Here is a 230,686-nt window from a genome sequence, read left to right on the forward strand (position 1 = left end):
ACACCCCGCGTGACCGGCGCCAGCTGCTGCCGCTCTCGCCCGTGGAGCGCCAGGAGGCCGCCGCCACGGTGGCCCTCCCGGGCCACGGCGTCGTGGAGGCCCCCGCCCCCGCCGTCGCGCCCGAGGGCGTGCCGAGCGACCTGCCCGACGGTCTCGCGCCCGCCTCCGGGCCGCGCGCCCCGCTCCGCCGGCGCCTGGACACCAGCCCCGTCGCCTCCGTGAAGCTGGCCTCCGGCTGCGACCGCCGCTGCTCCTTCTGCGCCATCCCCTCCTTCCGCGGCTCCTTCGTCTCCCGCCGTCCCTCGGACGTGCTCAACGAGACGCGCTGGCTCGCCGAGCAGGGGGTGAAGGAGGTCATGCTGGTCTCCGAGAACAACACCTCCTACGGCAAGGACCTCGGCGACATCCGGCTCCTGGAGAGCCTGCTGCCCGAGCTCGCTGCGGTCGACGGCATCGAGCGCGTCCGCGTCAGCTACCTCCAGCCCGCCGAGATGCGCCCCGGCCTGATCGACGTCCTGACGTCGACCGAGAAGGTCGTGCCGTACTTCGACCTTTCCTTCCAGCACAGCGCCCCCGACGTGCTGCGGGCGATGCGCCGCTTCGGCGACACCGACCGCTTCCTGGAGCTCCTGGAGACCATCCGGGCCAAGGCCCCGACGGCCGGCGCCCGCTCCAACTTCATCGTCGGCTTCCCCGGCGAGACCGAGGCCGACTTCGCCGAGCTGGAACGCTTCGTCACCCACGCCCGGCTCGACGCCATCGGCGTCTTCGGCTACTCCGACGAGGACGGCACCGAGGCCGCCACGTACGAGCACAAGCTCGACCAGGACGTCGTCGACGCGCGCCTCGCCCACCTCTCCCGGCTCGCCGAGGAGCTCACCGCCCAGCGCGCGGAGGAGCGGATCGGAGAGACCCTTGAAGTACTGGTCGAGTCCGTGGACGACGAGGACGGCGTGATCGGCCGCGCCGCCCACCAGGCGCCCGAGACCGACGGCCAGGTCGTCCTCACCACGGCCGGCGGTGCGAGCCCCGACCTGGCTCCGGGCCGTATGGTCATGGCGAAGGTCGTCGGCACGGAGGGCGTCGACCTGGTGGCCGAGTGTCTTTTCGAGGAGGCAGGCAGATGACCGGAGTCCCGGCATCCGCGACGGGCGGGACCGGTAGGCCGGCGCCCCGCGGCAAGCTGGGCACGGCGGCCGTCAACCAGGCCAGCCTGTGGAACATCGCCAACATCCTGACCATGATCCGGCTCGTGCTCGTGCCGGCCTTCGTGCTGCTGCTCTTCCAGGACGGCGGTCACGACCCCGCATGGCGGGCCTGGGCCTGGGCGGCGTTCGCCGTCGCCATGATCACGGATGTCTTCGACGGGCACCTCGCCCGTGCGTACAACCTGGTCACGGACTTCGGGAAGATCGCCGACCCGATCGCCGACAAGGCGATCATGGCGGCCGGACTCATCTCGCTGTCCGCGCTCGGCGACCTGCCCTGGTGGGTCACCGGAGTCATCCTGGCCCGTGAGCTGGGGATCACCCTGATGCGGTTCTGGGTGATCAGGCACGGGGTCATCCCGGCCAGCCGCGGCGGCAAGATGAAGACGCTGGCCCAGGGCACGGCGGTCGGCATGTACGTGCTGATGCTCACCGGGCCGCTGGCCACCCTGCGCTTCTGGGTGATGGCGGTGGCCGTCGTGCTGACGGTCGTCACCGGTCTGGACTACGTACGCCAGGCGGTCGTACTGCGTCGCAAGGGGCTCGCCGCCGAGCGGGCGGCCGCGCAGTCGGAGGCGGCGACGCGATGAACGGGGCCGCCCGGGTGCTGGCACTGCTTGCGGAGCGTGGTCACACGCTGGCCGCCGCGGAGTCGCTCACGGGTGGTCTGGTGGCCGCGGAGCTCACCGGAGTGCCCGGCGCCTCGGCCTCCTTCCGGGGGTCCGTCACGGCCTACGCCACGGCCCTCAAGCAGGAGCTGCTGGGTGTCGACGCGGCCCTGCTCGCCGAGCGCGGAGCGGTGGATCCCGAGGTCGCGCTGCAGATGGCGGCCGGTGTACGGGCCCGGCTCGGCGCCGACTGGGGGATCTCGACGACCGGGGTCGCGGGGCCCGATCCGCAGGACGGACAGCCGGTCGGAACCGTCTACGTGGCGGTCGCGGGACCTGCCGCGACCGGCGCCCGCGCCGGGAAAGTGGTCTCGTTGAGGTTGAACGGCGACCGCGCGGACATCCGTAGAGAGAGCGTACGGAGCGTACTGGAACTGCTCCATGAGGAACTCTCGGGAAATGCGCGGGCACAGGATACGGAACACAACGGGGGGAATTGATGTTTGCAGCCCTGAGTGAACACGACATCGCTCCCCGCACGGCCGCAGCGCGAGGCGGTACGGTGGGGCGTGAAGGATGCGGCTACGCGGTCCGAGGAGGGAGCCACCGATGATTCTGCTCCGTCGCCTGTTGGGTGACGTGCTGCGTCGGCAGCGCCAGCGCCAAGGCCGTACTCTGCGCGAAGTCTCCTCGTCCGCCCGAGTCTCGCTCGGCTATCTCTCCGAGGTGGAGCGGGGGCAGAAGGAGGCTTCCTCCGAGCTGCTCTCCGCGATCTGCGACGCGCTGGACGTACGGATGTCCGAGCTCATGCGTGAAGTGAGCGACGAGCTGTCACTGGCCGAACTGGCCGAGTCGGCAGCGGCGAGCGAACCGGTGCCGACGCCGGTACGCCCGATGCTCAATTCGGTGTCGGTGACGTCGGTGGCCGGTGTGTCCACCGGGCGGGTGACCATCAAGGCGCCCGCGGAAGCGGTCGACGTCGTCGCCGCCTGAGTCGTCGCCCGGCGGCCGAATGTGTCGCTGTGTGAAACGAAGTGGGGTCAAGCCCCGGTCGGTGCCTCCTTGAGGGGCGCCGACCGGGGCTTTTCCCTTGATGAGGGGTGGTTTCCTCGGTATTGGCCCCATTGCTGGAGATGCCGGGTTCATGTGTCGCGTGCCATGGTGGGGGGACGTACGACTGGGCCGTGTGCGCCGGGTTTGCCTCCGGTGCGCCCTCCCGCAGGGTGATCCTGCCGGTCTAGCGTCGACGGCAGGAGGCGGCCATGGTACGGCGACGTGTGCCGCCGGCGACGCTCGCGCTGGTCGCGATCGGGCTGGTGGCCGGGGGGCTCTGGTGGTGGGCTGTGCTGCGCCTGCTCCTGGCGCCGGGCGATGCCGGGCCGGTCGAGGGGGCGGTGGCCGCGGGCGGCTGGGGGCTGAGCCTGCTGCCGGTCCACGTGGCGGCCTCGTCGGGGCGGCCGGGGGCGCTCGTCCGACAGGTCACCAGGGCATCGCGACGCCGCCGTTGGGGCGCAGGATCTGGCCTGTCGTGAACGCGGAGGCGTCCGACGCGAGGTGCAGGACGGCGTGGGCGATGTCCTGGGCCTCCCCGACCCGGCCCAGCGGTGAGTGACGGATCATCGCGGCCTCCGCCTGCTGTTGGGCGGCCGGCTCGTGGCGGTCCGTCATGGGGGTGCGGATCCAGCCCGGGGCGACCGCGTTGACCCGGATGCCGTGCCGGCCGGCCTCCGTCGCCAGGGTCTTCGTCAGCTGGACGACGGCCGCCTTGGTGACGCTGTAGCAGAGCAGCCCGGGGCTCGCGGTGTCCATGGCGCCCGAGGCCATCGTGACGATCGAACCGGGCACGCCGGCGGCGATCATCGAACGGGCAGCCTCCTGGCACGCGTAGAGAACGCCCTTGAAATTGACGGCGAGGACGCGGTCGAGGTCCTCCTCGCGGGTCTCCAGGACCGAGCTGGTGTGCATGATCCCGGCGACCGCGGCCATGACGTGGAGGGGGCCGGCCGTGCGGACGGCGGCGGCGAGGGCCGCTCGGTCGGTGACGTCCAGGGTGTGCGGGTGTGCGGTGCCTCCCTCGCGGGCGATGAGGGTGACCGTCTCCTTGAGGCCGTGCTCGTCGCGGTCCGCGCAGTGCACGGTGGCGCCGGCCTGGGCGAGGAGGACGGCGGTCGCGCGGCCGATGCCGCTGGCGGCGCCGGTGACGAAGGCGGTGCGGTCGGTCAGGTCGTAGGCGGGGAGGGGTGGCCTGTTCGCCGTGTTCGCCTTGCTCGCTCTGTCCGCCTTGATCGGCTTGCTCGTTGTGCTTGTCGCGCTCGATTCGTTCGCCGTGTCCGTCATGGTCGGACCGTACGACTGGATCTGACGGATCGTCAATTGTCGGGTGGGGGTGGGGTGGTCTTGTCGTCGGGGCCTCGTTGGCAGCCTGGGCACCAGTACGTGATCCGGTCGCCGAGTTCCGCCTTGCGGATCGGGGCGCCGCAGCGGAGGCAGGGGTGTCCGGCGCGGCCGTAGACGTGCAGCGGAGTTCCGGGGCGGCGTGTGGTGGTGGTGCGCCGGTCGGGGCGGTCCTTGTTCGCGTCCAGGAGGCGGTGTGCGGTAGCCACCAGGCGGGCGGGGACGCCGGGGTCCAGGTCGCCCACCGGGAGCCAGGGCGTGACGCCGGCCAGGAACGCCAGCTCCGACTTGTACACGTTGCCGATGCCGGCCAGGTTCCGCTGGTCGAGCAGTGCCTCGCCGAGCGGCCGGGCGAGGTCGGTGGTCAGCCGACGGGCGGCCTCCTCGGCGTCCCAGTCGGGGCCCAGCAGGTCCGGGCCCAGGTGTCCCACCGCGTCCGACTCGTCCGCGGTGCGGATCAGCTCCAGGACCGGGAGGCGGTAGCCGTACGCGGTGGACTCGTCGTTTCCCAGGATCGCCCGGATCTGGTGGTCGGGGCCGCCGCGCGGGCGCTCCCCGGTGGCGTACACCCGCCATGCGCCGTCCATCCGCAGATGGGAGTGGAGGGTCAGACCGCCCTCGACGCGGGCGAGGAGGTGCTTGCCGCGTGGCGTGACATCGAGGAGCGTCCGGCCGGTGAGGTCGGCGGTGGCGAAGCGGGGCACCCGGAGGTCCGAGCGGGTCAGGACCCGGCCGGCGAGTGCGGTGTGCAGGCGGTGGGCGGCCTGCCAGATGGTGTCTCCTTCGGGCACCGTTCCATTGTGGGGGTGGGTGGGGTGAGGGTCATGCGCGGAGGCGGAGGCCTCTTGGGGTGGCCACGAAGCCTGCTTTTTCCAGGGGGGCGGCCAGGGGGGAGGTCAGGGACGTCGTTCCGTTGATTCGTTCCACCGTCACCGTGCCCAGCGTGCCCGACTTCGCCGAGGTGGCCAGGGCTTCCGCCGCCGCCGTCAGTGTCGGGTCGTCCGGGTCCGTCGGCCAGGACAGGAGTGTCTTGCCGCCGCGCTCCATGTAGAGCGTGAGGTCGCCGTCGACCAGGACCACCAGGGCGCCCGCCTTGCGGCCCGGTTTGTGCCCGGCGTCCGTCGGCGGTTCCGGCCAGGACAGGGCCGCCCCGTAGGCGTTCGCCGGGTCCGCCGCGGCGAGGACCAGCGCGCGGGGGCCGGCCGCGGCCTCCGCGCCCCGGTCGCGGGCGGTCGCGGCGGCCCGGAGGCGGTCCACCGCCCCGTCCATCGCGAACTGGGCCGCGCCGAGGCCCTCCACCACATAGCCGCGCCGGGCCTGCCCGCTGTCCTCGAAGGCGGCCAGGATCCGGTACGTGGCGGAGAACCCGCCCTCCACACCCTCGGCGGCCACCGCGCCCCGGGTGACCACGCCGTGCCGGTCCAGGAGGGTGCGGGCCAGGGCGTGTGCCCGGTGGGTCGGCTCGGGTTCCGGCGGGGGCAGCAGCGACCAGCGCCCGGAGACGGTGGGCGGGCCCGTGCGGGAGGCGGGGCGGGCGGCCGCGGTCAGCGTGCCGTAGCGGCCGCGCGGGACCGTGCGCCGCGCGCGGTGGGCGGTGGATCCGGCCGTACGGCCCGAGCCGAGGAGCGAGCGCAGCGGGGCCAGGGTGTCGTTGGTCAGTCGGCCGGACCACGCCAGGTCCCAGAGGGCGTCCGCCAGCTGCGGGTCGGTGGCGTCCGGGTGGGTGGTGGCCCGGACCTGGTCGGCGATCTGGCGGAAGAACAGGCCGTACCCGCCGGAGAGGATCGTGAGCACCGACTCGTGCAGCGCGGACAGCTCCAGCGGATGCGGCGGCGGGAGGAGCAGTGGCGCCGCGTCCGCGAGGTACAGCGAGACCCAGCCGTCCTTGCCGGGCAGCGACCCGGCTCCCGCCCAGACCACTTCGCCGGTGGTCGTCAGCTCGTCGAGGAGCGCCGGAGAGTAGTCCCTGACGCGGGACGGCAGGATCAGCTTCTCCAGGGCCGAGGCGGGCACGGGCGCGCACTGGAGCTGCTCGATCGCGCGGGCGAGGCCGTCGATGCCGCGCAGGCTGTTGCTCCCCAGGTGCTGCCACTGCGGCAGGAAGGTGGCGAGCGCCGCCGGGGGCACCGGCTCCAGCTCGTGGCGCAGGGCGGCGAGGGAGCGGCGTCGCAGCCGGCGCAGGACGGTGGCGTCGCACCACTCCTGGCCGATGCCGGAGGGGTGGAACTCGCCCTGGACGACCCGGCCCGAGGCCGCGAGGCGCTGGAGGGCGCCGTCGGTGACGGCCGCTCCGAGACCGAAGCGGGTCGCGGCCTGGGAGGAGGTGAACGGGCCGTGCGTGCGCGCGTACCGGGCGAGGAGGTCGCCCAGCGGGTCCTTGACCGGCTCGGTGAAGGCCTCGGGTACGCCGACGGGCAGGGCGGTGCCCAGGGCGTCCCGGAGCCGTCCGGCGTCCTCGATGGCCGCCCAGTGCTCCCGGCCTCCGATCCGCACCCGGATCGCACGGCGGGCGGCGGCGAGCTCGGGTGCCCACGCGGTTTCGGCGCCGCGCTCGGCCAGCTCGGTGTCGGTGAGCGGGCCGAGGACCCGCAGCAGGTCGGCGACGCCCTCCACGTCCTTGATCCGCCGGTCGTCCGTAAGCCACTGGAGCTCCCGCTCCAGCTCGGTCAGGACCTCCGGGTCGAGCAGCTCGCGCAGCTCCGCCTGGCCGAGCAGCTCGGCGAGCAGCCGGGAGTCCAGGGAGAGCGCGGCCGCCCGCCGCTCGGCGAGCGGGGAGTCGCCCTCGTACAGGAACTGCGCCACGTAGCCGAAGAGCAGCGAGCGGGCGAAGGGGGACGGCTCGGGGGTGGTGACCTCGACCAGGCGGACCCGGCGGGCCTCGATGTCCCCCATCAGCTCCGTCAGGCCGGGGAGGTCGAAGACGTCCTGGAGGCACTCGCGGACGGCCTCCAGGACGATCGGGAACGAGCCGAACTCGCTCGCCACCTGGAGGAGCTGGGCCGCACGCTGCCGCTGCTGCCAGAGCGGGGTCCGCTTGCCGGGGTTGCGCTTGGGGAGCAGCAGGGCGCGCGCGGCGCACTCGCGGAAGCGGGACGCGAAGAGCGCGGAACCGCCCACCTGGTCGGTGACGATCTGCCCGATCTCGCCCTTGTCGAAGAGGGCGTCGGCCGCGCCGACGGGCGCCTTGTCGGCGTCGTACGTCGTGTCGAGGTGCCGGCCGGGGTCGACCGGTTCGTGGTCGAGGAGGTCCAGGCCCATGTCCAGGCCCATCAGGTCGGCGTCCGGCAGGCGCAGCACGATGCCGTCGTCCGCGTGCATCACCTGCGCGTCCATGCCGTACCGCTCGGCGAGCCGCGCGCCGAGGGCCAGCGCCCACGGGGCGTGCACCTGGGCACCGAACGGGGAGTGGATGACGACCCGCCAGTCCCCGAGCTCGTCCCGGAAACGCTCGACCAGGATCGTCCGGTCGTCCGGCACGTGACCGCAGGCCTCACGCTGCTCCTTGAGGTACGCCAGGACGTTCTCGGCGGCCCAGGCGTCCAGGCCGGCGGCGAGCAGCCGCAGGCGTGCGTCGTCGTCCGCGAGGGCGCCGACCTCGCGGAGGAACGCGCCCACCGCCCGGCCCAGTTCGAGCGGACGGCCCAGCTGGTCGCCCTTCCAGAACGGCAGCCTGCCCGGCACCCCCGGCGCCGGGGTGACGAGCACCCGGTCGCGGGTGATGTCCTGGATCCGCCAGGAGGTGGTGCCCAGGGTGAACACGTCGCCGACCCGCGACTCGTACACCATCTCCTCGTCGAGCTCGCCGACCCTGCCCCCGCCCTTCTTGGGGTCCGAGCCCACGAGGAACACCCCGAACAGGCCCCGGTCGGGGATGGTGCCGCCCGAGGTGACGGCGAGCCGCTGCGCGCCCGGCCGTCCCGTGACCGTCCCGGCGACCCGGTCCCAGACCACGCGCGGGCGCAGCTCGGCGAAGGCGTCCGACGGGTAGCGGCCCGCCAGCATGTCGAGCACGCCCGTGAAGGCCGATTCGGGCAGTGACGCGAACGGCGCCGCCCGGCGGACCAGGGCGAGGAGATCATCGACCTGCCAGGTGTCGAGCGCGACGATGGCGACCAGCTGCTGGGCGAGGACGTCCAACGGGTTGGCGGGGATCCGCATCGACTCGATCGAGCCCGAACGCATCCGCTCGGTGACCACGGCAGCCTGCACCAGGTCGCCCCGGTACTTGGGGAAGACCACGCCCGTCGACACCGCACCCACCTGGTGCCCGGCGCGGCCCACGCGCTGGAGCCCGGAGGCCACCGAGGGCGGCGACTCGACCTGCACGACCAGGTCGACCGCGCCCATGTCGATGCCCAGCTCCAGGCTGGAGGTGGCCACCACGGCGGGCAGTCGGCCCGCCTTCAGGTCCTCCTCCACCTGGGCGCGCTGCTCCTTCGACACCGAGCCGTGGTGGGCGCGGGCGAGCAGCGGCGGGGCACCTTGCGCCGCCCCGGACTGGGCCATGATCTCGGCCGGGGGAGCGCCGTCGGGGAGGGGCTCGCCCGTCGCGCGCTCGTACGCGATCTCGTTGAGCCGGTTGCACAGGCGCTCCGCGAGACGGCGGGAGTTGGCGAAGACGATCGTCGAGCGGTGGGCCTGGACGAGGTCGGCGATCCGCTCCTCGACGTGCGGCCAGATCGACGGCTTGTCGCCGCCGTCCTTGCCCTCGGAGGCGGGGGAGCCTCCCAGCTCGCCCATGTCCTCGACGGGGACGACCACGGAGAGGTCGAACTCCTTGCCCGACGGCGGTTGCACGATCTCCACCGCGCGCCCCGGTGACAGATAGCGGGCCACCTCGTCCACCGGGCGGACGGTCGCCGACAGACCGATCCGGCGGGCGGGGCGGGGCAGCAGCTCGTCGAGCCGCTCCAGGGAGAGGGCCAGGTGCGCGCCCCGCTTCGTGCCCGCGACCGCGTGCACCTCGTCCAGGATGACCGTCTCCACGCCCGCGAGGGCCTCGCGGGCGGCGGAGGTCAGCATCAGGAACAGCGACTCGGGGGTGGTGATCAGGATGTCCGGCGGCCGGGTCGCGAGCGACCGGCGCTCGGCCGGCGGGGTGTCACCGGAACGGATGCCGACCCGGATGTCCGGCTCGGGCAGCCCGAGCCGCACCGACTCCTGCCGGATACCGGTCAGCGGTGAGCGCAGGTTCCGCTCGACGTCCACGGCGAGGGCCTTCAGCGGCGACACGTACAGCACGCGGCAGCGCTTCTTCGGCTCGGCCGGCGGGGGTGCGGAGGCCAGCCCGTCCAGGGAGGCGAGGAACGCGGCCAGCGTCTTGCCCGAGCCGGTCGGAGCGACGACGAGCACGTCGGAGCCCGCGCCGATGGCGGTCCAGGCGCCCTCCTGCGCCGCCGTGGGCGCGGTGAAGGCCCCGGTGAACCAGCTGCGGGTCGCGGGGGAGAACGAGTCGAGCGCGGACCTGACCATGTCCCCCATCGTGCACCTCGGCACTGACAACCGCCCGGACCTGGGGATATTCGGACCGTGATGTTCGTACGCGGCACGGCGACGCTCCGGGCCCTGTCGCAGAATGGAGGCATGGTGAGCGGGGAGCGGGCACGGTACTGGCAGTACTCCGAGCTGCCCGGGGTCGACCTGCTGCACGCCCACTACATCCGGAAGGCCTTCGCCCGGCACACCCACGAGACCTTCGTCTTCGCCGCGATCACCGAGGGCGTCGAGGCCTTCCACTACCGCGACGATCTCGTTCACGCGGGCCCCGGACAGATCGCTCTGGTGAACCCCGACACCCCGCACACCGGGCACGCGGGCGTGCCCGAGGGCTGGACGTACCGGACGATCTACCCCGACGCGGAGATCGTCCGGTCCATCGCCGCCGACACCCTCGCCCTGCGCGGCTCGGTCGGCTTCACCTCGCCCGTCGTGGACGACCCGTACGCCGCCCGGCTCGTCGTCGGCGTCCACCGGGCCGCCGAGGAGGGCAACGCGCTCGCGGCCGACAGCCTGCTCCGGCTGGTCACGGCCCGCATGCTGCGCAGCCACGGCGGGATCGTCACCCCGCTGCCGCCCCGCTCGGCCGGCACCCGGAACGCGGTACGCGCGCGTGCCGTCCTGGAGGACCGCATGATCGAGCCGCCCACGCTGGAGCGGCTCGCCACCGACCTCGGCACCAGCCCCTTCGCCCTCCTCCGGGCCTTCCGGGACACGTACGGGATGCCGCCGCACACCTGGCTCACCGACGCGCGCGTACGGCGGGCCAGACAGCTGCTCGACGCGGGGACGCCGCCGGCGGAGGCGGCCGCGGCGGTCGGCTTCACCGACCAGTCACACCTCAACCGGCACTTCACGCGCAGCGTCGGTGTGCCGCCGGGGGCGTACCAGCGCGCCCGGGGCACGGGGAAGCAGCCCTCGGAGGGGCGCGGACGTTTCTCCGGCTCCGCCGCAAGAACGTACAAGACCGGGCCGCCGGCGCTGCCGTAACGTCCCTGACGTGGCAGAACAGACAGCATCCCCCGTCATACGCGACGGCACACCGGCCCCGGCCAAGCCCGACGCGGCCGTCGTCCGCGATGCCCTCGGCGTCGGCGTCGCCGTCGGGCTCTCCGGCTTCGCCTTCGGCGTGACCTCGGCGGGCTCCGGCCTCAGCGTCCTCCAGACCTGTGTCCTCAGCCTGCTCGTCTTCACCGGCGCCTCGCAGTTCGCCCTGGTCGGAGCGCTCGCCGCGGGCGGCAATCCGTTCACGGCCGCCGCCGGGGCCTTCTTCCTGGGCACCCGCAATGCCTTCTACGGGCTGCGGCTCTCCCAGCTCCTCGCCGTACCGAAGGCCGTCAGGCCGTTCGCCGCGCACTGGGTGATCGACGAGACCACGGCCGTCTCCCTCGCGCAGCCGACCCGCCGGGCCGCCAGGATCGGCTTCACCGTCACCGGACTCACGCTGTACGTCCTGTGGAACGCCACCACCCTGCTCGGGGCGCTCGGCGCCGAGGCCATCGGCGACACCGCGGCCTGGGGGCTCGACGCGGCCGGCCCGGCCGTCTTCCTCGCGCTGCTCGCCCCCATGCTGAAGTCCACGACCGAGCGGGCCACCGCCGGGATCGCCGTCCTGCTGGGCCTCGGGCTGCTGCCCGTCCTGCCCGCAGGCGTCCCGGTCCTCGCGGCGGCCCTCGCCGCACCCCTGGTGCTCTGGTTCCAGGGCCGCCGGATGGGCCCCGCCGGACGAGAGAAGGACTCCCGATGAACGTGTGGATCGCGATCGCCCTGACCGCCGTCGGGTGCTACCTGGTGAAACTGGTCGGCCTGCTCGTACCCGCCGGAGCGTTGGAGCGGCCGCTCGTGCAGCGGCTCGCCGCCCTGCTCCCCGTCGCGCTGCTCGCCGCGCTCACCGCGCAGCAGACCTTCAGCTCGGGCGGCGCCGTCGTCCTGGACGCGCGCGCCGCCGGGCTCGCCGCGGCGGCGGTCGCGCTCGTCCTGCGGGCACCGTTCCTGGTCGTCGTGGGTGCGGCCGTCGCCGTCACGGCGGGGGTACGCGCGCTGGGCTGGTGAACCGCGGGACCGTGTGGACCCCGACCCCGACCCCGGTCGCGTGAGCCGGTCCCCGGTGCCGAGTGCCGTACGGGTCCGGCCGACGCCCGTCCACGCCCACCTCGTCCTCTGGATCAGTCGACCGGGCGGCCGTGGGCGCGCAGGGTGCGCAGGGCCTCGACCGTGACGATCGGGCGCCACTCCAGGGCCGACCCGGGGGCCCAGGCGCGCCAGCGGATCGGCCAGCCGCCGTCCTCCTGCTGGTCGGCCCGGAGCCGGTCGAGCGACCGTGTCATCTCCTCCTCGGTGAACCAGCGGGTGGCCAGCGAGTCCGGCACGCGCGCGTAGTCGTGCGGGAAGTGAAGTTCCCCGGGCGCGTACCCGTCCGCCACCGGGTAGTCCTTCTCCCGGTCCGGGTCCAGGACGGCGAGCCGCTGCTCGCGGACCATGCGGCCGAGCCGGTCGGCGGCGGCCTCGGCACGCGCGCGGTCCGGGGCCCCGTCCAGGAAGGCGACGGCGGCCTGCACCTCGTACGGATGGGACTTCTCCAGCGCCTCCACCGCGGACCAGCAGAACTCGGTGGCCCGGAACAGCCACGCGTGCCAGACCTGGTTGCGGTGCAGCACCCCGACCACCGGGCCGGTCGTGAGCAGTGCGCTCGGCGGGGAGTCGACGACCGGGACGAACGGTGCGGACGGGTAGGCGCGCTGCGACGGGTGGATCGCCGGGAGCGCGCCGTCGTGGGTGGACACGTCCGTGAGGTAGCGGCAGATCCGCTCCACGCGCAGCCCGCCGCAGCGGCCGATGGAGTCCAGGACCCGCAGCGCGTGCGCGGTGTGCAGGGGCTGGCTGATCGGTCCGCGGAGATCGGGTTCGAGCGCGTGGCCGAAGCCGCCGTCCTCGTTGAGGTACGCCGAGAGGGCCGTCTCCACCTGATCCGCGCCACCGCGCAGGAAGTGGTAGGCGAACCGGCGCTGTTCGAGGACACGGGCCGTCAGCCAGACGAAACGCTCGGCGCGGGCCAGGGGGGTCGCGGGCGGGGAGGAGAGGGGTTTTTCGGCCATGCTCCGACCGTAGGGCGGAAAGTCGCGGTGACAAGGCCTACGGAGCGGGCTGCACTCTTGGGAGCGGGATACTGGGGTCATGCGGTTGACGATTTTCTGGGAACGGATGGCGGACCACTTCGGTGCGTCCTACGCCGAGTCCTTCGCGCGTGACCATGTGATGTCCGAGCTCGGGGGGCGGACGGTACGCGAGGCGCTGGACTCCGGCTGGGAGGCGAAGGACGTGTGGCGGGCTGTCTGCGCGGCCGTCGACGTACCCGCCGACAAGCGGTGACGTCGGACCACCGAAGGCGATGTGCGGGGTCCCGGGTGGAATGTCCGTGCGGTGCGCGAGACTGGCGGGGTGGCTCCGACTGACGACACCGACTCGACCGACCTGACCGCATCGACAGATTCGACCGGATCGACCGGATCGACGACCCCGGCTGGATCGACTGCCCCGGCTGGATCGACCGGCCCGGCCGGATCGATCGGCCCGGCCAGGTCGACCCCTTCCGTGGCGCCGGCCGGTGGCGGCGACGGTGGCAGCCCGGCGACCGTGCCCGCCGCTCAGGCCGCCCATATGCCGCGGTGGCTGCCCCGTGCGCTCGTCCTGGCCCTCGCGCTCTACGCCGTCTTCCTCCTCGGCAACTGGGCCTTCCACCAGCTCGTCGGCCTCCTCGTCAACATCCTGCTGGCCTTCTTCCTCGCCCTCGCCATCGAACCGGCGGTCGGGCGCATGGCGGCGCGCGGGATGCGCCGGGGCCTCGCCACCTTCCTCGTCTTCTTCGCCGTCCTGATCTTCGGCGTCGGCTTCGTCGTCCTCCTCGGGTCGATGCTCGCCGGCCAGATCGTGGACATGGTCGAGAACTTCCCCAAGTACCTCGATTCGCTGATCAACTGGATCAACCAGAACTTCCACACGGACCTGTCGCGGGTCGAGGTCCAGGACAGCGTCCTGAGCTCCGACTGGCTGCAGAAGTACGTGCAGAACAGCGCGTCCGGCGTGCTCGACGTCTCCGCCACCGTCCTCGGCGGCCTGTTCCGGCTCCTGACGATCTTCCTGTTCTCGTTCTACTTCGCGGCCGACGGGCCCCGGCTGCGGCGCGCGCTCTGCTCCGTCCTGCCGCCCGCCCGGCAGACCGAGGTGCTGCGGGCCTGGGAGATCGCGGTCGACAAGACCGGCGGCTACCTCTACTCGCGCGGTCTCATGGCCCTCATCTCGGGCATCGCGCACTTCGTGCTCTTCGAGATCCTCGGCGTGCCGTACGCGCCCGCGCTCGCCGTGTGGGTCGGTCTGGTCTCGCAGTTCATCCCGACCATCGGCACCTACCTGGCCGGCGCGCTGCCGATGCTGATCGCCTTCACGGTGAACCCCTGGTACGCGCTGTGGGTGCTCGGCTTCGTCGTGATCTACCAACAGTTCGAGAACTACCTGCTCCAGCCGAAGCTCACGTCGAAGACGGTGGACATCCACCCGGCGGTCGCCTTCGGCTCGGTCATCGCGGGGACGGCGCTGCTCGGCGTCGTCGGCGCGCTGATCGCCATTCCCGCCGTCGCCACCCTCCAGGCCTTCCTCGGTGCCTATGTGAAGCGGTACGACGTGACGGACGACCCGCGCGTGCACGGGCACCGGCGGTACGGCGAGGCCGTGGTGGCCCGGTTGCAGAAGGCTCTTCACCACAAGAAGGAGGCCGCTGCGGAGGTGGAGTCGGGGTCGGGGCCTGCGTCGGAGTCGGGGTCGGCGTCGGGGTCGAGGTCGGAGAAGTCAACGCCGTCGGAGGGGCCGTCGCAGGCGGAGGGGCCCTCGCCGGCGGGCGGGCCGTCGCAGTCGGAGGAGACCGAGCGCCGGCCCGAGGATTCCTGACTGGCCTGCTCAGAGGTACGACGGCCCGGTGACCCGGTGCCGGAAGGTGTGCCAGATCCACGCCTGGACGGCCACGAGGAACGGGGTGACGACCAGCAGGGCGGGTACGAGCAGACCGAGCGTGGTGGGCGAGGCCGCCCGCTCGGCCAGCGGGAGCGCGGTCCCCGCCCAGAGCGGCAGCCCGGCCATCAGGACCGCGGTGAACGCGAACGACTGCCAGGGGCGCCCGGCGCGTCCGACGAGCCGGCGGGCCCGCCCGTACGGCAGTCCCGTGAGCCGGAGCGTGGCGAAGCCGAGCCCGTGCGCGGCGAACAGCGCGGCCACCGCGAGCGCGGTGAGGACGGCCGTGGGGCCGGTCGCCGGTGCGTACGGCCGCCCGGTGAGCAGGGCCGCGAGCAGCCATCCCCAGGAGAGCGCCACGGTCCAGCTCCCGCAGGTCACGGCAGCGTCGCAGGCCGCGCGCCAGCGCGGACCCGGGCCGCGGCCGCGCGACCAGAGGCCCGCGTCCCGGACGATCCAGCCTGTCAGCAGGGCCACGAGAACCAGGAGCCGACCGCTCAGGAGCTCCCCTTCGAGGGCGGGGAAGCAGCCGACCAGTACCCCTGCGGTGGCGACGAGCCAGACCTCGTTGCCGAGGAAGAAGGGGGCGAAGGAGGCGAGGACGAGACGCCGCTCGTGGTCGCTCCGGCCGAGCCAGGGCATGAGCATGCCGGTGCCGATGTCCGCCCCGGCGAGGACGAACCAGCCTGCCGCGAAGAAGGCGAGCAGGGCGATGGCCAGGGTCTCCACGGGGGCTCCTCGGGCTTTCCTCGGTGGTTTGGTCAGGAGTCAGGAGTCAGGAGTCAAAGGAGTCAGGAGTCGGGGAACAGGGAGCAGGGGTCAGTAGTGGGGCGCGGGGAGGGCGTCGGCCGGGTCCGGCGCTTCGTCCTCGCCCGCCCCGTCCCCTCCCCGAGAAGGCCGTTCGTCGTGGCCGAGGCCGGAGTCGACCGGGCCCCGGCGGGCGTGCCGGGTGAGGAGCCAGGCGTTGAGGACGGCGAGCAGGAAGAAGACCGTGGTGAAGACGATGAGGGAGAGACGCATGGTGCCGGGGGAGAGGTTCGAGACCGCGTCCTCCGTCTTCAGCAGCCCGTAGACCACCCAGGGCTGGCGGCCGGACTCCCGGAAGACCCAGCCGCTGATCATCGCGATGTACGGCAGCGGGACGGCCGCCATCAGGACGAGATGCCACAGCCGGAACCGGAAGACGACCTTCTTGAAGGCGGCCAGGATCACCCCGGCGAAGCACAGGTACATCATCAGGGCGAAGCTGATCAGCATCAGCAGCGCGCCGCCCCGGGTCCATGCTTCGGAGGGCACGTAGTCGCCGGGCCCGAAGCGCTCCGTCAGCTCCGCCTGGACCCGCGCGATCTCCGCCGTCTTTCCGCTGAACACGGCCGACTTCATCGGCTGGAAGGTGTCGAGGACGGCGAACTGCACCCCGCCGAAGACGGCGGTCACCATCAGCGCGGGCGCCGACAGGAACACCCCGATCCGCAGGCTGCGGCCGAAGAACTCCCACTCCGGGCTGCGCCGGAACAGGTGGTACGCGCTCACCCCGGCCATGAAGAAGCCGGCCGTGAGGAGCGCCCCCGCCACGATGTGCCCGAAGGCGAGCAGCGCGGAGGGGTTCGTCAGTACCGCGAGCGGGTCGTCGAGGACGAGCTCGCCGCCCTCGGAGCCGTACCCCACGGGGTGGTTGAGGAAGCCGTTGGAGACGAGGATCCAGTACGCCGAGACGTAGGCGGTCAGGACGACGATCCAGATCGCGGCCAGGTGGGCCCAGCGGTTGAGCCGGTTCCAGCCGAAGATCCACAGGCCGAGGAAGGTCGACTCGACGAAGAACGCGACGATCGTCTCGACGGCGAGTGAGGCCCCGAGGATGTTGCCCGCCTCGTGGGTGAGCCCGCTCCAGGCCATGCCGAACTGGAACTCCATCACCAGGCCGGTGACGATGCCGACCGCGTAGTTGATCACGTACAGCTGGCCCCAGAACCGCACCATGCGCGCGTGCAGCGGCTTCCGGCTGAAGGTGGCCCGCGTCTGGAGCACGGCCACGACGGTCGCGAGCCCCAGGGTGAGGGCGACGAAGAGGAAGTGCCCCCCGGCCGTGAGGGCGAACTGCAGCCGCGCGAGATCGAGTACGTCCTGATTCACCCGTTCAGCGTCGGCGTACGGTCAGGGGCCCGGCATCACCCCAGGGTGGACAACGGCCGTACCCCAGGGGTTGTGCCCGGCCACGCGCGCGTACCCCGTGAGTTGCGCCGTCCGGTCCCCGACCCCTAGGAGTGTCCTGTTCCACGAGGTCGGCGGTCCGGTCGATGGGGTCCCGTCGAAGGGGTCCGGTCGATGGGGTCCGGCCTCGGCAGATGGGTCCGGCCTTGGCCGATGGGGTCAGGCCAGCCAGCCCGGCGTGATCATTCCGGACTCGTACGCCAGGATCACCAGCTGCGCCCTGTCCCGTACGGCCAGCTTGGTCATGATCCGGCTGACGTGCGTCTTCGCGGTGGCGGGGGAGAGGACGAGGCGGCCCGCGATCTCGTCGTTGGAGAGTCCGGCGCCCACCAGGCCGAGAACCTCGCGCTCGCGCTCGGTGAGGGCATTGAGCCGGGGGCTCGGGTCCGGCTGCCGGTCGGCCCGGCCCGCGAATTCGGCGATCAGACGGCGGGTCACGGCCGGGGCGATCAGGGCGTCGCCGCGTGCCACGACCCGTACCGCGTGCAGGAGTTCCATCGGCTCGGTGTCCTTCACGAGGAAGCCCGACGCGCCCGCGCGCAGCGCCCCGTACACGTGGTCGTCCGCGTCGAAGGTGGTCAGGATGACCACCCGTACCCCTTCGAGCCGCTGGTCGGCGGTGATGCGGCGGGTGGCCTCCAGGCCGTCGAGCACCGGCATGCGGATGTCCATCAGGACCACATCCGGGCGCAGTTCACGGGCGAGCGCGATCGCCTGCTCGCCGTCCCCCGCCTCGCCGACGACCTCGATGTCCTCCTCGTCGGAGAGGATCGACCGGAAGCCGGCCCGGACCAGGGTCTGGTCGTCGGCCAGCACGACACGGATCATCGGGGGTCCCCCTCGGACGTGGTGGGTTCTGTGAGCGGGAGGTGGGCGTCCACCAGGAAACCGCCGGCGGCCCCATTCTCGGCGGTCAGCTCGCCGCCGTACGCACGGGCCCGCTCGGCCATGCCCCGGATGCCGCTGCCGAGAGGCCGGCCCTCCGGCGCGCCCTCTCCGTCGTCCGCGATCCGCAGCCGTACCGCGTCCGCGCCCCAGTCGAGGGTGATGTGGACGGTCCTCGCGCCCGCGTGGCGCGTGATGTTCGTCAGCGACTCCTGCACGATCCGGTACGCGGCGAGGTCGACCGGCGGCGGCAGGGGTACGGGCGTGCCCGTGACGTCCGTACGGACATCCAGACCGGCACTACGCGCGCGTGCGACGAGGTCGCCGAGGAGCGCCAGGCCCGAGGAGGACGGGACGGTCGGGGTGGGTTCGTCGGCGCGGCGCAGCACCCCGAGGGTCGCCCGCAGCTCGCGCAGCGCGTCCTTGCTGGTGGCCTTCACCGCCTCCAGGGCCTCGGTGGCGGTGACGAGCCCCGCTTCCGGTGCCGGTCCTTTGCCGAGGCGGTGCAGGGCGGCACCGGACTGGACGTTGATCAGCGAGATGCTGTGGCCGAGCACGTCGTGCACCTCGCGGGCGATCCGCAGCCGCTCCTCGGTCGCGCTCTGCCGGGCCCGGGCCTCCTGCTCCCGCTCGGCGGCGAGCGCCCGCTGCTCCACCTCGTGGAGATAGGCGATCCGGGTGCGCTGGGCCCGTCCCACGGCGACGAGGCTGATCAGCCAGCCGGCCAGCATCACGAGCGAGGTGTCGTCGATCTGCCGGTGCCCCGGCCGCTGCCGGATCTCGCCGAGCCCGACCGCGAGCAGGGTGACGGCGGCGAGCGCGACGGAGGCGGAGAAGCGGCCCTCGGCGGCGGTCGTGTAGAGCGCGAGCGCGAAGGCGATCATGAGCGGGCCGTCCTGCGCGGACAGCGGGTAGTAGACGACGCAGGCGAGCAGCGTCACGACCGCGACGGTGACCGGCTGCCGCCGCCGGAAGTACAGCGCCCCGCACCCGACCAGGATGAGCGCCCAGCCGAGCACCGTACGGACGGCTGGCTCGCTCGCGTACTGCGCGGAGACGAGCGTCCATACGGCGACGACGACCAGGACGACACCCGCCACGAGGGCATCGGCGGCCCGCGGCGAAAGACGCCCGCCGCCCGGGGAACGGAGGGGGAGGGCCATGCGTCGAAGGATAGGCGGGGGGCGGCGGCGGGGCGGGAACGTGGGAGCGGGCGGGAGTGGGACCGCGCGGAGCGTGGGACCAGGCGGCCTTGGGGGGCTTCGATGATGTACGGGTACTCGGACGAGTGGTGGGCGTTGCTGTTCGTGCCGGTGGTGCTGTGGGTGCCGTTCGGGCCCTTCGTCATGGGGGCCATGGGGGTGTGGTGCGCCCGGCGGCCCGGACGGTGGCCGCGGCTCTGGTCCGTGCTGCTGCCGCTGGTGCCGGTCGTGGTCTCGGCGACCGCCATTCTCATGCCCGTGATCACCTGGGAGGAAGTCCTCCATGACGACGACTTCCGGGGCTACTTCCTCGTGTACGTCCTCGGCATCACGGTGCTGCCGTGGCTGCTGGGGTACGGGATCACGCGCACGGTGCGGGGGGTGCGGGCCCGTTCGGAGCGGGCTCGCGGGGAGCAGGGCCGTACGGAGGCGTAGAGCGTGGCGCGATGTGCCTCGGTCACGCGCGCGTGCCGCCGACGGCGCTGTGCTGAGCGCTCGTGAGGGGGTTGGGGACGGGGAGGTAGTGGGGCGCGGTGCCCTCCGCGCGGAGCCAGCGGGAGAGCAGGTTGGCTTTGCCGGGGACGGTGGGGGAGTCGAGCAGGGCCTTGATGCCGGGGAGCGCCGGCAGTCGGCCTCCGCGCTCGAACTCGGCACGGGCCATGGCCCACAGCCCGGGGGTGGAGCCCGGGAAGCGGTGGGTGAGGGCGCCGGCGATCTCGGAGAGGTTGTTGACGACGAGGCAGTACACGAGCCTGCGCCAGGCCGCCGCGCGGGGCATCTCGGGGATGGTCTTGGCGCCCTCCGCGTCGCGGAAGACGGACTGGACGGGTGTGCCGTGGGTGTCCACGGCGATCAGGGTGTTCTGCAGGTGGCACTCCACGACGACCCCGAAGCGGGCGAACGCCTCCAGGACGGGCGCCACGACACACCGCAGATAGGCCGCCCACCAGGGCCCGGGGTCGGTGATCCGGTCGAGGGGGTTGCCGGGGAAGCCCTCGGCGAGCGCGGCGGACAGCACCGCGGTCGAGCCCGGGACCAGATGCCGGTCGAGGCCGTCCCGGACGAGGACGGCGCAGGTCTCGACGAGACCGTCCACCGTGCGGTAGCCGCGGTCGCTGAGCCAGGACGCGGGGCCGCCCATGGCGGCGAAGGCGGCGGCCACGACCGGGTCGGTGCGGCGCACATGGAGCAGCTCGTGCCGCCGCATGCGGCGGATGTCGTTGGTGATCCGGACGTCGAGACTGAACTTGAGGAACAGGTCCTCGGCGCCGTCCTGGGGCCCGTTGAGGGAGTCGTGCCCGGCGCCGACCCGGGAGCTCTGCCCGGCGCCGACCCGGTGGCCGTGCCCGGAGCCGGCCTGGTGCCCGTGCCCGGTGCCGTCTCCTGGAATGTGCAGCGTGCGGACCGAGGCGGTCGGCCGAGCCGGCCGGGGTGTGACGCCCAGTCGGATGAGCTTGCCCTCGGCGAAGGCGGCACGCACGCGCGTAGTGCGATCGGAGAGCGCCAGCTGCCAGGGGTGGGCCGGGAGCAGGCGGTAGCCGGGGGGTGCCTCGCCGAGTCTGTCGAGGGCTCGGGTGTCGCCGTCCTCGACCACCGCGTCCTCGCGTACACCGAGCAGCACGAGCGGGAACTGGGCGTACGCCTCAGGCGCGTAGCGCAGCCAGTCGGCAGGGGGGCCGTCGAAGACGCGTGCCTTGGGGGCTGGGTGGTACGGGTGGCCCATGACCAGCGCCTGTTCGGAGCGCAGCCAGGGGTCCTCGGGCGGCGCCACGCGGGCGCGTGCGGCGAGCACGGCCTGTACGGCGGCGCGGCTTGCGGTCATCTCGGCGGCTAGGGCGGGATTGCCCAGGCCGGTGGAGGCGTACATCTCCTGGACCGCGAGGTCGACGAGCTCGGCGTGACGGAGGATCCGCCACATGTGCCCCGTCCACAGTTCGGGGGCGGAGGGGCGGTGGCCGGGACGGACCCGCAGGAGCCGGCCGCTGACGCGCAGGCGGTGGACGGCGTACGGGGTGGTTTCGTTGGTGCTGGTGCTGGTGCTGGTGCTGGTGCTGGTGCTGGTGCTGGTGCTGGTGCTGGTGCTGGCGTGGTTGTGGCTGACCTGGTTGCTCTGGCCGGGGTCGTGGCCGGTGCGGGGTGGGGCCGTGGACAGGTCCGTCGTCGGGTCCGCCGGGTCCGTCGTCGGGTCCGCCGCCTCGCGGAGCAGGCAGTTGAGCAGGGGCGTCACCGCCAGTGCGTCGGCGGCCCGCGCGAGTGAGTTCATCGACCTCAGTATGTGTGGATCGCGTTCGACCGCGATAGAACATCCGCATGGGCCGAACCGTCGCGGAGCGGACGCTCGCCGCCGAGCTGGACACCGTACGACCGGCGCTGACGGCCGCGTACGCCGCCGGACTTCCGGGCGCGAGGGCCGCCGTGCTGACCCGGCTGTGGCGCGGGCTCGTCCATGAGCCGCTGCCCTGGGTCGCCGCGCGCACGGTCGGCCGAGAAGGCGTCACCCTCCGCCTGGAGGACGGGCGGCGCCTGTGGGGTCCGCACTCGGATCCCTGGGCGACGGCGGTGTCCGTGACCGGGCTGGACCTGGACGGGGTCCGGTACGACCATCCGGCTGAGCTGGTGGTGGCCCTGGCCGTTCCGCAGGGCGCGCGACTGGCAGCCGAGCTCGACCACAGCGTCGCGTCACTGGCCCTTTCCCGCACGGCCCCTCGGCGGGAGGCGCCGCCCGTGCACCCGTGGGAGTGGGAGCAGGGGGAGACCGACGGGCATCCGTACCATCCGGGCTGCCGCTCCCGGCCCGGCTTCTCCGCCGCCGAGCAGCTCGCGTACGCGCCGGAGCACCGGCCCGTGGTGGGCCTGCGGCTGGCCGCGGTCGAGGGTGCGACGCTGTCGGGGGAGTGGCCGAGCGAGCTTCGCGACGGATCCGCCGTGCTGATCCCCGTCCACCCCTGGCAGGCCAGGCACGTCCTGTCCGGCCCTTCCGGCCTGTCCGGCTTCGCGTTGCGGCCCGGTCCGGACGCCCACCCCCTGCTGTCGCTGCGGACGCTCGACATGGGAGGCGACACCCACGTCAAGACGTCGCTGACCACCCGGCTCACCTCGACCGTGCGGGACATCTCGGCGTACACCGTCACTCATGCCGTCGCGACGTCCGAGTTCGTCGAGCGGCTCGCCCGCCGGCTCGACGGCCGGCTGCACATCGCACGGACGTCGGCGGCGGCCGGGGCGGGAACGGCCGATCTCGCGGCGCTCCTGCGGGAGTCGCCGCATGTCCACGCGGACGCGGCGGCCGGGGAGAGGGTCGTTCCGGTGGCGGCCCTTCCAACGCTCCTCGCGTACCGTGCGCCGGGTGAACGGCTCGACCGGGTCGTCGAGTTCGCGCGCCTCGCCCTCGGCGTCTGCCTGGAACTGCTCGACCTCGGGGTGGCCCTGGAGGCGCACGGCCAGAACCTGCTCGCCGTCGTCGACGTCGAAGACCGGACCCGGCGCCTCGTCTACCGGGACCTCGCCGACATCCGCATCAGCCCCGCCCGGCTGGCGCGGCACGGCATCGCGGCCCCGCCCGTCAGCGGCCGCCTCCTGAACGACGATCCGGTCACGCTCCGCCGCAAGGTCCTCGGCGGCCTGGTCACCGGCGCGCTCGGCCCGCTGGCCGGCGACGCGCCGACCCTCGGCACGATCCTGGAGACGGCCACCCGGGACCTCGCCCCGACCCCGGACCTCCACGCCCTGCGGACGCAACCGCTCCCGGCGAAGGCGCTCACGCTGATGCGGCTGGCCACGGGCGGCGGGGACCTGTGGACGGTGCTCCCGCACCCTTCGGCGGACGGGTAGGGCCGTCTGCTGAGCGGCCGACCGCCACGCGAGCCTCGCGGGAGCCCGTACGAGAGCGTTTCCGCCGCTGCCCAGCCGGGTCGAGCAGCCCTGCGTCAGGGTGTTGCCGGGTCCGCGGCCGGTGTTGGGCTCGGTGCCGGTGCCGGTGCCGGTGCCGGTGCCGGTGCCGGTGTCGGCGTTGGCGTTGGCCTCGGTGTCGGCGTTGGTCTCGGGGTCCGGACGGGCTGGTGGAGCTGGTCGGACCGGGTGGGCCGGTCGAGTTACGCCGGCGGTACGGCTGCCTGGACGTGCTCGGCGGCCTCGGCGGCGCTGTAGGAGGAGGCGAAGGTGAACGCGCGCGGGGACGGGCCGTGTGCCTGCAGGTCCGCGAGCCGTTCCAGGGCCTCGCCGACGGTCGGGAGGTGGCCGACGGGGACCCACCAGAGCACCATGTGCGCCTCGACGTGCCGTTGGAACCAGTCGCGCCGCCGCCGCATCACCTCCAGGTGCCCACTGCGGTAGGCGAAGTCCCACAGCGCGTCCTGGTTCTCCCACACCGACAGGTTGACGATCACGCCCTCGCCCGCCGGGCGCAGGCCGGTGGCGTCGGCCGCGCCTTCCTCCACCAGCCGCCACACGAAGCCGGGCGCGCCGTCGGCGGCGGTGTTGACCGGATCGAGCATCTCGATGAACGGCGCCACGCGCGGGTCGTCGAAGGGGTGGAGGAGCGTGGCGATGTTGAGTTGGGCGAGGTGAGCGGCATGCGCGGATGCGGTCATGGCCTCATCCCAGCACGGCTCGCTTTTCTATGTCAATCAACATTGTTTTTAGAAGGTTCGACCACCACGCAGCACTCCCCGGGCCGTGCGTCCATGCGGGCGCGGACGGGGCCGTCCGTGCCGAGCAGCCCCTCGAGGAGTGCGAGGTTCATGCCGCAGACGAGTGGCGGGAAGCGTTCGGCGACGGCGTGGAACGGGCAGTTGCGCATACGGACGACGGGCCCGGGCTCGGGACTTTCGGCACCCCCGGCGTCTTCCAGGTGCGGTTCGTATCCGCGGGCGGTCAGCGTCTTCATGGCTTCTTCGAGGTCTCCGCAGGGTGCGGCCGAGCCGCGCATGGCCTCGCCGCGGTGGCGTGCGGCCGCGCAGAGTCCGGCGTCGAGCCCGGCGTGCTCGGCGGCCTCGGCGAGCAGCTCGGCGGCGGTGCGGTAGTCGCGGACGGGCAGCGACACCGACCGTTCGACCGGTGCCCGCGTGTACACCTTGGCGGGGCGGCCCGCCCCCGGTCCCGAGCGGCCCGTCAGGCGGCGGCTGCCGCTTTCCAGGAGCCCGGCCTCGGTCAGCTTGTCCAGATGGTGCGCGGCGAGCGTGCGCGCCACCCCGAGGGCCTCGGAGGCCTCGTTGCGGCCCACCTCGCGGCCCTGTGCCACCACGTACTCGTACAGGCGGCGCCGCACCGGATCCTGCAGCATGGCGATTGCTTCGATGTCCTCCACCTGGCCATTCTAGGAACAATGCAGGTTGGAGATAGAGACGCCTGCTCGCGCTCGCGTCCTGCTCACCGGTCGTTCGAGTGCTCGGCGGAGCGGGCGCGCCGGTGGGCCGCGACCCGTTCGCGCGTGGCGCATCGGCGGGAGCAGTAGCGGCGCTCCGGACCGGCGCCCTGGGTGATGAAGACGTAGGGGCAGCGGGGGGATGCGCAGATCCTCCCGGGCGGGCGTTGGTGGTCCCAGAGGAGGACCGTCAGGGCCATGCAGGACGAGGCGAGGAGCCACGCGTCCCAGGGGGCGTCGTCGTCATGGTCGAGGTGGGGGTGCCAGGGGGTGCTGCCGCCGTGGGCGGTCAGGCGGAGCGGGCCGGTGTGCTCCTGCAGGAGGCGGTTGAGGGTCGTGGCCGCGGCCTCGGTGTGCTCGGCGGCGAAGACCTCGCGCAGCAGGGTGGCGGCGGCGCCCATCCTGGCGACGTCGCGGTCGGTGAGATCGATGGGGTCCGGCTCGCCGTACGCGCGCAGTACGTCGGTGACGTCGGCGATGACGGCCGGGTCGGGGCGGTCGTCCGCGAGAGCGTTGACCAGGGCGGCGGTTCGCCGCGCCGTGGTCAGGACGGAGGGGCGGGGGGACCTGTCGTCGAAGGTGGAGGGCACCGGCGGAATGTAACGCATATTGCCGAGTTTTGAGTTACCTCCGTAACGTCCGCCCGATGAGAAAGCGTTACTCGCTCCACCTGTATCTGGCCGGAGCGGTGGCCGCTCGCGCCGGGGACGAGATGTCAGGGCCGGCGCTGATGCTCGCAGGATTCTCCCTGGCCGGATCCGCCACGGACGCGGCGTCCCTGCTCGCGGGCGTCACGATCTCCGCGGCGGTCGGGGGCCCGGTGTTGGGGGCGCTCCTCGACAGAGCACGGCGGCCCGGCCGCCTGCTGGGCGGAGCCCTCGTCCTGTACGCGGCGGGCCTGGGGGCGATACTCGTGGGGCTCGGCCACTGGCCGTTCTCCGTCACCGTCCTCATCGCCGTGCTGACGGGGTTGCTGGGGCCGGCCCTGTCGGGCGGCTGGACGGCGCAACTGCCGCAGGTGGTGGCAGCCGCCCGCCTGCCCCGGGCGAACGCGCTCGACGCGATGACCTTCAGCGTGGCGAGTCTGGCGGGTTCGGCCCTGGCCGGTGGCGTGGCGGAGGCCATGGGTGCGCCGACGGCGGTGGTGGTCGCGGCGGTGCTCATCGGCGTGGCCCTGCCTGCCGCGTGGGCGCTGCCCGCCCGTCCTGGCCGGGTGCAAGGGGCTCGTGCTGCCTTGGTGGTTGGGGCGGGTCGTACATCGGGTCGTACGTCGGGTGCAGCCGCGGGCGCCACGCTGGGTGCCACGTCGGATGCCGCGTCGGGCACCGCCGAGGGTGCGAGTACGGGTGGCACCTGGGGTGCCGCTCCGAGTGCCAGATCGAGTATCGGATCGAGTGTCAGATCGGTGATCGGCGACCTCGCTGCCGGCCTGCGGACCATCGTCGAGAGGCCGCCGCTGGCCCGGGCGACCCTCACCTCGGTCGTCTCCTGTGCCGCTCAGGGCATGCTGATGGCCTGTATGGCGATGCTGGGCGAGCGGGTGCTGGGCGGAGCCGACCGGAGCGCGGTACTGCTCTCCTGTGTGGCGATCTCCGGCCTCGCGGCCAATGCCGCACTCGCCCGGTCTCCGCACTCCATGGCTCCCGACACGATCATCTGGGCCGCTGCCCTCGTCCAGGCCGCCGGATTGGCCTTGGCCGCCGTAGGTCATCAAGTCACGCTGATCGTGGCCGTGTTCATCGTAGGAGTCGGTGAAGGGCCGCAGTTGGCCGCCTTGTTCGCGGTGCGCCACCGGGAGGCCCCGGAGCGTCTGCGTGGCCAGATCTTCACCACCGGCGCCAGTTTGAAGATCACGGGATTCGCGCTGGGCGCGGCGGTCGCCGGCCCGGTCGCGGCCCGCAGCCTCACGGGCGCTCTGGCGCTCGCGGCGAGTGTGGCGGTTGTGGCGGCACTGGCCTTCCTCGTCGTCCCGTCGCCGAACACCACTGGTCGGTCGGGTGGTTCGCCGAACTGCCGGAAGGGGAGGGCGGGGAAAGCGGGGAGGAGCTAGGCATCGGGTGTGGCGCGGCGCCGGGTCTCCGTCAGATGGATTGCGACGTATCGGGCGAAGGCGACGGCGTCCTGAGGAACGTCGGCCTGGAAGGTGACATGGCGGAGCAGGCCCACGCCTTCGAGCGCCACTCCCTCGCGGGCGAGGACGAAGATCAGGGCGAGGAAGGCGGAACGGGCGTTGCCGTCGGGGAAAGGGTGGAAGAAGCAGGTGTCCAGGTGGGCGCCTGCGGCGCGCGCCGCCAGGGCGCCTTCCTGGCGCTTTCTCCGCGCGCGGACGGTCAGCGGGCGGACGGTCAGCGCGTGGCAGCCCGCACCCGGTGGGCAGGCGGCAAGGAGCTCGGCACCTCGTCGCCGAACCAGGCGTACTCCAGGCCGGCCAGGGTGGCGCCCTTGTCGGTCCACACCAGCAGCACACCGCTGTAGTCGCCGGACTCGTCATGGACGTGAGCGTCGACGGGCACCAGTTCGTCGGGCATGGCGGCATGCCGTGCCGGAGGCAGGACCCGCAGATCCACGCTGACCGACCCGGGCGCCCAGAGGGCCACGACCTCCGTCCGGTCCAGCTGACTGCGGAGCTCGGACGCCCCTGTGAAGTCGGCCGAGAGGATGTGCTCCAGCACTGCTCGCTCGGAGACGTTCAACGGGCGAGGCTCGATGGGCAGGCGGGACATACGCCCATCATCCCGGGTCCGTGTCCCCGCGGAGGGCCGCGGAGGCGCGGTCGGTGTCGCCGCTGCGACGCTCGGTGGCCAACGGGAACGCTCGGTCACATCAGGTCGGCGTGTCACCCCGGAGTGTGCTTGACACTGAAATCGAACATCCATTCTCATGGAAGCCCGGCCCTTGGAATCTCGGGCTTGTCGCCGAGTTGTCCACAGGCCGGAGGGGACGTCGGGGCCCATTGTCAGTGGCAGGGGTTAGCGTCTTTCACATGAAGCGATCGACTCAAGCAAACCGGGTGGAACCCATGGCAGGAACCGACCGCGAGAAGGCGCTCGACGCCGCGCTCGCACAGATTGAACGCCAATTCGGCAAGGGCGCCGTGATGCGCATGGGTGACCGCGTCCAGGAGCCGATCGAGGTGATCTCCACCGGATCGACCGCCCTCGACATCGCCCTCGGCGTCGGTGGCTTGCCGCGCGGCCGTGTCGTGGAGGTCTACGGACCGGAGTCCTCCGGTAAGACGACCCTGACCCTGCACGCCGTGGCCAACGCCCAGAAGGCCGGCGGCCAGGTGGCCTTCGTGGACGCCGAGCACGCCCTCGACCCCGAGTACGCCAAGAAGCTCGGCGTCGACATCGACAACCTCATCCTGTCCCAGCCGGACAGTGGTGAGCAGGCCCTCGAGATCGTCGACATGCTGGTCCGCTCCGGCGCCCTCGACCTGATCGTCATCGACTCCGTCGCCGCGCTCGTCCCGCGTGCGGAGATCGAGGGCGAGATGGGCGACTCGCACGTCGGTCTCCAGGCCCGGCTGATGAGCCAGGCGCTCCGGAAGATCACCGGTGCGCTCAACCAGTCCAAGACCACCGCGATCTTCATCAACCAGCTCCGCGAGAAGATCGGCGTGATGTTCGGCTCGCCGGAGACCACGACCGGTGGCCGCGCCCTGAAGTTCTACGCCTCGGTGCGTCTCGACATCCGCCGTATCGAGACCCTCAAGGACGGCACGGACGCGGTCGGCAACCGCACCCGCGTCAAGGTGGTCAAGAACAAGGTCGCGCCCCCCTTCAAGCAGGCCGAGTTCGACATCCTCTACGGCCAGGGCATCAGCCGCGAGGGCGGCCTGATCGACATGGGCGTGGAGCACGGCTTCGTGCGCAAGGCCGGTGCCTGGTACACGTACGAGGGCGACCAGCTCGGCCAGGGCAAGGAGAACGCCCGTAACTTCCTGAAGGACAACCCCGACCTCGCCGACGAGATCGAGAAGAAGATCAAGGAGAAGCTGGGCGTCGGTGTCCGGCCCGAGGCCGCGAAGGCCGAACCGGCGACGGACGCGGCTGCCGCCGCGGACGCGGCCGGCACGGACGACGCCGCCAAGAGCGTCCCGGCACCCGCGAGCAAGACCGCGAAGGCGACCAAGGCCACCGCGGTCAAGAGCTGAACCAGTGACCGGTCGCACCGAATGGCCGGGTGACAGCCCCGACTCGTCGAGGGCCGAGAAGGAGCTGTCACCCCAGGATCCGGCTGAGCGGGCGCGGGCGATCTGCCTGCGCCTGCTCACCGGGACCCCCCGCACGCGCAAGCAGCTCGCCGACGCGCTGCGCAAGCGGGAGATCCCCGACGACGTGGCCGAGGAGGTCCTCTCCCGCTTCGAGGACGTCGGGCTCATCGACGACGCCGCCTTCGCGGGGGCCTGGGTGGAGTCCCGCCACCACGGACGGGGCCTCGCCCGCCGGGCCCTCGCCCGTGAGCTGCGGACCAAGGGCATCGAGCCGACCCTCATCCAGGAGGCGGTGGAGCAGCTCGACTCCGACCAGGAGGAGGCCACCGCGCGGGAGCTCGTCGCCCGCAAGCTGCGCGCCACCCGCGGTCTCGACCGTGACCGGCGCCTGAGACGGCTCGCCGGGATGCTCGCCCGCAAGGGCTATCCCGAGGGCATGGCCCTTCGTGTCGTCCGCCAGGCCCTGGAGGCCGAGGGCGAGGACACGGACGGGCTCGACGAGTCCTTCTGATCCCCGGGGGAGATCAGAAGGACTCGGTCGAGGCCGTGGCGGTGGCCGTGCCGGCAGCCGAGCTCATGGTCGCGCTCACGGCCCGAGCTCATGGTCGCGCTCGTGCTCACGGCCCGAGCCCATGGTCATGCTCACGGTCGTGCTCACGACTGTGCTCCGTCAGCCGGTCCTTGTCGGGAGCAGCACCGGGAGGCCCTCCGCCTTCCAGGCCTGGAAGCCGCCGATCAGGTCGGTCGCGCGGTGCAGGCCCAGGCGGCGCAGGGACTCGGCCGCGAGGGAGGAGGCGTAGCCCTCGTTGCAGAGCACCACCACCAACAGGTCGTGACTGTCCGCCTCCGGCGCGCGGTGGCTGCCCTGGGGGTCGAGCCGCCACTCCAGCTCATTGCGTTCCACCACCAGTGCGCCCGGGATCAGACCGTCCCGTTCGCGCAGGGCCGCGTAGCGCGTGTCCACCAGGAGTGCTTCACCCGCCTCGTGCGCCTCGTGGGCGGCCCGGGGCTCGATCCGGTCGAGGCCGGACCTGACCCGCTCCAGGAGTTCGTCGATGCCGACGCGGTCGTCGCTCACTGCCAGTCCTCCGGGCGTTCGACCTGCTCAAGGCGGAGTACCGCGCCCGTCCGGCTGAAGCGTCGGATCAGCGGGAGCGGCGGGTAGTAGGCGTGTACCGACACCGCGTGGGTGTCCCGGGACTCGTTGAGGACCTCGTGCACATGGTGGCGGCCGAAGGCGCGGCCGACGCCGTCGCCGAGACGGCGGGAGCGGTCGAGGCCGTCGGCCAGTTCCAGGGTCTTCCAGCCGCCCGCCGGCAGCCGGACCGCCAGCGCGTTCTCGGTGAGCGTGCCGCGCGCGGTGGCGAAGGCGCCCAGCGACTCGGCATGGTCGTGCCAGCCGGTGCCGGTGCCGGGCGGCCAGCCGATGAGCCAGGCCTCACTGCCGCCGGGGCCGTCGAGCCGTACCCAGGTACGGCCCTCGGGGTCCAGCGGCAGGGAGTCGACCAGCTCCCGGTCCGCCGCCGTGCGCCGGACGAAGTCGAGGAGATCGGCCGCCGTCGGGGCGCCGGAGGAGCCACCGGAACGGCCGGGGGCGCCGGAGCTGCCGGTCCGTGCGGCGGAGGAGTCGTCGGTGGGGGCCTTCGGGGGGCGTGCGGGAGCGGGGTGTGACACGGGTGACCGTCCTGGGTTCGCTGAAGGCGCGCGGCGGCAGCACGGCACACGGAGATACGAGGGACGTACGTCGGTGGCGGGGCGCGCGCGGGGAAGGGAGCGAGATCAGCAGGACGGGCGACACACGCAGCCCGCATAGCGGACGAGGTCCATATGGACCCTCCGCCACAGGCGCACATCGGTGTCGGTCACGCTCCGGAGTACACCATGTGTGCCTGGGGGAATCAATGCATGTCCGCTGTGCGGTCACTCCCCGCGGTCGCCTGGGCGCTCGATCGGGGGCCCGATTCGGCGTCCGACCCGGCGTTCGTTCCCGCGTCCGACCCGATGTCCGACCCGGCATCCGTCCGAGCGTTCTTCCCGGTCTTCGTCCCGGCCTTCGTCCCCGTCTTCGCGCCCTGCGGCCCGGTCGCCGGCTCCTCCGTCGCGGAACCGCCCCGGGCCGCGTCCGCCGCCGCGTACAGCTCCTCCGGGTGGACCCCGGCGAAGGCCGCGACGAGATGCCCGTCGGGCCGTACCAGCAGGACGGCGTGGGCCGGGGCACCCGGGTAGGCCTCCGTCACCAGGACCTCGGCCTTCGCCGGGAGGGCGGCGACCGCTTCTTCGAGCCGGGGCATCACCCCGGCGCCGCGCCAGTGCCGCCGGTCCCACACCCCGGTGCCGGGGGCGACCAGGAGGACCAGGAGGCGGCCCTGACCGAGCCGGTCCCGGAGCCGTACGGTCGTGCCGTCGGGGGCGGTCACGCGGACGTCCTCGACCGGGGCGCCCTCCGGGGTGCCGACCGGGGTCCGGCCCTCGGTGTACGGAGGTGCGAGGGGGGAGTGGGGGTACGCCGGGGGCGCGCCCAGCGGGCCGCGCCCCACATGGCCGTCGGTGAGGAGGGCGTCGTGGCCGCGCGTGGCCCCCGGGAGGTACGTGCGCAGGCCGCCGCCGCCCCGTAGGACCGGCAGCGACTGGTCGGCGCCGCGCAGCCGGTGGGCGACGGCCGAGCGACGCTCGCTCTGGTAGCTGTCGAGCAGTCGCTCGGAGGCGCCGTGGTGCCAGGTGTGGGCGAGTTTCCAGGCGAGGTTGTCCACGTCCCGGAACCCCTCGTCGAGACCCTGGGTGCCGACCGCGCCCAGCAGATGGGCCGCGTCCCCGGCGAGGAGGACCCGGTCGACCCGCCAGCGCCGGGCGAGCCGGTGGTGCAGGGTGTGGACGCCGGTGTCGATGAGCTCGTACGGGGGTGTCACCCCGTCGCACCAGCCGGCCAGGGTCTCGCGGATCCGGGCGACCAGCGCGTCCGGGGTGACGAGGTCGCCCCGGGGCGGCAGCAGCCAGTCGATCCGCCACACCCCGTCGGGCAGCGGGCGGGCGGTGATCTCGTCGGCGGCGCCGCGCCACGGCGGCTGCCGGTGCAGCAGGGCCTCGCCGGGCCAGGGGAGTTCGGTGCGGAGCGCGGCGACCGCGTGCCGCTCCACCGCCGTGCGGCCGGGGAAGCGGATCCCGAGCAGCTTGCGTACGGTCGAGCGGGCGCCGTCGCAGCCGACGAGGTGGCTGCCGCGCCACCAGGTGCCCGCCGGGCCCCGGGTGTGGGCGACGACCCCGTCGCGGTCCTGCTCGATGGTGTCGAGGCGGGCCTCGGTGACGAGCCGGATCAGCTTCTGGTGGGCGATGGCGTCGCGCAGCCCGCGCGCGAGGGCGTGCTGGGGGATGTGCAGCGGTGCGGCCGGGGCGGAGGGCGCGTCGGGGTCCTCGGACCACTCCTCCGTACCGCCGAGTCCCAGGTCGAGCGCGAGGTGGCGGACCACCTGGCGGCGACGCATCCCGCGCCAGCCGACCCAGCGGACTCCCTCGTCACGGAGGGTGGTGCAGCCGAGCCGCTCGACCATCGCGGCCATGTCGGCGCGCAGCACGACGCTCCGGGCAGGGCGGGGTTCGTCCTTGCCCGAGCTCTCGTCGAGGACGACGCTGGGCACGCCCTGCGCGGCGAGCGCGAGGGAGAGCGCGAGGCCGACAGGCCCAGCGCCCACGATGATCACCGGGTCCACGGCGCGGCTCCTGAAGGCCGGACGGTCATGGGGGCAGCACATCTGAGTGTGGCACGAGCCCGGTGCTTGATCACAGACCGTATGCAACCCACTGAGGGTGCTTGCGTCAAGCGACGGGGTGGGCGCGGTGCGGCTGACCTGAAGTCAGTACCGCTCCGGCCCACCCCTGTTGCCCCACGGACCCCGTCGGGCCCCACCGCTCACTGCCGGTGGGGCTGCCTCGGAGTCAGGCGCCGCTGACGGCGTCGCTCTTCACCTCGGTCGCTCCGGGCTGGGCCGGAATGTTCACCGCGGCGGACTTCTTGCCCCGGCGCAGGCGCTTCTCCAGGCGTCCGGCGAGGGAGGTGAGGATCGCGTTGATGACGATGTAGATCAGCGCGATGACCGTGAAGGTGGCGATCGTGTTGGCGCCGTAGTTGGCCGTGATCTGCCGGTTCTGGCTGAGGAGCTCCGCGAATCCGAGCAGCGCGCCGCCGAGCGCCGTGTCCTTGACGATCACGACGAGCTGGCTGACGAGGGCGGGGAGCATGACGGTGACGGCCTGCGGCAGCAGGACGTACAGCATGGTCTGGCCCTTGCGCATGCCGAGCGCCTCGGCCGCGTCGCCCTGGCCGCGGGGCAGGGAGAGCACACCGGCGCGGACGACCTCGGCGATCACGGAGGCGTTGTAGAGCACGAGACCGGTGACGACCGCGTACAGCGGGCGGAAGTCGGAGCTGATCGTCGTGAACTCCCGGTACAGGGCGGCCGCGAACATCATCAGCAGCAGTACGGGGATGGCGCGGAAGAACTCCACGGCGGTGCCGACGGGAACCCGCACCCAGCGGTGGTCGGAGAGCCGGCCGATGCCGAGGAGGGCGCCGAGCGGCAGCGCGATCAGGATCGACAGCGCGGCGGCCTTCAGGGTCTCCGTCAGACCGGGCAGCAGATACGTCGTCCAGACCCGGGAGTCGGTGACGAACGGACTCCACTTGTCCGCGTCCAGCTGGTTCTTGTCGGCCAGGGCCGCCAGGACCCACCACGCGACCAGGCCGAAGACGGCCAGGAAGACGATGGTGTAGATCACGTTCCGCCGCTTGGCGCGGGGGCCGGGAGTGTCGTACAGGACGGAACTCATCGCTTCACCGCCAGACGCTTGGCCGCCCAGCCCAGGATCAGGCCGGTGGGGAGGGTGAGGAGGATGAAGCCGAACGCGAAGACGCCGAAGACGGCGAAGAGCGCATCGGCCTCGTTCTCGATCATCTCCTTCATCAGGAGAGCCGCCTCGGCGGCGCTGATGGCCGCCGCCACGGTGGTGTTCTTGGTGAGGGCGATGAGCACGTTGGCGAGCGGGGTCACCACCGTGCGGAAGGCCTGCGGGAGCACCACCAGGGTGAGGACCTGGGTGAAGCCGAGGCCGAGGGCGCGGGCGGCCTCGGCCTGGCCGGCCGGGACGGTGTTGATGCCCGAGCGCAGTGCCTCACAGACGAAGGTGCCGGTGTACGCGATGAGCCCGAGGATCGCCAGCCGGAAGCCGATGTCCTCCGAGCGTCCGCCGCCGAGCGTGATGCCCAGGGTCTGGTCGAGACCGAAGGAGCAGGCCACGATGACCACGGTCAGCGGCGTGTTCCGGACGATGTTGACGTACCCGGTGGCGAAGGCCCGCATGACGGGCACCGGGCTGACCCGCATCGCTACCAGGGCGGTGCCCCAGATCAGCGAGCCGATCGCCGAGTAGAGGGCGAGCTGCGCCGTCACCCAGAAGGCGCCGAGCAGGTCGTACTGCCCGGAATCAAGAAAGTCGAACACGATGCCCGCGCTCTCCCCTGGTGGTCGGTCGGTGTGGAGGCCGGTGCGTGGGCAGCGGCCGGTGCCGGTGCGACGGCCGCCCCGGGTGGGGGGCGGCCGTCACGGCCGGAGCGGGTCAGGTCAGTTCTGGACCTTCGGCGCGGACTCGTACTTGTAGCCGGAGGGGCCGAAGTGCTCCTTGACGAGCTTCTCCCAGGTGCCGTCGGAGACCATCTTCTCCAGCGCCTTGTTGATCTTGCCGCGGAGGTCGTCGTCGCCCTTCTTGACGCCGATGCCGTAGTTCTCGTCGCTCATCTTCAGACCGGCGAGCTTGAACTTGCCCTGGTGCTCCTTCTGCGAGGCGTAGCCCGCGAGGATGGAGTCGTCCGTGGTCAGGGCGTCGACGCGCTTGTTCTCCAGGCCGGTGAGGCACTCGGAGTAGCCGCCGAGCTGCTGGAGGTCGGCCTTCGGGGCCAGCTTCTCCTTGACGTTCTGCGCGGAGGTCGAGCCGGTGACCGAGCAGAGCTTCTTGGAGTTGAGGTCCTCGACCTTGGTGATCGAGCTGTCGTCGGCGCGCACGAGCAGGTCCTGGTGGGCCAGGAAGTACGGACCGGCGAAGTCGACCTCCTTCTTGCGCTTGTCGTTGATCGAGTAGCTGGCGACGACGAACTTGACGTCACCGTTCTTGATCAGGTTCTCGCGCTCGGCGCTGGGCGCCTGCTTGAAGTTGATCTTGTCCTCGGCGTAGCCGAGCTCCTTGGCGACGTAGCGGGCCACGTCCACGTCGAAGCCGGCGTACTTGCCGTCCGGGGTCTTCAGGCCCAGGCCGGGCTGGTCGAACTTGATGCCGACGTTGATCTTGTCACCGTTGCTGCCCGAGTCGGAGCCGGTGCCGCAGGCGGTGGCGGTCAGCGCGAGGACGACGGCGGCCGCGGCGGCGGCGGGGGTGCGACGAAGCTTCATCGAGGAATGTCCCTTGGTCTAGAAGTGAGTTGGGAAGAATAGGCCCGAACTCGCTCAGTGGTGAAGGATCTTGGAGAGGAAGTCCTTGGCCCGGTCGCTGCGCGGGTTGCTGAAGAACTCCTCGGGCGTCGCCTGCTCGACGATGCGACCGTCCGCCATGAAGACGACACGGTTGGCGGCGGAGCGTGCGAAGCCCATCTCGTGGGTCACGACCACCATCGTCATGCCGTCCCGCGCCAGTTGCTGCATGACCTCGAGGACCTCGTTGATCATCTCGGGGTCGAGCGCGGAGGTCGGCTCGTCGAACAGCATGACCTTCGGGCCCATCGCGAGCGCGCGGGCGATCGCCACGCGCTGCTGCTGGCCACCGGAGAGCTGCGCCGGGTACTTGTCCGCCTGGGTGCCGACCCCGACCCTGTCGAGCAGGGCGCGGGCCTTCTCCTCGGCGGCCTTCTTCTCCGTCTTCCGGACCTTGATCTGGCCCAGCATCACGTTCTCGAGCACCGTCTTGTGCGCGAAGAGGTTGAACGACTGGAAGACCATGCCGACGTCGGAACGCAGGCGAGCGAGCTCCTTGCCCTCCGCCGGCAGCGGCTTGCCGTCGATCGTGATGGTGCCGGAGTCGACGCTCTCCAGCCGGTTGATCGTGCGGCACAGCGTCGACTTGCCGGACCCGGAGGGTCCGATGACGACCACGACCTCGCCGCGGCTGATCGTCAGATCGATGTCCTGGAGGACATGCAGTGCGCCGAAGTGCTTGTTCACGCCGGACAGTACGACCAGGTCGTCGGCGGCGCGCGGGGTGTCCTCGGGCCCCCTGGGCACGGACTTGGACACTGACTCTCCGCTCATCGGGCTCTAGCTCCGTCCTCCTCGGTTGGGGAGGACACTAGAGACCCGATGTGATGACCGTCATCACATCTGAGCGGAAATTGAGGATAACGATCCGGCCGCAACCGGACACAGTGTGTGAACGGGACACCCCGGGCCGTACCGGCTGCATAACAGAAACACCGGCGTCACCAGGTGACACTTGACTGAGACAGCGGTCGGCACCGATGTTCGGTGTTCATGCCCTGGTACCACCTGGTACACAGAGAGCCGTCATCAGCACATCACCACGGAGGAGGTACGTATGCGACTGCTGCTCGTCGAGGACGACGATCATGTCGCCGCCGCCCTCTCCGCGATCCTCGCCAAGCACGGCTTCACGGTCACCCATGCCCGCAACGGCGAGGAGGCGCTCCAGGCCGTCCTGCCCACCGCGCAGGGCGAGCGCCCCTCCTACGGCGTGATCCTGCTCGACCTCGGTCTGCCCGACCAGGACGGCTACCAGGTCTGCGGACGCATCCGGAAGCTCACTACCACCCCGGTGATCATGGTGACCGCGCGCGGCGACGTACGCTCCCGGATCCACGGCCTCAACCTCGGCGCCGACGACTACGTCGTCAAGCCCTACGATCCCGGCGAGCTCCTCGCCCGCATCCACGCCGTCAGTCGGCGCCACGCGGGAACCGAGGAGTCGGCGAGCGGCGGCACGGCCACCGACGGAAGCCAACTGAGGCTCGGCTCCGTCACCATCGAGCTGCCCACCCGCCGGGTCAGCGTCGACGGCGAGAGCGTGCCCCTCACCCGCAAGGAGTTCGACCTGCTCGCCCTCCTCGCCCAGCGTCCCGGAGTCGTCTTCCGCCGCGAGCAGATCATCAGCGAGGTCTGGCGCACCAGTTGGGAGGGGACCGGCCGCACCCTGGAGGTGCACGTCGCCTCCCTGCGCTCCAAGCTCCGGATGCCCGCCCTGATCGAGACCGTGCGGGGCGTCGGCTACCGCCTGGTCGCCCCCGCCGCCTGACCGCCGGACGGCCCCTTCGTGCGCACCCGCCTTCTTCCGCTGCTCATCATCCTGATGGCCGGCGTCCTGCTCGCCCTCGGCTTCCCGCTCGCCGCCAGCCTTGCCGCCTCCGAACAGCAGCGGGTCGTCGTCGACCGGCTCGACGACGGCGCGCGCTTCGCCGCGCTCGCCCAGTTCGTCAGCGAGACGAACCCCGGCGCCGACGAGCGGCGCACCACCCTGGGCGGCGAACTCGCCAGCTACTACGACGTGTACGGCATCCGGGCCGGCGTCTTCTACCGCGACAACCGGTCCATGGCCGCCGCACCCGAGGACTGGGTCGTCCCGTACGAGGGGGAGGGCCGCCGTGCCTTCCGCGAGGCACTCCTCGGCCGGCGCAGCCACGATCCGCCGCAGGTGTGGCCCTGGCAGGGCCATGCACGGCTCACCATCGCCTCCCCGGTCGTCAGTGACGGGGACGTCGTCGCCGTCGTCGTCACCGATTCGCCCACCGGGCAGCTCCGCCTCCGCATCCTGCGCGGCTGGCTGTTGATCTTCGCGGGCGAGTCCCTGGCCATGCTCGTCGCCGTCGGTGCCGCGTTCCGGCTCACCGGCTGGGTCCTGCGGCCCGTACGCGTGCTCGACTCCGTCACCCACGACATCGCGACCGGGCGCATGAACTCCCGTGTCGCCGCGACCGGCGGACCGCCCGAACTCCGGCGCCTCGCGCTCTCGTTCAACGAGATGGCGGACAACGTCGAGGAGGCGCTCGAACAGCAGCGGGCGTTCGTCGCCGACGCCTCCCACCAGCTGCGCAACCCGCTGGCCGCGCTGCTCCTGCGCATCGAGCTCCTCGCCATGGAGCTCCCCGAGGGCAACGAGGAGATCGCCTCCGTACGGACCGAGGGCAAGCGCCTCTCCCAGGTCCTCGACGACCTCCTCGACCTGGCCCTCGCCGAGCACGCGGCGGCCGAGCTGCGGCTCATCGACGTCGGGGCGCTCACCGCCGAGCGGGTCGCGTCCTGGCGGCCGGTCGCCGACGACAAGGGCGTCGTGCTCACCGGGGAGTGCGGGGCGGTCACCGCCTGGGCGGACCCGGTGGCGCTCTCCAGCGCGCTGGACGCGGTGATCGACAACGCGCTGAAGTTCACCCCGGCCGGGGAGGAGGTCAGCGTCACGGCCAAGGCCCTGTCCGGCGGGGAGAGCGTCGCCGTCGTCGTCGCCGACCAGGGCCCCGGACTCACCGAGGAGGAGCTGGGGCGGGTCGGCGACCGCTTCTGGCGCTCGGGCCGACACCAGAACATCAAGGGATCGGGCCTCGGCCTCTCGATCACCCGCGTCCTGCTCACGGCGGGCGGCGGCGGCATCGCCTTCGCACCGAACGAGCCGCACGGGCTGCGGGTCACGGTCACCGTGCCCCGTAACCCTCCGGCGGCGAAGGGCGACCGCGAGGCCGAGGGCTTCACCGGGCGGTAGGGACCCGGGAGCGCCGGGCCATCAGAGCCGGGCGGGCAGGGCCGGAAGGCGGTTCCGGGCCGATCGGGACCAGGCCGTCAGAGCAGGAAGCTCAGGGCTTCACCGAGCGGTAGTAGCGGCGGGCGCCCTCGTGGAGGGGCAGGGGTTCGGTGTAGACGGCGGTCCGCAGGTCCACCAGCTGGGCCGGGTGGACCTGGCTGCCGATCCGGTCCCGGCTCCTGATCACCGTCCTGGTGAAGCCCTCCACCAGGTCCGCGTCCGCCTCCACCGTGGTGACCAGGAGGTTCGCCACGGCCAGGGTCTCTATCGGCCGGCCGTCCTGTGCCTTGGCGTACGCGTCGGCCGGGATCACCGCCGACCGGTAGTGGCGGGTCGACCCGCCGACGTCGTGGAGCCGGTCGACCAGCGGCGCGTCCAGGGGGAGCAGCCGGATCTCGAAGCGCTCGGACAGCGTCTGCACCGCCAGGGTGGGGAGGCCGCCCGACCAGAAGAAGGCGTCGAGCTCGCCGCGCTCCAGGAGCTCGGGCATCGTGTCGATGCCCGCCGAGACCGCCTCGACGTCCCGTACGGGGGTGAGGCCTGCCGCCGCGAGGACCCGGTCGGCGATCAGTCGTACGCCGGAGCCGTCCTGGCCGACGCCGACCTTGAGACCGCGCAGGTCCCGCACCCTCCGCAGCGTGGAGCCCTTGCGCACCACGAGCTGTACGTAGTCGTCGTAGAGGCGGGCGCAGCCGCGCAGCCGCTCGAAGCCGGGCCTGCGCTCGCGCTGGTACTGGGCCACCGCGTCGGCCGTCGCGATGGTGAAGTCGGCCTTGCCCGAGGCCACCCGGGCCAGGTTCTGCTGGGAGCCCTCACTGCGGGTGAGCTCTATCGAGACCTCGGGCAGGTCCTGCGCGAGGGCCTGCTTGAGCAGTTTTCCGTACTGCTGGTAGACGCCGGTGGGGACTCCCGTACTGAAAGTGACGGAACCGCTCGGTACGGGGGTGCCCAAGGGCACCAGCCACCACACCAGCACCCCGCACACCGCGAGCAGCGCGGCCGCGCCCGCCAGGACACGGCGGCGGGCGGCACGGGAGAGGGAGGCGAACATGCTCGCGATCCTGCCAGGCCACCGGTGTTTCTGGCCAGGATCGGAGGTGTGGGCCCGCTCTCCCGTGCCGCCGGGAGGGCCGCGCGGGCCCGGCGAGGGGTCCGCGCGGCCGTGCCGGGTCAGTAGGCGAACGCGGACTTGCCCGTCACGGTGGTGGCGACGTGAGTGATGCCACTGCCCGGCGGCAGCGCCGTCACCGTCGAGGTCCCGGTCGTCCCGGTCGTGGAGCCGTCGCCGAGCTGGGCGGCCGCGTTGGCACCCCAGCCGATCACCGAGCCGTCGTCCAGCGCGGCCACCGTGAAGTCGGCGCCGCCCGCGATGCTCTGGACGCCCCTGAGGGTGTCCAGGACGACCGGGGTGGTGCGGTTGGCGTTCGTGCCGTCGCCGAGCTGCCGGTCGGTGTTCTTGCCCCAGCCGGTCAGGCTGCCGTCGTCGAGGACGGCGAAGCCGGACGCGGAGGTGGCGAAGATCCTGGCCACGGCGTCGAGGTAGGCGACGTCCACCGGCTTGTTGCTGTCGGCGGTGGCGTCGTTCCCGAGCTGGCCCTCCGCGCCCTTGCCCCAGGCCTTGACGGTGCCGTCGGCGGTGAGCGCGAGGACGTGGTCGCAGCCCACGGCGACGGACTCGACGTCGACGAGCTCGGGGACCTTCTGCGGGGTCTCGCGCGTGGTGTTGTTGCCTGTGCCGAGCCGCCCGTTGTCGCCCTTGCCCCAGGTCCAGACGGTGCCGTCCTGCCGCAGCGCCACGCTGAAGTCGCAGCCGGCGCCGACGTCCTTGACCTGGTCCAGGCTCTGCACGGAGATCGGGGTCCGGTACGGGTTGGTGGTGTCCTGGCCGGTGCCCAGCTGCTTCGAGGCGTTGCTGCCCCAGGCGAGGACCCGGCCGCCCTTGACGGCGAGGGCGTGGTTGAGACCGGCGGAGACCTCGCTCACCCCGGAGAGGCCCGCGACGGTGGCGGGGAAGCTCTGGGCGGTCGTGGTGCCGTTGCCGAGCTGGCCGGTGGTGTTGGCGCCCCAGCTCTTGACCGTGCCGTCCTTGAGGAGGGCGACGGCGAAGGGGTTGGCGGCCGCGGCGGCGCCGCCACCGCCCCCGGAGAGCTCGCGGACGTCGTCGCGGGTGATGCCGGTGACGGCGGCGGGGGTCTGCTGGGCGAGGACGCTGCCGTTGCCGAGCTGGCCCTGGGCGTTCTCGCCCCAGGCGCGGACCCAGGGGTCGGTGCCGGCGGCGTGGGCGGAGAGGGACGGGACGGTGAGGGCGGTGGCCGCCGTGACGGCGGCGAGCAGGGTGATGCGCTTGCTGTGGTGCATGGGGACCTTTCGGGACCTTCCGGGTCAGTAGGCGTAGCTCGACTTGCCGCCGACGGGCGTCGAGACGCGGGTCGCGCCGCTGCCCGTGGGCAGCGCGGTGACCGGAGCGGGGGAGTTGGTGGTGGTGGCGTCGCCGAGCTGGCCGACCGTGTTCTCGCCCCAGGCGAGGACGGAGCCGTCGGAGAGGACGGCGATGCTGTGCGCCCAGCCGCCGGCGATGCCGGTGACCTCGTCCAGACCGGGTACCGGGACCGGGGTGGTGCGGGCGACGGTTGAGCCGTCGCCGAGCTGGCCGAAACCGTTCCAACCCCAGGCGCGGACCGAGCCGTCGTCGAGCACGGCGAAGCTGTGGTAGCCGCAGGCGAAGACCCGGGCCGTGCCGCTGAGGTGGTGCACCTCGACCGGCGAGGTCGCAACCGCCGTGCTGTCGACGCCGAGCTGGCCGTTGGTGTTGTAGCCCCAGGCCCGCACGGTGCCGTCGGCGAGCCGGGCGAGCGTGTGGTGGCAGCCGGCCGAGACCTCGACGACGTCCGTGAGGTCGGGGACCCGCTGCGGAGTGTTCCGGTCGGTGGTGTTGCCGAGACCGAGCTGGCCGCTGTGGGCGCGGCCCCAGGTCCAGACGGTGCCGTCCTCCCGGAGGGCGACGGCGTGTTCGCAGCCGGCGGCGACGTCCTTCACCCTGTTCAGGCTCTGCACCTGCACGGGGCGGGGGGCCGCCACCGTGCCGCCGTCGCCGAGCTGGCCGTAGGCGTTGTCGCCCCAGGCGAGGACCCGCCCGCCGCGGACGGCGTAGGCGGACCGGGTGCCGGCGGCGAGCTCGGTGACTCCGGAGAGTCCGGCCACGGCGGCGGGGAACGGCCGGCTCACGAGGGTGCCGTCGCCGAGCTGGCCCGCGGTGTTTCCGCCCCAGGACTGGACCGTGCCGTCGGTGAGAACCGCCACGGCGAAGGCGGTGGTGCTGGCGTTTCCGCCGCCGGCCAGCTCGCGCACGGAGGCGCGGGCGAGCCCTTGGACGCTGCCCGGGGTCTGCTGGCCGGCCGTGGTGCCGTTGCCGAGCTGGCCGGCCGCGTTCGCACCCCAGGCCCGTACCCACGGGTCCCGGGGTTCGGCGGCGACGGCGGTTTCGGGGCGGGGCACGGTGAGTGCCGCGAGGGCGAGGAGCGCGGCGACACCGCGCACGTACGTGTACGTCATGGGAGCACGCTCCCGCTCAGTACGCGTACGTCGTGTTGCCGCCCAGGGAGACGGCCACCGCCTTGATCGCCGAGCCCTCGTTGAGGATCTTCACCGACTCGTAGCGTGCCACCGTCGTGCCGTTGCCGAGCTGGCCCTCGCCGTTGTGGCCCCAGGCGAACACGTCGTCCGCGGTGACCGCGACGCCGTGCCGGGCGCCGGCCGCGAGGTGCTGGACGCCTTCCAGCCGCGGGATCTCGACGGGGGCGGTGCGGTTGGTGCGGGAGACGTTGGCGTCGAAGGACTCGTCGGCCTCCAGGAGCTGGCCGTACTGGTTGTTGCCCCAGCCCCAGACGTGGCTGTCGCTCGTCTTCACGTAGTTGTGGTGGGCGCCCGCCTCGATGTCGGAGACGCCCTCCACCCAGTCGACGTCGACGGGGACGGTGGAGGACTTGGTGGAGGAGTTGCCCAGCTGGCCGTAGAGGTTGTAGCCCCAGGACTTGACGGTGTCGTCGGCGGTCAGCGCGAGGGCGTGGTGGCAGCCGGCGTCGACCTCCACGATGTTCTCCAGGCCCTCGACCTGCCGGGGCACGGAGCTGGTGGCGCGGTTGCCGGTGCCGAGCTGGCCGTGGATGCCGCGGCCCCAGGCGTACACCTTGCCGTTCTCCAGGAGGGCGAGGCTGAAGTCGCAGCCGGCCGAGATCTGCTTGACCTTGGGCATGCCCTGGACGCGGTCGGGGACGGTACGGCTGTCGCCGGTGCGGTTGTTGCCGAGCTGGCCGTAGGAGTTGTCCCCCCAGGAGTAGACCTGGCCGGAGGTGTTGAGGGCGAGCCCGTGCCGCCCGCCCGCCGCGATGTCCTTGATGTTGTCGAGGCGGGGGACGGTGGTGGGCACGGTCTGGTTGGCGTTGCCGCCGTTGCCGAGCTGGCCCGAGGAGTTGTGGCCCCAGGACTTGACCGTCTTGTCCGTCCGGGCGAGGACGAACGAGTCGGACGAGGAGGTGCCGCCCGCCGAGACCTGGTCGACGTCGCCGCGGAAGAGGCTGGTGACCGAGGCCGGGCTGAGGCTGTCGGCGAGGGTGCCGTTGCCGAGCTGGCCGGTGCGGCCGGCGCCCCAGCTCAGCACGGTCGGATTGCCCTCGTTGGCGGTCGCCACCGGGGCGAGGGCGGGTACGGCGGTGAGGGCGGCGGCCGTGAGGACGGCGGCGGCGAACGGCCGGGCGCGCAGTCTCGTGCGCGGGGGTACGGGTCGTGAACGGGACATGGCTCTGCTCTCCTTCGACGGGGACATACGGGAGCGCGGCGTCCGGCGGGTGCCGTCCGCGTCCGCGGGGGTGGGCGGAGGCGTACGGGGGCCGGGCGCGGGTCATGCGAACACGGTGTGCCGGGCCCGTGGGCATGGCACGCCCGCGGCCGGTGCGACGACCGGGACGGGCCGTCGGGCACATGAGCAGACTGTCCGAGAATGATCACCACGGCGAGCCGGAGCGGCTGAAACACCCGTCTGACGGACGTCCGTTCGGGGTGGGGTTCAGGGGGCGCATTCGCCCTCGTCACGAGCCCCGAGGGGGCTCCGGCGGCCGGCTCCGGCGGGCCGCCGAACGGCGGCGTCCGGGGGAGTGAGGGTCCCGGCCGCGTACGGCCGTCGGGCCTCTCGTGAACGCCCCCGATTCCCTACGAACGGGTGGCCCGCCGGATCCGGGTGGTGGCCCGCGAACTGCCCGCCGCCGCCCCGTCCGAGGGTCATCGAGTGCGCTCCGCCGAAGCGGTGAGCGGGCCCGGACGAGCGCGCCGCGCCGTGTGTCCTGCCGTGGCGCCGGGGCCCCGACGGTTAGCGTCTGGAAGCGCTCGGTGATCTTGAGGGCAGTCCCCTGTCCGCCCCTGGCGTCCCCTTCCGAGCCGACCAACTCACCCCTGTCTCAAGGGAGTTCCCATGCCCGAACTGAAGGCTGCGGCGCGCCGTGCGCTGACCGTCGCCGTCCTCGCCGCCGCTCTCGCCCTGCCCCTGGCCCCCACCGCGTACGCCGAGGAGTGCCAGCCCGAGGACCAGGCCTGCCTGGACAAGGAGGCCAACGCCAAAGAGGCCAAGGAGATCGAGGAGCAGCAGAAGAAGACCCAGGAGGCGGCCGGCCAGGCCGACAAGGACATCAAGGCGGCCGGGGAGAAGCTCAAGGAGTGCCCGCCCGGCTCGTCCTCCTGCATGAGCAGTCTGACCGGCGGCAAGGACGCCGCCGCGGAGAAGGGCGTCGAGGACATGACCGACACCATCTCCACGAACGAGCCCGAGCCGACGAACAACGCGTCCGAGGCCGTGTCCTCGACCTGCGCGTCCTTCCCCGGATCGCTGCCGCAGGGGTCCACCGACCCGGGACAGTCCCCCTTCCCGGTCGACCAGCTCTGCAGCCTCCTCGGCGGCTGAGCCGCTCCCCGCGCACGTCCCCTGCTCCTTTCTCCTCTCCTCCCCTCCGTCCCGAAGGGATTCCCCGTCATGCCCGCGATCCATCGCCGCGCCGTCCTGCTGCCCGCCCTCTCCGTCCTCCTCGTGCTCGCCGCCGCCTCCCTCGCGCCGCCCGCCGGTGCCGCCGAGGAGGGACCGGGCGAGACCCCCGTACCCCGTGCCCTCACCGCCGACGGACGCCCGGCCAAGGTCGCCGACGTCCTGAAGCACTGCGGCACCAAGCGCAACGCCTGCACCTTCGAGATCGACCGCAAGCTGGGCCGTGAGTACGCCACCGCCGTGAAGTCCCTCGGCAACGCGGTGATCAACTGCACGCAGAGCGACATGGCCGTCGAGCGGACCGTCACCCTGAAGACCGGCACCACCGACAACATCGGCGGTGAGATCTCCGGGCAGATCACCGCCGAGGGCACGGTCAGCGCCACCGGCGCGGTCAGCACCAACCTCACCGGCGAGATCTCCAGCGAGAACAAGACGCCCGACCTCGACAAGGGCCCCACGTCGGCGAACACCGCCAAGACCACGGTCGCGGGCGGCGCCACGGCCTCGGGTTCGCTGAGCGCGCGCCTCGCCTTCGAGGCCGCCTTCAAGGCCACGTACTCCAAGTCGTGGACGGTCGAGAACACCGAGGAGACCGTGTACAAGACCACGGTCAAACCGCACGACATGCTCGTCTTCGGTGCGAGCGCCGCCATGCGGCGCGTGGCCGGCAGCCTCGTCGCCGACACCGGGGCGCGGATCATCGGCATCGTCGTGGACAGCCCTTCGATGGTCACCAGCAGTAACTTCATCGCCCAGACGTACGCTGCACCCGCCGGCGTCTGCGGCGGCATGCGGCCCACCGGAAACACCGCCCCCACCCCGGCTCCCGGCCCCGGCCGTGCGCTCGCCCCGGCTTCCGCCGCCGAAGTCCCCGCCGCGCGGGCGGTGCCCCCGGGTGCCGAGCCGAAGCACGTCGTCGTCCTGCCTGCCGCCAACTGACCGGGAGAAGCGCCACCATGAACCGCACCACGCTCCCGGCCCTCGTCGTCCTCGGGGCCGCCGGTCTGCTGCTGCCCGTCGTCCCCCTCTCCCCGCTCGCCTCGGCCGCCGCCGCCGAGCAGCCCGTCCCCGTCCTCAACGGCGACTTCGCCGACCCCGTCATGAGGGGCGACGGCCCCACCACCGTCGGAATCGACCACTGGACCGGCCTCAACCAGCGCTACTCGCCCACCGCTTCGGGCCGCACCGACGCCTCCCACGGCGTCGCCCTCCAGAAGGACGGCAACACCCTCCAGCAGCGGCTGCGCGGAGTCCGCGCGGGCGCCAGGGTCACCGTGCGGTACGAGGACAGCCCCGCCGTCTCCAAGGAGTGCACGGGGGAGCAGGTCGTCTCAGGTCAGCCCTATGCCGTCGTCGGCTCCGGCGGCCCGGTGCAGGAGCTCACCACCGCCGGTGACCCCGACCGCGTGAAGGGCACGCCCGGCAAGGGGCGTTGGACCGGTCGCGCCTACGTCTTCACCGCGAGCGAGAACGAGCCGCTGCTCACCTTCACCTCACGCGTCACCGACTCCCGTACGCATGTGACCTGTTCACCGATGATCGCCCGGATCCGCGCGGTCGAGGTACCGCAGGAGCTCGACAAGACCGTGAGCAAGACCGCGCTCGGGACCTCGGAGGCGTTCAAGGGCAACGACCGCGAGAGCACCCTCCAGAACGCGGCCGCCGCCTGCAACGGAGAGAACGCCTGCACCTTCCGGCCGGACACCCGGATGTCCTTCCGCTACTACGACCGGGCGCGGGTCGTCGGCGAGGCCTTCGTCAACTGCACCCGCAACGCGCTGGAGCACTCCCGCCTCCTCGCGTACTCCGAGCGCAGCCACGACAGCATCTCCCAGACCTACGCCGACGCGGGCCTCGCGCTCAACGAGGTGGCCAGGCTGCCCACGTCGGGAGACCGGACGGAGGACGAGAAGCGCGTCAAGGAGCGGCCGATGGCCACCCAGTTCGCCCTCGCCCACGAGAAGGGCTGGCAGCGGCCCTGGCAGTGGTTCAGCAGCGACCAGCGCACGGTCGTGGAGAAGATCCAGCCCGGCGAGGTGAGCTGGGTCGAGATGCAGCCGAGCCGCGAGCGGGTCGAGGGCTGGTTCGTCAGCAAGAAGGACGACTACCGACTGCACGCCGTCATCGACGGCCCCTCGCGGGCCGTGCCCGACCGGCTGCTCCAGCGGACCGGTCCCATGTCTGAGGCCGAGAAGCAGCGTTGTGCGGCCGCCCGGCCCATGACCACCACTCCGGTCGGCGCGGACGCGCCGGCGAGCTCCAGCGACAAGGGTCTCCTCAAGACCCCGGCGCCGACGGCTCCGGGAGTGAGGTCCTCGGAACGGAGCATGCCGCTGAACTGACCCCGCCTCCGGTGCCGGGCCGCCGCCTCACCCCGCCACGGCGGTGAGGCGGCGCCGTACGCCGTCCGGGCCGAGGGCGCGGGCCACGGCGAACAGGTCGGGGCCGCCAAGGAGGTCATCGACGTGGACGCCGGCTGCGTACGATGACCGGACGGCGGCGGTGGCGGGAAGGGGTGCCGGGCGTGACCGACCTTCCGGACCTGAGGAAGCTGCGGGTGCTGAGGGAACTCAGCGAGCGCGGCACCGTCAGCGCGGCCGCCCAAGCGCTCCACCTCACCCCGCAGGCCGTCTCGCAGCAGATCAGTGCCCTGGGGCGAGAGTTGGGCGTCCCGCTCACCGAACCGTCCGGGCGCCGGCTGCGGCTCACGGGAGCCGCCCGGATCGTGCTCAGGCACGCCGACGCCGTCTTCACCCAGGTCGAGCAGATGCGCGCGGAACTCGCCGCCCACCAGAGCGGAGAGCGCGGGGAAGTGGCGGTCGCCGGCTTCTCCACCACCCTGTCGGCGCTCATCCTGCCCGCCGTGGCCCGACTGCGGGAGACCCGGCCGCTGTTGCGGACCTCGCTGGCCGAGGTCGACCCGCCGGAGAGCTTCTCCCTGCTCCAGCGCGGGGAGACGGACGTCGTGATCTCCGCGGACACGACCCGGCCGTCGCCCGGTGCGCCGAGTGACAAGCGCCCTTCCGCCGGGCCCCCCGACGGACGCACCGACAGGCGCACCGACGGACGCACCGACGGGCGGTTCCACCGGGTCGCGCTCTGCGACGACCCCTTCGACATCGCCCTGCCGGCCGGCCACCGGCTGCTCGACAGCGAGCGGCTGCTGCTCGCCGACCTCGCCGACGAAGCCTGGATCTTCGCCACGACGGGCCTCTGTCACGACATCGGCGTCGCCGCGTGCACGGCCGCCGGGTTCACCCCGCGGGCCTCCCACGCCATCGGCGACTGGGACGCCACGCTCGCGGCGGTGCGGCTCGGCCTCGGGGTCGCGCTGGTGCCTCGCCTCGCCAAGCCGGTCCCGCGGCCGGAGGTGACGATCCGCGCGTTCAGCGAGCGGGCCCCTTCGCGTACGGTCTTCGCGGCCGTGCGAGAGGGCAGCCAGACGTCGCCCGAGATCGCCGCGGTCCTCGACGCACTGCGTACGGCAGCCAGGGCGGCCGTCGCCGGCTGAGCCGGCGAAGCCTGCCCCTCTACGGCTCCGACCTGTCGGGACGCGATTCGCCACGGCTGCTGGACGGTACCTTCCACCAGCCGTTGCTGGACCCGTCCGACGGCCGCTGCGAGGCTCGGTCCCGTACCGCGGAGAGCTCCGCGCGTCCCTTTGCCTCCTCTTCCTCTTCATCCTCTTCCAACTCCTTACCGAGCCTTGAGCTTCGGAGAGCGGGAAACACCCATGTCCAAAGCCACCTGCACACGGCTGGCCGCCCTGAGTCTCATCTGGGGCTCCGTCTTCCTGTGGATCAAGATCGCCGGGTACGGCTTCTCACCGGTGCAGATGGTGCTGATCCGGCTCGCGCTCGGTGCCGTCGTCATCCTCGCCATCGGTTACGCGAAGGGGCTCCGACTCCCCAGGGAAGCCGCCACCTGGGGCCATCTGACCGTCGCCGCCCTGCTCGGCAACGCCGTCCCGTGGACCCTCTACGCCGAGGGGGAGATCGACGGATCGAGCAGCGTCGCCGCCGTGGTCAACGGCAGCGCGCCGATCTGGACCCTGGGCGCCGCCCTGCTGCTCGGCCAGGAGAAGCGGGTCTCCGGCCTCAAGACCGGCGGCGTACTGCTCGGTCTCGGCGGCACCGCGCTCATCGCCTCGCCGTGGAACTCGACCTCGGCTGGCACCGGTTGGAGCATCCTCTGCTTCGTCCTCGGCTCGATCAGCTTCGGCGCCAGCTTCGCCTACATGGGCAAGTTCCTGGCGGGCAAGGGCATTCCCCCTCTGGTGCTCGCCGGAGGGCAGCTCGGTGTGGCCACCGTACTGCTCCTGGTCGCCTTCCCCTTCCTGGGGCTCCAGACCATCACCTGGCGCGCCGACTCGGTGATCTCCGTCCTGATCCTCGGCGTCGTCTGCACCGGCTTCGCCGCGCTGCTCAACTTCGAGCTGATCATCAAGGACGGGCCCACGGTGGCCTCCACCGTCACCTATCTGATGACCGCCGTGGCCGTCGTCCTGGGCGCCGTGGTGCTGCGCGAACCCCTCGGCTGGACCGTGTGGCTCGGGGCGGTCGCGGTGCTCGCGGCCACCGGCCTGCTCCGGCGCAAGCCGCGCCCGGCGCCCGAACCGGCGCCCGGGACCGCCCCCGTACGGACGACGGCGGCGGCTGAATAGCGCGCTCCATTCCCCTGAGGAAATACCGGTACCACCGCGCGAGTTGCGGGTCCAGCGCCCGTTCCTCGGGCCGTTCCGTGGGCCGTTCGCCCGGCCCGTCCGCCCCGCTCTCCCGCATCGACCGCACCCACCGCCCCGGGTCTACCGCTCGTGCTCGCTCCGATGCCTCGTCCCCTGGCCGTACCCCTGCTTCTCGGGGTTCCGCCCCGCACCCACCGGCACAGGCCCCGGCTGCGGCAGCCGCAGCTGCCGGGTGTCGTCGTCCGCGTCGGCCGCGTGCCGGCCGCGTCGTCGTGTGGCGGCGAGGCCGCCCGGCCACCAGTTCCACCGGCCGAGTGCCGTCATCAGGGCCGGCAGGACGAACACGCGAATCACCACGGCGTCCAGCAGGATGGCCGCCGCCAGGCCGACGCCCAGCTGCTTGAACTCCACCATGCTGAGCGTGCCGAAGATCGCGAACACGGCCACCATCACGATCGCCGCGCTGGTCACGACGCCGGCGGAGCGGGTGATGCCGTCCCGGACGGCGTCGCGGACGTTCGCCCCGCTCAGGGCGGCCTCACGGATCCGGCTCACGACGAACACGTGGTAGTCCATCGAGAGGCCGAACAGGACCACGAAGAGGAAGAGCGGGAGCCAGGAGACGACCGCCCCCGAGCTGTGGAAGTCGAGCACGCCCTCCGCCCAGGTGTTCTGGAAGACCGCGACGAGGACGCCGAAGGCGGCGGCCGCCGACAGCAGGTTCAGGAGGATCGCGGAGAGCGCCACGGCCAGGGAGCGGAAGATGATGGCCATGGTGGCGAAGGTCAGCAGCAGGATGAAGCCGACCACCCACGGCATCCGGTCCTCCAGGTGGCCGGTGAAGTCGACCCCCTGGGCGACCTTGCCGCCGACCGCGCCCTCGGCGTCCTGGACGGGCGCGATCGCCTCGGGCACCCAGGCCCGCAGCAGTTCGAGGGATTCCCGCGCCCCGTCGCTCTTCGGCGAGTGCGGTGTGCCGACGGCGACGGTGTGCACGCGCTTGTCGGCCGACGCGCGGATCGTGGGCTTCTGGTCGTGGGCGAACAGCTCCTGTCCCTCGGTGCGGCTCAGCAGCGTCTTGATCGCGGCCTCGACCTCACCGGCCCGCTCGGCGGGGGCCCGCACGGCCACCTGGTGCACGGTGCCCTTGCTGGGGAAGGCGGCGGTCAGCCGGTCCATGGCCCGGACGACCGGGATGTCACGGGACAGGTCGTCCGAGCCGGGCTGCTTCAGCTTCATGTCGAGGGCCGGCAGGGCGAGGGCGAGCAGGGCGCCGACGGAGACGACCAGGGTGAGCGCGGGCCGTACGAGGGCGGGGCGCAGCAGCACGGGCCAGAGCCGGGACTCGTTGGAGCGCATCGTGAGCCGCCACAGGAGCGGGACCTTCGGCCGGTCCACCCAGCGGCCGAGCTTGGCGAGGAGCGCGGGGAGCACGGTCAGCGAGGCGAGGACGGCGACGGCCACGACGATGATCGACCCGGTGGCCAGGGAGGCGAAGGTGGCCTCCTGAGCGAGGTAGAGGCCGGCCATGGAGACGATGACGGTGGTGCCGGAGACGACGACGGTGTGTCCGGAGGTCTCGGCGGCGATCTCGATGGCGTCGAGGTGCGAGGCGCCCTTGTGGCGTTCCTCCCGCTCCCGCTTGAGGTAGAAGAGCGAGTAGTCGACGCCGACGGCCATGCCCATGAGCAGGATGACGTTGCTCACCGCGCTGGTCTCGGGGAGGACGTGCGAGGCCAGGGTCGACAGGCCGATCGCGGCGCCGACGCAGGACATGGCGAGGAGGACCGGCACACCGGCGGCGATGATCGCGCCGAAGACGACGAGCAGGATCAGCAGGGTCAGCGGAAGGCTGATCAGCTCGGCCTTCTTGAAATCCTCGCCCAGGGTCTCGCCGAGTCCCTTGGCGGTGGATCCGGTGCCGATCTGGTCGATCCGGATGCCCTCGTGGGCCTTCTCGGTCGCCGCGCTCGCGTCGAGGAGCGGCTGGACCCGGGTGTCGGCGTTCTCGGTGTCGCCCCTCATGGTCACCGGGAGCAGCAGGGCCGTGCCGTCGGGGGAGGGGAAGGCGGTGCCGACGCTCTCCACCTCGGGCAGGGCCCTCAACTTCCCGGTGAGTTCCGCGGCCGCCTGCCGCGCGGTGGCGACGTCCACCTTCCCGTCGTCGGCGGCGGTGATGAGGACGTTCTCCTCGGGCTTCTCGGTGAAACGCCCCGAGGCGGTGATCCGGCCGACGCGGCCGGACTCGCCGACCCCGGACTCCTCGTCGCCGATCTTGTTCGTGCCGGCGGCTCCGCCCAGGAAGAGACAGAGCGCGACGAAGACCACCCAGAGCCCGATGGCGGTCCACGGATGAGTGGCGCTCCATCGTGCGATCCGTACCGTCGCCGGTTTCCTTCGCATTTTCCGTTCCTCCCGTTGTGCTTCCGTTTCGCGACGGGAGAAACGCTATTCACGGGAGAATGACGGGAGTACGAGGTAAACCGGTGCGGTTTCCCGTAACGCCCTGCAGGGAATTCCAGGAGCTACGACTCCAGATAGCGGAGCACCGCCAGGATCCGTCGGCTGTAGCCGGTCGTATGGGTCAGTTCCAGCTTGTCGAAGACGGTGTTGAGGTTCTTCTCCACCGAACTCAGCGAGATGTGCAGCTTCTGCGCGATGGCCGCGTTCGTGTGCCCCTCCGCGAGCGCCTCCAGGACCGTCCGCTCCCGGGGCGTCAGCCGCGCCAGCGGGTCCCCGTGCGTGGTCCGGATGACCAACTGCCGTACGACCTCCGGGTCGATCGCCGCACCGCCGGCGTGGATCCGTTCGAGCGCGTCGAGGAACTCCTCGACCTGCGCCACCCGGTCCTTGAGGAGATAGCCGACCCGCTCGGCATTGGATGCGAGGAGCTTGGCCGCGTAATTGCGCTCGATGTGCTGCGAAAGGACGAGCACACTGACCTCGGGCCAGCGCTCCCGGATCTCGACGGCCGCCCGCAGCCCCTCGTCCGTATGGGTCGGGGGCATCCGGATGTCGGCGACGACGATGTCCGGCCGCTGCTCCTCGACCTCCTTGAGCAGCGTCACCGCGTCACCCAGCGCCGCGAGGACCTCATGGCCCTCCTCGACGAGCAGCCTGACCAGGCCCTCTCGCAGCAGGGTCGAGTCCTCGGCCAGGATTACGCGCATGGCAGCTCCGCGGTGATGGTGGTCGGTCCCCCGAGGGGGCTGTGGATGTGCAGCACGCCGTCGAGCGCGGCCACCCGGCTGCGCAGTCCGGTCAGCCCGCTGCCGGTCTCCCTCGCGCCGCCCGTGCCGTCGTCCTCGACCCGTACGGTGAGCCGCGCCCCTTCGAGTGCCACCGCGACCGAGATCGCCGAGGCCGAGGAGTGCTTGGCCGCGTTCGTCACGGACTCCGACACCACGAAGTAGGCGGCCGTCTCGACCGGCCGGGGCAGCGGGGCGCCGACCTCGAAACGGGTCCGCAGCGGAATGCCGCACCGCTCGGCGACCCCGCCGATCGCCTCTTCGAGCCCGAGGCTGTCGAGCGCGGACGGGTACACCCGCCAGGCCACCTCGCGCAGTTCGGTCAGGACGCCCTGGGACTCCTGGTGTGCCTGGAGCAGCAGCGCGTCGGCCTGCTCGGGGTCGCGGCCCCGACGCGCCCGGCCGATCAGCATGGCGAGCGCCACCAGGCGCTGCTGGACACCGTCGTGCAGATCGCGCTCGATGCGCCGCCGCTCGGCGTCCACGGCCTCGACGACCGCGGCCCGGCTGGTGGCGAGTTCGTCGATGCGGTGCTGGAGCAGTTCCCGCTCGGAAGGACCGAAGCACTCCCGGGCGGTACGGGCGTCGAGCGCGGCCAGCGAGTACAGGCCCTGGACGTCGAGGAAGAGCAGCACGCCGCCGAGCAGGACCTGGGTGAGCAGTTCGTCCCAGCCGAGGGTGCCCCGGACCGCGCCGTGGGCGAGGAGCCCGGCCAGGACGGCGCCGAACACGAGCAGCGCGATCACCACCCCGCAGAGCAGCCCCGTGTAGCTGCGGATCGCGAGGTAGCGCAGGATCTTCCGGTCCGAGGCCTGGTAGTGCTCGGGGAAGAGATCGGCGAAGAAGGCGGAGCGCCGGGCCCGTTCGACGGTGACCAGGCGCCGGGCGCCGGCCATCAGGATCTCCAGAGCACTGGACCGGGTGCGCGGCCAGAGCAGGAACGGGCCGAGGGCCGCGCCGACGACGAGGAAGTGGAGGGCGCCGACCAGAGCGGTCGCGCAGCCGATGAGGGTCCCCAGTCCGCGCCGGGGCCAGGACGGGGTGGTGGTGCGGGTGACGGTCCCGTGTACGCCCGCGCCGTTCCCGGTGTCTGCTAAATCCCCGTCCCCGTGCACGGGGCCCGAGACTAATGCGCCCGCACAGCCCGGGCAAGATCGCCAGGGCGGTGCGGGAAGCGGTGCCGTACCGGTGGGGCGGGAGCCGAGGGTCACGAGGCGCGCCGGTGCTGGGCGGACCGGCCGAGACCGCGCAGCCGGACCGCGACGTAGGCCACGACGGCGATGACGACGCCCACCAGGACGGCCTTCGACAGGACACCGACGTAGGTCTCCACGACGTCCCACCGGTCGCCCAGCCAGTAGCCGGCCATCACGAGGACGCTGTTCCAGACGAGGCTGCCGAGGGTGGTGAGCATGATGAACAGCGGCATCGGCATCCGCTCGACACCGGCGGGCACCGAGACGAGGCTCCGGAAGATCGGCACCATCCTGCCGAGGAAGACGGCCTTGGTGCCGTGCTTGGCGAACCACTCCTCGGTACGGACCAGGTCCGAGGACTTCACCAGGGGCAGCTTCCGCCAGATCGCGTGCACCCGGTCCCGGCCGAAGAGCACCCCGATCCAGTAGAGCGCCACCGCGCCGACCACCGAGCCGAGCGTCGTCCAGAACAGCGCCGAGGCCAGGCTCAGCACGCCCTGCCCGGCGGCGAAGCCGGTCAGCGGCAGGATGACCTCGCTGGGCAGCGGCGGGAAGAGGTTCTCCAGGGCGATGGCGAGACCGGCGCCCGGGCCGCCCATGGTGTCGACGAGGCCGGCGGCCCAGCCGGCGACGCCGTCGGCGGGCTGCTGGGACTGCTGGGCGATCACCGTCGTCGTGAGGTTCATGAGCGACTCCAAGCGGGCGGGGAGGTCGGGGGCGGGCGCCCCGTTCTTCTCCGTCAAACCTAGAAATCCCTGATCAGCGCCGGTATGAGGGTTGCCGTTCAACCCGGTGGTGTTCTCCGTACCCCCGACCCTGCGGTTTTCCGCAGGGTCGGGGGTACGGTGCCCCGCCGCCGGGCTCCCCGGTGCGGGCGGAGGCTCTCCACGGACCGCCTACCCTTGGACGCATGACGAGCAGCAGCGACCGGAGCACCGCAGTGAGCGTTGACGGCACCAAGACCTATGAGATCCGCACCTACGGGTGCCAGATGAACGTCCACGACTCCGAGCGGCTCTCCGGTCTGCTGGAAGAGGCGGGTTACGTCAAGGCCCCCAAGGGCTCCGACGGAGACGCCGACGTCGTCGTCTTCAACACCTGCGCGGTCCGCGAGAACGCCGACAACAAGCTGTACGGCAACCTCGGCCGGCTCGCCCCCATGAAGACCACGCGCCCCGGCATGCAGATCGCCGTCGGCGGCTGTCTCGCCCAGAAGGACCGCGACACCATCGTCTCCAAGGCCCCCTGGGTCGACGTGGTCTTCGGCACGCACAACATCGGCAAGCTGCCCGTCCTCCTGGAGCGTGCCCGCGTGCAGGAGGAGGCGCAGATCGAGATCGCCGAGTCCCTTGAGGCGTTCCCCTCGACCCTGCCGACGCGCCGCGAGTCCGCGTACGCCGCCTGGGTCTCGATCTCCGTCGGCTGCAACAACACCTGCACCTTCTGCATCGTCCCCGCCCTGCGCGGCAAGGAGGAGGACCGTCGCCCCGGCGACATCCTCGCCGAGATCGAGGCGCTGGTCGCCGAGGGCGTCTCCGAGATCACCCTGCTCGGCCAGAACGTGAACGCGTACGGCTCCGACCTCGGTGACCGTGAGGCCTTCTCCAAGCTGCTGCGCGCCTGCGGACAGATCGACGGCCTGGAGCGGGTCCGCTTCACCTCCCCACACCCCCGCGACTTCACCGACGACGTGATCGCGGCGATGGCCGAGACGCCGAACGTCATGCCGCAGCTGCACATGCCGCTCCAGTCCGGCTCGGACTCGATCCTCCGGGCGATGCGCCGCTCCTACCGGCAGGAGCGTTTCCTCGGCATCATCGAGAAGGTCCGCGCGGCCATCCCGCACGCCGCCATCTCCACCGACATCATCGTGGGCTTCCCCGGCGAGACCGAGGAGGACTTCGAGCAGACCATGCACACGGTCCGCGAGGCCCGCTTCGCCAACGCCTTCACCTTCCAGTACTCCAAGCGTCCCGGGACCCCGGCGGCCGACATGGACGACCAGATCCCCAAGGCGGTCGTGCAGGAGCGCTACATGCGGCTCGTCGCCCTCCAGGAGGAGATCTCCTGGGAGGAGAACAAGAAGCAGGTCGGCCGCACCCTGGAGGTCATGGTCGCCGAGGGCGAGGGCCGCAAGGACGGCGCCACGGACCGCCTCTCGGGCCGCGCCCCCGACAACCGGCTCGTCCACTTCACGAAGCCGGACGAGGACGTCCGTCCCGGCGACGTCGTGACCGTCGAGATCACGTACGCCGCCCCGCACCACCTGCTCGCCGAGGGCCCCGTGGCGTCGGTGCGCCGCACCCGCGCCGGTGACGCCTGGGAGAAGCGCACCACCGCGGCCGCCGCGAAGCCGGCGGGCGTGCTGCTCGGGCTGCCGAAGATCGGGGTCCCGGAGCCGCTCCCGGCGGCCGAGGTCCCGGCCTGCGGGAGCCACTGACACCGTTCGTACCTGTGGGGGGAACGCATGGAAAGCACGGAGAAGTGGATCGTCTTCGCGCAGTACAAGTCGGGTGACTCCTGCTTCACCGAGGTGGTCTCCCGGGTGACCGGCACCCGGGAGGACGCCCGGGAACAGCTGCTCGCCGCCACCCGGGCGTACCGCGAGCCCATGCGGGAGAAGTGGCGCGAGGTGTACCGCATGCCGGGCGGCGACAGCTATCTGGTGATCGTCAAGGGCGCGGTGACGCTCTCCGAGATCACGATGGGCATCGCGGAACTGGTCCACGACTCGAAGGACGGGAAGACCGAGTAGACGCCCGGTCGGACCGGTCGGACCGGGACGCCGGAGCTGATGCCCGGTCACGCGGGGACAGCCCCGACAGATGCCCCCTCCCGGCGGAGGCGCCCGGTCGACGCTCCGGCCGACGCCCGGCCGGGCGGACGGGCCACCAGATCGCCGGGCCACCAGGTCACCGGTGTGTCAGGGAACCCGGCTGTGTGAGCCCCGCGCAGTAGGCTGCGGATCATGCTTGTCGCCGCAGCCGTCTGTCCCTGCCCGCCGCTCCTCGTGCCCGAGGTCGCGACCGGTGCCGCCCCCGAACTGGATGCCGCGCGGGTGGCCTGTACGGACGCCGTCGGGCTGCTCGCCGCCGCGCGCCCCGAACGGCTGTACGTCGTCGGTCCCGCCGCCGAGGGCGCCCACGGCGTCTTCCCGGCCGGCTCGACGGGCTCCTTCGCGGGCTTCGGAGTCGACCTCTCCGTACGGCTGGGAGGCTCCGTGACGCCGGGCGACCCCGCCGGGCACGGCGACTCCGTACCGTCGGCCGAGGGGTCGGCCGCGGGCCGGCCCCTGCCCGCCTCCCTCGCCGTCGGCGCCTGGCTCCTCGGCCGGGCGGGCTGGGCGGACGCGCCGATCGAGGGCCTGGGCGTCGACCCGACGGCCACACCCGACGTCTGCGCAGGGATCGGCCGCGGGCTCGCCGACTCGGCCGACCGGGTCGCCCTCCTCGTGCTGGGCGACGGCAGCGCCTGCCGGACGGTGAAGGCCCCCGGCTATCTCGACGAGCGGGCCGCCGGCTTCGACGCCGAGGTTGCCCGCGCGCTGGGCACCGCCGACGCGGCCGCGCTGCTCGCCCTGGAACCGGAGCTCGCATACGAGTTGAAGGCGGCCGGACGCGCCCCCTGGCAGGTTCTCGCGGGCGCCGCCGGGGGCGCGGGCCTCGACGGCCGGCTGCTCTTCGAGGACGCCCCGTACGGCGTGGGGTACTTCGTGGCCGCCTGGTCCTGAGCCCGGGAGGAGTCCCGGCTTCGGGAGGAATCCGGAACGGATCCGGAACGGATCCGGAAGGAAGCCGTAAGAGAACGGCGGACGGCCGCGGAGCGAGGTGCTCCGCGGCCGTCCGCCGTGCGGAGGGGCTGTCGGGTGACGCCGGACGTCAGGCGGTCGGCGGCGGGGTCGCGCCGCCGCTGCCGGGGGTGCCGTCGTCCTTGTGACCCATCCGGTCCAGTGCGCCCTTGGCCTTGTCCGTACCGGAATGGATCTTGTCGCTGTACTTGCCCTTGGTCTTCTCGTCGACCAGCTTCGCGGCCTTCTCGATGCCGTGGTCGATCTTGCCCCCGTGCTGCTGCGCGAGGTCGGCCACCTTGTCCTTGGCCGGGGCGAGCTTTGCCTTCAGCGAATCCAGGAGACCCATGGGGCACCTTCCCTCCGCGGACTCCCCAGGAGTCCGTGTTCCGAGTCCTGCCTACTTACGGGCGCCTTCGCCGGCCTCGTTGTCCGCGGCGGCCTCGGCCGACTGCTGCTTCGGGATCTCCACGACCTCCGCGGCGACCGCACCGGTCGCCGCCTCGCCCGCGTCGACATCGTCCACGTCGCCGCTCGCGGTCTCGACCTCGCTGCCCGCCTTCGCGGCGTCGGCCACGGCCTCCGGGGCGTCCGTCCCGGCCTCCGTGTCGCCGGCCTCCTCCGGAGCGACGGCCCCGGCCTCCTCCGGTGAGGCCGCGGCCGCATCCTTCTTCTTACGGCTAAACAATGCAAAAACGCCCATATTCACTCCATAGCGTACTCGGATGGGAGGGATTCCGTGGCGATCGACGGCCGGAACCTCGCAACAGGCAACGAAGCCGGACGAGGGCCCGTCACGTAACTCATTCGGGGACGGGCCGGGAGGTTTGCGAGACTGGGGTGGTGAGAAGCGCAGCTCCCGCCCCGCGGGTCATCGCCGTCGTCGGCCCCACAGCGGCCGGAAAGTCCGATCTGGGTGTATTCCTGGCCCAGCAGCTCGGGGGCGAGGTCGTCAACGCAGACTCGATGCAGCTCTACCGGGGGATGGACATCGGCACCGCCAAACTGACGCAGGAGGAGCGCGGTGGCGTTCCGCACCACCTCCTCGACATCTGGGAGGTGACCGAGGCCGCCAGCGTCGCCGAGTACCAGCGCCTCGCCCGCGCCGAGATCGACCGGCTGCTCGCCGCCGGCCGCACCCCCGTCCTCGTCGGCGGTTCCGGTCTGTACGTACGGGGGGCCGTCGACGCGCTCGAGTTCCCCGGCACCGACCCCGCCGTCCGGGCCCGTCTGGAGGCCGAACTGGAGGAGCGCGGCTCCGGCGTCCTGCACGCCCGGCTCACCGAAGCGGACCCCGAGGCGGCTCGCGCGATCCTGCCCAGCAACGGGCGCCGGATCGTCCGCGCCCTTGAGGTGATCGAGATCACCGGCAAGCCCTTCACCGCCAATCTGCCGGGCCCCGACTCGGTCTACGACACCGTCCAGATCGGCGTCGACGTGGCCCGCCCCGAGCTGGACGAGAGGATCACCACGCGCGTGGACCGGATGTGGGAGGCCGGTCTCGTCGAGGAGGTGCGCACCCTGGAGGCCCAGGGCCTGCGCGAGGGGCGCACCGCGGCCCGCGCCCTCGGCTACCAGCAGGTCCTCGCCGCGCTCGCCGGGGAGTGCACCGAGGACGAGGCGCGCGCCGAGACCGTGCGGGCCACCAAGCGCTTCGCCCGCCGTCAGGACTCGTGGTTCCGCCGTGACCCGCGCGTCCACTGGCTCAGCGGAGCCGCGGATCACCGGGGGGAACTCCCGGGGCAGGCGCTGTCGTTGGTCGAACGAGCGGTTACAGCCTGATCACGTGATGGCATCGGGACGCCCTGCCCGTCATTTCGGCGGTCAGGAGCGTGCCATCATCGAGCATCGATCGACCAAGTGGAGTCCGAGTGGGGAGGGCGCGTGGCGATGGAGGCCGGCCCTCGCGACAGAGAACAGCACGAATCGGCGCTCGGTGACCCGACGGGTGACACACCGGGCAGACCGACCGACGGCGACCTTCCGGTCGGCGCCTCCGGGCTGACCCCGGACGGCCCCGACGACGCGGTGGGCACCGCCGTCGAGGTGGACGCCGACGAGGTCGAGGTCGAGCTCCGTCCCCAGCGCCGGCTGAGGATCTGGCAGCTCGCCCCGATCGTGGGCCTGGCCGCCGTCGGCTCGCTGATGTTCGCGTTCCCGCTCGCCTTCGGGTCGGGGGACGGCGGCGCCGTCCTCGCCATGCTCGGACTGCTGATCAGCTTCTGCGCGGCCGGCTGGGGCATGATGGCCGCCCGCAAGGTGGGCTACACCTGGCCCGGCCTCCCGCCGCGCGGCTCGGGCGAGCGCCCGAACTGGCGTTACCTCGCGCTGTACGTGACGACGATCGCGGCCCTGGTCGCCCTCGCGGTCTGGCGCGTCGCCCGCCTGCGCTGAGCCCCGCCTGCGCTGAGCCTCGGCCGGCAGAGCGTGGCCGATCCGTGCCCGCACGGGCGGCCCCCGTACCGGCGGCCCCGTACCGGCCCCTCTGGGGGCGACCGACCGTCCCGTGGACGATCGGGCGGCCGGTCAGGGGCACCCCGTACAGTTGATCGCGTGACCAGCACGCAGACCTCACCGCTCCCCTCCCTCAGGTTCCTCAAGGGCCACGGCACCGAGAACGACTTCGTGATCGTCCCGGACGCGGAGAACGCCGTCGACCTGCCGCCGGCCTCCGTCGCGCGCCTCTGCGACCGAAGGGCCGGCATCGGCGGCGACGGCCTGCTGCACGTCGTGCGCAGCGCCGCCCACCCCGAGGCCCGGCACCTGGCCGACGAGGCCGAATGGTTCATGGACTACCGCAACGCCGACGGCTCGGTCGCCGAGATGTGCGGGAACGGGGTCCGGGTCTTCGCCCGCTACCTGGAGCACGCCGGGCACGTCACCACGGGCGAGGTCGCCATCGCCACCCGCGGCGGGATCAAGCGCGTCCACCTCGACAAGGACGGCTCCGTCACCGTCGCCATGGGGCGCGCGGTCCTTCCCGACGCCGGTGTCACCGTCACCGTCGACGGCCGCAGCTGGCCCGCGCGGAACGTGAACATGGGCAACCCGCACGCGGTCGCCTTCGTCGAGGACCTCGACCACGCGGGCAACCTGTTCACCGAGCCGCCGTACGCGCCGGCCGCGGTCTACCCGGACGGTGTGAACATCGAGTTCGTCGTCGACCGCGGCCCCCGCCACGTCGCCATGCGGGTCCACGAGCGCGGCGCCGCCGAGACGCGCTCCTGCGGCACGGGCGCGTGCGCCGTGGCCGTCGCCACCGCCCGCCGGGACGGCGCCGACCCCGCCGAGAGCGGCACCCCCGTCACGTACACCGTCGACGTGCTCGGCGGGACGCTGGTCATCACCGAGCACCCCGACGGCCGGATCGACATGACGGGCCCTGCCGTGATCGTCGCCGAGGGCACCGTCGACCCGTCCTGGCTCGGCTGAAGCCGGCCTCGGGGAACATCGGTACAGCGGTTATCGGTGAGGACGATCATGGTCGTCCAGCACAGTGATCCACTTCGCTGCTGAGGTTCGGTGAGACGCCTCCGGGCCTGGTCCGGGCCTGGCTACGGTCCGGCTCGTGCCGGTGGAATTTCTGAGTGATGAGCAGGCCGAGGCGTACGGGACGTTCGCTGAGGAGCCGACGAGGCCCGAGCTGGAGCGGTTCTTCTTCCTGGACGACGTGGACCGGGACCTGATCGCCCTGCGGCGGACGGAGCATCACCGGCTCGGGTTCGCGCTCCAGATGTGGTGTGTTAACTGCACCAGTGTCTCCGATCATGGAGCGAGATGATCTCCGCCTGCAAGGAAGAGTCTGTTGCAGGACCTGCATCGCCAGCTGATCGAGGGACGGGCCGATGTGCCGCGCGTCGGTTCGGTCGTCGAGCTGGAGTCCATACCTCGGTACACCGTTCTCGACGCTGACGGGTCTGCCGTCGCCCCCGTCGTTCCGTACCTCCGCGGCCTGATCCTGGACGACAACCGGCCGCTGACCGCCAAGAGTTACGCGTACGACCTGTTGCGCTGGTACCGGCTGCTGTGGTTCCTCGGCGTCCCCTGGGACCGGGCGACCGAGGCAGAAGCGTCCGCGTTGGTCGGATGGCTCCGGGTCGCCCCGAATCCGCAGCGCCGCTGAGGGAACCCGAACGCACCGCTGCCCGGCTCGGTGAACCCCCGCACGGGCAAGCCGTACCTGAAGGCCGGCTACGCCCCCAGCACGATCAATCACTGTCTGACCGTGGTCAGCAGCTTCTACGCCTACCACCGGCATTACGGCCGGGGCCCGCTCGTCAACCCGGTTCCGGAATCACGGGCACAGCGCCGGGCCCTCGCTCACCGGGCCCCGGACAGCGGGGTCCCTCCGGCGGGCCAGACTCCGCCAGCGGGTTCGGCGGACCGATCCCCGCTCGATTCCCGACTCGATGTGGGACGAGTTCTTCGGGGCGATGACCTGCGACCGTGACCGGGCTGCGGTCCTGCTCTACGTCTCCAGTGGCTCCCGCGCCAGCGAACTCCTCGGGGTCACCCCGGGAGACATCGACTGGGCCAAGCAACTGTTCTGGGTGATCACCAAGGGGACCGACGACCGTGAGCCGGTCCCGGCCAGCCCGCAGGCGCTGACGATCCTGGCCGCGTACCTCGACCACATCGGGCCTCAATGCCCGAGTGGAGGACCTTTTCGACGCCTTGCAGGCTCACTACAACCGCCCGCGGGTGCAACGGACCTTCGCCGCTGGTTACGACCCCGACGACGTCAAGGCGGTGTTCGGTGCCTAACCGCACGACGGTCGAGACCTATACGGTCCGCAACCGGCGCCAGAACTACGACTCGGCGCCCAATCAGACGGAGCCGAGAAGGTTCACCAGTGCCTCGCTGAAGGCGGCCCCGGCTCCCCGGCCCGCGAAGCATCCGGCCCCGTTCGGGGACCTGTCGCAGGCCAGCATCGACGACCTGTGTGAGCTGGCTCGTCACGCGTGGCCGAACCAGGGCCGCTCCCTGGTGGAGAAACGCACGGCCGGCATCCGGATGCTCTTCGGGCACCTGGAGTCGCTGTCGGGGCAGACCTGGCAGGAGCGCTGGGAGGCCAGCAGGTTCAACGCGGAGAACGCCCTCGCGGTCAATGTCCTGGGACGGCCAGGGATCGGCTACGACGGCAGCAACATGGTCTCGGCGCTGAAGATGGCGTTCGCCGCCCGGATCATTCAGATCTGACCCCGCCGGCCCTGCTGCACTACTCGCTGGAGAACAAACGTCTGGGGCTGACGCCCGGCGCAACCAAGAGAACCACGCGTTTCGCGGCCCTGGGCGCCTGGGAGATCCTGCACAGGATGGGGCACTTCCCTCCTGGAACGGCCCCGACCCTGAGGACGTTCATCTATGACGGTCAGCGAAGCGTCGAGGAACTCGTCGACCGCTACAACATCAAGAACGCCGCAGTCCGGCAGTTCCTGATCGACTACCTCGCCCGGCGCAAGGCCGACACCGACTACATCACCCTCGAAGGTCTCGCCCGTCAACTGGCCAGCCTGTTCTGGGCCGTCATCGAGGAACTCAACCCCGATCAGAAGGACCTGAACCTCAGCCAGGAGCTCTACGACCAGTGGCGGGCCGAGATCCAGTACTGGCGGAAGAACGGCAAGGCCGACCGGACCCGGCTGCGAAAAGACGCTGCCTCTGTGCTGCTGGCCGTCCGCTGCCTCTACGTCGACCTTCACAGTTGGGCCGTCGCCGAACCGGAGCGGTGGGCTCGATGGGTGGCTCCCTGCCCGATCCTGCCGCGAGATCTCAAGGGGTTCGGCAAGAGGCGTCGCGAGATCAACCGGCGGATGGCCGACCGCACCCGCGCTCGCCAGCCTCTGTTGCCAGTCCTTGTACGACACGTTGAGGACCGTTACGAGCACCTGGCGGACCTGCTGGAGGCTGCCCGTCCCGTCCCCCTTGGGCAAGCCCTTCGAGCATCAGGGGCGTCGCTACAGCCGCACAGATTCCCGCGAGGACCGCCGCCGGGCCAAGACCCTGGCCGAGCCGTCCGTCCGGATCATCGACCACAGCACCGGCGAGATGATCAACGTGACCATGGCGGAGGAATCCGCGTTCTGGGAGTGGGTGGCCGTTGAGATCCTGCGGCACAGCGGCATCCGGGTCGAAGAGCTCGTTGAACTCACCCACCTCAGCATCCGCCAATACGAACGGCCCAACGGCGAGGTCATCGCTCTCCTGGTCGTCGCCCCGTCGAAGAGTGAACGCGAGCGGGTCATCCCGATGTCCGCCGAGCTGTTCCATGCCATCGCGCAGATCATCCGCCGCCAGACCCGCAACGGCCAGGCCATTCCCCTCGTGACCCGCTACGACTCGCACGAGAAGCTCTGGTCAGAACCCATGCCGGTTCTGTTCCAGCGTCAGCTGGGGACGGTCCGCAACGTCATCGCCCCGCACACGATCCTCAACATGCTCGCGCGCAGCTGCGAGGAGATAGCCGAGAGCACCCCGGCATTCGCCGGCACCAAGTTCACACCGCACGACTTCCGCAGGCTCTTCGCGACCGAGATCGTCAACGGCGGCCTCGCCATCCACATCGGTGCCGCCCTCCTCGGACACCTGAATCTCCAAACGACACAGGGTTACGTCGCGGTCTTCGCCGAGGACATCGTCAAGCACTACCAGGAGTTCCTGAACCACCGCCGAGACCTGCGTCCCGAGCACGAGTACGGCGATGTCACCCCTGAGGAGTGGGCGGAGTTCGAGGAGCACTTCGACAAACGCAAGGTCGAACTCGGCAACTGCGCTCGTCCCTATGGATCACCCTGTCAGCATGAACACGCTTGCGTACGATGCCCGATGCTGCAGGTCAGCCCGAAGATGCTGCCGAGGCTCGCAGAGATCGAGAAGGACCTGATCCTCCGTCGCAAGCGAGCCGAGGAGGAGCAGTGGCTCGGTGAGATCGAGGGCATCGACCTGACCCTGACCTTCGTCCGCACCAAGCAGACCGACGCGGCCCGCCTCACGCGCCGAACCCCCGTCGCCCTCGGCATCCCAACCGTCCCATCCCCGAACAGATGACGCCCAGGGGCGGACGCCGGCTGTGACACTTCCGAAAGACGGAGGCCACGTCGTGAGTGAATAGGGGGCATGCTCTTCGACTTCACGCACGACCACGACGGTGAACGGCTCAGCGGTGTGTACGGCGGTGATCCTTCCGGGGTCACCGCCGTGGTGCTGCATGGCGCGGGCAACAGCAGCATGGAGCGCCTGCTCCCGCTGGTACAGGAGTTCGTGGCCCACGGCTGCCGAGGGCTCGCCTTCGACTTCTCCGGGCACGGCGAAAGCACAGGAAAGCTCAGTGAGTTAAGCCTGCGGCGACGGTGCGAGCAGGCCGTCTCGGTGATCGACGCGTATGGCGGGGCAGAGGGGCCGCTGGTCCTGGTGGGTTTCAGCATGAGCGGGCAGACGGTGGCGGATCTCGTCGCCCACTACGGGGATCGGGTGACGGCGCTGGGGCTGTGCGCGCCCGCCGTGTATACCGCCGAGGCGTGGGACGTGCCCTTCGAGGACGGGGACGGCCGGTTCAGCGGGATCATCCGGCGGCCGGACAGCTGGCGTGAGGCGCCCGCGCTTCAGGTGCTGCGGGCGTACGAGGGCCGGGCGGTGCTCGCCGTGCCGGGCACGGACGCGGTGATCCCGGCCGCGGTGACCGAGGCTGTACAGGACGCGCTGGCCGCCCGCGCCCAGTACACGCGGTTCGACCTTCCGGACGCACAGCACCAGCTGGGAATGTGGTTCCGCGATCACGGCGACGACCGGCGGGAGTTCGTTGAGGCGGTCCTGACGGGCCTCGACGACCACGGCTGGACGGCCACGCGAGCGTGGGTGGCCAAGCAGCTCGGCAACGGCCGCAAGGTCACCCGCTTGCGCCTTCTGTCGGGTGGTTGGAGCTCCCAGATGCGCCGACTCACGCTCGACGACGGCACGGCCCTGGTGCAACGGACTTTCGTAAAGCCGTTCTTCCGCCACCACGGGCCCGGGCTGCTGGCCCGCGAGGCGTCCGTCCTGACGCTGCTCACCGGGCAGGAGAGCATCTCGGCGCCCGATTTCGTCGCCGTGGACGCCACGGCCGAACACTGCGACCACCCGACCCTGTTGATGTCCGCGCTGCCCGGCCGCGTCCGCGTGGACGAGGACGACCTCGACCGGCGCCTGGACCTGCTCGCGGCCCAGCTCGTCAGCATCCACAGCGTCGTACCGGACGAAAGACCGCGCACGTACCAGGCGTGGACGTCCCCGGAACGCGTCCGCACCCCGGACGGCCCCCTGTGGGAGCGGGCAGTCGACGTGATCCGCCGCGACCCGCCTCCGTACGACGGGTGCTTCCTGCACCGCGATTTCCACCCCGGGAACGTGCTCTTCACGGGAGCCGGTCCCAAGCTGCGGATCACCGGTGTCGTGGACTGGGTCGAGACCTCGTGGGGCCCCGCCGACCTCGACGTGGCGCACTGCTCGACCGCGCTCGCGCTGCTGCACGGGCCGGTGTACGGGCTGGACTTCCGCGAGCGGTACGAGGCACACGGCGGCCGCAGCCTCGCCGACAACCCCGACCACCTGTACTGGCGGCTGCTCGACGCCCTGCACTACTGCCCCGACGCGGCGAAACTGGCCGGACCGTGGCGTGAACTGGGTCGGGACGATCTGACGACCGAGGTGCTGGCAGAACGGCTGGAGGCGTATGTGGACGGACTGCTCCAGCGATACGGCTGACCGACCGTGGATCACTCGTCCGACACCGACCTGAGGAGACGTGCGCATTGGCCGCCGTGGTGCTCGTTCATGGCCTGTATCACCGTCCCGCACACTTCGCCCTGGTGGCAGAACCCTTGCGGACCGCAGGAACCGAGGTCGTCGTTCCCGAACTCCACAAGGGCTCATTGTCGGCTGACACAGCCGTGGTCCAGGCCGTCATCGACTCGCTACCGGAGCCTCCGATTGTGCTTGGTCACTCCTACGGCGGGTCAGTGATCACTGGGCTGCGCGGGGCGGGACACCTGGTCTATCTGGCGGCCTTCGTGCCGGATGTCGGCGAGAGCGCGGCCACTCTGGGTGGCGCGTCCCCGCAGCTCCAAGACGCGATCAACCCTGAGCCCGACGGCTCGACCAGCCTGTACCCCGACCGGGCTGCCGACACTCTCTACAGCGACTGTCCCGAACCTCTCGCCGCCTGTGCGGTTGGCCTCCTGCGTACGCAAGCCTCCGGCTGCGGGCGAGGCATCCCAGAGCGCCACAGCTGGAAGCACGCTCCCTCCACCTACATCGTCTGCACGCAGGACCGGGCCATCGACCCGGTCCTGCAGCGGAAGATGGCCTTGCGCTGCACCTACGTGCGCGAGTGGCAGACGGGCCACTCCCCATTCGTAGGACAGCCCGATCTCATCGTCGAACTCCTGCAGGAACTGCTCGCCGCCAACACCTCGCGCCAGCCAGATGATGGAGTCACGACCGCTCGTTGATATCTCAGGTGCAGACAGCTGCGCGATCAAGCGGTGGACTTGGCCGCGATCCCTCGCCTGCCAGGCCTCCGCCTTCAAAACTCGCCCGGCTTGACTTAGTGCAGAGAAGCACGGTGCGGTACGTAGGCCTGTTCCTGGAGGACCCGCTCGCGGTGCCGTGGCCAGTGATCGAGCACCTGGCCGTGCAGCTCGGCATCGAGGACCCGTCGGTGGTCAAGCGGTACACCGAGCGGCGCCAGACGCTGTACGACCACGCGTGGGAGATCCGGGACGCCTACGGCTACCACCCCTACGGGGACGCTGAGTGGGGCCGGCGGTTCCGTACGTTCCTGCACGGGCGGGCATGGACGCACGCTGAGGGCCCGAAGGCGCTTTTCGACCACGCGGTGGGCTGGCTGCGCCGTCACCGGGTCCTGCTGCCCGGGGTGTCCGTGCCGGCCCGGCAGGTGTCGGAGGCGCGGACGGTCGTGGAGAAGCGGTTGCACGCCACCGTCGCGGGCGCTGCCCGCCGCGCGGACCCGGCGCTGCCCGGGGATCTGGTGGCGACGCTGAAGGCGCCGGAGGGCTCGCGGTTCTCGGAGCTGGAGCGGCTGCGCCGGCCGCCGACGCGGACGACGGGCACGGCGTTCGCCCGCGCGCTGGAGCGGATGGACGAGATCGGCGCGTACCGGCTCGGCAGGCTGAGGCTGTCGCAGATCCCGCCGAACCGGATGGCGGCGCTGGCCCGGTACGCGCTGGGGTCGAAGGCGCCGCTGCTGGAGCGGGCGGCGGAACCGAAGCGCACGGCGATGCTCACCGCGGTGATGCGGCACCTGGAGGCGAAGGCAATCGATGAGGCCCTGGACCTGTTCCAGGTCCTGATGGCCACCCGCCTGCTGAACACGGCGAAGCGCAAGACGGAGAAGGAGCGGCTGTCGACGCTGCTGCAGTTGGAGAAGGCGTCACGGGTGCTCGCGCGGGCGGCGAAGGTGCCGTTCGAGGAGCTGGAGCTGTCCGAGGAGCAGGAGGCGGACCTGGACGTGGCCGCGCTGTGGGCGGCGGTGGAGGAAGTCGCCCCGCGCGCCGCCGTGATGACCGCAGCGGCCACGGTGGTCTCGCTGGTGCCCGAGGACGAGAACTCGGCCGAGGTCGCCATGCGGGCCGCGCTCGCGACCCGTACGCCACGGTGCGCCCGTTCCTCGCGTTGCTGGGTGAGTCGAAGGCGCTGGACGCGGCGAGCGCGGGCAAGCGGGTCCTGGCCGGGGTGCGCGGCCTGTCGGCGTTGGCGCGGCGGAAGGTGGGGGTCAAGCCGCTGCTGCCGCGCGAGGTGGACGACAAGTTCGTGCCGCCCGCGTGGCGCAAGGCGGTGTATGCCAACCCCGGTCTGCCGCAGGGCGCGGTGGACCGGGACGCGTACGTGGTGTGCGTGCTGGAGCAGCTGCACCGGGCCCTGAACAACCGCGACGTCTTCGCCTCGCCCTCGCACCGCTGGTCCAACCCGCGGGCCCGCCTGCTGGACGGGCCCGACTGGGACGCGGTCGACAAGACACCCCCTAGCGGCCCTGAGCCTGGACATGCCCGTGGAGGAGCACCTGGCGGAGCTGGTGCGCGGCCTGGACGCCGGGTGGAAGCAGCTCGCCGAACGCCTTCAGGAGGCGGGACCGGCGGCGAAGGTCTCCATCGAGGTGCAGGACGACGGGCGGGTGAAGCTGAATGTCGACAAGCTCGGCGCGCTCGGCGAGCCGAAGTCCCTGACCTGGCTGCGCCAGCGGGTCGAGAAGATGCTCCCGAAGATCGACCTGCCGGACCTTTTGTTCGAGGTGAACGCCTGGACCGGGTTCCTCGACTCCTTCGTCCACCTCGGCGACGGCACCACCCGGATGAAGGACCTGCCCACCTCGGTGGTCGCGCTGCTGGTGTCGGAGGCGTGCAACATCGGCCTGGCCCCGGTGGTGAACCCCGGCTACGAGGCCCTGACCCGGGCCCGGCTCGTGCACGTCGACCAGTACTACCTGCGCGCCGACACGGTCACCGCGGCGAACGCGCGGCTGATCGCCGCCCAGGCCGGCATCCCGATCGTGCGTTACTGGGGCGACGGGCTGCTCGCCTCCGTGGACGGGCTGCGCTTCCAGGTGCCGGTGCGCACCATCAACGCCGCCCCGTCGCCGAAGTACTTCGGGTTCAAGCGGGGCATCACCTGGCTCAACGCCGTCAACGACCAGGTCGCGGGCATCGGGCAGATGGTCGTCCCCGGCACCCCGCGCGACTCCCTGCACATCCTGGATGCGCTGCTGAACCCGGACGGCGGGGTGAAGCCGGAGATGGTGGCGACCGACAACGCCTCGTACTCCGGCATGGTGTTCGGCCTGTTCAAGATTCTGGGCTACAACTTCAGCCCGCGGTTCCGCGACCTGGACGACCAGCGGTTCTGGCGGGCCACGATGCCCGGCGTCGAGGCGGGAACATACGGCGCGGTGGAGGACCTGGCGCGCAACCGCGTGAACCTGAACAAGGTGATCACGCAGTGGCCGGACATGCTGAAGCTCGCGGGTTCCCTGGTCACCAACCAGGTCCGCCCCGGTGGACGACACCTACTGCCGTCAGATGAACCGGCAGCTCACCGTGCAGGAGTCCCGCCACAAGCTGGCCCGGGACGTGTGCCACGGTAAGCGCGGCACCATCCACCAGGCATACCGAGACGGGATGGAGGACCAGCTCGGCGCGCTCGGTCTGGTCCTCAACGCGATTGTCCTGTGGACGACGAAGTACATCGACGCAGCCGTCGCTCAGCTCCGGGCCGGGGGCCACGAGATCCGCGACGAGGACGTCGCCCGACTGTCCCCGCTCAAGCACCGCAACTTGAATGTGCTCGGCCGCTACAGCTTCACCGCCGGCGTCCCGGACGCCGGCGCCCTGCGCCCGCTGCGCGACCCAGACGCACTGGAGCTGGACGAGGACGACGACGGAGGCGGGCAGGACTAGGAGACCTGGTCCTGTGTCAGGTGGCGGGGCGGGCGCCGGGAGTGTGGCCGAAGGTACGGCGGAAGACGTCGATGAAGGTGCTGGCGGAAGACCAGCCGCAGCGGTGGGCGACCGCGGTGACGGGGATGTCGTCCGCCAGGAGGATCAGCGCGTGGTGGAGCCTGATCTGAGTGCGCCACTGTAGGTAGGTGAGGCCGAGGTCGTCGCGGAGGCGGCGGGAGAGGGTGCGGGCGCTGGCGCCGATCTGGCGTCCGAGGTCGTCGAGTGAGCGGTTGTCGGCCGCGTCGGCGCGCAGGATGTCGTGCAGTTCGCGGAGCAGAGGGTCGGTGGGGACCGGCAGGTGTAGCGGCTGTTCAGGGGAGAGGGCGAGCTGGTCGAGCATGACCGCGCGCAGGCGCAGGTGGGGTGGGCTGTCGTTGTCGGGGTCGCGGGTGTACGCGACGATGAGTTCGCGCAAAAGGGGGCCGACGGCGAGGACGGCGGGTTTGTCCAGGCCGAGGGGGTTGTCGGTGGCGGGCAGGCCAACGAGGTGGAGGTCGAGTTCGCCGTGTGCCTGATGCTGGTGGACGGTGCCGGCGGGGATCCAGAGCGCGCGGGTGGCGGGGGCAACCCAGGAACCGGCGTCGGTGGTCACCGCGATGGTGCCCCGGCCGGCGTAAACGATCTGGTGATCGTCATGGCGGTGCGCATCGATCTCGCCGCCGGAGGCCAGGCGCTGGGTCCGGGTCGGCGCAACGGATTCGTGGCGGACTTTCTGCATCACCTGTCAATCTACCGAAGGCGCGACACCGTGTGCTTCTCCCAGCATGGGAGGGTGCGAAGGAATACATCGATCTCCCTGCTGGCCGTGGGACACGCCTGCGTCGACATCTACCAGGGCGCCGTCGCGGCGCTGATCCCGTTCTTCGTGGCCGAACGGGACTACACCTACGCGGTCGCCTCCGGCATCGTGCTGGCCGCGTCCCTGCTGTCGTCGGTGGCCCAGCCGGTGTTCGGGGCGCTCACCGACCGGTGGGCGATGCCGCGGCTGCTGCCGGTCAGCACTCTGCTGGGCGGGGTGGGCATCGCGCTCAGCGGCCTGAGCGGCTCCTACGAGCTCACCCTGTTCTTCGTCGCTGTCTCCGGGATCGGGGTGGCCGCCTACCACCCGGAGTCGGCCCGCGTGGCCCGGCTGGCCAGCGAAGGCAGTCACAGCGCGATGGGCTGGTTCTCCCTGGGCGGCAACATCGGCTTCGCACTTGCCCCGCTCATGGTGTCGGCCGTGATCGGACACGGCTCCCTGCGCTGGACGCCCGTCCTGGTCCTGCCCGCGCTCGCCGGCGCCGCTCTGTGTGTGCCCGTGCTCCGGATGCTCGCCCGGCCCGAGGCCGGCGCGCCCAAGACGGAGGCACCGCGGGGCGCCGATGATGTCGCCTCGTTCGTGAAGCTGTCCCTGGCGGTCGTCTTCCGCTCCATCGTCTTCACCGGCCTAAGCACCTTCATCTCCCTCTACGCCCAGCAGCGCATGCAGGGCAGCACCACCGCGGGCACCATCGCCCTGTTCCTGCTGTTCCTGGGCGGCGCAGTCGGCTCGGTCCTGGGAGGGTCCCTGGCCAACCGCTACGACCGCGTCCATGTCTCCCGCTGGTCCTACCTGCTCTCCATCGCCGCCGTGACCGGAGTGATCTACGCACCCGGCCCGGCCATGTTCCTCTTCGTGGCCCTCACCTCCGTCGGCCTGTACGTCCCCTTCTCCCTCCAGGTCACCCTGGGCCAGGATTACCTGCCCTCCCGTATCGGTACTGCCAGCGGCGTCACCCTCGGCCTCACCGTCAGCATCGGCGGCCTCATCAGCCCCCTGCTGGGACGCCTGGCCGACTCCACCTCCCTGAAGACAGCCCTCACCCCCCTGATCGCCATGCCTGCCCTGAGCTGGCTCCTCTTCCGCGCCCTGCCCGAACCCACCGCCCCCAAGCCTCAAGCCGACGCACCCGCGCCCGTATCCGCGCGGCAGGACGCGTAGAGCTGCACGGATCAATGTGCATGAACAAGGGCAACCGACGGAATTGACTGACCTGCAGGAACGTGGCTTCCGCCAGGCGTCGATCCCGCGCAGCCGTGTCCGCGATCCCGGGTGATGACCGCTAACGGGAGCCAGCTGCGGTGCGAGCGCAGGCAGAGCCGAGATGCCCGGCCGACCGTCGATCGCGTTTCGTCACCTGGGCAGGCCCATTCCGTCGGTGGCACCCTTCTCCCACGTGGGCACGAGACGGCTGCGACACCTCACCGCGAGCGGGAATCGGATCGCCACGACCGGAGTTGGTGAGGGAAGTTAGCCGTTTCAGGAGGGGTCATGCGAGCGATTCAGGTTTCCGAAGTGGGCGGTCCCGAGGTGCTGCGACTGGTCGACATCGATCAATCGATGCCGGGCCCGGGCCAGGCAGTCGTGGAGGTCGCCGCGTCCGGCGTCAACTTCCTCGACGTATACCACCGCCAGGGCCGGTACACCCTCCCGCTGCCCTTCACCCCGGGCACTGAGGGCGCGGGCACGGTCCTCGAGGTTGGACCCGGCGTCACCCACGTCGCTGTGGGAGACCGGGTCGGCTGGGTGGAGATTCCCGGCACCTATGCCGAGCAGGCCGTCGTGGACTCCTCCCGGCTCGTGCCCCTGCCCGACGGCGTCGACTTCGAGGCCGCCGCCGCCGTGCTGCTGCAGGGCATGACGGCGCACTACCTCGTCAAGGACGCCTACCCGGTCCAGCCAGGCGACACGGTGCTCGTGCACGCTGCTGCCGGCGGCATGGGGCTTGTGCTGACCCAGCTCATCACCCATCTCGGCGGCAGAGTGATCGGCACAACCTCGACACCGGAGAAGGCCCAGCTGGCGCGGCGCGCCGGGGCCGCCGAGGTGATCCTCTACTCTGCGGTGGACGATCTCGCGGCCGAGGTGAAGCGGCTCAATGGCGGCCAGGGCCTGCCTGTCGTCTTCGACGGCGTCGGCAGGGACACCTTCGATGCGAGCCTCGCCAGCCTGCGAACCCGCGGCCACCTGGTGCTCTTCGGCGCCGCGAGTGGTGCAGTGCCGCCCTTCGACCCCATCCGGCTCGCCCAGGGCGGTTCGCTGACCCTGATCCGGCCAAGCCTAGGGCACTTCATCGCCGATCGGTCCGAGCTGCTCCGGCGCGCCGCCGACGTGCTTGAATTGGTGCGCACCAAGGCGCTTGAGACCACCGTGACGGCCCGCTACCCGCTCGCCGAGGTCGCCCAGGCTCACCGCGATCTGGAGGCTCGGCGTACCACCGGCAAGCTGCTCGTCATCCCCTAGGGCAACCGACGGAATTGACTGACCTGCAGGAACGTGGCTTCCGCCAGGCGTCGATCCCGCGCAGCTGTGTCCGCGATCCCGGGTGATGACCGCTAACGGGAGCCAGCTGCGGTGCGAGCGCAGGCAGAGCCGAGATGCCCGGCCGACCGTCGACCGCGTTTCGTCACCTGGGCAAGCCCATTCCGTCGGTGGCACAACAAGGCCCGCACGGCGAACGAGGGCGTGCCCGCACTCCAGATCGCTTCCCTCATCGGCTGGTTCGGTGAGCTTGTCCGAGATCAACCCAGACACGACCCGCAGCCTCCCACCGCCCGACCCGCCCGGACAGTCCGCTGTCAAGCACAGTGGACCCGGGCGGCCGGATCAAGACGGCCCGGCCTGTCGGCAAACGAGCGTTTGACGACACGGAGGCGTCGTGTCCAATGAACCCGTGCAATCCGGGGGTTCGAGGCGGTGTGAATCCCATCAGATCCGATGGTGATTGCTGACAGGGTTTGACGACAGAAGGGTCCGATCCTCCGTACGGAAGGGGCCCTTCGGTGGCGAACCTGGTCTACAAGCGGGTCTCGACCGACCAGCAGTCCACCGCCCGGCAGAACCTCGCCGCCCTCGCCCGCGACCACCGGGTCAGCCGCGGCGCGATCCGCACGGCCGTCGCCGACCTTCTGCCCGACCACACCGCCACCGAGGAGGACGCCCCCGCCCCGGAGTCGCCGGTCACCCTCGACATGCCGGGCAAGGTCGCCGACTTCCTCCGCACCGCCGAACTGGAGCCCGCCGAGCGGGCCGCGCTCGACCAAGGGGCGACCGTACGGCGCGGCCAGGGCTACACCCTGCGCGTCAGCGCCGTCCCCGCCGTGCACCGACAGCTCCTCGCCCGCTGCCAGCCGCTCGACGGCAGCCAGGGTCTCCCCGCAGTCCCGGCCCAGCGCAAGGCCCGCCGCGAGTACGGGAACCGGGTCAGCGCGCTCACGCCCTGACCAAGATCGTTCTCACCGATAACCGCTGTACCGATGTTCCCCGAGGCCGGAAGCGGGCCTTCGCGGGGGCGTGGGAATCGAAGGAAGCGACGAAATCGAAACAGTCAACGACTGATTTGTCGCTCGAATGGGTGATCCGATTCACGCTGAGCGAGAGCGTGACTGCGCCACGTGGTGGGGTCGGTAGCATCAAGCACCGGCCCCCCGGGTACGCCTGGCCCGCCCACCGCCGGTCGACGTTGCCGGAGGTGCCCCATGAGCGCAGAGGCCACCAACCCTGTGAGCGCGGCGGAAGCCGCCGTCACCGATGCGACCGCCCGCAGACGCGGACGCGCCCGGATCGACCTGCGCCGGATCGGCCGCGCCGCCCTGCTCGGCGCCACCGCCGGACCGGCGCCCCGTGACCGGCTGCCCGACGCGATCAGCCATGTCGCGGAGGCGCACCGCGCCCACCATCCCGATGCCGACCTCATGGTGCTGCGGCGGGCGTACGTGCTCGCGGAGTCCTCGCACCGCGGCCAGTTCCGCAAGAGCGGCGAGCCGTACATCACCCACCCGCTCGCGGTGACCCTGATCCTCGCCGAACTCGGCGCGGAGACCACCACCCTGACCGCGTCCCTCCTCCACGACACCGTCGAGGACACCGAGGTGACGCTCGATCAGGTGCGCCGGGAGTTCGGCGACGAGGTCGCCTACCTCGTCGACGGCGTCACCAAGGTGGAGAAGATCGACTACGGCGCCGCGGCCGAGCCGGAGACCTTCCGCAAGATGCTCGTCGCCACCGGCAACGACGTCCGGGTGATGTCGATCAAGCTCGCCGACCGGCTCCACAACATGCGCACCCTCGGGGTGATGCGGCCCGAGAAACAGGCGAGGATCGCCAAGGTCACCCGGGACGTCCTCATCCCGCTGGCCGAACGGCTCGGGGTCCAGGCGCTCAAGACCGAGCTGGAGGACCTCGTCTTCGCCATCCTCCACCCGGAGGAGTACGAGACCACCCGCGCGCTCATCGCCGGCAACCCGCACGCGGGCGACGCGCTGGGTGCCGTCGCCGAACAGGTGTCGGCGATCCTGCGCGAGGCGGACATCGGCGCCGAAGTCCTCGTCCGCCCCCGGCACTTCGTCTCCGTCCACCGGGTCCGCCTCAAGCGCGGCGAGCTCCGCGGCTGCGACTTCGGCCGCCTCCTCGTCCTGGTCGCCGAGGACGCCGACTGCTACGCGGTCCTGGGCGAGCTGCACACCTGCTTCACCCCGGTGATCTCCGAGTTCAAGGACTTCATCGCGGCCCCCAAGTTCAACCTGTACCAGTCCCTCCACACCGCGATCGCCGCCCCCGACGGCGCCGTGGCCGAGGTCCTCATCCGCACCCACCGGATGCACAAGGTGGCGGAGGCCGGAGTCGTCGCCCTCGGGAACCCACACCCGGGTCAGGACGCGACGGGCCAGCCGGCGGGAACCGGCGGCGGGAAGGCGAGCGAGGGCGGGGACACCGGCGCCCTCGCCGCGCTCCCGGCGAGCGCCGACGAGCCGGGAACCACCGCTCCGACGGACGGCGCCGAGGACGGCGAGCGCGTCGACCCCACCCGCCCCGGCTGGCTCTCCCGGCTCCTCGACTGGCAGCAGGCCGCCCCCGACCCGGACACCTTCTGGACCTCGCTCCGCGCCGACCTCGCCGAGGACGACGAGATCACCGTCTTCCGCGCCGACGGCAGCGCCCCCGGCACGATCAGCCTGCCCGCCGGAGCCAGCTGCATCGACGCCGCCTACGCGCAGCACGGCGACGCCGCCCACGCCTGTCTCGGCGCGCGCGTCAACGGGCGACTCGCGCCGCTGAGCACCGTCCTCGGCGACGGGGACACCGTCCAGCTGCTGCTCGCCCAGGACACCGTGTCCGGGCCGTCCCCCGAGTGGCTCGACCACGCCCGTACCCCCGCGGCCAGGATCGCGATCACCGGCTGGCTCCGGGCCCACCCCGAAAGCGTCGCGCCCCCCGCCGCCACCACCGGGCCCCGCCCGCAGGCCGGCGTCACCGCCGACCACCGCTCCGGCGCGGAACTCCACGCCGACCTGGACGGCGAGCCGCGCGCCTCCGTCCGTCCGGCCGGCTGCTGCACCCCCGTACCACCCGACAAGATCACCGGATTCCGGGTACGCGGTGGATCGGTCACCGTCCACCGCACGGGCTGCGCGGCCGTCGACACCATGCGCAGACTGGGCCGCGACCCCGTCGCCGTCCGCTGGGGCGACACGGCCCAGGGCAGGGTCACCCTCGTCGCCGAGTCCTTCGGACGGCCCGGTCTCCTCGCCGACCTCACCGAGGCCATCGCCGTCGCCGGAGCCGCCGTCGTCTCGGCGACCGTCGAGCCGCCGAGCGAACAGCTGGTCCGTCACACGTACACCCTCCACCTGCCGGACGTGGCCCGGCTCGCCGCCCTCATGCGGGCCATGCGGGACGTGCCAGGGGTGTACGACGTGAGCCGCGCCCGCCACCGCTCCCCGGAGCCGCGGCGGGCCTGACCGGGCACGGAGGCGTGGACGCCGCGGTGTCCACAGGATGCCGCGTGGGACCCGGGCCATGACCCCCTTCGGGTGGCGGGCGAGCGCGCCGCCCGGGGGAGCGGGCCCCGCACTGGTAGCCGTAGGGCCAGTCCTCCGGAAAGGCCTGGCCCATGCCGCTCGTCCGAACCCCCCTGCCCCGCGCGCGGTGGCTCCGCTCCGCCGTCCTGGTCGCCGCCTCGGCCGGCCTCGTCGCCGCCGCGCTGCCCGCCCCGGCGCCGCTCGGCATCGGGGACCCGCTCTTCCCGCACCTCGGCAATCCCGGCTACGACGTCCTCGCGTACGCCGTCGACCTCACCTACCCCGGGGTCAACACCCAGCCGCTGGCGGCCATGACCCGGATCGACGCGCTCGCCACCGACGACCTGGAGCGGCTCAACCTCGACTTCACCCACGGCACGGTCTCCGCCGTCACCGTCGACGGCCTGGCCGCCACGTTCACCACCAGCGGCGAGGACCTGGTCGTCACCCCCGCCGTACCGATCGACGAGGGCGAATCGATCGAGGTCACGGTCAAGCACACCAGCGACCCCAGCGGTCCCGCCGACACCGGCGGCTGGGTCCGTACCAGCGACGGACTCGCCATGGCCAACCAGGCCGACGCCGCCCACCGGGTCTTCCCGTCCAACGACCACCCGTCGGACAAGGCGTACTTCACCTTCCGCATCACCGCCCCCAGCGAGCTCACCGCCGTCGCCAACGGCCTGCCCGTCGGCCGGGTCACCCGGGGCGCCACCACCACCTGGACGTACCGCACCGGCCACCCCATGGCCACCGAACTCGCCCAGGTGTCCATCGGCCGCTCCACCGTCGTGCACCGGGCCGGACCCCACGGCCTGCCCGTACGGGACGTGGTGCGCACCACCGACCGCGAGCTGATGGAGCCCTGGCTGCGCCGCACCCCCGGACACCTGGAATGGATGGAGCGGCAGGTCGGCGCGTACCCCTTCGAGACGTACGGGGTGCTCATCGCGGACGCCACCACGGGCTTCGAGCTGGAGACCCAGACCCTGTCGCTCTTCGAGCGCCGCCTCTTCACGGAACCGGCCTACCCCGAGTGGTACGTCGACTCGGTCATGGTGCACGAGCTGGCCCACCAGTGGTTCGGCGACAGCGTCTCGCCCCGGACCTGGTCCGACCTCTGGCTCAACGAAGGGCACGCCAGCTGGTACGAGGCGCTCTACGCCGAGGAGACCGCGGGCAAGTCCCTGGAACGGCGCATGAAGGCCGCCTACGCCGCCTCCGACGGGTGGCGTGCCGACGGCGGCCCGCCGGCCGCCCCCGAGCCGCCCTCGCCCGGCCACAAGATCAGCCTCTTCCGGCCCGTCGTCTACGACGGCAGCGCCCTCGTCCTCTACGCGCTCCGCCAGGAGATCGGCACCGAGGCCTTCCGGCGCCTGGAGCGCCGCTGGGTCGCCGACCACCGGGACGGCACCGCCACCACCGCCGACTTCATCGCCCTGGCCGGCGAGATCGCCGGACGCGACCTCACCGCCTTCCTCCGCAGCTGGCTGTACGAGGCGAAGACCCCGGCCATGCCCGGGCACCCGGACTGGCGCAGCCGCCCCGCCGGGGCGGCCAGGACCGCCCCGAAACCCGGATGACGGGCCCCGCGGGGCCGTGACACCATCGTCAGGTCGGCGACGCGGCCGACGGCCCGGGAATCTTCCGGTGCCCTCACGCGTTGTGACGGCATAAGACTCATCGCTTCCTCGACCACCATCGATGTGAAGCAATCGACGTAAGGATCAAATGACCTCCTCTTCTTCCCCTTCCCAGGACGAGCAGCGCTTCGCGGAGACGAGCCGTACCGAGAGCCTTCGGGCCGATGCCCTGATGGAAGAGGACGTCGCCTGGAGCCACGAGATCGACGGAGAGCGGGACGGCGACCAGTTCGACCGCTCCGAGCGCGCGGCCCTGCGCCGTGTCGCCGGCCTCTCCACCGAGCTCGAGGACGTCACCGAGGTCGAGTACCGCCAGCTGCGCCTGGAGCGCGTCGTGCTGGTCGGTGTGTGGACCTCGGGGACCGTCCAGGACGCGGAGAACTCCCTGGCGGAACTCGCGGCCCTCGCCGAGACGGCGGGCGCCCTCGTGCTCGACGGCGTGATGCAGCGCCGTGACAAGCCGGACCCGGCGACCTTCATCGGTTCCGGCAAGGCGCGCGAGCTGCGGGACATCGTGGTCGAGACCGGTGCCGACACCGTCGTCTGCGACGGCGAGCTCAGCCCCGGCCAGCTCATCGCCCTCGAAGACGTCGTCAAGGTCAAGGTGGTCGACCGGACCGCCCTGATCCTCGACATCTTCGCCCAGCACGCCAAGTCCCGAGAGGGTAAGGCGCAGGTCGCGCTCGCGCAGATGCAGTACATGTTGCCGCGCCTCCGTGGCTGGGGTCAGTCGCTCTCCCGGCAGATGGGTGGCGGCGGCGGTGGCGGCATGGCCACGCGTGGTCCCGGTGAGACCAAGATCGAGACCGACCGGCGTCGTATCCGCGAGAAGATGGCGAAGATGCGCCGGGAGATCGCGGAGATGAAGACCGGCCGCGACATCAAGCGGCAGGAGCGGCGCCGTAACAAGGTGCCGTCGGTCGCCATCGCCGGGTACACGAACGCAGGCAAGTCCTCCCTGCTCAACCGCCTCACCGGCGCGGGCGTGCTCGTGGAGAACGCGCTGTTCGCCACGCTGGACCCGACCGTCCGCCGAGCCGAGACGCCCACCGGCCGGGTCTACACCCTGGCCGACACCGTCGGCTTCGTCCGGCACCTGCCGCACCACCTGGTCGAGGCGTTCCGCTCCACCATGGAGGAGGTCGGCGAGTCCGACCTCATCCTGCACGTGGTGGACGGCTCGCACCCCGCGCCGGAGGAGCAGCTGGCCGCCGTGCGCGAGGTCTTCCGGGACGTCGGCGCGGTGAACGTGCCGGAGATCGTCGTCATCAACAAGGCGGACGCCGCGGACCCGCTGGTGCTCCAGCGACTGCTGCGGATCGAGAAGCACTCCATCGTGGTCTCGGCCCGTTCGGGCCAGGGCATGGAGGAGCTGCTCGCGCTCATCGACTCCGAGCTGCCGCGCCCGCAGATCGAGCTCGAAGCCCTCGTGCCGTACACGCAGGGCGGTCTCGTCTCACGGGTGCACGCCGAGGGCGAGGTCGAGTCCGAGGAGCACACCCCGGAGGGCACCCTGCTCAAGGCCCGGGTGCACGAGGAGCTGGCGGCGATGCTCGCGCCGTACGTTCCCGCCGCGCACTGACCTGAGGTACGACGAAGGCGCCGGCCTTCTCCCGAGAGGGAGGGGACCGGCGCCTTCTGTCATGACGAGCGGTCATGAGAGCGGTCATGGCGAGTGCCGTGGTGTCCAGGCCCGCCGTGTCGTGACGGGACGGGTCAGCGGGCGAACTTCTTGCTCACCATCTCGTGGGCGGCCTTGGCGCCCCGGCCCAACTGCGGTCCGGCGAGCCAGCCGTTGCTGCCGGCCGGGCCGATCGAGGTGTTCGACACGAGCGCCGTCTTGCCGTTCGGCAGCACCCGGAACCAGCCGCCGCCGGACGAACCGGCCGTCATCGTGCAGCCGATCCGGTACATCACCGGGGTGGCGGGTGCCGTGGTCAGTCGCGTCGCCCGATCCAGGCACTTGTGCATGATCACGCCGTTGTACGGGGGCGCCTGCGGGTAGCCCCAGGCGCCCACCGTGCCGGACTGCGCGGGCGCCGGTGCGGAGAAGTCGACCGGCAGCGCGGCGCCGACGGTCTCCTCCAGCGACTTGCCGCCCCGCTGCGGGTTCACGTGCAGCACGGCGTAGTCGTACGGCCAGGCCTGGTTGGTGCCGCCCGAGTTGATCCACTCGCCCGAGGTCACGGCCCAGTCGGCCCAGTACTGGCCGTACGGGTAGACCTCGTGCGGCTGCGCGTTGTTGAGCGCGGCGGGGGACTTGCCCAGGTCGTTGAAGGCCGGGACGAAGGTGATGTTGCGGTACCAGCCGCCCTTCTTGCCCGCGTGGACGCAGTGGCCGGCCGTCCAGACCATGTTGGACTTACCGGGCCGACGCGGGTCCTTCACGATGGTCCCGGAGCAGACCATGTGGCCCTGGGGCGAGTCGAAGAAGATCTTCCCGACTGGGGCCGCGTTGCGGTGGTACGGCGTCTTCTCGCGCTGCGCCTTGACGGGGCGGGGCGTCGGGTCGGTGCCGCCGCCTCCGGCCTGCGCGGTGATCGTCGGGTCGGGGCTCTTGGCGGACTGCATCCGCGCCGGGTCCCAGAGCCCGTCGATGACCGGGTTCACGAAGTCCTCGGCCTCACGCAGCCAGGTGTTCGTGTCCCAGTTCTTCCATTCGCCGTCCTTCCACTTGTCCAGGTCGACGCCGTGCTTCTTGAGCTTGTCGGCGAGGTCCTTGGTGAGGTCGGCGCCACCGTCTCCGGCGGCCGCGTCGTCGGTGCCCGCAGCGGAACTGCTCGCTCCGGCGGCCGGCTTGTCGGCGGCCGGGGTTTCGGTGGGGCCGCAGGCCGTGGCGGTCAGCGCGAGCGCGGTGGCCAGGCCGAGAGCGGCGGGTAGGAGTCGTACGGAACGCATGTGGTGAATTCCCCCTGAGATGTTTCCCGCGTCCGGGACGGGCCCCGTTTCCGGCGCGTTCTCGCCTTGACGTTGCCATGGACGCGTCACTTGCGGTGGACAGTATGCCGGTCGGACGGAACCCGGACGGAACCCGGGCGGAACCCGGGCGGGACGCGGGTCGCGCCCCGCCCGGACATGCCCGGACATGGGGGAGGCGGGACCCGTGGGCCCCGCCTCCCCGCCGTGCCTACTGCCCGGCGTACTTCTTGCTGACCTCGTCGAACATCGCCTTGGCCTCGGGACCGAGGCGCGGACCCGCGAGCCAACCGGCCGTCGACGGGCCGATCGAGGTGTTCGACACCAGCGCGGGCTTGCCGTCACTGCCCTGGGCGACCCAGCCGCCACCGGACGAACCGCCGGTCATCGTGCAGCCGATGCGGTACATCGTCGGCTGCTCCGCCTTCAGGGACAGCCGGCCCGGCTTGTCCTCGCACTGGAACATCTTCTGGCCGTCGAACGGCGGCGCCGCCGGGTAGCCGGTCGCCTCCATGCTCGCGATCTTCGGCACCGCCGGCGCGTTGAAGTCCACCGGAAGCGCCGAACCGACGGTCTCCTCCAGGGACTTGCTCGTGCCGCCCTTCTCCGGAGTCACCTTGATGACCGCGAAGTCGTAGGGAGCGCCCGCGCCACCGGTCGACGCGCCCTCGGCGATCCACTGGTCGGAGGTCTTGACCCAGTCCGCCCACCACACGCCGTACGGCGCGATCTGCTCGCGCGTCGCCTTCTCGAGGGCGGCGGTCGACAGGGCGGAGTCGTTGTACGAGGGAACGAAGGCGATGTTGCGGTACCAGCCGCCCTTCTTGCCCTTGTGGACGCAGTGACCGGCCGTCCACACCATGTTCGACTTGCCGGGGTGCGCGGGGTCCTGCACGACCGTGGCCGAGCAGACCATCGAGCCCTCGGGGCCGTCGAAGAAGACCTTCCCGGACTCCGCGGCGTTGCCGTGGTACTTCGGCGCCACGGCCTTCGCCCGCACCGGGTCCGGCGTCGGGTCGGTCACGCCCTCGTCACCCGAGATGTCCTCCTCCTCGACCGGCTTGTCGGGACGCTCGGCGTCCCGCATCCGGTCCGGGTCCCAGAGGTCCTCGATGATCGGGTTGACGAAGTCCTTGGCCTCACGCAGCCACTTGTCGCGGTCCCAGTTCTTCCACTCGCCGTCGCGCCACTTGTCGACGTCGATCCCGTGCTCCTTCAGACGATCCTTCAGGTCCTCCGGAATCTTGATCTTGTCGGCCGGGTTCTGGGCGGTCGCGGGCGAGCTGGGCTTGTCTCCCGCGTTCTCCTCGCTCGGTCCGCAGGCCGTAACGGTGAGCGTCAGCGCCGCGACGGCGGAAGCCGCCGTCAGCAGCGGACGAATCGATCGCATCTCGTGATCCCCCTGGGACTACGTCAACTTGTGCATGGACAGCGGCCGTGCCCGCATGGGCAGCGGCCGACGGCCCCCACTATGCCGGTGCCGGAGGGGACGGTACGCGGTCGGTCGGCGGTTCCGGCCATCGCTCGGCCGTTGCCGTGCCGTGATCCGGGACACGCCAAGTTCTTGCCTCCGGCCCGTGATCCAGGGCAGTTCGCGTCGTTGGTACGTACGGGGGACACAACGGTGGCGTTCAGGGCAGCCCTTCCGGCGGCTTCACGACGTCCCGATGTGCAACGCAACTGTTACAGCGGGAGGACACCGAGCCGTGGCCGTGACCGAATCAGCTCCGGCCGTCCCACCGGCCGCGCGGACGCAGACCCGGACGCCCGAAGGGCCCATCGCCGGACCGCCCGACGAAGCCGGCACCGGGACGCACACCCCGACGGTCCGACCCACCCCGGAGCACGGGGCCTTGGAGCGAGGGGCCTCGGACCGAGAAGTCTTGGACCGCGGCACCCCGGACCGCGGCACCCCGGACCGCGGCACCCCGGACCGCGGCACCCCGGAGCGACGGGCTGTCCCGCAGCGGGCTCGGGGTCGAGTGGCTTCGGACCAGGGCGGCGGGGGATACGAGGGCATCCTGCGGCGCCAGTCCCTGCGTGAGTCCGCCGCCCGCACCTACGCCCGCTCCCTGCCGATCGTCCCGGTGCGGGCACGGGGGCTGACCATCGAGGGCGCCGACGGCCGCCGCTACCTCGACTGCCTCTCCGGCGCGGGGACCCTGGCCCTCGGCCACAACCACCCCGTGGTCCTCGAAGCCATCAAGAAGGTCCTCGACTCCGGCGCACCGCTCCATGTCCTCGACCTCGCCACCCCCGTCAAGGACGCCTTCACCTCCGAGCTGTTCGCCACCCTGCCAGGTGAACTCGCCGACAACGCCCGTATCCAGTTCTGCGGCCCGGCCGGCACGGACGCCGTCGAGGCGGCCCTCAAACTCGTCCGCACCGCCACCGGCCGCAGCGGACTCCTCGCCTTCACCGGTGCCTACCACGGCATGACGTCCGGCGCCCTCGACGCCTCGGGCGGAGCGACCGACGTCCGCGTCACCCGGCTGCCGTACCCGCACGCGTACCGCTGCCCCTACGGCGTCGGCGGCGCCCGCGGCGCCCAACTCGCCGCCCGCTGGACCGAGAGCCTCCTCGACGACCCCAAGAGCGGCGTCACCACCCCCGCCGGAATGATCCTCGAAGCCGTCCAGGGCGAGGGCGGGGTCATCCCCGCCCCCGACGACTGGATGCGCCGGATGCGCCGCATCACCGCCGACCGCTCCATCCCGCTCGTCGTCGACGAGGTCCAGACGGGCGTCGGCCGCACCGGAGCCTTCTGGGCCGTCGAGCACAGCGGCGTCGTACCCGACGTGATGGTCCTCTCCAAGGCCATTGGCGGCTCCCTCCCCCTCGCCGTCATCGTCTACAGGTCCGAGCTCGACGCCTGGGAACCCGGCGCCCACGCCGGCACCTTCCGCGGCAACCAGCTCGCCATGGCCGCGGGCACGGCCACCCTCGCGTACGTCCGCGAGAACAAACTCGCCGAACGGGCCGGCATCCTCGGCGCCCGCATCCTCGGCCAACTCCGGGGCCTCGCCGCCGCCCACCCCTGCGTCGGCGACGTCCGCGGCCGGGGCCTCATGATCGGCGTCGAACTCGTCGACCCCGACGCGGCGGGACCGGACGACCCCGTACCCCCCGCCGCCCCCGCCCTGGCCCTCGCGGTCCAGCAGGAGTGCCTCGCCCGAGGCCTCATCGTCGAACTCGGCGGCCGCCACTCCGCGGTGGTCCGGCTCCTGCCCCCGCTCACCCTCACCGACGAGCAGGCCACCGCCGTCCTGGACCGCTTCGCCGACGCCCTGGCCGCGGCCGAACGGGCCCACACCCCCCAGCCGCCCGCCGCCCGTCGGCCCGCCGCTCCCCGGACCGCCCCCGGGCCGTCCCACTGACCCGGGCCGCCCCCGGCCCCACCCCCAAGGAAGCCCCCGTGAACGCCACGCCCCCCTCCCCAGCGCCCGAGACCGAGGCCCCCCTCGCCGTCAACCAACTCGGCTCCCAGGTCCTCACCTCCCAGGTACTCGCCTCCGCGACCCTCGACTCCCCCCTACTGGCCGCCGAGGCCCTCGGCGCCGAACTGCTCACCGCCGACGAAGCCCCCTCCCAACCCCCCGCCCCCGAGGCACCAACCCGCGCCGAACCCGCCACCACGCAACCGTGCCGCACCGAACCCAGCCGCACCGAAGTTGGCGCCACGGGATCCGGCACCGTGGGAGCCAGCGCGATGGGATCCGGCGCCACGGGATTCGGCACCGAGGGACCCGGCACCCTGGAGCCCGGCTTCACGGAGCCTGGTGTCAGGGGGCCCGGCGTGACCGCCGCCGGTCCGGGCGCGGCAGCCGCCGACGTGACCGTCCCGCGCCAGCACGTCGGTCCGTACGACCCCCGGCCGCACCGCCCGGTAACCGCCGCCGACCCGTCGGGCGACCGTGACCCGCACCGCCCGGCCGGCGCCGATCCCCTGGACGACCCCGACCCACAGCGCGCCGCCGACGCGGCCGCCGTAGAGAACCTGCTCCGCTGTTGGGTCAGGGAGAAGAACCTCCCCACCCCCGGCTCCGCCATCCTGCGCATCCCCCTCGACGCCAGTGGCACCGCCCTCCTCGTCCCCGTCCGCTACTGGTCACCCACCGGCTGGCACCGCTTCGGTGCCCCTACCCTCGAAGGGCTCCCGACCACGGCCCCCGCCGTCGACGCCGTGACCGTGGCCGCCCTGCTCAGCCGGGAGAGCGGCCGCCCCGAGGGCACCGAACTCGTCGGCCGGGTCGCCGACTCCGCTCGCCGCACCGCCGACTTCCTCACCGAGCGCCGACGCCGGCCCCAACCGCATCCGGACGCCGACCTCTTCCTCGCCGCCGAACAGTCCCTGCTGCTCGGCCACCCCCTCCACCCGACGCCCAAGAGCCGCGAAGGCCTCTCCGACGCCGAGGCCCGGCTCTACTCACCCGAACTGCACGGCTCCTTCCCCCTCCACTGGCTCGCCGTCGACTCCTCGCTCCTGGCCTCCGACTCCGCCTGGACCGAACAGGGCCGTCCCGTCTCCGCGGAGCAGATCGCCATCGGCCTCGCCGAAGGGCTCGCGCTCCCCGCCGGAACCGCGCCCCTGCCCGTACACCCCTGGCAGGCCCGCGAGCTCCTGCACCGCGCCGACATCCGCGCCCTCCTCGACGCCGGCCTCGTCCACGACCTCGGCCTCCACGGCAGCCCCTGGCACCCCACCTCCTCCGTCCGTACCGTGCACCGCCCCGGCGCGCGGGCCATGCTCAAGCTCTCCCTTGGCCTGCGCATCACCAACTCGCGCCGCGAGAACCTCCGCAAGGAACTCCACCGCGGCGTCGAGGTCCACCGGCTGCTCCGCACCGGCCTCGTCGACGAGTGGCAGGCCGCCCACCCGGGCTTCGACATCGTCCGCGACCCCGCGTGGCTCGCCGTCGACGCCCCGGACGGCGCCCCCGTCCTCGGGCTCGACCTCATGATCCGCCACAACCCCTTCGGGCCCGGTGACGACGCCGTCTGCATCGCCTCCCTCACCGCCCCCCGTCCCTGGCCGGGCGCCACCGTCATGCGCTCGCGCCTGGCCGACGTCGTCGGCCGCCTCGCCGCCCGCACCGGCCGCCCCACCACGGCCGTCTCCGCCGAGTGGTTCCTCCGCTACCTCGACCAGGTCGTCCGCCCCGTCCTCTGGCTCGACGGACACGCCGGCATCGCCCTGGAGGCCCACCAGCAGAACACCCTGGTGCTCCTCGACCCCGACGGCTGGCCGGTCGGCGGCCGTTACCGCGACAATCAGGGCTACTACTTCCGTGAGTCCCACCGGAGCGAGCTGGAGAGCCGCCTCCCCGGCATCGGCGCCGACAGCGACACCTTCGTCTCCGACCAGGTCACCGACGAGCGCTTCGCCTACTACCTCGGCATCAACAACGTCCTCGGCCTGATCGGCGCCTTCGGCGCCCAACACCTCGCAGACGAGCGCGTCCTGCTCGCGGCCTTGCGCAGTTTCCTCACCTCCGCCACCAGCCTGGGATCCCCCCTGCCGCACCGCCTCCTGGAGGCCGCGACCCTCCGCAGCAAGGCCAACCTCCTCACCCGTCTGAACGGCATGGACGAACTCGTCGGCCCTGTCGACACCCAGTCCGTCTACGTCACCGTCACCAACCCCCTCCGCACCTGAGCCCGCCTTCCGAGGACCCACGACCCGACCGCACCGCCGAGAGGAGAGCGACACCGTGTCACCCACCCGCCCACCGGCCGACCCGCCCGGCGACGACACCCTTGACCTGAGGCTCGACGAACTCGTCGCCCTCCTCGAAGGCGGTCACGCCGACGCCGGACTCCTCGACGGCGACCTGCTGGACTCCGTCGCCTCCTGGGACCCGGCCGACACGCCCGTCGGCCGCTTCCAGCTCGTCCCCGTGCGACTCGAACGGGACCTGCCGCTCCTCACCCGATGGATGAACGACCCCGCCGTCGCCGCCTTCTGGGAACTGGCCGGACCCGAGACCGTGACCGCCGAGCACCTGCGCGCCCAGCTCGAAGGCGACGGCCGCAGCGTCCCCTGCCTCGGCGTGCTCGACGCAGCGCCCATGAGCTACTTCGAGATCTACCGCGCCGACCTCGACCCGCTCGCCCGGCACTACCCGGTACGCCCCCACGACACCGGTATCCATCTGCTGATCGGAGGCGTCACGGACCGGGGCCGTGGCGTCGGCAGCACACTTCTGCGCGCCGTCGCCGATCTCGTCCTCGACCACCGACCCCGCTGTACCCGCGTCGTCGCCGAACCCGACATCCGTAACACCCCCTCCGTCTCTGCCTTCCTCAGCAGCGGCTTCCGCTATGCAGCGGAAGTCGACCTTCCCGACAAACGAGCGGCGCTCATGATGCGTGACCGCGCCCTCCGTCACGTTCTGTGAACAACCCTCTGTCTTCTATACACCGCTCGCCCCATAGCGGTTCCCACTCCGAGGAGTCCTCGTGTCGATGTCCCCTGCACCCCACGACTCCGCACAGCCCACGCACTCCGCACCGTCTCCCGCCCCTTCGACCACGGCCGGAACGCCGCCCGTACCCAAGCCGACTCCGGCACCCGCACCGACTCCGGCACCCGCACCGACTCCGGCACCCGCACCGGCGCCGTCACCCGGACCTGCGCCGGAACCCGCACCGGCGCCGGCGCCCGAACTGCTCGCGCCCCCCGAGCTGAACGCCGCCGCCTGGAGCAGGGCCTCCTCACGACTGCTTGCCAAGGCCGTCGCCGAGTTCGCCTACGAGGAGATCGTCGAACCCGCCTCCGTGGCAGACGAACCCGGCCTCCACTCCCTGAGGCTCGACGACGGCACCGCCCTCACCTTCCAGGCTCGCCGAGGCGCCTACGGCAGCTGGTACGTCGCCGCCGACTCGATCACCCACGAGGGCCGGCCCATGACCGACGCCCTCGACTTCCTGGTCCGGGCCCGCCGTCTCCTGCAGCTCGACGGCGCCACCCTCGGCCATCTCATCCGCGAGCTCTCCGCCACCCTCGCCGCCGACGCCCGCCTCGACCACACCGCCCTCCCCGCCGCCCGGCTCGCCGACCTCTCCTACGCGGAACTCGAAGGGCACCAGACAGGCCACCCCTGGCTCGTCCTCAACAAGGGCCGCATCGGCTTCTCCGCCACCGACGCCGCGCGCTGGGCCCCCGAAGCCCGCCGCGCCACCCGGCTGCCGTGGATCGCGGTCAGCAACCGCCTCGCCGCCTACCGGGGGGTGTCCGGACTCGACACCCCCGACCGCCTCTACGCCCAGGAGCTCGACCCCGAGGTCCACGCAGCCTTCCGCGCCGAACTGACCGCCCGCGGTCACGAACCCGACGGCTACCTCCTCCTGCCCGTCCACCCCTGGCAATGGGACGAGATCCTGCTCCCTCTCTACGCCCCGGCCATCGCCGCCGGGACCGTCGTCCCGCTCTCCTCGGACGGCGACCTCCGTCTGCCGCAGCAGTCGGTCCGTACGTTCCTCAACACCAGCCGACCCGACCGGCACACCGTCAAACTCCCGCTGTCGGTGCTGAACACCCTCGTCTGGCGCGGTCTGCCCACCGAACGCACCCTCGCGGCACCCGCCGTCACCGCCTGGGTCCACGGCCTCCGTGACGCCGATCCGTTCCTGCGGGACGAGTGCGGGGTGATCCTCCTCGGCGAGGTCGCCTCCGTCACCGTCGAACACCCCCTGTACGACCGGCTGCCCGAAGTCCCGTACCAGTACAAGGAACTCCTCGGCGCGATCTGGCGCGAACCGCTCCGGCTGCCCCCGGGGGAGCGGGCCCGTACCCTCGCCTCCCTGCTCCACACGGACTCCGCCGGGCGGGCGTTCGTCGCCGAACTCGTCGAGCGCTCCGGGCTCGCCCCCGTCGTCTGGCTCCAGCGCCTCTTCGCGGCGCTGCTGCCGCCGCTGCTGCACTTCCTCTACCGGTACGGCACGGTCTTCTCCCCGCACGGCGAGAACGCCATCGTCGTCTACGACGAAGAGGACGTCCCCGTACGTCTGGCGATCAAGGACTTCGTCGACGACGTGAACATCAGCGCCCAGCCACTGCCCGAGCACGACACCCTGCCGGACGACGTGCGCGCCGTCCTTCTCACCGAGGAGCCCGACTTCCTCGTCCAGTTCATCCATTCGGGGCTCTTCGTCGGAGTCTTCCGATATCTGGCTCCGCTCTGCGAGGAACAACTCAAGGTGCCCGAGAAGGACTTCTGGTCCCTCGTCCGCGCCGAGATCCTCCGCCACCAGGCGAGCTTCCCCGAGCTGAAGGAACGGTTCGAGCTGTTCGACCTCCTCACCCCCCGGATCGAGCGGCTCTGCCTCAACCGCAACCGTCTGCACCTGGACGGCTACCGGGACCGCCCCGAGCGCCCCCACGCGGCTGTCCACGGGACCGTCCCCAACCCGCTCGCGTGACCCGCGCGCGTGCTCTGGCTGTCAGTGGCGCCCCGTAGGCTGGAACCGCTATGACGAAGCCATCCCTCCCCGACCTCCTCCACGCCGCCGTCTCCGCCGTCGGCGGCACGGAGCGGCCCGGCCAGGTCACCATGGCCGAGGCCGTGGCCGAGGCCATCGACGACAATTCCCACCTCCTGGTCCAGGCCGGTACCGGCACGGGCAAGTCGCTCGGCTATCTGGTGCCGGCGCTGGCCCAGGGGGAGCGGGTGGTGGTGGCCACGGCCACCCTGGCGCTGCAGCGCCAGCTCGTCGAGCGCGACCTTCCGCGGACGGTCGACGCACTGCATCCGCAGCTGCGTCGCCGCCCGCAGTTCGCCATGCTCAAGGGCCGGTCGAACTACCTCTGTCTGCACCGGCTCCACGAGGGCGTCCCGCAGGACGAGGAGGACGGCCTCTTCGACCCCTTCGAGGCGGCCGCGCCCACCAGCAAGCTGGGCCAGGACCTGATGCGGCTCCGGGACTGGTCGGACGAGACCGAGACCGGGGACCGGGACGACCTGACCCCGGGCGTCTCCGACAAGGCCTGGGCCCAGGTCTCGGTCTCCTCCCGGGAGTGCCTCGGCGCGAGCAAGTGCGCGTACGGGCCGGAGTGCTTCGCCGAGGCGGCCCGCGAGCGGGCCAAGCTCGCCGACGTCGTCGTCACGAACCATGCCCTGCTCGCCATCGACGCCATCGAAGGCGCCCCGGTGCTCCCGCAGCACGAGGTGCTGATCGTCGACGAGGCGCACGAGCTGGTCTCCCGGGTCACCGGGGTCGCCACCGGCGAGCTCACCCCGGGCCAGGTCAACCGTGCCGTGCGCCGGTCCGCCAAGCTGGTCGACGAGAAGGTCGCCGACCAGTTGCAGACCGCAGCCGAGGGCTTCGAGCGGGTCATGGAGTTGGCCCTGCCGGGGCGCCTGGAGGAGATCCCGGAAGATCTCGCGTACGCCCTGATGGCGCTGCGGGACGCGGCCCGCGCGGTGATCACGGCGCTTGGTTCCACCCGCGACCGGTCCGTGCAGGACGAGGACGCGGTGCGCAAGCAGGCGATGGCCTCCGTGGAGACCGTGCACGGTGTCGCGGAGCGGATCACGCAGGGTTCGGAGTACGACGTCGTCTGGTACGAGCGTCATGACCGTTTCGGGGCATCGGTGCGGGTCGCGCCGCTCAGTGTCTCGGGCCTGCTGAGGGAGAAGCTGTTCACGGAGCGGTCCGTGGTCCTGGCCTCGGCCACGCTCAAGCTGGGCGGCGACTTCAACGGCGTCGGAGCCTCGCTCGGTCTCGCTCCGGAGGGCACCACGGGCGACGACCTGCCCGTCTGGAAGGGGATCGACGTCGGCTCGCCGTTCGACTACCCCAGGCAGGGCATTCTCTACGTCGCCAAGCACCTCTCCCGCCCCGCGCGGGACGGGGACCGGGGTGACATGCTCGATGAGCTGACCGAGTTGATGCAGTCGGCCGGCGGGCGGACGCTCGGTCTGTTCTCGTCCATGCGTGCGGCCCAGCAGGCGGCGGAGGAGCTGCGGAACCGGGTTCCGGAGCTGCCGATCCTGCTCCAGGGCGAGGACACGCTGGGCGAGCTGATCAAGAACTTCGCGGCCGATCCGAAGACCTGTCTCTTCGGCACGCTGTCGCTCTGGCAGGGCGTGGATGTCCCGGGGACCAGCTGTCAGCTGGTCGTCATGGACAAGATCCCCTTCCCGCGCCCGGACGATCCGCTGATGAGCGCCCGGCAGAAGGCCGTCGAGGAGGCGGGGGGCAACGGCTTCATGGCGGTCGCGGCGACCCATGCCGCCCTGCTGATGGCCCAGGGCGCGGGCCGCCTCGTGAGGGCCACGGGAGACCGAGGTGTCGTGGCGGTGCTCGATCCCCGCCTGGCGACGGCCCGGTACGGCAGCTATCTGAAGGCCTCGCTGCCCGACTTCTGGTACACGACGGACCGCAACCAGGTACGGAAGTCGTTGGCGGCCATCGACACCGCGTCGAAGGCGGCCGGCGCCTGACGCTCACCACGACTGATCCCCGGTACCCCGGGGCCCTCCCGGACACGGCAGGGCCCCGGGACCGGCGCAGTGGGTCCCGGGGCCCGGTCAGAGCCGGCGAGGTGTGTCACACCCGCCGGAGTACCGCCACGACCTTGCCGAGGATCGTCGCCTCGTCGCCGGGGATCGGCTGGTACGCCGCGTTGTGCGGGAGCAGCCAGACATGACCGTCCTCGCGCTTGAAGCGCTTGACCGTGGCTTCGCCGTCCAGCATGGCCGCGACGATGTCGCCGTTCTCCGCGACGGGCTGCCGCCGGACGGTGACCCAGTCGCCGTCACAGATGGCGGCCTCGATCATCGAGTCGCCGACGACCTTGAGGACGAACAGCTCGCCGTCACCGACCAGCTGCCGGGGGAGAGGGAAGACGTCCTCGACGGACTCCTCGGCGAGGATCGGGCCACCGGCGGCGATCCGGCCGACCAGGGGCACGTACGACGCGGCGGGCTTGCCAGTGGTGTCCGTCGGCTGAGTGCTCGGCTGGTCGGAGCCGCGCACCTCGTACGCCCGGGGGCGGTGCGGGTCGCGGCGGAGGAAGCCCTTTCGCTCGAGCGCCATGAGCTGGTGCGCCACGGAGGACGTGCTGGACAGGCCGACGGCCTGCCCGATCTCGCGCATCGACGGCGGGTAGCCGCGCCGCTGGACCGAGTCGCGGATGACTTCGATGACCCTTCGCTGCCGGTCGGTGAGACCGGAGCTGTCGGCTCGGATGCCTGGAGGTCGCCCGGGGAGGGCGCGGGCAGGTCGCCCGGGGTCCTCACCGTTCATGCTTGTGTCATTCATGGCGTGCACCGGCTCGAGTCGGCCCTGGGAGCGGTCCTGGGCGGTGATGGTGGCACTGTCTGCGGTGGTGGTCACGTCGTCGGCCCCTCTCGAATGGTCTCCCTGGCTGGCACAACGGTAGTGGCTTTCGAAAGGTTGCGCCAAACACACGTTCGAGTGAAAATTCGCAGATTGCCTTACGCCTGTACGTACGCGGGTGTATGAGCGCTCTCGCGCCGCCGTCCCAATTCGGTCGTTACGGTAACCTTCGCCGCTGGGTCGCGCGCGGTGCACCCTCCCAGTGTCGCACCCGTAGGGGCGGAATCGCGGGAGCGGGCGCGCTGCGACACGCGGAGGGTCCGGAAACGCTCCCAACCCAAGATCTAGTGGTTGGATGGCATCGGCCACCCAGGGGTAGTGGTCCCCGGTCTGCCGGGGGTGCCCACATCGCCTATGCTGGTGGTCGCTTCGCAGGGCCTTGACGGTCGGGTGAGGTTCACCAGTCGTGCCATGAGGGAGGGTCGGAACCAATGCACTGCCCCTTCTGCAGGCACCCCGACAGTCGTGTCGTCGACAGTCGCACCACCGACGACGGGACGTCGATCCGACGCCGTCGCCAGTGCCCCGACTGCTCCCGTCGTTTCACGACGGTGGAGACGTGCTCGCTCATGGTGGTGAAGCGGTCCGGCGTCACCGAGCCCTTCAGCCGTACCAAGGTCATCTCCGGCGTACGCAAGGCGTGCCAGGGGCGACCGGTCACCGAGGACGCCCTCGCCAAGCTCGGCCAGCGGGTCGAGGAGGCGGTGCGCGCCACCGGCAGCGCCGAGCTGACCACTCACGACGTGGGTCTGGCCATTCTCGGCCCGTTGCAGGAGCTCGACCTCGTCGCGTACCTGCGCTTCGCGTCCGTGTACAAGGCTTTCGACAGCCTCGAAGACTTCGAGGCCGCCATCGCGGAACTCCGCGTGCGGCCTCCCGCTGAGAACCGCGGGACCGGTGCGACCCCTGAGGTCCCCGTTCCCGCCACCGCCGCCGACTGATCGGCGGTCCGGGCCTCGTGCCCGGCGACCGGCCGCCGAGCGGCCCGGCAGACGTGCCCCGAGCGACCCCCGTGGCGCTCGTGGCAGCAGTACAGAACGACGTACAGAAGACGGTGCCCTGGGACTATCTGGGCGCCAAAGTGTGTTTTGCCCGTATATGGGAGGCGGCATGACAGAGACGGCGAGCGGTCCGGCACGTGGTTCTCGTTCCAAGGGAACGAAGGCGACGAGCAAGGGCCTGCGTATCGAGCGCATCCACACCACCCCCGGCGTGCATCCGTACGACGAGGTGGCGTGGGAGCGCCGTGACGTCGTCATGACCAACTGGCGCGACGGCTCGATCAACTTCGAGCAGCGTGGCGTCGAGTTCCCCGACTTCTGGTCGGTGAACGCGGTCAACATCGTCACCAGCAAGTACTTCCGCGGGGCCGTCGGCACCCCGCAGCGCGAGACCGGTCTCAAGCAGCTCATCGACCGGATCGTGAAGACGTACACGAAGGCCGGCGAGGAGTACGGCTACTTCTCCTCGCCCGCCGACGCCGAGATCTTCGAGCACGAGCTGGCCTACGCCCTCCTGCATCAGATCTTCAGCTTCAACTCGCCGGTCTGGTTCAACGTCGGTACCCCCCAGCCCCAGCAGGTCTCCGCCTGCTTCATCCTGTCCGTCGACGACTCCATGGAGTCCATCCTCGACTGGTACAAGGAAGAGGGCATGATCTTCAAGGGCGGCTCCGGCGCCGGCCTGAACCTCTCCCGCATCCGCTCCTCCAAGGAGCTGCTCTCCTCCGGTGGCAACGCCTCCGGCCCGGTCTCGTTCATGCGCGGCGCCGATGCCTCCGCCGGAACGATCAAGTCGGGCGGCGCGACCCGCCGTGCGGCCAAGATGGTCATCCTCGACGTCGACCACCCCGACATCGAGGACTTCATCGAGACCAAGGTCAAGGAGGAGGAGAAGATCCGCGCCCTCCGTGACGCGGGCTTCGACATGGACCTGGGCGGCGACGACATCACGTCCGTCCAGTACCAGAACGCCAACAACTCCGTCCGCGTGAACGACACGTTCATGAAGGCCGTCGAGTCCGGTGGCAAGTTCGGTCTGACCTCCCGTATGACCGGCGAGGTCATCGAGGAGGTCGACGCCAAGTCGCTCTTCCGCAAGATGGCCGAGGCCGCGTGGGCCTGTGCCGACCCGGGCATCCAGTACGACGACACGATCAACCACTGGCACACGTGCCCGGAGTCCGGCCGGATCAACGGCTCGAACCCGTGCAGCGAGTACATGCACCTGGACAACACGTCCTGCAACCTCGCCTCGCTGAACCTGATGAAGTTCCTCAAGGACGACGGCAAGGGCAACCAGTCCTTCGAGATCGAGCGCTTCGCCAAGGTCGTCGAGCTCGTCATCACCGCGATGGACATCTCCATCTGCTTCGCCGACTTCCCCACCCAGAAAATCGGCGAGAACACCCGCGCCTACCGCCAGCTCGGCATCGGTTACGCCAACCTCGGCGCCCTGCTGATGGCGACCGGCCACGCGTACGACTCCGACGGCGGTCGCGCCCTCGCCGGCGCCATCACCTCCCTGATGACCGGCACCTCGTACAAGCGCTCCGCCGAGCTCGCCGCGGTCGTCGGTGCGTACGACGGCTACGCCCGCAACGCCGAGCCGCACCAGCGCGTCATGCAGCAGCACGCCGACGAGAACACCAAGGCCGTCCGCGTGGACGACCTCGACTCGCCGATCTGGGCCGCCGCCACGGAGGCCTGGCAGGACGTGATCCGCCTCGGCGCCAAGAACGGCTTCCGCAACGCCCAGGCCTCGGTCATCGCCCCGACCGGCACCATCGGTCTCGCGATGTCCTGCGACACCACCGGCCTCGAGCCCGACCTCGCCCTGGTCAAGTTCAAGAAGCTGGTCGGCGGCGGCTCGATGCAGATCGTCAACGGCACCGTCCCGCAGGCCCTGCGCCGCCTGGGTTACCAGGAGGAGCAGATCGAGGCGATCGTCGCCCACATCGCGGAGAACGGCAATGTGATCGACGCCCCCGGTCTGAAGGCCGTGCACTACGAGGTCTTCGACTGCGCCATGGGCGAGCGTTCCATCTCGGCGATGGGTCACGTCCGCATGATGGCCGCCATCCAGCCGTGGATCTCGGGCGCCCTCTCCAAGACCGTGAACCTGCCGGAGACGGCCACGGTCGAGGACGTCGAGGAGGTCTACTTCGAGGCCTGGAAGATGGGCGTCAAGGCGCTCGCCATCTACCGCGACAACTGCAAGGTCGGCCAGCCTCTCTCCGCCAAGAAGAAGGAGGAGGAGAAGGCCGAGGTCACCGCGAAGACCGAGGCGACGATCCGCGAGGCCGTCGAGAAGGTCGTCGAGTACCGTCCGGTCCGCAAGCGTCTGCCCAAGGGCCGTCCGGGGATCACCACCTCCTTCACCGTCGGTGGCGCCGAGGGCTACATGACCGCCAACTCCTACCCGGACGACGGTCTCGGCGAGGTCTTCCTCAAGATGTCCAAGCAGGGTTCGACGCTCGCCGGCATGATGGACGCCTTCTCCATCGCCGTCTCCGTCGGTCTGCAGTACGGCGTCCCGCTGGAGACGTACGTCTCGAAGTTCACCAACATGCGCTTCGAGCCGGCCGGAATGACCGACGACCCGGACGTGCGGATGGCGCAGTCGATCGTCGACTACATCTTCCGCCGCCTGGCGCTGGACTTCCTGCCCTTCGAGACCCGCTCCGCGCTCGGCATCCACTCGGCCGAGGAGCGTCAGCGCCACCTGGACACCGGCTCGTACGAGCAGTCCGACGAGGACGAGGTCGACATCGAGAGCCTCGCCCAGTCGGCGCCCCGCGCCCAGGAGCTGAAGGCCGTCGCGGCCCCGGCCCCGAAGATCGAGGTGCCGGCCCCCAAGCAGGCGCACACCTCGGCGGAGCTCGTCGAGATGCAGCTCGGCATCAGCGCCGACGCCCCGCTCTGCTTCTCCTGCGGTACGAAGATGCAGCGCGCCGGCTCCTGCTACATCTGCGAGGGCTGCGGCTCGACCAGTGGCTGCAGCTGACATCGAGTAGGTGCTTCATGAAGGGGACCGGCCCTGTGCCGGTCCCCTTCACTGTGTCCGGGTCCGGATGTCCGGGGCTTCAGGGGCGTACGGAACCCAGCACGGTGCCGAACAGCCGGGGGTCGGCCTCGAAGCCATGACTGATCGGGCGGTACGTCCATCCTTCGGCGCCGTCCCTGGTGAACTCCACGACCGTCGCCGAGAGGGCGTCCGGCACGTCCGCGAAGTCGTGGACCAGCAGGTCCGTGTAGCCCTCGCGGACCCGTATGCCCGTGTTCGCTATGTCGCCGAAGGTCCGCCGCCCGCCACCCTGCTGTATGGCGACTCCCACCACCACGCGCGCGTACCGAGGTGCCAGCCGGTCCAGCTCCAGGGTCATGGCCTCGTCGTAGCCGAATCCCTGGCCCGTACGGCTGTCGCGGTGCAGCGTGATCGTGCCGTCGGGAGAGCGGCTGCCGAAGTGCACCAGATGGACCGGCGCTCCGTTCGGGTCATCGGCTGTGAAGACGCCGGCGACGAGGTCCAGGTCGTGGGCGGGCGCGCCGATCGGGGCCGGGTCCCATTTGAGCGTCACCTCGACCCGGCTCACCCCTTTGTTGAGTCCGCTCATGGTGCTTCCCCTCTCCGCGCACGCCCCCGCGCACGCCTCGCGTCGTACCGTCGACCCGCTCAAAAGCCCGTGGTCCTAGGCCGATTGCTCATGGTGTCATGGGGCTACGACAGCGGACCCGAGGGTTGAGGGGGAGAGCGGTTTGTGGAGTGGTGAGGAGCTGGATCTCGACGCATATCTGGCTCGAATCGGATACGAGATCGGGCGGGACGGGGAACTTGCCCCTGTTCTGGGCACCTTGACGGCCCTTCACCGGGCGCACGTACGGGCCATTCCGTTCGAGAACCTCGACGTCGCCCTCGGGCGACCGGTGCCTCTGGACCTGAAGAGCCTGCAGGACAAGCTCGTCGAGAGGCGGCGCGGCGGCTACTGCTATGAGCAGAACTCGCTGTTCGCAGCCGTCCTCGAACGGATCGGCTTCACGGTGTCCGGGCGCGGAGCACGCAACCGGTCGCGGGGCGCGGCGCTGCCGCCCGTCACGCACGCGCTGCTCGTCGTGACGATCCAGGGCGAACAGTGGCTTGCCGACGTCGGTTTCGGATGGCAGGGGCCGATCGAACCGGTGCCCCTGCGCGACGGGGCGCGCGTCGAGCAGAGCGGCTGGACGTTCGGGATCGGCGCCGAGGACGAGGGCATCCACGTGCTGCGTTCCCTGCGTCCGGACGGCTGGACCGATCTGTACGCCTTCTCCCCGCAGACCCTCTACCCCGGTGACTTCACTGTCATGAACCACTACAGCTCCAGCCATCCGCAGTCGCGTTTCCTCGGTCAGGTCGTGGCCCAGCAGCCAGGCGCGGAGGTGCGCAGGGCGTTGGTGCGCGACACGCTGTCGACGGTGCGGACGGACGGCGTCACTGAGGAACGCATCCTGACGGTGCGCGAGTTGATCACGGCGCTCGAAGGCGACTTTGGGATCGAACTGGACGAGGAGGAGCGCGCGGGTCTGGAGCGAATGCACCCGGCGGGAGCCTGACGAGGTCTGCCGGGGCGGTCATCGGCCCCGTACGATGGCGCGGTGCTGGTCAAGTGGATTCGCTGCACCGTGATGGACCGTCGAGGGTTCGAGCGGGGGCAGCGGAAATGGGCGGGGCTGCTCGGTGAGCCGGGATTCCGGGGCCAGGGCGGAGGGTGGAGCCGGGCTCGGCCGGACGTCGCCCATATCTTCGCGTTCTGGGAGAGCCGGGCTTTCTACGACTCGTTCATGGCACGCTCGCACGATCGCCTGGCGGCGGCCCAGATGGGTACCTACAAGGACATCCAGGTCAAGCTGTTCGATCACCGCTTCGACGTGAAGACGGGGTTCGAACCGCGGTTCTCCGACGCCGACGTGGCCCGGGTGGCGCACTGTCGTGTCCACGAGGACCGCGCCGAGCACTTCGCGCTCATGCAGGAGAAGGTGTGGAACCCGGCGATGGCCGGGTCCCCCGGAATGCTGCGGGGCCTGTTCGGTGAGGCGCCCGGGAGTGAGTTCCTGGTCCTGTCGATGTGGCAGTCGGCCGCGGAGCACGGCAAGTACCGGGTGGAGCGGATCGAGCGGCTCGGGCTGCGGGCCAGAACCGCGGCCGATGTGGCAGCGCTGGCCGGGGACGTGGTGCAGCTCGAGGCTTCCTGGACGGTCTGAGCCGCCGGGGCGGCCCGAGACGGTGAGGTGGTCTGAGGCGGACTAGGCCGGGACGAACGCGCCCGCTTCGACCCCCGCCAGAACCGTGCGTGCCGCCTGGTCCGCGAGTGCGCCGTCGATCGGTTCGCGGGTGACGAAGAGGCGGAGGAACAGGGGAGCCGAGACCGCCCGGACGACGGCCCCCGCGTCGGTGTCCCGCGGCGCTTCGCCGCGGGCGACGGCCCGGGAGACGACCGCCTCGCAGCGCCGGAAGCGCTCGGCGTAGAAGGTGTGCAGGGCATCGGCGGCGCGCGCGGACTGGAATGCGGCGCCGACGAACGCCGTCGGGGCGGCGCCGGCCGCGGGGTCGCCGAAGGCGTCGACGACCTCGTGCGCGAGTGCGCGCAGATCTCCGGAAAGACTCCCGGTGTCCGGCGGCGTCCAGGAGTCCTCGCTCGCCAGGTCGAGCGCGTCGGCCAGGAGGCCTTCGACACTGCCCCAACGGCGGTAGAGCGTCGTCTTGTGGACGCCCGAGTGCTCCGCCACGTACTCCACGGTCAGAGCGGGGTAGCCGTGCTCGGACAGGCCGGTCAGGACGGCGTCGCGGACGGCTGCCCTGGTACGGGCGGTGCGGCCGCCGGGGCGCATGCTGCCGGGCGCCGGAGTGGTGCGCTCCTCAGTCGAGTCATTCAATTGCTACTCCCGTTGCGTTAGGGGTTCGAGTGTGCCACACTCGGCTTAATGCGATCGAAGTTGCATTTGACGGTCTATGTATGGAGGCGCCCTTGCCCACTCAGATCTCACTGCACGACGTCGTCGTGTCCCGTGGTGAACGACTCCTTCTCGACCAGGTCTCGCTCTCCGTGCGCCCCGGGGAGCGGATCGGGATCGTCGGGGAGAACGGCGCGGGGAAGTCGACCCTGCTGCGCCTCCTCGCCGGGGCGGAGCAGCCCGACGAGGGCAGGGTCGTCACCGTCGCCGGCGGTGGTCTGCGGATGCTCGCGCAGACTCCCGAGCTGCCTCCCGCTGCCACCGTCGGTGACGCGATCGACGCCGCGCTCGCCGAGCTCCGTGCCATGGAGCGACGGCTGCGCGCACTCGAAACGGGACTCGACGCGGCGGACGGAGCGGAGCTCGACGCGTACGGTGAACTCCTCACCGCCTACGAGCTGCGCGGCGGGTACGAGGCGGACGCCCGGATCGACAAGGCCCTTCATGGACTCGGCCTCGCCGGCACGGGGCGCGAGCGGATACTCGGCAGCCTCTCCGGCGGCGAGCTGGCCCGGCTCGGTATCGCCTGCGCGGTCGCGGCCGGCCCCGAAGTGCTCCTGCTCGACGAGCCGACCAACCACCTCGACGCGCAGGCGCTCGACTGGCTGGAGGGCGCCCTTCTCGCGCACCGCGGCACCGTTGTGGCCGTCTCCCATGACCGGACCTTCCTGGAGCGGGTCGCCACCGCGATCGTCGAGGTGGACGCCGACCGCCGTGCGCTCGTGCGGTACGGCGACGGATACGCCGGCTATCGCGCGGCACGGGTGGCCGCACGGCGACGCTGGGAGGAGGCGTACGCGGAGTGGTGCGAGGAGACGGCACGGCTGGAGGCATACGCCTCGACCACGGCTCGCGGTGTCGCACCCGGGAGGGAGATGAAGGACAACAACAAAATGGCGTTCGACCGGGCTGCAGGCCGCGTCCAGGCCTCCGTCTCGGGGCGGGTCCGCAACGCCAGGGAGAGGCTGAGACGACTCCGCGAGGAGCCGGTACCCCCGCCGCCCCCGCCCCTCTCGTTCACCGCCCGGCCCCGGGCGGGCGGTGCCGAGGGAACGCTCGTCGCCCTGACGGGGGTGCGGATCGCGGACCGTCTCGCCGTGGACACGCTCACCGTCCGGGCAGGGGAACGGCTGCTCGTCCACGGAGGCAACGGCGCGGGAAAGTCCACGCTGCTCCGGATCATGGCGGGGACCGTCAGCCCCGACACCGGGGACGTCCGGCGCGCCGGACGGGTCGGGTACCTGGCCCAGGACGTCACCGTGCGACGCCCGGAGGAGCGACTGCTCACCTGCTTCGGGCGTGGGCTCGCCCTCCCCGAGGACGAGCGGGCCGAACTGCTTCTGTCGTACGGCCTGTTCCGGCCCGCCGACCTGAGCGTGCCGGTCGATGGTCTCTCGGCGGGCCAGCTCCGCCGGCTGGCGCTCGCCCGGCTGCTGGCCCGGCCCGCCGACCTCCTCCTGCTCGACGAGCCGGGCAACCATCTGTCCCTGGACCTCGTGGAGGAGCTGGAGCAGGCCCTGGAGCACTGGAAGGGAGCACTCGTGGTGGTCTCGCACGACCGTGCGCTGCGCCATCGCTTCACCGGGCACATACGCCGGATGGACTCCGGGCGCCTACTCGGCTGAGCCGGCCCGGGACCGGCGATCTAGGGTCGGGGTATGGCACGACCGCGGCGCATCGTTCTCGTACGGCACGGAGAGTCCGAGGGCAATGTCGATGACACGGTGTACGAACGGGAGCCCGACCACGCCCTGCGGCTCACGGAGACAGGGTGGCGGCAGGCGGAGGAGACGGGGGAGCGGCTGCGGGAGCTCTTCGGGGACGAGGCGATCAGCGTCTATGTCTCGCCGTACCGACGCACTCACGAGACCCTGCGTGCCTTCCGGCTGCCCCCGGAGCAGGTCCGGGTGCGGGAGGAGCCCCGCCTTCGGGAGCAGGACTGGGGCAACTGGCAGGAGAGGGAGGACGTACGGCTGCAGAAGGCCTACCGGGACGCGTACGGGCACTTCTTCTACCGCTTCGCCCAGGGGGAGTCGGGGGCGGACGTCTACGACCGGGTCGGGGCGTTCCTGGAGAGCCTGTACCGCAGTTTCGAGGCGCCCGACCATCCGCCCAACGTCCTGATCGTCACCCATGGGCTGACCATGCGCCTGTTCTGCATGCGCTGGTTCCACTGGTCGGTCGCGGACTTCGAGTCGCTGTCGAATCCCGGCAACGCCGAGACCCGCGTCCTCCTGCTCGGCGAGGACGGGAGATACCGTCTTGACCGGCCGTTCGAACGCTGGCGTACCCCGGAACCGTACGGCCCTACCGGCTAGAGTGGCAGACCGATGACCGCTGACTCCTCACTCGACCGGCGCTTCGACCGCGCCCTGGACAGCCTGCGCGGGCTGTCCGTGGGAGACGCCCTGGGCTCCCAGTTCTTCGTACCCGCCAACTACCCCCTGCTGAAGCGGCGCGAGCTTCCCGACGGCCCCTGGCAGTGGACCGACGACACCGAGATGGCCTGCTCCGTCCTGGCCGTCCTCGCCCGTCACGAACGGATCGACCAGGACGCCCTGGCCATGTCCTTCGCTCAGCACCACGATTTCGACCGGGGCTACGGTCCGGCCGTCAACCGGATGCTCCGGCTCATCAGGGAGGGGGGCGACTGGCGGGAGCTGGCCGCCGCGCTCTTCCAGGGGCAGGGCTCCTGGGGCAACGGCGCCGCGATGCGGATCGCCCCGCTCGGCGCCTGGTACGCGGACGACCCGGAGCAGGCGACGCACCAGGCCGAGATCTCCGCGTACACGACCCACCAGCACCGCGAGGCCGTGGTCGGAGCCATGGCCGTCGCCGCGGCGGCCGCGCTGGCCGCAGACCCGGCGGGGCCACCCACTCCGGAGGCGCTGCTCGACGGGGTCATCGCCCTGGTGCCGCGCAGTGCGGTCGGGGCGGGGCTGCGCCGGGCCCGCGACATGCTCGACTACGGAGATGCCGGCACAGTCGCCGCGGTCCTCGGCAGCGGACGGCGGACGAGCGCGCACGACACGGTTCCGTTCGCCCTGTGGTCGGCGGCGCGTGGCCTCGGCGATTTCGAGCGGGTGTTCTGGACGACCGCTCAGGTCGGTGGCGACGTCGACACGACCTGCGCGATCGCCGGGGGCGTGGTGGCCGCCGCGACGACCGGGGCACCGCCGGCGGAGTGGCTGCGCCAGACCGAGGACCTTCCGGAGTGGGCTTCGGTCGCGACGGCCTGAAGCAGCACGCGGCCCGACGCAGCGGCCTCGGGTGGGCGTGATGGTCTGAAGCATCAAGACGGCCCCTGAACCCTGTGCCGGGTTCAGGGGCCGTCGGTGTCCGCTCAGGCCACCGGCCCGGCGGCCTCCGCTCGGCCGCTCAGTGCTTCCAGGTCGCTCTTGCGGACCCTGACCATCAGGACGGCCGTCACCAGCGCGATCAGCACCATCGCGACGGCGGCAGTGAAGGCCGAGGAGATGCCCGCGGTCAGCACCTCGTGGCCCCAGGGCGGGGGCAGCTCCTGCGTCTTCATGGCCTCGGCCTGCTGCTCGGGCGTCGAGATCGCGAGGAAGCCCGGCATCTGCTTCTCGCCCTCCTCGCGGCTGGCGGTGCCGAAGACCGTGACCAGGATGGACAGGCCGAGCGAACCGCCGACCTGCTGTGTGGCATTGAGCAGGCCCGACGCGGCTCCCGCCTCGTGCTGGGCCACTCCGGAGACGGCCGTGAGCGTAAGCGTCACGAAATTGAGGCCCATGCCGAAGCCGAAGAGGACCATCGGGCCCAGGACGCCGCTCACGTAGCTGCTGTCCGAGGTGATGAACGTCAGCCAGAACAGAGCTGCACCGGTGATCGCCGAACCGCTCACCATGAACGGCTTGGGGCCGAGGACCGGCAGCAGCCGCTGCGCGAGTCCCGCGCCGGTGACGATGGCGACCGTCACCGGAAGGAAGGCGAGCCCGGACTGGATCGGGCTGTACCCCAGGACGCCCTGGACCCACAGCACGATGAAGAAGAACATGCCGAACATGGCGGCCGACAGGCTGAGCATGATGATGTACGTGCCCGAACGGTTGCGGTCCGCGAACATCCGGAGCGGGGTGATCGGTTCCTTGGCGCGCGACTCCACGAGCGCGAAGGCCACGAGCAGGATGACCGCCGAGACGAACGAGCCGACGGTCAGCGCGTCCTCCCAGCCCTTCTCGGACGCCCGGATGAACCCGTACACCAGCGCGGCCATGCCCAGGGTCGAGGTCGCGGCCCCCGCGATGTCGAACCGTCCGGGGTGGCGCTCGGACTCGGCGATGAAGCGCGGGGTCAGGAAGGCGATCAGCAGTCCGATGGGGACGTTCACGAAGAGGACCCAGCGCCAGTCCAGCCACTCCGTGAGCATGCCGCCGGCGAGCAGACCGATCGCGCCACCGCCCGCGGAGACGGCGGCGAAGACGCCGAACGCCCGGTTGCGTTCCGGCCCTTCGGGGAACGTCGTGGTGATGAGCGCGAGCGAGGTGGGCGAGGCGATGGCGCCGCCGACACCCTGCAGGGCACGCGCGGCGAGCAGGTGCCAGGGCTCCTGGGCGAAGCCTCCGAGCAGCGAGGCGAAGGTGAAGAGCAGGATGCCGGCCATGAACACCCGGCGGCGCCCCAGGATGTCCCCCGCACGTCCGCCGAGGAGCAGCAGACCGCCGAAGGTGAGCGTGTAGGCGCTGAGCACCCACGACAGGTCGGTGGTCGAGAAGGAGAGCGCGTCCTGGATGTGCGGCAGTGCGATGTTCACGATGGTGGCGTCGAGGACGACCATCAGCTGGCAGGCGGCGATGACGGTCAAGGCGATACCCGGCCGACCTCCGGCGCGAGCAGGCCCGTCCTTGGTCTGTGTGCCCACCGGAGATGTTGTCACTATGGATCCCCCACGGAAGAATTAGTGAACGCACCCGTTCACTGTTCACCACGGTAGTGAGTCCCCCTCAGTGAACGCAACCGTTCACTGGGCGCTGCCGACAACATGACATCGCCTCAACGGAGAGATCCTGATGGTTACTTCGCGCTCCGCGGCCGCCGCCCGGCCGGAAGGGGCGTCGCTGCGACGCCGCGGTCCGGTACTCGAACGGGCGATCCTGGAGGCCGCACTCGATCAGCTGGGCAGCGTCGGCTGGAACGGTCTGACGATGGAGGGTGTCGCGGTCGGCGCGCAGACGGGCAAAGCCGCGGTGTACCGGCGCTGGCCTTCGAAGGAAGACCTCGTCGCCGACGCGCTCCAGGCCGGACTGCCGACCCTCGACGAGGCCCCGGACCTCGGCGGTGTGCGCGAGGATCTCTACGAGCTCTGCCGTCGAGTCAGGGACGTCATGTACTCCAAGCCAGGCTTCGCCCTGCGCGCTGTGCTTCACGAATGCGATGCCGAGGCCGCCGAGAGGTTCCACGGCCTGATCGTCACGGGGGTGGTCGAGCCCTCGGCCCGACTCTTCCGGGATGTTCTGCACCGCGGAATCGCACGGGGCGAGGTGCGGGCGGAAGCGGACAACGACCTGGTGATCGACGTCATTCCCGCCATGATGATGTACCGATCAAAGGTGTGCGCAAGCGAATGGCCGGACGGTGAGCTCGCCGATCTGGTCGACCGGATCATGGTGCCGCTGCTGCGTGTCTGACCCCGCCGGGACGGCCTCCGAGGGGCGGCGCGCACGGATCCGGGGGCGCGACACGAAGGCCCCTCGGGCGCCCGAGGGGAAACCGGGTATCGCACCCGGCACCAAGCGGCGTAACCTGTCAGGCGCCATGCCGTACGAACCACCCACCCACACCGTCGAGCGATCGCTCCGAGCCACCACCGGCGCCAAGATCGTCGCCGGAGTCGACGAGGTCGGACGCGGGGCGTGGGCCGGCCCCGTCACCGTGTGCGCGGCCGTCACCGGCCTGCGCCGGGCGCCCGAAGGGCTCACCGACTCCAAACTGCTCACCCCCAAGCGCCGTACCGCACTCGCCGCGGAGCTGGAGAAGTGGGTCACGGCCTACGCCCTCGGCGACGCTTCCCCGCAGGAGATAGACGAGCTCGGCATGACGGCCGCACTGCGTCTCGCGGCCGTCCGTGCCCTCGAAGGCCTCCCCGTGCGGCCCGACGCCGTGATCCTCGACGGCAAGCACGACTACCTCGGCAGCCCCTGGCAGGTCCGTACGGTGATCAAGGGCGACCAGTCCTGCATCGCCGTGGCCGCCGCCTCCGTGATCGCCAAGGTCCGGCGGGACGCCGTCATGGCGGAGCTGGGGATCGGGGCCGAGGGGTACGCGGCGTACGCCTTCGAGGCCAACGCGGGCTACCCTTCGCCGGTCCACAAAGCGGCGCTCGAAGAGCTGGGGCCCACCCCTCACCACCGACTCTCCTGGTCGTACCTGGACGCGATGCCCAGGTGGCGCCACCTCAAAAAGGTCCGTCTCTCCGCCGAGGCGGCCGCGCTGGAGAGCGGGGGCCAACTCGGCTTCGACTTCTGAACTTCCGGTCGCGGGACCCCGCCCAAGGGGCTCCCACGCGGTCGGGGTGCACATGTGTGCCCACCCGCCGGTGCCTCGCGCAGCGGCGTTTGATAGACATCCACTCATGCCTCTCATCCCCGAGGAGCCTCAGATTCACGAGAGCGCCCAGGGTCCCCGCGCCACCGCGTCGACCCCCCGTCCCGTACCCGGCCCGCGTTCCGCGGCCTCACCGCGTCCCGGACGCCCCGTTCCCGGCCCTGCCAGGCCCGCGGCGCCGGCGCAGCGCCCGCACCCCGGTGCCGGGCCGTCTCCGGCGAACGCCCTGGAGAATCGTTCCGATCAGCGATCCACGCCGCAGCTCCAGCTGATCCCGGCCCCTGTCGATGGCGCGCTCGACGCCGCCGAAGAGGCTCTGGACCTGCTTCTGGAGAGCGGACGGGCACCGGGAGAGGTCCTGGTGCTCACCACCGGTGACCCGCACCCGTGGGCCACGCACGAGCTGTCCTTCGGCGAGGCCGCCTACTGGGCCCAGCAGGCCACCGGGGACGACGTGTTCTTCGCGGACGCCGCCTCCGTGGAGCGGGCGACCGCCCGTCCCGTGGTGATCGTCGCCCTCAACGGTGGGGACGACGAGACGGCCGCCAAGGCCCTGCCGTCGGCGATGGCCCGTGCCGCCGCTCTGCTCGTCGTCTGCGGTGACCCGCAGCGCGTCACGACGCTCCTCGGAGCGGGCGCCGGAGTCTGACCGACCCCGATTCCGACCGACAGCCCCTCCGCCGGACCGAACTCGGCCCGGCGGGGGCCGGTGTCGTCCACGCGGTCAGCGTGCGGCGACCCGGCGCAGGGGCTCGGTCGCGCCGCTCGCGGTCCTCGGCGTCAGCCGGCCGAGCTCGGACGGCTCCTCTCCGAGCGGCAGCGGAAGTGAATCGGAACTCGGACGACGGCCGACGCGGCCCTCACCGAGCACCTGCCAACCCCCTCGGGTCAGCGTGATGTACGCGCCGCAGCGGAGTCCGTGCAGGGTGCAGGCGTCCCGGAGCCCCCACATCCAGGCTCCGTCCTCCTCCGTCCAGCGCTCGTCACCCTCGCGGCAGTACAGCAGGACCGCGGTCCGTACGGGCGCGCGCCGGCGGAGGTCGTGCGGAATGACCCGCCGCAGATGCGCGAGCAGAGCGTTGCGGAACTCCCAGCCGTCCGCCGGGGCGGGGCGTCGGACGAACGAGGCGCTGGCGGCGAGCCGTTCCTCGTGATCCAGGATCGCGAGGACCGCCGTCGAGGGCGTGGGCGTGTGGCGCGAGTGCAGGCCGCTGACGACCTCACGCGGGTTGCGCAGGAGAGGGATCCCCGCCGCGGACCACTCCGCCGGTTCGAGTATCCGAGCGAGGCGGTTGGCGGACTCGGACGAAGATCTGAGCGAGGTGGCTGTGGGCGGAGCGAATCCGAGGGTCACGGTCCTCCCTTCGGATACGCGCCCGCGAGGCGGGCAAGGTCGGGTGAGGGCGCACCACGGCACAGCCCATCCGGACCGCTGACGGGGCGTGTTAGGCGGTTTCCCAATTCTTGCTGGCCCGTGCGCGAGCGGCAACGAGCAATTGAGGCCGCTGACGGGATTGCGTCGGTATGCCTTTCATATCCCTGCCCAGTTGCCCATTGTTCACTCCCCGTTTCCCCTCCTGTTTCACCCCTGGACGGCAAGCACCATCGGAAACACCCCTTCCGCTCCGGCCCGCCGCAGCAGCCGGGCCGCCACCGCCAGGGTCCACCCGCTGTCCGACAGATCGTCCACGAGGAGGACCGGCCCCCCGGCCGAGGCCAGTCGGCCGCTCAGCTCGGCGGAGACCGTCAGGGTCCGCTGCAGCCCGACCACCCGCTGGGCGCTGTTGGTTCGGGACAGCCTCGACTCCTCCGCCTCGGGCGCGTACTCCACCGCGCCGAGCAGCGGCATCCTGCCGATCTCGGCGATCCGCTGCCCGAGCGAACCCACCAGCCGGGGCCGGCGGTGGGAGGCGATGGTGACCACGCCGGCTGGCCGGGCAGGCGCGCCGGGCGCCCCGGAGGCCCAACCGCCGGGCCCCTTGGCCCAGTCGGCGAGCACATGGACCACCGCCTGCACGACATCGTCCGGAACCGGACCGTCCGCGGCGCTGTCGGCCAGGAGCGGACGCAGCCGGTTGCCCCAGCCGATGTCCGAGAGCCGGCCCAGGGCCCGGCCGCCGAAAGCCTGCTCGCCGGGCGGGATACGGCCCTTCAGATCGACCCCGACGGCAGCGAGCCCGGTCGGCCACATCTTCCGGGGCTCGACCTCCACGCCCGGCCGACCCAGCTCGCCCTTGGCCGAGTCCAGCGCCGCGTCGGACACCTTCGGATCGAACCGGCTTCCCGCGCAGTTGTCACAGCGACCGCACGGCGCCGCCTCCTCGTCGTCCAGCTGACGGCGCAGGAACTCCATCCGGCATCCCGTCGACGCCGCGTAGTCCCGCATCGCCTGCTGCTCGGCCGCTCGCTGCCGGGCCACCCACGCGTACCGCTCCGTGTCGTACACCCAGGGCCGGCCGGTGCTCTCCCAGCCGCCCTTGACCCGCTTGACGGCCCCGTCCACGTCGAGGACCTTGAGCATCGTCTCCAGCCTGGTCCTGCGCAGTTCCACCAGGGGTTCCAGGGCGGGCAGGGACAAGGGCCTGCCCGCCTGCGCGAGCACGTCGATCGTGCGGCGCACCTGCTCCTCGGGCGGGAAGGCGACCGAGGCGAAGTAGCGCCAGATCGCCTCGTCCTCCTGCCCGGGAAGCAGCAGCACTTCCGCGTGCTCCACGCCTCGCCCCGCCCGGCCGACCTGCTGGTAGTAGGCGATCGGGGAGGAGGGCGACCCGAGGTGCACCACGAAGCCCAGGTCGGGCTTGTCGAAGCCCATGCCGAGGGCCGAGGTCGCCACGAGGGCCTTGACCCGGTTGGCCTGAAGATCGTCCTCCGCCTGCTGCCGGTCGGCGTTCTCCGTCCGGCCCGTGTACGAGGAGACCGTGTGCCCGCACTGGCGCAGATAGGCCGTGACCTCATCGGCCGCGGCGACCGTCAGCGTGTAGATGATTCCGGAGCCGGGCAGTTCGCCGAGGTGATCGGCCAGCCAGGCGAGCCGATGGGCCGCGTCCGGCAGCCGGACCACGCCCAGGCTGAGACTCTCCCGGTCCAGCGGCCCGCGCAGCACCAGGGCGTCCGTGCCGGCGCCCGTACCCAGCTGGTCGGCCACGTCCGCCGTCACCCGGGCGTTCGCCGTGGCCGTGGTGGCGAGCACCGGAACTCCGGACGGCAGGTCGGCCAGCATCGTGCGCAAGCGGCGGTAGTCGGGCCGGAAGTCGTGCCCCCAGTCCGAGATGCAGTGCGCCTCGTCGACCACGAGCAGCCCGGTGGCGGCCGCGAGCCGGGGGAGCACCTGGTCGCGGAAGTCGGGGTTGTTGAGCCGCTCGGGGCTCACCAGGAGCACGTCCACCTCGCCGGCGGACACCTCCTCCTGGACCGTGTCCCACTCCTCCGTGTTCGACGAGTTGATCGTCCGGGCGCGGATGCCCGCCCGCGCGGCCGCCTCCACCTGGTTGCGCATCAGCGCGAGCAGGGGGGAGACGATCACGGTCGGGCCGCTGCCGCGCTCGCGGAGCAGCGAGGTCGCCACGAAGTACACGGCCGACTTGCCCCAGCCGGTCCGCTGCACCACCAGGGCCCGCCGCCGGTCGGCGACCAGGGCCTCGATGGCCCGCCACTGGTCCTCGCGCAGTCTCGCCTTGCCGGTCGGATCCGCGACGAGACGGGCGAGCACGGCATCGGCGGCGGTCCGGAGCGCGGCTCGGTCTTCCAGGGAGTCTGCGTGGGTCATGCCTCCATGCAACCCGATGCCTCGGACATCGCGCGAATGAGCGCCGAACCTGTGGACAACTCTGCGGGACGACGGAAGCCCCGTTCCGGGAGTTATCCACAGGGGTTTCGGATTTCGGGAGATCACGAGACCGTCCTGACCATGAACGCGAATCACCACGAATCCAGCGGACTCTCCCGTACCCAGCAGATCACCCTGCGCGGCCCGGCGGAACTCGCCGACGCCCTTCCGTTCGTGCTGGGCTTCCACCCCACCGACTCCGTCGTCCTGGTCGCCCTCCACGGCGAGCACGGCCGCTTCGGCGGCCGCGTCAGGCTCGGCATTCCCCGCTCGCCCCGCGAATGGGCGTCCACCGCCGATCACCTCGCCGAATGCCTCGTCGAGGGCGCCAGCAAGAGCGGCACCCGACCGGACGGCATCGTCGTCTTCCTCTGCCAGGACCCCGGAGCAGGCGAGACGGGCCGCCGGGTCATGGAACGACTGCGTCCCTTCGCCCAGCGACTGCGCACCGCCTGCGGCGCCCTCGACATCCCGGTCTACGAGGCCCTCTGCATCTCCGACGGGCTCTACTTCTCCTACTGCTGCCCCGACGCACGCTGCTGTCCGCCGGACGGCACCCCGCTCGCGCTCAGCGGTACGTCGGTGATGGCCGCGGCCGCGGCGTACGCCGGAGTCCAGGTGCGGGGCTCGCTGCGAGACATGGAGGGACGGTTCAAGCCGACCGGCGGGCCCGGGGAGGAAGAGCAGCGCGCGGCACTCGACGCGACGGCCGCCTCGATCGTCCCCCGGATCCTCGAAGGCGCCGAGGGCAAGGGGCGGGAGGAGGTACGAGAGTCAACGCTGCGACTCGCCCGAGAGGTCCTCCGCAGGTTCGTCAACCCGAAGGGTGAGGCGAACCCGGCCGGCCGTACCGGCAACCTGACGGGACTGCCGGGGCCGACCACCACGGGGAGGGCCGTCGTCGGAACGGTCGAGGGCGACGCGGCCGACGACGCCCTGGTCGAGGCCGGGGAGGCGGCCGCGCTGATCCTCGGTCTCCAGGACCGGGTCACCCGCGACCGTGCCGCCGAATGGATGGAGGGCTGGGAGGGCACCGTCGCCCTGCGCCTCTGGCGCGTACTGGCCCGGCGCTGCGTCGCCCCCTACCAGGAGCACGCCGCCGCGCCGCTCACCCTCGCGGGCTGGGTGGCCTGGTCCACCGGCGACGAGCCGACCGCCCGGGTCGCACTCGGACTCGCGCTCGACGCCGACCCCGAATACGTCTTCGCCCGACTGCTCCATCAGGCGTGCAACGAAGGGCTCGACCCCGAGTCGCTCCGATCCTGTCTGCGGACCGAGCGGGACGGTCGGACCGCCTCGGACCGGGCCGCTCCCGCCACCTCCCGGCGGCTCCGGGCACGCACGGCTCGCCCGCAGAGCAGCCGCAGGACCCTCCGGAAGCCCGGTCGCCAGACCGGCGGAGGGGAGCGCCGTTCGGCGGCCGGAGTGCGGCCCGGCGGACCCGCCACGGGGAGGCCGGAGAGCGGGTCCCCGAGGCATGGTGGGCAGCGCGGCACCAGGAGCGGGCGATGAGGACCGTGACCCGGCCGCCCGTCGGCGCGTTCAGCTCTCTGGCGGAGTCGTCCGAACCGTCCCGCCGACACTCCGCCGGCCGCCCGGTTCGCACAGAGAGCACCCCGCACCCGCCATGGCCCTCAGCCCCGTCCCGGCCCCCGGCCGCCCCACCGGTCCCCCCACCGGTCACGTCCCCGGCGGTCCCACCGGAGCCCTCACGGGCCATGCCCCCGGCGGTCCCGCCGGACTCCCCACCGGCCAGGTGCCAGGACGTCCCACAGGGCGCCGGCCGGGCGCCGGAACCGGAACCGGCGCCGTGCCCGCGCGCGCGGCGCGTCCCGCGGAGCTCCCCTCGGTGCATGGTGCGCTCCTCTGCGTGGCCCTGCCCGCCCTCGCCGTCTGTGCCGAGCACGGCCAGCTCACCGGTGAGGGCCCCGAGGGCGTGTACGCGGCGGGGCGACGACTCCTCTCCCGCTGCGTCCTGCGGGTGGCGGGGCGCGAGCCCGTCGCCCTCCAGGGCCGCATGGCCACCGCCGACCGAGCAGTGTTCCTCGGAGTCCTCCGCGTCCCCGGAGACCTCGGACCCGATCCCGGTCTCACCGTCGAACGCACCCGGAGCGCCGACGGGAGCGAACGGATCACCCTGCGCAGCGCCGTCGCCCGCCCCCTCCGGCTCCCCGTGGAAATCGCTCTGGGCTCGGATCTCGCGGACCTGGGCGCGGTCGCGTCCGGCCGACCCGGACCCGAGCTCACGGCGAGCGTCCACGGCACCGGACTGCGGTGGACCGGCGACGACGGGCGGTCCGTCGCCGTCACGGCGGACCCGCCGCCCATGGACGCCCTGGCGGCGGCGGGAGTCCTGCGCTGGGAAGCCGATCTGGCGCCGGGGGGCACGTTCACGGTCCGGTTACGGGTACGCGACGGCTCGCCCACCCGGCCCACCGGCTCTTCGGGCGCGGGCGCCGGACGGCCCGGCGGCCACGTCCTCGCCGAGGCCTTCGCCGAAGGTGACGATCCGCGTCCGGGGGATCTGCTGCGCGCGTCCGTCGAGGACCTGCGGGCCCTGCTCCAGCGGGACCCGGCGTACCCGGCAGACGTCCACCTCGCGGCAGGAGTCCCCTGGCGCTGCGGACCGGTCACCGCTGAGGCGCTCTGGGCGGCCCGGATGGCCCTGCCCCTCGGCACCCGGCTCGCCGTCACCACCTTGCACGCCCTCGGGCGCACCCAACTTTCCGGCGGCGGACCCGAGTCCGGCCGTCTCCGCGCACCCCTCAGGGACGCCGGCCCGCATCTGCCGCCCCGCTGCACGGGCATCGAGGCCACCCTCGCCTTTCCGGTCGTGCTCGCCGAGGCGCGCCGCTGGGGAGTGCCGGCAGCGGACCTGGACGACCTGCTCCCCGTCGCGGAACGCTGCCTCGGCTGGCTGCTCCGTACGGTCGGCGCGAGCGGCCTCGTGCCGGACCCGGGCCCCGCCGGACCCTGGCGGGCCGAGACACAGGCACACGCGCATCGCGCGGCCCTGCTCGGAGCGGACCTGCTCGACGCCTGCGGGAGATCCGGGGGAGACGCGCTGCGGGAGGCCGCGCGGACAATGCGTGAGCGTTTCCGACGGGAGTTCTGGCTCGACGACCCGGCGGGCGGCCGACCCTCCGTCGCCCGCGGACCTGACGGCCGGAGCTGGTCCCAGCTCGGCGGCTGGGCCGCGCATCTGCTCGACACCGGGCTGCTGGGCGGTGGCCGCCACGCGCAGGGCCTGTTGGACAGGACGGAGACCGAACAGGTGGCGAGGCTGCTCGGCACCCCGGCCCTGGACTCAGGCTGGGGGCTGCGCAGTCTGGGTACCAAGGAGCCGGGACACAACCCCTTCGGCCACCGGGCGGGTGCGGTGCGGGTGCACGAGACGGCGGTCGCGGTGGCGGGGCTCGCCGCTGTCGGCCACGAGAAGGAGGCCGCCGCCCTGCTGCGCGGACTGCTCGCCGCGGCGGAGGCCTTCACCTACCGGCTGCCCGAGATGTACGCGGGGGAGCAGCGGACGGCCGGCGGGCGCCCGGTGCCGCACCCCGCCGCGTGTCGGCCGGCGGCCGTCGCGGCCTCCGGCGCGGTGCACGCGCTGCTCGCGCTCGCCGGAATCCGGCCGGACGCACCGGGCCGGTCCGTCTCGACGCATCCCCTGCGGTCGGCTCCGCTCGGGGCGATCCGGTTCTCGGGGCTCGTGGTCGCGGGTGAGCCGTTCGCGGTGCGGGTCGGCAGGCTCGGTCTCGGTATGGTCGAGGAGGCCGCAGAGGGCCTTCAGCTGGGGGTGTGACGGGATGCCGGTGACAGACACGACGGAAGCCTCGCGGCAGGGTGAGGAAGTCATCGGCGATGCTTCCGAGGGGCGTGCTTATCGTCAGGAAGACGACTATGATCGCGGCATGCCTCCCTACGACCCGTCGGCCTTTCCGCCCTTCGCCGTGACCGTCGATCTGGTCGTGCTCACCGTGCGCCGCCATGCGCTCTGCACCTTGGTCGTGCGGCGGGGGGAAGCGCCGTACCAGGGGCGTTGGGCGCTGCCCGGCGGCTTCGTACGCGCGGACGAGGATCTCGGTGCCGCCGCCGCGCGCGAGCTGGTCGAGGAGACGGGTCTCTGCGCCCACGATCCGGCCGCTCCGCCGCCGGTGCCGAGCAACGGCGCGCACCTGGAGCAGCTGGCGACGTACGGGGCGCCCGACCGTGACCCGCGCATGCGGGTGGTCAGCGTCGCGCATCTGGCTCTCGCCCCGGACCTTCCCGCGCCGAGGGCCGGCGGCGACGCGAACAGCGCCCGCTGGGCCCCCGTCGAGGAGCTGCTCGGCGAGGACGCGCTCGCCGGGACCGCAGAGGCCGCCGGAACGGCGGGGGAGTCAGCGGCCGAGGAGAAGGAAGGGGGGCCGGCGGCGCTCGCCTTCGACCACGCCCGGATCCTCGCCGACGGCGTGGAGCGCGCCCGCTCCAAGATCGAGTACTCCTCCCTGGCCACGGCCTTCTGCCCGCCGGAGTTCACGGTCGGAGAGCTGCGGCGCGTCTACGAGGCCGTCTGGGGCGTGGCCCTGGACCCGCGCAACTTCCACCGGAAGGTGACCGGCACGCCCGGCTTCCTGGTTCCCGCCGGCGGCACCACGACCCGTCAGGGCGGGCGCCCCGCCCAGCTCTTCCGGGCAGGTGGGGCCACGCTCCTCAACCCGCCGATGCTGCGTCCCGAGGTCTGACGGACCGGTACTTCCGGCACCCCAGGACGCCAACCCTGCACTGAAAGTCCGAAATGTAGCGTTATCTTGCTGCGAAAGCGCCGCCCTGCCGCGGAGCGGTGTCATCTACCGCGAGAGAAGCGATGCTCCAGGCAATCGGACTGACCAGCACTCCCCGCCGCGATCGCCCGCCCGCCGTGGACGATCTGACCTTCGAGGCCCGGCCGGGTGCCGTGACCGCTCTCCTCGGCTCCTCGGGTTCCGGCAAGACCACCACGCTCCGGCTCATGCTCGAACTCGAGCCGGGTCGCGGAATCACCTACTTCCGGGGCCGACCGCTGCACCGCATCGCCCACCCTCCGCGCGAGGTCGGCGTGCTTCTCGGCGACATCCCCGGACACCCCTCCCGGACGCTCCGAGGTCAGCTGCGGATGCTCTGCGCCGCCACGGGGGTTCCCGTCTCACGGGCCGAGGAGCTGACACGGGCCGTCGGCCTCGACGGACTGGAGCGCCGGCGGATCGGCACCCTTCCGGTCGGGGCCGATCGTCGACTCGGCCTCGCCTCCGCCTTGTTGGGCGGCCCCCATACCCTGCTGCTCGACGAGCCCGGCGCCGGCCTCTCCGCACCCGAGGGTGTCTGGCTGTACGAGCTCCTGCGGGCGCACGCCGGCGACGGCGGCACCGTGCTCTACACCACGGCCGACCCCAAGGACGCGGCCCGCAACGCCGACCGGGTCGTCACCCTTGACGGCGGGCGGCTCGTGGCCGACCAGGACGTCGCCGAGTTCGCCCGTACCCGGCTGCGGCCCCGGGTCGCCGTCCGCACCCCGCAGGCCGCGCGGCTGGCGGCGGTCGTGACCCAGGAGGCCAGGGCCGCCCGGCGCCCGGTCGAGGTCGTCGCCGAGGACGGCAATCGCCTGTCCGTCTACGGGAGCGACTGCGCGGCCGTCGGTGACACGGCGTTCCGTCACGGCGTGCCGATCCACCGGCTCGCCGCCGAGACGGGTGACACCGGGCCCGTTCCGCGTACCCGGGCGGGAGGTGTCCACCCGGACTCCGCCCACGAGAGCGAGGTCGCCGGGCCTCGTGAGGCCCCGGCCGGGGAGTCGGGCTCCCCGGCCGGGGAGCCCGGTGGGGCCCGGAAGCCCGCCCGCTCGCCCCTGCGCCCGCTGCGGTACGAGATCCGCCGGCTCCTGGGCGTGCCGTCCACCCCGCTCGTCGTGGCGGCCGTCCTGCTCGGCTCAGTGACCCTCGCCCTGCTCCTCGGGCGGGGCGGGCGCGCCGCGCTGCCCGCCGTCCTGGCGGGCTGGCCCGCCCTCTCCCCGCTGCCGCCCGCGGCACTCGGCGCCGGGCTGCTCGGCGCCTTCTCCTTCGGCGAGGAGTATCGCTACCCCGCGCTCACCACGGGCCGGGGAGCGGTGCCCCGCAGGCCTGGCCTCCTGCTGGCGAAGCTCGCCGTGGCGGCGGCCGTCGCCCTGCTGCTCGGGGCGGCCGTCGTGGTGGCGGATCTGGAGGCCCTGCGGTTCGTCTACGGCGGAGAGTTGATCTCCGTACCGAGGAACTGGCCGACTCTCTGCGCGAGTTGGCTGGGCCTGATGGTCGGCTGCGCCTGGGCCGGGGTGCTCGGTGCGGGGGTGTTCCGGGCGGCGGCGGCCGGGGTGGCGGCGGTCCTCGCGGTGCCGGTCGCCTTCGTCCCGTTGCTGCAGAAGGTGCTGACCGGGCCCTCGGTGCGGTCGGCCGCCGGACTCCCCGCGCGGTTGCGTGAGTTCGCCGGTCCGCAGTGGTCACCTGCGGTGGACCGCTGGCTGACCGGCGGGCTGCGGGTGCTCGGGCAGCCCGCGGGAGTGGCTCTCTCGCTGACGTTGACCGGGTTGCTCTGCGCTTATGTGTTCACCGGCCTTCGCCGTAAGGCGCGTTGGTGATCACTTGCGGACCGAAAGGTTCCGGTTCGCGTCCAACTCCCTTGAAATCTAGCCGATATGTCCGATTAATCGTCAATTGTGTAGGGGGTGCCGATCACCCTTTCGTGTGCTTTTCACCAAAGACCTCAAGGGTCACGGAGGCAACGCCGACAAAGGATGCGTGAGTACCCTTGCGCACACCATGATGACCGCCGCCCGCTCCGTCGACTCCGGCCTCGGCGCCCCGGGCGATCTCGACCGCTACCCCTACGCGGAGGCGCCCGCCGCCGGCCGTGTGGGCCCGCCCTCCTGGGAGGGGGTGGACACCGACCTGGGCCGCGTCGGCCGCCGGAGCACCGGCAACCGGGGGCGCGGGCTGCACGGCCAGCTCGTCCAGCAGCTCGGCCAGATGATCGTCTCCGGTGACCTAGGGGCCGACCGCCCGCTCGTCCCCGAAGAGATCGGCCAGCGGTTCGAGGTCTCGCGCACCGTCGTCCGCGAGTCTCTGCGCGTCCTGGAGGCGAAGGGGCTCGTCAGTGCCCGCCCGAACGTCGGCACCCGCGTCAGGCCCGTCAGCGACTGGAACCTCCTCGACCCCGACATCATCGAGTGGCGCGCCTTCGGCCCGCAGCGCGACGACCAGCGCCGCGAGCTGAACGAGCTGCGCTGGACGATCGAGCCCCTGGCCGCCCGCCTCGCGGCCGGACACGGCCGCGAGGACGTGCAGCAGCGTCTCGCCGACATGGTCGAGATCATGGGCCACGCGTTCGCGCAGGGAGACGGCATCACCTTCTCCCGCGCCGACACCGAGTTCCACTCGCTCCTCATCCAGCTCGCCGGGAACCGGATGCTGGAGCACCTCTCCGGCATCGTCGCCGCCGCGCTGCAGGTGTCCGGCGGCCCCGTCACGGGCTGCGACCGTCCGAGCGAGGCCTGCCTCTCCCACCACGCCCGGATCGTGGACGCGCTCGCCGCGGGCGACGCCCTCGGCGCCGAGACGGCCATGCGGGCCCTGCTCGCGGTCCACCCCGAGGTGGACCGCGTCGTCCCCGCCCCCCGCGAACACTGACCCGCGGGCCGTGGCCGGGAGCGCCGAGGCGCGGACATCGCGTGCCGCCGGGTCCGAGCGGCACCCGGGGAGCCCGGAAGGGTTTCCCGGGTGGTGCCAGGATTCCGGCGGCGTGAATGTACGCTGATATATCCCTCTGCGTCGGTTTGTCGCACATGAGGTGTGACTCGGGCCACGAAGATTGGGCGTAACACTCCTCCGAGCCGTGCGATGACCTAAGAGGTGACAGCCGAGGAAGGAATACAGCAGCCGATGGAGGCGCTGTGCAGTTCCCCGGTCCAGCCCGCGCCGTCGGCACATTCCCCGTCGACGGTCGTCGGCTCCAGCCCGATCCCGGGCGGGGCCGGAAGCCGTTTCCATCGTTCCGAGAGGTTGTTCGTGTCGGCCAGCACATCCCGTACGCTCCCGCCGGAGATCGCCGAGTCCGAGTCTGTGATGGCGCTCATCGAGCGGGGAAAGGCTGATGGGCAGATCGCCGGCGATGACGTGCGTCGGGCCTTCGAGGCTGACCAGATTCCGCCAACCCAGTGGAAGAATGTTCTGCGCAGCCTCAATCAGATCCTCGAGGAAGAGGGTGTGACGCTGATGGTCAGTGCAGCGGAGTCGCCGAAGCGCGCCCGCAAGAGCGTCGCAGCGAAGAGCCCGGCCAAGCGCACCGCCACCAAGACCGTCACCGCCAGGACGACCGTGACGAAGACGACCGTCACGGCCGCCACGGCCTCCGCGGCAGAGGGCGCAGACCCGGCCGACGAGGCCGGATCCGCCGCCAAGAAGGCGGCCGCGAAGAAGACCGTCGCCAAGAAGACGGTGGCCAAGAAGACCGTCGCGAAGAAGACGGCGGCAAAGAAGACCACGTCCAAGAAGGACGCCGACGAGATCGTCGAGGGCGAAGAGCTGCTCGAGGACGTCGCGCCCGGCAAGGGCGAGGAAGAAGAGACCGAGGGCGAGAGCAAGGGCTTCGTCCTGTCCGACGACGACGAGGACGACGCTCCGGCGCAGCAGGTAGCCGTCGCCGGTGCCACCGCCGACCCGGTCAAGGACTACCTGAAGCAGATCGGCAAGGTCCCCCTCCTCAACGCCGAACAGGAGGTCGAGCTCGCCAAGCGCATCGAGGCCGGCCTGTTCGCCGAGGACAAGCTCGCCAACTCGGACAAGCTCGCGCCGAAGCTCAAGCGCGAGCTGGAGATCATCGCCGAGGACGGCCGCCGCGCCAAGAACCACCTCCTGGAGGCCAACCTCCGTCTGGTGGTCTCCCTGGCCAAGCGCTACACCGGCCGCGGCATGCTCTTCCTGGACCTGATCCAGGAGGGCAACCTGGGTCTGATCCGCGCGGTCGAGAAGTTCGACTACACCAAGGGCTACAAGTTCTCCACGTACGCCACCTGGTGGATCCGTCAGGCGATCACCCGCGCCATGGCCGACCAGGCCCGCACCATCCGTATCCCGGTGCACATGGTCGAGGTCATCAACAAGCTCGCGCGCGTGCAGCGCCAGATGCTTCAGGACCTGGGCCGTGAGCCCACCCCGGAGGAGCTGGCCAAGGAGCTCGACATGACCCCTGAAAAGGTCATCGAGGTCCAGAAGTACGGCCGTGAGCCGATCTCCCTCCACACCCCGCTGGGTGAGGACGGCGACAGCGAGTTCGGCGACCTGATCGAGGACTCCGAGGCGGTCGTTCCGGCCGACGCGGTGAGCTTCACGCTCCTCCAGGAGCAGCTGCACTCGGTGCTCGACACGCTCTCCGAGCGTGAGGCCGGCGTCGTCTCGATGCGCTTCGGTCTCACCGACGGCCAGCCGAAGACGCTGGACGAGATCGGCAAGGTCTACGGCGTGACCCGCGAGCGGATCCGCCAGATCGAGTCGAAGACGATGTCGAAGCTGCGTCACCCGTCGCGCTCGCAGGTGCTGCGCGACTACCTCGACTGATCCGTATCCCGACGTCCGTGCGAGCCGCGGACACGAGGCACGGAGCGGTACGCGGAAGGGCCCGGTTCCCCGAGGGGGAGCCGGGCCCTCCGGCTGTGCGGGGGTGCACGGCGCGGTCGCGTGCTGGACGCTGGGTGAACCGACATCACCGGAGAGTCAGGAGGCTCCATGCGTGGTTCCCTCACCCGAGCATTGACCGGTGCTCTGGGCCTGATCGCAGCGGCGGCGGGGCAGCTGGCCACTGCCGCACCCGTGGCCGCCGACAGCGTCGTGGTGGGCGGCCGGCAGGCCCAGATCGCCGACGCGCCGTGGGTCGTGGCGCTGTCCAGCCGTGACCGGTTCGGGGGTACGCGCGCGGGGCAGTTCTGCGGGGGCGTGCTCGTGGCGCCGACCAAGGTGCTCACGGCGGCCCACTGCCTGGGCCGCGAGGTGCTCGGCGGCGAGCCGTGGGAGGTGCGCGACTTCGTCGTCATCGCAGGCCGGGCCGCGCTGGGCGGACAGGGCGGCCAGGAGGTGCGGATCTCGGACACCTGGGTCAATCCCGACTACGACCCGACGACCAACTCGGGCGATCTCGCGGTACTGACGCTCGTCAGCGCGCTTCCGCAGTCTTACGTGATCGGCGTCGCCCGTGCGGGAGACGCGGCGTACACGCCCGGTACGGAGGCGGACGTCTACGGCTGGGGCGACACGACCGGCAACGGGACCTATGCCTCCACGCTGCGGACGGCGCGGGTCCAGGTGCTGCCGGACAGCGCGTGCGAGCGGGCGTACCCGGGCGGATTCGGCGTCCCGTACCGGAGCGACACGATGCTGTGCGCGGGCGACCCTCAGGGCGGCAAGGACGCGTGCCAGGGAGACAGCGGAGGCCCGCTCGTGGCGAAGGGGCTGCTCGTCGGCCTGGTGTCCTGGGGCAGCGGTTGCGGGCAGGCGGAGAACCCGGGTGTGTACACCCGTGTCTCGGCGGTGCTGCTGGCGCGCTTCTGATCAGCGCCGCTGATCGGAGCCTCTGACCAGGGGTTCTGGCCGGGTTCTCCGGCCAGGCCCACCGGTCGGGCCCGCTGCCGGGTCCCGGCGGTGATCGGTCCCGGACGCGCGGGATACGAGAACGGGCGGCCACTCCCCACGGAATGCGGGGGTGGCCGCCCGAAGTCCGGTCAGTGGCCGGATCTGGGCTCGTCGTGGATGCGAGGCGTCAGTGGTCGTCGCCCATCGTGCGGGCCGGCACGTCCGTCAGGCGGTCCGTCTCATCCTGTATCTCAACGGCGATCTTCTTGAGTTCCGGCTCGAACTTACGTCCGTGGTGGGCGCAGAAGAGCAAGTCACCTCCGCTGGTCAGGACAACACGCAGGTATGCCTGGGCGCCGCAGCGGTCGCAGCGGTCAGCGGCCGTCAGGGGGCTCGCGGGGGTCAGAACAGTAGTCACGTCGCCTCTTCTCTAGCTCGACGAGCTGTCGTACCAGGGTCAACATCCAACCAGGCCGAAAACGTTCCCGCTCGCGGCTTTTCCTTGAAACTTCTTCCGAGGTGGCTGTCTGCTGCCGGTTGGCGGCGAATGAGCCGTATTGCGTCGCTCTACGGATTTCGCGTTGCTTGTGTCGGTCAGTCCTCCCGGCGTGGTTGCCGGTTGTTGATGAGGACGTGCCCGGAGCCTAAATGGTTCATGCCTGGAAGGGAACGTGATGTTCGCGTCACCCCATCGAGGGATCGAACATCCATACGACGCTGGACTAGCATGAGGAATCGGGGAGGGTGGCGTTACAACGGCTCTACCAGGCATCGGTACCCTCTGACCGGTGACCGACGCCGGGCCTTACCCCACCGGGCCAGATTTCAAATTCAGCGAGGAGCGAACCGCGTGACCGCCGAAACGTCCGTGCCGTCCAGTGCGCTGCTGACCGCAGACCGTGACGCTTCCAACTACACCGCGCGGCACCTGCTCGTACTCGAAGGGCTCGAAGCGGTCCGCAAGCGCCCCGGTATGTACATCGGGTCCACCGACAGCCGCGGCCTGATGCACTGCATCTGGGAGATCATCGACAACTCGGTCGACGAGGCCCTCGGGGGCTACTGCGACCACATCGAGGTCATCCTCCACGACGACGGATCCGTCGAGGTCCAGGACAACGGCCGGGGCATCCCGGTCGACGTCGAGCCGAAGACCGGACTCTCCGGAGTCGAGGTCGTCATGACCAAGCTGCACGCTGGCGGAAAGTTCGGCGGCGGATCGTACGCCGCGTCCGGCGGTCTGCACGGCGTCGGCGCCTCCGTGGTCAACGCCCTGTCGGCCCGTCTCGACGTCGAGGTCGACCGGAACAGCGCCACGCACACGATCAGCTTCCGCCGTGGCGTCCCCGGCATCTTCACGGAGCAGGGCCCCGACAGCCCCTTCGATCCGGGCAACGGCCTGCTCAAGGGCAAGCGCGTCCCCAAGACCCGCACCGGTACGCGCGTGCGCTACTGGGCGGACCGGCAGATCTTCCTCAAGGACGCCAAGCTCTCCCTGGAGACGCTGCACCAGCGCGCCCGGCAGACCGCCTTCCTCGTCCCCGGCCTCACCATCGTCGTCCGCGACGAACGGGACCTGGCGGGGATCGGCAAGAGCGAGGAGACCTTCCGCTTCGACGGCGGCATCAGCGAGTTCTGCGAGTACCTCGCGCAGGACAAGGCCGTCTGCGACATCCAGCGCCTCACCGGCCAGGGCACCTTCAAGGAGACCGTCCCGGTCCTCGACGAGCGGGGCCACATGACCCCGACCGAGGTCACCCGCGAGCTCGCCGTCGACGTCGCCCTGCGCTGGGGCACCGGCTACGACTCGAACGTCAAGTCCTTCGTCAACATCATCGCCACCCCCAAGGGCGGCACCCACGTCTCGGGATTCGAGCAGGCCATCACCAAGACGGTGAACGAGGTCCTGCGCTCGGCGAAGATGCTGCGCGTCGCCGAGGACGACATCGTCAAGGACGACGCCCTGGAAGGGCTCACGGCCGTCGTGACGGTCCGCCTCGCCGAGCCGCAGTTCGAGGGGCAGACCAAGGAGGTCCTCGGCACGTCCGCGGCCCGCCGGATCGTGGCGAACGTGGTCGCCAAGGAGCTCAAGGCCTTCCTCACCTCCACCAAGCGGGACGCCAAGGCCCAGGCCCGTGCCGTCCTGGACAAGGCCGTAGCCGCCGCCCGTACCCGGATTGCGGCCCGCCAGCACAAGGACGCGCAGCGCCGGAAGACCGCGCTCGAGTCCTCCTCGCTGCCGGCCAAACTGGCCGACTGCCGAAGCGACGACGTGGAGCGCAGCGAGCTCTTCATCGTCGAGGGCGACTCGGCCCTCGGTACGGCCAAGCTCGCCCGCAACAGCGAGTTCCAGGCCCTGCTGCCGATCCGTGGCAAGATCCTCAACGTCCAGAAGTCGTCCGTCTCGGACATGCTGAAGAACGCCGAGTGCGGGGCGATCATCCAGGTCATAGGAGCGGGCTCGGGCCGCACCTTCGACATCGACGCGGCCCGCTACGGGAAGATCGTCCTGCTGGTCGACGCCGACGTCGACGGCGCCCACATCCGCTGTCTGCTGCTGACGCTCTTCCAGCGCTACATGCGGCCGATGGTCGAGGCCGGGCGGGTTTTCGCCGCCGTGCCCCCGCTGCACCGGATCGAGCTCGTCCAGCCCAAGAAGGGCCAGGACAAGTACGTCTACACGTACTCGGACAACGAGCTGCGCCAGACCCTGCTCGAGTACCAGCGCAAGGGGGTCCGCTACAAGGACTCCATCCAGCGCTACAAGGGCCTGGGCGAGATGGACGCCGACCAGCTCGCGGAGACCACGATGGACCCGCGTCACCGCACCCTGCGCCGGATCAACATCGGCGACCTGGACGCGGCGGAGCAGGTCTTCGACCTCCTCATGGGCAACGACGTGGCGCCCCGCAAGGAGTTCATCACCGGCTCCGCGGCGACCCTCGACCGCTCGCGCATCGACGCCTGAGGTGCTCCACCCGTGGGTGGAGCAGAACGCTCCACCCACGGGCCGATCACACGTCCGGCGACTCTCCGTAACATGGGAGATGTCGGAGGGGGACGGACATGGGGGAGAGGCGCGACCGAGCGCGCACGAAGAGTGGTGAGGCCCTGGGGGGCTCCTGGAGGGCCTGGCCGTCACGGGAGGCGCTCACCCGCCTGGGAGTGCCCCGGGGGCGCATCGTCCTCGACTACTGCCTGATCGCGGGCCTGAGCGTCTGGGTGCTGAGCGGCTGCTACACCTCGGGGGCTTTCGACGGTTGGTACGCGCCCGTGCCTCCGATCGGGTTCGGGCTCTGTGTGATGGCGGCCCTGGCCTACCACCACACGACCTTGGGACACCGGCTGCCGGCCTCGCTGGGGCTCCTGGCCGTGATAGCTCTCTGTGGTCTCGGGGCCTACGCGGTCGGCGCTCCGACGTCCGCGACCGTGATGTGGATAGTCGTCTCGGTCATGGCGATGGAGCGGCTGCCGCTTCCGGTCGGCCTCGCCACCGTGGCGGTGCTCGTCACCGGCTTCGTGGAGGCCGACGAGACCGGGATACTCGGAGCGGGTGTCACCACGGCGGCCGTGCTCCTCGCGGGCTACTCACTCCGGCTGGACGCCCAGGCCCGCGGTGCGGGGTTCCAGCTGCTCGCCCAGGAGCGACTCGCCCGGGAGGCCGAGGCCGCTTCGGCGGCGCTCGCCGAGCGGGCCAGGATCGCCCGCGAGATACACGACGTGCTCGCGCACAGCCTCTCCGCGCAGATGGTGCATCTGGAGGTCGCACGGCTCCAGATCGAGTCGGGATCGGAGCGGGCGGAGATCCTCAAGCTCGTGACCTCGGCCCGCTCCATGGCCAAGGAAGGCCTCGCCGAGACCCGGCACGCGCTGTCGGCGCTGCGCGGTGACATGGTGCCCGTCGAGGACTACCTGCGGGACCTGGCACGGGAGGACCGCACCCAGGTCGACGTCACCGGCGAGCGCCGGGACCTGCCCGCCGAAGCGTCCCAGGCAGTACGACGAGTGGCACAGGAGGCTCTCACCAATGTCCGCAAGCACGCCCCGGGAGCCCGGACCCGGATCCGGCTCGCCTACGAGGTGGACAGGATCTGCCTGGAGATATGTGACTCCGGGCCACCTCCGACGCCAGAGGGCGGTCCCGAAGGGTATGAGCTCGGCTCCTCCGGCTCCGGATACGGGCTGCGCGGTATGAGGGAGCGCGCCGAACTGCTGGGTGGCAGCCTGGACGCGGGGCCGGAGGGCCAGGGGTTCGCGGTGCGGCTGCGGGTGCCGGCATGAGCGGCCAGCTGAGGGCCGACGGCGGCCCGGAGGGGGCGGACCGCGGTCAGGAGAGCTCCGACCGGGGTCAGGAGAGCGCCGACGGCCGGCAGGGGGGTCTGTCCACCCGGGATTCCGGTGTGCCGGAGGGTCTCTCCGTGTCGGAGAGCGCCGGTGCTCCCGGGAAGGCTCGGGTGGTGCGGGTGGTGGTCGCCGACGATCAGGCCGTCGTGCGGGAGGGCATCGTGATGCTGCTCGGGTTGCTTCCCGGGGTCGAGGTCGTGGGGGCGGCCCGGGACGGGGAGGAAGCGGTCGCGCTGACCGCCGAACTGGAGCCCGACGTGGTCCTGATGGATCTGCGGATGCCCCGCTGCGACGGCGTCGAGGCCACCCGCCGGATCCGCGAGCTGTACTCCGGGACGGAGGTCGTGGTGCTCACCACATACGCCGACGACGAGTCGCTGTTCCCCGCGCTGCGGGCGGGGGCGCGGGGCTACCTGACCAAGGACGCGGGCGGGGACGAGATCGTACGGGCCCTGAGGGACGTGACCGATGGGCGGGCGGGGCTTTCCCCCACGGTGCAGCGGCGGTTGCTGGAGCAGTTGATGGAACGGGGGGAGCGTCCCGAGCGGGCGGAGCCGGCGGGTGGTCCCGGACCGCGGTCCGCGGAGCCGGGTGCCGCCGCCGGGCCCGTGGCCCCGGAGGCCGACGGGCTCACCGAGCGGGAGACGGAGGTGCTCGTGCTCGTCGCCGACGGGCTCTCCAACCAGGAGATCGCCGTGCGGCTGCGGATCTCCACGGCCACGGTGAAGACCCATATCAACAACCTCTTCGCCAAGACGGGGGTACGCGACCGGGCGCAGGCCGTGCGATACGCATATCAGCACGGTCTGGTCAGGGCACCTGGTCGGAGAGTCACCTGATGGGGTGAACAGCAGGGGGAGAAGAGTCCGGGATCTTCCCGCTCTGTCCATCCTTGGGCACGCGGCCGAAACGGTTCGCTTGTCAAGGAGAGTTGGCCGGTGGAGCAGGTGGACAAGCAGGAGGGGCTCGACGCTTCGGCGATGCCGTTCGACGACCCCTGGAACGACGCGACGGCCTGCGGCCGGGACGAGCGGGCGGGGGCCGAGGGCCCCGGCGACAGCCGGCCCGGCGCGGTGCCGCGACAGCGGGTCCACAGCGCGGCGGAGATCTATCTGGAAGTGCAGCGGAGCCCCGCCTTCCAGGAGGTGCGCAGCCGCTACCGCCGGTTCGTCTTCCCGGCCGCCCTCGCCTTCCTCCTCTGGTACCTCGCCTATGTCGTGGCCGCCACCGCCGCACCCGGCCTGATGGCCCGGCCGGTCGCCGGAGTGGTGAACGTGGCGATGGTCGCGGGGCTCGGGCAGTTCCTCACCACCTTCCTGCTGACCTGGGCGTACGCGCGCCACGCACGGCTGCGCAGGGACCGGGCCGCGCTCGAACTGCGCTGGGACACCCAGGAGATGACCCGAGGGGTGGCGCAGCCGTGACCGGAGACCACCAGACCCTGGCGCTCGTGCTGTTCAGCGTCTTCATCGCCGTCACCCTGGGGATCACCACCTGGGTGAGCCGCAACCGGCGCGGCTCGGCGGAGGAGTTCTACGCCGGGGGCAGGCTCTTCTCTCCCCTGGAGAACGGATTCGCCATCGCGGGCGACTACATGTCCGCGGCCTCCTTCCTCGGCATCTCCGGGCTGATCGCGCTCTACGGCTACGACGGCATGCTGTACTCCGTCGGATTCCTGGTCGCCTGGTTGGTCGTCCTGCTGCTCGTGGCCGAACTGGTCCGCAACTGCGGACGGTTCACACTGGCCGACGTCGTCGCCGCGCGGATGGCCGAGCGCCCGGTGCGGATCGCCGCCGGCACGTCCTCGGTGGCCGTCTCCGTGCTGTACCTCGTGGCCCAGATGGTGGGCGCCGGAAGCCTGGTGGCCCTGCTCCTCGGCGGCACCAGCGAGGCGGCCCGCTCATGGACCGTGATCGGCGTCGGCGCGCTGATGGTGATCTACGTGTCGCTCGGCGGCATGCGGGCCACCACCTGGATCCAGATCGTCAAGGCGGTCCTGCTCATGGCGGGCACGATCGCGCTCACCGTCCTCGTCCTGCTCCGCTTCCACGGCGATGTGAACGGCCTGCTCTCCACCGCCGCCGAACGCAGCGGCCACGGCCTGGACTTCCTCGCCCCCGGACTCCGCTACGGCGGGGACTGGACGGCCCGCCTCGACTTCATCAGCCTCGGCATCGCCCTGGTCCTGGGCACGGCGGGGCTGCCCCACATCCTGTCGCGCTTCTACACCGTGCCGACCGCCCGGGCCGCCCGCCGCTCCGTCGTCTGGTCCATCGGGCTCATCGGCAGCTTCTACCTGATGACCATCGTGCTCGGCTTCGGTGCGGCCGCCCTGATCGGCCCCGACGAGGTCCGCGCCTCCAACGCGTCCGGGAACACCGCCGTACCGCTGCTCGCCCTCGACCTCGGCGGCGGCGCGGGCTCCACCGGCGGCACCGTGCTCTTCGCGATCGTCGCGGCCGTGGCCTTCGCGACGATCCTCGCCGTCGTCGCGGGGATCACTCTGGCCTCCTCGGCCTCCGTCGCCCACGATCTGTACGCCTCGTTGCGGCGCCGGCACGCGAAGCAGTACAGCGAGGTGACCGTGGCCCGGATCGCCGCCGCGGGGATCGGGGCGGCCGCCATCGGCCTCGGGCTGCTCGCGCGCGACCTCAATGTGGCCTTCCTCGTCGGACTGGCCTTCGCGGTCGCGGCCTCCGCCAATCTGCCGGTGCTGCTGTACTCGCTGTTCTGGCGGAAGTTCACCACCCGGGGCGCGGTCTGGTCGGTGTACGGCGGCCTGGTCCCGGCGGTGCTGCTCGTGCTCGTCTCGCCGGTCGTGTCCGGCAGTCCCGAATCGATGTTCCCCGGCGTCGACTTCCACCTCTTCCCGCTGCAGAACCCGGGCGTGGTGTCCATCCCGCTCGGGTTCCTCGCCGGCTGGATCGGCACGGTCACCTCGACCGAGCCGCCCGACGAGGCACGGCACGCCGAGACCGAGGTCCGGGCGCTGACCGGCGCGGGCGCCGCCTGACGGGTCCCGACCCGGACCGGCCCGCCCCTCGGACCGGCCCGCCCCTCGGACCGGCCCGAGCCCCGGAGGGTCCCGGCGCGGACGCGCCTCAGCCGGCCTGCGGGGAGGCTGCCCAGGCGTAGCGGTGCTCGGGGCGGCCCGTCTCGCCGTACCGGAGCGTGAGACGGACCCGGCCGGTGCGTTCGAGGAGTTTGAGGTAGCGCTGGGCGGTCTGGCGGCTGACGCCGGCCCGCTCGGCGATCTCCTGCGCGGACAGCGGACCGCCGGCGGCGAGCAGCACCTGGCGGACCAGCTCGGCCGTCGTGGGGGAGTGCCCCTTGGGCAGATCCGGGGCGACGGTGCCAGCCGACAGCACCCCGAAGATCCGGTCCACCTCGGCCTGCTCGGCCTCGCCCCCGCTCTCCAGGGTGCTGCGGAGCGTCGCGTACGCCTCCAGCTTGGCGCGCAGCCCGGCGAAGTTGAACGGCTTGACCAGGTACTGGAGGGCGCCGTGCCGCATCGCTGCCTGCACCGTGGCCACGTCCCGGGCCGCCGTGACCATGATCACGTCGCACTGGTGGCCGCGCGCGCGGAGTTCCCGTACGGCCGCGAGCCCGTTCTCGTCCGGCAGGTAGTGGTCCAGGAGGATCAGATCCACCGGATGCTCGTCCAGTGCGGCGAGTGCCTCGGCGGTCGAGTGGGCGGTGGCGGCGACGCGGAAGCCGGGCACCTTGGCGACGTAGGCGGCGTTGATCCGCGCGACCAGCAGGTCGTCGTCCACGACGAGGACGTCGATCATCGTGCCTCCTCGACGGGCTCGGGAAGCGGATCCGGCCGTGGCGCTCTGGCGGTCACGTCCGGCTCGGGAAGCGGATTCGGTCGCGGTGCTCCGGCGGTCACGTCCGGCTCGGGTTCCGGCTCGGTCAGGGCGTCCGGGAGGACGACGGTGAACTCGGCGCCGCCGTCCGGCCCGCCGGTCACCCGCGCGGTGCCGCCCCGGCGCTCGGCGAGCCGGCGCACCAGGGCGAGGCCGAGGCCGCGCTTTCCGTGCGACGGAAGCGCCTTCGTCGACCAGCCCTCGGTGAAGATCAGCTCGCGGCGCTCCTCGGGAACCCCCGGGCCGCTGTCCGTGACCCGCAGGACGACCGTACGCCCCTCGGTGCGGAAGGAGACGTCGATACGGGCGCCGGGGGTGCCCGCGACGGCGTCCAGGGCGTTGTCGACCAGGTTGCCGACGACGGTGACCAGCTCGCGCGGGTCGACGAGCCGGTCCGGCAGCAGTGAGTCGGGGGTGAGCCGCAGCGAGGCGCCCCGCTCGGCGGCGACGGTCGCCTTGCCGACCAGGAGCGCCGCGAGCAGCGGGTCGTGGACCTTCTCCGTGACCTGCTCGGCGGTGGCCCGGTGCACGCCGACCACTTCGGTGACGAACTCGACCGCCTCCTCGTGCATCTCCAGCTCCAGGAGTCCCAGGAGGGTGTGCATCCGGTTGGCGTGCTCGTGGTCCTGGGCGCGCAGGGCGTCGATCAGGCCCCGGGTGGAGTCCAGCTCGCGGCCGAGCCGTTCCAGCTCCGTGCGGTCGCGCAGGGTCGCCACGGCGCCGCCGTCGTCGGTCGGCATCCGGTTGGCGATGAGCACCCGGTGGCCCCGGACCGTGACCAGGTCGTCGCCGGTCACCCGGCCCGCCAGGACGTCGGCGGTACGGCCGCGGCCGAGGACCTCGTCGAGCGGCCGGCCCGCCGCCTCGGGACCGAGGCCGAGGAGCCGCTGCGCCTCGTCGTTCATGAGCCGTACGGAGCCGTTGCGGTCCAGGGCCACGACCCCCTCGCGGATGCCGTGCAGCATGGCCTCGCGTTCGGCGAGCAGCGCCGAGATGTCGGAGAAGGCCAGGTCGTGGGTCTGCCGCTGGAGGCGTCGGGAGATCAGGTATGCGGCCAGGGCGCCGGCCGCGAGCGCCCCGCCGGCGTAGGCGAGGAGGCCCGGGATCGCGGCGAGCAGCCGGTCGCGGACGCTGTCGTACTCGATGCCGACCGAGACCGCGCCGACGATCCGCCCGTCCGCGTCCCGCAGCGGCATCTTGCCCCGCGCCGAGCGGCCCAGGGTGCCGCTGTCGATCTCCATCACCTCGTGCCCGGCAAGGACGTCGCTCGGATCGGTGGAGACGCGCCCGCCGATCGCGGCGGGATCGGTGTGCGACCAGCGCACCCCGCGCGTGTCCATGACGACGACGTACTCGGCGCCGGTGGAGGTCCGGATCCGCTCGGCCTCCGTCTGCACCGGGCCCCGCGCGGAAGGCGGGCTTCCGGTGAGGTCCGCCGCCATGCGGGGGGACGCGGTGGTCCCGGCGATGGCCAGGGCCCGGCGCATGGCCTGGTCGTCGAGCTGGGCGCTGAGCGGGGCCAGGAAGAGCCCTGTGGCGAGGACGGTCACACCGGTCGCGATGGCCAGCTGCATCAGCAGGACCTGCGAGAACACCCGCTGGGGCCACCCGAACCGCCGACGGCGCGCGCGGGGGCGCGGGGGGCTGGTCTGTGCGGGGCTCATGCCGGAAACGGTAAAGGGCCACGCCCCGCGACCGGAAATGACGTCCGCGTGGGTGTCCGTGCCGGTACCTAAGCTGGGGGTCCCACAGCCGTGGGAAACGAAGGAACCGGAGGCACGTCCCTTGACCACGCAGCAGATCCCCGTCGTCGTCCTGGCCGGGTTTCTCGGCGCCGGGAAGACCACGCTCCTCAACCACCTGCTGCGCAGCGCCCGGGGCACCCGTATCGGTGTCATGGTCAACGACTTCGGTGACATCGGCATCGACGCGATGCGGATCGCCGGGCAGGTCGGATCCACCGTCTCCCTCGGCAACGGCTGCCTGTGCTGCGCCGTCGACGCGAGCGAGCTCGACGAGTACCTGGAGGTGCTCACCCGGCCCGAGTCGCGGCTCGACGTGATCGTGATCGAGGCGAGCGGCCTCGCCGAGCCGCAGGAACTGGTTCGGATGGTTCTCGCCAGCGAGAACGAGCGGATCGTGTACGGCGGGCTCGTCCAGGTCGTCGACGCGGCGGAGTTCTCCGCGACGCGGGAGCGGCACCCCGAGACCGACCGGCACCTGCCGATCGCCGACCTCGTGGTCGTGAACAAGGCCGACCGGGTCTCCGGGGCCGAGCTGTCCGCCGTCCGCGAGACGGTGGGCGGTCTCGCCGGGAAGGCCGTGGTCGTCGACGCCACCCACGGGCGGATCGACCCGGAACTGCTCTTCGACCGGGTGGTCCCCGAGGGGGAGATCGAGGGACAGATGTCCATCGAGGACATCCTGTACGGGGACGGGGACGGGGACGGGGACGGGGACGGGGACGGGGACGGGGACGGCGGACCGCGGGCCCACACCCACACGTCGTACGAGACGGTCTCCCTGACCGCTGCCACCCCGCTCCACCCGCGCCGGCTGATGGCCTTCCTCGACGCGCGGCCCGAGGGCCTCTACCGGATCAAGGGCTTCGTCGACTTCGGCGCCGCCGATCCGGACAACCGCTACTCCGTGCACGCGGTCGGCCGGTTCCTGCGCTTCTACCCCGAGCGGTGGCCCGAGGGCGAGGAGCGGCTCACCCAGCTCGTCCTGATCGGCTCCGGCGTCGACGCGGCCGGCCTGCGCAAGGAGCTCGCGGAGTGTGAGCTGAACGGCCCGCAGGACGCCCCCGACGAGCACGGCATGTGGGGCGTCCTGCGGTACGTCCAGCAGACGGAGGAGGAGCCGGAGGCGCCGTAGGACGCCTCCGGTCCGGTTAGCTCGCCGGGCTCGCCAGCACGTCCACCGGGTGGGGGAGCGGGATGCCCGAGCCGTCCCGGCGGGGATCGATCTCCGGGAGTTCCACCGGGGCGCCGGTCTTCTGGGCGGCGCGGGCCGGGGTGGTGCCCGCCCAGGCCAGGATCAGGACGTCCTCGCCCTTCAGGAAGCGCTGGCAGCGGACGCCGCCGGTCGCCCGGCCCTTGCGCGGGTACTGGTCGAAGGGCGTCAGCTTCGCCGACGTACCCGCCGAGGAGTCCAGGGTGCCCGTGGAGCCCGCGACGGTGAAGACCACGGCGTCCACCGCCGGGTCGACTGCCGTGAACGAGATCACGTCGGCGCCCTCCGCCAGCTTCACGCCTGCCATGCCACCGGCCGGGCGGCCCTGGGGCCGTACCTGCGAGGCCGGGTAGCGCAGCAGCTGGGCGTCCGAGGTGATGAAGACCAGGTCCTCCTCGCCCGTCCGCAGTTCGGTCGCACCGACGATCCGGTCGCCCTCCTTGAGGGTGATGACCTCCAGCTCGTCCTTGTTCGCCGGATAGTCCGGGACCACGCGCTTCACCACGCCCTGGAGCGTGCCGATGGCGAGTCCGGGCGAGGCCTCGTCGAGCGTGGTCAGGCAGACCACGGTCTCGTCCGCCTCCAGGGACAGGAACTCCGACAGCGGTGCGCCGCCCGCCAGGTTCGGGGCGCTCGCGGTGTCCGGAAGCTGCGGCAGGTCGATCACCGCGATCCGCAGGAGCCGCCCGGTCGAGGTCACCGCGCCGACGTCACCGCGCTGGGTGGCCGCGACCGCCGACAGGATCACGTCGTGCTTGACGCGGGTCGCCTCCGGGTCGACCGCCGGAAGCTCCGCCGTCGCCGTACGGGCGAGGAGCCCGGTGGAGGAGAGCAGCACGCGGCACGGGTCGTCCGCGACCTCCAGGGAGACGGCGGCGACGGGCGCGCCCGCCGATTCGAGCAGCACCGTCCGCCGGTCCGTGGCGAACTTCTTGGCGACCGTGGCCAGTTCCGCCGAGACCAGCTTGCGCAGCTCCGCGTCGGAGTCCAGGATCCCGGTCAGCTCGTCGATCTCGCCGTTGAGCCGGTCGCTCTCGGTCTCCAGCTCGATGCGGTCGAACTTGGTGAGGCGGCGCAGCGGGGTGTCCAGGATGTACTGCGTCTGGATCTCGCTCAGCGAGAAGCGCTCGATCAGGCGCTCCTTGGCCTGCGCCGAGTTCTCGCTCTCCCGGATCAGCCGGATGACCTCGTCGATGTCGAGCAGGGCGACGAGCAGGCCCTCCACCAGGTGGAGACGGTCGCGCTTCTTGGTCCGGCGGAACTCGGAGCGGCGCCGGACGACCTCGAAGCGGTGGTCCAGGTAGACCTCCAGGAGCTCCTTGAGGCCGAGCGTCAGCGGCTGGCCGTCGACCAGCGCGACGTTGTTGATGCCGAAGGACTCCTCCATCGGCGTCAGCTTGTAGAGCTGCTCCAGGACGGCCTCGGGCACGAAGCCGTTCTTGACCTCGATGACCAGGCGCAGCCCGTGGTTGCGGTCGGTCAGGTCCTTGACGTCCGCGATGCCCTGGAGCTTCTTGGAACCGACCAGGTCCTTGATCTTGGAGATGACCTTCTCGGGGCCGACCGTGAACGGCAGCTCGGTCACCACGATGCCCTTGCGGCGGGCCGTCACCGTCTCCACGCTCGTCGTGGCGCGGATCTTGAACGAGCCGCGGCCCGACTCGTACGCGTCCTTGATGCCGGACAGGCCGACGATCCGGCCGCCGGTCGGCAGGTCGGGGCCCGGCACGAAGCGCATCAGCGTCTCGAGGTCGGCTCCCGGGTGGCGGATCAGATGGCGGGCGGCCGCGATGACCTCGCCGAGGTTGTGCGGGGGCATGTTGGTCGCCATGCCGACCGCGATGCCCGACGCGCCGTTGACCAGCAGGTTCGGGTAGGCGGCGGGCAGTGCCACCGGCTCCCGCTCCTGGCCGTCGTAGTTCGGCGCGAAGTCGACGGTGTCCTCGTCGATGGACTCGGTCATGAGCAGGGCGGCCGGGGCCATCCTCGACTCGGTGTACCGCATGGCGGCCGGCGGGTCGTCGTTGCCCAGGGAACCGAAGTTGCCGTGGCCGTCGACCAGGGGCAGGCGCATGGAGAACGGCTGCGCCATGCGGACCATCGCGTCGTAGATGGAGGCGTCGCCGTGCGGGTGCAGCTTGCCCATCACCTCGCCGACGACACGGGCGCACTTGACGAAGCCGCGGTCGGGGCGGAGCCCCATCTCGCCCATCTGGTAGACGATGCGGCGCTGGACCGGCTTCATGCCGTCACGGGCGTCCGGCAGGGCGCGCGAGTAGATCACCGAGTAGGCGTACTCGAGGAAGGAGCCCTGCATCTCGTCGACAACGTCGATGTCGAGGATTCGCTCCTCGAACGCGTCGTCCGGCGGCGGTGTCTTCGTGCTGCGGCGGGCCATCGCGGCTGCGGCTCCTTCACCAACAAGGTTGATCTGACGCGGACCATTGTGGACCGTGCCACCGACAACGCCGACCGCGACCCGGAAGAGGGACATCTCAAGGGGTCGGGAACTTCGCCAGGTGTCGGCGCGCTTGCATACAGTGGCAGGACTTTTTCACATCGCGATCGAAGGGACGTACATGCCCATGGGTCACACGGCCACGGCCGAGGCCGGCTCCGGCGGCCTGACAGCGACCGAGCACCGGTTGGCGAACGGCCTGCGCGTGGTGCTCTCGGAGGACCACCTGACCCCGGTCGCCGCGGTCTGCCTCTGGTACGACGTCGGCTCGCGTCACGAGGTCCCGGGCCGCACGGGCCTCGCCCACCTCTTCGAGCACCTGATGTTCCAGGGCTCGAAGCAGGTCCACGGGAACGGGCACTTCGAGCTCGTGCAGGGCGCCGGCGGCTCGCTCAACGGCACGACGAGCTTCGAGCGCACCAACTACTTCGAGACCATGCCCACGCACCAGCTGGAGCTCGCGCTCTGGCTGGAGGCCGACCGCATGGGCTCGCTGCTGGCCGCCCTGGACGACGAGTCCATGGAGAACCAGCGGGACGTCGTCAAGAACGAGCGCCGCCAGCGCTACGACAACGTGCCCTACGGCACGGCCTTCGAGAAGCTGACCGCCCTCGCCTACCCGGAGGGCCACCCGTACCACCACACGCCGATCGGCTCCATGGCCGACCTGGACGCGGCCACCCTGGAGGACGCGCGGAACTTCTTCCGCACGTACTACGCCCCGAACAACGCGGTGCTGTCGGTCGTCGGCGACATCGACCCGGAGGAGACCCTCGCCTGGGTCGAGAAGTACTTCGGCTCCATCCCCGGCCACGACGGCAAGCCCGAACCGCGCCCCGGCGACCTCCCCGGCGTCATCGGAGAGCAGCTGCGCGAGGTCGTCGAGGAGGAGGTCCCGGCCCGCGCGCTGATGGCCGCCTACCGGCTGCCGCACGACGGCACGCGCGAGTGCGACGCCGCCGACCTGGCCCTGACGGTCCTGGGCGGTGGCGAGTCCTCCCGGCTCCACAACCGCCTGGTCCGCCGCGACCGCACGGCCGTCGCCGCCGGCTTCGGCCTGCTGCGGCTCGCCGGCGCGCCCTCGTTGGGCTGGCTGGACGTCAAGACCTCCGGAGGCGTCGAGGTCCCGCAGATCGAGGCGGCCGTCGACGAGGAGCTCGCCCGGTTCGCCGCCGAGGGCCCCACGCCCGAGGAGATGGAGCGCGCGCAGGCCCAGTTGGAGCGCGAGTGGCTCGACCGGCTCGGCACCGTGGCGGGCCGCGCCGACGAACTGTGCCGGTTCGCCGTGCTGTTCGGCGACCCGCAGCTCGCCCTCAGCGCCGTCGACCGGGTCCTGGACATCACCGCGGAGGAGGTGCGGGCGGCCGCCGCGGCCAAGCTGCGCCCCGACAACCGCGCGGTGCTGGTCTACGAGCCCCTGGCGACCGAGCAGGGCGACGACGCCGACGGCGATGACGAGGAAGAGGGAGCGGACCAGTGACCGACGCCGCCGCGTCTTTGACGAGCATGGACTTCCACCCGCAGCCGGCGCCCGGCGTCGCCAGGCCCTGGGCCTTCCCGGCCCCGGACCGCGGCGCCTTGGACAACGGTCTGACGGTGCTGACCAGTCACCGCCCCGGCCAGCAGGTCGTGGCCGTGGAGATCTTCCTGCCGGCCCCGCTGGACGCCGAGCCCGCGGGTCTCGACGGTGTCGCCACCATCATGGCCCGCGCGCTCTCCGAGGGCACGGACAAGCACACGGCCGAGGAGTTCGCGGCCGAGCTGGAGCGCTGCGGCGCCACGCTGGACGCGCACGCCGACCACCCGGGCGTACGGGTCTCCCTGGAGGTTCCCGTCTCCCGGCTGCCCAAGGCGCTCGGTCTGGTCTCCGAGGCCCTGATCGCACCGGCGTTCCTCGAGACCGAGGTCGAGCGCCTGGTGCGCAACCGCCTCGACGAGATCCCGCACGAGACGGCCAACCCGGCCCGCCGCGCGGCCAAGCAGCTCTCCAAGGAGCTGTTCCCGGCCGAGGCCCGGATGTCCCGGCCGCGTCAGGGCACCGAGGAGACCGTCGCGGCGATCGACGCCGCCGCGGTCCGCGCCTTCTACGAGGCGTACGTCCGGCCCGCCACGGCCACCGCCGTGGTCGTCGGCGACCTCACCGGGGTCGACCTGGACAAGGTCCTCGCCGAGACCCTGGGCGCCTGGACCGGCGAGCCGGCCGAGCCGCTCCCGATGCCGCCGATCACCGCGGACGACACCGGACGGGTCGTCATCGTGGACCGTCCCGGCGCCGTCCAGACCCAGTTGCTGATCGGCCGGATCGGCGCCGACCGGCACGACAGCGTCTGGGCGGCCCAGGTCCTGGGCACGTACTGCCTCGGTGGCACCCTCACCTCGCGGCTCGACCGGGTCCTGCGCGAGGAGAAGGGCTACACGTACGGCGTGCGGGCCTTCGGGCAGGTGCTCCGCTCCGACGGCAAGGGGAACGGCGCCGCGATGCTCGCCATCAGCGGTTCGATCGACACGCCCAACACCGGCCCGGCTCTTGACGATCTGTGGAAGGTGCTGCGGACGCTGGCAGCCGAAGGCCTCACGGACGCCGAGCGCGAGACGGCCGTGCAGAACCTGGTGGGGGTCGCGCCGCTCAAGTACGAGACGGCCGCATCCGTCGCCGGGACGCTCGCCGACCAGCTAGAGCAGCACCTCCCGGACGACTACCAGGCCCAGTTGTACGCGCGCCTGGCGGAGACCGGCACGGTCGAGGCGACCGCGGCCGTGGTCAGCGCCTTCCCCGTGGACCGGCTCGTCACCGTGCTCGTGGGTGACGCGACGCAGATCGCGGATCCGGTGCGCGCGCTCGGCATCGGTGAAGTGACCGTCGTGACGGGCTGATTCAGGCCTCTGACGGCTCCTGGCACGACAAGAGAGGGCCCCGACGGCATAGTTCGTCGGGGTCCTCCCCTTTGTCCGTATTGAGGGCAAGGGTGTTTGTATGACCTGTGGCATGTCTTACAAAAGGTGTGTCTGGTTGGTGATTGAAAGACGATCCGCATAGCGTCGGGGCGGCTGTTCGTCAGTTGCACGTGCCGCAGCCGCGGCATCGGACAGTCATCGCCGAGTCCCCGTCAGGCGCGAGCCTGGGGAGCCGGGGACCCACACGTAGTCCCTGGGGTGAATCGGGCGCCTTCGTCTCGTACGGAGGGGCTCGTAGGAGACCTTCCTGCTCCGAACCCGTCAGCTAACCCGGTAGGCGAGAAGGAAGGAAAGGATCAGCCCCTACATGGCGTTCACCCGTGCCACCGGGAAGCATCGTGGTCCGAGCCGGATGGCGCGCCGCAGCGTGGGCATCGCCGGCGCAGCGACGCTCGCCGGCGCCGGAGTCATCGGAACCCTCGCCTCCCCGGCGCTCGCCGCCGACACGGACAACCGCTCCGTCGAGGACACCGGCCTCATCAAGGTGATCACCGAGGACTCCCTCGCGGAGCGGATCGACGCCCAGGCCGCCGCCCAGGAGCAGGAGGCCTTCGAGGTCGCCGCCAAGGCGAAGGCCAAGGCCGAGGCGAAGCGCAAGGCCGAGGCCCGCGCCAAGGAGATCCGCGAGGCCGAGCAGCGCGCCGCCCGTGAGGCCGAGCGCCGCCGCCTGAACTCCTTCCAGCTCCCCGTCGAGGGCACGTACGTGTCCACCGGCTACCAGACCAGCGGCTCGCTCTGGTCCTCCGGCAGCCACTCCGGCATCGACTTCCACGCCTCCTACGGCAGCAGCGTCGTCTCCGTCGGCTCCGGCACCGTCGTCGAGGCCGGCTGGGGCGGCGCGTACGGCAACAACATCGTCATCCGGATGAACGACGGCACGTACACCCAGTACGGTCACCTCTCCTCCATCGGCGTCTACGTCGGCCAGAGCGTCGAGCCGGGCCAGCGGATCGGCATCTCGGGCTCGTCCGGCAACTCGACCGGCCCGCACCTTCACTTCGAGGCGCGTACGACCTCCGAGTACGGCTCCGACGTCAACCCGATCTCGTACCTGCGCGCCCGCGGCGTCAACGTCTGACCCGGACGTCCGTCGCGCACCCGCGTCGCGCCGTACCGCAGCGCATCGCAAAAGCCCCGGCTCGTACTGAGCCGGGGCTTTTCGTCGGTCGCAAGACATTCATATTCCGCTGGGGCATCGGAAATTCCGGCGCACTGCAATAGAGTCGCAGATCGGGCGCAGAACAGGCGCCGCTCGAATTGACTCGCGCAGACCAAGGCGGAGGTCGGACATGCGCATTCCCGCGCACTCGGTATGCACGGCGATCCGGGACGACATCGTCTCCGGCGTCTTCGAGCGCGGCAGCCGGCTGACCGAGGAACAGCTCGCCCGGCGGTACGGGGTCTCCCGCGTCCCGGTCCGTGAGGCGCTGCGCACCCTGGAGTCCGAGGGCTTCGTCGTCACCCGCCGTCACGCCGGCGCGCATGTCGCGGAGCCCACCGAGCAGGAGGCGGCCGATCTGCTCGACATGCGGGCGCTGCTCGAACCCCTGGGGGCCGCACGCGCGGCCCAGCGGCGCACGGAGGCGCACCTCAAGGTGCTGCGGGGCCTGGTCAGGCTGGGGCAGGAGCGGGCCAGGCGCGGCCAGGGCGAGGATCTGCGCTCACTCGGCGGCTGGTTCCACGAGACGCTCGCGCAGGCCTCCGGCAGCCCGGCCCTGACGGCGCTGCTGACCCAGCTGCGGCACAAGATCGCCTGGATGTACGCCGTCGAGCAGCCCGAACGGCCGGTGGACGCGTGGGCCGAGCACGGCGCGATCGTGGACGCCGTGGCGCGCGGTGACGCCGAGCGGGCACGGGCGCTGACCGCGTTGCACGCGGAGCGCTCGCAATCGCTGCACCGCCTCAAAAGGCCGGACCGCGGCCGTGTGAGGGTTTCGCAACATGCAGTCAACACGGCGAGTGCCCGGAATTAACGTGCGCACCGTATACAAAGAATAGGAATTCGGCGGCGTCGTTCCGTGCTGCCCAAAAAGAGGGTCGGTGGAAAAGCGAAAGGCCGTGACCGCCGGAATTCCGGCAGTCACGGCCTTTGGTCGTGCGGGGGGGGGAGACCCGGATCAGACGGTCTCGGGAAGCTCGTCGAGACCCTCGGCGACCAGCTTCGCCAGGCGGTCCAGAGCGGCCTCGGCGCCGTCGGCCTCCGAAGCGAGGACGATCTCCTCGCCGCCCTGCGCGCCCAGGCCGAGCACCGCGAGCATGGAGGCGGCGTTCACCGGGGTGCCGTCGGACTTGGCGATCGTCACCGGAACGCCGGAAGCCGTGGCGGCACGGACGAAGATGGACGCGGGGCGGGCGTGCAGGCCCTCGGCCCAGCCGACGTTGACGCGGCGCTCAGCCATGGTGTTGCCCTTCAAGTCTCAAGCGGGTTGTCTAGACCAGTCTCTCACGGGATGCTGCGTGCTCGCGCCGACCTTCGGCCCGGATCGGACCGCCGTTCGGCCCTCCCTCGCCGCGCCCGGCGTCCTCCCCACCTTGCACGGCGCACCCCCGCAGCGCGAGCGATGCCACCGCCGTGTCGCGGTCGTAGGCTGACCCCATGCAGAGCGCGTCGGAGCAGTCGGAAGCGGCGGACCAACCGGCACCATCGGCGCGTCCGGAGTCATCGGAGCGGGCGCCGGACCACGACTACCCCGACCACTGGGAAGCCGACGTGGTGCTCCGGGACGGCGGCACCGCGCGCATCCGGCCCATCACGGCCGACGACGCCGAGCGCCTCGTCAGCTTCTACGAGCAGGTCTCGGACGAGTCGAAGTACTACCGCTTCTTCGCCCCCTACCCGCGGCTCTCCGCCAAGGACGTCCACCGCTTCACCCACCACGACTTCGTGGACCGGGTCGGACTCGCGGCGACCGTGGGCGGCGAGTTCATCGCCACCGTGCGCTACGACCGCATCAACGACCGTGGACTGCCCGCCTCGGCCCCGGCCGACGAGGCCGAGGTCGCCTTCCTCGTCCAGGACGCCCACCAGGGGCGCGGAGTCGCCTCCGCCCTGCTCGAACACATCGCGGCGGTCGCGCGCGAGCGGGACATCCGGCGGTTCGCCGCCGAGGTCCTCCCCGCCAACACCAAGATGATCAAGGTCTTCACCGACGCGGGCTACACGCAGAAGCGCAGCTTCGAGGACGGGTCCGTACGGCTCCACCTCGACCTCGAACCCACCGACCGCTCCCTCGCCGTCCAGCGCGCGCGGGAGCAGCGGGCCGAGGCCCGCTCCGTACAGCGCCTCCTCACCCCCCGGTCCGTCGCCGTCATCGGCGCCGGACGGGCACCGGGCGGCGTCGGCCGGACCGTCCTGCGCAACCTCCTCGGGGCCGGGTACAGCGGGCGCGTGTACGCGGTCAACGCGGCGCTCGCGGACCACGGCGACGGGGTCGTCGAGCTCGACGGCGTACCCGCGCACCCCTCGGTCGCCGCCATCGGCGGGCCCGTCGACCTCGCGATCGTCGCCGTCCCCGCCGAACGGGTGCCGGAGGTCGTCGCCGACTGCGGCGAACACGGTGTCCAGGGCCTCGTCGTCCTCTCCGCCGGATACGCCGAGAGCGGGGCCGCCGGCCGCGAGCGGCAGCGTCAGCTCGTACGGCAGGCCCGCTCGTACGGCATGCGGATCATCGGACCCAACGCCTTCGGCATCATCAACACCGCCGCCGACGTCCGGCTCAACGCCTCCCTCGCCCCGCAGATGCCGGCCGCCGGACGGATCGGGCTCTTCACCCAGTCCGGCGCGATCGGCATCGCCCTCCTCGCCGGACTGCACCGGCGGGGCGCCGGGCTCTCCTCCTTCATCTCCGCCGGCAACCGCGCCGACGTCTCCGGCAACGACTTCCTCCAGCACTGGTACGACGACCCCGGAACCGACGTCGTCCTCCTCTACCTGGAGTCGATCGGCAACCCCCGGAAGTTCACCCGGCTCGCCCGCCGCACCGCCGCCGTCAAGCCGGTCGTCGTCGTCAAGGGCGCCCGGCACAGCGGCAGCGCCCCGCCCGGCCACCGGGTGCCCGTCACCCGCATCCCGCACGCCACGGTTTCCGCGCTGCTCCGCCAGGCCGGTGTCATCCGCGTCGACACCGTCACCGAACTCGTCGACGCCGGACTGCTGCTCGCCGCCCAGCCGCTGCCCGCGGGGCCCCGGGTCGCGATCCTCGGCAACTCCGAGTCCCTCGGCCTCCTCACGTACGACGCCTGCCTGACGGAGGGGCTCCGCCCGCTCCGGCCCCTCGACCTCACGACCGCGGCGGAGCCCGCGGACTTCCGGGACGCCCTCGCGGCGGCGCTCGCGGACGAGACCTCCGACGCGGTCGTCGTGAACGCGATCCCCTGGGTCGGGGAGAACGGTGCCACCGAGTTCGGCGACGGCGAGGTGCTCGCGGCCTCCCTCCGCGAGGCCGTCGCCGCCGCCCCGACCCCGACCAAGCCGGTCGTCGTCGTCCACGTCGAGATGGGCGGCCTCGCGGAGGCCCTCGCGGTCGCCACGAGCACACGACCGGCGGCGCCGGGTCGGGGCGCCGCCACCTCGGGCCCCCGGCAGACCGGAACGCCCACCGGGCCCGGCCCGGACCTGGCGCCCCCGGGCGTCGGGCGCCCGAGCGGACCCGGCTCCGCCCCGGCCGCGGGCGGCCCGAACCCGGCCGCGCCCGGAGCAGGCGTGACCCCGCCCGGAACAGGACCGGTCGCGTCCGCCCCCGGCCAGGCCACTCCCGGAACCGGTCAGGCCGCCCCTGCCCCCGCCCCCGTCGACGCCCAGCCCGCCACCATCCCCGCCTACCCCGCCGCCGAGCGGGCCGTGCGAGCGCTCGCCGAGGCCGTGCGATACGGGCAGTGGCGTCGGCAGGCCGCCGAACCCGGGCGGGTGCCCGAGTACGAGGACATCGACGAGGCCGGGGCCGCCGCCCTCATCGAGCGGGTCCTCGGCGGCGGCGAAGCCGACCCCAGGGGTGTGACCCTCGACACCGCGCAGGCCGGGGAGCTGCTCGCGCGGTACGGCATCACCGTGCTGCCGACCCTGCCCGCGCCCACCCCCGACGCCGCCGTCGCGGCCGCCGCCCGCCTCGGCTACCCGGTCGCCCTCAAGACGACCGCGCCCCACCTCCGGCACCGCCCCGACCTCGGCGGCGTACGGCTCGACCTGGCGTCCGAGGAGCAGCTGCGCACGGCCTACGCCGAGCTGACCGAGGTCCTCGGCAAGCCCGAGGAGCTCCAGCCGGTGGTCCAGGCGATGGTTCCCCGGGGCGTCGACACCGTCGTCCGCTCCGCCATCGACCCGGCCGTCGGCGCCGTCCTCTCCTTCGGACTCGCGGGCGCCGCGTCCGAGCTGCTCGGCGACACGGCCCACCGCCTCGTCCCGGCCACCGACCGGGACGTCGCCGAACTGGTCCGTTCCCTCCGCACCGCCCCGCTGCTCTTCGGCTGGCGCGGCTCCGCCCCCGTCGACACCCCCGCCCTGGAGGAGGTCCTGCTCCGGGTGTCCCGGCTCGTCGACGACCACCCCGAAGTGGTGGCCGTCTCCCTCGAGCCGGTGGTCGTGGCACCGCGCGGACTCTCCGTCCTCGGTGCCACCGTCCGACTGGCCCCGCCGGCGCCCCGTACCGACCTCGGGCCGCGCAGCCTGCCGAGTTACTGAAGGGCCCGAGGGGGGCCCACGGCCCCGTAGACACCTCAGGCGGTTAGGAAGTCAAGTTCGCCGCGCTGAGTCCGTGTGTAGCGTGTCGATCTGTTCGAGAGCGAGCGGGGGTGGATGGTGTCTGGCGGACCGTGGGCGGGTGACGCCCGATCATGGTCAGGCTGCCAGGTCTACGATCCTCGCGAAGGGGGTGGCGCTATGGAGGACGTCTTCGACACGAGCGGGAGCCCGCCGAACGGTTGGATGCACGCCGTCTTCCACGGGGGTCCGTATGGGGATGACGTCGGGCGATGCATTCCTGGGCCTCCCGCGCCGGAGGTTTTCAAGGTGCCGCTGCCTGCGGGCGGCGAGCACGTGTATCGGCTGTGGAATGTGGGGTCGTGGTCGGATCCGGATGACTCCATCGCTGTCTACAACCCCGACGTGCCGCCCGCACCTCCCGGGCTCCTGACAGCTCAGGAAGGGATCTGGCTCAGGGACGTGCAGCGTCGACGCGGGGAAGATCCGGTCAGGCTCGTCGCGATGAACTCCAGCGGGAACATGGTGAAGCGACCCACCGAGCTCGCGATAGGCGCCATGCTCGCCGAGCTGCGGCGCAGCGGGAACGAGCACATGGTCCTGCAACGGCTGGACGACGAGCTTGAAGGAGACTGGTTCATCCAGGTCCTGCTGCGCGACGACAACACGTACGAACTGGAGTATCGCGCCGGCAGCGAGTCGGAGCACTACCAGACGCGCACGGTCTCCCAGGACATGGTTCGCGACACGCTGCTCGGCTGGGCTGCCGACAAGCCCAACTGGCGGAGCGGGCTGATGTGGAACAAGGTCGGCCACGACTTCCAGATCCCCACCTAAGATCGCCCAGGCAGCTCCTAAGCAGCCGCCACCAGGGCAGGCGGAGGTGGGAAGGCAACGGCCTCATCGAAGTGGCGGTCGTGTTGGAGGCAGTGGTAGAGCTGTCCGATCATGCGGTTGAAGAGGTTGCGCTGGGCTGAGGCATGCCAGTCTCCGTGGTCGCGACGGCGCCGGTAGTGGATCTTCGCGCCGGGTGAGGCGGTGATCGAGGAGAAGGCCCAGAGGTAGCCGACGGCGTTGAGCCGGTCGTTCTTCACCCACCGTCTGGTGATGGACGACTTCTTGCCGGAGGCCCGGGTGATCGGTGAGGAGCCGGCGTATGCCTTCAGGCCGCGGGCGTCGGCGAACCGGGTGCGGTCGTCTCCGATCTCGGCGAGCACCCGGGCGCCGAGCTGGGTGCCGAGGCCGGGGAAGCTGAGGATGATCTCAGCGTCCGGGTGCTGAGGGAACGCTTCCTCGACTGCCTCGGCGAGCTGATCGGCGGCAGTGCAGGCGGCCTCCAGCTGGATGAGGAGGGCAAGCATCTGGTTGCCGAGCGCGTCTTCAACGAGAGCGGCTTGGTGGGCCCAGTCGGCCCGGAAGACCTCGCGGAGCCGTTCGGCCTCGGCCTCGATCCCGCGCTGGCGGCCAGCCCGTTTGAGCGCGGCCTGGAGCTGGGCGCGGGTCAGTCGAGCGGCACGGGTCGGGGTGGGGGCGGCCTTGAGGATCTCGTGGGCTTCGCGCCGGCACAGGCCGTTGCGCCAGGGCTCGAAGGCGGCCAGGGCGGAGGGGTAGTACTCGCGCAGCAGGGAGCGGAGCTGGTTGGAGATCTGCTGGCGGTTCCAGGTGGCGTCCTGCTGGGCGCGGGCGAGGACGGCGACGGCTCGGGCGAGGTCGGAGTCGTCGGGCAGGGGCCGGTGGGCGTGCATGTCGGTGCGGAGGATGTTGGCCAGGACCAATGCGTCGCCGGGGTCGGACTTCTTGCGAGAGACGGAGTGGCGGTCGCGGTAGCGGGCGGCGGCCATCGGGTTGATCGCGAAGACCTGCCGGCTGCCGGTCCGCAGCACGGCGACGAGCAGGCCGCGGGAGGTTTCGATGGCGACCGGGATCGGGTTTTCGGCGGTGTCGCCGTACTCGGCGAGCAGGTCGAGCAGGATCTTGTAGCCAGTGGCGTCGTCGGTGATGTGGCGCTTGGCCAGGAGCTGGCCGGTGTCGTCGACGAGGGCGACGTCGTGTGTCTTCTCCGCCCAGTCGATGCCGCAGTAGATCAAGGTCCCTCCCCAAACTGCTGTGTGTTTGTGCCGGTCACGAGCTCGTGCGGAACCACGCAGCGACCTAATCCCAGGACTCGGCGCGAGGGCCCGGTCCGCCACCTCAGTAGCTGTTCGTGGCACCAGCTCACCCCACGGGCCTCGGTCTATGCGGGAGCTCGGACGGCTCGGGCATGTCGAGAGGTCACCGTGTGGCGGGCTCGCACCACCAACACCAACGAGTGATCAAGGTGCTCGGTGTTGATTCCTCAAGGCGCCACGGGCCGCCGACCCCCAGGCGCCCACGGCGAGTCCGCAACGAGCGTTGTCGTGGCGGCCGCGAGGACGTCGGACGTCGCCGCTCTGAGGGGAGGCATCCATGACCTGGACGGGTGTAGGCGTCCGTCCGGCGCCCACGCAGCCGCCACCACAACGAGCACCAGGACCGGCCACCGATCTACGGGAAGGCCTCACCGGCCCGGATGGAGTCAGATGTCACAGCCCCGGCGCTCTCGAACGGCCCGGCCCCCTTCACAATCGGCCAAGCCGTCCCTACATACGGATTAGGATGGAGTCCATGGCGAAGACCGGTACGACGACCCAGGGGCTGCGCGCGGCGATCGAGCGCAGCGGCTACTACCCGGCCCTCGTGGCCGAGGCGGTGGAGGCCGCCGTCGGCGGCGAGGCCGTCGCGTCGTACGTGGTGCACCAGGAGACCACCTTCGACGCCAACGAGGTCCGGCGCCACGTCACCGTCCTCGTCCTGACGCCGCACCGCTTCATCGTCAGCCACACCGACGAGCAGGCCGCCGACACCAGCTCCCCGACGCCGTACGCCACGACGTCCACCGAGTCCGTGAAGCTCGACCGGATCTCGTCCGTCGTGGTGAGCCGTGTGGTCGCCAATCCGGAGTCGTACACGCCGGGCACGCTGCCCCGTGAGGTGGTCCTCACCATCGGCTGGGGTGCCGTCTCCCGGATCGACCTGGAGCCCGCCGCCTGCGGCGACGCCAACTGCGACGCCGACCACGGCTACACCGGCAACGCCACCGCGGACGACCTCAGCCTCCGGGTGAGCGAGGCCGGGGACGGCCCGGACACCGTCCGGCAGACCCTCGTCTTCGCCCAGGCCCTCTCCGAAGCCATCGCGGCCACCGCCGCCCCCACCCGCTGATGGTGCAGCCGACCGCCGTGACCCACGGCTGGCCCGACGACCCGGTCCCGCTCGCCCCGGAGGCCGCGCCGGTCCCCGAGTACACCTACGGCTCCCTCGGCGACGTGCTGCCGACGCTGGTCGCCGGTCAGGACGTGCCCGGATTCGCGCCGCGGATCGCCGAGCTGGCCCCGGCCGACCGGAACTGCCTGTTCCTGATCGACGGGCTCGGCTGGGAGCAGATCAGGAACCACCCGGACGAGGCCCCCTACCTGACCTCGCTCCTCGGCTCCTCGCGCGGTGGCACGGGCCGGCCGATCACCGCCGGATTCCCCGCCACGACGGCGACCTCGCTGGCCTCCGTCGGCACCGGCCGCTACCCCGGCACGCACGGGCTGCCCGGCTACACCGTGCGCAACCCCGACACCGGCGAGCTGATGAACCAGCTGCGCTGGAAGCCGTGGACCTCGCCGCGGGTCTGGCAGCCGTATCCCACCGTCTTCCAGCTCGCCCACGAGGCCGGGATCCACACCGCCCAGGTGTCCTCCCCGATCTTCGAGCAGACCCCGCTCACCAAGGTCGCGCTCAGCGGCGGAAAGTTTCACGGGCGGCTCTCCGGCGAGGAGCGCATGGACTTCGCCGCCGAGCAGCTCGCCGCCGGTGACCGCTCGCTGGTCTACACGTACTACAGCGAACTCGACGGAGCCGGACACCGCTTCGGCATCGACTCCGACGCCTGGCGCGGCCAGCTGATGTTCGTCGACCGGCTGGTACAGCGGCTCGCCGAGCAGCTGCCGCCCCGCTCGGCGCTGTACGTCACCGCCGACCACGGCATGGTCGACATCCCCTTCGACGAGCAGCACCGCATCGACTTCGACGAGGACTGGGAGCTGCGCGCGGGCGTCGCCCTCCTCGGCGGCGAGGGGCGTGCCCGGCACGTCTACGCCGTGCCCGGCGCCGAGGCGGACGTCCTCACCTGCTGGCGAGAGGTGATCGGCGAGCAGTTCTGGGTGGCGAGCCGCGACGAGGCCATCTCGCTCGGCTGGTTCGGCGACGAGGTCGACGAGCGCGTGTACGGCCGGATCGGCGACGTCGTCGCCGCGGCTCACGACGACGTGGCGATCACCGCCTCCGTCAACGAGCCCCACGAGTCCGCGATGGTCGGCATGCACGGGTCCATGGCCCCCGCGGAGCAGCTCGTCCCGCTGCTCGAAGTCCGCTCCTGAACCGTTCCCGCCCCGGAAGTCCTTCCCCCCCTCCACGACCTGAAAGGTCCCCGTCCCGTCATGCCCGAGCTGGTCTTCTTCTCCGGAACCATGGATTGCGGGAAGAGCACCCTGGCGCTCCAGATCGCCCACAACCGCGACGCGCGGGGGCTGCAGGGCGTGATCTTCACCCGTGACGACCGGGCGGGCGAGGGTAAGCTCTCCTCCCGGCTCGGCCTGGTGACGGAGGCCGTCGAGGCTCCGCAGGGCATGGATCTGTACGCGTACCTCGTCGCCCAGCTCTCCCAGGGCGGCAAAGCCGACTACGTGATCGTGGACGAGGCGCAGTTCCTCGCCCCGGAGCAGATCGACCAGCTCGCCCGGGTCGTCGACGACCTCGGCCTCGATGTCTTCGCCTTCGGCATCACCACCGACTTCCGGACCAGGCTCTTCCCCGGCTCGCAGCGGCTGATCGAGCTGGCGGACCGCATCGAGCAGCTCCAGGTCGAGGCGCTGTGCTGGTGCGGAGCCCGCGCCACGCACAACGCCCGCACGGTGGGCGGCGAGATGGTCGTCGAGGGCGAGCAGGTCGTCGTCGGCGATGTGAACCGGCCGGCCGAGGAGATCGGTTACGAGGTGCTCTGCCGACGCCATCACCGGCGCCGGATGACCTCGGCCTCGGCCCACGCGGGGGCTCTCTCCCCCGACGTGCTGCCGGTCAACGGCTGATCCGCTCGCGGATCCGGTCCCCACGGCGGGACCGGAGCGGGAGAGAAACGGTATCGGGGCGCTCGACTCTGGCGGAGTAGTTCTCTGCAGGAGGAGTCATCCGATGAAGCATCCCCCGGACCGGATCGACGTGGCCGAGGGGCTGCGCCACATCCTTCAGGAGCTGTCCGCCGTCGAGCGGTCGGCCGAGGGTGAACGCGCGGGCCTGCCCGATCCTCGTACGGACGGAGAGGAGTCCTGGGACGGGCCCGAGTTCACCGTCGAGACCGTGAGCGACAACAGCATGCACGCCGTGGTGGACATCAGGGCGCTGCGCGGTCCCGCCCAGTCTCCGCCCGACCGCGCCGGGCCCGACGAGGAAGAGGTCGCCGCGCTGCGCGCCACGGTGCGGGCGCTGCTCGACCTTGCGGACATCGGCTCCGGGCGCGTGAGCACCACCGTGGTCCTCACCGCGCGGGGTCCACGAGTGGTCAGTTGCCGGCTCGGCGGCGGCGCGACCGTGTTCGCCCGCGAGCGGCGGCCCGGGGCGGGGTGAGCGCGCGAGCGGGAAGACGGTTGCACACCCGGGCTGACCTGGCGTTCCCGGGTGCGTTCCCGTGCCGTCCCGGTGGGCGGTATCGGCTCGGGAACGGTCCGGGAACGGGTCGCCGGAGAGTACGTGGTGTCGGGAAGCAGAACCGGAGAAACCACGTAAAGGGGATAGGCCATGGGACGCAAGTCGACTGGACTCGCCGGGATCGTCGTCGCCGCCCTCGCCTTCGGGCTCGGGGTCACGGTCGAGTCGGGTCACTCGCAGAGCGGGTCGGTCGGCGTGCAGGTCCAGGCCGACGACCAGGGTCCGACGGTGATCGGGAACGGGCGGGTCGTGCAGGCCGCCGCCACTGACGACCAGGGTCCGACGGTGATCGGGAAGAACGTCGTGGTCCAGGCCGCCGCCACTGACGACCAGGGTCCGACGGTGATCGGGAAGAACGTCGTGGTCCAGGCCGTCGCGACCGACGACCAGGGTCCGACGGTGATCGGGAACGGGCGGGTCGTGCAGGCCGCCGCCACCGACGACCAGGGCCCCACCGTGATCGGCAAGAACCCGGTCGCCGGCGCCGGGCAGAGCCTCTTCGCCGCCTGAGCCTGTCTGATCCCGGCCGATCCCCCCCGGCCGATCCCCCCTCAGCCGCGCCGGCGTTCCGCCGGTACGCCCATCTCGCCGAACAGGTCCTCCGCCGAGCGCTCGTTGCGGGTCGCCTCCTCCGAGCGGCCGAGGGCCGCCTGGGCGCGGGCCATGCCGGACAGGGCGTAGGCCATCTCGATCCGGAAGTCGAGAGAGTGCGCCACCTCGTGGGCGCTCTCGTGGAGGCCGAGCGCCGCCGCGTAGTCCTTGCGCTTGTAGAGGTAGCGGCCGACGGTGTTCTCGACCTTCGCCCGGCGCAGTGGAGAAACGTTTGGCCCGATCGTTTCCATCGCGCGGTCGGCGTACCGGACGGCCTGCTCGTCCCTGCCGAGACGCTGGGCGACCTCCGCGAGCAGGGCCAGGGCCAGGGCCACCTGCCCTGGGTCGCTGTTCTCGGTGCACAGGGCGCGGGCCCGCGCGAGACACGTGTCGGCGGCCTCGTCGTCGCCGAGGCAGGCGTGGGCGAACGCCAGGTCCGTGAAGGCGACCAACTTGTTCTCGTGCTGCCCGAGTTCGTCGCAGAGGGCGATCGCCCGACGGGCCGCCGAGGCGGCCTCCTCGTGCCGCCCCCACTGTTCGTACAGGGTGCTGAGCAGGGTGAGGCTCTCCGCCTCGGCACGGCTGGCGCCCAGTTCCCGCTGGTGCGCGATCGACTTCTCCAGATGGGACAGCGCCTGCGGGAACCGGCCGAGCAGGCTGTTGAGCTGGCCGAGGGCGCCCTCACTGTGGGCCAAGGTCTGCACGTCGCCCAGTCGTTCGGCGACGTCCCGGCCCTCCGTGGCCACCTCGATGCCCTCGGCGAAGCGGCCCAGCTTCCAGCAGGCGACGCCCAGATTGGACAGGCTGACGCCGAGCAGCGGCAGTTCACCGAGCCGGCGCGCGGCGGCCACCGCCAGGAGACCCATCGAGCGGAACTCCTCCAACTGGCCGCGCGCACTGAGCTGGAAGGCCAGGTTGCGGCTCAGGAACACGATGTGCCGGTCGTGTCCGAGCCGGTCGGCCAGGCAGACCGCCCCCAGCAGGGACCCCTGCTCCCGCGCGAACCACTGCTCGGCCTGCTCGCTGTCCGCCAGCAGCGGCAGTCGGGTGGCCCAGGCGCCCTCCTTCTCCACCTCCGCCACCTCGGTGGGAATGCGGCGCCTGCCCGGGAACATCACCTGGCACGCCGACTCCGTCGCCGCCAGGTAGTAGTCGAGCAGTCGGCGCGTCGACGCGGAGTCGTCGTCCTCCGTCGCCGTCGACCTGAGGCTCTGCGCGAAGCTGCGCACCAGGTCGTGGAAGGTGTACAGGCCGATCTCCGGCTGCTGCAACAGGTGGACGTCCAGGAGGAGTTCGAGGATGTCCTCGGCGTCGGCCGGGTCGGTCTCCAGGAGGGCGGCCGCCGCGTACACGTCCAGGTCGCCGCCGGGATGCAGCGCCAGGCTGCGGAAGGCGGTCCGGCAGTCCTGCGCCAGGGCCTGGTACGACAGGCGCAGGGTGGCGGCGACACTGCGCTGGCCCGAACTCAGCTCGTCCAGGCGGCGCGTCTCGTCGCGCAGCCGGTCGGCCAGGTAACGCAGAGTCCAGCGGGGCCGGTTGCGCAGCCGGGCGGTGGCGATTCGCAGGGCCAGGGGAAGGCGGCCGCACAGCCGGGCCAGTTCGGCCGCCGCCTCCGGCTCCGCCGCGTACCGCCGTTCGCCGAGCGTCTCCGCCATCAGGGCCGCGCACTCGGCCGGCGACATCACGTCGATGGAGATCCACTGGGCCGAGTCGAGTTCCATCAGCCGGGCCCGGCTGGTGATGAGGACCAGGCAGCCGCCCGAGGTCGGCAGCAGCGGCCGTACGTCGTCCGCGTCGGCGGCGTTGTCGAGGAGGAGCAGCAGCCGCTTCCCGGTGACGGTCGCCCGCCACAATGCCGTACGGCCCGCGAGGTCCTCGGGGATGCGCGCGCCCGGTACACCCAGGGCGCGTAAGAGGCTGTCGAGGGCCCCGCCGGCGGTCACCGGCTGCTCGCCGGGGGTGTATCCGCGCAGGTCGATGTAGAGCTGGCCGTCGGGGAACTCGCCCGCGAGGGTGTGCGCCGCGTGCACCGCGAGGGAGGTCTTGCCGCTGCCGCCCATGCCGTCCAGGGCCACGATCCGGGAGTGACGCGCACAGTCCAGGCCCGCCGAGTCGAGGAGTTCCCGCAGTTCGTCGCCGCGACCGGTGAAGTCCGCCAGGTCGTACGGCAGGGTGCAGGGTGCCTCGGGGGCCGTGGTGTCCAGGACGGGGACCGGGGCCGCGGCGGGCGGGGGAGCGGGGGCGGCCAGTTCCGGGCTGTCGCGCAGGATGCCCTCGTACACCTTGGTCAGGCGGGGGCCCGGGTCGACGCCCAGCTCCTCCACGAGGAGTTCGCGGACCCGGCTGTACTCCTCAAGGGCCTCGGCCTGCCGGCCCGAGCGGTACAGGGCGAGCATCAACTGGGCGCGCAGCGACTCGTGGAGGGGGTGGGCCTGGACCAGATCCCTCAGGTCGACGATCAGTTCGCCGGTCTCGCCGAGGCCGAGACGCAGGTCGAAGAGCTGCTCGGCGGCCGCGAGTCTTCGCTCCTCCAGCGCGGTGGCCGCCGCCTCGATGACCGGGCCGCCCGCCCCGGACAGGATCGGGCCCCGCCACAGGCCGAGCGCCCGGCGCAGTGCCTCCACCGCGTCGACGGTCCGGCCCTCGCCCGGTGCGTCCCGGGCCGCTTGCACCAGGGTGCCGAACTCCGTCAGGTCCAGCTGCCCGGGGCCCAGGACCACCCGGTAGCCGGGGCCGTCGGTCACGATGACCTCGCTGCCCGCGGGGATGCGCCGCCGGAGATCGGCGATCGCCTTGCGGACCTGGTGGGAGGCGGTGGCGGGCGGGTCCTCGGCCCAGGCCGACTCCACGAGCCGCCCGATCGGCAGTACCCGGCCGGGCTCCAGGAGCAGAGTCCCGAGCACACGTTCCTGGATGAGGCCCCCCAGCCTCAGCCGCGAACCGTCCGCCCAGCCCTCCAGAGGGCCCAGCACGTTGAATCTCAGCGATGGCTCCCCGGCATTGGTCATGTGCCGCGAGCACCCCCCCAGGTCTCCCGCCGACGCCCACGGCGCCGGGTGATTGCGGATCCTAGCCCGTTCCCGTGACCCCCGGGAACGAGGCGGTACGGGATCGGTAAGCGGCCCCGCCACCGTATGACCCACGAGGCCGACTCCTTCACGGCCCTCGCGACTGAGGCCCCCATGCAGCAAGGAGACTGGTCATGACCGAGCAGGCATCGCCGGACGGGCTCGCCGAACAGCTGCGGGCGGCACGGCAGTGGGCCGGCATCACCCAGGAGCAGCTGGCCGGCCTGTCGACCGTCAGCGTGCGGGCCATCCGCGATCTGGAGCAGGGGCGGGTGCGGCACCCGCGTCGGGAGACGCTCCGGCTGCTCGCCGGGGCCATGCGGCTGAGCGATGCCCGCCGCGCCGCCCTTGAACTGGCCGTCGAGGGGGCGGAGGCCGGCACGGTGATGCGCGAGGCGTACGGCGCGGAACTGGCGCCGCCGCCGAAGCCGTTGCGCCGACTGGTCGGCCGCGCCGAGGAACTGCGCTCCCTGACCGGACTGTTGGCCACCGAGAACGAACGTCTGCTCAGCGTGGTGGGGTTGGCCGGTGTGGGCAAGACCCGACTGGCTCAGGAAGCGGCCCTGTTGCTCCACGGCCGCGACCGGACCCCCGTCGTCTGGGTGGACATGGACGAAGCCGCTCCGCCGGCGTCCGGGCCTGCCGGTACCCGCAGCCCGCGGTCCGCGCTGACGGGCTGGGCCCGCTCCCTGGCTCTCGGCGGCCGGGGCCTGGACGAACTAGCCTCCGTGATACGCGGCCGGGCCACCCTGCTGGTCCTCGACGGCCACGACACCACCCCCCACATCACACCCCCGCTCCTCGAACTGCTGCACGTCTGCGAGCACCTCAAAGTGCTGATCACCACCCGGGAGCCGCACCGCACCCCGGGCAACCGAATGCTGCCGCTCGGCCCGCTTCCCGTACCCGACCCGGAACCGTCGGACGGCACCGGCACACCGCAGCCCGGAGCGTCCCTGACCGCCGGGCAGCCCGCCGTCGAACTCATGCTGTCGTACGTCGGTCACATGCGCCCCGACCTGATGCCCGGGGACTCCCTGGTGCGCACGGTCGTGCACCTCAGCCGGGCCCTCGACGGCGTCCCCCGGGCCATGGAAGCCGCCGCGTCCTGGCTGCTGTTGCGCTCGCCCGCCGAACTGCTGCGGATCGCCCTGACCGCCCCGCTCGACGTCGTGGACGACGTGACCGCCGGCGAGACGGGCGGCGAGGGCCTCGCCGCACTCCTGTCGGCGGCCGTGCACCGGCTGGACGACGGTCCGGCGGCGCTGCTCGGAGACCTGAGCCTGCTCCCCGACGGATGGAGCGCCGACCAGGCCGCCGCCGGCCTGTCGACGCCCCCCGCCGCCGTGGTGCGCGACGTGCATGCGCTGATGCTGCGCGGTCTCGTCCGGCGGCTGCCCGGCGAGGAGGACGGCACCCCGCGGTTCGGGGTGCTCAACCTGGTGCGGCAGCTCGCCGCCGAACGCGCCGCCCAGCTCGTCCCGGCGGCGGCCCTCGTCTCCTCCTGAACACACCCCGCTCTCCCACCGTTTCCCCTTCCTCGAAGAAAGGCCCGTCCGCCATGCGCAATCTGATCTCGCTCGCCGACCTGAAGCCCGAGCAGCTCGCCCGAATCGTCGCCCGCGCGGTCGAGTTCGGCACCGGCGGCGTCGACGACAAGCCGTTGACCGGACGTCAGATCGGTGTCTACTTCCGCAAGTCGTCCACCCGGACCCGGACTTCGTTCTGGGCCGGGGCCACCCGGCTGGGCGCCGACGTCATCACCTTCGGACCCGACGAACTCCAGCTGACCACCGGCGAGACGGTCGAGGACACCAGCCGGGTCCTCGGCCAGTACCTCGACGCGCTCGTCGTCCGCACCAACGGCGACGTGGCGGAGATGCGCCGCCTCGGCGGCAGCCCTGACCTCGCCGTCGTCAACGCCCTCAGCCTGGACGAGCACCCGACGCAGGCGATCGCCGACCTGACCACGCTCGCCGAGCACTTCGGTGACCTCGCCGGACGCCATGTGCTCGTCGTCGGTGAGGGCAACAGCTCCGGCGCGGCCCTCGCGCTGGCCGGCGCGCTCACCCCCGGGCTGCGGATCACCCTGCTGAGCCCCGCGGGCTACGAGGTGCCCAAGACCACCATGGACCTGGTCGACGAACTCGGCGGCACCGACCACCTGGTGAGCCGGATCACCGACCCGGCCGCGGTCGAAGGACCCGTCGACGCCGTCTACACGAGCCGCTGGCAGACCATGGGCGTGCCGAAGGCCGACCCCGACTGGCTGACGTCCTTCGAGGGCTTCGCCGTCGACCGGGAGTTCTTCGAGCGGTACAGCGGACCGGACACCGTCTTCCTGCACGACCTGCCCGCCGTACGCGGCCAGGAGGTCACCGACGAGGTCCTCGACGGGGAGCGCAGTCTCGCCTGGCGGCAGGCCCACCACAAGATGACGGCGGCGATGGCCGTACTGGAGTGGTGCGTCGTCGGCGAGAACTGAGCGGCACGGGTCCGAAACGGACGGGGGCGGCGTCGGTACGGGTTCGGGGAACCCGGTACCGACGCCGCCCCCGCGTGTGAGCGACGGTCGTCAGCCGCCCATCGCGGCGACCACCGAACGGGGCCGCAGATCCGTCCAGTTGGCCTCGATGTACTCGGCGCACTCCTGCTTGCTGCCCTCCTCGCGGACCAGCTGCCAGCCCTCCGGGCGCCGGATCCGGGCGGGCCACAGCGAGTGCTGGCCCTCGTCGTTGGCCAGGACGACGAAACGGCCGTCGGCGTCGTCGAACGGATTGGTTGCCATGGCTTCACCTCTGTGGGTTCCGTGGAACGGGGATCCGGTGCCGCACCGGTGCCTCGACGCTACGAGACCGTGTCCGCCGGTTCGGGCAGCCGGGGCGGCAGTTGGGCGGCAGCCCGCCCGGACCTCGTGCCGGGCGGCCGGCCCCGCGCGCGGGGCCCTAGACGAGGACGCGGGACACCTCGTTGGCGCGCGTGACGGCGATCCCGGTGGCGACCGCGGCGGCACGCACCGAGCCGAGCGCCTCGCGCAGCAGCTCGGTGCGCAGCCGGGGCTGGTCCGCCAGTTCCGGCCGGTCGGCGTCGATCAGCTGCATCGCCGCCTCCAGGACCGCGAACTTGGCCTCGCCCAGGGGCTCGTGGCGATCGGCATCGGACATGACGTCGCGCAGGGCCGCGGCCAGTTCCGCGGCGGGGGCGATCTGGGACATGGGTCCACTCCTCAGGGTTCTCGGACGCGTGTGCTCCCGCGTTCCGCTCCGGCCGACGGGGCTTCGGAGCGGCGGAATCCGACTGTAGGGCGGGCCGGGAAGACGGCGGCGGCAGCGACCGGCAACTGCCGCCCGGCTGCCGCCCGGGGCGCCGGTCGGCGGGGTCCCGCGTTCCTACGATCGATGCCGAAGGGAAGTTCCGAGCGATCCAGGACCTCCTTCTCCCACTTGTCATCCCACGATGTGGACGAAGTGATGATGCAGACTGCGGAATGGGCGTCCCGAGAGCGATCCGGGCCGTTGGACGTCGTTGTCACCGGACTGCCGTCCGATGCGCACACCTGGAATCTCGTATTCATCCAGCTGCTGATCGAAGACCTGGGACACCACGTCATCAACCTGGGCCCGTGCGTGCCCCAGGACGAGATCGTGGAGTCCTGCGGCAAGTACCAGCCCGACCTGCTGGTGGTCAGCAGCGTCAACGGCCACGGCTTCCAGGACGCCGAGCAGCTGATCCGGGCGATCCGCTCACGCTGGGAGCTGGCCGGCCTGCCCGCCGTCATCGGCGGCAAGCTGGGCGTCCTCGGCGCTGAGGGCCGGGCCGGGCACGGCCGCCGCCTCCTGGAGGCGGGCTTCGACGCGGTCTTCCAGGAGGGCCGGGGCGAGGCCGAAGCCGAGGACGAGAACCCGAACCAGGGCGAGGGCGGGAACCGGGGGCAGGGGCAGGGTCGAGGTCAGGGCAGGGGCCAGGATCAAGGGCAGGACCTGGGCCTCGGTGCCTTCGAGGCGTTCGTCGCCCGGCTGGCCGCCGAGCGTGTCCCGGCCGCTACGGCCGCCCCGCTGGAAGGGGCGGCACGGTGACGTCCTTCGGACGGTTCGTGGCCGCCGCCCGGGCCCGGGGCGCCCTCGTGGTCCAGCCCCGCATGGGCTTCTCCGCCCCCGCCCGGATGCGGGCCGGTCTCGCCGCCACCAAGGGCGCCGCCGACGCCGTCGCCGGCACCCTCACCATCGACAGCTACACCCGGGTCGGCGACGAGCCCTCGGCCGTCCGCGCCCTGGGCGGCGGTGTCCCGCTCAACGGCTACCCCATCACCTCCTACAGCCCGGACACCTCGCGCTGGGTCCTGGACGGACTGGCCGACGCGAGCTTCCCCGTGCAGGTCCGGCACGGCTCCGCGCACCCGCAGCGGATCGTCGCCGCGCTCGCCCGCCTCGGCCTCACCGCCACCGAGGGCGGCCCGGTCTCGTACTGCCTGCCCTACGGCCGCACCCCGCTCGTCGACTCCGTCCGCAACTGGCGGGAGACCTGCGAGCGGCTGGCCGCCCTGCGCACCGACGGGGCCGAACCGCACCTGGAGAGCTTCGGCGGGTGCATGCTCGGCCAACTCTGCCCGCCGGGACTGCTCGTGGCGATCAGCGCCCTGGAAGGACTGTTCTTCCACCGCGCCGGGCTGCGGTCCGTCTCGCTCAGTTACGCCCAACAGACCAGCCCCGCACAGGACCGGGAGGCGGTCCGCGCACTGCGCCGCCTCGCGGCCGAACTCCTCCCGGACACCGACTGGCACATCGTCGTCTACACCTACATGGGCGTGTACCCGAGGACCACGCGCGGCGCCCACGCCCTCCTGGAGGACTCCGCCGAACTCGCCGTCCGGGCGGGCGCGCAGCGGCTCATCGTGAAGACCGCCGCCGAGGCCCACCGCATCCCGACCGTCGCCGAGAACGTCCGGGCCCTGCGCATCGCGGCGGACGCCGCCCACCGCGCCACGACCGGGACCTCGGTCCCGGAGGACGCCGACGACGTCGCGGACAACCCCGTCTACGCCGAGGCCCGCGCCCTCGTCGACGCCGTACTCGACCTGGACACCGACCTCGGCCGCGCGCTGCTGAAGGCCTTCGAGCGCGGCTACCTGGACGTCCCCTACTGCCTGCATCCCGACAACGCCGGCCGCTCCCGCAGCCACATCGACGCGACGGGCCGGCTGACCTGGTCGGACATCGGGGCCATGCCCATCGGGCGGGTCACCGGACGGCGCGGCACCCGGCTCACCGCGACCGGACTCCACGACGCGCTGACCTTCGTACAGCGCCGTTACGACCAGCTCGACGAGCACTCCGTACACCACTCCGCAGCCCACCCCGAGGACGCCGGCCGCACCCCCGCCGACGCCCTTCTCCTTCAGGAGGCATGACCGTGACCGTCATCATCGCCGAGGCCGTGGACGAGGCACTCCTGCCGTTCCCGGCGTCGCCCGACGCGCATCTGACCGATCCGCTCACCCGGGCGACCCTGCGGGTGCAGAGCCACATGCTCACCGCCACCCGCGCCTTCCTGACCGCCCGCGGCTTCCAGGAGCTGCTGCCGCCCATCATCGGTCCGGTGACCGACCCCGGCATCCGGGGCTCCAAGCAGGTGGACGTCGACTTCTACGGCCACAAGTACAAGATGATGACGAGCGCGATCCTCTACAAGCAGGCCTCGCTGCTCGCCTTCGACAAGATCTTCTACATCGCGCCCAACGTCCGGCTCGAACCCCTTGAGACGGCCGTCACCCACCGCCACCTCGCCGAGTTCCACCAGATCGACGTGGAGATCCGCGACGCCCGCCGCGAGGACGCGATGGCCCTCGCCGAGCAGCTGGTCAGCCATGTCGTCGGCGAGGTCCTCGCCACCATGCCGGCCGAACTCGACCTGCTCGGCCGCGACGCCGACGCCCTGCGCGAGGTGCTCGTCGGAGCCTTCGGCCGCGTCGGCCACCAGCAGGCCACCGCCGAGCTGATCGGCCTCGGCCACCCCCAGGACCCCGCCGCCGAGATCGACTGGCAGGCCGAGGAGATCGTCTCCGCCCGCGCGGACCGCCCCTTCTTCATCACCGACTACCCCAAGGGCTCCCGCGGCTTCTACGACAAGGAGAACGCCGAACAGCCCGGTGTCCTGCGGAACTTCGACCTCATCGCACCCGAGGGGTACGGCGAGCTGGCCAGCGGCAGCGAGCGGGAGCACGACTACGCCACCCTCGTCACCCGCATGCGGGAGACCGGCGAGAACCCCGCCAAGTACGGCTGGTACCTGGACCTGGCCCGCCGGGGCATCCCCGCCAGCTCCGGTTTCGGCATCGGTCTGGAGCGCTTCACCCGCTACGTCACCGGACGGCAGGCCGCCTGGCAGGCCAGCGCCTACCCGAAGCTCCCCGGCGTGGTGTCGGCGTGAGCACCGCACTCGTCGCGGACGGCTTCCCCGAGGAGCAGGTCCGGCTGCGCGCCCGGCACGGCGCCGGGGCGGTCTTCCCCGCCGAGGCGGGCTACGGCACCGGACTCCTCGGCGCCGTCCCCGGCCCGTCCCGGGACCGCGCCCCGTACGACCCGGACGACGTCCTTGAGCGGATCCGGATCGTGCCGCCCGTCTTCATGCCCGAGCGGCTGAAGAAGCTCATCGACCTCGCCCGCGAACCCCTCTACAGCGACGTCGAACTCGACACCGTCATCGGCGGGTTCACCAGCCGACTGCCGCTGTACGTGTCGGCGTTCGGATCCACCCGGGTCGCCAGCCGCGACCTCGGCGAGGCCGCGGGACGGCAGGCCGGAGCGCTCGGCATCCCCCTGGTCATCGGCGAGAACGTCGTCCCCGTCAACGGCTACCGCAGCGCCGGCGAGGCCGGCGCCTCCCCGCTGCTCGGCCGGATCGCCGCCTACGCCGAGGCCGCCGACGACGAGCACGGCGGCGTCGTCGTCCAGCAGTCCACCGAGGACGCCGACGCCGAGGTGTGGAACCTCGTCTACAGCGACCCGGTCACCGAGCCCCTGCTCGCCACCGGCCGTCTCGCCTTCGAGCTCAAGGTCGGCCAGGGCGCCAAGCCCGGACTCGGCGGGCTCACCCTGCTCGGCCGCGAGGCGGCGGGCCAGGTCGCCGAGCAGTACTCGCTCGACGAGGTGTTCGGCGCCGGAAGCGACCAGGTGCTCCGGGTCGCCAGCCCCGGCACCTTCACCGAGGAGATCCTGCGCCAGCAGATCCGCCTCATGCGCAACAACTTCCCCCGCGCCCGGGTGTGGGTGAAGCTCCACCCCGGCCGAGACGTCGCCCACGCGGCGGCCACCGCCTGGGCGGCCGGCGCGGACTCCGTCACCGTCGACGGCGCGGAGGGCGGCACCGCCTGGGCCCCCACCGGCTTCCTCACCCATGTCGGCCTGCCGCTCGCCGACTGCCTGCGCCGCGTCGGCCGCACCGACCACTGCCTCCTCGCCAGCGGACGCATGTGGGAGGGCACCCGCGCCGTCAAGGCCCTCGCGCTCGGCGCCCGCGCCGTCGGCCTCGGCCGCGCCGCGCTGCTCGCCGTCGACGAGGACCGCGAGGCGGGCCTGACCCGTCTCGTCGAGGCCCTCGCCCTCGAACTGCGCATGCTGACCAGCGCGGTCGGCAAGTACCACGTGAACGGCCTGCACCCCGAGGACCTGCTCCTGCCGGACCGGTGGGAACAGGCCTCGGCGCCCCTCGGCGCCCCTCGGTCGACCTAGCCCGCCTCAGCACCACACACGCGATTCCCAGTCGTGGCCGTACGGGACGTCCGGCACGCCGCGAAACCCGTATCCGCCCGAACCTTCGAGAATGGTGTCGAGAAGATGTCTCACCAGCACTCCGTCCAGGCTCCCGCCGTCGACATCGACGCGTACAACAGCACCGCCGTGCGGCTCCCCGAGGGCGCCCTGCACGAGTTGTTCGCCGCCCAGGCCGCACGGACGCCGGACGCCGTGGCGCTGGTGTGCGGGGAACGCGAACTCAGCTACCGTGCGCTGGACTCGGCCGCCACGGCCCTGGCCCACCGGCTGCGGGACCGGGGCGTACGGCCCGGCGACGGCGTCGGCCTCTACCAGGACCGCTCCCTCGCCTACGTGGTCGCGGTTCTCGCCGTGCTCAAGGCGGGCGGCGCGTACGTGCCGCTCGACCCGCGCCAGCCCGAGGAGCGCCGGGCGTTCATCCTCGCCGACACCGGAGCCGTACTCCTCCTCACCGACCGCGACGAGCGGGACGTGGCCTTCGCCGGCGACCTGCCCGTGCTGCGGCTCACGGACGCCGTGACCGTTCCGGAGCGGGACGACGTGGCCGCGCTCGATGTGGCCGTCCACCCGGACCAGTTGGCGTACGTGATGTACACGTCGGGTTCGAGCGGTACGCCGAAGGGTGTGGCGAACACCCACCGGAACGTGGTCGAGCTGGCGCTCGATCCGTGGTGGGGGTCGGGGTCGGGGGAGCGGCACCGCCGGGTGCTCGCGTACTCGCCGCCGGCCTTCGACTCCTCCACCTACGAGCTGTTCGTGCCGCTGCTGAGCGGCGGGACCGCGGTCGTCCTGACCACCCCCAAGATCGACATCGCCGAGCTGGGCGAGGCCCTCGTCGGACAGCGGATCTCGGCGGTGTATTTCACGACGGCCCTCTTCGACGCGATGGCGTCGGAGGCGGTGGAGTCGCTCGCCGGGCTCTCGGAGATCTGGACGGGCGGCGACGTCCTGTCACCGGTGGCTCTGCGGCGGGTGCTTGAGTCCTGCCCGGGTACGTCGGTGGTGCACGCGTACGGGCCGACGGAGTCGACGGTGTTCTGCAGTTACCAGGCCTTCGGGTCGGGGGAGCGGGTGGTGGAGCGGCTGCATCTGGGTGTGCCGATGGCCAACACCCGGATGTACGTCCTCGATGAGGGTCTGCGTCCGGTGGTTCCGGGTGTGGTGGGGGAGCTGTATGTCGCCGGCAGTCATCTGGCCCGGGGGTATGTGGGCCGGTCGGCGCTCAGTGCCGAGCGGTTCGTCGCGGATCCCTTCGGTCCGGCCGGGGAGCGGATGTACCGGACCGGGGATTTGGCCCGGTGGAACGAGTTCGGTGAGATCGTCTTCGAGGGGCGTGCGGACCAGCAGGTGAAGCTGCGTGGTTTCCGCATCGAACTCGGCGAGATCGAGACGGTACTGGTGGAGCACGCCTCGGTCGCCCAGGCCGCCGTGATCGTCCGCGAGGACCGGCCCGGCGACAAGCGACTCGTCGCCTACGTCGTCCCCGCCTCGGGCGGCCGCGTCGACACCCACGCCCTCCACGGCCACACCGCCGCCCGCCTCGCCGAGTACCTGGTCCCCTCCGCCTTCGTCGAGCTCGCCGAACTCCCGCTGACCGCCAACGGCAAGCTCGACCGGCGCGCCCTTCCCGCACCGGCGCTCGGCGGCTCCGGCGGAAGGGTGCCCCGTACACCCGCCGAGGAGGTGCTGTGCGGGCTGTTCGCCGAGGCCCTCGGGGTGCCCGCGGTCTCCATCGACGACGACTTCTTCCTCCTCGGCGGACACTCCCTGCTCGCCACCCGCCTCGTCGGCCGCATCCGTACCGCCCTGGCCACCGGCCTCTCCCTGCCCGACTTCTTCCAGAGCCCGACCGTCGCCGGGCTCGCCCGGCGGATCACCTCCGGCACCGGTCAGGCCCCGCGCCCCGCGCTCACCGCCACCGGCCGACCCGACGACGACCTCCCGCTCTCGGCCGCCCAGCGCCGCCTCTGGTTCCTCGACCAGATGGAGGGCCCGTCCGCCACCTACAACATCCCCCTCGCCGTACACCTCACCGGCACCGTCGACCAGGAGGCCCTGCGGCAGGCACTCGGGGACGTGATCGCCCGCCACGAGGTCCTCCGCACCAGCTACCCGGTGCACGAGGGCGAGCCGCACCAGCACATCGCCGACCCCGACGAGGTGACCGTGCCGCTCACCGTCGCCTCCGTCACCGAGGACGAGCTGCCCGCCCGGCTCGCGGAGGAGACCGCCCACCTCTTCGACCTGGCCACCGAACTCCCCCTGCACACCGTGCTCCTGGAGCTGACGCCGACCCGGAGCGTGCTCGTCCTCGTCTTCCACCACATCGCCTCCGACGGCTGGTCCAACACGCCCCTCATGCGGGACCTCGGCGCCGCCTACACGGCCCGCACCCAGGGCACGGCGCCCGACTGGGAGCCGCTGCCGGCCCAGTACGCCGACTACGCCCTGTGGCAGCGGGACCTGCTCGCCGACCAGGAGGAGAACCAGCTCGCCCACTGGCGCGAGGCGCTCGCCCAGCTGCCCACCGAGGTCACGCTGCCCACCGTCCGGCCCCGCCCCGTCGTGGCCTCCTACCGCGGCGCCACCCACACCGTGCACTGCCCGGCCGAGACCCACCAGGCGCTCAGCACCCTGGCCAGGGAACACGGCGTGACCCTGTTCATGGTCGCGCAGGCGGCCACCGCGGCCCTGCTGTCCCGTTCCGGGGCGGGCACCGACATCCCCCTCGGCTCACTCGTCGCGGGGCGCACCGACGAGGCGGTGGAGGACCTCGTCGGGTTCTTCGTCAACACCCTCGTGCTGCGCACCGACGCCTCGGGCGACCCGACCTTCCGGGAACTCCTCGACCGGGTCAGGGAGACCGACCTGGCCGCCTGGGCCCACCAGGACCTGCCCTTCGACCGGCTCGTCGAGACCCTCAACCCTGAGCGCTCCGCCGCCCGCCACCCCCTCTTCCAGGTCATGCTCACCCTCGCCGAGGCCGCCGAGGCCGCGCCCCGGCTGCCGGGCGTGCGCGCCGAGACCCGGCAACTGAGCGCGGGCATCGCCAAGTTCGACCTCACCGTCAACTTCTACGAGCACCGCGACCGGGTCGGCCACCCCAGCGGCCTGGACATCGTCCTGGAGTACGCCACCGACCTGTACGACCCCGACACCGTCGAGGCGGCCGGCGAACGGCTCGCGCGGGTCCTGGACGCCGTGATCGCCGACCCGGACGTCAAGATCGCCGACATCGAACTCCTCTCCACGGCGCAGCGCCACGTCCTGCTCGCCGACTACAACGACACCGCTGTCCGTCTCCCCGAGGGTGCGCTGCACGAGTTGTTCGCCGCCCAGGCCGCACGGACGCCGGACGCCGTGGCGCTGGTGTGCGGGCAGCAGGAGGTGACGTACCGCGAACTCGACCGCGCCTCGGACGTGTTCGCCGTCCGCCTGGCCGAGCGCGGTGTCCGGCCGGGTGCGGCCGTGGGCCTCTTCCTCGACCGGTCGCCGGAGTTCGTGGTCGCGGTCCTCGCCGTGCTCAAGGCGGGCGGCGCGTACGTGCCGCTCGACCCGCGCCAGCCGGAGGAGCGCCTCGCGTTCATCCTCTCGGACACCGGCGCCCCGCTCCTTGTCACCGATCGTGCGGCCCGGGATGTGGAGTTCGCGCGAGAGGTGGACACGATTCCGGCTCCTGATGTGCGGGCGCTCCTCGGCGAGGACGTCGCAGGGACGCCTGAACTGGCGACCCACCCCGATCAGTTGGCGTACGTGATGTACACGTCGGGTTCGAGCGGTGTGCCGAAGGGCGTGGCGAACACCCACCGGAACGTCGTGGAGTTGGCGCTGGATCCCTGGTGGGGGTCGGGTCAGCGGCACCGCCGGGTCCTTGCGTACTCGCCTCTCGCGTTCGACTCGTCGACGTACGAGCTGTGGGTGCCGCTGCTGAGCGGTGGGACTGCAGTGGTGCTGAGCGCGCCGAAGGTGGACATCGCCGAGCTGGGCGAGGCCCTCGTCGGACAGCGGATCTCGGCGGTGTATTTTACGACGGCCCTCTTCGACGCGATGGCGTCGGAGGCGGTGGAGTCGCTCGCCGGGCTCTCGGAGATCTGGACGGGTGGTGACGTGCTCTCGGCCCCGGCTCTGCGGCGGGTGCTTGAGTCCTGCCCGGGTACGTCGGTGGTGCACGCGTACGGGCCGACGGAGTCGACGGTGTTCTGCAGTTACCAGGCCTTCGGGTCGGGGGAGCGGGTGGTGGAGCGGCTGCATCTGGGTGTGCCGATGGCCAACACCCGGATGTACGTCCTCGATGAGGGTCTGCGTCCGGTGGTTCCGGGTGTGGTGGGGGAGCTGTATGTCGCCGGCAGTCATCTGGCCCGGGGGTATGTGGGCCGGTCGGCGCTCAGTGCCGAGCGGTTCGTCGCGGATCCCTTCGGTCCGGCCGGGGAGCGGATGTACCGGACCGGGGATTTGGCCCGGTGGAACGAGTTCGGTGAGATCGTCTTCGAGGGGCGTGCGGACCAGCAGGTGAAGCTGCGTGGTTTCCGCATCGAACTCGGCGAGATCGAGACCGCGCTTCTCGCCCACGACTCCGTGGCCCAGGCCGCCGTGATCGTCCGCGAGGACCGGCCCGGCGACAAGCGACTCGTCGCCTACGTCGTCCCCGCGCCCGGGACCCGTATCGACACCGACAGTCTCCGTCGGCACTGCGCGCAGCGGCTCGCCGAGTACATGGTGCCCTCCGCGTTCGTCGAACTCGACGTCCTCCCGCTGACCGCCAACGGCAAGCTCGACCGCCGCGCCCTGCCCGCACCCCGCCTCGGCACCGGACCCGGCGGCCGGCAGGGCCGCACCCCCGTCGAGGAAGTGCTGTGCGGGCTGTTCGCCGACGCGCTCGGACTGCCCGCGGTCTCCATCGACGACGACTTCTTCCGCCTCGGCGGACACTCCCTGCTCGGTACGCGGCTGGTGAGCCGCATCCGGCACACGCTCGGTGCGCAGGTGTCCGTACGGGACCTCTTCCGCTGCCCCACCGTCGCCGGATTCGCGGAGTTCCTCGCCGACGCCGATACCGGTGCCGACGGTCAGGGCCGACGCCCGGCCCTGGTGGCGGGCGTACGGCCCGAGCGGGTGCCGCTGTCCGCCGCCCAGCGGCGGCTCTGGTTCCTGGACCAGATGGAGGGCGCCTCGGCGACGTACAACATCCCCCTCGCCGTACGCCTCACCGGCACCGTCGACGCCGACGCGCTGCGGCTCGCCCTGGCCGACGTCGTCGGGCGGCACGAGGCGCTGCGCACCGTCTTCCCCGTCGAGCAGGGCACACCCCACCAGGTGGTCGTGCCGGCGGCCGAGGTACGGCTCGACCTGCCGGTCATCCCGGCGACGAGCGAGGCGCTGCCCGCGGTGCTGCGCGACCTGTCCGCCACGACCTTCGACCTGGCCCGCGAACTGCCCGTCCGCGCCGACCTGGTGCGGCTCGCGGACGACGAGCACGTCCTGCTCCTCGTGACCCACCACATCGCCTCCGACGGCTGGTCCAACACGCCCCTCATGCGGGACCTCGGCGCCGCCTACACGGCCCGCACCCAGGGCACGGCGCCCGACTGGGAGCCGCTGCCCGTCCAGTACGCCGACTACGCCCTGTGGCAGCAGGCGCTGCTCGCCGCCGACGAGGAGCGACAGCTCGACCACTGGCGCGAGGTCCTCGAACGGCTCCCGGAGGAGGTGACGCTGCCCGCCGACCGGGCGCGGCCGGCCACCGCCTCGTACCGAGGCGCCTCCCTCACCGTCCAGTGCCCCGCGGACCTGCACACCGCGCTCACCCGGCTGGCCCGCGAGAACGGCACGACCCTCTTCATGGTGGCGCAGGCGGCCACCGCGGTCCTCCTGTCGCGCTCCGGCGCCGGAGCCGACATCCCGCTCGGCTCACCGGTCGCAGGACGGACCGACGAGGCACTCGACGACCTGGTCGGCTTCTTCGTGAACACGCTGGTGCTGCGCACCGACGTCAGCGGCAACCCGACCTTCCGGGAGCTCCTGGAGCGGGTGCGGGCCACCGACCTGGCCGCCTGGGCGCACCAGGACGTGCCCTTCGACCGGCTCGTGGAGACCCTCAACCCCGAGCGCTCCGCCGCCCGCCACCCCCTCTTCCAGGTCATGCTGTCGGTCACCGACGCGGCCGGTCCCGTACCACAACTCCCCGGCCTGCGGGTCGAGTCGGAGTTCACCGCCCTCGACATCGCCAAGTTCGACCTCACGTTCACGTTCCACGAGCACCGGGCGGCCGACGGCGGCCCGGCCGGCCTCGGCATCACCGTCGAGTACGCCACCGACCTCTACGAGGCGGGCAGCGTCTCGGCCGTCACCGCCCGTCTGGTCCGGCTCCTCGAAGCCGCGGCAGGCGCCCCCGACGTACCGATCGGAGAGCTCGACGTCCTGGCCGACGACGAGCGGACGCGGCTCCTCGACACCTGGCACGGCACCCCGCACTCCCGCCCGGCCACCTCGCTGCCGCAGCTGTTCGCCGCGCAGGTCGCCCGCACCCCCGAGGCCGTCGCCGTCACTCTGGGCGGGGAGCGGCTGACGTACGCGGAACTCGACCGGCGTGCCAACCGGTTGGCCCACCGGCTGATCGCCGAGGGCGTGCGACCCGGCTCGCGGGTCGTCCTCTTCCTCGAACGATCCCTGGAAGCCGTCGTGGCGATCCTCGCCGTGGTGAAGGCGGGCGCGGTGTACATACCGCTGGACACCCGCTATCCGGCGGACCGCATCGAGCTCATCGTGCGGATGTCCGGCGGATCCCTGTTCGTCACCGACCGCGACTCCTCGGGCATCGAACTTCCGCCGGGCGCACGAGCCATGACGCTCCATCAGCCGTCCTCGGGCATGCCCGACACCGACCCCGAGGTCGACGTCCACCCCGAGCAACTCGCCTACGCGATGTTCACCTCCGGATCGACCGGTGTGCCCAAGGGCGTCGCCGTCACCCATCGCAACATCGCCGAACTGGCCGCCGAGACCCGGTTCACCGGCGACGCCCACCGCCGCGTCCTGCTGCACTCGCCGCTCGCCTTCGACGCGACGACGTACGAGCTGTGGACACCCCTGCTGTCCGGCGGCACCGTCGTCGTCGCCCCGCCCGGCCTGCTCGACACCGCGGCGCTCGCCACGGTCCTCGCGAAGGAATCGGTCACCGGAATGTTCCTGACGGTGGGCCTGTTCCAGCTGGTCGCCGAGGAGGATCCCGGCGCCTTCGCGGGCCTCGGGGAGGTGTGGACGGGCGGTGACGTGGTGCCGCCGAACGCGGTACGCCGAGTGATGGAGGCCTGCCCGGACCTGACCGTGTTCAACGTCTACGGACCGACGGAGACGACGACGTTCGCGACGTCCCACCCCCTCCACCGGCCCTTCGACTACACGGGAGCGCTGCCCATCGGCCGCCCCCTCGACAACACCCGCCTCTACGTCCTCGACGAACACCTCGGTCTGCTGCCCGCCGGCGTCCAGGGCGAGCTGTACATCGCGGGCACAGGACTCGCCCAGGGCTACCTGGACCGGCCGGCGCTCACCGCCGAACGGTTCGTCGCCGACCCGTACGGGCCGCCGGGGTCGCGGATGTACCGGACCGGGGACCTCGTCCGCTGGTCGCCGGAGGGCGAGATCGAGTACCTGGGGCGTGCGGACCAGCAGGTGAAGCTGCGCGGGTTCCGCATCGAACCCGGGGAGATCGAGTCCGCCCTGGCCGCCCACGACTCCGTGGCGCAGGCCGCCGTGATCGTCCGCGAGGACCGTCCCGGCGACAAGCGGCTCGTCGCCTACCTCGTCGGACACGCCGGCACCGCCCCCGCACCGGACCCCGACCTGCTGCGCACCCACGCCGACATGCTCCTGCCCGACTACATGGTCCCGTCCGCCTTCCTGGTCCTGGACGCCCTGCCGCTGACCTCCAACGGCAAAGTCGACCGCCGCGCCCTACCGGCACCGCCCGCCGCGACCGTCAGCACCGGCCGACAGCCGCGCAACCCGCGCGAGGAAGTCCTGTGCGGGCTGTTCGCCGACGTCCTCGGCGTCCCCGCCGTCACCATCGACGACGACTTCTTCCGCCTCGGCGGGCACTCGCTGCTCGCCACCCGGCTGATCAGCCGGATCCGCACCGCCCTCGGGGCCGAACTCCCCGTCCCCGCCCTCTTCGAGAACCCGAACGTGGCCGCCCTGGCCGAGCGACTCGACCGCGCCGAGACCGCGCGACCCAAGCTGCGGCCGATGCGCCGGATGGGAGCCTCCCAGTGATTCCCCTGTCATACGCCCAGCAGCGCCTGTGGTTCCTCGCCCAGCTGGAGGGCCCGTCGGCGACCTACAACATCCCGCTGGCCCTCCGCCTCACCGGCGCCCTCGACACCGAGGCGCTGACCCGGGCCCTCGCCGACGTCGTCACCCGGCACGAGAGCCTGCGCACCGTCTACCCGGAGCGCGACGGCACCCCCTACCAGGAGATACGCGAGGCCGCGGACGTACGGCTCGACCTGCCCGTCCTCACGGCCACCGAGGAGACCCTCCCGGAGGTCCTCGCGGCCGAGTCGGCCCATGTCTTCGACCTGGCCGTCGACCTCCCGGTGGAGGCGCGCCTGATCCGCCTCACGAAGGAGGACGGGCAGGCGGACGCGGACGACGACGAGCACGTCCTGCTCGTCGTCATGCACCACATCGCCTCCGACGGCTGGTCCATCGCCCCGCTGCTGCGCGACCTCGCCCACGCCTACCGGGCCCGCACCGCCGGCCGCGCCCCCGAGCAGGACCCCCTGGAGATCCAGTACGCCGACTACACCCTCTGGCAGCACGAACTGCTGGGCGAGGCCGACGCCGAGGACAGCGTCATGGCCCGGCAGATCGGCTACTGGCGCGAGCGGCTGGCCGGACTTCCCGCCGAGGCCACCCTGCCGACCGACCGGCCGCGCCCCGCCGTCGCCTCCTACCGCGGCGACACCCGCACCCTCCACTGCCCGCCCGCGACCCACGCGGCGCTCGTCGAGCTGGCCCGGGGGAGCGGCGCCACCCTCTTCATGGCGGCGCAGGCGGCGCTCGCGACCGTGCTGGCCGCCTCCGGCGCCGGGAGCGACGTCCCGGTCGGCTCCCCGGTCGCGGGCCGCACCGACGAGGCACTCGACGACCTCGTGGGCTTCTTCGTGAACACGCTGGTGCTGCGCACCGACGTCAGCGGCGACCCGACCTTCCGGGAGCTCCTGGAGCGGGTGCGGGCCACCGACCTGGCCGCCTGGGCGCACCAGGACCTGCCCTTCGACCGGCTCGTCGAGGCCCTCAACCCCGAGCGCACCGGCGACCGGCACCCCCTCTTCCAGGTGATGCTGACCCTGGTGCAGGCGGGAGCGGCCGAAGCGGGGACCTCGTCCGCCGGCGCCGACTTCCCCGGCCTCACGACGCGCGCCGAGTACTCGCCCACCAGCACCGCCAAGTTCGACCTCACCGTCGGATTCGACGAGCACCTCACCGACGAAGGCCGCCCCGGCGGTCTCGACATCACCGCCGAGTACGCCACCGACCTGTACGACCCCGAGACCGTCGAAGCCCTGCTCGCCCGGCTCGGCCGGCTGCTCACCGAGGCCGTCGCCCACCCCGACACACCGCTGTCCGGTCTCGACCTGCTCGACGAGGCCGAGCGCACCCTGCTCCTGGACACCCGGACCGGCCGCGCCACCCCCGTACCGGACGCCTCGCTCGCCGCCCTCTTCGCCGAGCAGGCCGTCCGCACCCCGGACGCGGTGGCCCTCACCCAGGCCGGCCGCGGCTACACGTACGCCGAGGTCGACGCCCTCTCCAACCGGTTCGCGCACCACCTGGCCTCGCTCGGAGTCGGGCCCGAGACCGTCGTCGCCGTCCTGATGGAACGCTCGGTCGACCTGGTCCTGTCCCTCCTCGCCATCACCAAGGCCGGCGGTGTGTACGCCCCGCTCAACTCCGTCGACCCGGCCTCCCGGCTCGCCCGCATCCTCGCCGACACGGCCGCGCCCGTGCTGCTCGTCGACCCGGCGCTCGCCGACCACGAGATCCTCACCGAGACGACCGGCGTACGGACCGTCCTGGTCGACGGCCTCGACCGGGACCCGGCGCTCGCCGCCCACCCGGAGACTGCCCCCGAGGTCACCACCCACCCCGACCAGTGGCTCTACGTGATGTTCACCTCGGGCTCGACGGGTGTGCCGAAGGGCGTCGCCATCACCCACCGCAACGTCGCCGAACTCGCCCTGGACCGGCGCTGGACCCGGCCCGCCCACGCGCGCGTGCTCTTCCACTCCCCGCACACCTTCGACGCCACGACCTACGAACTGTGGGTGCCGTGGCTGACGGGCGGCACCGTGGCGGTCGCCCCGCCCGGCGTCCTCGACACGGCGGCGATGGCGTCCGTCCTCGCCGAGGAGTCGATCACCGGCCTGTGGCTGACCGCGGGTCTGTTCCGGCTGGTGGCGGAGGAGGACCCGGCCGCGTTCGCGGGCCTCGGAGAGGTGTGGACGGGCGGCGACGTGGTGCCGCCGGAGGCCGTACGCCGGGTGATGGAGGCCTGCCCGGACCTGACCGTGGTCAACGGCTACGGTCCGACGGAGACGACGACGTTCGCGACCTCGCACCCGGTCCGCCGGCCCTTCGACTACGACGGCGCGCTGCCCATCGGCCGCCCCCTCGACAACACCCGTCTGTACGTCCTCGACGACCACCTCGGCCTGGTCGCGCCCGGAGTCCCCGGCGAGCTGTACATCGCGGGCGCCGGCCTCGCCCGCGGCTACCTGGGCCGCCCGGCCCAGACCGCCGAAAGGTTCGTCGCCGACCCGTACGGCTCCGCCGCCGGATCCCGGATGTACCGGACCGGTGACCTCGTGCGCTGGTCGCGGGAGGGCGAGATCGAGTACCTGGGGCGTGCGGACCAGCAGGTGAAGCTGCGCGGGTTCCGCATCGAACCGGGCGAGATCGAGTCGGCGCTCGTGGCCCACGCCGCGGTGGCGCAGGCCGCGGTGATCGTCCGCGAGGACCGGCCGGGGGACAAGCGACTCGTCGCCTACGTCGTCGGCAACGGAGGCGACGCGGTCGACACCGGCGCCCTCCGCGGTCACGCCGTCGACGCCCTGCCCGAGTACATGGTCCCGTCCGCCTTCGTCGTCCTGGACGCCCTGCCGCTGACCGGCAACGGCAAGCTCGACCGCCGTGCCCTGCCGCAGCCCGTGCTGACCGGCGAGAGCGACGGACGGGCCCCGCGCAACCCCGTCGAGGAGGTGCTGTGCGGCCTCTTCGCCGACGTCCTCGGCCGGGCCTCCGTCAGCGTCGACGACCACTTCCTGCGGCTCGGCGGCCACTCCCTGCTCGCCACCCGGCTGGTCAGCCGCATCCGCGCCGCCCTCGGTACGCGGATCACCGTGCGCGACATCTTCCAGCACCCGACCGTGGCCCAGCTCGCCGAGCTGGTGGCCGCCGGCAGCGGCGAACCGGCCCGCCCCGCACTGACGGTCCAGGACCGCCCCGAACGGGTGCCGCTGTCGTCCGCCCAACAACGCCTCTGGTTCCTCGACCAGTTGGAAGGCCCGTCAGCCACCTACAACATCCCGCTGGCCGTACGGCTCACCGGCACCCTCGACCCGGACGCCCTGCGTCTCGCGCTCACCGACGTCGTCGTACGCCACGAATCCCTGCGGACCGTCTTCCGGACCGCCGACGGCGAGGCCCACCAGCACGTCCTCGCCGCCGACGGGATCGACGTACCCCTGACGACGGCGAAGGCGGCGGAGGAGCACCTCCCCGCACTGCTCGCCGAGGAGAGCGCCAAGGTCTTCGACCTCACCGCCGAACTGCCGATCCGCACGACCCTGTTCGAGCTGGGGACCGAGGAGCACGTCCTCGTGGTCGTCACCCACCACATCGCCTCCGACGGCTGGTCGAACGCCCCCTTCTTCGCCGACCTCGCCCGCGCCTACGAGGCCCGCGGCGCGGGCGCCGCCCCCGCATGGGCGCCGCTCCCCGTCCAGTACGCCGACTACACGCTGTGGCAGCGCGATCTCCTCGGCGCCGAACAGCTTCCCCAACTCGACCACTGGCGGGAGGCTTTGGCGGACCTCCCGGAGGAGGCCACGCTGCCGGCGGACCGGCCCCGGCCCGCCGTCGCCTCCTACCAGGGCGCCACCTTCACCGTGTCCTGCCCCGCCCCGGTCCACCGGGCGCTGACCGGGCTCGCACGGGAGACCGGCACCACCGCCTTCATGGTGGCCCAGGCCGCCGTGGCCACCGTGCTCTCACGGTGTGGTGCCGGCACAGATGTCCCGATCGGTTCGCCGGTCGCGGGGCGGACGGATCAGGCTCTCGACGATCTCGTGGGCTTCTTCGTCAACACGTTGGTTCTGCGTACGGATGTGGGTGGTGATCCCACCTTCCGTGAGGTGTTGGGCCGGGTGCGGGAGACGGATCTTTCCGCTTGGGCTCATCAGGACCTTCCGTTCGACCGGCTCGTCGAGGTGCTCAACCCGGAGCGCTCGGCTTCCCGGCATCCGTTGTTCCAGGTGATGCTCACCGTGGGTGACACGGCGGTGGGCGCACCTGGACTCGGGGACCTGCGGGCTGAGTTCGTGGCTCCGGAGCTGCGGATCGCGAAGTTCGACCTGACCTTCGCCTTCGGCGAGCGGCGTGCGGCCGACGGCAGCCCGGACGGGCTGGACATCACCGTCGAGTACGCCACCGACCTCTACGAACGCGCCACGGCCGAGGCCGTCGCGCATCGCCTCACCCGCCTCCTGACGGACGCGGTGACCGACCCCGACCGGCCGATCTCCCGGCTGGAGCTCCTCAGCGACGAGGAGGACGGGCGTCTGACCGAGTGGTCGGGACCGGCCACCGACGCGCCCCGTCTGGGCCTCGACGGTCTGTTCGTCGGGCAGGCGGCGCGGTCGCCGGAGGCGACGGCCCTGGTCTTCGAGGACCAGGTGGTGTCGTACGGGGAGCTGGACGTCTGGTCGAACCGCCTGGCACGCCATCTGACGGGCCGGGGCGTACGCCCCGGTGACCTCGTGGCCGTGCATGTGGAGCGTTCGCCGCAGATGGTGGCCGCACTCCTCGCCGTCCTGAAGGCGGGCGCCGGTTACACGATGCTGGACCCGCTGTTCCCCGTCGAGCGGCTGAACGGGGTGTTGCAGCAGGTGGCGCCGGCCGCGCTGATCACCCAGACGCATCTGTCGACGCTGTCCACGAGCGCGGTGGTCGTCGACCTGACCGCCGACATCGCCGAGGTGAGCGGGCTGTCGGGCGCGGCGGTGGAGACGGGCGGGTCTCCGGAGTCGGTGGCGTGCGTGATGTTCACGTCGGGTTCGACGGGTCTGCCGAAGGGCGTGATGGCCTCGCACCGGGCGCTGGCGGCGACGTTCGTCGGCCCGGACTATCTGGCCTTCGGTCCGGAACAGACCTTCCTGCAGTGCTCGCCGGTCTCGTGGGACGCCTTCGCCCTGGAGGTCTTCGGTCCGCTGCTGCACGGCGGAGTCTGTGTCCTCCAGCCCGGTCAGCACACGGACCCGTTCCTCATCGCGGAGCTGGTGGAGCGGCACCAGGTCACCACGCTCCAGATGTCCGCGAGCCTCTTCAACCACATGCTCGACGAGTACCCGGCGGTCTTCAGGGGGATCCGCGAGGCCATGACCGCGGGCGAGGCCGCCTCACCCGCGCACGTCACCCGCGCCCTCACCGACCACCCGCAGCTGCATCTGCTGAACGGTTACGGTCCGGCGGAGAGCATGGGGTTCACGACGGTGTTCGTGATCGAGCCGGGGGTGGCCGCCGGTGCGGCGAGCATTCCGGTGGGTGGTCCACTGGCGGGCAAGCACGCGTACGTCCTGGACGCGAGTCTGGAGCTGGTGGCTCCGGGTGTGCCGGGGGAGTTGTACGTCGCGGGGCACGGTCTCGCCCACGGTTACATCGGTCAGCCGATGCTGACGGCGGACCGATTCGTCGCGAATCCGTACGGCCCTGCCGGTGCGCGGATGTACCGGACCGGTGACCTGGCCCGGTGGAACAAGCAGGGTGCCCTGGAGTACCTGGGTCGCGGTGACGAGCAGGTCAAGCTGCGCGGTTTCCGTATCGAACCCGGTGAGATCGAGGCGGCCCTGATGGCGCACTCCTCGGTCGTGCAAGCCGCCGCTGTCGTACGGGAGGACCGGCCGGGCGACAAGCGCCTGGTCGCGTACGTGGTCGGGGAAGCGGCGCCGGAGGAGCTGCGCCGGCACGTCGCCGCCCGACTGCCCGAGCACCTCGTGCCCTCTGCCTTCGTCGTCCTGGAGGCCCTGCCCCGTACGGTCAACGGCAAGCTCGACCGCCGGGCGCTGCCCGCTCCCGACGACACCACCGGCTCGGAAGGCGGACGAGCTCCCCGTAACCCCGCCGAAGAGATTCTCTGCGGGCTGTTCGCCGACAACCTCGGACTCGACTCCGTCGGCATCGACGACAACTTCTTCCACCGCGGCGGACACTCCCTCCGCGCCACCAAACTCACCTCCCGGATCCGCGACGCCTTCGGCGTACGGCTCGGGGTGCGGGAGATCTTCCAGCACCCGACCGTGGCACGGCTCGCCGAGCTGATCGCGGTGAGCGGCGGCGGCGAGGAAGAGCGACCCGCGCTGGTGGCAGGGGAGCGGCCCGAGCGGCTCCCGCTCTCCTCCGCCCAGCAACGCCTGTGGTTCCTCGACCAGATGGAGGGTCCCTCCCCCACGTACAACATTCCCCTGGCCGTACGGCTCACCGGTGGCCTCGACGTGGAGGCGCTGCGCCTCGCGCTCGTCGACGTCGTCGCACGCCACGAATCCCTCCGGACCTCTTTCCCCTCCGAGGGTGGCTCGCCCCACCAGGCGATCCGCTCTCTCGCGGCGACCGACCTCGCGCTCCCGGTGACCCCGGTGACGGAGGAGTCCCTGCCCCAGGTGCTGGCCGCCTTGTCCGGCACCACCTTCGACCTCTCCACGGATCTGCCCATCCGCGCGGACCTGCTGGAGCTGTCCCCCGGGAAGCACGTGCTTCTGGTGGTGATGCACCACATCGCCTCCGACGGCTGGTCGAACGGCCCGCTCCTGCGGGACCTCGCCACGGCGTACACGGCCCGCGGCGCGGGCGCCGCCCCCGCATGGGCGCCGCTCCCCGTCCAGTACGCCGACTACACCCTGTGGCAGCGGAGCCTCCTCGCCATCGACGAGGAGCGCCAGATCGCCTTCTGGCGACAGCAGTTGGCCGCACTGCCCGAAGAGGCGACCCTCCCTGCGGACCGGCCCCGGCCGGCCGTCGCCTCTTATCGCGGGGCCACCCACGAGGTGACAGCCACCGCACACACGCACGCTGCTCTGACCGGGCTGGCGCGTGAGACCGGAACCACCCTGTTCATGGTCGCTCAGGCCGCTGTCGCCACCGTGCTCTCACGGTGTGGTGCCGGCAGTGACGTCCCGATCGGTTCGCCGGTCGCGGGGCGGACGGATCAGGCTCTCGACGATCTCGTGGGCTTCTTCGTCAACACGTTGGTTCTGCGTACGGATGTGGGTGGTGATCCCACCTTCCGTGAGGTGTTGGGCCGGGTGCGGGAGACGGATCTTTCCGCTTGGGCTCATCAGGACCTTCCGTTCGACCGGCTCGTCGAGGTGCTCAACCCGGAGCGCTCGGCTTCCCGGCATCCGTTGTTCCAGGTGATGCTCACCGTGGGTGACACGGCGGTGGGCGCACCTGGACTCGGGGATCTGCGGGCTGAGTTCGTGGCTCCGGAGCTGCGGATCGCGAAGTTCGACCTGACCTTCGCCTTCGGCGAGCGGCGTGCGGCCGACGGCAGCCCGGACGGGCTGGACATCACCGTCGAGTACGCCACCGACCTCTACGAACGCGGCACGATCGAGCGCGTGTTGCAGCGCATGCTGCTCCTCCTGGAGTCCGCGGCGACCGACCCCGACGTCAACGTCGGCTCGATACCGCTCCTTCAGGAGGACGAGCGGAAGCAGCTCACCGCTTGGTCCGGCGCACGGACCGCCGGCCCCGAACTCGGTCTGGACGGTCTGTTCGCGGGGCAGGCGGCGCGGTCGCCGGAGGCGACGGCCCTGGTCTTCGAGGACCAGGTGGTGTCGTACGGGGAGCTGGACGTCTGGTCGAACCGGCTGGCACGTCATCTGACGGGCCGGGGTGTGCGGCCCGGTGACCTGGTGGGTGTGCACGTGGAGCGTTCGCCGCAGATGGTGGCCGCGTTGCTTGCCGTACTGAAGGCGGGTGCCGGGTACACGATGCTGGACCCGCTGTTCCCGGTGGAGCGGTTGAACGGTGTCCTTGAGCAGGTGGCCCCGACTGCTCTGATCACCCAGACGCATCTGCCGATGCTGTCCACGGGCGCGGCGGTCGTCGATCTGACGGCGGAGATCGCCGAGGTCAGTGGACTTTCCGGGGCTGCCGTGGAGACCGGCGGATCGCCCGAAGCCGTCGCCTGCGTGATGTTCACGTCGGGTTCGACGGGTCTGCCGAAGGGCGTGATGGCCTCGCACCGGGCGCTGGCGGCGACGTTCGTCGGCCCGGACTATCTGGCCTTCGGTCCGGAACAGACCTTCCTGCAGTGCTCGCCGGTCTCGTGGGACGCCTTCGCCCTTGAGGTGTTCGGTCCGCTGCTGCACGGCGGCGTGTGCGTCCTCCAGCCCGGTCAGCACACCGATCCCCACCTGATCGCAGAGCTGGTGGAACAGCACCGGATCACCTCGCTCCAGATGTCCGCGAGCCTCTTCAACCACATGCTCGACGAGCACCCGCGGACCTTCGCCCACGTCAAGGAGGCCATGACCGCCGGTGAAGCGGCGTCCCCGACCCATACGGCCAGGGCGCTGGCCGACCACCCCCGGCTGCACCTGCTCAATGGTTACGGGCCGGCGGAGAGCATGGGGTTCACGACGGCGTTCGTGATCGAGCCGGGTCTCGCGGGCGCGGCAAGCATCCCGGTCGGCAGTCCCCTCGCCGGTAAGCACGCCTACGTCCTGGACGAGAACCTGGAGCTGGTGGCCCCGGGTGTTCCCGGTGAGCTGTACGTGGCCGGGCATGGTCTCGCGCACGGGTACATCGGTCAGCCGGCGCTGACGGCGGACCGTTTCGTCGCCAACCCCTACGGTCCCGAGGGCGCGCGGATGTATCGCACGGGTGACCTGGCCCGCTGGAACAAGCAGGGCGCCCTTGAGTATCTGGGCCGTGGTGACGAGCAGATCAAGCTGCGCGGCTTCCGGATCGAGCCGGGCGAGATCGAGGCCGCCCTGATGGCACACGCCTCGGTGGTCCAGGCCGCCGCTGTCGTACGGGAGGACCGGCCGGGCGACAAGCGCCTGGTCGCGTACGTGGTCGGGGAAGCGGCGCCGGAGGAGCTGCGCCGGCACGTCGCCGCCCGACTGCCCGAGCACCTCGTGCCCTCTGCCTTCGTCGTCCTGGAGGCCCTGCCCCGTACGGTCAACGGCAAGCTCGACCGCCGGGCGCTGCCCGCTCCCGACGACACCACCGGCTCGGAAGGCGGACGAGCTCCCCGTAACCCCGCCGAAGAGATTCTCTGCGGGCTGTTCGCCGACAACCTCGGACTCGACTCCGTCGGCATCGACGACAACTTCTTCCACCGCGGCGGACACTCCCTCCGCGCCACCCGGCTCATCAGCCGCATCCGTGCCGTCTGGGACACCCGCATCACCATCAGCGATCTGTTCCGGAGTCCCACCCCGGCCCTGCTCGCCGAGCAGATCGCGGCGGGCAGCGGCGAAGACCCCCTCGGCACCGTGCTGCCCATCCGGGCCGTCACGGAGGCGAACTCCGGTGAACCGCCGCTGTTCTGCGTCCACGCCGTGTCCGGGATGAGCTGGGGGTACGCCGGTCTGCTGCCCCACCTCGACCAGGACCGGCCGGTCATCGCGCTCCAGGCGCGGAGGCTCGGCGGCCCGCACGACGCGCCGACCTCCATCGAGGAGATGGCCGACGACTACCTCGCCGAGATCCGCAGGATCCAGCCGCAGGGCCCGTACCACCTGCTCGGCTGGTCCTTCGGCGGTCTGGTCGCGCACGCCGTCGCCGCCCGTCTCGAAGCGGCGGGGGAGGAGGTCGCCCTGCTTGCGCTCCTCGACTCCTATCCGCTGCCCGACGGATTCCGTGCGCCGGAGATCGACGGCCGGCACGTGCTGACCGCCCTGCTCGGCTCCGCCGGTGAGGCGATCGCGGTGCGCTGTGCGGACACGGCGCCGGACATCGGTGAACTCGCCGAGGCGCTGCGCCGGTCGGACCCGGTGCTCGGCGCCCTTGAGCACGCGCAGGCGGCGGCCGTCGTGGCGGCCACCCTCGACAACCTGCGGATGCGCTACCGGTACGTGCCGGACGTCCGCTTCGGCGGCGACGCGGTGTTCTTCGACGCCACCGGCACTCCGGCTCCCTCCTCGGGCGCCGAGGCCTGGGCGCCGTACGTGAGCGGCCGTGTCGAGGAGTTCGCCGTCGACTGCGAGCACGCCCGGATGACCGAGGCGGAGCCGCTGCGGGCGATCGGCCGGGTCCTGGCCCGCAGACTGCGACCTGCCCGGATCTGAACGACGAGGACGCGAGGGGCGTGCACAGGGGCCCGTACGGCTGCTTCGCGGCCGTACGGGCCCCTGTGTGTCCGGCCTGTCTGCACCCGGACTCGGTCCCGGTGCGTCCGGCCTGTCTGCACCCGGACTCGGACCCGGTGCGTCCGGCCTGTCTGCCCGTCGCCCCGGCGTCGCGCAGAACTGCCCGCATACTGCCGCCCGAGCAGCCGGATCCGGGCCTTCGCGCTGCCTAGCGTGTGGGATGTCCGCACGATCGGCCAGGCCTTGTGAGTGGTGCGGTCCGGCCCCCAGAGGAAGTCAAGGACATGGTGGATCATTCCGGTTGGCGGGTCGGCGTCGCCTCGGCCCCGATACATCACGGCGAAATTCTCCAGGGCGTCTTTCCGCACCGGGGCCAGCTCACCCGGGGGCTGGTCACCCTGCCCTGCACCGTCCACACCACCCGGGCCTCCTTCATCCCCGCGCGCGGCGAGGAGCTGACCGTCTACCCGGCCTGGAAGTCCAAGGCGAGGCGGGCCGCGCAACTCACCGCCGAGGCCTGCGTCCCGCCCGGGGAGGGGCCGGTGGGCGGGCATCTCGAACTCACCGGCGACGTTCCGCTCTGCCGTGGCTTCGGCTCGTCCACCAGTGACGTCCTCGCCGCGGTCTGGGCCGTACAGGACGCCCTGGTGTGCCCGCTGCCCCCCGAGGAGATCGCCCGGATCGCGGTGCGGGCCGAGACGGCGTCCGACTCCCTGATGTTCAACGAGAGTTCGGTGCTGTTCGCCCAGCGCGAGGGCAAGGTCATCGAGGACTTCGGGTACCGCATGCCGGTGCTGCGGGTCCTCGGCTTCGGCTCGCGGCCCGAGAACGAGGGCAAGGGCATCGACACGCTGGCCTTCCCGCCCGCCGAGTACGGCAGCGCGGAACTCGAACTCTTCGCCGAACTCCAGGTGATGCTGCGCGAGGCCATCCACACCAAGGACGTCGCCCTCGTCGGGGCGGTCGCCACCGCCAGTACCGACATCAACCAGCGGCACCTGCCCATCCCCCGCCTCGACGGCCTGCGCGCCATCGTCCGGGAGACCGGTGCCCTCGGCATCCAGGCCGCGCACAGCGGGGACATCGCCGGGCTCCTCTTCGACCGCGACGACCCCGAGGTCGAGGCCCGCACCGAGCACGCCCAGCGACTGCTGCACAACATCGGCATCCACGAGCAGTGGATCTTCACGACGGGTGACTGACATGACTACGACCACGATCGCGGGCGCCGGCAGGCTGCACGACTCGGTGGTGGACGCCACCGAGCTGCCCCGCATCATCCAGGTGACCGACAACCTCTACGCGGCGGCGTTCAGCCTGATGAAGCTGCTGCCGGCGCGCTACATCGTCGACCGCGCCGAGGCCGCCGGACTGCTGCGCCCCGGCAGCCGGGTCATCGAGACCTCCTCCGGCACCTTCGCGCTCGGTCTGGCGATGGTGTGCCGGCTGCGCGGATACGACCTGACCATCGTGGGCGACTCCGCCATCGACCGCGACCTGCGCAACCGCCTGGAAATGCTGGGCGCCACCGTCGAGATCGTCGAGTACGCCGGGCAGAGCGGCGGCATCCAGGGCGCCCGCCTCGCCCGCGTCGAGGAACTGCGCCGGCTCCACCCCGACAGCTTCGTGCCCGGTCAGTACGACAACCCCGACAACCCCGGCGCCTACGGCGCGGTCGCCGAGCTCATCGGCGAGACCGTCGGCTCCGTGGACTGCCTGGTCGGACCGGTCGGTTCCGGCGGCTCCACCGGCGGCCTCGCCGCCGCCCTGCGGCCGGCCGACCCGGCGCTGCACCTCGTCGGTGTGGACACCCACGGCTCGATCATCTTCGGCTCGCCCGACGGGCCGCGCACCCTGCGCGGCCTCGGCAGCAGCATCCACCCGGGCAACGTGCGCCACAGCGCCTACGACGAGGTGCACTGGGTCACCGCCCCCGAGGCCTTCCACGCCACCCACGAACTCTTCCGCAACCACGGCCTGTTCATGGGCCCCACCAGCGGTGCCTCCTTCCAGGTCGCCTCCTGGTGGGCCGCGCGCAACCCGGGCAGCAAGGTCGTCATGGTGCTGCCCGACGAGGGCTACCGCTACCAGTCCACCGTCTACCACGCCGAGTGGCTGCGCGAGCAGGGCATCGAGCCGGCGCCGGCGGCCGGCGGCCCGGTCACCGTCGACCACCCGCTGGACGCCCCGTCCTCGTGGACCCGTCTGGTGTGGGCCCGCCGCGGCTTCGACGACGTGATGACGCCGGAGGTCCACGACATCGGTGACATGGTGACCCAGGAGGTCCACGACCTCGGCGACGTGACGACGCCGGAGGTCCGGTCGTGACCACCCCGCTGCTGCTCCTCGTCGAGTCCAACACCACCGGCACGGGACGCCAGTTCGCCCAGCGGGCCCGCGACCTCGGAGCCGTACCCGTCCTGCTGAGCGCGGATCCCGCCCGCTATCCGTACGCCGCCGAGGACGGTCTGCGCACCGTCGTCGTGGACACCTCCGACGATGCCGCCCTGTGGGCCGCCGTGACCGGCCTCGCCGCCGCCGCGCCGGTCGCCGGAGTGCTCTCCAGCTCCGAGTACTACGTCGCCACGGCCGCCGGCCTCGCCCGGCGCCTCGGACTGCCGGGTCCGTCCGCCGACGCCGTCCGGGCCTGCCGCGACAAGGCCGCGCAGCGCCGCACCCTGGCCGAGGCCGGGGTGCCCGTGCCCCGCTTCTCGGTGGTCGGCGAGGTCGCCGAGGCGATCGCCGCGGCCCAGTGGCTCGGCGGCCCGGTCGTCGTCAAGCCGGTGCAGGGCTCCGGAAGCCTGGGCGTACGCCTGTGCCGCGACCGGGACGAGGTCGCCGAGCACGCGAAGGGCCTGCTGGCCGCCACGGTCAACGAACGCGGGCTGCGCACCCCGGGCGTGGTCCTCGTCGAGCAGTACCTGACCGGGCGCGAGTTCTCGGTGGAGGTCTTCGGCGAGGAGGCCGTCGTCACGGTCGCCAAACACGTCGGCGCGCCGCCGGTGTTCGTCGAGACGGGACACGACGTGCCCGCCGTCCTCCCGGCCGCGCAGGCCGCCGCACTCGTCGACACGGCCGTGCGCGCGGTCAAGGCCCTCGGCCTCGGCTGGGGCGCGGCCCATGTCGAGCTCCGGCTCGACGGCGACGTCGCCCGCGTCATCGAGGTCAACCCGCGGCTCGCCGGCGGCATGATCCCGGAGCTCGTGCGCCGGGCGCGCGGCGTCGACCTGGTCGGCGCCCAGGTGCGGGCCGCACTCGGCGAACGCGTCGACCTCACCCGTAGGCCGGACGCGGCGGGCGCCGCCTCGATCCGTTTCCTCACGGCCGGCACCGACAGCGTCCTCGCGGACGTCTCCGCCGCCGAGTCGGCGGCCCGTGCGGTGCCGGGTGTCGTCGACGCCGCCTTCTACCGTCCGGCCGGAACCCGGGTCGCACCGGCCGAGGACTTCCGCGGACGGGTGGGCCATGTGATCGCGACCGGTACGGCTCCGGGGCAGTCGGCCGAAGCGGCCGGGACCGCCCTCGCACTGGGACTCGCCTCAGCACTGACGCCCGTGGCGGCCGACGTGCCGGTGAGGGAGGCGGTGCCGGTATGAGCGGCCCGCAGGAGGCGGGAACGCACACCCCGCAGGAGGCCGGCGTCCACACCGGGCGGCTGCGCACCGGGCTCGACCCGCGAGCCCATCGCATCGTCTACGACCAGTACCGGACCGACGACGGCGACCCCATAGGCGACGAACTGCGGCTGATCAGCGAGGTGGACCGGGCCCATCTGGTGATGCTCGCCGAGCGCGGCATCGTCGACGCGACCCGCGCCGGAGCCCTCCTCGACACCGTCGAAGCCCTGCGCGCCGAGGACTTCGGCCCCGTCCGCGCCCGCCCCATGCCGCGCGGCCTGTATCTGGCGTACGAGGGCTGGCTCGTCGACCGGCTCGGCCAGGAGACCGGCGGGGTGCTGCACACCGGGCGCTCCCGCAACGACCTCAACGCCACCACCGTACGACTCAAGGTGCGCGGCCCGTACGGCCAGCTGCTCGACGAAGTAGCAGAGTTGGCGCAGGTTCTGCTGGACAGGGCGGAGGCGTACCGGGACGTCACCATGCCCGCGTACACCCACGGCCAGCCCGCCGTGCCCATCAGCTACGGCCACTATCTGACCGGGGTCGCCGGCGGCGTACTGCGCTCGCTGGCCGGACTGCTCGACGCCGGGCGGGAGATCGACGTCAACCCGCTCGGCGCGGGAGCCGTCGGCGGCACCTCCGTGCCCGTCGACCCGGCCCGCACCGCCGACCTGCTCGGCTTCACCGCCGCCGGGCCCAACTCGGTCGACGCCGTCGCCTCCCGCGACTTCGTGCTGCGCATGCTCTCCGCCGCCGCCGTCCTCGGCGTCCTCATGGCCCGGGTGGCCCGCGACCTGACCTGGTGGACCACCGAGGAGTTCGGACTCCTGCGGATGGCCGACGACCTCGTCGGCTCCAGCTCGATGATGCCGCAGAAGCGCAACCCCTTCCTCCTCGAACACATCCAGGGCCGCTCGACCGCCGCCCTCGCCGGGTTCACCGGCGCCGCGGCGGCCATGTCCACCGCCGGGTACACCAACGCCATCGCCGTCGGCACCGAGGCCGCCCGCCACCTCTGGCCCGGCCTCGCCGACACCACCCGGGCCGTGACCCTGCTCCGGCTCGTCGTCGACGGAGCGGAACCCGACCGCGAGCGGATGCGCGACCGCGCCCGGGAGGGCTTCACTTCGGCGACCTACCTCGCCGAACGCCTCGTCGTCGACGGCACGCCCTTCCGTACGGCCCACCACCTGGTCGGAGAAACCGTCCTCGCCGCCCTCGACAGCGGTACGCCCCTGTCCGAGGCGGCCCGCACACAGCCCGACGTGGCCGAGGCCGCCGCCGGGTACCCCGCCGGCTGGCTCGACCCGGAGACCGTGGCCGCCGCCTGCGCCCACGGCGGAGGCCCCGGGGGCACCGCACCGGCCGAGGCGCTGGCCCGGGCGCGTACCGAACTCGCCCTCCTCGTCGGCGAGTCGGCCGCCCGGCGGGCGCGCTGGGCCGACGCCGCCGAGCGGCTGTCCGCCGAGGCCGCCAAGGTGGTGGCCTCCACGTCCGCCTCCACGTCCGCCTCCACGTCCGCCTCCACGTCCGCCTCCACGTCGGGCGATGTGCCGGGCGACGCGCCGGGCGACGCGACCACCAAGGTGGTGGCCGCCCGATGAACGCGCGGCGCCGGGACGGGCTGCTGCGGCAGCGTGACTTCCGGCTCCTGTGGGCGGGCGAGACCACGAGCCGCTTCGGCAGCAACATCACCGGTGTCGCCATGCCGCTGGTGGCCGTGGTCACCCTGGACGCGAGCACCTTCTGGGTGAGCGCCCTGGCCGCCGCCGCCTGGCTGCCCTGGCTGCTCGTCGGACTGCCCGCCGGCGCCTGGGTGGACCGGCTGCCGCGCCGCCCGCTGATGGTGGCCTGCAACCTCGGCTCGCTGGTGCTGCTGCTCAGCGTGCCGGCCGCCGCCTGGCTCGACGTGCTGACCATGACCCAGTTGGTCGTGGTCTCCGTGCTCACCGGACTCGCCAACGTCTTCTTCTCCATCGCCTACCGCGTCTACGTACCGTTCGTCGTCCCCCGCGAACACCTCACGGAGGCGAACGCCAAACTGCAGGGCAGCGAGTCGGCCGCGCAGCTCGCCGGGCTCGGCGGCGGCGGAGTCCTGGCCGGCGCGTTCGGCGCGGTCAACGGACTCCTCGCCGACGCCGCGACCTTCCTGGTCTCCACCCTGTGCCTGCTCGGCATCCGCGCCAGGGAACCGGAGCCGGAGCGACCCGAGCGGCCCACGGCCCTGCGCAAGGAGGTCGCGGAGGGGTTGCGGCACACCGTGCGCGACCCCTACCTGCGCGTCCTGACCACGTACGGCACCGTCACCAACCTGCTGCTCACCGGCTACCAGGCCATCCTGACCGTGTTCCTCGTCCGCGAACTCCACGTCGGCGAGGCCGCGGTGGGCTGGCTGCTCGCGGGCGGCAGCGTGGGCGGACTGCTCGGCGCCGTCGTCGCCACGCCCATGGCCCGGCGCTTCGGCACCGCCCGCGGCATGCTGCTCTGCAAGTTCGCCACCGCCCCATTCGGGCTGCTCATCCCGCTGGCCGAACCCGGCTGGCGGGTCGTTCTGCTGCCCGTCGGCGGCGCCGTCCTCGCCCTGGGCGTCGTGTCCGCCAACGTCATCCAGGGGGCGTTCCGCCAGCAGTACTGCCCGCCGCAGCTGCTCGGCCGGATCACCGCGAGCGTCTCCGTCGCCAACTTCGGTGCGATCCCGGTCGGTTCGCTCCTGGGCGGGGTGCTCGGCGGCCTGCTCGGACTGCGGCCCGCGCTCTGGCTCCTCACCGCAGGCCTCGCCGTCAGCTCCGCACTGCTGCTCGCCGGCCCCCTGCGCTCCCGCCGAGACCTGCCCACCCAGCCACCCACCCAACCACCGGCCTCATCGCCGACCCGGTCGCCCGTCCCACCGCTCGCCCGCCCGTCCGTCCAACCGCCCGCCGATTCGGCCGAGTCGGGGGATTCCCCGGGTCCGGCCGTCGAACCGCGGGCCTCCCGGTACGCCGTTCCCGAACAAGGCTGATCCGTCCCGACGGCCACCCGCGTCCGCGCATCCGTCATCGAACAGGAGGGGTCCCGTGAGTGATCCCAGAAGCGGTCCCTGGAGTTCCGCGAGCGGCACCCTGCTGCTCGCCCCCCTGCCACCGCCGCGCGACCTGCCGCGGCCCGGGTCCCTCGACCTGTGGCTGCTCAGGGTCTCCGACGCCCGGGGCACCGGCCTCGACACCGGTGTCCTGGACGCCACCGAGCGGCAGCGCGCCGCCGGGCTGGCGCACGCCGAGGACCGGGTCCGCTTCACCGCCGCCCATCTGGCGTTGCGCCGGCTGCTCGGCACGTACCTCGACACGCTGCCGCAGGACATCCGGTACGGCCGTGAGACCTGCCCGTGCTGCGGCGGCCCGCACGGTCGGCCGACGGTCCTGGGGGCCACGCGCGGACTGCACTTCTCGCTCTCCCACCGCGGGGACCTCGTCCTGGTGGGGACGGCGGTGGCGCCCATCGGCGTCGACGTCGACCTGGTCGCCGACCCGGGCGGCGCGGCGGAACTCGCCGCCATGCTGCACCCCGCCGAACAGCGCGAGATCGAGGCCCTGCCACCCCCGCGCCGCCCCAGGGCGCTGGCCCGGCTGTGGACCCGCAAGGAGGCGTACCTCAAGGGCCTCGGCACCGGCCTGGGCCGAGACCCGGCGGCCGACTACGTGGGCTCGGGCAGTCCCGACGGGGCACTGCCTCCGGCCGGTTGGACCCTGCTCGACATCCCCGTCGACCGCGGTTACGCGGCGGCGGTGGCCGTCCACGGCGAACTGACCGTGCCGTCGCCCCGGGTGAACCGCCTGTCGGAGCGGGACATCCGGGGGGACCCGACGAGCCGCGAGTGAGTGCCCTCGGCGCATACGTGGAAGGTCCCCGGACTGCATGTCCGGGGACCTTCCACGTATGAGGACAGGGATCGTACGGTCGGAGGACCGGAGTTCAGCCGGCCGCCGCGATCCACTCGTCGAGCTGTTCCTTCGTCGTGGCCGGATCGGCCACCAGATCGGCCAGCTCGTCGCCGGCGTGGTGGCGGGTCGAGACCGCGGGGCAGCGCGCGCACGCGGCGACCCCGGTCTGCTTCCACCACTGGCACCGGGCCCGGAGGTGACACCGCGGGACGTGGCCGTCCTGCTGGGCGGGAGGCCGGGACACCAGGCGCTCGACGAGCGTGCAGTCGGCGCCCCTGCGGTTGACGCAGTCGCTGACACAGTGCGAGGCGAAGCGCAGGACGCGCCGCGGCTCGATGCCCTCCGGCACGTCGCCGAGCACCTCGGCCGCCGGAACGGGATCGGCCAGGTACACCACGCGCCCGTCCTGCCCGGACCGTACGCCCAGGACGACGGACTCGGGTGCGTGCGCCGCCCCGCTGGGACACCAGGTCTGCGAGGAGCCGTCCTCGCCCACGGTGGTCACCTCGGCCTCAGCAGGTGCCGGACTGGGTGCCGGCGGCCTTCGTCACCCTGCCGCCGACGCTCTCGCTCAGCCCCGCCCCGGCCTGCTCCTCCTGGGCGACGGCGAGCCGGATGCTGTCCTTGAGCTGGGCGGTCGAGGTGATGCGCTCGGCCCCGCCGGTCTCCGACGCGCTCGCCGCACCGGCACCGGTGACGACGAGTCCCGCGGCCAGCAGAGCGGCGGCACCGGCCGCGGCCACCTTACGAGTCGGGTTCTCCATGGCGTACTCCTCCTCCTGGTGATGGGAGTTGCGAGCGTAGGCCGGTGGAGAGCCGTGGCCGGTTCTTTGCGGCGGCAGCTGTCCGGCAGTTTCCCCGTCTCCTTCTGCCTCTCCTGCGCGTCTTCCTCTGCGTCTGCCGCTACGTCTCCGAGGGCGGCGCCGGCGGGAGCAGCGCGTCGGCCAGCCGGTCGAGGGCGGCGCCGCTCGGAGTGGCCGTTCCCGTGAGGGTGCCGACCAGGGCCTGGGCGAGGACGGTCGCGGTACCGATCCGGGTGTCCTCGCGCTCGTCGCCGGTGACCTTCCCGATCACCGCGTCCCGTACGGCCGGAGAGGTGGTGGAGTCCCCGAAGAGGTCCGGGAACGACAGCGCCATCATGCACACGCCCACGTTGGCGGAGAGGATCGAGCGGCCCGCGAGGTCCGGGGTCGTCCGGAGCCGTCCGGCGTCACGGCAGCGCTCCACCGCCTTCAGGAGAATGGCCTGCGCCTCCTTGATGGCCCCCGGCTTGGAGTCGCCGGTCGGCGTGAACATCAGGCGGTAGAGGTGCGGGTTGCGGAGCGCGAACGCGACGTGGCTGTCCCAGGCCGTCCGCAGGTCCGCCACCGGATCGTCGGTGAGCGGGTTGCGCCGCTTCTCGGCGAGGAAGCGCTCGAAGCCGATGTCGGCGACCGCCGTGAGCAGCCCCTGCTTGTCGCCGAACTGGCGGTAGATCTCGGGCATGCCGACCTTCGCCCGGTCGCAGATGGCGCGGGTCGAGATCGCCAGCGCGTCCTTGGTGGCGAGAAGTTCCTCGGTGGCTTCCAGGATGCGCTCTCGTGCCGTCGACATGCCTCCCACGATAACAGCGCTAACAGTCCTCTGTAATCGATGATTACGAGCTGTGTTAGCGTTGAAAACGTTCGGGGGTCGGTCGCCGCCTCCGGGCTGTCCGACCGTTCGCAACGAGAGAGCTGGTGTTCCCCCATGAACCGTTCGACGTTTCGCCGCATCGCCGCAGGCGTCGTCGCGGCCGCCGTCGGCGTGACCCTCCTGGCAGCCTGCGGGGGCGAGGGCAAGGACGCGGCCGACGGTGGGAAGGCTTCCGGGAAGGCTTCCCCGAAGGCATCGGCGAAGGAGCCGGTGAAGGCTTCCGCGAAGGCCTTCACCGCCACGCACGTCGGCGGGCCGACGACGATCCTTGAGGTCGGCGGCCTGCGCATCCTGCTCGACCCGACGTTCGACGCGCCGAAGAAGTACAAGAGCGGCCTGGAGAAGACCCAGGCCCCCGCCTTCGGCATCGACGAGCTCGGCGCGATCGACGCCGTACTGCTCTCGCACGACCAGCACGACGACAACCTCGACGACTCGGGCCGCGCCCTGCTCAAGGACGTGCCCGTGGTGCTCTCCACGCCCGGCGCGCACAAGCGTCTCGGTGGCCACGTCACCGGTCTGAAGAGCTGGGAATCGCAGGAGCTGAAGACCGCCGACGGCGCCGTCAAGGTCACCGCCGTGCCCGCCCTGCACGGCCCCGACGGCGTCGACCGAGGCGCGGACGGCGAGGCCACCGGCTTCGTCCTCAGCGGCCCCGGCGTCCCCACCACCTACATCTCCGGCGACAACGCCTCCGTGAAGGTGGCCAAGGAGGTAGGTGACCGGATCAAGAAGGACATCGGTCCCGTCGACACGGCCGTCCTCTTCGCCGGCGCCGCCCGTACGCCCGCGATCCTCGACAACGCCCCGCTGACCCTGACGTCCCGGAACGCGGCCCTGGTGGCGAAGGACCTCGCCCCCCGCAAGGTCGTCCCGGTGCACACCGACAGCTGGAACATCTACTCCGAGAACATGCGGTCCCTCGTGAAGGCGTTCAAGGACGAGGGCGTCGACGCCGCGCCCGTCGACCTCGCGCCGGACGGCACCCCGAAGAACCTCTCGTAAGCCCTCGCCGTCACCCCGCCTCCCTCCCGCTGCCCCACCTTGAAAGGAACCCCCATGACCGCCTCCACCACCCTCCGCGACGTGATCGGCCTTCCCCAGGAGCTGCCCCGGCTGAGCGAATCGGCCCTGATCATGATCGACTTCCAGAACACCTACCGCGCCGGCGTCATGCGGCTCGACGGAGCCGAGAAGGCCGTGGCCGCCGGCGCGCGACTGCTCGCCGCCGCCCGTGCCGCGGGTGCCCCCGTCGTCCACGTCGTCAACGACGGCGGCGAGGGCACTCCGTACGACATCCGCGCCGAGATCGGCGCGATCAGCGACGAGGTCGCCCCGATCGAGGGCGAGAAGGTCGTCGTCAAGCAGTTCCCCGACGCCTTCCACGCCACGGACCTCGAAGAGACCCTGAAGGACCTCGGCGTGAGCGGGGACCTGGTCATCGCCGGATTCATGACGCACATGTGCGTCCTCTTCACCGCGCAGGGCGCCTTCAACCTCGGCTACCGCCCGACCGTGGTCGCCGAGGCCACCGCGACCCGGCCCCTGGAGTCCCCGGAGGGCACCGTCCTCCCGTCGGAGGCGCTGCAGACCGCGAGCCTGACGACGGTCTCCGACCTGTTCGGCACCGTGGCGCGCACGGTCGAGGACCTCGTCGCCCAGGGGTGACTCGCCGATCAGGCCGGGCTCGTCGACAAGACACCCCCTGAGGGCGGCACCGGGAGTTCACCCCGACACCGGGAGTTCACCCGAGATGTACCGGAACGGCGCCTGATGATCGGTTACGGGTCGCCCGACTCGGCGGTAATGGCGGTCGGCCCGTGCCGCATCACCCGGGCGCTCCCGTTCCGTACGCCCCCTGCCCCCTGGAGGACGTGTGCCCCCCGCCGCCGAGACCGTGCTCGACGAGGTCGACGGCGAGGAGGGGGCGGGCGGACCGGCGCATCCGGCCGGCTCCGTACGGCTACGCCTGCGCTCCCCGGCCGTCGCCGGTCCGCTCTCCGCGGCCCTGCTCACCGCCGTACTGCTCTGCCTCGCCACCCTGCTCTCCCGCAGCTACCCCTTCGGGCCGGTGACCAGGAACATCGTCGACCTCGGCCAGCAGTACCTGCCGTTCCACGCGTACTGGCGCGCGTTCCTCCTCGGCGAGACCCACGGAGACGCCTTCCTCAACTGGAACTCCGGCTTCGGCTCCAGCTTCCTCGGCGACATCGGCACCTATCTGAGCAGCCCCTTCGACCTGCTTGTCGTGCTCTTCCCGGCGGACCGCGTCGAACTCGCCCTGTACGTCGTCACCGCCGTCAAGATCACCGCGGCCGGGGCGGCGATGGCGCTGCTACTCCTGCGGACGCGCCCCGGCCCCTGGCCGGTCGCCGCCGTGCTCGGCAGCGCGTACGCCCTCTGCGGCTGGACGTTCGACTTCGGCGCCACCGTCCCGATGTGGCTCGACGGGCTCGTCGCCTTCCCGCTGCTCTGCCTGGTCGGCGAGTGGGCCCGCACCGCGCGCCGCCCCGTCCTCGGCCCGCTCGTCGTCGCCCTGGCCTGGACCGCCAACTTCTACACCGCGTACATGGCGACGATCGGCGCCGCCGTCGTCCTCCTGGTACGGCTCCTCACCGCCGAGGAGTCGGCGAGCGCCCGGCAGCGCCTCGCCGGCGCGCTGCGCGCCGCCCGGGGCGTGCTCATCGGCATCGGCCTCGCCGCGCCGCTCGTCGTGGTCGTGTTCCTCGGCACCAAGGCCGCCGATCCCACCCCCGAGACCACCTTCGCGCCCGCCGCCTGGGCGGACGTCCTCGCCCGGTTCCTGCCGGCCACCGCGAGCCTGTCGAGCCCCGCCCTCTTCATCGGTACGCCCGCCCTCGCGCTCGCCCTCACCCTGCCCTTCAACCGGGCCGTCGCCCCGCGCGTCCGGGCCGGCTGGTCGGCCGCGGTCGTCCTGGTGACGCTCTCCCTCCAGTGGGAGCCGACCCATCTCCTCTGGCACGCGGGCGCCTCGCCCAACGGCGGCCCGTACCGTCAGACCTTCGTCCTGTGCGGGCTGTTGATCGCCGCCGCCTGGTTCTCGACCGCCCGGGGCGTGCCGCGCCCCACCGCGCTCCTCGCGGGCGGCGCGCTGCTCGGGATCCTGGCGTGGGCGGCCCGGGGGAGCATCGACATCGACCGGTGGACCTACCCGGCCTTCGGCGTGGCAGCGGCCCTGGCGGTCGCCGCCACGCTCGTGGCCCTCCTGGACAACCACCGGAACACCGCGCGCGTACGGCCCGATTCCGATACGGCGCGCGTACCGACCGTGTCCCGCACCGCGCGCGTACTCCCCGTTCTCGCCGTCGTCCTGCTCGTCGCCGCGCAGGCAGGCGAGGCCGTCGTGACCGGGAAGCGGATCGAGGAACAGCGGCGCGAGGAGGTCGCCTGGTCCCCCCGCGTCGGCCCCTGGCACACCGCCGTGGCCGACGAGGTGGCCCGCGCGGACGCCTGGCCCCGGCACCGTACGGACCCCGGCGAGGTCCCCGGCGGCAACGACGCCCTGATCGTCGGCGGACAGGGGGCCGACTACTACAGCAGCCTCACCGCCGAGGTGACCTCCCGCACCCTCGCCTCCCTGGGCTTCGGTTACTACGCCAAGGGCCGCCACCCGGTCACCCTCGACAACCCGGTGACCGACGCCCTCTTCTCCATCGGCACCCGGATCCGCTCACAACCCGCCGAGCCGGTACGGCAGGACGCGCTGCCCCGCGCCTCGGTCTCCGCCGCCACCACGCCCGTACCCCCGCTGGTCACCGTCCGTCCGGCGAAGCGGCCGGCCACCCACCCCGGGGACTCCGCGTTCGCCGTGCAGGAACGCCTGCTCGGCGCCGAGGTGTACGAGCTGCCGGCCGTCACCCGCGACGGACGGACCGTCACCGCCCGCTGCCCGGCGGGCTCCCAGGTCTGGTTCTGGGCCCCCGAGTACCGCGGCGGGGCGACCCTCGCGGGGGAGCCGGGCGTGGAATTCGAGGGCAAGCCGCCCGCCGTCCGGGCTCCCATGCGGGCCCTCGGCACCGCGCCCGCGTCCGGTGACGTACGGATCGGGCTGAGCCCCGAGGGCACGGCGCGGCTGCCCCGTCAGCCGGTGGGCTGCCTCGTCCGGGCCGAGCTCGACTCCGCCGTACGGCGGTTGATCGCCACCGGAGCCACCGAGGTGCGGGCCACCGGACACACCGTCACGGCCGAACTGCCGCCGGGCAGCACGGGGACCGCCGTGCTCGCCGCGCCCCGCATCTCCGGCTGGCGCTGTGCCGCCGGTGGCGCGGAGCTCCGTCCCGCACGCGCCTACGAGGGTCTCGTCGCCGTCCCGCTCGACGGACGGGCGAACACGGTCACGTGCTCCTTCCGTCCCCCGGGTCTCAAGCTCGGCGGCGCCGTCGGCCTGGCCGCGCTACTCGCCCTGGTCGCGACGGGGGTCCTGAGTCGGCGCGGAGGGGGAATCCCGCGCCGACGGGCCGACCGGTGAGCCGACCGGTGAGGCCGCTTCCGCGTGGCTTTCCGCGGGGGACGGCAAGAGTTCACCCGGAGTGCACCTGTGGATCGTTCGCCCGGAAAAGTGGAGCGTTACCGTACCCGCCGTAGCGGCGTTTAATTGTTCGATTCAGTATGGGGATTCCGAGTGCCGAAACTGTCCGTCGTCGTACCGTTCCACAATGTCGGGGCCTATGCGCCCGACACCCTGCGCAGTCTTGCGAACAACGCGGATCCGGAATTCGAGTTCCTGCTGATCGACGACTGCTCGATGGACGACACCCCGGAAATCCTCGACCGCTGGCGCGACCGACTCCCGAACGCCACCGTCATCCGGCACGAGACGAACAGCGGTGTCGCCCAGGCGCGGAACACCGGAATCGACGCTGCTCGCGGGGACTACATCACCTTCCTCGACGGCGACGACTGGTACGCGCCCGGCCACCTCAGCGCCACCGTGGCCGGAATCGACCGTCTGGGCTGCGATTTCGCCCGTACCGACCACGTCCTCTCGGAGGGCCGGAAGCGGAACATCCGATACGCCCCGGCCAAGCGCCGTGACACGGTGATGGACCCCCGCGACGGAATCTCGCCCGCCAGCATGGTGACGATGGTGGACTATCCGTTCGTCCCCTTCGGCATTTACAGCTCCCGGCTCTTCGAGAACGGCGCCTCGCGTTTCGAGACCTCCCTGAGAACGGCCGAGGACCGCCTCTGGGTCTGGCGGCTCCATCTCAAGGCGCGCACATTCGCGGCGCTTTCCCTGCACGGTGTCTTCTACCGGCGAGGCGTCACCACCTCGCTCACCCAGATCACCGACAACCGGCAGCTGGACTTCATTGCGTCGTACGACACCCTGCTCGACGACGTCTCCCGGGACGCGGAGGCGGACCGATTCCTCCCGAAGGCCGTCCGCACCTACTGCGCGATGATCGCCTTCCACATGGGCAAGGTCGGCACGTACGAGCCCGCCGTCGCCGAGCGGCTCCGCGCCGACGTCCGCGACGCCCTGCACCGCATGCCGCAGCAGGTCCTCGAAGAGACCCTGGCCACCATGGACACCCCCCGCAGCACCCTCCTCCGGAGCCTGCGCGACACCGTAAGGACCGCCTGACCCATGGCCCCCGCCCCCGACAAGGCACCGGCGCCCGACGAAGCACCGGCACCCGACAAGGCACCGGCGCCCGCCCCGGCCGACGACGGCCGACCGGTCCAGATCTTCCAGGTGTCCACCCTGTACGGCGCCGCCACCCTCGCGGCCTCGCTGGACGCCGGCCAGTTCGGCCCCCGCGCGGACGCCCGCAGGCTCCTGCTGATCTCGCGGAACGCCGAGATTCCGGAGACCGCGCTCCGCCTGGAGACGATGACCGGCTACGAGCGGCTCGCCGCCCGCTTCGACGGCGTCCTCGACTGGAACGAGACGATCCACCCGTACCACCCCGCCACCTGGGCCCCCCGCCCCGAGGAGGCCCCGCTCTGGCAGCGCGTCCTGCGCACAGCGTGGGACCTCGGCAGCGTCCCGGTGGAGCTGATCGTCGAATCCATCCAGGTCAACCCCGCCAAGGCACTGGCCGGCACCTTCCCCGAGAGCTCCCTCCACGTCTACGCCGACGGCCTCATGAGCTACGGCCCGACCCGCAACGACCTCGCCCAGTCGATCGCCTGCCGCATCCGGCGGGTCCTCCACCTCGACCTGGTGCCGGGCCTGCGCCCCCTCCTCCTCAGCGAGTACGGGGTGGAGCCCGAGCTGGTGCCCGACGACGCCTTCCGCGCGGTCCTCGCCGAGATCGCCGAGGAGGCGGCCGACGACCCGGACATCACCCGGGTGGCCGCCGCCGAACCGACGGCCCTGCTGCTCGGCCAGTACCTCGCCGCCCTCAACCTCCTCACCGCCGAGGAGGAGGAAGAGCTGCACGTACGGATGCTGCGCGGGGCGTCGGCTGCCGGACACCGCTCGGTGGTCTTCAAACCGCACCCGACCGCGCCCGCCAGCTACTCCACGGCCCTCCGGGAGGAGGCGGAGCGGACCGGCGTACGGCTCACCGTCCTCGACGGACCGCTCCTCGCCGAGACCTTCTACGAGCGCTGCCGGCCCCGGCTCGTCATCGGCTGCTTCTCGACCGCGATGTTCACCGCCGCCGTCTACTACGGCATCCCCGTCGCGCGCGTGGGCACCGCCGAGGTCCTCGAACGGCTCACCCCCTTCGAGAACAGCAACCGGATCCCGCTCACCGTCGTCGACCACCTGATCGCGGACCTGGAGCAGGGCGAGGAGCCCGCGGTCCCCGGAGCGGCCCCGGACTCGCTCACCCCGCTCGTCCGCGCCGTCGGCTACTGCATGCGGCACAAGAGCCACCCGGGGATGCGGGAGGAGACCACCGGCTACCTGGCAGCGCACCACGCGGACCCCGGCATCGCGCACCACTTCGACACCGACCGGCTGACCCAGCTCGGCCTGCCGGGCGGCACGGAGTCACCGGCGCGCGGCGGCACCACGCCGTCCCGGCTCCGCAGGGGTCTCGTACGGTCCCGCCGGGGCTGATCCGGCCCCACCACGGACGGGGCCCGCCGCGCCGATCGTCTCGGCGGAGGCCCGCCCCATCAGCCGTGCGGGTGGGAGCCCGCCACGTCAGCCATCCCGACGGCGGCTCCTCCGGGTCACGGGGCGGGGGACCTGACGAGAGTGAACACCGCGCCCTCCGGGTCCGCCACCACGGCGAGCCGCCCCGCCGTGGCATCGCGCGGCGGGCGGAGCACACGGCCGCCGAGCTGCAGGACGAGCCGGGCGGCCGCGTCCGTGTCGGCGACCTCGAAGTACGTCATCCAGTGCGGGCCCCGGTCCCGGGGCAGCGCGTTGCCGACGCCGTGCAGCGAGGCCACCGGCAGCCCGTCCACATGGAGCGTGGCGTAGTCGTGGTCGGCGGACACGACCGGTTCCACCTCGTAGCCGAAGACCGTCCGGTAGAACTTGCCGACCGAGGACGTCTCGTAGGTGAGGAGCTCGTTCCACACGGGCGTCCCGGGCGGTCCCGCCGTCGCGGTGCCGTGGTGCGCCTCCGCCTGCCAGATGCCGAAGACCGCGCCCACCGGGTCGGAGCAGACGGCCATCCGGCCGGCCTCGCCCGCGTCCAGCGGGCCCACGGCCACGGTGCCGCCGCAACAGCGGATGCTCTCGGCGGTCTCGTCGGCGTCCCCGGTGGCCAGATAGGGGGTCCAGGCGATCGGCAGATGCCGGTCGGGCGGCAGCTGGCCGACGCCGGCCACCTCCTTGCCGTCGAGCAGTGCGCGCAGGTACGGGCCGAGCTGCTGTGGACCGGGTTCGAACTCCCAGTCGAAGAGCGCGTTGTAGAACTCCTGCGTCGCGTCAAGCCCGTGCACCATCAAGCTCACCCAACAGGGTGTGCCGGGTGTGCGCCGAGTCGCCTCGGTCATCGTGACTCTCTCCTCGGACCATCGTCGTGGCCGTACCCCCTCCGATGGTGTCACCGACGGGGCCGCGGCGCGCCTCGGTCGCACCAAAGAGTGACGCGATCCCGCAGGGGTGACGCGGGAGGGCGCCGGGTTCGTCCCCCGCGGCCGTGCGGCTGCGCGAGGATGGCACCCATGAAGCCCATCATCGCCGTAAGCGAACTGCTGAGCGAGTCGGCCGGGGCCCGGCCGCCGGTCCTCCTGGACGTCCGCTGGACGCTGGGCGGCCCGCCCGGACGGCCCGCGTACGAGGCCGGACACCTCCCCGGCGCGGTCTACGTCGACCTGGACGCGGAACTCGCGGGCCCGCCCGGCAGCGGCGGACGCCACCCGCTGCCCGACCCGGAGGCCTTCGGGGCCGTGATGCGCCGCGCGGGCGTCTCGGCGGACACCCCGGTCGTCGTCTACGACGGCGGCCTCGGCTGGGGCGCGGCCCGCGCCTGGTGGCTGCTCCGCTGGGCCGGCCACCCGGACGTCCGCGTCCTGGACGGCGGTCTCGCCGCCTGGACGGGGGAGCTGACCGAGAAGGCCCCCACGCCGGAGCCGGGCGACTTCCGGCCGGAGCCGGGTGCGCTCGGGCTGCTCGACGCCGACGCGGCGGCGGCGTTCGCCGACTCGGGGCTGCTCCTGGACGCGCGGGCGGCCGAGCGCTACCGCGGGGACGTGGAGCCGATCGACCGGGTCGGCGGGCACATCCCGGGCGCGGTCTCGGCGCCGACGACCGAGAACGTGGACGCGGAGGGGCGTTTCCTGGCGGCCGACACCTTGCGGGACCGTTTCACCACTCTCGGCGCCGCCGAGGGGACCCCGGTCGCGGTCTACTGCGGCTCGGGTGTCTCCGGAGCCCACGAGGTCCTGGCCCTGGAGATCGCCGGCATCCCGGCCGCGCTCTACGCGGGCTCGTGGTCGGAGTGGTCCGCCGACCCCGACCGTCCGGTGGCCACGGGCCCGGACCCGCGGTAGTCCCTCGCACGGAGAGGGCCCGCGCCGATCCGGCGCGGGCCCTTCCCGTACGGCTCACGGACCTTTCCCGTACACCTACGGGCGTCAGTCCTGCTTCTTCCTTCGCGTGCCGAAGACGATCTCGTCCCAGCTGGGCACCGCCGCGCGGCGGCCCGGACGGACACCGTCCGCCTCGGCCTGGCGGTCCGTGGTGCCGGTGAGACGGTCCCGGTGACCCGAGACCGCGCGCGGCATCAGGACATCGGCGTACGCGGAACCGGCACCCGCCGAAGCGGCCGGGGCCGGCGGCTCCTCCGCCTCGGCCTCCTCCGACGGCTCCGTGCCCGGGGGATCGGGCACGACCATGTCGCCGCGGAAGCTCGGCACGGCCTCCAGGAGGCTCGTCAGGGAGTCCCGCTCCTCCTCCGGCTCGGCGGGTGCGGACGCGGACGCCCGCTCCAGCTGGCGGTGGTCGAGCTGACGGTCCAGGGCGCGGTCCAGCGGCCGGTCCCGGGGCAGCCGGGCGATGCGCGGCACGAACGGGAAGCTCGGCTCCGGCGCGGCGGCGATCGTGTCGTCCGTCTCGCCGATCAGGGCACGCGCCTCGTCGTCCACGGCCTGGACGAGCCGCCGGGGCGGGTCGTACGTCCAGCTGGCCGTGTGGACCTCGCCGGCGACGCGGTAGACGAGCAGCACCTCCCAGGTGCCGTCGTCACGCCGCCAGGAGTCCCACTGCACGGTGTCCTTCTCGGCGCCGCGCAGCAGCAGCCGCTCCTGCACCGCCTCACCGAGCTGGGGGCCGTTGTTCTCGCCGGGCCTGCGGACCGGGGTCTTGCGGGCCCGCTCCGCCATGAAGGCGCGCTCGGCGAGCACCGGGCCCTCGAAGCGGCGCACGCGGTCGACGGGGATGCCGGCCATCTGGGCGACCTCCTCCGCGGAGGCACCGGCTCGTATCCGTGCCTGGATGTCGCGGGGGCGGAGGTGGCTCTCCACCTCGATCTCGATCTGCCCGAGGCGCGCGCGGTCGTTGCGCACGGCGGCGCGGAGCCGCTCGTCGATCGGAAGTGTGTACTCCGTGCTGTCAGCAGCCTTCAGCACCAGTCGTGTGCCGTCGTTGGAGACGGCCACGACACGCAGTTCGGGCATGGGGACCTCCCGGGTGGTGCCTGCCGACGTCACGTGCGTCGCTGCTTCCGCTAGTCGAGTGTGGCCTGCCCGGGTGCAGCCTGCCACTACCTTGCCGAGTTGCCCGGCGTGTCGGGCGTGGACCCTGGAACGCCGTTATGACACGGTTACCTGTTCGCTACCCGGAGTGACGGGCAGTCACTCTGTGCGGTCAGTTTCCGTGCGATGCCGCGGCGCCGCCGGTTCGAGCGCCGTCTCCGGCCCCCTCCCCTTGATCCCGGGCACCCGTGAAGGCGTCCGGACCCAGGGTTCGTCAATGTACTCCATTCGGGCCACCTGGGTGGACCGGCGCGCCGCCCAACTTCTCGGGCGGTACGGGAGTTGAGTGTCCGCGATCTTCCCCCGTACGTGTCGCTCTTCACAGAAAGAGCAGAAACGGAACTATTCCCTTCGCCCATTTGTCCCTTCTGGGTGGAAGGCGAACGGATGAGCCGTCAGGGGCTGGAGCAGGGGTCGGAGATGCGTCACAGGCCGGATATCGACACGGACGAGGCGGAGGAGAGGGGTGAGGCGGCGGAGAAGGAGGAGGGCGGCAAGAGGCGGATCGACCTGAGCGTGGCTCAGGTCTCGGGCAGCGCCCTGGCCGCGGTCATCGCCGCCAAACTCGCCTCCACCCTCGGCGTGTACGGCACGATCCTGGGCGCCGGTGTGATCAGTGTCATCGCCACCTGCGGCGGCCCGCTCTTCCAGCACCTCTTCCGCCGCACGGGCGAACAGGTCCGCGACGCGACCGTCGCCGCCAAGCCGAAGGCCCGTCAGGTGCCGCTCGCGCCCGGGCCGCAGGACGACCGCACCCTGATGCTGGGCACGGTCCGGGCGCCCGACCCGTACGTCGAGGAGCTCGACGAGGAGTTCGGCGCGGCGACCACCCACGGCACCCGGGTCCGGGGCTGGAAGCGCCCGGCGATCGCCGCAGCCCTCGTCTTCGGCGTCACCATGGGCGGCATCACCACCTACGAACTGGTCTCCGGACAGGACTTCAGCGGAACGCACGGCACCACCACGTTCGGATCCGTCGTCCGTGGCGGGGGGAGCTCGGGGCAGGACGGGCCGCCGGCCGAGGACAAGGACCCCTCGCCCGCACCGTCCGGGTCAGCCGACGGCACCGCGCGGCCGGACGACGGCGCCGGCAGCCCCTCGACGGGCGGCACGCCGACCCCGGGCGAGCAGGACACCGGGCAGAACGGCACCGCGACCCCCTCGCCGGAGCCGACGCCCTCCGGCTCGACCGACGGCGAGGCCACCCCGACGCCCACGCCGACCCCGACCGCTCCGACGACGGAGCCGACCGCCCCGACCGAGGAGCCGACGACCGGGACGGGGCAGCCGGAGCCCCCGTCGGCCCCGGCACCGGCGGGAGCCGGAGCCGGAGCCGATGCGGGGACCGAGCAGTGACCGCCCGTCAGTCGCCCAGGACGCGGCGCAGGTAGTCGTTGGCGAACAGCCGGTCCGGGTCGAGCCGGTCCCGCAGCGCCGTGAACTCGGCGAAGCGCGGGTAGACCTCGGAGAAGTAGGCGGCGTCACGGGTGTGGACCTTGCCCCAGTGGGGGCGGCCCCCGTGCGCCGTCATGATGCGCTCCACCGCGGTGAAGTACGCGCGGTGGGGCGTTCCCTTGTAGAGGTGGACGGCGATGTACGCGGTCTCCCGGCCCGAGGCCGTGGACAGCGCGATGTCGTCCGCCGGGGCCGTCCGCACCTCCACCGGGAAGCTCACCTTGAGCGGCGAGCGCTCGACCATCGCCTTGACCTCGCGCAGCGCGGCGACCGCCGCCTCACGCGGAAGCGCGTACTCCATCTCCAGGAAGCGCACCCGGCGCGGCGAGGTGAAGACCTTGTACGGGATGTCGGTGTACGTACGGGCCGACAGGGCCCGGCTGGAGAGCTTGGCGATCGAGGGGATGGCCGGCGGCACCGCGCGGCCCAGCGAGCACGCCACCTGGAAGAGCCCGTTGGAGAGGAGCTCGTCGTCGATCCAGCCGCTGACCCGGCCGGGCGGAGCGGCGGGGCCCGCGCTGCGGTTGTTGCGCTTGGTGTTGCAGTTGTCCGTGTGCGGGAACCAGTAGAACTCGAAGTGCTCGTTCTCCGCGTGCAGCGCGTCGAACTCCGAGGCGACCCGGTCGAAGGTCATCGGCTCCTCGCGCGCGGTGAGCAGGAAGACCGGCTCCACGGCGAAGGTGATCGCCGTGACCACACCGAGGGCGCCGAGGCCGATCCGGGCGGCCGCGAAGACCTCCGGATTCTCCTTCTCCGAACAGACGAGCAGCTCACCCGAGGCCGTCACCAGCTCCAGCTCGCGGATCTGCGCGGCTATCGAGGCCGAGTCGCGGCCCGTGCCGTGCGTTCCGGTGGAGGTGGCCCCGGCGACGGTCTGCTCCATGATGTCGCCCATGTTCGTGAGCGACAGGCCCTCCCGGGCCAGCGCCACGTTGAGCCGCTTGAGCGGGGTGCCCGACTCGACCGTCACGGTCATCGACTCGCGGTCGATCCGCCGGATCCCCGTCAGCAGACCGGGCCGGATGAGCACGCCGTCGGTGGCCGCGATCGAGGTGAAGGAGTGGCCGGTGCCGACCGTCTTCACCCGCAGCCCGTCCTCGGCCGCCCGGCGCACCGCCTCGGCGAGCTCCTCGGCCGAGGCCGGGCTCACCTCCCGCACGGGGCGGGAGGTGACGTTCCCCGCCCAGTTACGCCACGGGCTGTTCGCCGTCCTGGCGCTCCCCGACCCCGCTGTTGTCGTCCCGCTCACGCTGCCCCTCCCGGTTCGGCGCCGGCCTGCGCAGCCGGCGGTGTCCGAGGAGACCCACCGCGACCGCGAGCGCACCCGAGACGACGGGCACCACGTACCCCGCCTCGGCCCCCGACGCGTCGACCACCCAGCCTGCGGCCGAGGAGCCGAGCGCCACGCCGATCGCGAGCCCGGTACCCGTCCAGGTCATGCCCTCGGTCAGCTTGGTGCGCGGTACGTGCGCTTCGACGAGGGCCATGGTCGTGACCATCGTCGGTGCGATGGACAGGCCCGCGACAAAGAGCGCCACGGCCAGCAACGGCAAGTTCCCGGCCAGTAGGAGGGGGATCATACTCACGGCCATCGCGCAGATGCCCAGGAGCCAGCGACGGGACGGCTCGCTCTTGAGGTGGAGCAGTCCGAAGACGGCGCCGGCCAGACCGGACCCCAGGGCGTAGACGGCCAGAACGAGACTGGCGGCGGCCTTGTGGCCCTGCTCCTCGGCGAAGGCCACCGTCACCACGTCGACCGAGCCGAAGATGGCGCCGGTGGCGACGAAGGCGAGGGCGAGGACCTGGAGGCCGGGGGAGCGGAGCGCGGAACCGCCGCTGTCGCCCTGCTGGGGGTGCGGGACGGGCTCGGTGGCGCGCTGCGAGGTCAGCCAGAAGACGCCGACGGTCAGGAACACCCCGGCGAACAGCGGACCGGCCTCGGGGAACCAGGTCGTCGACAGACCGATCGAGAGGATCGGGCCGAAGATGAAGCACACCTCGTCGACGATCGACTCCCAGGAGTACGCCGTGTGCAGGCGCCGTTCGTCGCCCCGGTAGATCTCCGCCCATCGGGCGCGGGTCATGGCACCGACGCTCGGCACACAGCCGATGACGGCCGTGAAGACGAAGAGCGTCCAGTCCGGAGCCTTCTGCTGCACACAGACCAGGAGCCCGGCGGCGGCCACGAGCGAGACCAGGGTCACCGGGCGCAGCACCCGGCGCTGCCCGTGCCGGTCGACCAGGCGCGAGACCAGGGGGCCGAGGACCGCGGCGGACATCGCGAGCGTCGCGGACAGGGCTCCGGCAAGGCCGTACCGGCCGGTGACCTGCGAAATCATGGTCACGATGCCGATGCCCATCATGGACAGGGGCATCCGGCCGAAGAATCCGGCGACGGAGAACGCGGTGGTGCCGGGCGCCTTGAAGATCGCGCCGTAGGGACTGGGCAAGAGGCTCTCCGGATCTCCGTGCTTCGGAGCGGGCTCCGCGCGACGACTCAACACGTGTAATTAATAGCTAAAGCCTACGGTGTTGAAGTCGGTGGGTCATCCCCTATTTTCCGGACGAGTGCCGAGGTGACGGATTCCGGCGCCGATTCCGGACCCCGGGCTTCGGACGGGCCGCGCCGTTCGCCGTCGGAGGCGGGTGGGAGGATCGGTGCCATGTCCGATCAGCACGATCCCGCCCCGTACGACGCCCTGCTGCTGCTCTCGTTCGGCGGCCCCGAGGGCCCGGACGACGTGGTCCCGTTCCTGGAGAACGTGACGCGCGGCCGAGGCATCCCGAAGGAACGGCTCAAGGAAGTGGGGCAGCACTACTTCCTCTTCGGCGGCGTCTCCCCGATCAACGACCAGAACCGCGCGCTCCTCGACGCGCTGCGGGCGGACTTCGCCGAGGCCGGCCTGAAGGTGCCCGTCTACTGGGGAAACCGGAACTGGGCCCCGTACCTCACCGACACCCTCCGCGAGATGATCACCGACGGCCGACGCCACATCGCCGTCCTCGCTACCAGCGCGTACGCCTCCTACTCCGGCTGCCGCCAGTACCGCGAGAACCTCGCGGACGCGCTGGCGACCCTGGAGGCGGAAGGGCTCCCGCTGCCCCGGGTCGACAAGCTCCGGCACTACTTCAACCACCCCGGCTTCGTCGAGCCCATGGTCGAGGGCGTCCTCGCCTCCCTCGCCGAGCTCGACCCGGCCGTCCGAGACGGTGCCCACCTCGCCTTCACCACCCACTCCATCCCGGACTCCGCCGCGGACTCCTCCGGACCCGTCACCGAGCACGGCGAGGGCGGTGCCTACGTCCGGCAGCACCTCGACGTGGCGCGGGTGATCGTCGACGCGGTCCGCGAGCGGACCGGGATCGACCACCCCTGGCAGCTCGTCTACCAGTCCCGCAGCGGCGCCCCCCACATCCCGTGGCTGGAGCCCGACATCTGCGACCACCTGGAGGAGCTGCACGGCGCCGGGGTCCCCGCGGCCGTCATGGTCCCGATCGGCTTCGTCTCCGATCACATGGAGGTCCTCTACGACCTCGACACCGAGGCCACGGCCAAGGCCGCCGAACTCGGACTGCCCGTCCGGCGCTCCGCCACCGTCGGTGCCCACCCGCGCTTCGCCGCCGCCGTCCGCGAACTCGTCCTGGAGCGGGCCGCGCACGAGCGGGGGACCCGGGCCGAGCGGTGCGCCCTGGGCGCCCTCGGGCCCTCCCACGACCTGTGCCCGATCGGCTGCTGCCCGGCCAGGGCGGAGCGCCCGGCGGCCGCCGGCGCCGACAGCCCGTACGCGTAAGGAACCCGTGTGACCGACATGGCCGACGGCGTGACCGAAGGGACCGACGTGACCGACCCGCTGCTCACCGAACTGCTCGACCTCGCCCTGGAGGCCGCACGGCGGGCCGGAGCGCTGCTGCGCGACGGCAGGCCGGACGACCTGGCGGTGGCGAAGACCAAGTCGAGCCCCATCGACGTGGTCACCGAGATGGACATCGCCGCCGAGAAGCTGATCACCGGCTTCCTCGCCGAGCACCGCCCGCAGGACGGTTTCCTCGGCGAGGAGGGCGCGTCCAGCCCCGGCACCAGCGGCATCCGCTGGGTGATCGACCCCCTCGACGGCACCGTGAACTACCTGTACGGCCTGCCCACCTGGGCGGTCTCGATCGCCGCCGAACGAGACGGCGTGACCGTGGCCGGCGTCGTCGAGGCCCCGATGCGCGGCGAGACGTACCGGGCCGTCCTCGGCGGCGGCGCGTACACGGGCGACCGGCGCCTCGCCGTCCGCCCCTCGCCCCCGTTCGACCAGGCACTCCTCGGCACGGGCTTCGGGTACGTCCAGTCCCGGCGCGCCCACCAGGCGGACGTCGCCCAGCGCGTGATCCCGCGCGTCCGCGACATCCGGCGCGGCGGCTCGGCCGCCATCGACCTCTGCGACGTCGCCGCCGGGCGTCTGGACGCCTACTACGAGCGGGGCCTCAACCCCTGGGACCTCGCCGCGGGCGCCCTGATCGCCCGTGAGGCGGGCGCGCTGACCGGGGGGCGCCCGGGAGAGCCGGAGTCGGGCGAACTGACCCTGGCGGCCTCTCCAGGCCTCTTCGGACCCCTCCAGGAGCTCCTGGAGGAGCTGGGCGCCTGGCACGACTGACACCTGGCACCACCGACACACGTGTGAGGGCCCCGGCGCCGTTCCCGGCACCGGGGCCCTCACACGTGGGTGGGGACGGGTCAGACACCCGGCACGGCAACCTCCACGCCGTGCTCGGCGGCCAGTCGGTGCAGGTCGTCCAGCTCCGCCTGCTCGACATCGGCCAGGTAGTCGTCGCCCGTCTCACGAGCCCGCGTGAGGTCGGTCTGCGTGGTCCTGATGCGGTGCAGCAGGCCTGCGGTGAAAGCGTCCATCGTGCGCCCCCTCGTCATGGGTCCGGTGGCACGGGGGTGTGCCGAGGGTGGGTGGATCACACACTGCGGTCTCTGGGGGACAGAGAGCGGTAGGTGGCGCGCCACATACAGGGCGTGATCACGGGGTGTGCAGTCGTCCTCCCCAGCCCTTTCCTCAGAGAAACCTCAACTGGCCCGCGAATCCGGTGAATTCTTCGTTCCCGGCCAAGCGCCCCGCCGCGCGCCCCCCGTTCACCACCCGCCCGCCCAGGGCCCCGCACCGCCGTCTTACAGCCGGTTTACGCGCGTACGGGGCAGGATGGACACGCACAGTCAGTGCTCAGGTTTCAGCCGGTCCGGCTCCGGACCGCAACTCAACGGGAAGGATGTACGACGTGCGCGTACTCGTCGTCGAGGACGAGCAGCTGCTCGCCGATGCGGTGGCCACCGGACTGCGCCGGGAGGCCATGGCCGTCGACGTCGTGTACGACGGCGCCGCGGCCCTGGAGCGCGTCGGGGTGAACGACTACGACGTCGTCGTCCTCGACCGCGACCTTCCCCTCGTCCACGGTGACGACGTCTGCCGCAAGATCGTGGAGCTGGGCATGCCCACCCGCGTCCTGATGCTCACCGCGTCCGGCGACGTCAGCGACCGGGTCGAGGGCCTGGAGCTGGGGGCGGACGACTACCTGCCCAAGCCCTTCGCCTTCACCGAGCTCACCGCGCGCGTGCGGGCCCTCGGCCGGCGCACCAGCGTGCCCCTGCCGCCCGTCCTGGAGCGCGCCGGCATCAAGCTCGACCCGAACCGCCGCGAGGTCTTCCGCGAGGGCAAGGAGGTCCAGCTCGCGCCGAAGGAGTTCGCCGTCCTGGAGGTCCTCATGCGCAGCGAGGGCGCCGTCGTCTCGGCCGAGCAGCTCCTGGAGAAGGCCTGGGACGAGAACACCGACCCGTTCACCAACGTCGTCCGCGTCACCGTCATGACCCTGCGCCGCAAGCTCGGTGAGCCGCCGGTCATCGTCACCGTGCCCGGCTCCGGGTACCGGATCTGACCCGATGCCCACCACCTCAGCGACGCACCCCCAGGCGCCCCCGAAGCCGTCCTGGGACCCCAGGGACCCGGTCCGGCCGCTGCTGCGGCCGACCATCCGGATACGGCTCACGCTGCTGTACGGCGGGATGTTCCTGATCGCGGGCATCCTGCTGCTCTCGATCATCTACCTGTTCACCGCGCAGGCGCTCACCGACAGCGTGGCCCAGCTGCCCTTCAAGATCGTCAAGGGCGAAGTCCAGCCCACCACGGCGGAGTGCGTCCTGCCTAACCAGGGCACCGGCGAACAGTTCAACGCCGCGGTGTCCGTCTGCCTCCGACACCAGAGTGACCTGGCCCTGGACGACCTCCTGCGCCGCTCGCTCTTCGCCCTGCTCGGACTGAGCATCATCGCCTTCGCCTTCGGCTACGCCATGGCGGGGCGGGTGCTCTCGCCGCTCGGCCGGATCACCCGGACCGCCCGCCAGGTGGCCGGTTCCGACCTGTCCCGGCGGATCGAGCTGGACGGGCCCGACGACGAGCTCAAGGAGCTCGCCGACACCTTCGACGAGATGCTGGACCGTCTGGAGCGGGCCTTCACCGCCCAGCAGCGGTTCGTCGCGAACGCCTCGCACGAGCTGCGCACCCCGCTCGCGATCAACCGCACACTCCTGGAGATCCACGTCTCGGACCCCGAGGCTCCGCTGGCGCTCCAGCAGCTGGGCAAGACCCTGCTCGCCACCAACGAGCGCAGCGAGCAGCTCGTGGAGGGCCTGCTGCTGCTCGCCCGGAGCGACAACCAGATCATCGAGCGCAAGTCCGTCGACCTGGCCGAGGTCGCCTCCCGGGCGGTCGACCAGACACACGCCGAGGCCGTCGCCAAGGGTGTCGAGATCCGGGGCGAGCGCGAGCCGGCGGTCGTCCAGGGCAACGGCGTCCTGCTCGAACGGATCGCGCTGAACCTGCTCCAGAACGCCGTCAGGTACAACGTGACGGAGGGAGGATGGGTGGAGGTGACGACCGCGACCGAGCACGGTCAGGCGGTCCTGGTCGTCTCGAACACGGGTCCCGTGGTCCCGGCGTACGAGATCGACAACCTCTTCGAACCGTTCCGGCGGCTCCGGCAGGAGCGGACGGGCAGTGACAAGGGCGTCGGTCTCGGCCTGTCGATCGCCCGGTCCGTGGCCCGCGCGCACGGCGGCCGTATCATCGCGGAGCCCCGCGAGGGCGGTGGTCTCGTGATGCGCGTCACTCTGCCGATCTGACACACTGCACGAGCCGACCCGGTTCCGTTCGCTTTGCGCGGAATTCCGGGGGCCCGATTCTGAGACGCTCATGTGTGATCGATCACAGGAGAGGGTGTCCGGACCTCCACTCTCCGTGACGGAGAAACCCCCAGAAAAACCAGGAAAAGTCCGGGTTTCCGGGGCCCGGAATGACGGGAAGTACACGGGGTGGCGCCTGTGAAGGGCGCCCGTAGGACCGTGTACGGTCCGGTTCGCCACCCGAAGCCGATCACTCGCGAGAGGACGGAACGGGTGTCGATTGAGTAACAGACCTTGATGTGAGGCAAAATCTCCGCCTCAGGTCGGGCACAAGTCCGACCTCTCACGCGTTACGTGCGCTGAGACACCGCAACCACCCAGAGGGGGAGAGCGACATGGCAACGGATTACGACACCCCACGCAAGACCGACGACGACGTCGATTCGGACAGCCTTGAAGAACTGAAGGCTCGCCGGAACGACAAGTCGACCTCGACCGTCGACGTCGACGAGTTCGAGGCCGCCGAAGGCCTGGAGCTTCCCGGCGCCGACCTCTCGAACGAGGAGCTGGCCGTCCGGGTCCTGCCCAAGCAGGCCGATGAGTTCACCTGCATGAGCTGCTTCCTCGTGCACCACCGCAGCCAGCTGGCCAGGGAGAAGAACGGCCAGCCCATCTGCCGCGACTGCGACTGAGACCCTCGGTCGTGGCTGGCGACACACCGTCCCGGAAGCGGCGTCTGAGGCTCCCTGGGAGCACGAAGACGTACAAGGGCGGCTCAGGCCCGGCAGAGGGCGCCCAGGAGGCCCCTGAAGCCGAGCACACCGCCTCCCCGCCCTCCCTCGGCGTACGTGACGACGAGCGAGGCCTCCCGGCCTCGCTCGAGGCAGTCATCGAGCCGGACCCGGCGCACCTGCCGGTGGAGCGGGGGACGGGGCGGAACGACCCGCTGGACGAAGCGGGGAGCGACGAGACACAGCGGGACGGGCGCTTCGGCGCCGTCAAGCGCCTCGCCAATCCCGCGCGCGCCCAGCTCGACAAGATCAAGATCGATTCCGACCGGATCGACGCCGTCCGGCGCGGCGTCGCGCAGGGCGTCCGTCAGGGCGTGAAGCGCGGCGGAGACAGCGCCAAGGCCGGCATCGGCCATCTGGCCGACCGGTTGATCGACCTCGCCCCACGGATCCCCGTCCGTGATCTGGCGACCCTGCGCAAACAGTTCCCCGGGCTCGGGCCCGAGGCGCTCGCCGACAAGCTCGTCATGGGTGCGGCGAACGCCAGTTCGACCGTGGGTGCGAGCATCGGCGCAGCCGCCATGCTCCCCGTGCCCCCGGCCATGCCGGCGGAGCTCGCGGCCGAGATCACCGGCGTCGCCGCCGTGGAACTCAAACTCATCGCCGAGCTGCACGAGGTCTACGGGCTGCGGCCTCCCGGCCGGCTCACCCAACGCTCGATGGCCTATCTGACCTCCTGGGCAGAGGAGCGGGGCATCGACCCCACCAAGCCCACCACGGTCAACGCCGCGCTCGGCGGACAGCTCAAGCGCGAACTGCGCCAGCAGATCATGAAACGCATGGTGCGCAACCTGCCGAACCTCATGCCCTTCATGGTGGGCGCGGCCGTCGGCGCGGTCATGAACCGCCGCGACACCAAGAAGCTCGCCGGGCACATCCGCAAGGACCTGCGCCACCGCCAGATCCCCTGGGACTCCCTGGGGGAGCTGCCCCCGCTGGAACAGCCGGAGAACCCGAAGGAGCTCGGGTTCTAGGGGCTGTCCTGTCGGCCTCTTCGGCCCCGCTCAGTCCTGGGCACCCGCGCGGACGGCGTCCAGGGCGGCCACCAGCGCCTCCGGCTCACGGCTGGAGAGGTACACGTACGGCGTCGGGTCCGACGGGTCCGTCACCTCGATCCGCACCGCCCGGGGCACATAGCTGCGCATCAGCATGAACGCGCGGGGGTCCGCCTTGTGCATGCGCCACGCGCGCGCCTCCTCCGCGTCGAGCACCTCGGCCGCGCCGAGGGCCGCGACCGGAATCCGCGCGTCGCCCGCCACGAGCGAACCGGCCACCACCCGGATCCGGGCGGAGCCGTACGAGGAGACCGCCGCACCGGCGAGCACCGCCGCCACGATCAGACCGCCGAGCAGCGGGACCGTACCCAGCGGGAACATGACCAGGCCGCCGGAGAGACCCAGCAGGCCCGCGATGACCCACCACGAGCGGGGCGCCGTCAGCCGCTCGTCGAACCGCGGCGCGACGGAGGGCACGGGGGAGACGGGGGACGATGCGGAAGGCTCCATGCGTCCAAGCTTGGCACGGCGCGACCAGGGCACTGTCGCGCGGGTAAGGTCTGCGCCTGTGACAGCATCATCTGCCCCCCTCACCCCGCCGGCCGACGCCATACCGCCGGTACGCCACCCCGACGCGCCGGCCCCCGGCGAGCTGCTCGGTTCGCACTACGAGTACTGCTTCGGGTGCGGCGGCGGGCAGCCGCACGGCCTCCATCTGGAGGCGCGCGCGGGCGAGGGCGTGACCGTCACCGCCGAGTTCACGGTGACCCCCGATCACCAGGGCGCCCCCGGCCTCGCGCACGGCGGCGTGCTCGCCACCGCGCTCGACGAGACCCTCGGCTCCCTGAACTGGCTGCTGCGGGTCATCGCCGTGACCGGACGGCTCGAGACCGACTTCGTCCGGCCCGTCCCGGTGGGCACCGTGCTCCACCTTGAGGCCGCGGTCACCGCCGTGCGCGGCCGCAAGATCTACTCGACCGCCGTCGGCCGGATCGGCGGGCCCGAGGGTCCCGTCGCCGTCCGCGCCGAGGCACTCTTCATAGAGGTCAAGGTCGACCACTTCATCGACAACGGCCGCCCGGAGGAGATCCAGGCAGCCATGTCCGACCCCGACCAGGTCCGGCGCGCCCGCGCCTTCGAGGTGAACCCCTGATGCGCAACCCTGTCGACGTACTCATCCGGCGTGTGGACCCGGAGGTGCCGATCCCGGCCTACGGGCATCCCGGCGACGCCGGGGCCGACCTCGTCACCACCGAGGCCGCCGTGCTCGCCCCCGGGGAGCGGGCCGTACTGCCCACCGGGGTCTCCATCGCCCTCCCGGACGGGTACGCGGCCTTCGTGCACCCGCGGTCCGGACTCGCCGCCCGCTGTGGAGTGGCGCTCGTGAATGCCCCGGGGACGGTGGATGCCGGGTACCGTGGAGAGATCAAGGTGATCGTGGTCAATCTCGACCCGCGCGAGACCGTGCGGTTCGAACGATTCGACCGGATCGCCCAACTTGTCGTCCAACAGGTCGAGAAGGTGCGCTTCCACGAGGTGGCGGAGCTTCCCGGCTCGGCGCGGGCCGAGGGGGGCTTCGGGTCCACCGGCGGTCATGCCGCCGTGGACGGCACAACGGGTGGGAATCGATACGCTTCGGTCGTATCCGACCGGGAAGGACAGTGACGTGTTCGGACGTCGCAAGAAGAGCGGTGCCGCAGAGGACGCGGCGGGCGAGGCCGAGCAGGTCGTCGACGCGGTGGACGGCGAGGACGCGGACGACGCGGCCCCGCGCCGTGTGAACCTTCCGCCGGCGCCCCGGCCCGACGGACCCTGGGACATCTCCGAGGTCACCAAGCCCGATGACGGCCGTGTCGACCTGGGCGGCGTGTTCGTCCCCGGTGTCGAGGGCATGGAGCTGCGGGTGGAGGTGGCGGGCGACGCGATCGTCGCGGCCACCGTCGTCCTGCGCGACAGCGCCGTGCAGCTGCAGGCCTTCGCCGCGCCCAAGAACGAGGGCATCTGGGGCGAGGTCCGCGACGAGATCGCCACGGGCATCACCCAGCAGGGCGGGATCATCGACGAGGTCGAGGGCCCGCTGGGCTGGGAGCTGCGCGCGCAGGTCCCCGTACAGCTGCCGGACGGCAACCGCGGTGTGCAGCTGGTCCGCTTCGTGGGTGTCGACGGACCCCGCTGGTTCCTGCGCGGAGTGATCTCCGGGCAGGGCGCGGTCCAGCCCGAGGCGGCGGGTCTCCTGGAGCAGATCGTCCGGGACACCGTGGTCGTCCGCGGCGAGGGCCCGATGGCCCCGCGTGACCCGATCGTCCTCAAGCTGCCGAACGACGCGCAGATGGTGCCGGACGGCGTGCAGCAGGAGGAGCAGGAGAACTCCCGCTTCTCCGGTGGCATGGGCCAGCTCCAGCGCGGTCCGGAGATCTCCGAGATCCGCTGATCGATCGCCTGAACCGATGGGCCGCTTTCCGTACCTCTCGTACGGGAAGCGGCCCATCGGCCGTTTTCCACAGGTTCCGACCCCCGGCTCTGGCCCTCGGGCCCGGCCGCGGACCATACTGGCGGGCACATGTTCGAGGAGGGGGAGCACAGGGTGAGTGAGAGCAGCACGCGGTCCGCGACGGCCGTCGCCGAGGACCCGGCCGGCCTGCCGATGGTCCGTGTGGAGAACCTGCGCCGTTCGTACGGCACCGGGGAAGCAGCCGTCCACGCCCTGCGCGGGGTCTCCTTCGACATCCCGCGCGGCGAGCTCGTCGCGCTCAAGGGCCGCTCGGGCTCCGGCAAGACGACGCTGCTCAACCTCGTGGGCGGCCTCGACAGCGCCGACGGCGGCTCGATCGTCATCGACGGCACCGACCTCGCCACCCTCGGTGAGAACGGGCTCCTGGAGCTGCGCCGCGACCGGATCGGCTTCATCTTCCAGTCCTTCGGACTGCTCCCGATCCTCTCCGCCGCCGAGAACGTGGGCGTACCCATGCGGCTGCGCAAGGCCGATCCGAAGGAGCGCGAGGAGCGGGTGGCCCTGCTCCTCGGCCTGGTGGGCCTCGCCGACCACGCGAACCAGCGGCCCGGTGAGCTCTCCGGCGGCCAGCAGCAGCGCGTCGCCATCGCCCGCGCCCTCGCCAACAAGCCGGCGCTGCTCATAGCCGACGAGCCCACCGGCCAGCTGGACCAGGAGACCGGGCTCGCCGTCATGCAGCTGCTGCGCGCGGTGGTGCGCAGCGAGGGCTGCACGGCCCTCGTCGCCACCCACGACCCGCAGCTCCTGGGCCTGGCGGACCGGGTCCTGGAGCTGAGCGACGGCGAGATCATCGAGCACTGACGCGTGGCGTCCCGGGGCACCGGCCGAACCCCGGGGGCCGCCCCATCAGAAACGCGTCAAGACCGCCGCAGCCCACTCTCCGCGTACGGAATGTCCGATTGGCTGGACGTATGGTCGTCCCATGGGACGCGGCAAGCTTCGGATATACCTCGGCGCTGCGCCGGGCGTCGGCAAGACCTACGCGATGCTCTCCGAAGGGCACCGCCGGGTGGAGCGCGGCACGGACTGCGTCGTGGCGTTCGTGGAGCACCACGGACGGCCGCGCACCGAGGTCATGCTGCACGGCCTGGAGCAGGTGCCGCGCCGCACCCTGGAGTACCGGGGGTCGGCGTTCACCGAGATGGACATCGACGCCGTCCTGGACCGGCGGCCCGCCGTCGCGCTCGTCGACGAGCTCGCCCACACGAACGTGCCCGGCTCCCGCAACCCCAAGCGGTGGCAGGACGTCGCCGAACTGCTCGCGGCCGGCATCGACGTCATATCGACCGTCAACATCCAGCACCTGGAGTCGCTGGGCGACGTGGTCGAGGCGATCACCGGCGTACGACAGAGGGAGACCGTCCCCGACGAGGTGGTGCGCCGGGCCGACCAGATCGAGCTGGTCGACATGTCCCCGGAGGCCCTGCGCCGCCGGATGGCCCACGGCAACGTCTACACATCGGACAAGGTCGACGCGGCCCTCTCCAACTACTTCCGCCCCGGCAACCTCACCGCCCTGCGCGAGCTGGCCCTGCTCTGGACCGCCGACCGGGTCGACGAGTACCTCCAGCAGTACCGGGGCGAGCACAACATCCGCTCCACCTGGCAGGCCCGCGAGCGCATCGTCGTCGGTCTGACCGGCGGTCCCGAGGGCCGCACCCTCATACGGCGCGCGACCCGGCTCGCCGAGAAGGGCGCCGGAGGCGAGGTCCTCGCCGTCTACATCGCCCGCAGCGACGGCCTCACCGCGGCCTCGCCCAAGGAGCTGGCCGTCCAGCGCACCCTGGTCGAGGACCTGGGCGGAACGTTCCACCATGTCATCGGCGACGACATCCCCTCGGCGCTCCTGGAGTTTGCCCGGGGAGTCAACGCCACCCAGATCGTCCTCGGCTCCAGCCGCCGCCGCTCCTGGCAGTACATGCTCGGCCCCGGCGTCGGCCAGACCGTGGCCAGGGAATCCGGACCCGACCTCGACGTCCACATCGTCACCCACGGCGAGGTCGCCAAGGGGCGCGGACTCCCGGTCGCCCGGGGCGCCCGCCTCGGCCGCTCCCGGATCATCGGCGGCTGGGTCGTCGGCGTCGCCGGACCCGTCCTCCTCGCCCTGCTGCTCACCCATGTCGACGCCGACCTCGGTCTCGCCAACGACATGCTGCTCTTCCTCGCCCTCACCGTCGCGGCGGCCCTGCTCGGCGGCTTCCTGCCGGCGCTCGCCTCCGCCGCGGTCGGCTCCTTCCTCCTCAACTGGTTCTTCACCCCGCCCGTCCACCGGCTCACCATCGCCGACCCCAAGAACATCGTGGCGATCGCCGTCTTCCTCGGCGTCGCCATGTCGGTCGCCTCCGTGGTCGATCTGGCCGCCCGGCGCACCCACCAGGCCGCCCGGCTGCGCGCCGAGTCCGAGGTGCTCTCCTACCTCGCCGGCAGCGTGCTGCGCGGCGAGACCAGCCTCGACGCCCTCCTGGAACGGGTCCGCGAGACCTTCTCCATGGAGTCCGTCGCCCTGCTCGAACGGGTGGACGAGGTCGAGCCGTGGACGTGTGCGGCCGGCGTGGGCCCCCACCCGGCGGCCCGGCCCGAGGACGCGGACGTGGACATGCCGGTCGGTGACCATCTGGCCCTCGCCCTGTCCGGCCGGGTGCTGCCCGCCGAGGACCGGCGCGTCCTCGGCGCCTTCGCCGCCCAGGCCGCGGTCGTCCTCGACCGGCAGCGGCTCGTCGGCGAGGCCGAGGAGGCCCGCAAACAGGCCGAGGGCAACAAGATCCGCACCTCCCTGCTCGCCGCCGTCAGCCACGACCTGCGGACCCCGCTCGCGAGCATCAAGGCCTCCGTCTCCTCCCTCCGCTCCGACGACGTCGAATGGTCCGAGCAGGACCGCGCCGAACTCCTGGAAGGCATCGAGGCAGGCGCCGACCGCCTCGACCACCTCGTCGGCAACCTCCTCGACATGTCCCGCCTCCAGACCGGCACCGTCACCCCGCTGATCCGTACCGTCGACCTCGACGAGGTCGTCCCCATGGCCCTCGGGGGAGTGCCCGACGGCAGCGCCGAGCTCGACATCCCCGAGACACTGCCCATGGTCGAGGTCGACAAGGGCCTCCTGGAGCGCGCCGTCGCCAACATCGTCGAGAACGCCGTCAAGTACAGCCCCGAGGGCATGCCCGTGGCGGTCGCCGCCAGCGCCCTGGGGGACCGTGTCGAGCTCAGGGTCGTGGACCGCGGCCCCGGCGTGCCCGACGAGGCCAAGGAGGGCATCTTCGCGCCCTTCCAGCGCTTCGGCGACGCCCCCCGCGGCGCCGGTGTCGGACTCGGCCTCGCGGTGGCCCGCGGCTTCGTGGAGGCCATGGGCGGGACGCTCGGCGCCGAGGACACCCCGGGCGGCGGTCTGACGATGGTCCTCACCCTGCGTGCCGCCAGGGGCGGGCCTCCGGCACCGGCCCCCGACCTCCCGGCGCACGCCGTGACCTGAACCCGCCGCGACCTGCCCCCCCGTGACCTGAACCCTCCGTCCCGGAGCGCACCACCCGACTCCGTCACGAAGCGAGCCTGCGAGGCGCACCACCCGCCTCCGTCCCGAAGCGCGCCCCGTTCGTTCCGTACTCCGCGCACCACCCCCTCCGCTCCCGTACTCTCTTGCTCCCGCCCGCACGGGCGACCGAAGAAGGAAGGTCCCCCTCCATGACCCGGGTCCTCGTGGTCGACGACGAGCCGCAGATCGTCCGCGCCCTGGTGATCAACCTCAAGGCGCGGAAGTACGAGGTCGACGCCGCGCCCGACGGTGCCACCGCCCTCCGCCTCGCCGCCGAACGCCATCCCGACGTCGTCGTCCTCGACCTCGGCCTGCCCGACATGGACGGCGTCGAGGTCATCAAGGGCCTGCGCGGCTGGACCCGGGTGCCGATCCTGGTCCTCTCGGCCCGCCAGACCTCCGACGAGAAGGTCGAGGCGCTGGACGCCGGCGCCGACGACTACGTCACCAAGCCCTTCGGCATGGACGAGCTGCTCGCCCGGCTGCGCGCCGCCGTCCGCCGCGCCGAGCCGGTCGGCGGCGCCGAGGACGGCGTCGTGGTCGTCGAGACCGAGGGCTTCACCGTCGACCTCGCGGCGAAGAAGGTCCACCGCGACGGCCGGGACGTCCGGCTCACCCCCACCGAGTGGCACCTCCTCGAAGTCCTGGTCCGCAACAGCGGCCGCCTGGTCAGCCAGAAGCAGCTGCTCCAGGAGGTCTGGGGACCCTCGTACGGCACGGAGACCAACTACCTGCGGGTGTACATGGCGCAGTTGCGCCGCAAGCTGGAGAGCGACCCGTCCCATCCCCGCCACTTCGTCACCGAACCGGGCATGGGTTACCGCTTCGAACGCTGAACCAGCACCCGTTCGGGGGCAGGTCCCGGTGACGGCGGTGGCCGGTACGCTTTCTGTATGAGTGCTGCACCACGTACAGAGAAGCCGGCCGGTAGGTTCCGCCGGATGCTCGACCGGCTCTCCTCCTCCCCGGAGGACCTGGAGTCGGAGGAGCTCCAGGAGGACGCCGAAGCGTCGGGGTGCACGCGTATCTGCGACTGCTCCGACCGCCAGATAGTCAAGGTGACTGGTACCTTGCGCACGGTCACGCTGCGTCCCCGGGCCGGTGTGCCCGCGCTGGAGGCCGAACTCTTCGACGGCACGGCACCGCTCGACGTCGTGTGGCTCGGCCGGCGCTCCATCGTGGGCATCGAGCCGGGCCGCAAGCTGATCGCCTCCGGCCGGATCTCCATGAGCCACGGCCGGCGGGTCCTCTTCAACCCCAAATACGAGCTCCGACCGCTCGGACAGGAGTAGCCGGTGACGTCCCTCGACAAGCCGACCACCACGGACCAGGACGCCCAGGCATCGAAGGAGGTCACCGAGGCCGCGCTGTTCGAGGCCTTCGGCGGCCTGCGGGGCATGGTCGAGACGGTCGTGCCGGGCCTGTTGTTCGTGACGATCTTCACGATCAACAAGAACCTGCAGATCTCGGCGATCGCCGCCCTCGCGGTGTCGCTGGTCCTGGTCGCCGTCCGGCTCATCCGTCGGGACACCGTCAAGCACGCGTTCAGCGGCGTCTTCGGTGTCGCCTTCGGTGTCGTCTTCGCGATGATGACGGGCAACGCCAAGGACTTCTACCTGCCGGGCATGCTGTACACGCTGGGCCTCGCCCTCGCGTACATCGTCACCGCGATCGCCGGCGTCCCGCTGATCGGCCTGATCCTGGGCCCGGTCTTCAAGGAGAACCTCTCCTGGCGGACCCGTAACCCCGGCCGGAAGAAGGCGTACACGAAGGCCAGCTGGGCCTGGGGCCTGATCCTGCTCGGCAAGTGCGCCATCCTCTTCCCGATGTACTGGTGGGCCGACACGACCAAGTTCGGCTGGGTGCTCGTGGCGCTCAAGATCCCGCCGTTCCTGCTCGCGGTCTACCTCACGTGGGTGTTCCTCGCGAAGGCTCCGCCGCCGATCGACGTCTTCGCCGAGATGGAGGCCGAGGAGCTCGCCGAGAAGGAGCGCAAGGCGGCCGCCGCCGCGGCGCAGAGCCACCCGGAGGCCTGAGACGGCACGAGAGAGGGCCCGGACCTGACGAACAGGTCCGGGCCCTTCCTCGTACACCCGGTGCTCAGGACTCCGTCGGCTCCCGGCGGACCTGCAGCAGGTCCTCCAGCTGCTCCTCGCGGGCCTGCGCGGCCACGAACAGCAGCTCGTCGCCCGCCTCCAGGGTCTCCTCGGGGCTCGGCGTCAGCACCCGCGAACCGCGGATGATCGTCACGAGCGAGGTGTCCTGCGGCCAGGCCACGTCCCCGACGGCGGTGCCGGCGACCGCCGACTCCGGCGGCAGCGTCAGCTCGACAAGGTTCGCGTCGCCGTGGCTGAAGCGGAGCAGCCGGACGAGGTCGCCGACGCTCACCGCCTCCTCCACCAGGGCCGACATGAGGCGTGGGGTCGAGACGGCCACGTCCACGCCCCAGGCCTCGTTGAACAGCCACTCGTTCTTCGGGTTGTTCACCCGGGCGACGACCCGCGGCACGCCGTACTCGGTCTTGGCGAGCAGCGAGACGACCAGGTTCACCTTGTCGTCGCCGGTCGCCGCGATCACCACGTTGCAGCGCTGGAGCGCCGCCTCGTCGAGCGAGGTGATCTCACAGGCGTCGGCCAGCAGCCACTCCGCCTGCGGCACCCGCTCCACCGAGATGGCGGTGGGCGCCTTGTCGATGAGCAGGACCTCGTGACCGTTCTCCAGGAGCTCGCCCGCGATGGAACGGCCCACCGCACCCGCGCCCGCAATAGCGACACGCATCAGTGACCGCCCTCCTCAGGACCCTCGGCGAAGGCCTCCTCGACCTTCGCGATCTCGTCCGTGCGCATCATCACGTGCACCAGATCGCCCTCCTGGAGCACCGTCTGCGAGGTCGGCAGAATCGCTTCGCCCAGCCGGGTGAGGAAGGCGACGCGCACGCCGGTCTCCTCCTGGAGCCGGCTCACCTTGTGGCCGATCCAGGCGGGGGTGGTGTGCACCTCCGCGAGCTGCACGCCACCGCTCGGGTCCCGCCACAGGGGCTCCGCGCCCGAGGGCAGCAGCCGGCGCAGCATCTGGTCGGCGGTCCAGCGGACCGTCGCGACCGTCGGGATGCCGAGGCGCTGGTAGACCTCGGCGCGCCGCGGGTCGTAGATCCGCGCCGCCACGTTCTCGATGCCGAACATCTCGCGGGCGACCCGCGCCGCGATGATGTTCGAGTTGTCGCCGCTGCTCACCGCGGCGAAGGCGCCCGCGTCCTCGATGCCGGCCTCACGCAGCGTGTCCTGGTCGAAGCCCACGCCCGTCACGCGCCGACCGCCGAAACCCGACCCCAGACGACGGAAAGCCGTCGGGTCCTGGTCCACGACCGCGACGGTGTGCCCCTGCTGCTCCAGGGTCTGCGCGAGAGCGGCTCCCACTCGCCCGCAGCCCATGATGACGATGTGCACGTCCCCTTACCCCGCACTCCTGATCGTCTTACTGACCTGCGAAAACACCCTGCTCACAACTTTCCTCACCCGATGCGCCCGGGTCGGGGCGGGCAACACCCTGCCGGGTCACCCGGTCCGAGCTTAAGCGGCAACGCTGGCGGGGACTGCATCCGAGGTGGTACTCAGGGAGATTCGGTGCCGATCGGGGGTGCCGGTGCGCGTGGCTGTTTTCGAACGCTTACGATCCTCTCCGTGTCCAAACTGACCGACCTTCCCAAACGGATCCTGATCGGGCGGGCCCTGCGCAGCGACAAGCTCGGAGAGACTCTCCTCTCCAAGCGGATCGCGCTCCCCGTCTTCGCCTCCGACCCGCTGTCCTCGGTGGCGTACGCACCGGGCGAGGTGCTCCTCGTTCTGTCCGTGGCCGGTCTGTCGGCCTACCACTTCAGCCCGTGGATCGCCCTCGCGGTCGTCGTCCTGATGTTCACGGTCGTCGCCTCGTACCGGCAGAACGTCCACGCGTACCCGAGCGGCGGCGGCGACTACGAGGTCGCCAACACCAACCTCGGGCCCAAGGCCGGACTGACCGTCGCGAGCGCCCTGCTCGTCGACTACGTCCTGACCGTCGCCGTGTCGATCTCCTCGGGCATCGAGAACCTCGGCTCGGCGATCCCCTTCGTGGTCGAACACAAGGTGGCCTGCGCGGTCGCCGTGATCGTGCTGCTGACCGTGATGAACCTGCGCGGCGTGAAGGAGTCGGGCTCGCTCTTCGCGATCCCGACGTACGTCTTCGTCGCCGGCGTCTTCATCATGATCGCCTGGGGTGCGTACAAGGGGATCGTCCTCGACGAGACCATGAAGGCGCCCACCGCCGACTTCGAGATCAAGGCCGAGCACGAGGGGCTGGCGGGCTTCGCGCTCGTCTTCCTGTTGCTGCGGGCCTTCTCCTCCGGCTGTGCGGCGCTCACCGGTGTCGAGGCCATCTCCAACGGCGTCCCCGCCTTCCGCAAGCCGAAGTCGAAGAACGCCGCCACCACGCTCGCCCTCATGGGCGGCCTGGCCGTCACCATGTTCTGCGGCATCATCTTCCTCGCCATGGCCACCGACGTACGGATGGCCGAGAAGCCCACCGAGGACCTGCTCGTCAACGGCGTGCCGGTCGGCGAGGGCTACGTCCAGGACCCCGTCATCTCCCAGGTCGCGGCCGCCGTCTTCGGTGACGGAACGTTCTTCTTCATCGTGCTCGCCGCCGCCACCGCGCTCGTCCTCTTCCTGGCCGCCAACACGGCGTACAACGGCTTCCCGCTCCTCGGCTCGATCCTCGCCCAGGACCGCTACCTGCCGCGCCAGCTGCACACCCGCGGCGACCGCCTCACCTTCTCCAACGGCATCGTGCTCCTCGCCGGCGCCGCAGCCCTGCTCGTCTGGGTCTACGGAGCCGACTCGACCAAGCTGATCCAGCTGTACATCGTCGGCGTCTTCGTCTCCTTCACGCTCAGCCAGACCGGCATGGTCCGGCACTGGAACCGGCACCTGAAGGCCGAGAAGGACCCGGCCAAGCGCCGCCACATGATCCGCTCCCGCGCGATCAACGCCTTCGGCGCCTTCTTCACCGGCCTCGTCCTCGTCGTCGTCCTCGCCACCAAGTTCACCCACGGCGCCTGGGTCGCCCTGCTCGGCATGGTGATCTTCTACGGGACGATGTCCGCGATCCGCAGGCACTACGACTCGGTCGCGGCCGAGATCGCCGCCGCGGAGGAACGCCCCGACGAGTACGTACGCCCGTCCCGGGTCCGCTCCGTCGTCCTGGTCTCCAAGCTCCACAAGCCCACCCTCCGCGCCCTGGCCTACGCCAAGCTCATGCACGCGCACGAGCTGGAGGCGCTGACCGTCAACGTCGACCCGGTCGAGACCAAGGCCCTCAGGGAGGAGTGGGAGCGGCGCGGCATCAACGTCCCGCTCAAGATCCTCGACTCCCCGTACCGCGAGATCACCCGCCCGGTGATCGAGTACGTCAAGAACATCCGCCGCGAGAGCCCGCGCGACGCCGTCTCCGTCTACATCCCGGAGTACGTCGTCGGGCACTGGTACGAGCACCTGCTCCACAACCAGTCCGCACTGCGCCTCAAGGGCAGGCTGCTCTTCACCCCCGGCGTCATGGTCACCTCGGTCCCGTACCAGCTCCAGTCCTCCGAGGCCGCGAAGAAGCGGGCCCGCAAGCGCCAGGACTGGAACGCGCCCGGCTCGGTCCGCCGCGGCCCGGTGGAGAAGCGCCAGAAGGAACCGACCGCAAAGAGCAACTAGACTGGTGGGCTGCCGTCCAAACGGCAGCCCACAGTCGCTTCCCCTGTTCCTCCCCCTTGGAGTCTCCCCGCCATGCAGAACACCCCTGTTTCGTCGTTGGTCGGGGAAGAGTACGAGGTCGAGGTCGGTCCGGTGGCCCACGGCGGCCACTGCATCGCCCGCACCGAGGCGGGCCGCGTCCTCTTCGTCCGCCACGCGCTGCCCGGCGAGAAGGTCATCGCCCGCGTGACCGAGGGCGAGGAGACCTCCCGCTTCCTGCGCGCGGACGCGGTGTCCGTGCTCGAGGCGTCGAAGGACCGCGTCGAGGCCCCCTGCCCCTTCGCGGGCCCGGGCAAGTGCGGCGGCTGCGACTGGCAGCACGCCAAGCCGGGCGCCCAGCGCCGCCTCAAGGGCGAGGTCATCGCCGAGCAGCTCATGCGGCTCGCCGGCCTCACCCCCGAGGAAGCCGGCTGGGACGGCACCGTCATGCCGGCCGAGGGCGACAAGCTCCCGCAGGGCGAGGTCCCGCAGTGGCGCACCCGCGTCCAGTACACGATCGACGCGGAAGGCAACGCGGGCCTGCGCAAGCACCGCTCGCACGAGGTCGAGGTCGTCGACCACTGCATGATCGCGGCGCAGGGCGTCTCGGAACTCGGCATCGAGAAGCGCACGTGGGAGGGCATGGCCTCGGTCGAGGCCATCGCCGCCTCCGGCTCGGGCGACCGCCAGGTGATCCTGACCCCCAAGCCCGGCGGCCGCCTCCCCCTGGTCGAACTGGACAAGCCGGTCTCCGTCCTCCGCGTCGACGAGAACGACGGCGGCGTCCACCGCGTCCACGGCCGAGCCTTCGTCCGCGAGCGCGCCGACGACCGCACCTACCGCGTCGGCAACGGCGGCTTCTGGCAGGTCCACCCGAAGGCCGCCCAGACCCTCATGCTCGCCGTCATGCAGGGCCTGACCCCCCGCAAGGGCGAAACCGCCCTCGACCTCTACTGCGGCGTCGGCCTCTTCGCGGGCGCCCTCGCCGACCGCGTCGGCGACCAGGGCGCGGTCCTCGGCATCGAGTCCGGCAAGCGCGCCGTCGAAGACGCCCGCCACAACCTGGCCGCCTTCCCGCGCGTCCGCATCGAACAGGGCAAGGTCGAGTCGGTCCTCCCGCGCACCGGCATCACGGAGGTGGACCTGATCGTCCTCGACCCCCCGCGCGCCGGCGCCGGCAAGCAAACGGTCAACCACCTCGCCGGCCTCGGCGCCCGCCGCATCGCCTACGTAGCCTGCGACCCGGCAGCCCTGGCCCGAGACATCGCCTACTTCGCGGACCGCGGCTACAAGGTCCGCACGCTCCGTGCGTTCGACCTGTTCCCGATGACGCACCATGTCGAGTGCGTCGCGATCCTTGAGCCTGCTGAAAAGGGCCGCTGACCTGCGGCTTTATCGAGTGTGCGTTATGTGCGCTACGTGCGTTACGGGCGATATCTTGACGCATATCTGACGCATATCTGACGCATATCTGACGCACGTGACGCACGTTTGACGCACGAACGGCCCGTTGCCTGACGAGTCGTCACGCGTGGTTTGAGCCTGCCGGGAAGAGCACCCCCCCAGGTGGGGTGCTCTCCGCGGTGGGGTGGTGAGGCCGGCTGCTGAGCGCTTGGTCGGCCCCGCCCCCTCGCTTCTCGGCCGTGACGTTCCGTGATGCTGGGGCGAGCGTCGGACGTATGTCTTGTCGGGAGTCGTGCCCGAGGAAGGGTGTCAAGTCGTCTGCTCCTGGTTCGCGGATGTCGGACAGCTGGGACGGCGTGCTTAGCGGCCGCAATCACGCTCGGTTCGGCGCTTGGGTGACGGTCACCGTCTGAAGGTCGCTGTTGCCTGCCGTATCGGACTCCCGAAATGTCAGTGCCCTCCTTCATAATCGGGGCACCGTCTTCAACGAAGGACCTCACCTCTGTGACGATCACCCAGCACGAGCTCGAGTCCCGGCTGTGGGACGCCGCGAACGCGCTCCGCGGTCCCGTCGACCCCGCTGACTTCAAGACCTACGTCTTCCCAATGCTGTTCTGGAAGTGGATCAGCGACACCTGGGTCCACGAGCACGACGCGGCGTTCGATAAGTACGGCGACGACCTCGACGACGAGATTGAGGCCGAATTTCACAGGTTCGAGCTGCCAGAGGGCACGCTGTGGAGCGAGGTCACCGGGAAGGTCACCAACCTCGGTGCGGAGATCGCGAAGACCTTCCAGCGAATCGAAATGGCCAACCCTCGCTCCCTCGCCGGCGTCTTCGGTGACGCCTCGTGGGGCAACCAGGAGCGTATCCCGGAGTCGGCACTGCTGGGGCTCATCCGAGCGTTCAACAAGATCAGGCTTGATCCGTCGACGGTCTCGCACGACCTGCTCGGCGCGGGCTATGAGTACTTGCTGAAGAACTTCGCCGACGAGTCGGGCAAGAAGGCCGGCGAGTTCTTCACCCCCCGCGAGGTCGTGAACCTGCTCGTCGGGATCCTCCAGCCGGAGCCGGGCGAGTCCGTCTATGACCCGTCTTGCGGCTCCGGCGGGATGCTTGTCGCGACGATCAACCAGCTGCGCGAGTCAGGCAAGGACCACCGCACGCTCAGGGTGTACGGCCAGGAGATCAACCTGACGACGGCGTCGATCGCCCGGATGAACCTGTTCCTGCACGAGATCGAGGACTTCGACATCAAGCGCGGAGACACGCTCCGCGCTCCGGCGTTCAAGGCCCCCAGCGGTGCAGTTCGTCAATTCGACGTCGTGATCGCCAACCCGCCGTTTTCGCTGGTGAATTGGGGAGCAGAGCGCTGGTCCTCGGATCCGCGCGCCATCTGCGGCGTGCCGCCGGCGCAGAACGGCGACTACGCCTTCATCCAGCACATGGTCTCGTCAATGAAGCCTGGAACTGGTCGCGTCGGCGTGGTGATGCCCCACGGCGTGCTGTTCCGCGGAGGCGCGGAAGCGAAGATTCGCCAGGGCCTGATTGAGAAGCGCGTTCTGGACGCCGTCGTCGGACTACCGCCCAAGCTGTTCTACTCGACGGAGATCCCGGCATGCCTGTTGATCTTCCGCAACCAGAAGCCTGCCGAACGCAAAGATCACGTCCTCTTCATCGATGGCTCGGCCCGGTTCGTCAAGGGCAAGAAGCAGAACCGTATGTCCGACGATGACGTCAAGACTCTCATCGAGGCGTACCAGACAAGCAACGACCCAGATGGTGGGGGCGGTACGAACGTCCGGCTGGTGCCGCTCGAGGAAATCAAGCAGAACGGCTTCGACCTGAACATCGGCCGCTACATCAAGGTTGCTGCAGAGGAAACTGCCGATCTGGGTGCAGCCTTCGTCGCGTATGCCGATGCTCGCCAACACCGGATGGATACCGAAGCCGTCATGTTCGAGCGACTTGCAGCAGCGGGCATCGACCTGAGTATGTTCGGGATGTCCAGTGGCTGAGTGGGAGCGGGTCCGGCTCGGCGAGGTCATCGCGCTGGACGTCGACGCGGTCCCAGTCACGGCCACGACCTCCTACGACATCGTTGGCGTCTTGAACCGCGGTCGGGGCCTGTTGTTCCGGGACCCGATCGCCGGCGATGAGACCTCGTACAAGACGCTGAATCGAATCCGGCCAAACCAGATTGTCTATAGCCGCTTGAAGGCATTCGAGGGAGCAATCACCGTTGCTCCGAACGATCTAGGCAAGGCATACGCGTCGCAAGAGTTTCCGACGTTCACGTGCGGCGAGCGAATGCTTCCCGATTACTTCCGACTTCTTACGACCAAGAAACAGCTGTGGGAGCAACTACAGGCGTTGTCGACGGGCATGGGTGGCAGGCGGGAACGGGTCAAACCCGCTGACTTCTTGACGATTGAAGTCGCCCTCCCGTCCCTTTCGGAGCAGCGCCGCATCGTCGACGTCATGGCTGCGGTGGACGCGCAGATCGCTGTGCTGACAGAGGAGATTGAGGCGGCGGCGCGCACGTTGAGCGCACTCCGTGCAGATGTACCTGAGTCTGACGACGTGCCCATCGCATCAGTAGTGGACGGCATCGACAGCGGCAAGAGCGTCCAGACTAAGGGCGAGGCGCCGGCGCAAGGCAAGGCGCGTGTCTTGAAGTTGAGTGCCGTGCAACTCGGGCACTTCGACGCGAACGAAGCCAAGAGGCTCGATGATCACTCGGGGTACGCACAGGCCCACCTTGTGAACGATGGAGACCTGCTGATTACGCGGTCGAACACACCTGAGCGGGTTGGCTACGTTGCTGTCGCATTCGACGTGCCGCCGGATACCTACCTACCTGACCTCATCTGGCGGATCCGCCCGGATGAATCACGGTGTCTCGCCACTTACCTGGGGCATCTGCTATCGGCTGCTGAGTTCAGAGCACGCATCGCTTCCTCGGCATCCGGAACGAGCAAGTCGATGCAGAAGATCAACAAGAAGAACTTCGGGGCTCTCAAGGTCCCTGTCCCGGCGATCGCGGATCAGGAAGCATACGTAGCAAAGTGCGACGCGATGGCTGACGCTCTCCGAGTGGGCCATTCCGAACTCTCACATCTCCGCTTTCTCCGCTCTGCGCTCCTCTCCTCCCTTCTCAATCAAGAAATCGAGATTCCCGAGTCCTACGACGCTCTACTCGAGGAGGTGTCCTGACGTGGGTTGGACGGAAGCGAGCACCATCCAGCGTTCACTGCTGGAGTGGGCGGAGGAGGCCGGCTGGGAGCGCCTTCAAGGAGACGCGTTACCGCGTGACGAGCATGACGTCATCATCGAGGACTGGGCACGCGCAGCGTTGCTCGCGCTGAACCCCGAACTGGTCGACGACCTCGAGTCGGCGGATCTCGTGCTGCACGAGCTCAATCAAGTTGTCCTCGATGCGCACAACGGTCTCGTCGCGGCCAACGAGCGGCTGACTGTCATGCTTCGTGGCGACCACGCGTTCACGACGATCGACGGCAGGCATGTGCCTCGTCGGCTGATCGACTTCAAGAACCTCGAAAACAACCGGTTCACGGTTGCTGACGAGGTCACTATCAACGGTGCTGCCAGGCCGCGCCGGTTCGACATCGTCTACTACGTCAACGGGTTCCCTCTGGTTGTTGCCGAGACCAAGACACCGGTGAAGCATCAGGTCTCGTGGGTCAACGCCGCGAAGGACCTTCACGACGTGTACGAGGAGGAATACCCGAACTTCTTCGCGACGAACGTGTTCAACGTCGCCACCGAGGGCCTGGAATTCCGCATGGCTCCGATCTGTGCAGTTCCAGATCCCGACTCCGAGATCTGGGCCCCGTGGGGATCCACTGAGGACGACCCGAAGACCGTCACGGGACCGGCTCGTGTCGAGCGGGCTGCACGCTTGTTGCTGCGGCCGGCGACTGTCCTGCCGATCCTGAAGGACCTGGTGATGTTCCGTCACGCCCGGGATGCCTCCGAGGTCGACATCAAGTTGTTGCCTCGCTACCCGCAGTTCGAGGCGGCTCTGGCGATCCACGCTAAGGTGCTTGCCGACCGTCCTGGCGGATTGATCTGGCATCACCAGGGATCGGGCAAGACCGAACTCATGGCGTTCGCCGCCGCCCGTTTGCTGCGCGATGACGCGGTAACGGAGAAGTTCGGGAGCGCGCCGACGGTCATCGTGATCGCCGACCGTAAGGATCTGGTCCGGCAGACGGCGGAGATGTTCGAGACTGCTGGCATGCCGCGGATGACGGTGCCCCGCAACCGGCGCGAGTTGCACGGTCTGCTACGCAACGGTGAGTCGGGCGTGGTCATCACGACCGTGCACAAGTTCGCTGAGGCTGGCCATCTAAACAACCGGTCGAACATCGTGGTCCTCGTCGACGAGGCGCACCGCTCGCAGGAGGGGAAGTTCGGCGACGCGTGGCGCGCGGCGGTGCCGAACGCGAAGTTCTTCGGCGCGACGGGTACTGCGATCGAGGACAAGGACCGTTCGACGTTCAAGCTGTTCGGCGACCCTGACGACCAGGACTTTGTGATGTCGCGCTACACGCCGGAGCAATCGATCGCCGACGGGTTCACCAAGCCGGTGATCGTGGAGGGCCGGTCTGTCGGGTTCAACCTCGACAAGGAAGCCTTGGACGAGGCTTTCGACGAGCTGGCCACAGAGGAGGGCCTGGACGAGGAGGAGAAAGTCTTCCTGTCTGGAAAGGCTTCTCACATCGAGACGATCCTGTCCAACCCTGAGCGCGTGGCGGCTGTATGCGCCGACATTGTCGACCACTTCCTAACCTATGCCGCACCTTTGGGGCAGAAGGCTCAGGTCGTGGCCTACAACCAGCGCCTTGTGATCGCGTACACCAGGGCCATCGAGGCCGAGCTGGAGCGCCGCGCTGCAGTCATGCCGGACGGACAACTCCGTGAGGTCGGTGTGGTGATGCACGTCGCCGACAGCAAGGAGACCCCCAAGGAATACAAGAAGCACCTGCTTACTCCCGAGCAGGAGGAGGCGCTTAAGCGCCGCTTCAAGAAGGTCGATGACCCGTTGTCGTTCATCGTCGTCACCGCGAAGTGGATGACCGGCTTCAATGCACCCATCGAAGGCGTGCTGTATCTCGACAAGCCTGCCAAGGACACGAACCTCTTCCAGACGATCACGCGGCCCAACCGTCCGTGGAAGAACCCGGTCACAGGCCAGCGCAAGGACTTCGGGCGGGTCGTCGACTACATCGGTCTCGCGAGGGCCATCGGTAAGGCAGTCGCCGGTCCGAAGGTGAATGACGACGAAGAGCACGAGCTCAACGTCACGGACGCCTCCAAACTGGCTGGGAAATTCGTCACCGACCTCACGCGTCTACTCCATCTGTTCGACGGCATTGACACCAGTGACTCATCATTCGAGTCCCTCGCTGAGGCTCACGAGCGAATCCCTGAGGGCGGTGCGCAGCGCACCGAGTTCATCGAGACCTACGTCGCGTTGCAGACAGTGTGGGAGTTCCTCGACCCGCACCCGATGCTGCGGCCGTTCAAGGGGCAGTACTTCTGGCTCGCGAAGGTATACGAGTCGATCCGACCCAAGGACGTCTCCAAGACTTTCCTCTGGGCACGTCTCGGCGCGAAGACCACCGACCTGATTCACGGTCACATGACCGATGTGGGAGTGAGGTCAATGCCGTCGAAGACGGTCACGCTGGACGCTGCCGGCCTAGCGTTGGTGAAAAAGATCGCCGAGCAGCTCAAGCTTTCCGAGCGGCAGACTTCGGAGTCGAAAGCCGAGGACGTGTACCAGGAGGTCCTCGACTCCATCGAGGCGCGCCTCAGACGTCGGCTGGCCGGTACCGAGAGCCCGGCGTATCGGTCGCTGGCCGAGCGAATCGAGAAGCTCCGTGCCAAGGCGATCGAGAACGTCGAAGACTCGCTGGCCTTCCTTGAGGAAGCCCTGAAGATCGCTCAGGATGTGGTCGCCGCGGATCGGGCAGCTGAACAGGGCGACCAGGGAGCGCTCGACCGGCTGGCCGATCCCAAGCGCGGGGCGCTCACTCAGATCGTCGCGGAGAGCACACCGCCTGGGCTGCATAAGATCGTCCCCGACATAGTCTCGCGGATCGACTCGATCGTCGTCGAGGTCGCCTATGCCGGTTGGAGCGCGAGCGACGCGGGCGACAAACGGGTGCGTCGCGAGCTACGTTCCGCCTTGAAGGAGTACAGCTTGCCGATCAAGGGCGAGCTGTTCGACCGCACTTACGAGTATGTGCGGGAGAACTATTGAACGACGTCACGACTGGAACCATTGTAAGGAGTGCCCAAGTTCTCTAGGTGAAAGTGCCACGGCAAGGTCACCAGCCGAGTTCCATCTGGACGGGGATACCGCTGGTGATCTCGTTCTGACCAGCCGGTGCGATCTCCACCGGTACGCCGAGCTGGATGGCGACGGGCGTGTACAGGTCGGTGGAGATTTCCGGGGTCTGCAGGGACACAAGGAGGGCGTAGCTGACGGGCAGGCCGATTCGGTCCTTGCGCTTGTTTGCCTTCCACCAGCCGCCGACGGGGTAAACCGCGAGCATGCCGCAGTCGGCGAGTTCGGCGGCGGAACCGCGCCAGATGTCCGCGTGCAGGGAGCCGAGGTTGCGGGATCGGGGGCCGACCAGCCAGCGGCTGTCGGACTCGAATGCTTTGGGGTTGCCGGTTCCGTCGGTTTCTTGTTCGGCCTGTTCGGCCAGGCGACTTTGGAAGGCGTCGGCGGATTCGGTGGGGCCTTTGATGGCGAAGCGCAGACCGTGCGAGGCGTAGCTGTAGCGACCGACCATGCCGCGCCGGCCGGGGTTGGGTTCGACCATGTAGGCGAGCGTCACGCGCAGGTCGACTGTGGTCTCCGCCAGGTCGCGCAGCTGCTCCAGCGGCCAGGGCAGTTCGTGCAGTTTCAGTTCGGCCAGCCGGACCTGTCCGTTCTTGCCCTGCTTCAGCGGGACCAGGGTGTTCTGGATGATCATTGTAACGGCGTTGGAAGCGCTGCTTCGGATGCGTTCGGCGGTGGGGACTCCCCAGCCGTACCGGCGGATCACCTGTCGCATGAGCTCGCCCTTGTTGAGTTTGGGGGCGCCAGTCTTCTTGAACAGGCCAGGCTCGACCATGACCGGAGTCCACTGGGCCTCGTGGACGAGCAGGGCTCGGACCGTCTCCGCCCGCAGTCCGGGGTATGTGGTCATCGCGGTGGCGGCGAGGGCTGCTGCCTGGGCGGTCGCGGCGCTCGTGGCGTTGGCCCAAGCCAGCTGGTGCGCGGCGTCGTGGTGGGTGGTCGGCACGCTCAACAGCTCGTGCGGGTCCAGGAAACTGTCATCCGGGGCAACGAGCAGATTGCCGCCCTCCAAGACGATGTCGGGCTTAGTGATGGCCGCGTTGGTCAGGGCCACCGAAGTCCGGCTGAACGGGGACAGGCCGCCCGAAGCGGCCAAGGGCCGGTAACCCTGGAACAGGGGGGCGGCGGGGACGGTGTCCAGATGGGTGCAAGCGCCGACGGTCAGCACATTGTGTGCCTGGGCGGGTTCCTCGATCCGGGACAGGTCGCATAGCAGCAAGGGGTCGAGTCGGCCGTTGTCGTCACGCATCTGGTGAGGGAGGTGCCCGCGGACGTTGCCGGCGCTGACGATGATCAGCCGCGACGCCTGCGGGTCCGGTGCGCCGATGAGGTCGATACGGTCCTCGCGTACAGCCACACTTGTTCCGGCTGCCAAAGCGTCCAGGGTGGCCGACCACAGGGTCGCTGTGCAGTCGACACCGTTCTCGCCGTCTCGGGACCACCGGGTGACGGCCATGGAGAAGACCCGGGCGGATGGTGTGGGACCGCCGTTGCCGATCTCAGCGGTGGCCACCGCGTTCGCGGTCGTCTCGGCCAAGGTCCGCGGGGACTCGACCGGCGCAAGACCGTCGTCGAGGATCTTCACGGACTCAAGCCCGTGGCCGAGAACCACGGGGCCCTGTGCTTCCAGGGCGGAGGTGAGATCGCCGAACAGAGCGAGACCGGCCATCTGTGTGCCGTGTCCGTTCCGATCGGCCGGGACCCTGCCGGGCAGCACACTGTAGGCGCGCTCGTGCAGTGCCGGCTTTAGCAGCGGATGCTCCTGCGCTATCCCCGTGTCCAGGACGCACACCGTGGGTGCGTGCGGGGCGGCTGGCTTGACGCGCTGGGCGAGGTCCTCAACGAGGTTCACCCGGAAGGAGCGGTCGACGGCGTAGAGGCCCTCGGCGAACGTCGGTGCGCGGATCTCGACAGGGCAGGCGTTCGTGCCCAGCAGGACCGCGAGGTCGTTGCCGGTCGCCAAGACGTGTGCTACGAGGCGTTCGCCCACATGGATCGCCCGGTCGCTCATCCGCCACTGCCGCGCCTCGGCCAGGGCACGCAGAGTGGCGACCGGGTCCGTCGGTGAGATCCGCGGGTCGAACCACAGTTCCCACCACCGCTCGTCGTCCAGCGGCGGCAGCTCGTGCCGCTCCTGCCAGAGGTGTTCCAGTAGCGCTCGCTGGATCTGCTCCATGTTGGCCACGAGCGCGGCCTGCTGAGGATTGCCGTCGTCGGTGTCCTGGGTGAAGGCGGCGATCCGCTGCGTGAATGAGGTGACCTTGTCGAACGGGATCCACACCAGCGCGTCTTGCTGACGGTCGTCGGTCTGCGGATGGCTGCTCATTAGGGTCAGACCGGAGCCGTCCAGACGTTCCAGCTGTAGCGGATGGTCACGCGCTGCCTCGATCCGTACCGCGAAACCGTCGGGACGGAACCCGTCGGGTGCCTCTTGCGCGAGCCGGGTCGATTCCCGCTCGGCCGTTCCCAGACCGTCGACCAGCGTGGCTGCGTGCCTGCTGCGGTCCTCACGACGGACAAGCTTCGAACCGCCTCCACCGGAGGGCTCGGAACGCGGTGTCAGGGTGGCGGCCTGCCAGGGCACCATCAGGTGTGGCGTGGAACGTGTGGCGAAAGAGGGCTCAGGCATGGTGTGAGGCGTGCCGTTCGCTCAGCGCTTCCAGCAGCAGCTGCTCGTCCACCACGTCAAGGTCGGCGAGGATGGCCCGCTTGGCCGCAGCCTCCGCCGCCTTGACCAGCTCGGCATGGCTCAAACCGGATGCACTGTCTGTCACAGCACTCCACCGTAGTGTGCTCGT

The 230,686-nt window shown here is 71.6% G+C and carries 183 protein-coding genes, 1 pseudogene and 1 riboswitch (2 of these 185 only partly in view); of the genes and pseudogenes, 120 read left to right on the top strand and 64 right to left on the bottom strand.

Features of this window, described 5'->3' with window-relative positions; all coding sequences use genetic code 11:
• The 5 genes from rimO to OG514_RS22125 form a co-directional block, all read left to right on the top strand.
• On the top strand, positions 1 to 1,127 hold the 3' portion of the coding sequence (rimO, locus tag OG514_RS22105) for a 30S ribosomal protein S12 methylthiotransferase RimO (RefSeq protein ID WP_266897366.1). 382 nt of this gene lie to the left of the window's left edge; only the last 1,127 of its 1,509 coding nucleotides appear in the window; its start codon lies off the left edge, out of view; its stop codon occupies positions 1,125 to 1,127.
• Positions 1,124 to 1,798 carry a CDP-diacylglycerol--glycerol-3-phosphate 3-phosphatidyltransferase gene (gene pgsA / locus OG514_RS22110; protein WP_266897367.1) on the top strand — a complete coding sequence of 225 codons (675 nt, stop codon included), beginning with the start codon at positions 1,124 to 1,126 and terminating at the stop codon, positions 1,796 to 1,798. The genes rimO and pgsA overlap by 4 nt, the downstream gene beginning before the upstream one ends.
• A complete protein-coding gene (locus OG514_RS22115; protein WP_266897368.1) occupies positions 1,795 to 2,316 on the top strand; it encodes a CinA family protein in 522 nt (173 codons plus the stop codon). The genes pgsA and OG514_RS22115 overlap by 4 nt, the downstream gene beginning before the upstream one ends.
• Positions 2,317 to 2,425: 109 nt before the next feature.
• A complete protein-coding gene (locus tag OG514_RS22120) occupies positions 2,426 to 2,809 on the top strand; it encodes a helix-turn-helix domain-containing protein (RefSeq protein WP_056648474.1) in 384 nt (127 codons plus the stop codon).
• 269 nt (positions 2,810 to 3,078) lie between these two features.
• Positions 3,079 to 3,348, top strand: a complete 270-nt coding sequence (locus OG514_RS22125) for a hypothetical protein (protein WP_266897369.1) — start codon at positions 3,079 to 3,081, stop codon at positions 3,346 to 3,348.
• Here OG514_RS22125 and OG514_RS22130 read toward each other — a convergent pair.
• From OG514_RS22130 to OG514_RS22140, 3 genes are read right to left on the bottom strand one after another with little or no spacing between them, the layout of a single operon-like run.
• Positions 3,296 to 4,153, bottom strand: a complete 858-nt coding sequence (locus tag OG514_RS22130; RefSeq protein ID WP_266897370.1) for an SDR family NAD(P)-dependent oxidoreductase — start codon at positions 4,151 to 4,153, stop codon at positions 3,296 to 3,298. The genes OG514_RS22125 and OG514_RS22130 overlap by 53 nt on opposite strands.
• 32 nt (positions 4,154 to 4,185) lie before the next feature.
• Positions 4,186 to 5,001: a DNA-formamidopyrimidine glycosylase family protein gene (locus OG514_RS22135; protein WP_266897371.1), complete on the bottom strand. Its 816-nt coding sequence runs from the start codon at positions 4,999 to 5,001 to the stop codon at positions 4,186 to 4,188.
• A 31-nt stretch (positions 5,002 to 5,032) separates the two neighbouring features.
• Entirely contained in the window at positions 5,033 to 9,682 is a 4,650-nt protein-coding gene (locus tag OG514_RS22140; RefSeq protein WP_266897372.1) for a DEAD/DEAH box helicase, read from the bottom strand.
• A gap of 111 nt (positions 9,683 to 9,793) precedes the next feature.
• Between OG514_RS22140 and OG514_RS22145 the strand changes: the two genes are divergently transcribed.
• From OG514_RS22145 to OG514_RS22155, 3 genes are read left to right on the top strand one after another with little or no spacing between them, the layout of a single operon-like run.
• Positions 9,794 to 10,696: an AraC family transcriptional regulator gene (locus tag OG514_RS22145; protein WP_266900922.1), complete on the top strand. Its 903-nt coding sequence runs from the start codon at positions 9,794 to 9,796 to the stop codon at positions 10,694 to 10,696.
• Positions 10,697 to 10,706: 10 nt separating this feature from the next.
• Complete coding sequence (locus OG514_RS22150; protein WP_266897373.1) at positions 10,707 to 11,453, top strand: AzlC family ABC transporter permease; 747 nt, start codon at positions 10,707 to 10,709, stop codon at positions 11,451 to 11,453.
• Positions 11,450 to 11,758: an AzlD domain-containing protein gene (locus OG514_RS22155; protein ID WP_266897374.1), complete on the top strand. Its 309-nt coding sequence runs from the start codon at positions 11,450 to 11,452 to the stop codon at positions 11,756 to 11,758. Before OG514_RS22150 ends, OG514_RS22155 begins: the two co-directional genes overlap by 4 nt.
• 113 nt (positions 11,759 to 11,871) lie before the next feature.
• Here the strand turns inward: OG514_RS22155 and OG514_RS22160 are convergent, their stop codons facing one another.
• Positions 11,872 to 12,801 carry a hypothetical protein gene (locus tag OG514_RS22160; protein WP_266897375.1) on the bottom strand — a complete coding sequence of 310 codons (930 nt, stop codon included), beginning with the start codon at positions 12,799 to 12,801 and terminating at the stop codon, positions 11,872 to 11,874.
• Positions 12,802 to 12,880: 79 nt separating this feature from the next.
• On the opposite strand from OG514_RS22160, the gene OG514_RS22165 reads away from it, so the two are divergent.
• Positions 12,881 to 13,075: a DUF3046 domain-containing protein gene (locus tag OG514_RS22165; RefSeq protein ID WP_266897376.1), complete on the top strand. Its 195-nt coding sequence runs from the start codon at positions 12,881 to 12,883 to the stop codon at positions 13,073 to 13,075.
• 288 nt (positions 13,076 to 13,363) lie between these two features.
• On the top strand, positions 13,364 to 14,647 hold the full coding sequence (locus OG514_RS22170) for an AI-2E family transporter (RefSeq protein ID WP_266900923.1): 1,284 nt from the start codon (positions 13,364 to 13,366) through the stop codon (positions 14,645 to 14,647).
• Between the two features lie 9 nt (positions 14,648 to 14,656).
• Here the strand turns inward: OG514_RS22170 and OG514_RS22175 are convergent, their stop codons facing one another.
• From OG514_RS22175 to OG514_RS22190, 4 genes are all read right to left on the bottom strand, one after another.
• Positions 14,657 to 15,436, bottom strand: coding sequence for a cytochrome d ubiquinol oxidase subunit II (locus tag OG514_RS22175; protein ID WP_266897377.1), 780 nt, complete (start codon positions 15,434 to 15,436; stop codon positions 14,657 to 14,659).
• A gap of 90 nt (positions 15,437 to 15,526) precedes the next feature.
• Positions 15,527 to 16,840: a cytochrome ubiquinol oxidase subunit I gene (locus OG514_RS22180; RefSeq protein ID WP_266897378.1), complete on the bottom strand. Its 1,314-nt coding sequence runs from the start codon at positions 16,838 to 16,840 to the stop codon at positions 15,527 to 15,529.
• 237 nt (positions 16,841 to 17,077) lie between these two features.
• Entirely contained in the window at positions 17,078 to 17,746 is a 669-nt protein-coding gene (locus OG514_RS22185; RefSeq protein WP_266897379.1) for a response regulator transcription factor, read from the bottom strand.
• Complete coding sequence (locus tag OG514_RS22190) at positions 17,743 to 18,966, bottom strand: sensor histidine kinase (protein ID WP_266897380.1); 1,224 nt, start codon at positions 18,964 to 18,966, stop codon at positions 17,743 to 17,745. Before OG514_RS22190 ends, OG514_RS22185 begins: the two co-directional genes overlap by 4 nt.
• Positions 18,967 to 19,068: 102 nt before the next feature.
• Here OG514_RS22190 and OG514_RS22195 point away from each other — a divergent pair, with 102 nt between their 5' ends.
• A complete protein-coding gene (locus tag OG514_RS22195; RefSeq protein ID WP_266897381.1) occupies positions 19,069 to 19,440 on the top strand; it encodes a hypothetical protein in 372 nt (123 codons plus the stop codon).
• Positions 19,441 to 19,462: 22 nt separating this feature from the next.
• On the opposite strand, the gene OG514_RS22200 is transcribed toward OG514_RS22195, so the two are convergent.
• Positions 19,463 to 21,268, bottom strand: a complete 1,806-nt coding sequence (locus tag OG514_RS22200) for an IucA/IucC family protein (RefSeq protein WP_266897382.1) — start codon at positions 21,266 to 21,268, stop codon at positions 19,463 to 19,465.
• 47 nt (positions 21,269 to 21,315) lie between these two features.
• On the opposite strand from OG514_RS22200, the gene OG514_RS22205 reads away from it, so the two are divergent.
• Positions 21,316 to 22,836, top strand: coding sequence for an IucA/IucC family protein (locus OG514_RS22205; RefSeq protein WP_266897383.1), 1,521 nt, complete (start codon positions 21,316 to 21,318; stop codon positions 22,834 to 22,836).
• 260 nt (positions 22,837 to 23,096) lie between these two features.
• Here OG514_RS22205 and OG514_RS22210 read toward each other — a convergent pair whose 3' ends face one another.
• From OG514_RS22210 to OG514_RS22220, 3 genes are all read right to left on the bottom strand, one after another.
• Complete coding sequence (locus OG514_RS22210; protein ID WP_266897384.1) at positions 23,097 to 23,594, bottom strand: DUF3291 domain-containing protein; 498 nt, start codon at positions 23,592 to 23,594, stop codon at positions 23,097 to 23,099.
• A gap of 32 nt (positions 23,595 to 23,626) precedes the next feature.
• Positions 23,627 to 24,310, bottom strand: a complete 684-nt coding sequence (locus tag OG514_RS22215) for a metalloregulator ArsR/SmtB family transcription factor (RefSeq protein WP_266897385.1) — start codon at positions 24,308 to 24,310, stop codon at positions 23,627 to 23,629.
• 62 nt (positions 24,311 to 24,372) lie between these two features.
• On the bottom strand, positions 24,373 to 24,975 hold the full coding sequence (locus OG514_RS22220) for a CGNR zinc finger domain-containing protein (protein ID WP_266897386.1): 603 nt from the start codon (positions 24,973 to 24,975) through the stop codon (positions 24,373 to 24,375).
• 38 nt (positions 24,976 to 25,013) lie between these two features.
• Between OG514_RS22220 and OG514_RS22225 the strand changes: the two genes are divergently transcribed.
• Positions 25,014 to 26,417 carry an MFS transporter gene (locus tag OG514_RS22225; protein WP_266897387.1) on the top strand — a complete coding sequence of 468 codons (1,404 nt, stop codon included), beginning with the start codon at positions 25,014 to 25,016 and terminating at the stop codon, positions 26,415 to 26,417.
• Here the strand turns inward: OG514_RS22225 and OG514_RS22230 are convergent.
• Together OG514_RS22230 and OG514_RS22235 are read right to left on the bottom strand one after the other, a co-directional pair.
• Entirely contained in the window at positions 26,414 to 26,821 is a 408-nt protein-coding gene (locus OG514_RS22230; protein ID WP_266897388.1) for a Fic family protein, read from the bottom strand. The two genes, OG514_RS22225 and OG514_RS22230, sit on opposite strands and share 4 nt — an antisense overlap.
• Positions 26,713 to 27,090 carry a hypothetical protein gene (locus tag OG514_RS22235; protein WP_266897389.1) on the bottom strand — a complete coding sequence of 126 codons (378 nt, stop codon included), beginning with the start codon at positions 27,088 to 27,090 and terminating at the stop codon, positions 26,713 to 26,715. The genes OG514_RS22230 and OG514_RS22235 overlap by 109 nt, the downstream gene beginning before the upstream one ends.
• Before the next feature lie 287 nt (positions 27,091 to 27,377).
• Between OG514_RS22235 and recA the strand changes: the two genes are divergently transcribed.
• Together recA and recX are read left to right on the top strand one after the other, a co-directional pair.
• Positions 27,378 to 28,523, top strand: coding sequence for a recombinase RecA (gene recA, locus OG514_RS22240; RefSeq protein WP_323181664.1), 1,146 nt, complete (start codon positions 27,378 to 27,380; stop codon positions 28,521 to 28,523).
• A gap of 4 nt (positions 28,524 to 28,527) precedes the next feature.
• Positions 28,528 to 29,094 (top strand): recombination regulator RecX, encoded by a 567-nt coding sequence (gene recX, locus OG514_RS22245; RefSeq protein ID WP_266897393.1) that lies wholly within the window; start codon positions 28,528 to 28,530, stop codon positions 29,092 to 29,094.
• Positions 29,095 to 29,253: 159 nt separating this feature from the next.
• Here recX and OG514_RS22250 read toward each other — a convergent pair whose 3' ends face one another.
• The 8 genes from OG514_RS22250 to OG514_RS22280 all read right to left on the bottom strand — a co-directional run bounded on the left by OG514_RS22250 (position 29,254) and on the right by OG514_RS22280 (position 35,800).
• Entirely contained in the window at positions 29,254 to 29,661 is a 408-nt protein-coding gene (locus OG514_RS22250) for a rhodanese-like domain-containing protein (protein ID WP_266897395.1), read from the bottom strand.
• Positions 29,658 to 30,257 carry a cysteine dioxygenase gene (locus tag OG514_RS22255; RefSeq protein ID WP_266897397.1) on the bottom strand — a complete coding sequence of 200 codons (600 nt, stop codon included), beginning with the start codon at positions 30,255 to 30,257 and terminating at the stop codon, positions 29,658 to 29,660. The genes OG514_RS22250 and OG514_RS22255 overlap by 4 nt, the downstream gene beginning before the upstream one ends.
• A gap of 105 nt (positions 30,258 to 30,362) precedes the next feature.
• Positions 30,363 to 30,449, bottom strand: coding sequence for a putative leader peptide (locus OG514_RS39460; RefSeq protein WP_311605579.1), 87 nt, complete (start codon positions 30,447 to 30,449; stop codon positions 30,363 to 30,365).
• 32 nt (positions 30,450 to 30,481) lie between these two features.
• The gene (locus OG514_RS22260) at positions 30,482 to 32,287 is read right to left on the bottom strand and encodes an FAD-dependent monooxygenase (RefSeq protein ID WP_266897399.1); all 1,806 of its coding nucleotides are present in this window, start codon (positions 32,285 to 32,287) and stop codon (positions 30,482 to 30,484) included.
• A gap of 226 nt (positions 32,288 to 32,513) precedes the next feature.
• Entirely contained in the window at positions 32,514 to 33,404 is an 891-nt protein-coding gene (locus tag OG514_RS22265; protein ID WP_266897401.1) for an amino acid ABC transporter permease, read from the bottom strand.
• On the bottom strand, positions 33,401 to 34,075 hold the full coding sequence (locus OG514_RS22270) for an amino acid ABC transporter permease (RefSeq protein ID WP_266897403.1): 675 nt from the start codon (positions 34,073 to 34,075) through the stop codon (positions 33,401 to 33,403). The genes OG514_RS22265 and OG514_RS22270 overlap by 4 nt, the downstream gene beginning before the upstream one ends.
• A gap of 120 nt (positions 34,076 to 34,195) precedes the next feature.
• Complete coding sequence (locus OG514_RS22275; RefSeq protein WP_266897405.1) at positions 34,196 to 35,017, bottom strand: glutamate ABC transporter substrate-binding protein; 822 nt, start codon at positions 35,015 to 35,017, stop codon at positions 34,196 to 34,198.
• A gap of 54 nt (positions 35,018 to 35,071) precedes the next feature.
• Positions 35,072 to 35,800, bottom strand: a complete 729-nt coding sequence (locus tag OG514_RS22280) for an amino acid ABC transporter ATP-binding protein (RefSeq protein ID WP_266900924.1) — start codon at positions 35,798 to 35,800, stop codon at positions 35,072 to 35,074.
• Between the two features lie 352 nt (positions 35,801 to 36,152).
• Here OG514_RS22280 and OG514_RS22285 point away from each other — a divergent pair, with 352 nt between their 5' ends.
• Both OG514_RS22285 and OG514_RS22290 read left to right on the top strand, forming a co-directional pair.
• Positions 36,153 to 36,866: a response regulator transcription factor gene (locus OG514_RS22285; protein WP_266897407.1), complete on the top strand. Its 714-nt coding sequence runs from the start codon at positions 36,153 to 36,155 to the stop codon at positions 36,864 to 36,866.
• An 18-nt stretch (positions 36,867 to 36,884) separates the two neighbouring features.
• Positions 36,885 to 38,321 carry a HAMP domain-containing sensor histidine kinase gene (locus tag OG514_RS22290; protein WP_266897409.1) on the top strand — a complete coding sequence of 479 codons (1,437 nt, stop codon included), beginning with the start codon at positions 36,885 to 36,887 and terminating at the stop codon, positions 38,319 to 38,321.
• A 91-nt stretch (positions 38,322 to 38,412) separates the two neighbouring features.
• Here OG514_RS22290 and OG514_RS22295 read toward each other — a convergent pair whose 3' ends face one another.
• The 4 genes from OG514_RS22295 to OG514_RS22310 all read right to left on the bottom strand — a co-directional run bounded on the left by OG514_RS22295 (position 38,413) and on the right by OG514_RS22310 (position 43,155).
• The gene (locus tag OG514_RS22295; protein WP_266897411.1) at positions 38,413 to 39,411 is read right to left on the bottom strand and encodes a TAXI family TRAP transporter solute-binding subunit; all 999 of its coding nucleotides are present in this window, start codon (positions 39,409 to 39,411) and stop codon (positions 38,413 to 38,415) included.
• Positions 39,412 to 39,530: 119 nt separating this feature from the next.
• Entirely contained in the window at positions 39,531 to 40,718 is a 1,188-nt protein-coding gene (locus OG514_RS22300) for a chromosome condensation regulator RCC1 (RefSeq protein ID WP_266897413.1), read from the bottom strand.
• A 24-nt stretch (positions 40,719 to 40,742) separates the two neighbouring features.
• Complete coding sequence (locus OG514_RS22305) at positions 40,743 to 41,912, bottom strand: chromosome condensation regulator RCC1 (RefSeq protein ID WP_266897414.1); 1,170 nt, start codon at positions 41,910 to 41,912, stop codon at positions 40,743 to 40,745.
• Between the two features lie 16 nt (positions 41,913 to 41,928).
• Positions 41,929 to 43,155: a sialidase gene (locus OG514_RS22310; RefSeq protein ID WP_266897416.1), complete on the bottom strand. Its 1,227-nt coding sequence runs from the start codon at positions 43,153 to 43,155 to the stop codon at positions 41,929 to 41,931.
• A gap of 669 nt (positions 43,156 to 43,824) precedes the next feature.
• On the opposite strand from OG514_RS22310, the gene OG514_RS22315 reads away from it, so the two are divergent.
• The 5 genes from OG514_RS22315 to OG514_RS22335 all read left to right on the top strand — a co-directional run bounded on the left by OG514_RS22315 (position 43,825) and on the right by OG514_RS22335 (position 49,054).
• Complete coding sequence (locus tag OG514_RS22315) at positions 43,825 to 44,310, top strand: hypothetical protein (protein WP_266897418.1); 486 nt, start codon at positions 43,825 to 43,827, stop codon at positions 44,308 to 44,310.
• A 69-nt stretch (positions 44,311 to 44,379) separates the two neighbouring features.
• Positions 44,380 to 45,330, top strand: coding sequence for a hypothetical protein (locus tag OG514_RS22320; protein WP_266897420.1), 951 nt, complete (start codon positions 44,380 to 44,382; stop codon positions 45,328 to 45,330).
• Between the two features lie 17 nt (positions 45,331 to 45,347).
• The gene (locus OG514_RS22325; RefSeq protein ID WP_266897422.1) at positions 45,348 to 46,733 is read left to right on the top strand and encodes a hypothetical protein; all 1,386 of its coding nucleotides are present in this window, start codon (positions 45,348 to 45,350) and stop codon (positions 46,731 to 46,733) included.
• 143 nt (positions 46,734 to 46,876) lie between these two features.
• Positions 46,877 to 47,902 (top strand): LysR family transcriptional regulator, encoded by a 1,026-nt coding sequence (locus tag OG514_RS22330; RefSeq protein WP_266897424.1) that lies wholly within the window; start codon positions 46,877 to 46,879, stop codon positions 47,900 to 47,902.
• A 222-nt stretch (positions 47,903 to 48,124) separates the two neighbouring features.
• A complete protein-coding gene (locus OG514_RS22335; protein ID WP_266897426.1) occupies positions 48,125 to 49,054 on the top strand; it encodes a DMT family transporter in 930 nt (309 codons plus the stop codon).
• Between the two features lie 141 nt (positions 49,055 to 49,195).
• Here OG514_RS22335 and OG514_RS22340 read toward each other — a convergent pair whose 3' ends face one another.
• The 4 genes from OG514_RS22340 to OG514_RS22355 form a co-directional block, all read right to left on the bottom strand.
• On the bottom strand, positions 49,196 to 51,478 hold the full coding sequence (locus OG514_RS22340; RefSeq protein WP_266897428.1) for an MMPL family transporter: 2,283 nt from the start codon (positions 51,476 to 51,478) through the stop codon (positions 49,196 to 49,198).
• Positions 51,479 to 51,600: 122 nt separating this feature from the next.
• Complete coding sequence (locus OG514_RS22345) at positions 51,601 to 52,245, bottom strand: response regulator transcription factor (protein WP_266897430.1); 645 nt, start codon at positions 52,243 to 52,245, stop codon at positions 51,601 to 51,603.
• Positions 52,236 to 53,438: a histidine kinase gene (locus OG514_RS22350; RefSeq protein WP_323181580.1), complete on the bottom strand. Its 1,203-nt coding sequence runs from the start codon at positions 53,436 to 53,438 to the stop codon at positions 52,236 to 52,238. The genes OG514_RS22345 and OG514_RS22350 overlap by 10 nt, the downstream gene beginning before the upstream one ends.
• 92 nt (positions 53,439 to 53,530) lie before the next feature.
• Positions 53,531 to 54,205, bottom strand: a complete 675-nt coding sequence (locus OG514_RS22355; RefSeq protein ID WP_266900926.1) for a DedA family protein — start codon at positions 54,203 to 54,205, stop codon at positions 53,531 to 53,533.
• A 224-nt stretch (positions 54,206 to 54,429) separates the two neighbouring features.
• On the opposite strand from OG514_RS22355, the gene miaB reads away from it, so the two are divergent.
• The 3 genes from miaB (at position 54,430) to OG514_RS22370 (ending at position 57,249) form a co-directional block, all read left to right on the top strand.
• The gene (gene miaB, locus OG514_RS22360) at positions 54,430 to 55,959 is read left to right on the top strand and encodes a tRNA (N6-isopentenyl adenosine(37)-C2)-methylthiotransferase MiaB (protein ID WP_266897432.1); all 1,530 of its coding nucleotides are present in this window, start codon (positions 54,430 to 54,432) and stop codon (positions 55,957 to 55,959) included.
• A 27-nt stretch (positions 55,960 to 55,986) separates the two neighbouring features.
• The gene (locus OG514_RS22365; protein WP_266897434.1) at positions 55,987 to 56,274 is read left to right on the top strand and encodes a hypothetical protein; all 288 of its coding nucleotides are present in this window, start codon (positions 55,987 to 55,989) and stop codon (positions 56,272 to 56,274) included.
• A gap of 213 nt (positions 56,275 to 56,487) precedes the next feature.
• Positions 56,488 to 57,249, top strand: coding sequence for a class III extradiol dioxygenase subunit B-like domain-containing protein (locus tag OG514_RS22370; protein WP_266897436.1), 762 nt, complete (start codon positions 56,488 to 56,490; stop codon positions 57,247 to 57,249).
• Positions 57,250 to 57,397: 148 nt separating this feature from the next.
• On the opposite strand, the gene OG514_RS22375 is transcribed toward OG514_RS22370, so the two are convergent.
• Complete coding sequence (locus OG514_RS22375) at positions 57,398 to 57,655, bottom strand: antitoxin (RefSeq protein WP_266897438.1); 258 nt, start codon at positions 57,653 to 57,655, stop codon at positions 57,398 to 57,400.
• Between the two features lie 51 nt (positions 57,656 to 57,706).
• Positions 57,707 to 58,009 (bottom strand): hypothetical protein, encoded by a 303-nt coding sequence (locus OG514_RS22380; protein ID WP_266897440.1) that lies wholly within the window; start codon positions 58,007 to 58,009, stop codon positions 57,707 to 57,709.
• 140 nt (positions 58,010 to 58,149) lie between these two features.
• Between OG514_RS22380 and miaA the strand changes: the two genes are divergently transcribed.
• The 6 genes from miaA (at position 58,150) to OG514_RS22410 (ending at position 62,506) form a co-directional block, all read left to right on the top strand.
• Entirely contained in the window at positions 58,150 to 59,088 is a 939-nt protein-coding gene (gene miaA, locus OG514_RS22385; RefSeq protein ID WP_266897442.1) for a tRNA (adenosine(37)-N6)-dimethylallyltransferase MiaA, read from the top strand.
• A 108-nt stretch (positions 59,089 to 59,196) separates the two neighbouring features.
• Positions 59,197 to 59,700, top strand: coding sequence for a hypothetical protein (locus OG514_RS22390; RefSeq protein ID WP_266900927.1), 504 nt, complete (start codon positions 59,197 to 59,199; stop codon positions 59,698 to 59,700).
• Between the two features lie 159 nt (positions 59,701 to 59,859).
• Entirely contained in the window at positions 59,860 to 60,738 is an 879-nt protein-coding gene (gene dapF, locus OG514_RS22395) for a diaminopimelate epimerase (RefSeq protein WP_266897444.1), read from the top strand.
• A gap of 136 nt (positions 60,739 to 60,874) precedes the next feature.
• Positions 60,875 to 61,087 carry a DUF4158 domain-containing protein gene (locus OG514_RS22400; RefSeq protein ID WP_266897446.1) on the top strand — a complete coding sequence of 71 codons (213 nt, stop codon included), beginning with the start codon at positions 60,875 to 60,877 and terminating at the stop codon, positions 61,085 to 61,087.
• Between the two features lie 24 nt (positions 61,088 to 61,111).
• Complete coding sequence (locus tag OG514_RS22405; RefSeq protein WP_266897448.1) at positions 61,112 to 61,429, top strand: hypothetical protein; 318 nt, start codon at positions 61,112 to 61,114, stop codon at positions 61,427 to 61,429.
• 633 nt (positions 61,430 to 62,062) lie between these two features.
• Complete coding sequence (locus tag OG514_RS22410; protein WP_266897450.1) at positions 62,063 to 62,506, top strand: hypothetical protein; 444 nt, start codon at positions 62,063 to 62,065, stop codon at positions 62,504 to 62,506.
• On the opposite strand, the gene OG514_RS22415 is transcribed toward OG514_RS22410, so the two are convergent.
• Positions 62,497 to 63,240, bottom strand: coding sequence for a hypothetical protein (locus OG514_RS22415; RefSeq protein WP_266897452.1), 744 nt, complete (start codon positions 63,238 to 63,240; stop codon positions 62,497 to 62,499). The two genes, OG514_RS22410 and OG514_RS22415, sit on opposite strands and share 10 nt — an antisense overlap.
• Between OG514_RS22415 and OG514_RS22420 the strand changes: the two genes are divergently transcribed.
• From OG514_RS22420 to OG514_RS39465, 4 genes and pseudogenes are all read left to right on the top strand, one after another.
• Positions 63,233 to 64,354: a site-specific integrase gene (locus tag OG514_RS22420; protein ID WP_266897454.1), complete on the top strand. Its 1,122-nt coding sequence runs from the start codon at positions 63,233 to 63,235 to the stop codon at positions 64,352 to 64,354. The genes OG514_RS22415 and OG514_RS22420 overlap by 8 nt on opposite strands.
• Positions 64,355 to 64,423: 69 nt before the next feature.
• Positions 64,424 to 66,046 (top strand): alpha/beta fold hydrolase, encoded by a 1,623-nt coding sequence (locus OG514_RS22425; RefSeq protein WP_266897456.1) that lies wholly within the window; start codon positions 64,424 to 64,426, stop codon positions 66,044 to 66,046.
• Between the two features lie 47 nt (positions 66,047 to 66,093).
• On the top strand, positions 66,094 to 66,792 hold the full coding sequence (locus OG514_RS22430; protein WP_266897458.1) for an alpha/beta hydrolase: 699 nt from the start codon (positions 66,094 to 66,096) through the stop codon (positions 66,790 to 66,792).
• 110 nt (positions 66,793 to 66,902) lie between these two features.
• Positions 66,903 to 69,753, top strand: a pseudogene (locus OG514_RS39465) (Tn3 family transposase); the annotation flags it as partial.
• Positions 69,754 to 69,769: 16 nt separating this feature from the next.
• Here OG514_RS39465 and OG514_RS22450 read toward each other — a convergent pair.
• Entirely contained in the window at positions 69,770 to 70,513 is a 744-nt protein-coding gene (locus OG514_RS22450; protein WP_266897466.1) for a helix-turn-helix transcriptional regulator, read from the bottom strand.
• Between the two features lie 54 nt (positions 70,514 to 70,567).
• Between OG514_RS22450 and OG514_RS22455 the strand changes: the two genes are divergently transcribed.
• The 6 genes from OG514_RS22455 (at position 70,568) to hflX (ending at position 79,839) form a co-directional block, all read left to right on the top strand.
• Positions 70,568 to 71,755 (top strand): MFS transporter, encoded by a 1,188-nt coding sequence (locus tag OG514_RS22455; protein ID WP_266897468.1) that lies wholly within the window; start codon positions 70,568 to 70,570, stop codon positions 71,753 to 71,755.
• A gap of 330 nt (positions 71,756 to 72,085) precedes the next feature.
• Positions 72,086 to 73,057 carry a quinone oxidoreductase gene (locus OG514_RS22460; protein ID WP_266897470.1) on the top strand — a complete coding sequence of 324 codons (972 nt, stop codon included), beginning with the start codon at positions 72,086 to 72,088 and terminating at the stop codon, positions 73,055 to 73,057.
• A 539-nt stretch (positions 73,058 to 73,596) separates the two neighbouring features.
• Positions 73,597 to 74,037, top strand: coding sequence for a resolvase (locus OG514_RS22465; RefSeq protein ID WP_266897472.1), 441 nt, complete (start codon positions 73,597 to 73,599; stop codon positions 74,035 to 74,037).
• Between the two features lie 255 nt (positions 74,038 to 74,292).
• A complete protein-coding gene (locus OG514_RS22470; RefSeq protein WP_266897474.1) occupies positions 74,293 to 76,554 on the top strand; it encodes a bifunctional (p)ppGpp synthetase/guanosine-3',5'-bis(diphosphate) 3'-pyrophosphohydrolase in 2,262 nt (753 codons plus the stop codon).
• A gap of 152 nt (positions 76,555 to 76,706) precedes the next feature.
• A complete protein-coding gene (locus OG514_RS22475; protein ID WP_266897476.1) occupies positions 76,707 to 78,197 on the top strand; it encodes a M1 family metallopeptidase in 1,491 nt (496 codons plus the stop codon).
• 148 nt (positions 78,198 to 78,345) lie between these two features.
• Positions 78,346 to 79,839, top strand: a complete 1,494-nt coding sequence (hflX, locus tag OG514_RS22480; protein WP_266897478.1) for a GTPase HflX — start codon at positions 78,346 to 78,348, stop codon at positions 79,837 to 79,839.
• Between the two features lie 134 nt (positions 79,840 to 79,973).
• Here the strand turns inward: hflX and OG514_RS22485 are convergent, their stop codons facing one another.
• Both OG514_RS22485 and OG514_RS22490 read right to left on the bottom strand, forming a co-directional pair.
• Entirely contained in the window at positions 79,974 to 81,155 is a 1,182-nt protein-coding gene (locus tag OG514_RS22485; protein WP_266897480.1) for a serine protease, read from the bottom strand.
• Positions 81,156 to 81,384: 229 nt separating this feature from the next.
• Positions 81,385 to 82,563, bottom strand: a complete 1,179-nt coding sequence (locus OG514_RS22490) for a serine protease (RefSeq protein WP_266897482.1) — start codon at positions 82,561 to 82,563, stop codon at positions 81,385 to 81,387.
• Between the two features lie 592 nt (positions 82,564 to 83,155).
• On the opposite strand from OG514_RS22490, the gene OG514_RS22495 reads away from it, so the two are divergent.
• From OG514_RS22495 to OG514_RS22515, 5 genes are all read left to right on the top strand, one after another.
• Positions 83,156 to 84,550 (top strand): diaminobutyrate--2-oxoglutarate transaminase family protein, encoded by a 1,395-nt coding sequence (locus OG514_RS22495; RefSeq protein ID WP_266897484.1) that lies wholly within the window; start codon positions 83,156 to 83,158, stop codon positions 84,548 to 84,550.
• Positions 84,551 to 84,588: 38 nt separating this feature from the next.
• Positions 84,589 to 86,829, top strand: a complete 2,241-nt coding sequence (locus tag OG514_RS22500; RefSeq protein ID WP_266897486.1) for an IucA/IucC family siderophore biosynthesis protein — start codon at positions 84,589 to 84,591, stop codon at positions 86,827 to 86,829.
• 55 nt (positions 86,830 to 86,884) lie between these two features.
• On the top strand, positions 86,885 to 87,571 hold the full coding sequence (locus OG514_RS22505) for a GNAT family N-acetyltransferase (RefSeq protein ID WP_266897488.1): 687 nt from the start codon (positions 86,885 to 86,887) through the stop codon (positions 87,569 to 87,571).
• Positions 87,572 to 87,638: 67 nt separating this feature from the next.
• Complete coding sequence (locus OG514_RS22510) at positions 87,639 to 89,594, top strand: IucA/IucC family siderophore biosynthesis protein (RefSeq protein ID WP_266897490.1); 1,956 nt, start codon at positions 87,639 to 87,641, stop codon at positions 89,592 to 89,594.
• 50 nt (positions 89,595 to 89,644) lie between these two features.
• Entirely contained in the window at positions 89,645 to 91,618 is a 1,974-nt protein-coding gene (locus tag OG514_RS22515) for an ATP-dependent DNA helicase (protein ID WP_266897492.1), read from the top strand.
• Between the two features lie 106 nt (positions 91,619 to 91,724).
• On the opposite strand, the gene lexA is transcribed toward OG514_RS22515, so the two are convergent.
• Positions 91,725 to 92,513: a transcriptional repressor LexA gene (gene lexA, locus OG514_RS22520; RefSeq protein ID WP_030325322.1), complete on the bottom strand. Its 789-nt coding sequence runs from the start codon at positions 92,511 to 92,513 to the stop codon at positions 91,725 to 91,727.
• A 434-nt stretch (positions 92,514 to 92,947) separates the two neighbouring features.
• On the opposite strand from lexA, the gene nrdR reads away from it, so the two are divergent.
• Together nrdR and OG514_RS22530 are read left to right on the top strand one after the other, a co-directional pair.
• Entirely contained in the window at positions 92,948 to 93,457 is a 510-nt protein-coding gene (gene nrdR / locus OG514_RS22525; protein WP_030325324.1) for a transcriptional regulator NrdR, read from the top strand.
• Between the two features lie 169 nt (positions 93,458 to 93,626).
• Positions 93,627 to 96,521 carry a vitamin B12-dependent ribonucleotide reductase gene (locus OG514_RS22530; RefSeq protein ID WP_266897498.1) on the top strand — a complete coding sequence of 965 codons (2,895 nt, stop codon included), beginning with the start codon at positions 93,627 to 93,629 and terminating at the stop codon, positions 96,519 to 96,521.
• 79 nt (positions 96,522 to 96,600) lie between these two features.
• Here OG514_RS22530 and OG514_RS22535 read toward each other — a convergent pair whose 3' ends face one another.
• Positions 96,601 to 97,131, bottom strand: a complete 531-nt coding sequence (locus tag OG514_RS22535; RefSeq protein WP_266897500.1) for a TerD family protein — start codon at positions 97,129 to 97,131, stop codon at positions 96,601 to 96,603.
• 142 nt (positions 97,132 to 97,273) lie between these two features.
• On the opposite strand from OG514_RS22535, the gene OG514_RS22540 reads away from it, so the two are divergent.
• Both OG514_RS22540 and OG514_RS22545 read left to right on the top strand, forming a co-directional pair.
• On the top strand, positions 97,274 to 98,104 hold the full coding sequence (locus OG514_RS22540; RefSeq protein WP_266897502.1) for an arylamine N-acetyltransferase: 831 nt from the start codon (positions 97,274 to 97,276) through the stop codon (positions 98,102 to 98,104).
• Positions 98,105 to 98,146: 42 nt separating this feature from the next.
• Positions 98,147 to 98,752 carry a YdbC family protein gene (locus tag OG514_RS22545; protein ID WP_266897504.1) on the top strand — a complete coding sequence of 202 codons (606 nt, stop codon included), beginning with the start codon at positions 98,147 to 98,149 and terminating at the stop codon, positions 98,750 to 98,752.
• 42 nt (positions 98,753 to 98,794) lie between these two features.
• On the opposite strand, the gene OG514_RS22550 is transcribed toward OG514_RS22545, so the two are convergent.
• Entirely contained in the window at positions 98,795 to 99,379 is a 585-nt protein-coding gene (locus OG514_RS22550) for a TetR/AcrR family transcriptional regulator (protein ID WP_266900928.1), read from the bottom strand.
• A 137-nt stretch (positions 99,380 to 99,516) separates the two neighbouring features.
• On the opposite strand from OG514_RS22550, the gene OG514_RS22555 reads away from it, so the two are divergent.
• The 3 genes from OG514_RS22555 to OG514_RS22565 are packed head-to-tail and all read left to right on the top strand — an operon-like array spanning position 99,517 to position 102,741.
• Entirely contained in the window at positions 99,517 to 101,127 is a 1,611-nt protein-coding gene (locus tag OG514_RS22555) for an ABC-F family ATP-binding cassette domain-containing protein (protein WP_353962703.1), read from the top strand.
• Positions 101,128 to 101,160: 33 nt separating this feature from the next.
• A complete protein-coding gene (locus OG514_RS22560) occupies positions 101,161 to 101,820 on the top strand; it encodes a histidine phosphatase family protein (RefSeq protein ID WP_266897508.1) in 660 nt (219 codons plus the stop codon).
• A gap of 12 nt (positions 101,821 to 101,832) precedes the next feature.
• Positions 101,833 to 102,741 (top strand): ADP-ribosylglycohydrolase family protein, encoded by a 909-nt coding sequence (locus tag OG514_RS22565; protein WP_266897510.1) that lies wholly within the window; start codon positions 101,833 to 101,835, stop codon positions 102,739 to 102,741.
• A 104-nt stretch (positions 102,742 to 102,845) separates the two neighbouring features.
• On the opposite strand, the gene OG514_RS22570 is transcribed toward OG514_RS22565, so the two are convergent.
• The gene (locus tag OG514_RS22570; protein ID WP_266897512.1) at positions 102,846 to 104,399 is read right to left on the bottom strand and encodes an MFS transporter; all 1,554 of its coding nucleotides are present in this window, start codon (positions 104,397 to 104,399) and stop codon (positions 102,846 to 102,848) included.
• A 133-nt stretch (positions 104,400 to 104,532) separates the two neighbouring features.
• On the opposite strand from OG514_RS22570, the gene OG514_RS22575 reads away from it, so the two are divergent.
• The 3 genes from OG514_RS22575 (at position 104,533) to OG514_RS22585 (ending at position 106,715) form a co-directional block, all read left to right on the top strand.
• Positions 104,533 to 105,150 carry a TetR/AcrR family transcriptional regulator gene (locus OG514_RS22575; RefSeq protein ID WP_266897514.1) on the top strand — a complete coding sequence of 206 codons (618 nt, stop codon included), beginning with the start codon at positions 104,533 to 104,535 and terminating at the stop codon, positions 105,148 to 105,150.
• A gap of 127 nt (positions 105,151 to 105,277) precedes the next feature.
• The gene (locus OG514_RS22580) at positions 105,278 to 105,988 is read left to right on the top strand and encodes a ribonuclease HII (protein WP_266897516.1); all 711 of its coding nucleotides are present in this window, start codon (positions 105,278 to 105,280) and stop codon (positions 105,986 to 105,988) included.
• 106 nt (positions 105,989 to 106,094) lie between these two features.
• Complete coding sequence (locus OG514_RS22585; protein WP_266897517.1) at positions 106,095 to 106,715, top strand: hypothetical protein; 621 nt, start codon at positions 106,095 to 106,097, stop codon at positions 106,713 to 106,715.
• Positions 106,716 to 106,790: 75 nt separating this feature from the next.
• Here the strand turns inward: OG514_RS22585 and OG514_RS22590 are convergent, their stop codons facing one another.
• Together OG514_RS22590 and OG514_RS22595 are read right to left on the bottom strand one after the other, a co-directional pair.
• Positions 106,791 to 107,420: a hypothetical protein gene (locus tag OG514_RS22590; protein WP_266897519.1), complete on the bottom strand. Its 630-nt coding sequence runs from the start codon at positions 107,418 to 107,420 to the stop codon at positions 106,791 to 106,793.
• A 228-nt stretch (positions 107,421 to 107,648) separates the two neighbouring features.
• Positions 107,649 to 109,832 carry a RecQ family ATP-dependent DNA helicase gene (locus OG514_RS22595; RefSeq protein WP_266897521.1) on the bottom strand — a complete coding sequence of 728 codons (2,184 nt, stop codon included), beginning with the start codon at positions 109,830 to 109,832 and terminating at the stop codon, positions 107,649 to 107,651.
• A 141-nt stretch (positions 109,833 to 109,973) separates the two neighbouring features.
• Between OG514_RS22595 and OG514_RS22600 the strand changes: the two genes are divergently transcribed.
• The 7 genes from OG514_RS22600 to OG514_RS22630 all read left to right on the top strand — a co-directional run bounded on the left by OG514_RS22600 (position 109,974) and on the right by OG514_RS22630 (position 120,475).
• A complete protein-coding gene (locus OG514_RS22600) occupies positions 109,974 to 111,404 on the top strand; it encodes a DUF4192 domain-containing protein (RefSeq protein WP_266897523.1) in 1,431 nt (476 codons plus the stop codon).
• A gap of 115 nt (positions 111,405 to 111,519) precedes the next feature.
• Positions 111,520 to 113,691 carry a glycogen debranching N-terminal domain-containing protein gene (locus OG514_RS22605; protein ID WP_266897525.1) on the top strand — a complete coding sequence of 724 codons (2,172 nt, stop codon included), beginning with the start codon at positions 111,520 to 111,522 and terminating at the stop codon, positions 113,689 to 113,691.
• Positions 113,692 to 113,800: 109 nt separating this feature from the next.
• Complete coding sequence (locus OG514_RS22610; protein WP_266897527.1) at positions 113,801 to 114,613, top strand: NUDIX domain-containing protein; 813 nt, start codon at positions 113,801 to 113,803, stop codon at positions 114,611 to 114,613.
• A 122-nt stretch (positions 114,614 to 114,735) separates the two neighbouring features.
• Positions 114,736 to 116,514 carry an ABC transporter ATP-binding protein gene (locus OG514_RS22615; RefSeq protein ID WP_266897529.1) on the top strand — a complete coding sequence of 593 codons (1,779 nt, stop codon included), beginning with the start codon at positions 114,736 to 114,738 and terminating at the stop codon, positions 116,512 to 116,514.
• Positions 116,515 to 116,674: 160 nt separating this feature from the next.
• Entirely contained in the window at positions 116,675 to 117,562 is an 888-nt protein-coding gene (locus tag OG514_RS22620) for a FadR/GntR family transcriptional regulator (RefSeq protein ID WP_266897531.1), read from the top strand.
• A gap of 378 nt (positions 117,563 to 117,940) precedes the next feature.
• Positions 117,941 to 119,488, top strand: coding sequence for an RNA polymerase sigma factor (locus OG514_RS22625; protein WP_266897533.1), 1,548 nt, complete (start codon positions 117,941 to 117,943; stop codon positions 119,486 to 119,488).
• Positions 119,489 to 119,656: 168 nt separating this feature from the next.
• The gene (locus tag OG514_RS22630; RefSeq protein WP_266897535.1) at positions 119,657 to 120,475 is read left to right on the top strand and encodes a serine protease; all 819 of its coding nucleotides are present in this window, start codon (positions 119,657 to 119,659) and stop codon (positions 120,473 to 120,475) included.
• 208 nt (positions 120,476 to 120,683) lie between these two features.
• On the opposite strand, the gene OG514_RS22635 is transcribed toward OG514_RS22630, so the two are convergent.
• On the bottom strand, positions 120,684 to 120,914 hold the full coding sequence (locus OG514_RS22635) for a hypothetical protein (protein ID WP_189832487.1): 231 nt from the start codon (positions 120,912 to 120,914) through the stop codon (positions 120,684 to 120,686).
• Between the two features lie 432 nt (positions 120,915 to 121,346).
• Between OG514_RS22635 and OG514_RS22640 the strand changes: the two genes are divergently transcribed.
• The 5 genes from OG514_RS22640 to OG514_RS22660 all read left to right on the top strand — a co-directional run bounded on the left by OG514_RS22640 (position 121,347) and on the right by OG514_RS22660 (position 127,853).
• Complete coding sequence (locus OG514_RS22640) at positions 121,347 to 123,464, top strand: type IIA DNA topoisomerase subunit B (RefSeq protein WP_266897539.1); 2,118 nt, start codon at positions 121,347 to 121,349, stop codon at positions 123,462 to 123,464.
• A gap of 98 nt (positions 123,465 to 123,562) precedes the next feature.
• Positions 123,563 to 124,777, top strand: a complete 1,215-nt coding sequence (locus tag OG514_RS22645; RefSeq protein WP_266897541.1) for a sensor histidine kinase — start codon at positions 123,563 to 123,565, stop codon at positions 124,775 to 124,777.
• Positions 124,774 to 125,679, top strand: coding sequence for a response regulator transcription factor (locus tag OG514_RS22650; protein WP_266897543.1), 906 nt, complete (start codon positions 124,774 to 124,776; stop codon positions 125,677 to 125,679). Before OG514_RS22645 ends, OG514_RS22650 begins: the two co-directional genes overlap by 4 nt.
• A gap of 141 nt (positions 125,680 to 125,820) precedes the next feature.
• On the top strand, positions 125,821 to 126,264 hold the full coding sequence (locus OG514_RS22655; protein ID WP_266900929.1) for a DUF485 domain-containing protein: 444 nt from the start codon (positions 125,821 to 125,823) through the stop codon (positions 126,262 to 126,264).
• Entirely contained in the window at positions 126,261 to 127,853 is a 1,593-nt protein-coding gene (locus OG514_RS22660; protein WP_266897545.1) for a cation acetate symporter, read from the top strand. Before OG514_RS22655 ends, OG514_RS22660 begins: the two co-directional genes overlap by 4 nt.
• Positions 127,854 to 127,941: 88 nt before the next feature.
• Here OG514_RS22660 and OG514_RS22665 read toward each other — a convergent pair whose 3' ends face one another.
• Together OG514_RS22665 and OG514_RS22670 are read right to left on the bottom strand one after the other, a co-directional pair.
• Positions 127,942 to 128,631, bottom strand: a complete 690-nt coding sequence (locus tag OG514_RS22665) for a response regulator (RefSeq protein WP_266897547.1) — start codon at positions 128,629 to 128,631, stop codon at positions 127,942 to 127,944.
• Positions 128,628 to 130,373, bottom strand: coding sequence for an ATP-binding protein (locus OG514_RS22670; RefSeq protein ID WP_266897549.1), 1,746 nt, complete (start codon positions 130,371 to 130,373; stop codon positions 128,628 to 128,630). The genes OG514_RS22665 and OG514_RS22670 overlap by 4 nt, the downstream gene beginning before the upstream one ends.
• Positions 130,374 to 130,494: 121 nt before the next feature.
• On the opposite strand from OG514_RS22670, the gene OG514_RS22675 reads away from it, so the two are divergent.
• The gene (locus OG514_RS22675) at positions 130,495 to 131,586 is read left to right on the top strand and encodes a GTP-binding protein (RefSeq protein ID WP_266897551.1); all 1,092 of its coding nucleotides are present in this window, start codon (positions 130,495 to 130,497) and stop codon (positions 131,584 to 131,586) included.
• A gap of 16 nt (positions 131,587 to 131,602) precedes the next feature.
• On the opposite strand, the gene OG514_RS22680 is transcribed toward OG514_RS22675, so the two are convergent.
• Positions 131,603 to 134,062, bottom strand: coding sequence for a DNA topoisomerase (ATP-hydrolyzing) subunit A (locus OG514_RS22680; protein WP_266897553.1), 2,460 nt, complete (start codon positions 134,060 to 134,062; stop codon positions 131,603 to 131,605).
• Positions 134,063 to 134,243: 181 nt separating this feature from the next.
• Here OG514_RS22680 and OG514_RS22685 point away from each other — a divergent pair, with 181 nt between their 5' ends.
• From OG514_RS22685 to OG514_RS22700, 4 genes are all read left to right on the top strand, one after another.
• Positions 134,244 to 135,602 carry a pitrilysin family protein gene (locus OG514_RS22685; protein WP_266897554.1) on the top strand — a complete coding sequence of 453 codons (1,359 nt, stop codon included), beginning with the start codon at positions 134,244 to 134,246 and terminating at the stop codon, positions 135,600 to 135,602.
• A gap of 26 nt (positions 135,603 to 135,628) precedes the next feature.
• Positions 135,629 to 136,996 (top strand): pitrilysin family protein, encoded by a 1,368-nt coding sequence (locus tag OG514_RS22690; RefSeq protein WP_266900930.1) that lies wholly within the window; start codon positions 135,629 to 135,631, stop codon positions 136,994 to 136,996.
• Between the two features lie 210 nt (positions 136,997 to 137,206).
• Positions 137,207 to 137,372: riboswitch (cyclic di-AMP (ydaO/yuaA leader) on the top strand.
• A 12-nt stretch (positions 137,373 to 137,384) separates the two neighbouring features.
• On the top strand, positions 137,385 to 138,155 hold the full coding sequence (locus OG514_RS22695) for a M23 family metallopeptidase (protein WP_266897556.1): 771 nt from the start codon (positions 137,385 to 137,387) through the stop codon (positions 138,153 to 138,155).
• Between the two features lie 211 nt (positions 138,156 to 138,366).
• Positions 138,367 to 139,050 carry a GntR family transcriptional regulator gene (locus OG514_RS22700; RefSeq protein WP_266897558.1) on the top strand — a complete coding sequence of 228 codons (684 nt, stop codon included), beginning with the start codon at positions 138,367 to 138,369 and terminating at the stop codon, positions 139,048 to 139,050.
• A gap of 144 nt (positions 139,051 to 139,194) precedes the next feature.
• Here OG514_RS22700 and OG514_RS22705 read toward each other — a convergent pair whose 3' ends face one another.
• Positions 139,195 to 139,476: an HPr family phosphocarrier protein gene (locus OG514_RS22705; protein ID WP_015036698.1), complete on the bottom strand. Its 282-nt coding sequence runs from the start codon at positions 139,474 to 139,476 to the stop codon at positions 139,195 to 139,197.
• 197 nt (positions 139,477 to 139,673) lie between these two features.
• Between OG514_RS22705 and OG514_RS22710 the strand changes: the two genes are divergently transcribed.
• Both OG514_RS22710 and OG514_RS22715 read left to right on the top strand, forming a co-directional pair.
• Complete coding sequence (locus OG514_RS22710; protein ID WP_266897567.1) at positions 139,674 to 142,754, top strand: GNAT family N-acetyltransferase; 3,081 nt, start codon at positions 139,674 to 139,676, stop codon at positions 142,752 to 142,754.
• Positions 142,755 to 143,276: 522 nt separating this feature from the next.
• Positions 143,277 to 143,609 (top strand): hypothetical protein, encoded by a 333-nt coding sequence (locus OG514_RS22715; protein ID WP_266897569.1) that lies wholly within the window; start codon positions 143,277 to 143,279, stop codon positions 143,607 to 143,609.
• Between the two features lie 17 nt (positions 143,610 to 143,626).
• On the opposite strand, the gene OG514_RS22720 is transcribed toward OG514_RS22715, so the two are convergent.
• Complete coding sequence (locus OG514_RS22720; RefSeq protein WP_266897571.1) at positions 143,627 to 144,859, bottom strand: IS110 family transposase; 1,233 nt, start codon at positions 144,857 to 144,859, stop codon at positions 143,627 to 143,629.
• Between the two features lie 556 nt (positions 144,860 to 145,415).
• Here OG514_RS22720 and OG514_RS22725 point away from each other — a divergent pair.
• From OG514_RS22725 to OG514_RS22745, 5 genes are all read left to right on the top strand, one after another.
• Positions 145,416 to 146,012, top strand: a complete 597-nt coding sequence (locus OG514_RS22725; RefSeq protein WP_030325407.1) for a DUF5998 family protein — start codon at positions 145,416 to 145,418, stop codon at positions 146,010 to 146,012.
• On the top strand, positions 146,012 to 147,217 hold the full coding sequence (locus tag OG514_RS22730) for an alkaline phosphatase family protein (protein WP_266897574.1): 1,206 nt from the start codon (positions 146,012 to 146,014) through the stop codon (positions 147,215 to 147,217). The genes OG514_RS22725 and OG514_RS22730 overlap by 1 nt, the downstream gene beginning before the upstream one ends.
• Before the next feature lie 60 nt (positions 147,218 to 147,277).
• On the top strand, positions 147,278 to 147,925 hold the full coding sequence (locus tag OG514_RS22735) for a thymidine kinase (RefSeq protein WP_266897576.1): 648 nt from the start codon (positions 147,278 to 147,280) through the stop codon (positions 147,923 to 147,925).
• 103 nt (positions 147,926 to 148,028) lie between these two features.
• Complete coding sequence (locus OG514_RS22740; protein ID WP_266897578.1) at positions 148,029 to 148,460, top strand: hypothetical protein; 432 nt, start codon at positions 148,029 to 148,031, stop codon at positions 148,458 to 148,460.
• A gap of 171 nt (positions 148,461 to 148,631) precedes the next feature.
• Positions 148,632 to 149,051, top strand: coding sequence for a hypothetical protein (locus OG514_RS22745; protein ID WP_266897580.1), 420 nt, complete (start codon positions 148,632 to 148,634; stop codon positions 149,049 to 149,051).
• Between the two features lie 41 nt (positions 149,052 to 149,092).
• Here the strand turns inward: OG514_RS22745 and OG514_RS22750 are convergent, their stop codons facing one another.
• Positions 149,093 to 152,104 carry a BTAD domain-containing putative transcriptional regulator gene (locus OG514_RS22750; RefSeq protein WP_266897582.1) on the bottom strand — a complete coding sequence of 1,004 codons (3,012 nt, stop codon included), beginning with the start codon at positions 152,102 to 152,104 and terminating at the stop codon, positions 149,093 to 149,095.
• Between the two features lie 230 nt (positions 152,105 to 152,334).
• Here OG514_RS22750 and OG514_RS22755 point away from each other — a divergent pair, with 230 nt between their 5' ends.
• Both OG514_RS22755 and OG514_RS22760 read left to right on the top strand, forming a co-directional pair.
• Positions 152,335 to 153,708, top strand: coding sequence for a helix-turn-helix domain-containing protein (locus OG514_RS22755; RefSeq protein WP_266897584.1), 1,374 nt, complete (start codon positions 152,335 to 152,337; stop codon positions 153,706 to 153,708).
• A gap of 53 nt (positions 153,709 to 153,761) precedes the next feature.
• A complete protein-coding gene (locus tag OG514_RS22760) occupies positions 153,762 to 154,685 on the top strand; it encodes an ornithine carbamoyltransferase (protein WP_266897586.1) in 924 nt (307 codons plus the stop codon).
• Between the two features lie 90 nt (positions 154,686 to 154,775).
• Here the strand turns inward: OG514_RS22760 and OG514_RS22765 are convergent, their stop codons facing one another.
• Together OG514_RS22765 and OG514_RS22770 are read right to left on the bottom strand one after the other, a co-directional pair.
• Positions 154,776 to 154,988 (bottom strand): MbtH family NRPS accessory protein, encoded by a 213-nt coding sequence (locus tag OG514_RS22765; RefSeq protein ID WP_055602877.1) that lies wholly within the window; start codon positions 154,986 to 154,988, stop codon positions 154,776 to 154,778.
• Positions 154,989 to 155,145: 157 nt separating this feature from the next.
• The gene (locus OG514_RS22770; RefSeq protein ID WP_266897591.1) at positions 155,146 to 155,415 is read right to left on the bottom strand and encodes a hypothetical protein; all 270 of its coding nucleotides are present in this window, start codon (positions 155,413 to 155,415) and stop codon (positions 155,146 to 155,148) included.
• A gap of 300 nt (positions 155,416 to 155,715) precedes the next feature.
• Here OG514_RS22770 and OG514_RS22775 point away from each other — a divergent pair, with 300 nt between their 5' ends.
• The 12 genes from OG514_RS22775 (at position 155,716) to OG514_RS22830 (ending at position 186,042) form a co-directional block, all read left to right on the top strand.
• Complete coding sequence (locus tag OG514_RS22775) at positions 155,716 to 156,276, top strand: cobalamin B12-binding domain-containing protein (RefSeq protein ID WP_266897593.1); 561 nt, start codon at positions 155,716 to 155,718, stop codon at positions 156,274 to 156,276.
• A complete protein-coding gene (locus OG514_RS22780) occupies positions 156,273 to 157,607 on the top strand; it encodes a methylaspartate mutase (protein WP_266897595.1) in 1,335 nt (444 codons plus the stop codon). Before OG514_RS22775 ends, OG514_RS22780 begins: the two co-directional genes overlap by 4 nt.
• Positions 157,604 to 158,626, top strand: a complete 1,023-nt coding sequence (locus OG514_RS22785) for an asparagine synthetase A (RefSeq protein WP_266897597.1) — start codon at positions 157,604 to 157,606, stop codon at positions 158,624 to 158,626. The genes OG514_RS22780 and OG514_RS22785 overlap by 4 nt, the downstream gene beginning before the upstream one ends.
• Entirely contained in the window at positions 158,623 to 159,927 is a 1,305-nt protein-coding gene (locus tag OG514_RS22790; protein WP_266897599.1) for a glutamate synthase-related protein, read from the top strand. Before OG514_RS22785 ends, OG514_RS22790 begins: the two co-directional genes overlap by 4 nt.
• Positions 159,928 to 160,032: 105 nt before the next feature.
• Positions 160,033 to 168,240 (top strand): non-ribosomal peptide synthetase, encoded by an 8,208-nt coding sequence (locus OG514_RS22795; RefSeq protein ID WP_266897601.1) that lies wholly within the window; start codon positions 160,033 to 160,035, stop codon positions 168,238 to 168,240.
• A complete protein-coding gene (locus tag OG514_RS22800; RefSeq protein ID WP_266897603.1) occupies positions 168,237 to 178,544 on the top strand; it encodes a non-ribosomal peptide synthetase in 10,308 nt (3,435 codons plus the stop codon). Before OG514_RS22795 ends, OG514_RS22800 begins: the two co-directional genes overlap by 4 nt.
• Positions 178,545 to 178,849: 305 nt before the next feature.
• The gene (locus tag OG514_RS22805; protein ID WP_266897605.1) at positions 178,850 to 179,767 is read left to right on the top strand and encodes a kinase; all 918 of its coding nucleotides are present in this window, start codon (positions 178,850 to 178,852) and stop codon (positions 179,765 to 179,767) included.
• A gap of 1 nt (position 179,768) precedes the next feature.
• Positions 179,769 to 180,893, top strand: a complete 1,125-nt coding sequence (locus tag OG514_RS22810) for a PLP-dependent cysteine synthase family protein (RefSeq protein ID WP_266897607.1) — start codon at positions 179,769 to 179,771, stop codon at positions 180,891 to 180,893.
• Positions 180,890 to 182,161, top strand: coding sequence for an ATP-grasp domain-containing protein (locus OG514_RS22815; protein WP_266897609.1), 1,272 nt, complete (start codon positions 180,890 to 180,892; stop codon positions 182,159 to 182,161). The genes OG514_RS22810 and OG514_RS22815 overlap by 4 nt, the downstream gene beginning before the upstream one ends.
• The gene (gene argH, locus OG514_RS22820) at positions 182,158 to 183,789 is read left to right on the top strand and encodes an argininosuccinate lyase (RefSeq protein ID WP_266897611.1); all 1,632 of its coding nucleotides are present in this window, start codon (positions 182,158 to 182,160) and stop codon (positions 183,787 to 183,789) included. Before OG514_RS22815 ends, argH begins: the two co-directional genes overlap by 4 nt.
• Complete coding sequence (locus tag OG514_RS22825) at positions 183,786 to 185,186, top strand: MFS transporter (RefSeq protein ID WP_266897613.1); 1,401 nt, start codon at positions 183,786 to 183,788, stop codon at positions 185,184 to 185,186. The genes argH and OG514_RS22825 overlap by 4 nt, the downstream gene beginning before the upstream one ends.
• A 55-nt stretch (positions 185,187 to 185,241) precedes the next feature.
• Positions 185,242 to 186,042, top strand: coding sequence for a 4'-phosphopantetheinyl transferase superfamily protein (locus OG514_RS22830; RefSeq protein ID WP_266897615.1), 801 nt, complete (start codon positions 185,242 to 185,244; stop codon positions 186,040 to 186,042).
• Between the two features lie 94 nt (positions 186,043 to 186,136).
• On the opposite strand, the gene OG514_RS22835 is transcribed toward OG514_RS22830, so the two are convergent.
• From OG514_RS22835 to OG514_RS22845, 3 genes are all read right to left on the bottom strand, one after another.
• Positions 186,137 to 186,610, bottom strand: coding sequence for a hypothetical protein (locus tag OG514_RS22835; RefSeq protein ID WP_266897617.1), 474 nt, complete (start codon positions 186,608 to 186,610; stop codon positions 186,137 to 186,139).
• A gap of 7 nt (positions 186,611 to 186,617) precedes the next feature.
• Positions 186,618 to 186,869, bottom strand: a complete 252-nt coding sequence (locus tag OG514_RS22840) for a hypothetical protein (protein ID WP_266897619.1) — start codon at positions 186,867 to 186,869, stop codon at positions 186,618 to 186,620.
• Between the two features lie 139 nt (positions 186,870 to 187,008).
• Positions 187,009 to 187,698, bottom strand: coding sequence for a TetR/AcrR family transcriptional regulator (locus OG514_RS22845; protein WP_266897621.1), 690 nt, complete (start codon positions 187,696 to 187,698; stop codon positions 187,009 to 187,011).
• A gap of 135 nt (positions 187,699 to 187,833) precedes the next feature.
• On the opposite strand from OG514_RS22845, the gene OG514_RS22850 reads away from it, so the two are divergent.
• The 5 genes from OG514_RS22850 (at position 187,834) to OG514_RS22870 (ending at position 194,815) form a co-directional block, all read left to right on the top strand.
• Entirely contained in the window at positions 187,834 to 188,784 is a 951-nt protein-coding gene (locus tag OG514_RS22850; protein WP_266897623.1) for an MBL fold metallo-hydrolase, read from the top strand.
• Positions 188,785 to 188,838: 54 nt separating this feature from the next.
• Positions 188,839 to 189,447, top strand: coding sequence for an isochorismatase family protein (locus OG514_RS22855; RefSeq protein ID WP_266897625.1), 609 nt, complete (start codon positions 188,839 to 188,841; stop codon positions 189,445 to 189,447).
• Between the two features lie 208 nt (positions 189,448 to 189,655).
• Positions 189,656 to 192,268: a YfhO family protein gene (locus OG514_RS22860; protein ID WP_266897627.1), complete on the top strand. Its 2,613-nt coding sequence runs from the start codon at positions 189,656 to 189,658 to the stop codon at positions 192,266 to 192,268.
• 153 nt (positions 192,269 to 192,421) lie between these two features.
• A complete protein-coding gene (locus OG514_RS22865) occupies positions 192,422 to 193,387 on the top strand; it encodes a glycosyltransferase family 2 protein (RefSeq protein ID WP_266897629.1) in 966 nt (321 codons plus the stop codon).
• Between the two features lie 3 nt (positions 193,388 to 193,390).
• The gene (locus tag OG514_RS22870) at positions 193,391 to 194,815 is read left to right on the top strand and encodes a polysialyltransferase family glycosyltransferase (protein WP_266897631.1); all 1,425 of its coding nucleotides are present in this window, start codon (positions 193,391 to 193,393) and stop codon (positions 194,813 to 194,815) included.
• A 116-nt stretch (positions 194,816 to 194,931) separates the two neighbouring features.
• On the opposite strand, the gene OG514_RS22875 is transcribed toward OG514_RS22870, so the two are convergent.
• Positions 194,932 to 195,705 carry a VOC family protein gene (locus OG514_RS22875; protein WP_266897633.1) on the bottom strand — a complete coding sequence of 258 codons (774 nt, stop codon included), beginning with the start codon at positions 195,703 to 195,705 and terminating at the stop codon, positions 194,932 to 194,934.
• Between the two features lie 171 nt (positions 195,706 to 195,876).
• Between OG514_RS22875 and OG514_RS22880 the strand changes: the two genes are divergently transcribed.
• Complete coding sequence (locus OG514_RS22880) at positions 195,877 to 196,704, top strand: sulfurtransferase (protein ID WP_266897635.1); 828 nt, start codon at positions 195,877 to 195,879, stop codon at positions 196,702 to 196,704.
• A gap of 84 nt (positions 196,705 to 196,788) precedes the next feature.
• On the opposite strand, the gene sepH is transcribed toward OG514_RS22880, so the two are convergent.
• The gene (gene sepH / locus OG514_RS22885) at positions 196,789 to 197,862 is read right to left on the bottom strand and encodes a septation protein SepH (protein ID WP_266897637.1); all 1,074 of its coding nucleotides are present in this window, start codon (positions 197,860 to 197,862) and stop codon (positions 196,789 to 196,791) included.
• 432 nt (positions 197,863 to 198,294) lie between these two features.
• On the opposite strand from sepH, the gene OG514_RS22890 reads away from it, so the two are divergent.
• Entirely contained in the window at positions 198,295 to 199,263 is a 969-nt protein-coding gene (locus OG514_RS22890) for a hypothetical protein (RefSeq protein WP_266897639.1), read from the top strand.
• A 7-nt stretch (positions 199,264 to 199,270) separates the two neighbouring features.
• Here OG514_RS22890 and OG514_RS22895 read toward each other — a convergent pair whose 3' ends face one another.
• Together OG514_RS22895 and OG514_RS22900 are read right to left on the bottom strand one after the other, a co-directional pair.
• Positions 199,271 to 200,611 carry a D-arabinono-1,4-lactone oxidase gene (locus OG514_RS22895; RefSeq protein WP_266897641.1) on the bottom strand — a complete coding sequence of 447 codons (1,341 nt, stop codon included), beginning with the start codon at positions 200,609 to 200,611 and terminating at the stop codon, positions 199,271 to 199,273.
• The gene (locus tag OG514_RS22900; protein ID WP_266897643.1) at positions 200,550 to 201,812 is read right to left on the bottom strand and encodes an MFS transporter; all 1,263 of its coding nucleotides are present in this window, start codon (positions 201,810 to 201,812) and stop codon (positions 200,550 to 200,552) included. Before OG514_RS22900 ends, OG514_RS22895 begins: the two co-directional genes overlap by 62 nt.
• Positions 201,813 to 202,025: 213 nt before the next feature.
• Between OG514_RS22900 and OG514_RS22905 the strand changes: the two genes are divergently transcribed.
• Positions 202,026 to 203,153, top strand: coding sequence for a ferrochelatase (locus tag OG514_RS22905; protein WP_266897645.1), 1,128 nt, complete (start codon positions 202,026 to 202,028; stop codon positions 203,151 to 203,153).
• Between the two features lie 48 nt (positions 203,154 to 203,201).
• Positions 203,202 to 204,002, top strand: a complete 801-nt coding sequence (locus OG514_RS22910) for an inositol monophosphatase family protein (protein ID WP_266900931.1) — start codon at positions 203,202 to 203,204, stop codon at positions 204,000 to 204,002.
• 80 nt (positions 204,003 to 204,082) lie between these two features.
• Here OG514_RS22910 and OG514_RS22915 read toward each other — a convergent pair whose 3' ends face one another.
• Positions 204,083 to 204,256: a hypothetical protein gene (locus OG514_RS22915; protein ID WP_266897647.1), complete on the bottom strand. Its 174-nt coding sequence runs from the start codon at positions 204,254 to 204,256 to the stop codon at positions 204,083 to 204,085.
• 374 nt (positions 204,257 to 204,630) lie between these two features.
• Here OG514_RS22915 and OG514_RS22920 point away from each other — a divergent pair, with 374 nt between their 5' ends.
• The 4 genes from OG514_RS22920 to OG514_RS22935 all read left to right on the top strand — a co-directional run bounded on the left by OG514_RS22920 (position 204,631) and on the right by OG514_RS22935 (position 208,292).
• A complete protein-coding gene (locus tag OG514_RS22920) occupies positions 204,631 to 205,284 on the top strand; it encodes a response regulator transcription factor (protein WP_030146958.1) in 654 nt (217 codons plus the stop codon).
• A 4-nt stretch (positions 205,285 to 205,288) separates the two neighbouring features.
• The gene (locus OG514_RS22925) at positions 205,289 to 206,527 is read left to right on the top strand and encodes a cell wall metabolism sensor histidine kinase WalK (protein WP_266897655.1); all 1,239 of its coding nucleotides are present in this window, start codon (positions 205,289 to 205,291) and stop codon (positions 206,525 to 206,527) included.
• 395 nt (positions 206,528 to 206,922) lie between these two features.
• Positions 206,923 to 207,219: a DUF4193 domain-containing protein gene (locus tag OG514_RS22930; protein ID WP_003955561.1), complete on the top strand. Its 297-nt coding sequence runs from the start codon at positions 206,923 to 206,925 to the stop codon at positions 207,217 to 207,219.
• An 11-nt stretch (positions 207,220 to 207,230) separates the two neighbouring features.
• Positions 207,231 to 208,292, top strand: coding sequence for a hypothetical protein (locus OG514_RS22935; protein WP_266897668.1), 1,062 nt, complete (start codon positions 207,231 to 207,233; stop codon positions 208,290 to 208,292).
• A gap of 30 nt (positions 208,293 to 208,322) precedes the next feature.
• On the opposite strand, the gene OG514_RS22940 is transcribed toward OG514_RS22935, so the two are convergent.
• A complete protein-coding gene (locus OG514_RS22940) occupies positions 208,323 to 208,823 on the bottom strand; it encodes a DUF3093 domain-containing protein (RefSeq protein ID WP_266897670.1) in 501 nt (166 codons plus the stop codon).
• Positions 208,824 to 208,881: 58 nt separating this feature from the next.
• Here OG514_RS22940 and OG514_RS22945 point away from each other — a divergent pair, with 58 nt between their 5' ends.
• The 8 genes from OG514_RS22945 (at position 208,882) to OG514_RS22980 (ending at position 216,390) form a co-directional block, all read left to right on the top strand.
• Positions 208,882 to 209,466 (top strand): PaaI family thioesterase, encoded by a 585-nt coding sequence (locus OG514_RS22945; RefSeq protein WP_266897672.1) that lies wholly within the window; start codon positions 208,882 to 208,884, stop codon positions 209,464 to 209,466.
• A complete protein-coding gene (dut, locus tag OG514_RS22950) occupies positions 209,466 to 209,978 on the top strand; it encodes a dUTP diphosphatase (RefSeq protein ID WP_266897674.1) in 513 nt (170 codons plus the stop codon). Before OG514_RS22945 ends, dut begins: the two co-directional genes overlap by 1 nt.
• 1 nt (position 209,979) lies before the next feature.
• A complete protein-coding gene (locus OG514_RS22955; protein ID WP_266897676.1) occupies positions 209,980 to 210,744 on the top strand; it encodes a DUF3710 domain-containing protein in 765 nt (254 codons plus the stop codon).
• Positions 210,745 to 210,873: 129 nt separating this feature from the next.
• On the top strand, positions 210,874 to 211,626 hold the full coding sequence (locus OG514_RS22960; RefSeq protein ID WP_266897678.1) for an ABC transporter ATP-binding protein: 753 nt from the start codon (positions 210,874 to 210,876) through the stop codon (positions 211,624 to 211,626).
• Between the two features lie 121 nt (positions 211,627 to 211,747).
• On the top strand, positions 211,748 to 214,294 hold the full coding sequence (locus OG514_RS22965; RefSeq protein ID WP_266897680.1) for a sensor histidine kinase KdpD: 2,547 nt from the start codon (positions 211,748 to 211,750) through the stop codon (positions 214,292 to 214,294).
• A 209-nt stretch (positions 214,295 to 214,503) separates the two neighbouring features.
• The gene (locus tag OG514_RS22970) at positions 214,504 to 215,190 is read left to right on the top strand and encodes a response regulator (protein ID WP_229315636.1); all 687 of its coding nucleotides are present in this window, start codon (positions 214,504 to 214,506) and stop codon (positions 215,188 to 215,190) included.
• A 57-nt stretch (positions 215,191 to 215,247) separates the two neighbouring features.
• Positions 215,248 to 215,646 carry an OB-fold nucleic acid binding domain-containing protein gene (locus OG514_RS22975; RefSeq protein ID WP_073906407.1) on the top strand — a complete coding sequence of 133 codons (399 nt, stop codon included), beginning with the start codon at positions 215,248 to 215,250 and terminating at the stop codon, positions 215,644 to 215,646.
• 3 nt (positions 215,647 to 215,649) lie between these two features.
• On the top strand, positions 215,650 to 216,390 hold the full coding sequence (locus OG514_RS22980; protein WP_266897688.1) for a DUF3159 domain-containing protein: 741 nt from the start codon (positions 215,650 to 215,652) through the stop codon (positions 216,388 to 216,390).
• A 64-nt stretch (positions 216,391 to 216,454) separates the two neighbouring features.
• Here OG514_RS22980 and OG514_RS22985 read toward each other — a convergent pair whose 3' ends face one another.
• Both OG514_RS22985 and OG514_RS22990 read right to left on the bottom strand, forming a co-directional pair.
• Positions 216,455 to 217,132, bottom strand: coding sequence for a TrkA family potassium uptake protein (locus OG514_RS22985; protein ID WP_073906411.1), 678 nt, complete (start codon positions 217,130 to 217,132; stop codon positions 216,455 to 216,457).
• Complete coding sequence (locus tag OG514_RS22990) at positions 217,132 to 217,800, bottom strand: TrkA family potassium uptake protein (protein WP_189832557.1); 669 nt, start codon at positions 217,798 to 217,800, stop codon at positions 217,132 to 217,134. Before OG514_RS22990 ends, OG514_RS22985 begins: the two co-directional genes overlap by 1 nt.
• Positions 217,801 to 218,034: 234 nt before the next feature.
• On the opposite strand from OG514_RS22990, the gene OG514_RS22995 reads away from it, so the two are divergent.
• The 5 genes from OG514_RS22995 to OG514_RS23015 all read left to right on the top strand — a co-directional run bounded on the left by OG514_RS22995 (position 218,035) and on the right by OG514_RS23015 (position 227,801).
• Positions 218,035 to 220,086, top strand: a complete 2,052-nt coding sequence (locus OG514_RS22995; protein ID WP_266897692.1) for an APC family permease — start codon at positions 218,035 to 218,037, stop codon at positions 220,084 to 220,086.
• Between the two features lie 72 nt (positions 220,087 to 220,158).
• Positions 220,159 to 221,487 (top strand): class I SAM-dependent RNA methyltransferase, encoded by a 1,329-nt coding sequence (locus OG514_RS23000; protein WP_266897694.1) that lies wholly within the window; start codon positions 220,159 to 220,161, stop codon positions 221,485 to 221,487.
• Positions 221,488 to 222,012: 525 nt separating this feature from the next.
• A complete protein-coding gene (locus OG514_RS23005; RefSeq protein WP_266897696.1) occupies positions 222,013 to 223,527 on the top strand; it encodes a class I SAM-dependent DNA methyltransferase in 1,515 nt (504 codons plus the stop codon).
• Positions 223,520 to 224,725, top strand: coding sequence for a restriction endonuclease subunit S (locus OG514_RS23010; protein WP_266897698.1), 1,206 nt, complete (start codon positions 223,520 to 223,522; stop codon positions 224,723 to 224,725). The genes OG514_RS23005 and OG514_RS23010 overlap by 8 nt, the downstream gene beginning before the upstream one ends.
• Before the next feature lies 1 nt (position 224,726).
• Positions 224,727 to 227,801, top strand: a complete 3,075-nt coding sequence (locus OG514_RS23015) for a type I restriction endonuclease subunit R (protein WP_266897700.1) — start codon at positions 224,727 to 224,729, stop codon at positions 227,799 to 227,801.
• Positions 227,802 to 227,868: 67 nt separating this feature from the next.
• Here OG514_RS23015 and OG514_RS23020 read toward each other — a convergent pair whose 3' ends face one another.
• Together OG514_RS23020 and OG514_RS23025 are read right to left on the bottom strand one after the other, a co-directional pair.
• Positions 227,869 to 230,475, bottom strand: coding sequence for a S8 family peptidase (locus OG514_RS23020; RefSeq protein WP_266897702.1), 2,607 nt, complete (start codon positions 230,473 to 230,475; stop codon positions 227,869 to 227,871).
• Between the two features lie 34 nt (positions 230,476 to 230,509).
• Positions 230,510 to 230,686, bottom strand: the 3' end of a protein-coding gene (locus OG514_RS23025; RefSeq protein ID WP_266897704.1) for an AAA family ATPase. 810 nt of this gene lie beyond the right edge of the window; only the last 177 of its 987 coding nucleotides appear in the window; its start codon lies off the right edge, out of view; its stop codon occupies positions 230,510 to 230,512.

The organism is Streptomyces sp. NBC_00572, assembly GCF_026341815.1.
GTDB lineage: Bacteria > Actinomycetota > Actinomycetes > Streptomycetales > Streptomycetaceae > Streptomyces.

Coding starts and splice junctions, on each gene's coding strand:
- pgsA (WP_266897367.1), top strand. CDS start 1,124: ATGACCGGAGTCCCGGCATCCGCGACGGGCGGGACCGGTAGGCCGGCG.
- OG514_RS22115 (WP_266897368.1), top strand. CDS start 1,795: ATGAACGGGGCCGCCCGGGTGCTGGCACTGCTTGCGGAGCGTGGTCAC.
- OG514_RS22120 (WP_056648474.1), top strand. CDS start 2,426: ATGATTCTGCTCCGTCGCCTGTTGGGTGACGTGCTGCGTCGGCAGCGC.
- OG514_RS22125 (WP_266897369.1), top strand. CDS start 3,079: ATGGTACGGCGACGTGTGCCGCCGGCGACGCTCGCGCTGGTCGCGATC.
- OG514_RS22130 (WP_266897370.1), bottom strand. CDS start 4,153: ATGACGGACACGGCGAACGAATCGAGCGCGACAAGCACAACGAGCAAG.
- OG514_RS22140 (WP_266897372.1), bottom strand. CDS start 9,682: ATGGTCAGGTCCGCGCTCGACTCGTTCTCCCCCGCGACCCGCAGCTGG.
- OG514_RS22145 (WP_266900922.1), top strand. CDS start 9,794: ATGGTGAGCGGGGAGCGGGCACGGTACTGGCAGTACTCCGAGCTGCCC.
- OG514_RS22155 (WP_266897374.1), top strand. CDS start 11,450: ATGAACGTGTGGATCGCGATCGCCCTGACCGCCGTCGGGTGCTACCTG.
- OG514_RS22160 (WP_266897375.1), bottom strand. CDS start 12,801: ATGGCCGAAAAACCCCTCTCCTCCCCGCCCGCGACCCCCCTGGCCCGC.
- OG514_RS22165 (WP_266897376.1), top strand. CDS start 12,881: ATGCGGTTGACGATTTTCTGGGAACGGATGGCGGACCACTTCGGTGCG.
- OG514_RS22170 (WP_266900923.1), top strand. CDS start 13,364: ATGCCGCGGTGGCTGCCCCGTGCGCTCGTCCTGGCCCTCGCGCTCTAC.
- OG514_RS22185 (WP_266897379.1), bottom strand. CDS start 17,746: ATGATCCGTGTCGTGCTGGCCGACGACCAGACCCTGGTCCGGGCCGGC.
- OG514_RS22190 (WP_266897380.1), bottom strand. CDS start 18,966: ATGGCCCTCCCCCTCCGTTCCCCGGGCGGCGGGCGTCTTTCGCCGCGG.
- OG514_RS22195 (WP_266897381.1), top strand. CDS start 19,069: ATGATGTACGGGTACTCGGACGAGTGGTGGGCGTTGCTGTTCGTGCCG.
- OG514_RS22200 (WP_266897382.1), bottom strand. CDS start 21,268: ATGAACTCACTCGCGCGGGCCGCCGACGCACTGGCGGTGACGCCCCTG.
- OG514_RS22205 (WP_266897383.1), top strand. CDS start 21,316: ATGGGCCGAACCGTCGCGGAGCGGACGCTCGCCGCCGAGCTGGACACC.
- OG514_RS22210 (WP_266897384.1), bottom strand. CDS start 23,594: ATGACCGCATCCGCGCATGCCGCTCACCTCGCCCAACTCAACATCGCC.
- OG514_RS22220 (WP_266897386.1), bottom strand. CDS start 24,975: ATGCGTTACATTCCGCCGGTGCCCTCCACCTTCGACGACAGGTCCCCC.
- OG514_RS22225 (WP_266897387.1), top strand. CDS start 25,014: ATGAGAAAGCGTTACTCGCTCCACCTGTATCTGGCCGGAGCGGTGGCC.
- OG514_RS22235 (WP_266897389.1), bottom strand. CDS start 27,090: ATGTCCCGCCTGCCCATCGAGCCTCGCCCGTTGAACGTCTCCGAGCGA.
- OG514_RS22265 (WP_266897401.1), bottom strand. CDS start 33,404: ATGAGTTCCGTCCTGTACGACACTCCCGGCCCCCGCGCCAAGCGGCGG.
- OG514_RS22275 (WP_266897405.1), bottom strand. CDS start 35,017: ATGAAGCTTCGTCGCACCCCCGCCGCCGCCGCGGCCGCCGTCGTCCTC.
- OG514_RS22285 (WP_266897407.1), top strand. CDS start 36,153: ATGCGACTGCTGCTCGTCGAGGACGACGATCATGTCGCCGCCGCCCTC.
- OG514_RS22295 (WP_266897411.1), bottom strand. CDS start 39,411: ATGTTCGCCTCCCTCTCCCGTGCCGCCCGCCGCCGTGTCCTGGCGGGC.
- OG514_RS22300 (WP_266897413.1), bottom strand. CDS start 40,718: ATGCACCACAGCAAGCGCATCACCCTGCTCGCCGCCGTCACGGCGGCC.
- OG514_RS22305 (WP_266897414.1), bottom strand. CDS start 41,912: ATGACGTACACGTACGTGCGCGGTGTCGCCGCGCTCCTCGCCCTCGCG.
- OG514_RS22310 (WP_266897416.1), bottom strand. CDS start 43,155: ATGTCCCGTTCACGACCCGTACCCCCGCGCACGAGACTGCGCGCCCGG.
- OG514_RS22315 (WP_266897418.1), top strand. CDS start 43,825: ATGCCCGAACTGAAGGCTGCGGCGCGCCGTGCGCTGACCGTCGCCGTC.
- OG514_RS22320 (WP_266897420.1), top strand. CDS start 44,380: ATGCCCGCGATCCATCGCCGCGCCGTCCTGCTGCCCGCCCTCTCCGTC.
- OG514_RS22325 (WP_266897422.1), top strand. CDS start 45,348: ATGAACCGCACCACGCTCCCGGCCCTCGTCGTCCTCGGGGCCGCCGGT.
- OG514_RS22330 (WP_266897424.1), top strand. CDS start 46,877: ATGACCGGACGGCGGCGGTGGCGGGAAGGGGTGCCGGGCGTGACCGAC.
- OG514_RS22335 (WP_266897426.1), top strand. CDS start 48,125: ATGTCCAAAGCCACCTGCACACGGCTGGCCGCCCTGAGTCTCATCTGG.
- OG514_RS22340 (WP_266897428.1), bottom strand. CDS start 51,478: ATGCGAAGGAAACCGGCGACGGTACGGATCGCACGATGGAGCGCCACT.
- OG514_RS22345 (WP_266897430.1), bottom strand. CDS start 52,245: ATGCGCGTAATCCTGGCCGAGGACTCGACCCTGCTGCGAGAGGGCCTG.
- OG514_RS22355 (WP_266900926.1), bottom strand. CDS start 54,205: ATGAACCTCACGACGACGGTGATCGCCCAGCAGTCCCAGCAGCCCGCC.
- miaB (WP_266897432.1), top strand. CDS start 54,430: ATGACGAGCAGCAGCGACCGGAGCACCGCAGTGAGCGTTGACGGCACC.
- OG514_RS22365 (WP_266897434.1), top strand. CDS start 55,987: ATGGAAAGCACGGAGAAGTGGATCGTCTTCGCGCAGTACAAGTCGGGT.
- OG514_RS22370 (WP_266897436.1), top strand. CDS start 56,488: ATGCTTGTCGCCGCAGCCGTCTGTCCCTGCCCGCCGCTCCTCGTGCCC.
- OG514_RS22375 (WP_266897438.1), bottom strand. CDS start 57,655: ATGGGTCTCCTGGATTCGCTGAAGGCAAAGCTCGCCCCGGCCAAGGAC.
- OG514_RS22380 (WP_266897440.1), bottom strand. CDS start 58,009: ATGGGCGTTTTTGCATTGTTTAGCCGTAAGAAGAAGGATGCGGCCGCG.
- OG514_RS22390 (WP_266900927.1), top strand. CDS start 59,197: ATGGAGGCCGGCCCTCGCGACAGAGAACAGCACGAATCGGCGCTCGGT.
- OG514_RS22425 (WP_266897456.1), top strand. CDS start 64,424: ATGCTCTTCGACTTCACGCACGACCACGACGGTGAACGGCTCAGCGGT.
- OG514_RS22450 (WP_266897466.1), bottom strand. CDS start 70,513: ATGCAGAAAGTCCGCCACGAATCCGTTGCGCCGACCCGGACCCAGCGC.
- OG514_RS22460 (WP_266897470.1), top strand. CDS start 72,086: ATGCGAGCGATTCAGGTTTCCGAAGTGGGCGGTCCCGAGGTGCTGCGA.
- OG514_RS22470 (WP_266897474.1), top strand. CDS start 74,293: ATGAGCGCAGAGGCCACCAACCCTGTGAGCGCGGCGGAAGCCGCCGTC.
- OG514_RS22475 (WP_266897476.1), top strand. CDS start 76,707: ATGCCGCTCGTCCGAACCCCCCTGCCCCGCGCGCGGTGGCTCCGCTCC.
- hflX (WP_266897478.1), top strand. CDS start 78,346: ATGACCTCCTCTTCTTCCCCTTCCCAGGACGAGCAGCGCTTCGCGGAG.
- OG514_RS22485 (WP_266897480.1), bottom strand. CDS start 81,155: ATGCGTTCCGTACGACTCCTACCCGCCGCTCTCGGCCTGGCCACCGCG.
- OG514_RS22490 (WP_266897482.1), bottom strand. CDS start 82,563: ATGCGATCGATTCGTCCGCTGCTGACGGCGGCTTCCGCCGTCGCGGCG.
- OG514_RS22510 (WP_266897490.1), top strand. CDS start 87,639: ATGTCCCCTGCACCCCACGACTCCGCACAGCCCACGCACTCCGCACCG.
- OG514_RS22515 (WP_266897492.1), top strand. CDS start 89,645: ATGACGAAGCCATCCCTCCCCGACCTCCTCCACGCCGCCGTCTCCGCC.
- nrdR (WP_030325324.1), top strand. CDS start 92,948: ATGCACTGCCCCTTCTGCAGGCACCCCGACAGTCGTGTCGTCGACAGT.
- OG514_RS22530 (WP_266897498.1), top strand. CDS start 93,627: ATGACAGAGACGGCGAGCGGTCCGGCACGTGGTTCTCGTTCCAAGGGA.
- OG514_RS22535 (WP_266897500.1), bottom strand. CDS start 97,131: ATGAGCGGACTCAACAAAGGGGTGAGCCGGGTCGAGGTGACGCTCAAA.
- OG514_RS22550 (WP_266900928.1), bottom strand. CDS start 99,379: ATGCGCCCCGGCGGCCGCACCGCCCGTACCAGGGCAGCCGTCCGCGAC.
- OG514_RS22560 (WP_266897508.1), top strand. CDS start 101,161: ATGGCACGACCGCGGCGCATCGTTCTCGTACGGCACGGAGAGTCCGAG.
- OG514_RS22565 (WP_266897510.1), top strand. CDS start 101,833: ATGACCGCTGACTCCTCACTCGACCGGCGCTTCGACCGCGCCCTGGAC.
- OG514_RS22575 (WP_266897514.1), top strand. CDS start 104,533: ATGGTTACTTCGCGCTCCGCGGCCGCCGCCCGGCCGGAAGGGGCGTCG.
- OG514_RS22580 (WP_266897516.1), top strand. CDS start 105,278: ATGCCGTACGAACCACCCACCCACACCGTCGAGCGATCGCTCCGAGCC.
- OG514_RS22585 (WP_266897517.1), top strand. CDS start 106,095: ATGCCTCTCATCCCCGAGGAGCCTCAGATTCACGAGAGCGCCCAGGGT.
- OG514_RS22595 (WP_266897521.1), bottom strand. CDS start 109,832: ATGACCCACGCAGACTCCCTGGAAGACCGAGCCGCGCTCCGGACCGCC.
- OG514_RS22600 (WP_266897523.1), top strand. CDS start 109,974: ATGAACGCGAATCACCACGAATCCAGCGGACTCTCCCGTACCCAGCAG.
- OG514_RS22605 (WP_266897525.1), top strand. CDS start 111,520: ATGGCCCTCAGCCCCGTCCCGGCCCCCGGCCGCCCCACCGGTCCCCCC.
- OG514_RS22610 (WP_266897527.1), top strand. CDS start 113,801: ATGCCTCCCTACGACCCGTCGGCCTTTCCGCCCTTCGCCGTGACCGTC.
- OG514_RS22615 (WP_266897529.1), top strand. CDS start 114,736: ATGCTCCAGGCAATCGGACTGACCAGCACTCCCCGCCGCGATCGCCCG.
- OG514_RS22630 (WP_266897535.1), top strand. CDS start 119,657: ATGCGTGGTTCCCTCACCCGAGCATTGACCGGTGCTCTGGGCCTGATC.
- OG514_RS22645 (WP_266897541.1), top strand. CDS start 123,563: ATGGGGGAGAGGCGCGACCGAGCGCGCACGAAGAGTGGTGAGGCCCTG.
- OG514_RS22650 (WP_266897543.1), top strand. CDS start 124,774: ATGAGCGGCCAGCTGAGGGCCGACGGCGGCCCGGAGGGGGCGGACCGC.
- OG514_RS22655 (WP_266900929.1), top strand. CDS start 125,821: ATGCCGTTCGACGACCCCTGGAACGACGCGACGGCCTGCGGCCGGGAC.
- OG514_RS22665 (WP_266897547.1), bottom strand. CDS start 128,631: ATGATCGACGTCCTCGTCGTGGACGACGACCTGCTGGTCGCGCGGATC.
- OG514_RS22670 (WP_266897549.1), bottom strand. CDS start 130,373: ATGAGCCCCGCACAGACCAGCCCCCCGCGCCCCCGCGCGCGCCGTCGG.
- OG514_RS22680 (WP_266897553.1), bottom strand. CDS start 134,062: ATGGCCCGCCGCAGCACGAAGACACCGCCGCCGGACGACGCGTTCGAG.
- OG514_RS22685 (WP_266897554.1), top strand. CDS start 134,244: ATGCCCATGGGTCACACGGCCACGGCCGAGGCCGGCTCCGGCGGCCTG.
- OG514_RS22690 (WP_266900930.1), top strand. CDS start 135,629: ATGGACTTCCACCCGCAGCCGGCGCCCGGCGTCGCCAGGCCCTGGGCC.
- OG514_RS22695 (WP_266897556.1), top strand. CDS start 137,385: ATGGCGTTCACCCGTGCCACCGGGAAGCATCGTGGTCCGAGCCGGATG.
- OG514_RS22700 (WP_266897558.1), top strand. CDS start 138,367: ATGCGCATTCCCGCGCACTCGGTATGCACGGCGATCCGGGACGACATC.
- OG514_RS22705 (WP_015036698.1), bottom strand. CDS start 139,476: ATGGCTGAGCGCCGCGTCAACGTCGGCTGGGCCGAGGGCCTGCACGCC.
- OG514_RS22710 (WP_266897567.1), top strand. CDS start 139,674: ATGCAGAGCGCGTCGGAGCAGTCGGAAGCGGCGGACCAACCGGCACCA.
- OG514_RS22715 (WP_266897569.1), top strand. CDS start 143,277: ATGAACTCCAGCGGGAACATGGTGAAGCGACCCACCGAGCTCGCGATA.
- OG514_RS22725 (WP_030325407.1), top strand. CDS start 145,416: ATGGCGAAGACCGGTACGACGACCCAGGGGCTGCGCGCGGCGATCGAG.
- OG514_RS22730 (WP_266897574.1), top strand. CDS start 146,012: ATGGTGCAGCCGACCGCCGTGACCCACGGCTGGCCCGACGACCCGGTC.
- OG514_RS22735 (WP_266897576.1), top strand. CDS start 147,278: ATGCCCGAGCTGGTCTTCTTCTCCGGAACCATGGATTGCGGGAAGAGC.
- OG514_RS22740 (WP_266897578.1), top strand. CDS start 148,029: ATGAAGCATCCCCCGGACCGGATCGACGTGGCCGAGGGGCTGCGCCAC.
- OG514_RS22745 (WP_266897580.1), top strand. CDS start 148,632: ATGGGACGCAAGTCGACTGGACTCGCCGGGATCGTCGTCGCCGCCCTC.
- OG514_RS22755 (WP_266897584.1), top strand. CDS start 152,335: ATGACCGAGCAGGCATCGCCGGACGGGCTCGCCGAACAGCTGCGGGCG.
- OG514_RS22760 (WP_266897586.1), top strand. CDS start 153,762: ATGCGCAATCTGATCTCGCTCGCCGACCTGAAGCCCGAGCAGCTCGCC.
- OG514_RS22765 (WP_055602877.1), bottom strand. CDS start 154,988: ATGGCAACCAATCCGTTCGACGACGCCGACGGCCGTTTCGTCGTCCTG.
- OG514_RS22770 (WP_266897591.1), bottom strand. CDS start 155,415: ATGTCCCAGATCGCCCCCGCCGCGGAACTGGCCGCGGCCCTGCGCGAC.
- OG514_RS22785 (WP_266897597.1), top strand. CDS start 157,604: ATGACCGTGACCGTCATCATCGCCGAGGCCGTGGACGAGGCACTCCTG.
- OG514_RS22795 (WP_266897601.1), top strand. CDS start 160,033: ATGTCTCACCAGCACTCCGTCCAGGCTCCCGCCGTCGACATCGACGCG.
- OG514_RS22805 (WP_266897605.1), top strand. CDS start 178,850: ATGGTGGATCATTCCGGTTGGCGGGTCGGCGTCGCCTCGGCCCCGATA.
- OG514_RS22810 (WP_266897607.1), top strand. CDS start 179,769: ATGACTACGACCACGATCGCGGGCGCCGGCAGGCTGCACGACTCGGTG.
- argH (WP_266897611.1), top strand. CDS start 182,158: ATGAGCGGCCCGCAGGAGGCGGGAACGCACACCCCGCAGGAGGCCGGC.
- OG514_RS22825 (WP_266897613.1), top strand. CDS start 183,786: ATGAACGCGCGGCGCCGGGACGGGCTGCTGCGGCAGCGTGACTTCCGG.
- OG514_RS22840 (WP_266897619.1), bottom strand. CDS start 186,869: ATGGAGAACCCGACTCGTAAGGTGGCCGCGGCCGGTGCCGCCGCTCTG.
- OG514_RS22845 (WP_266897621.1), bottom strand. CDS start 187,698: ATGTCGACGGCACGAGAGCGCATCCTGGAAGCCACCGAGGAACTTCTC.
- OG514_RS22850 (WP_266897623.1), top strand. CDS start 187,834: ATGAACCGTTCGACGTTTCGCCGCATCGCCGCAGGCGTCGTCGCGGCC.
- OG514_RS22855 (WP_266897625.1), top strand. CDS start 188,839: ATGACCGCCTCCACCACCCTCCGCGACGTGATCGGCCTTCCCCAGGAG.
- OG514_RS22870 (WP_266897631.1), top strand. CDS start 193,391: ATGGCCCCCGCCCCCGACAAGGCACCGGCGCCCGACGAAGCACCGGCA.
- OG514_RS22875 (WP_266897633.1), bottom strand. CDS start 195,705: ATGACCGAGGCGACTCGGCGCACACCCGGCACACCCTGTTGGGTGAGC.
- OG514_RS22880 (WP_266897635.1), top strand. CDS start 195,877: ATGAAGCCCATCATCGCCGTAAGCGAACTGCTGAGCGAGTCGGCCGGG.
- OG514_RS22890 (WP_266897639.1), top strand. CDS start 198,295: ATGAGCCGTCAGGGGCTGGAGCAGGGGTCGGAGATGCGTCACAGGCCG.
- OG514_RS22905 (WP_266897645.1), top strand. CDS start 202,026: ATGTCCGATCAGCACGATCCCGCCCCGTACGACGCCCTGCTGCTGCTC.
- OG514_RS22915 (WP_266897647.1), bottom strand. CDS start 204,256: ATGGACGCTTTCACCGCAGGCCTGCTGCACCGCATCAGGACCACGCAG.
- OG514_RS22925 (WP_266897655.1), top strand. CDS start 205,289: ATGCCCACCACCTCAGCGACGCACCCCCAGGCGCCCCCGAAGCCGTCC.
- OG514_RS22930 (WP_003955561.1), top strand. CDS start 206,923: ATGGCAACGGATTACGACACCCCACGCAAGACCGACGACGACGTCGAT.
- OG514_RS22940 (WP_266897670.1), bottom strand. CDS start 208,823: ATGGAGCCTTCCGCATCGTCCCCCGTCTCCCCCGTGCCCTCCGTCGCG.
- dut (WP_266897674.1), top strand. CDS start 209,466: ATGCGCAACCCTGTCGACGTACTCATCCGGCGTGTGGACCCGGAGGTG.
- OG514_RS22960 (WP_266897678.1), top strand. CDS start 210,874: ATGTTCGAGGAGGGGGAGCACAGGGTGAGTGAGAGCAGCACGCGGTCC.
- OG514_RS22965 (WP_266897680.1), top strand. CDS start 211,748: ATGGGACGCGGCAAGCTTCGGATATACCTCGGCGCTGCGCCGGGCGTC.
- OG514_RS22970 (WP_229315636.1), top strand. CDS start 214,504: ATGACCCGGGTCCTCGTGGTCGACGACGAGCCGCAGATCGTCCGCGCC.
- OG514_RS22975 (WP_073906407.1), top strand. CDS start 215,248: ATGAGTGCTGCACCACGTACAGAGAAGCCGGCCGGTAGGTTCCGCCGG.
- OG514_RS22985 (WP_073906411.1), bottom strand. CDS start 217,132: ATGCGTGTCGCTATTGCGGGCGCGGGTGCGGTGGGCCGTTCCATCGCG.
- OG514_RS23000 (WP_266897694.1), top strand. CDS start 220,159: ATGCAGAACACCCCTGTTTCGTCGTTGGTCGGGGAAGAGTACGAGGTC.
- OG514_RS23020 (WP_266897702.1), bottom strand. CDS start 230,475: ATGGTGCCCTGGCAGGCCGCCACCCTGACACCGCGTTCCGAGCCCTCC.